Source organism: Rufibacter sp. LB8 (assembly GCF_014876185.1).
GTDB lineage: Bacteria > Bacteroidota > Bacteroidia > Cytophagales > Hymenobacteraceae > Nibribacter.
Genome location: NZ_JADALJ010000001.1, coordinates 4,246,371 through 4,477,056, shown reverse-complemented (window position 1 = coordinate 4,477,056; position 230,686 = coordinate 4,246,371). Strand labels below are relative to the sequence as shown.

Below are 230,686 nucleotides of genomic sequence, written 5' to 3'. Positions count from 1 at the left end.
TGCAGCAGCAAGGTCCGCCCAAGCGCAGAAAATCCATCAAGAATGATGACGCCAAGCAAGGCGATGGGAACGGCGGCGTGCAATAAGCACCTCACCTAAATGCAAGGAAAGGGCGATGGCTGAAAAGCGGTCTCCCTTTTTTTTGTGCCGCCCGTTTTCGGCTTCATTTCCAGAAATGAGCCCAAAAACGGGAAAGGCACTTATCTTTAAATAGTGATTTGAAAATATAGTGGTCGGCTATATACAATACGCGGCAGATCCTTCCCGTTAGAACCACAACACCGCAGGGGCAGGCAGAGGCGATCAACAATTTTGATGTAAAACTTCGCTTTTAATTCTCTGTTGCATGGCCTTCCCCCTTGTCTTCTCTTTTCTGGTTACCAGCTGGCTGGCCTTCTTTCCATCACTTTCTACTCCGCCCGCCGCACAAGCCATTACCATCTCAGGCCTGGTGGTTTCCAGTGACAACCAGACACCCGTGGCCTACGCCAGCGTGGGTCTTATGAATGCCTCTACCGGTACTATCTGCAGTTCTTCAGGTGAATTCAGTTTGGCTATTCCGGCGGGCCAACAAGACAAAATGGTACGCTTCTCCGCCATCGGGTTTGAGCCGAAAGACATGAACGTGGAAGACCTGCACCAACAGGCCCTGGTGAGCAAGCCCCTCAAAATCACCTTAACCAGTAAGCCGGTAGCGTTGGCTGAGGTGGAAGTAAACCCCAAGAACTGGGAAACCAAACAGATTGGCGGCACCCTGGAGCCAGACACGTATTTCTCGCACAGCTTTATTATCATGCCCCGCCCCCTGGCTGCCAACCTGGGCCGCGAAATCGGCATTCACATCAACAACGGTAAAAAGCAATCACTGCTGAGCAAACTCAATTTCTGCCTCAGGTCTAATAGATATGACATGGTTAAATTCAGGCTGAACGTGTACGTCCTGCAAAACGGGAAGCCCGGGGACAACCTCTTGAAGCAAGCCATCTACGTGACCGTGCGCGACCAAAAAACCGGCTGGATGAACGTGGACCTGGAACCTTATGACATTTACGTGGAGCAGGACTTCGTCATTTCGCTGGAGTGGATTGACGCGCTGCCCAAGACGCATTCCCTAAGTTTGACCATTCCGGCCTCCATGCCCGGGTTCCAGACGGCGTATCACAAAGATGCCAGCCAGAGCAAATGGAGCAAGATTCCGGCGGCGGGCATGGGCATGAACGTAGAATTGCTCCGCGCCAAATAATTGTACTTAACCGTCTGAAAGATATAGTTTACCTTTGTTGTAAGTACCTCAGAACTTCAGCTACTAATCTAACAGCCACCCGTAGTATTTGCCAGGTGGCGGTTGTACTTCCTTCTACTTTTACCACCAGTGACCCAGATGTCCGTTTTTGCCTTCATTTCTGAAAACGAGCCCGAAAACGGAAACCTTTTGCCCCAATCCTCTGCACAAGATGCGCCTGGCGGCGAACGCAACTCCTTGAATTTTAAATCTATACACTAATTTATTCCACTTCTTCAAACCCTTTCATGCGTCTTTTATCAATTTTAGCCTTTTGCCTGCTTTGGGCAAACACCACGCTTCTGGCTCAGAACCCTTCGCCTGTCTCCGCCCCCACCGCCGCGCCTTCTGTGGCCAGCGTACAGCAGCGCGGCACCGGTAAAATTGCGGGCCTGGTACTGGATTCCACCAACTCCAAGCCCGTTGAATTCGCCACTATTTCTTTGATAAGCGTGGCCACCGGCAAACCCGTGGACGGCACCGTGACCGATGACCGCGGACGTTTCACGTTGAACCGTGTGGGCTTCGGGAGTTACACCTTGTCGGTGAGTTTTATTGGCTATGAAACCATGACCCGCAAAGCCTTCACGCTCTCAGAGAAAGACGCCGATGTGGAATTGGGCCGGTTGCTGCTCAAGCCCATCTTGAACAAGCTGCAGGAAGTGACCGTGGTGGGTGAGAAACCGCTGGTGGAAGACAAAGTGGACCGCATGGTCTACAACGCCGAGCAGGACATCACCAACATTGGCGGCAACGCCTCTGACGTGCTCAAGAAAGTACCAAGCCTCACGGTTGATATTGACGGAAATGTGCAGCTGCGCGGAAGTTCCAATGTGCGGGTGCTCATCAACAACAAACCGTCCAGCATTATGGCCAACAGCGTGGCAGACGCGTTGCGGCAGATTCCCTCAGACATGATTAAAAGCGTGGAAGTGATCACCAGCCCTTCTGCCAAATATGACGCCGAAGGCACCGCCGGGATCATCAACATCATTACTAAGAAGAACACCATGTACGGCGTGAACGGCAGCGTGGCATTGTCTGGCGGCAACAGAAACGCCAACGGCAATGCCAACGTGAACGTGCGCAGAGGCAAGATTGGGTTCACCGCTAACCTGGGCACGCACCAGCAATACAACAACAAAGGCGAAAACATACTGGAGAGGTCCAATCTCCCTAATGCCAGCAATGAGGCTTTCCTGAACACGCTTCGGCAGGAAGGACGATTTGACAGACAGGGCGGCGGCATTTTTGGGCAGTTTGGTTTTGACGCAGACCTAGACTCCAGCAACTCCATCAATGCGGGCATCAATGTCTACCAGGGGCAGTTCAACAACAATGGCTTTCAATCAAGCGTAACCACCTTCCGGAATGATGCCAGCCGCAACCAGAGCATTTACACCAACTCTGAGAACCGCAACAAGCACAACTCCCTGGACCTGAACATGGGCTACACCCACATCTTCAAACCGCAGCAGGAACTGGCGGTGCTGGGCCAATGGACCAACGGAAAGATGAACATTCTGTCTAACCAAGACATTTACCAGGACCAGAATGACTTGATAGACAACCTGGTGCGCAACACCAACACCGGCTTTAACCGCGAGATGACCTACCAGGTAGACTACACGCATCCGTTCAAGAACAAAACGCTGCTGGAAGTGGGCACCAAAGCCATCCTTCGGCACGCCGAAAGTGACGCCCAGTACCGCACCCTCAATGGCAGCACTAACCAGGAAACGAGTAGGGACGCAAACGCCTTCGCCTATGACCAGGATGTGTATGCCACCTACGCCTCTTACGGGTTCAAACTTCTTAAAAATTACCAGGTAAAGTCTGGCGTGCGTTTTGAGTACACAGACTTGCAGGCCAACTACATTGCCCCGGTCATGCCATCGTTCAAAGACAACTACAACAACTTGATTCCCAACGTCATGATTTCGCGCTCCTTTAAATCACAGACGTTTAGGGCGGGTTACACGCAGCGTATTCAGCGGCCGCAGATCTGGTACCTGAACCCGTTTGTGAACACGCAGGACAACATCAACTACAACTTCGGGAACCCAGAATTATCGCCTGAACTCACGCACTCTTATGAAGTGGGCTACAGCAATTACTTCAAGACCAGCTCTGTGAACGTGTCTCTGTACTGGCGCCAGACCAACAATGCCATTGAAAACGTGCGCACGTTGGTAGATGATGCAAATGTGCAGCCAAACGCCCCGGAAGAATACCTCCGGAGATCGGGCAATTCTTACACCACTTTCTTTAACATTGGAAAGAACGCCACCTACGGCCTTAGCTTCTCGGGCAACACCAAACCAATGCCCAAATGGAACATTGGCGGAAGCCTGAACCTGAACTACATTGACCTGACAAGCACCATCCAGAGCAACGCCGCGTGGCAGTACAGCTTCAACGTGAACACGGGCTATGACTTCGGGAAAAACCTGGCGTTACAGGCGTTTGGCTCATACAGCTCGCCAAGGCCCAGCATTCAGGGCAAGTTCTCGGGCTTTTACTATTCGAGCGTGAGCGTGAAGAAAGATTTCTGGGAGAAGAAAGGCAGCCTGAGCGTGGGCATAGACAATCCGTTCTCGGAGTCCATTAAGTTTACTTCTGAGCTGGCGAACGACAATTTCATCCAGAACACGGAGAACTACAACTTCAACCGGAACGTGCGCGTGAGCTTTTCTTACCGCTTCGGGAAGGTGGAAATGGGCCAGCAGCCCCGCCGTAAGAAGTCCATCAAAAATGATGACGCCAAAGCCGGTGAAGCCAACTAAATCCTAATCATGTATAGATGAAGGAGCACCCCAAAAAGGTGCTCTTTTTTTGTGCCCTGTTTTCGGGCTCATTTCTGAAAATGAAGCCAAAAACGGCAACTACTGCTCCTCGGCGCTGGACAATAGCATAGCATTTTTTAAAAGAGCACTGATTTTTCACTCCTGTTTTCGGCCTTATTTTCAAAACAGAGCAGATAAACGAAAAAATTTAAAAACGGAGGCAACCGATTTTAGTTGACTTTCATCTAGCAAGTACCAAGGCAGAAAGTAAGGCAACACGCACGAGGAATAAAGTGGCTGTCACGGGTAAAAATCTGAACCACAACTTAGACACCTATTCTACACCATCATATTTCTCTGTCAATCATGCGGTTATCTTTACTAACTCTTCTCTTTTTCTTCTTTTGTTCTTTTTCTGTAGCAGCGCAGGCTACTTCCGTGCTTAAGTCTGGTCAAATTTCTGGCATGGTGCAGGATTCTTCTTCCTCCAAAGCGGTGCAGTTCGCCACGGTTTCTTTGCTAAACGCTGCTACTGGCAAACCCGTGAACGGCACTATTACAGATGAAACCGGCGCGTTCTCGTTTTCCGGAGTTGGGTTCGGCACGTACAAATTGGCTATCAGTTTTCTGGGGTATGACACCAAAACACTGCCCGCCTTCACGCTTTCGCAAGAAAACAAAACGGTGAAAATAGGGACCATTAGATTAGCCAACAGCGCCACCAAACTGCAGGAAGTGACCGTGGTGGCCCAGAAACCTTTGATTGAAGACAAAGGCGATAAACTGGTCTACAACGCCGAGCATGACCTCACCAATGAAGGAACCTCGGCCTCAGATGTGCTCCGCAAAGTGCCCTCGGTGACCGTTGACGCAGATGGCAACGTGCAGCTGCGCGGCAGTTCTAACCTGTTGGTCTTGATGAACGGCAAACCTTCCAGCATTCTGGCGAACAACCTGGCCGAGGCCCTCAAGCAAATCCCCGCTGACATTATCAAAAGCATTGAAGTGATCACCAGCCCCAGCGCCAAATATGACGCCGAAGGCTCGGCGGGGATCATCAACATCATCACCAAGAAAAACACGTTGCAGGGCCTGAACGGAAAGGTGTCTGTGACGGGCAGTAACCGCGGGCGCTACGCCAACGGCAGCCTGAACGCCCGCAAAGGCAAAGTGGGCGTGACCACCAACCTGAGCTTTTACAGCAATAACAACCGCCGGGTATCTTACACCGCCCGTGAAAACGTGCTTCGGCAGGAAGGCGACGGCCATGAATTGAACGACGGCGCCTACGGCAAAGTAAACCTTGATTTCGACCCCGACACGTTGAACACGTTTACCCTGGGCCTGGCGGTTTTTGGCAGTGATTACCGCGCCACCCGTCGGCAATTTACCCAACTGGGTACTTCCCTCACTAACTATGACATGGTCAACAACTGGAACAATATTGGGCTGGATGCCAACTTCGGGTACACGCACACGTTCAAACCCAAGCAGGAACTTTCTGTGCTGGCGCAGCGCAACCAGGGCCGCGGCCATGACAACTATGACAACGCGCAGTTCAGCGCCGAGGGAGGTTTTATGAACCGGCTTATCAATGATAACAAGGCGCCCAACCAAACCCAGACCTACCAACTGGACTACACCCAAACGTTTGCCAATGACAGCAAGCTGGAAGTAGGCCTTAAAACCATTCTGCGCGAGGCCAGCAGCAATGCCCTCTACCACATTCACCGGGCCGGCAAGGCAGATTCTCTGGCCGTGAGCAACTTTGACTTTGACCAGGATGTGTATGCCGCCTATTTGATGTACGGGTTCAAGCTAGGCAAGCATTACCAGTTCAACCTGGGCTCGCGGTATGAACGTACGCACACGGCAGGCCTTTTCCTGAACACCATGAAAGGCAAAACCGAATTGCAGCAGAGCACCTTCAGAACTAATTACCAGAACTTCATTCCCAGCTTCACTGTCTCACGGGCGTTCAAAGAAATACATACCGTGCGGGCCAGCTACACGCAGCGTATTCAAAGGCCGCAGATTTGGTCTCTGAACCCCTTTGAGCAGATGGACGAGTCTACCAATTACTACAAAGGCAACCCAGAACTGGACCCAGAACTGACGCACGCCGTGGAATTGGGCTATAGCACCTATTTTAAAACGTCTTCCCTCAACGCGGCCGTTTTTTACCGCCAGACAGATAACGCCGTGCAGCAATTAAGCCAGGAAATGGGTCTGGTGCCGGGCACCAACATTCCGGTGATCAGGACCATGCCCGTGAACATTGGCGAAAACAAAGTCTACGGCGTTAGTCTGTCTGGTTCAACCAAACCCCTGCCCAAATGGAGCATTAGCCCCAACCTGATTCTGAGCCATGTGCAGTACGCCGGCCCGGGCATTTCCAGCGCGGGCACGCAGTACAGCCTGAGTTTGAACACCAGCTATGACTTTGCCAAAGGCCTGACCACCCAGTTCAACGGAAACTACAATTCGGCGGCCAGAACGGCGCAGGGCAGCTTTGGGTCCAACTATTTCTACACGTTTGCCCTGCGCAAGAAACTGATGAACGACAAAGCCATGCTGACGGCCAGCGTGAGCAATCCCTTCGCCCGGAACATCAGGTTCTCCTCCTCCATCAACACCGATGCCTTTTCTCAGGAAACCGTGCATTACGCCAGGGCCAGACGGGTGAGTTTGAGTTTCAGCTACAGCTTCGGGAAGATGGAAGCCAGCCAGCGCCAGAAGAAAACCATCCAGAACGATGATGCCCTGAGCGGCGGAAAGTAAAAAACATTGATTGGCAGTTCCCGTTTTCGGGCTCATTTCTGAAATTGAGCACGAAAACGGGAATTCGGTTTACTGAGAATTAGGTCGTTTCATAATCCAGCGGTTCGTTTCGGCGGGCTTCTTCCAGGGCGTAGAGGGCTTTCTGCACTTCATAGCAGGCCAACAGGTACAGCTTGAACGGCTGGGCGTTTTTGAGCACTTCCAGAATGGCCACTATCTCGGGTATGTACACCTTGGCGAAGGACAGGTCATGGGCGGTGATGTCTCTGGTGTTGTCAATAATGTCACAGAGTTTGATGGTCTGCGCCCGCGCTGAGGTTTTGGCAATGCGCTCACGCTCCATTTCCTTGCGGCGCTTTCTATTGTAGCCCGGCGCCTGCGTCTTGGTGAACTGGTCGGTGAGGTCTATGACTAGTTGCAGCACTTCCTGGGGTTTTACGTGGGTGCCCTGGCAGGTATCTTCCAGAAAGGTTTGCATTTCGGCTTCGGTAACGGGCGTGTCTTCCAGCACGTCATGCAGCAGCGCCGCCATGACCATGCCGGTGGTGCCGCCGAAGGCCATCACGCTCTGGGCCACGCGCTCCAGGTGCCGCACGTAGGGCTCTTGCAGGTATTTTCGGCGCTGCTCCGCGTGTGCCTGCACGGCAAAACGCCAGGCTTTTCGTTCCAGGTCATTAAACGCCAAGGGGCATTCCAAGTCTTCTTCCATGGGCTAGGTTTTGGTTTCTGAACGCCAACGCGTTTTGGTGCCTGTTTACGGAAATGAGCCCGAAAACGCTTCCTTTATTTTGCTAACTGTTTGGGGGTCAGGTATTCTTTCGTTACCTTTCACGAGAATACCATATTTTATACCGCCTTGAATATGAAAAGACTGCTACCCTTGCTTTTACTCCTACTTCCATTGGTTAGCCAAGCGCAGCAAAGCTGGAGCCGCGTGGTGCCCAATATACAAGTTCCCTTAAAGTTACTACCCACACAAGATGGCGGTTTTGTGGTGCTGGGGCGAAACACATATGACCTAAATTATTTAGCCAAATTCAACGCCAAAGGTGATTTTCTCTGGTCAAAAGCGCTTGCAGTACCTGCCAACATGGACCATACTAGCATAAACCAGTTAAATGAAACCAAGAATGGTGACATTTGGCTTCTTGGTAATGCGTACGAAGGACATTTCGGCAATAATAGAACGTCTTATAAATATACCCAGCGCATGAGTGGCTTGGGCACAGACACTATTTATACCAAATACTTTGGGGCCAATGACACAATTGATGTACAACAATTATTCAGAGCCCCAGAAGGAGACCAAATCATAGGGTTTTCTTGGGCAAACCGTAACAGCTGCGTGCATTGTGCTTACCAAGCCCTTACTTTTTACAATGAACAGAATTCAGCTTTCACCAAATATATACATGGCATAGCGCAAACAGTAGGGCACTGGTCAGGAACATCACCTGAAGACGGACCTCCCACATTCACTCTTGGCCCTGGTGGTGAAATGTTTATAAGCTATTTTTATCAGAATGGCATTACGCCAGATACATACAGGTCTTTCTTTGTACTTAATAAATTAGACAAAGACGAAAAAACAAGTAGTTGCATTGGAAAATATATTTCGTCAGCTCCAAATGGCAATGTGCTGGTTTTAAATGAGAAGGGTGAAATAGCGCTGCACGACAAAGAGTTGAAATTCATCAAAGTATTGCCAGGAAGCTTTTATCCGCTTGCACAGAATGAAAGCATAATGCAAACAATGCCTTCACAGGATGGTGGACTTCTGGTTCTAGGTTCATTTAAGTGGCCCAACAGTAATAAGCTTTTCCTGATGAAGTTGGATATAGAAGGAAATATTATTTGGAAGGTTTATTATTCTGAAGATACTTACAACTTCTATGACATGAAAGAAACGGCAGATGGGGGTATTGTTTTTCTAACTAGAGGAAATGACAATAACTTGAGATTAGTCAAAACTGACAACCAAGGCTTAATTCTGGGCAGCAATGAGACCTTAGAAAAAACCACTATCGGCGTAACACTGTATCCCAATCCTTCCAACGGAAATTTAGTCACGCTCGCCTTTGCCAAAAGCTTTACGGGCACCATTCACCTGCAAGATAAAATAGGGAAACGCTTACTCACCAAGGAAGTAACCACAACCCAATCCCATGTCTTGGAATTACCGCCAGCAATTACCGCCGGCGTGTATTTTCTGCAAGTCAAAGATGCTGCCAGCGGAAGAACCCAAACGGTACGCTTCCTGAAAAACTAAATTCCCGTTTTCGGGCCCATTTCTGAAAATGAGCCCGAAAACGGGAATTTTCCATCATTTTCAAATCTCTAAATCTTCACATCTTCAAATTATTACCGCAGTTCACTTAACTCCTGCCTATAGCCGCCGCTTAAGATGGGGAACCGCAGCCAGCTGCGCGGGTCTACGTTGTAATCGTCCAGGTGGAAGGCCGGGGCGTAGCGTTCGCGTTTCCATTGGTTGCGGCTCCAGAGCGAGAAAAACCGCTGGATGTACAATTGCAGTTCCGCGTCTGGATGCGTGCCTTTCAGTTTGGTGAACACTTCCTGCGGCGATAATCTGTCATAGAAAGCCAGCCGTTCAATCTGGTTCAGGAGCGGGTACGGCATCAGGTCCTTTTCATCGGTCTGGGCATTTTCCAGGGGTCTGAGTTCGGCACTGGGTTGCAGATTGTTCACGTATTGCAGGCCTTCATAACCCAGTTCCAGCTGCGCCCAAATGAGCCACTGCCTGATAAACGACTTGTCAACGCCCGCAATAGGCGAAATACTGCCTGCCGTGTCGCCGTCCATGGTGGCGTAGCCCACGCTGGCCTCTGAGCGGTTAGAAGTGGCCAATAATAACGAATTGGAGAGGTTAGCCAGCATCCAGATACCGGGAGCGCGCACGCGGGCTTGTATGTTTTGCAAGGTCACATCATCGGTTTGCCAAGTCAAGGGCCGCCCGATGGCTTTTTCAATCTTGCTCTGGTAGCTGGTCACTTCCTGGTCAATGGTCCAGTTGTAAAAGACGGCCCCAATTGACTTGGCCAGTTCCTGCGCCGACCGGAACGTGTCATCTGACGAATTAACGGTGCCCTGGTACGCGGTGATAAGCAACTTACCCACCAAGGCGTTTCGGAGCTCATTTCCGGAATGGAGGCCAAAAACGGAAACTTCCTCCGGCGTGAGGCAATTGGTCTTGCGCACGAATTCCTGCAGGCCAATCTCTTCCACGGCCCGTTTCACCATCTCAGCTACCAAGACCGCGCACACAGAAGAATCGGCGCCACCGCTTAAAGACAAAACAAAGCCCCGGCTTTTGCTTTTGCGCAGGTAATCAAACAGGGCCAGCGTGACGGCGGCAATGAACTCGCGGTTCTCGTCAACGGGCGGCAAAGTTGGCACCGGCACCACCGGCAAAGGCGTCTCAAACGAAACATCGGCACATTCCATGTCCACGTCCTTGAAAGAAAGCAGCACGTTGCGGTGAATAAGGTTTCCGTTCTGGGCTACTATGATTTCGCCGTCGTAGATCATCTTGCCCGCTTCATTGCCCAGAAGGTTCACATACAGATAGGCGCATTCAAACTGCCGGGAGGCATCTACCACCAGGTGGTACCGCACATCGGTTTTGCTCATGGCGAAGTGGCTGGCGCTGGGGTTGATGATCAGTTGCACGCCCTTGGGTTTGTGCCGATACGCCGGCCGGTGCTCGTTGCGCCACGCGTCTTCGCAGATCTCAAACGCGAATTTCACGCCCTGGTAGTCATAGATGATATCGCCCACTTGGTAGGTTTGGCCTAGCATCTCAAATTCCTGCACCGTATCTGGCACCCAGGAACTGAACCAGCGCGTCTCATAATGCACACCATCATTGGCCAGAAACTGCTTAGCCGTAAAACCCACAATTTGGCGGTCATTGATCACACAGGCCGTGTTGTAGGTGATGTTGTTGATTCTTAGCGGCAAGCCCACGCACACAATAATCCCTTCGCACCACTCCTTGATTTCCTGCAGCTTCTCAAAACACGTCACACTTAGCCAATCACTCAGAAACAGATCTTCACAGCCGTAGCCACAGATGCTCATCTCGGGCAAACAGAGAATCTCCACCTTGGCGGCCTTGGCCTGCTCAATAGCGGTTTTTATGTTGCGAAGGTTATTCTCCCAGTCTAGGGGCGTTTGGTTGAGGGCGGCACCGGCGAGTTTCATAGGGTAGGTTGTGGTTTAGTATTTTCTAACGCAGAAGGAGGCTGCAAGTTAGAATCTGGCATATTCGGCAAGTAAGCCAAAAACGCGCACGCACAAAACTAAGAAGCGCTGGGTAAGAACCAAGGGAATTACCAAATGGAAACGTAGGAAGCCCACTCCGTTTTCGGCCTCATTTATGGAAATGAAGCCGAAAAACGGGGTTTGGCTGAGACACTCGTAGGAGCTTCGCGCACTACGAGGTCTTTTGAGCTGGCGACTGATGGGACCTAATCCGTAGAGACAAGGCAATGCCTTGTCTCTACTACCACGCCAAACTTGCAGCAGAGAAAGAAGCTAAAATTAGGAAAGCTGTTATTCAAGGATTCTAAGAGAAGAAGAAAGAAATTCTGCTCTTTCGGATTTACCAATCCGAAAGTAGTCTGTCTGGGATTTAAAAATCCCCGGCACTAGCATTTCCAGAAGCCGCAGTACGGGATTAGGAAATCCCGACAGAGTGAATCGGGATTAGAAATCCCGATTAGCGTTAATATTTTGTAGAAAGTCTCAGAAGTAACTCCCGCGCCATTGCATGGATTAGCCTGAACTGAATGCATAATTATTCCTCCTATTTAGAGGAAGGAATAACTAAAAGTAAAAGGATTTAACACGAAAAGAAATACCCGTTTTTCCCCTCATTTCCAGAAACGAGCCCGAAAACAGAAAACTACACCAAATTGATGCCTTTGGATTTGAGCACGTCCATGCTTTTTTCGGCGGCGGCTTGTTCAGCTTTTTTCTTGGAGAGCCCGGCGCCAGTGGCAATGATGTCATTGTCCACCACCACGGCGGCGGTAAACTCGGTGACGCTACCAGATTGCTTCTGGCCTACAATCTCAAACCTGATGCTGCGGTTCTGGCCTTGGGCCCATTCAATCAGTTTGCTTTTGAAGTTGCTGGTGGTGGTGGTGAGCTGGTGCAGGTCAAAGTGCGGTTTCACCAGTTTCTTCAAGATAAAGTCTTTGGTGTCTTTGTAGCCTTTGTCTAAATACACGGCGCCTACCAGGGCTTCCAGCGCATTGCCGTTGATGAACTTGTGCCGGTTCACGCCAGAGGCGCTGTCCACTTTCACTAGGGAATTCAAGCCCACTTTAACAGCCAGGCTATTGAGTGACTCGCGGTTCACCATGCGGGACCGGATCTCTGTCAGGAAACCTTCGTCTTTGTAGGGGTATTTCTTGAAAAGGTATTCGGCAATCACCGAACCCAATATAGCATCACCCAGAAACTCCAGGCGCTCATTGGTTTCCTGGTTGCCATTGAGGTTCTGGCGCACGAATGACGTGTGCGTAAACGCCAGTTGGTACAGGTGCAGGTTGTCTGGCGCCATGCCCGTAATGCGGGTGATGGCGGTAACAAAGGCCTTGTCTTTGTAGAAGAATTTATGGAACGCGCGTAAGACCGGTCTGATCGGGCTCAAAACTACTCACTGAACTTTTTGAAGATCACAGAGGTGTTGTGTCCGCCAAACCCAAAGGTGTTGCTCATAGCCAAGGTCACTTCGCGCTGCTGCGCTTTGTTGAAGGTGAAGTTCAATTTTGGGTTGAACTGATCATCATCTGTGAAGTGATTGATGGTAGGAGGCACAATGCCGTTCTGGATAGACAGAATAGACGCCACCGCTTCAATGGCCCCGGCAGCACCCAACAAGTGGCCGGTCATGGATTTGGTGGAACTGATGTTCAGGTTGTAGGCATGCTCCCCGAAGACCTGCTCAATGGCTTTGGCCTCGCCCACATCACCAAGTGGTGTAGAAGTACCATGCACGTTGATGTAGTCAATTTCCTCGGGTTTCACTTTGGCGTCTTTGAGCACGTTCATCATCACGTTGCGGGCGCCCAACCCTTCTGGGTGCGGCGCGGTGATGTGGTACGCGTCGGCAGACATGCCGCCGCCAATCAGCTCAGCGTAGATTTTAGCGCCACGGGCCTTGGCATGCTCGTATTCCTCCAGCACAATGGCCGCGGCACCTTCGCCTAACACAAAACCGTCACGGTCTTTGTCAAATGGCCGGCTAGCAGTTTCTGCAGCATCATTGCGCTCAGAAAGGGCTTTCAGGGCGTTGAAACCACCTACACCGGCTTCGGTGACGGCTGCTTCAGAACCACCGCTCACCACAATGTCCACCATGCCCAACCTGATGTAGTTGAACGAGTCAATAAGGGCGTTGGTGGCAGAGGCACAGGCAGACACGGTCACAAAGTTTGGTCCTCTGAAACCGTGTTTAATGGAAATATGACCAGCGCTGATGTCGGCTATCATCTTCGGGATGAAGAACGGGTTAAACCGCGGGGTGCCGTCACCGCGGCCAAAAGCTACGCATTCTTCCTGAAAGGTGCGTAGACCGCCAATACCAGAGCCCCAGATTACGCCAATGCGGTCCTTGTCCAGCGACGGGTCCAGCAGGTTGGCGTCTTCTACGGCTTGGTCGGCTACAATCACAGCAAACTGCGTAAAGAGGTCCATTTTGCGGGCCTCTTTACGGTCAAAGTATTGCTCAGGATCATACCCTTTTACTTCGCAGGCAAATTGGGTCTTAAACTTTGAGGCATCAAAGCGGGTAATTGGCGCGGCGCCGCTTACTCCATTGATTAGGCCGTCCCAGTATTCAGAAACGGTTTTCCCCAGTGGGGTAATAGCACCAAGGCCAGTTACTACAACTCTCTTAAGCTCCATACGCTGCTAGTAGAGGACAAGAACCTGTATTGAAAAGGTAAAATTGGGATCGAATTAATAAAGGGGATTGGGGAAGACTACTTTGCGTGCTCTTCCAGGTAGCTGATCGCTTGGCCTACTGTGGCAATGTTCTCTGCTTGGTCATCTGGAATAGACACATTGAATTCTTTCTCAAATTCCATGATCAGTTCCACCGTGTCAAGAGAGTCGGCACCCAGGTCGTTGGTAAAGCTGGCCTCAGGCGTCACCTCAGATTCTTCAACGCCTAATTTATCAATGATAATAGCTCTTACTTTTTCTGCGATTTCTGACATTTTTTTATAAGTTTTTTAAAACACTGTGCAAAGAAATAGATTTGGCAACACAATGTCAAACAAATACCGGCATTAGTTTTATTCAGGCACTTTTCTGCCCAAGCTACTTGAGTTATGAATTGTCTTCTTTAAATTGCCTTCCCAACCCTTACCCAACAGTACGCTTACCGCCCGCCATGAAATCTTTTAAGTTAGACGTAGAGTATGATTTTGATTTCGATCTGTATGGCGTAGTGTCTTCCAGCAAAGAGCACACCCTGGCCTGGGCCCTGAACAAATCCTTCAGAATTCGCCTCATTAAACAAGCCGACCTGTGCATTGACTACCTGAACAAAGGCCGTTTGGTGATCTCCAACTACCTGCACCGCGCGGAGCACGGCAACCTGCGCCTGTTTCGGAACCGCTCTGTGGGCACCAGCACCCTGGCCGCGCCGTTTCTGGTGCCAGACATTAAGGAGTATGACTACGTGATTCAGGTAACCGGCGGGCTCAACCACTTACAGAAAGAACTGCTGGGCACCTTGCACGCCGTACCGCTGGTGCAATACGTGCGCCCCTTTGACCCCAATTGTTTACGTTATAAAGAAAACCTGCTTTTTTAGCCTATGGCTACCACAAACTTCAACAAGACAAAAATCATTGCCACAGTTGGCCCGGCCAGCAACACCCCAGAAAAACTGAGGGCGCTTATTGCCGAAGGTGTAGATGTGTTCCGGCTTAACTTCTCGCACGGCTCTCACGCAGACCATGTAAAAGTAATTGAACACGTGCGCGCCATCAACGCCGCCGACGGCATGAACATTTGCCTCCTGCAAGATTTACAGGGCCCCAAAATACGGATCAATGACGTGCTGGACGGTGCCGTGGAGATTGTGGCCGGGCAGCGTTTGCACATTGTCTGTGACAACACCATGGGCACGGCCACCCGCCTGTCTACCAGTTACACCCGCCTGGCCCATGACGTGAAACCCGGCGACGCCATCTTGATTGATGACGGCAAGCTGGAAGTAACCGTGATCAGCACAGACGGTGACAAAGAGGTAGAAGTGGAAGTGGTCTACGGCGGCGTGGTGAAACCCCGCAAAGGCATTAACCTGCCAGACACCGTGGTAACCGCGCCTTCGCTCACTGAGAAAGACATCAGAGACCTGCACTTCGGCCTGGACAATGACGTGGAATGGGTAGCGCTCTCCTTCGTTAGAAAGGTGGAGGACATTCATGAGATCAAACGCATCATTGCCGAGCGCGGCAAAGACACCCGCGTGGTGGCCAAGATTGAGAAACCTGAGGCCATCCGGAACATTGACTCCATTATTGAAGCCACCGATGCCGTGATGGTTGCCCGCGGAGATTTGGGCGTGGAGATTGGCATGGAAGAAGTACCCATGCTCCAGAAAATGATTGTGCAGAAATGCCATGCGCTGGGCAAGCCCGTGATTATTGCCACCCAAATGATGGAAAGCATGATCACCAGCCCCCGCCCTACCCGCGCCGAAAGCAATGACGTAGCCAACGCCGTGATGGATGGTGCCGACTCCTTGATGCTGTCCGCGGAGACTGCCGCCGGCATGTACCCAATTGAGACCATCAGGAGCATGAACCGCACCATCACGTCTGTTGAAGCCCAGGCCGAAGTTTTTCACCGCAACTTTGTGTTTGACCTCAACGCCAAGACGTTCCTCAATGACACCGTAGTTGCCAACGCCGTGAGCCTGGCCCGTGACACCAACGCCGCCGCCCTGATTGGCCTGACCAAATCTGGTTACACCGCGTTCCAGTTGGCCAAGCACCGCCCAAAGGCCCACATCTTCATCTTCACCGATAACCGCGCGCTGCTCAACACCCTCAATTTGGTGTGGGGAATCAGAGGCTATTACTATGACCGTTTTGTGTCTACCGATGACACCATCTCTGACCTCAAGGAAATTCTGGTGAAAGAAGGCCACCTCGCCACCGGCGACATCTTCATCAACATCGGTTCTATGCCGGTCATGGAAAAGAAACGCGCCAACATGATCAAACTGAGCATTGTGCACTAATTTGCACTTTAGATAAAATAATAAAAGGCGACTATCTGAGAAGATGGTCGCCTTTTTTGTTTGGGTTTAAGTTACAGGTTGAAGGTTTAATGAATGTGGTTTAATTCTCTGTTTTCAGGCTCATTTCTGGAAACGAAGGCAAAAACAGAGGTTCTTCCAATTTGATAGCCTAAGTAGTTCAAATCCGTAGGGACAGATCGCGACCTGTCCTGAACGGCGGCCCAGGCAGCCTGCCCACCATGCAACAAATAAAATGGGTATTCAGGAATGCGTAGGGATCAGGAATACGCGTGGACAGGTCGAGCCCTGTCCGTACAATCAGCAGGAATAGGTATACTACTTAGCAACCACTCTTCTGTGCGTGTAACACAGGAATGTCACCTGATACCAGGAGAATGTAATAACCGCATCGTTAGATTCTTCGGCTGCGCTCAGGATGACTGGAAAAACTAAATTGCTGTAACGTTGCTGATTCCCGTTTTTGGGCTCATTTCTGGAAACGAGGCCAAAAACGGGAATCACTAAGTGAACAGCCTAAACCAATTTACTGACCAGAAATTTCATTTTAGCTCTCTTCAAAAGTAACGCAACAAAAACCTAATGTTGCTCCTCGCCTATCCCCAACACAAAAAGCCTTGCACAAGGCAAGGCTTTTGATATTCAACCCAAAAACGGAGTGGAAAGGTTTGGCTAGACTAGGCAGCCAGGTTATTCACGAAACGAGCCAATTTAGATTTATTGTTGGCCGCTTTGTTTTTGTGGATCACGTTCTTCTTCGCCAGTTTGTCAAGCATACCAGATACTTTCTTATACAGCTCTTGCGCCTCGGCTTTGTCGGTGGTTAATTTCAAACGCTTTACAAAGGTACGAGTAGTTTTCGCCTGGTAGCGGTTCAGCAAGCGTTTCGCGTTGTTAGATCTGATTCTCTTTAATGCTGACTTATGGTTAGCCATGGTTGTGATTATAGATAAATGCTGTTGACTCTGTTCTAAATGAGTTTGCAAAACTACAAGCTTGCCTATTAATTTCCAAGAAATTCCTTAAAATTAATATACATGCCGCCCGCTATACTTCTACCGAGGCCCTCAGACCCCAACCCAGACAAGTCGCTTTGTTTTGCCCTGCAAAGGTAACATTTCTGCCATTTCTTTCCCGTGTTTCAGGCAAAAGTTTTCCACTTTCTTTGCCAGGTACTTGAATAGCCCAACGCTACGTTTGGCTCGTCAACCGCACATCCAGGGTTTTGTCTGCTGCACTAAGCAACAAGAAAATCGGTTAAAAAGAAACGTTTATGGGCTTTGGGGGCATTCAGTGCGGTCTCACCAGAAGGAATAAGTATCCTTTTAGAAACCAGAAGCCTGGCCGTAGTGTTTTCCTTTTGATTTCGTAATTTTACGGCAGAATCAGCATTCAACTTTAATTAAAAATAGACATGGCAATGTATCCTGAATATATGGTGGCCCCTATTAGGGAAGACCTGACCTCGGCGGGTTTTGAGCAATTGATGACCCCAGAGGAAGTAGAAAATGTATTGAACCAGAAGGAAGGCACCGTGTTGGTGGCCGTGAACTCAGTGTGCGGTTGCGCCGCCTCCAAAGCCCGCCCCGCCCTGAAAATGGCCGTGGCCAGCGCTGACAAGAAGCCCACCAAACTGGTAACGGTGTTTGCCGGTATGGAAGCCGACGCCGTGGCCAAGGCCCGTGAGTTCATGTTGCCCTACCCTCCTTCCTCGCCTTCTATTGCGCTGTTCAAAGACGGCGAACTGGTGCACGTGATTGAGCGCCACCACATTGAAGGCAACGACCTTACCCGCATTGTAGACAACCTGCAAGGCGCGTTTGCCGAGTTCTGCTAAGCACGATAACGCTTTAAAACAGAAAGGCCTGACTTCTATAGGAGTCAGGCCTTTCTGTTTTTGGCCCCATTTCCAGAAATGAGCCCGAAAACGGAAAAGAGAAAATCCCCTCTCCCTCTGGGAGAGGGTTAGGGTGAGGGTGTATTCTTTTGGTTAAGTTTACTAATAACGTGATAGATATCTCCCTCATCCTAACCTTCTCCCAGAGGGAGAAGGAACTACGCTTTTGGGTAAGTAGCCCTTGCTGCAATGGTTTAAACAACAATTAACCACCCATTACAAAACCTTAAACCGATCAAACGCCAAGCGCTCCAATTCCTCGCGGTGCGAAGGGTGGGCAATCTGGATCAGTTCTTTGGCGCGCTGCCTGAGGTTTTTGCCGTACAGATCAGCGATGCCAAACTCAGTGACAATGTAGCGCACGTGCGCGCGGGTGGTGGTCACGCTGGCGCCGGGTTTGAGCATATTCACAATCTTTGACTCGCCTTTGTTGGTGATGGACGGCAGCGCGATGATGGGTTTTCCGCCCTCAGACAAAGCCGCGCCACGCATGAAATCCATCTGCCCGCCCACGCCGGAGAACTGGTACGTGCCAATGCTGTCGGCGCAAACCTGGCCGGTGAGGTCTACTTCAATGGCGCTGTTAATGGCCGTGACTTTGGGGTTCTGCCTGATGATGGCCGTGTCATTGGTGAACACCGTCTCTTTCATGACCACGCCGGGGTTGTCATGTAGAAAATCAAACACCTTCTGCGACCCGTTCACAAAGCAGGACACAATCTTGTTCTTGAGTATTTTCTTCTTCGCGCCGGTGATGATGCCGTTCTCTACCAAGGGAATGATGCCGTCTGAAAACATTTCGGTATGGATGCCCAGGTTTTTGTGGTTGCCCAACTGCGCCAGCACTGCGTCTGGAATGCCGCCAATGCCCATTTGCAGCGTAGCCCCGTCTTCCACCAGTTCTGCCACCAGTTTGCCAATTTGGGTTTCCACGTCGCCGCAGGGTTTGTTGGCGTGCTGAGGCAAGGGCGCGTCTACCCAGACTTTGGCGTGGATTTTACTGATGTGTACCACACCATCGCCGTGCGAGCGGGGCACCTGCGGGTTCACTTCGGCAATCACCAACTTAGCCGTTTCCACCGCCGACAAGGACACATCTACGGAAGTGCCCAGCGTGCAGTACCCGTGCGCATCTGGCGGCGAGACCTGCACCAGCGCCACATCAAGGGGCAGAATATTCCTTCGGAATAAGAACGAAATCTCACTCAGGAAAATGGGAATGTAGTCGGCGTTGCCCTGGTTCACGGCTGCCCGTATGTTGGTGCCCACAAAGCAGGCGTTGGTCTTGAAACTGCCGGCCCGTTCCGGGTCTGTGTAGGGCGCGGGGCCTTCGGTGTGCATGTGAATGAATTCCACGTCGCGCAGTTCTTCCCAGCGGTCAGAGACGGCGGCTACCAGTCTTAGCGGGGTCATGGCGGCGCCGTGCACAAACACGCGGTCGCCGGATTTGATTAGTTTAACGGCCTCCTGGGCGCTGATATAGTCAGGGGAAAGGGACATAGTTCTTGCGTTGGTTTTCCGGTTCTTTTACGGAAATCTGGCGCAAAGATGGCAGAAAGTGTTTTTAGGGTACATGATTAAGGGCAACCCATGGGCTGCCCTTCGTCATTTTTGCCTCCATTTCCGGAACAGAGCCAGAAAACGGATTCCAAGAAAATCCCCTCTCCCCCCGGGAGAGGGCTAGGGTGAGGGTCTATTTATCATAAACGTTCTATAAATTCTCCCTCATCCTAACCTTCTCCCAGAGGAAGAAGGGACTTTTTGTGAAAGCCATTCAAATATCAATCAACAATCAATTAAGATACTGTTTGAGGTCAAACCCGATATCTTGTCTGTAGTAGCGGCCTTCCCAGGTGATTTGGGCGGCGGCGGCGTTGGCGTTGGTGAGCGCGGTGTGCATGGTTTGTCCCAGTCCGGTGACGGCAATCACACGGCCGCCGTTGGTGGTAACCTGGTTTTCTGCGCTTTGCTTGGTGCCGGCGTGAAAGCAAAGCGTGTCTGCTGGAAGCGGTTTCTCTAGACCTTGAATGACTTTACCTTTCTCGTAGTTTTCTGGGTACCCGCCGGCCACCAAAAAGATGGTAGTTGCCGAACGCGGGTCCACCTCCAGTTGGAAAGCTCCCAGTTCATGGTCATGCAGCGCCTTGAACAGTTCAAACAAATCTGATTTGATGCGCGGTAGAATGGCTTCGGTTTCGGGGTCGCCCAGGCGCACGTTGTACTCAATCACGTAGGGGTCACCTTTGCAGTTCATGAGCCCGATGAAAAGGAAGCCGCTGTACGGAATGCCGTCCTGCTGAAGTCCGTGCAACGTGGGTTCAATCACGCGCGCGCGCACTTTGTCCATGAACGCGGCATCGGCAAACGGCACCGGCGACACGGCGCCCATGCCACCCGTGTTCAGGCCGGCATCAGCTTCACCAATGCGCTTGTAGTCTTTGGCTTCTGGCAGGAGCACGTATTCCTGGCCATCGGTGAGAATGAACGCTGAGAGCTCAATGCCTTGCAAAAATTCCTCTATCACCACCTTGTCACCGGCCGAGCCAAACTTCTGCTGGCGCAGCATCTGGTGGAGCGCTTCCTGGGCTTCCTGGTAATTCTGCGCAATGACCACACCTTTTCCGGCGGCCAGGCCATCTGCTTTCAAGACCACCGGAAATGAATGCTGCTGCAGATACGCCAGGGCCTGCTCAAACGTACTGGAGGTAAAAGTCTGGTACCGCGCCGTGGGAATGCCGTGCTTCTGCATGAACAGCTTGGAGAAATCTTTGCTGCCCTCCAGCTGCGCCCCGGCTTTGCGGGGCCCCACCACCAGCACGTGCTGCAGAAACTCCTGCTCGGCAAAGTAATCTGAGATGCCGCCCACCAACGGGTCTTCGGGCCCTATTACCACCATCATGACATTGTAGTCTGTCACAAACTTGGCCAGTTCCTCAAAGTTGTGGGTGGCGATGTCAATGTTGGTGGCTACCTGCGCGGTACCAGCGTTGCCCGGAGCCACATAGATTTTGTCGGCATACGGGCTTTGGCTAATCTTCCAGGCCAGCGCGTGCTCACGGCCACCGGCTCCAATAATCAGAACGTTCATACTCTATAGTAATAAGGCGAAAGGCATGGCTTCCGCGGGGTACATCTGGTTGGGTTTTCCGTTTTCGGGGTCATTTCTGGAAATGAGGCCGAAAACGGAACCGTCACAAAGGAAACAAAAAAAGCAGGCGAAAACCACCTGCTTTTTTTGTTTCTATCAGCATAAAGCCAAAATTTAATTGGCGTATTTGGAGAGGAACTTGATGCGCATAAGCCGCAGGTCTTCCTCGGTATAATCATCGGTGCCCAGTTCTTTGATGGCGGTGGCCATGTTATCAGTGGTGGAGCTCATGAAATAGTCAATCACTTCCTGCTGGCGGTCTTCGTCCAATACGCCGTCTATATAATAGTCCAAGTTGAGTTTGGTGCCCGAGTAGCAGATGTGCTCAATTTCCTCTATGAGTTCCTGCATGGTGATAGACTTTGACGAGGCAATTTCCTCCAGGTCCATCTTTTTGTCTATCTGCTGAATCACGTAGATTTTGAGCTTGGACTTGTTCACGGTGGTTTTCACCACTACATCGGCGGCAGTGACAATGTCATTCTCCTCCACGTATTTGGTGATAAGCTCCAGAAACGGCTTCCCGAACTTCTGCGCCTTGCCCATGCCCACGCCGGCGATGTGCGCCAGGTCTTCTTGGTTAGTGGGGTACGTGGTGGCCATCTCCTTGATAGACGGGTCCTGGAACAGCACGTACGGCGGCAGGTTCTTGTCCTTCGCCAATTTCTTGCGCAAGGATTTCAGCAAATCAAACAACACCTCGTCATGGCCGGCGGCGGCTTGATTTTCCTCTTTCTCCTCTTCCTGCTGCACCTCTTCGTCAAAGTTGTGGTCTTTGGTGAATTTAATGGGATGCGGTTTCAGAATGTATGCCTCGCCTTTGGTGCTTATTTTCAGCACCCCGAAGTTCTCAATGTCTTTTTCTAAATAATCAAACAACAGCGCCTGGCGCAGAATAGAACTCCAATACTGGGCGTCATGGTCCTTGCCGGCGCCGTAGACTTCTATCTGGTCATGGCCGTAGCTTTCCACGTACTGGTCTTTGAGCCCCATGAGCACGTGCACCAGGTGGTCAATGTTAAAGCGTTGGTTGGTTTGGGCTACGGCTTTAAGGGCCAGCACCAGTTGGTCCTGGGCCTCAAACTTTTCTTTAGGATGCACGCAGTTGTCACAGAAACCACAGTCTTTGTTGTACATCTCGCCAAAGTAATGCAGCAACTGTCTTCTGCGGCAAACCGCTGAGTCAGCATAAGAGGCCATTTCCTGCAAGAGCAATTTGGAATTGTCGCGCTCAGTGACCGGTTTGTCTTTGCTGAATTTCTCCAGCTTGACAATGTCATCATAGCTGTAGAACATGAGGCAGTTGCCTTCAAGGCCGTCGCGGCCGCCGCGGCCGGTTTCCTGGTAATAGCCTTCTATGGACTTGGGCGTGTCATAATGGATCACAAAGCGCACGTCTGGCTTGTCAATGCCCATGCCAAAGGCAATGGTGGCCACAATCACATCCACGTCCTCATTCAGGAACGCGTCTTGGTTGGCCATGCGTATGTGGGAGTCAAGACCGGCATGGTACGGTAAGGCTTTTATGTCATTGACCTGCAGTAACTCGGCTATCTCTTCTACTTTCTTGCGACTCAGGCAGTAAATAATGCCGCTTTTGCCTTTGTTTTTCTTGATGTACTGAATAAGCTGCTTCTTGGTGTTATGCTTGGGTCTAACCTCGTAATAAAGATTGGTACGGTTAAAGGACGACTTAAACACCGAGGCATCATCCATCTGCAGGTTCTTCTGGATGTCCAGCTGCACCTTGGGCGTGGCCGTGGCCGTGAGCGCAATGATGGGCAGGTTACCGATGTTGTCAATAATGCCCCTGATCTTGCGGTACTCCGGTCTGAAATCATGGCCCCACTCAGAAATACAGTGCGCCTCATCAATAGCCACAAATGAGATCTTGGCCTGTTTCAGGAAATCAAGCGTGTCTTCCTTGGTCAATGACTCCGGGGCCACGTACAGCAGCCGCACGTCGCCGCTCACGGTTTCGCGCTTTACTTTGTTCATCTCGGCCTTGGAGAGCGTGGAATTGAGGAACTGGGCGTTCACCCCGAAGGCGTTGAGCTGATCCACCTGGTTTTTCATGAGGGCGATCAGCGGAGAGATGACAATGGCGGTGCCTTCCATGGCCAGGGCTGGCAATTGGTAGCACAGGGATTTTCCGGCACCGGTGGGCATGATCACAAACGTGTTGTGGCCCGCCATGATGTTCTGGATGATAGCCTCCTGGTTTCCCCGGAATTGGCTATAGCCGAAAACTTCCTTTAATTTGTCCTTTAATGTTTCTTGTTGTACTAACATGTAATCTGCTTGCTGTTAAAAACAAGTGGGGGCTGTTGTCTTATGTTGTCTTGTCTAATACAAATCTACCTTGAATATCACGAAAAATATCAAAAACATCGCAAAAAATGTCTTGCAGGAAGAAGCGGCCGCGGTTCTAAAATTGGCAGACTACATCAATGATGACTTTGAACGGTGCGTACAGGCCATATTGGCCATAAAAGGCCGCGTAGTGGTCACGGGCATTGGCAAAAGCGCCAACATTGCCACCAAAATTGTAGCCACGCTCAACTCCACCGGCACCCCCGCCCTTTTCATGCACGCCGCAGATGCCATTCACGGCGACCTTGGCATGATACAATCTGACGACTTTGTGATCTGCCTCTCCAAGAGCGGCAACACCCCGGAGATTAAGGTACTGGTTCCTTTGTTAAAACGCAAGGGCACGCAGCTGGCGGCGCTGGTTTCTGTGGTAGATTCTTACCTGGCCCAACAGGCAGATTTTGTCCTGAACGCCACTATTGAGCGCGAAGCCTGCCCCAACAACCTGGCCCCCACCACCAGCACCACGGCGCACCTGGCCCTGGCAGACGCGCTGGCCGTTTGTCTGTTAGAGTCACGCAATTTCAGCAGTGAGGACTTTGGTGCGCTGCACCCGGGCGGCTCATTGGGCAAGCGCTTGTATTTAAAGGTAGATGACATTTACACCCAGAACGCAGCCCCAAAAGTGCAGGAAGACGCCACGCTCAAAGAAATTATCATTGAGATTTCTTCTAAGCGGTTGGGCGCCACGGCGGTCTTGAACAGCCAGAACGCTTTGACCGGCATTATCACAGACGGGGACCTGCGCCGCATGCTCTCCAACTTTGAGAACCTCACGGGCATTACCGCCAACGCCATTATGACCCCGGCCCCCTTAACCATTGACGCTGAGGCCTATGCCGTGGAGGCGCTGGCCGCCATGCAGCAAAAAAACATTACGCAGCTAATTGTCACCAAATCAGGTAACTTTGCAGGGTTCGTGCATTTGCATGACCTGTTGAAAGAAGGACTAGTATAAAAGATGAGCGAAAATACCTTTGTGGTGGTCATGGCTGGCGGCATAGGCAGCCGTTTTTGGCCCTTTAGCCGTGTCAATTACCCTAAGCAGTTCCATGATGTGCTAGGCATGGGCGAAAGCATGCTGCAGACCACCGTAAAACGGTTCAGCGGTATTTGTCCGCCGGAGAACATCTTTGTGGTCACCAACCGGGAGTACGCGCCCTTGGTACGCGAGCACCTTCCGCACTTAGATGAAAGCCAGATTCTGCAGGAACCCATTGGCCGCAACACCGCGCCCTGTATTGCCTACGCCTGCTACAAAATAGCCAAGCGCAACCCCACCGCCAACATTGTGGTGGCCCCGGCAGACCACGTGATCCTGCGCGAGGAAGCTTTCACGGCCTGCATCAAAGAAGCCCTGTCTGCCACATCTAAAGAAGATATTCTGGTGACCCTGGGCATTAAACCCACCCGGCCAGATACCAATTACGGCTACATCCAATTCATTGACGAGCCCAGCCACACCCTCAAAAAGGTGAAGACCTTCACAGAGAAGCCCAACCTGGAGATTGCCCAGATGTTTCTGGACAGCGGCGAGTTTGTCTGGAACGCCGGCATTTTCATCTGGAACGCGCAGGCCATCATCAAAGCGTTCAAGGAATTCCTGAGTGACATGGCCGACACCTTTGAGGAAGGCACGCCCCTGCTGGACACCGACGGGGAACATGCCTTCATTAACAAAGCCTATTCGCACTGCCGCAACATCTCCATTGACTATGGCGTGATGGAAAAGGCCAACAACGTGTATGTGATTCTGGGCGATTTTGGCTGGTCTGACCTGGGCACCTGGAACTCTTTGTACAGCCTCTCTGAGAAAAACGAAGAGAACAACGTAGCCGACGGCAACCTGCTGCTGTATGACGTGCACAACTGCATCATCAAAACCCCGCCGCACCAGCTGGTGGTGGCGCAAGGTCTTGACGGCTATATCATCGCGCAGCATGACAACGTACTCATGATCTGCCGCCGCGAAGACGAACACAAGGTCAAAGACTTCGTCTCAGACGCCAAAGCTAAAAAGGGGCAGAACTTCATTTAACCTAATATGCAAAAGCAAAAAGGCCGAGCCCCTATCCAGGGTCTCGGCCTTTTTTTATGCTGTTCTGTTTTATTTGTTGGTTTCAGTCTGTTTGGTGAGGCGGTAAATATCAGTGATGTCGCCTGTCTGTTTGGTGAGAAGGATGGAATCGCCGTCTTGGGAAATCGTGAAGCGAGCCTTCAGAATCAAGGTCCAGTCAAAGTCAGCGGTGTAAAAACCTTCGCTCTCAAAGGTGATGTAATTGCCTGAGACATGGTAGGTACCGGCGCCAATGACCGGGTAGCGCTGTTTTTCACTGGACCCGGAATAAGTATTGCCCTGCAGGTGCAACGTCACCGTGGCGGGTGCATACAAAGCCGTGGGACTGGTCCGCAGGAAGGTACCCACGTAGGTTCCCTTTGGCAAGGCACCAGGCGTTGGTTCGTCTTCTTCTAAACAGGAAAACGAAAGAAGGGCCAGGACCAAAAGCAACAGGTTGGTTTTCATAGAACGCAGGCGTTTATCTTCAAGACCCAAGCATTAGCCGAAAGGCTGCATCGCAAAAATAAATTTCTTTTTCCTCCTCAACCTAAAAGAAAAATTCCTGTTTTCGGGCTCATTTCTGAAAATGAGCCCGAAAACAGGAATTTCTATGGCTACTATTTAGACCGCCTGGCGCTGCCGAAGGGCTTCATACAGAACAATACCCGCCGCCACAGACACATTCAGAGACTGAATCTGGCCCGTCATGGGTATTTTCACGCGCACATCAGCACGCTTCAGGTATTCCGGTGAGATGCCGTCTTCCTCGGAGCCCATCAAAATAGCGACGGGGCCGGTCAAATCAATGGTTTTGTCGGTGAGGGTTTCTTCGGCTTTCTCGGTACAGGCCACAATGCGGTAACCAGAGCTTTTCAGGAAGTGGAGCGAGTCCTTCAAGTTGGCCTCGCGGCAAACGGGAATCAGGTTCAACGCACCCGCCGATGTTTTCAAGGCATCAGCGTTGATCTGTGCAGCCCCGCGGCTAGGAATCACAATGGCGTCCACGCCCATACATTCGGCGTTACGGGCAATGGCCCCGAAGTTCCGCACATCGGTTACGCGGTCCAGCACCAACAGCAGCGGGTCTTTGCCTTTCTCAAACAGAGAGGCCACAATTTCATCTAGCGGCGAGTAGGAAATAGCCGAAAGGTAGGCGACCGCGCCCTGGTGGTTTTTGCGGGTGAGGTTGTCCAGCTTCTCAGCGGGCACCATGGAAATGGGAATGTCGGCGGCTTTGGCCAGTTCTGTTATTTCCTGGCTGATGCTGTGGTTCACGCCTTTGAGCAGGTAGATTTTCTCAATGGTTTTGCCCGCGTTCAGTGCCTCCAATATCGGCCGAAGGCCAAACACCATCTCCATTTTGTCAGATTTGGGTTGGCTGTAGTGCCGTTGTTTGGCGCTTCCGCCTTTATCTTTGTAATTCCTGTTTTCCATGTGCTGTCTGCTTGTGCCACGCCGCGTGACTGTACCCGGCGCGCAAGGGCAAAGGTAACTGGATTTTTCTGGAAAATGATGTGGCCCGCCGGATTGCAGTTCTGTGCACTAGTTTGGAACACAACTGGTAGTTTCCGTTTTCGGGCTCATTTCCGGAAATGAGCCCGAAAACGGAAAATTGCTAATTGCCCATTGTTGGTTTGTAGGGACAGGGCTTGACCTGTCCTGAACGGTGGCGGAAGTAATCTGTTTGCCACGAAGCAGTGAAGGAAAATCAACAGATGAAATGCGTGGATCAGGAATGCGTAGGCACAGGTCGCGAGCTGTCCCTACAAATCTGGAATGAATATTCTCCTGAATAGAACAAAAAAAGGGCCGCACTCACGTGCGGCCCTTTCCATCTTAAAAGCAACCCTGGTTACTGCCCCATTTGGCTGTAGTGCTGCATAAACATCTTCTCAATGTCAGCGGCTTTCTGGGTAAGGCCTACTTGTCTGGCACTCTGAATCAATTGCTGCAAGATGAACAGGTTGATTCTGATTTCGGTCTCAAACAAAGAGCCTTGGGTGAAGTAATAGCGCAGGGCCGTGTCTGAGCGTTTAGACATGGTGTCAATGATTTCCTGGGCGCGCTTCTCCTCCCCTACCTCGTACAACGGCACAATGAACGGCGGAATGTAATAGTCATACGGAATGGCGCTGTCTGGCAACTTCTCAAACGTATGGTTGATCACTTTTTTGGCCGTGGCTTTGTCACCGGCTTCCAGGTAGGCAACCGCCAGTTGGTAGTACTTGTCGCGGGCGTTGGCCGGGAAACGGAGGTAATTCTCATCATAGAAAATATCTGCGCGGTCCATGTTTCGCCAGCTGAGCTTGTTCATCATGTTGTCATACATAATGTCTTTGGCGATGATACCGGTACGTTCCGGGTCTGCGTTCAGGACCGGCACCACGCGGTAGGCCAGGCCTTCCAGCTGCAGGTAACGGTCAAGGCCCATAAAGTCTGAGTTGTCTGCCGTGGTGGAGAAATAGACGGGGCGCTGCCAGTTGTTGTTGGCCAGCAAATCTAGAATAGCCAGGTGCTTTTTCTCCAGACCGCCTTTGTTGATGGTCCAGCGCATTTGGGTTACAATAGAATCCTGGAATTCCTTGGCCACCGCGTTGGCCGAGATCACGGCCTGTTTGTCTACGTTCAGGAAGAAATTCTTGGTAGGGAAAGACAAATACGTTCTGCCGCCGCGGTCTGCAATCTGCAGGGCCTGGTGGTTGGCTTTCACCAACTGGATGTACTGCTTCAGGTCAATGCCGTTGGCCACCTCGGGGCGCTCCACGTACGGCAAATAGTCATTGATGCCCTGGCGGTAGTTCGGGTTTTCCAGACTCATCGGGAACGGATCAGACTGATAGGCCTGCCGCTTCATTTGATCCAAGTACCAGTCGGTGTTCATGTAGCTCAATACGGCCACGCGCACATCGGTCCGGAAACCTTCCACCTCTTGCGCATACCAAAGCGGGAACGTGTCATTATCGCCGTTGGTGAACAAGATGGCATTGGGCGCCACGGAGCTCAACAGGTTTTTAGCCGAATCCACGGAATGGTACCGGTCAGAACGGTCATGGTCGTCCCAGCCTTGGGCCGCCAACACTGCCGGCACCAATAATCCAACCAAGGTAGCTACCACGCCGGCAAGGGCATCGTTCTTCACTAGTTTTCTAAGGAAATCAGCAATGGCCAACACGCCCAAGCCAATCCAGATACAGAAGGCATAGAACGCGCCGGCAAAGGTGTAGTCACGCTCGCGCGGCTCAATGGGCGGCTGGTTCAGGTAAATCACAATGGCCAGACCCGTGAAGAAGAACAACAAACCTACCACCAGGGCGTCACGTTGTTTTCTTCTTATTTGGAAAATCAAGCCGATAATCCCAAGTGCCAGCGGCAGCATGTAGAAGTTGTTGCGGGCTTTGCTCCCAGATACGCGGTCGGGCAGGCCTTGCTCAGATTCCCAGGGCCACAGGACGCCAGATTGCTGAATATCTCCTTCGCGGCCAATAAAATTCCAGCCGAAGTAGCGCCAGAACATGTGGCCCATCTGGTATTTGAACAGGAAATTCAGGTTTTCGCCGAAGCCCGGTTTCTGGCCTTCTTGAATGTCTACCCATTTTTTGTATTGGGCAACGTGGCCCGGCTGACCGCTATAAAGACGTGGCAACAGCGTTTTGTCATTACTGGCATACACCGCCTCCTGCTTGCGGCCTACCTCAATGTATTTGTCTTCGCCTTTAATGTATTGCGCAGCGCCTTCTTCCTGGTCTATGGGCTCGGCGTTGAACTGCGGCCCAAACAGCAACGGACGGTCACCGTACTGCTCGCGCTTTAAATAAGACACAAAGCTTACAATGTTCTCCGGGTCGTTCTCGTCAATGGTAGGGTCGTAGCCAGATCTAATAGGGATGATCAGGTAAGAAGAGTATCCAATCAAGATGAAGATAAAGCTCAGCAGGGCGGTGTGCAGCATGCGGTTGCCGGTCTTGATGGCATAGCGCACGGCCCACACCAAAGCGCCAATGAACAGGGCCACAAAGAAAATCACCCCGGCCCCAAACGGCAGCCCGAAGCTGTTCACGAACAACACCTCAAACCAACCCGCTATAGACGGCAAACCTGGTATCACGCCCACCAGAACCACGCCCAGAATGAACGCGCTTACGGCCATGGTCAAAATGGCACCTTTGGTGGAGTATTTTTTAAGTCTGAAGAAGAAAATGAACGCCAGCGCCGGAATGGCCACCAGGTTGAGTAAGTGAGCACCAATGGAAAGGCCCACCATGTAGGCAATCAAGATCAGCCATTTGTCTGACATGGCTTCATGCGCCTTGCTTTCCCAGCGCAGCATGGCCCACACCACAAACGCCGTAAAGAACGAGGACAAGGCGTACACCTCGGCCTCTACGGCACTAAACCAGAAAGAGTCTGTGAACGTGAACGCCAGGGCCCCAACGGCAGCACTGCCCACAATGGCAATGGTTTGGCCAAACGTGGGTTCAATGGTGGCAGGCGCAGTAACGGCATGCACTGATGACGCGGGCGTCACCACATTGGGTATCAGTAACTTGCGGGCCAGAATGGTAATGGTCCAGAACAGGAACAACACCGTGAACGAACTGGACAGGGCAGAAAGCAAATTCACCCACCAGGCCACCTGGCTGGGGTCTCCGGCAAACATGGAGAAAATGCGGCCCAGCAAAAGGTAAAATGGCGCTCCCGGCGGGTGCGGCACCAATAACTTATAAGAACAGGCAATGAATTCTCCAGCGTCCCAGAAGCTGGCGGTTGGCTCCAGGGTCAGCACGTACACGATTGTCGCGACGGCGAAGACCAGCCAGCCCACCAGATTGTTAATACGGTTGTATTGAAACATGATGTGTTGATGATTGAACCCTCGAAATTAGCAATTTTCTGAAAGTCTGCCCGCCTGACCGGCGAATAAATAAAAAAAGAGCCCGTTTTGCGGGCTCTTCCTATAGAAGTTCATGTAAGTTTTATTGTTGCTGTAAGATCAGGCGCTTGGTTTCCACCATTTTCTCGTTCACCAACAGGCTGTAGAAATAAATGCCCGGCGGCAGCGGCGACAGGTCCACCATAATGGCTTCTGAGGCCTGGGGCACGGCAATGACTTTGTAAATCTTGCCTATGGCATTGGAGATGCGCACGTGGTACTGGTCATCACCTAAGGCGGTCAAGGCAATACGGGTCATGCCCCTGGAAGGGTTAGGCGACGCACTGATAGACGGCGTCACGCGTACTTCCTTGGCTCCCTGTGAATTGGTCACACGAACGGTGCTGGCGTACAGGCCGTCGTTTTTCCGGATGCTGGGCTTGGAGAAAACGCTTGATTTTTTCTGGAGACGGACAAAGGGTGTGTATTTTTTAGCGTTGGGGTTATACGATGGCAGCTGCAGGGCCGTTGATATACCAAAGTCTGTAATAGTCAAGCCCGCGCCGGTGCGCCAGTTGATTAACACAGTGTCTCCCTTGGTTGGCTCGTTGGCCCGAACGCTCACCGGCACCACTCCTGGCGCCACGCCAAAAGAGGCGGCCTGGCTCCCAAACACCAGCCCCAAAGAAAGAATCCCTAAAAAAACGCGCGTAAAAATTTTCATACCATATAGTAACAAATAGGTAATACCCATCCAATTCGGCCAAATATAAAGGTTGGTTACCGAAGTATCAAGATTTTTAACTAAAATTTAACAAATTCATCCTTCTAAAAAGTCAATCGTTTCAAATTATCATTCTTTGCCGTTTTTGGCCTCGTTTCTGGAAATGAGCGCGAAAACAGGACTCAGTCCAGCACATACTTTATCTCCTGGAACCCAAAGAACTGCAATTTCTGTTCCAACTTTAAAGCCAGCTTTCCGTGGGCATCTACCCCGGTTATTTCTCCCTGCACCCGCTCGCCGGCAATCTCAAACCAATGGGGTTCCTGGTAGCGGTACAAGTGGCGCAAATATTCCTGCTTCTGGGCAACCACCGCGCCAGACCGCCAGGCCAGGTAGCGGCCCTCTAACTTTTCCAGCAGGTGCTCCGTCAGTTTTTTGAGGGAGAACTGCTGCCCGGTGATCAAGGCGAAGGAGGTGGCGCGGCCAAAGGAAAACGTTCCTTGGTTAATGTTCAGGCCAATGCCCACCACGCTGTGCTGCAAAAAGGTGCCGCTCACGGCGTTCTCAATTAAAATGCCACCCAGTTTCTGGTCCTGGAAATACAGGTCATTTGGCCATTTTATGATGAACCCTGTGGGTAAATGCGCTTTTAGCACATCATGCACCGCCAAAGAGACGGCTATGTTGAGCTGGAACTGGTCACGGGCAGGCAGAAAGGTTGGCTTAAAAACCACCGACAACGTAATGTTTTTGTCAGGCTCCACGTCCCAGGTATTGCCACGTTGGCCGCGACCGCCCGTTTGGGCGCCCGCCACTATGACACAACCGTCAGTGGCGCTATTTTTGTTTAGAAGCAGGTGTGCCTCAGCGTTGGTGGACCCACATTCTGGCAGAAATACCAGTTGTTGCCCCACAAAGAGTGTATTAGGAGAAAACATTTGCAAAGACTTTCCTATTTTTGAGAATCAAATTTATATTCCATAGATGAAACACAACAAAATTCAGGACAATTCCGACATATTGGCAGAACTAGTGGTAAAAGGCATGCAAGAAAGAAAAGCTGCTGACATTGTCGTTCTCAACCTGAAATCTTTAAAGAATGCGGTAGCAGACTACTTTATCATTTGCTCAGCCAGTTCAGACACCCAGCTAGACGCCATTGCCACGGCCGTGGAAGAAGAAGTGTACAAACTCACCAAGGAGAACCCTTGGCAGAGCGAAGGCCGTACCAACCGTGAATGGGTGGTGCTGGACTACGTAGACGTGGTGGCGCATATCTTTTTGAAAGACAAACGTAATTTCTATGCCCTGGAAGAACTCTGGGGAGATGCCGAAATTACGGAAGTGGCGCCTACGGAGGGCGCTGCCCCGGCCCAGGTTTAAACAAGCGCCTAGCCCGGTGGTTTACTTTTTACAGAGAAGGAACAGATCCAAATGACTGAAAAACCAGAAAAGAAAAAACGCAAAATAAATTTACCCACCACCCCGCCCCGGCCCACTATGCAGATTTGGGTGCTGGCAGCCCTGGTGTTGTTCATCTTCGGACTCACGTACTACAACAACCTGAACGCCACCGTGGAGATACGGCAGCCGCAGTTTGAGGAAATGCTGTTGGCCAAAGACGTGCAGAAAGTAGCGGTGGTGAACAACAACATGGTAGAGATCACCCTCAAAAAAGAGGCCCTCAACAACGCCAAGTACAAAAACCAACTGGACAACCGCGGCACGTTCTCTACCACCACGCAGGGCGCACACTTCAACTTCCCCATTATTACGGCTGAAGCGTTCAAAGAAGACCTGGACAAACTGCAGGCCGAACTACCGCGGGAGGAACGCATTGGGTTGGAGATTGAGAAACGCACCGGTCTCTTAGAATTATTGATGGGCTGGCCATTCTTCATCTTGTTGATGGTGGGCTTCTGGTTCCTGATGCGCCGCATGGCGGGTGGCGGAGCCGGTGGGCAGATCTTCAACATTGGCAAGTCACGCGCCGCGCTGTTTGACGCCGAGAACAAGGTGAAAATCACGTTCAAAGACGTAGCCGGTTTAGAAGAAGCCAAAGAAGAGATTGAAGAGATTGTGGAGTTCCTGAAGAACCCTACCAAGTTCACCATTCTGGGCGGTAAAATCCCGAAAGGTGCCTTGTTGGTAGGTCCTCCGGGTACCGGTAAAACCTTACTGGCCAAAGCCGTAGCCGGCGAGGCTGACGTTCCTTTCTTCTCTTTGTCAGGTTCTGACTTCGTGGAGATGTTTGTGGGCGTAGGTGCTGCGCGGGTACGTGACTTGTTTAAGCAAGCCAAAGCCAAAGCGCCCTGTATCATCTTTATTGATGAAATTGACGCCATCGGCCGCTCACGTAGCCGTGGACAGATGCCCGGCGGAAACGACGAACGCGAAAACACTTTGAACTCCCTATTGGTGGAAATGGATGGTTTCGCCACTGATTCTGGCGTAATCATTTTAGCCGCTACCAACCGCCCAGACATTCTGGATTCTGCCTTGCTTCGCCCGGGTCGTTTTGACCGCCAGATTAGCATTGACAAGCCAGACATCAACGGCCGTACCCAGATTTTCACGGTACACTTAGGCCCGTTGACATTGGCAGATGATATTGATGCCCGTAAGTTAGCTGCCCAGACCCCCGGTTTCGCCGGTGCTGAGATTGCCAACGTGTGTAATGAAGCCGCTTTGATTGCCGCCCGCCGGAACAAAAAAGCCATTGACATGCAGGACTTCAATGACGCCATTGACCGCGTGATTGGTGGTTTGGAGAAGAAAAACAAGATTATCTCGCCGGAGGAAAAGAAAATTGTAGCGTACCATGAGGCCGGCCACGCTATTGCGGGTTGGTTCCTGGAGCACTGTGACCCGTTGGTAAAAGTGAGCATCGTACCGCGCGGCGTGGCTGCGTTGGGCTATGCGCAATACCTGCCAAAAGAGCAGTTCCTGTACACCACTGAGCAATTGGTAGACGAGATGTGCATGGCCCTGGGTGGCCGGGCTGCCGAGCAGATTGTGTTCGGAAAGATTTCTACGGGTGCTTTGAGTGACCTGGAGCGCATCACCAAAATGGCCTACAGCATTGTAACCATGTACGGCATGAATGAGCGGATTGGCAACCTGTCTTTCTATGACTCCAAGCAGCCAGACAACACGTTCACCAAGCCCTATTCTGAAACCACCGCTGAAGTCATTGACTCTGAGGTGCGTATTCTGGTAAGTGATGCCTACAACCGCACGCTGCAATTGTTGTCTGACAAGCGCAATGAGTTGGAAATGGTAGCCCAGGAATTGCTGAGCAAGGAAATTTTGTTTCAGAATGACCTGGAGCGTTTGGTTGGCCCAAGACCTTTTGAAGGCTTGACCAATTATCAGGCGCACACCGCCGGTACAGACCGCAGCAAAACCCTGAGCGAAGTAGCCGCTGAAACGCATCCTATTCCGCAGGCTCCATTGGAAGACTTGCCGCCAACTTCTGCGCTAGATGACGTGAACCCTCGGCCTATAGAACCAAACGATAGACCTAACTCAGGTGGCGGCACGCCGCTTCCTTTGTAGCCCATTTCAGAAATAGAGGCCAAAAACGGAAACCACTAACATGTACGAAGCCAAATCCAAAGAGATTGTGCTCCGCAAGGTAAGAGAGGCGCTGGCAAAGTCAGCGCCTTTTCTGCCTCCTACCCCAGACTTCAGCACTAGTGTGTACGGCCCGCTACTGGAAGACCTATCGGTGCAGTTTGCCGAGACGTTCATCCGGAATGCGGGGGTGTTTGTGTACTGCGAGCACGAGGAGGATTTCTTTGACCAGCTCTTCACCTTTAAGCAGGAACGCGGTTTAGACAACCTGTACGTGTGGGAACCGGCCCTCAAAAAAATTCTGCACGCGGCGGGCATCAACTTCAACGGCACCGAGGAGAATTTTATAGGCCACGCCGAAGCCGCGCTAACTACCTGTGAGGCGTTGGTGGCCAGAACGGGCAGTATTCTGGTGTCATCGGCCAATGCCAGCGGCAGGAGATTGTCGGTGTACCCGGCCATGCATTTGGTAGTGGCCAAGCTGTCACAGATGGTACCAGATATTAAACAGGGCCTGGAGTTCGTTCAGAAGAAATATGACAAGCGGTTGCCGTCCATGATTTCCCTGGTGAGCGGCCCCAGCCGTACCGCTGATATTGAGAAAACCTTGGTGATGGGTGCCCACGGCCCCAAAGAATTAATCCTTTTCCTGATTGATGACCACACAGACTGAGCCCCTGCCGTACGGTAAGAAAGTGTATTTCGCCTCAGACTTTCACTTGGGCGTGCCCACGCCGGAGAAAAGCCTGGCGCGCGAAAAGAAAATTGTGCGGTGGCTGGACCAGGTGAAAGCAGACGCCCACGCCATTTACCTGCTGGGTGATATCTTCGATTTCTGGTTTGAGTACAAGCACGCCATTCCGCGCGGGTTCATCAGGCTGCAAGGCAAACTTGCCGAAATCTCAGACAGCGGCATACCCATTTACCTCTTCACGGGCAACCATGACATGTGGATGTTTGACTACTTCCCCAAGGAGCTCAACATACCCGTGCACAAAAAACCCATCTCCACCCAAATTGGCAACCACACGTTTTACATAGGCCACGGCGATGGCCTGGGACCCAAAGACCATACTTACAAGGTGCTCAAAAAAGTCTTCGCCAGCCCCTTGAGCCAGTGGTTGTTTGCGCGTATTCATCCCAACATGGGCATTGGGTTGGCCAGCTTTTGGTCACGGCGCAGCCGCATACAGAACACCAAGACCGATGAAGTTTTTTTAGGCGATGACGAGTGGCTGGTGCATTACTGTGAGCGCGTGGAGCAACGCCAACACCATGACTTCTACGTGTTCGGGCACCGGCATTTGCCTCTGGATTTACCTATTGGTGCCAACAGCCGATACTTAAACTTGGGAGAATGGGTCAATTTTTGCTCCTACGCCGTGTATGATGGCCAGCAACTCACTCTTACCTATTTTGAGCAGGAAAATGCCTAGGGTTTTGCGCCTTTTAGCTTTGTTGCTGCTGTCTTTGGCAGCGGCCCCAGCGTATGCCCAGGACAAAACTCCCACCCTGGCGTTTGAGTTACCGGCCAAAGGCATGAACCTGCTTTCCATTGACCGTTTTGACAGACTTTACCTATCCGATGCCCGGCAAAACGTGCTCCAGCTAGACACACTGGGCCGGTTCACCAACACGTTTTCGCCGCCGGTGCAGGGCCGCGTGGCCATGGCCGAAGCCTGGAGCCCCGCCAAAATCTCCATCTTTTACGATGACCGCCAACGCGTGCAACTCCTGGACCGCTTTCTCACGCCCCTGGGTATTGCTGATTTAAGGGACTATACCGACGGCACCATCAAAGCCGCCGCCCTGGCCGCTGATGACCGCCTCTGGCTTTTTGATGAAAGCACGTTCCGGCTGCTCAAGATTGACACCCGCTACACTCGCATTGTGCATGAAACCCCGCTGGAATTGATTCTGGAACGCCAGCAGCGTGACATCACTTACCTGCGCGAATACCAGTCTAAAGTCTATTTGGTGGACCGTCTGTCGGGCGTGTACATCTTTGACAACATGGGCAATTTCCAGCGCCGCCTGCCGCTGCCCAATATCTCCTTCATTGGTTTTCTAGGCGATGAATTGTATTACCTATCGGGGACACAACTGCACTTTCAGCACCTCTACAGTTTCCAAACGCGCACCGTGGAGTTGCCGGTCACTACCCAGCCCTACCGCCAAGCCATTGCCGGCGACAAATTCCTCTACCTGCTCACCCAAGACGCACTTCTGGCTTATAAATGGAAAAAGTAATTCCCGTTTTCGGGCTCATTTCTGGAAATGAAGGCCAAAAACGGGAATTAGCTGGCCTTGCTCAGAAGAGAGGTAAATGGATTTATTCCGAAAAAAAAATTGAGTCCCTGCGCTGTTTGTAGCCTTCCGCAGGGCGACTCCGAACTTGTCATGGAAACGGGAGTCTCTGACTCCCTGCTTGAAGTCCCCAAAAGTTGGAGAAAAGCAATTGAACCTTGAGCCAGTTTCGCTTAGCAACATTCCTTACTATTTGCCCGGAACAGAGTTCCTGCTGAATCATTCTAAATTTGGAGTCGCCTGCGGAAGACTCCAAATAGTTAGGTGGAAGGCTATAAATAGCTTTTGGGATAAATGGAAAAAAGTAATTCCCGTTTTCGGGCTCATTTCTGGAAATGAGCCCGAAAACGGGAATGCACACACACGCTTTTCTTCACAGAAAAACCAGCAGTCTTTACTTTGACAAGAATTTAAGGCCTAGCACGCCGGCGATGATCAAGCCAATGCACAGCAGGCGCACCAGGTCTTTGGGTTCATTGAAGAGAATGATGCCGAAGATGGCGGTGCCCACGGCGCCAATGCCGGTCCAGGAGGCGTAAGCGGTGCCCAGCGGCAAGGTTTTCATGGCCTGGGCCAGCAGCACAAAACTCAAAATCATGACTACTACGGTGGCCACGCTGGCCCCAATTTTGGTGAAGCCTTCGGTGTATTTCAAGCCTATGGCCCAACCAATCTCGCAGATGCCGGCGGCAATGAGGTAAAACCAGGCAGAAGTCATAGTGTCAGGGGGTTAAGGTGAATAAAAAATGGATTGACCCAGCCAATTCCCGTGTTGGGTGCGCTGAATTCCTATTTGGTCAGTATTTGCTTTAAAACTTGGGGGTAAAACGCTTATTTGCAGTCTTAGCACTAAGCACCTTTGTATATTGCGGCCAACCGCCGGGCAAATCTATGAAAAAAGCACTCCTTGTCTGCTGTATTTTTTTGGGCATCACGGCTTCGGGCTGGGCCCAGACCACGGCAACAGATCAAGAACCCGAAACCCTTTTCCAGGGCCAACTCACCAACGGTTTTTATTTGGCGCCCTCTGCGCAGGTCTCTGAGTGGCAGGGCGTCTCTGGCTTTATGCTGGGCGGCAAAGGGGCGTGGGTGCTGAACAAACGCTTCGCGGTAGGGCTGGCGGGCTACGGCCTCACCTCTAAAATCCACGTTGGCGAGGTGCTCATTGAAAACCAAACCCGTGATGCGTATTTGCAGGTGGGCTACGGCGGCGTGCTGCTGGAATATACGCCCCAACCCGCCCGGCTGGTGCATTTCACGTTCCCGGTGATCATTGGCATAGGCGGTGGTGCGTACACCAACCAGGCTTTGGGTTCCCGGTCAGCAAATACGGTGAACTATGAAGTGTTTATCACAGACACGTTCTTTGTGGTGGAACCGGGCGCGCACGCAGAGATCAACCTGGCCAAATACCTGCGGCTGGGGCTGGGTCTGAGTTACCGCATTGCCCAGGGCGTAAACCTGCCCAACTCCAGTGACAAAGCCATGAGTGCATCGGCCATCTCCATGACCTTCAAATTTGGGAAGTTCTAAGGTAGATTAGGGTTAGGGTTTCGGCCAGATTGCAATCAGGATTTTCCGTTTTGGGGCCCGTTTCTGGAAATGAGCCCCAAAACAGCTGATGTTTACGTAACAAGAGTGCCTGGGCCATGCGCCCGGGCTTTGGCAGAAAAGTGTTGCAGATGAAGTACCAGGCTGTTCTCACACCGCCCCCGTTTATGAAAAGACCTTTCCAAGTTAAGCACAAAAAACTACTCCGGTATGCCACCAACACCGGCATTGCCTTCCTTATTTTCTGGACCTTCTTCTTCATCCACCGCACCGGCCTGCAAGATTTTGAGGGCGATGACGTGTTCCGGCTCATCTACAATTCCTTGATGGTGAACGTGATTCTGGAAGGCACCCGCCGCATTGCCAAACGCCTGAGCAAACTCTATGACTGGCGTGAATATGGCCTGCGTAGGTTTATCTATGAATGGATTGCCGTGCAGAGTTACATTTTGCTGGTGATGGTCTTGTTCCAGGTGATCCCGAGGCTCATTCTGGGGCAGGTGGGCTCTTACAACTTCACAGACGCCGAGACCATTAGAGATGTGAAAGAGGTCTTTGTGTTCGGGTCCATCATTCTGCTGTTTGTGCACTTTATTCGGTCTGGCATTTACTTTTACAACCAGTGGCACCGCTACCTAGTGCAGTCTGAGAAGCTCAAGAAAGAAACCATTAAGGTGCAGTTTGAGTCTTTAAAGCAGCAAGTGAACCCGCATTTTCTGTTCAACAGTTTGAACGCGCTTACCTCGCTTATCTACAAAGACCAGGACATGGCGGCCAAGTTTGTGGAGCAGCTCTCCAAGGTGTACCGCTACGTGCTGGAAAACAAAGACAAGGAACTGGTGCCGCTGCACACTGAGCTGGATTTCATTTACAGCTACCTGTTCCTGCTTAAAATCCGGTTCCGCGAAAACCTGCGTGTGGACATTACCATTCCAGACCATTTGCTTAACCACCAGGTGGCGCCGCTCACCATGCAGTTGCTCATGGAAAACGCCATCAAGCACAACATTGTGAGTAGAGACGAGCCTCTGTTCATCACTGTGTTCATTGAAGACGACTACATCATCATCAAAAACAACCTGCAGCTGCGCGAAAGCCGCGAGGAATCTACCGGCGTGGGCCTCAAGAACATCATCAACCGCTACAAATACATCACAGATAAAAAAGTGGACGTGGAGGTGACCGCAGACAATTTCATTGCTAAATTACCGCTCTTAAGCAACGTTGCGTAAAAGATTGCTCCAATGAACATCCTCCTGATTGAAGACGAATACCTGGCCTCTGAGAAACTGGAAGCCCAGCTGCTGCGCTATGACCCCAGCATACGCGTGGTAGAGACCATTGACTCCATCAGGAACGCCGTAAAGTGGTTTGAGAACAACCCCGCCCCTGACCTGGCCTTTCTGGACATTCACCTCTCAGATGGCAACAGCTTTGAGATTTTCCAGAAGGTGGATGTGAAATGCCCCATCATCTTCACCACCGCCTATGATGAGTATGCCGTGAAGGCCTTTAAGGTGAACAGCATAGATTACCTGCTCAAACCCATCAGTAATGAAGACTTGGCCGCGGCCATGGAGAAGTTCAAGATGCTGCGCCAAAGTCAACCCGCCGCCGCGCCCGCCCTGGACATGACCCAGATCATGGCGCTGCTGGACCGCAAAGGAACGTCAGAAACACCGCACTACAAAAACCGGTTCCTGGTGAAAAGCGGGCAGAAGATTCGCTCCATCTCCACCGAGGAGATTGCCTATTTCTATGCCGAAGACAAGATTGTGTTCCTCATCACCGCCGCCGGGCAGCGCTTCATTACCGACTACACCCTGGACACCCTGCAGGAACTCCTGGACCCCGACCAGTTCAGCCGTCTCAACCGGCAGTTCATTGCCCACATCCATAGCATTGATGAGATTCACCCCTACCTCAAAGGCCGCCTGAAAGTCTACGTGAAACCCACCACTGACAAAGAGATTATCATCAGCAGTGAGCGCGCCCACGCGTTCAAGGAATGGTTAGGGAAATAGGTTGGCGTTTTTGGCTTCGTTTTGGGAAATGAGCCGGAAAACGGAAATATAGAAGGATTGTAAAGAATGGGTAGGCTGTCTATTTATAGGTGAAGTTTCCTTTAGATAATAAACGCGAGCCTTGGTAAATTCTATAGCTGGAAAGCAATCCTTTTCCATTGTATTGGTATTCAAATCTATCTCCTGCCAGTACATCTCCCTCTAACCTAGATTTTTCTATTATTTCTTGTTGGCTTTTAACTAAATTGTCCATTGAGTCATAAGTTTTGCTTCCCTGCAAAACCTTTACCCCATCTTTATCAGTCGTTTCCCAAGCTACCACCTGCCCTTTTATATTCAATTTGCTTCGGGTGACAAAAGCTATCTTTCCTTGGGTATCATATTGATTTTCAATTACTAGGTTTTTACCGTATTGATAAGCGATAATACTTCTGTCTGCCTCACCTTTATAATAAATTGAATCCAATACATCAGAATTACTAGCGAAGGCTCCCACCAATCCTGTGTATAGATTTGTTGAAATTTCTTTTATTACCCTACCATTTTTATCATACTCAATTCGTTTATCACCATTTAAACTTGCTGAACCCCAAGCAACATAGCTTGTCTTTTCTCTGTTGAGTTTCCCCGCTTTATATTCATAGGTAGTGAGGTGATAAAAGTCATCAGGTAAACTTGGCACATGGTCTTTTGCCTGTTCATCATAGGCATAAATCTGATTATGTGTCTCTTTAGAGAGAAGCTGCCCAGAATTAGAATACAGAAACTTCTCAAAACTCACTTTCACTTCCTTTTTATAGGAATCATTTCTAGTTACTTTTCCTAATTGGTTAATTTCATAAACAGTTTTAGTAATTGTGCTGTCTAAAGGAAAATACTTGACATGGGTTTCAATTATTGTTTTATAACCTTTAAGTTTTATGGGACTAAATTTCAAAGGATTAGTTTGCCCATAACATGTTACCCAAGTACAGAAAACTAACAAGAAAGCCAGTATACTTTTCATTATATAAGAGTATCTAATTTAGGTAAGAGCACTACACCTCAAACCTTACCCCCGCTTACTTCGCATAGCCCGCACCACCTTCAACCTTTCATCTCCCGCAAGCTTTTCATACTCTTCTGAGCCCAGCGGCACCAAGGCAATTTTCCCTTCTTCATTGGCGTGCACGCCCCAGCCGTAGCGTTTGGGCAACGCCGAAGCCCTGAAACAGGCCTGTCCTTTGGAGAAAAACTTCTCGCGCTCCGCCTCTTGCTGCAACGTGCTGATGTTCTGCCGGCGTGCATGAATGTCAAACAACACCTGGTCTGAGGTGTAGCGGTACGGGTTTGCCTCCAGCAACTCAAACTGCAGGTTGGCAATAGTTTTCTCGGTTCCTCTCTGGGGCGGCACCTGGGCAACCGTCACGGGGCAGTCCTCGGCCACCGCAATAAAGGTGTTGTAGTAGTTGGTGGTGTGCATGGCTTCAATGGTTGCCTTAAGATATTGGTTTTTAAGAGATTCTACCTACTGGCTCTGCTCCTTTCTTTTCTGTTTTCGGGCTCATTTCTGGAAATGAGCCCGAAAACAGACGATTTTGACTTGCCTAACCGTGGCTGCGGCAAATACGGATACTGGCTTTTTCCTGTCATCAACTTGGTGCGGTTCTGCAACTTAAATCATTTAGAATAGTACTCTAGAGAACCGGTTCAGGAAACAGAGCGCGGTGACAGTACCCAAGACCCATGTTTCATTTAGACGAAATGTCTCATTAACCCCAAACAACAAACTGTATGTTAGCAATGAATTACCGGGGCCCGCTGCGGGTCAGAATAGACGAGAAACCCATGCCCAAGATTGAGCACCCGCAAGATGCCATTGTGCGCGTGACGCGCTCATGCATCTGTGGGTCAGACTTGCACCTCTACAACGGCTCTGTGCCAGACACGCGCGTGGGCATGACCTTCGGGCATGAGTTCACGGGTATTGTGGAGGAAGTAGGGTCTGAGGTAACCAAGATCAAAGTAGGCGACCACGTGCTGGTGCCCTTCAACATTGCCTGCGGCGAATGCGTGTTCTGCAAGCAGGAGATGTTTGGCAACTGCCATGAGTCCAACCCGCAGGCCACGGCCGTGGGCGGTATCTTCGGGTACTCGCACACCGCAGGTGGTTATAACGGCGGCCAGGCCGAATACGCGCGCGTTCCCTACGCCAACGTAGGCCCCACCGTGATCCCGGAAGGCATGGACCCCGATGATGCCGTTCTTTTGACCGACGTGGTACCCACCGGCTACCAGGCCGCTGAGATGGCCGGTATTCAGCCGGGCGATACTGTGGCCGTGTTTGGCGCAGGTCCTGTGGGCATTATGGCCGCGCGTTGCGCCTGGCTGTTTGGCGCGGGCCGCGTGATGATCATTGACGAAATTGACTACCGTCTGGAATTCGCCAAGAACTACGCGCAGTGCGAGGCCTACAACTTCAGAGACATGGGTGGCGATGTGGTGCAGTGGATGAAAGAGCAAACCGACTGGCTAGGCGCCGATGTCTGCATTGACGCCGTGGGCGCCGAAGCTGCCGGTAACGCCATGCAAACCATCACGGGCCGTAAGCTCTTCTTACAAGCAGGTTCTGCCACCGCGTTGCACTGGGCCATCAACTCGGTGAAAAAAGGCGGTATCATCTCTATTGTGGGCGTGTACGGTCCTACTGACAACCTGGTGCCCATTGGCAACGTGCTCAACAAAGGGTTGACCATTAGAGCCAACCAGGCATCGGTAAAACGCCTGTTGCCGCGCTTGATTGAGCACGTGCAGAACGGTGTCTTGAACCCCAAAGGTTTAATTACGCACCGCATTCCGCTGGAGGAAGTGTCTGAAGGCTACCGCATCTTCTCCCAGAAACTGGACAACTGCATTAAACCTGTACTTATTCCACCATCAGCCAGAATGTAAACAAGCACACAACCATGGAAAATTTAGCAGATAAATTCACACATATAAAGGGCTGGGGCATTGACGCCGACCCGAAGAACGATCCTACGTACCCCATGCGCAAGCGTTCGGCCAATGACCACGGCGGCCTGAACTGGAGCAGACCCACTCAACAGAACAACACCGTAGAAGTGTTGCACTCCACCGAACGGCCCAACCTGACCGCCGTGTACGGCACCTCTACCCCGCCCAGCGGGGTGAGCGGCATGCTACGCCGGTTCGCGTTTAAGCACAGTGAAAACCAATACCGCCACTGGCTGCCTTTGTTGCTGGCCGACCGCGTAAATGTGGTAGAAGGCTTTCTGGAAGATTTCAAGAGCGGCAAAGTGCCCAACATCTTCGCGGAGAAAGGCATGAAAGCAGACCTGGAGCATGACCGCGCCGGCCTGGCCAAAAAAGCCGCCATTGTCGGCTTTGCCGTGGCCGCGGTAGTGGCCTGGCAAATGGGCAAACGCAACAGAGACTAAGGTTTCTGGAGTATTTTAACACAACAACGCCTGGCAGATTCAGTTTTGCCAGGCGTTGTTGTATTAAATACTAATTAACAGTATCGTTTAACGGCTAGTATAAAAAACGTGCAAGGCCGTCGGCCTTAGCATGATTTTTATGCATTGTTAGGGATAGTTTTATTTTTTCTTTTTTAGGCGGATAGCTCTTTTAAAGCGCAAGTCTTCTACTTTTTCATCTAATTCATAAATATTATCTAACGTATGTTCTACTATTTCTATAGCTAGAACTAATTCGTCCTTTGAAGGATTGTCAAGTGAGTGTATAGCCTCATTGCCTAAAAATCTATGTTCATGCAATAAATTAGAATGCTTTTTTGTTAAAAAACCTTTTTCAAACAATCCACTAATTTTACCTTGTAAATCTTTTTTTCGTTTTAATGTAACTTTTTCATCTAAAATGGATTCTACAAGTCCAGATGTTATTCCTTCTTGATTACAAATCCCTTCAATAATTGCTCTTAATCCAGCGGCGCATAAGACATACATTCCATTATTATATGCGTCTATTACCTCTCTATAAATGTTCCTAACCTTATAAGGCACATTATAATAATTCTTAATTAAAAGATTCCCTTTATTTGGTAATGGATAATTCTTTTTATTTTCAAAAAAAGAGCCATCCTCAGGATCTCTATCTTCACTATTAATTGAAATTTCTTGGAAGGAAATATTTTCGCATCCATTACATTGAATTATTTGCCAACGATGTTCTGCCCAAATGTCACCATCTTCATCATGATAATCATTTTTTTCTTCTTTTAAAATTGTATGGTTCGTATCATTCTTGCATTTAAGACAATATGCTTTCATTGTATATATGTTATAAGTTACTCTTAACGTGAGTATAAAAGGAATTATTCAGTTTATCCGTCAATATATAGAATAAAACATCTGGTTAATTGCCGATTTCTACAAATAGACAGAGTTGTGCCACTAAACTTTCGCTTTAGCCACAATAAAACAAAGTTCTCTTTTAACTTGTCACCAGACTTTCCGTTTTCGGCCTCATTTCCCAAAACGAGCCCCAAAACGCAATTTACACTTCCCACACCATTTCATACTGCCCCGGAATCTCCCCAAGCTTTCTATTCTCCAGGAACGTCAGTACCGTATTGCCACTATCATCTACATTTATCACACTCACCGTGGGCACGGTGGCCCGTTGCACCAGTTCCTGCAGCAATGCTTGCCCAATGCCTTTGCCACGCCAGGCAGGCGCCACAGCCAGGTGCGCAATGGAACCCGTCATAGGATAGACAATGCCATAGCCTACGCAGTGGCCGTTTACCTGCGCTTCCAGAATCTGGGTAAATTCTTGGCTGCGGTCAATAGAGGCTGTGTGGTGCTGCCAGCTGGGTTCCACATCCCAGAACGTTTGGTACAAAGGCCAATCAGGCAATGTGACCTGCGTAAAAACGACGTCTTGTGGTACGTGCGGGTGCCAGGAAATTTCCCCAGTTGCCGCCTGCTTAAAACACCGGAACGTGCGCGTGGTCTCAAAACCCAACTCTCGGTAAACGGCCAAGGCTCTTTCGTTTTCCTGAATCACTTCCAGCAGGCATTGCTGCATGCCCTGGGCTTTGAGAAACGGCAGGCTCCACTGGTAGAGTTGGCGGGTTAGGGCTTGTCCGCGGGCGGTGGGCACCACGCCGGTTCCGCCGTTGTACGCCGTTTTCTTCCCTTGCCAAAAGCCCAGACTGTTCAAAATAAACCCCACGGGTTTTTCCTCCACCAAAGCCAGCGGCGAAGCCGACAAAGTGGTGCCGTCACGGGTGAGTTTCATAGCTAACACAGGTTCAGTGAGCACCATGGGCACCACATAATCTGAAAAGGCGGTGTTGAAAAGCAGGCACAGCTGCTCTGTGGAGTAGTTTTCAGCGAAGGCAAAGGTCATAGGCGTAGCGTACGGAAAGCAAGCACAAGAAACAAAATGACCGGCCAGATTCAAAACCAACTTAGTCCGGCTTCGTTGAAAAAGCGCTTTCTTCGCGCGGGGTGCTTTGTTAAAAACTGTAAAAGAGTTCGTCTTGAAAAGCAGGGATATGCAGGAAGAAACACGCCTTAAATGGCAGAGCAAATTCCCGTTTTGGGGCTCATTTCCAGAAATGAGCCCCAAAACGGCCTGGGCAATTGCGGGTAAATCGTGCCTGCCTATTCAGATTAAGTTATTATATTTGTTAATTAAGGGTCTGTGCCCCCGCGGCAAAAAGAGCAATCTGCCTGCTGCGCCGGCCTCTGAGACTCAGGGTATTCCCTGAGCGTCAACTACTTGGCCAACCGTCTCTGGTGTTACCGGAGCGCTGCCAGACGCCTTCATGGTTTGAAAACAAGAATTATTCATATAAAGGAATTTACCTGTGGGATGTAGTTCATGTTCTAGTGGCGGCTGCGGCACCAAAACTACCAGTGCAGATGGCACAGAGGTAGTAGCGGGCTGCAAAAGCAACGGCGGTTGCAGCACAGGAGGCTGCAACAGATTAAATGTATTTGACTGGCTCTCAGACATGGAAATGCCCGTGTCTTTCAAAGAGTTTGATGTAGTGGAAATCCGCTTCAAGGGCGGCCGCAAAGAGTTTTTCCGGAATATCAACCGGATTCCCCTCATCACCGGTGACCCCGTGGTGGTAGACGTGCCCAACGGCCACCACATTGGCCATGTTTCTCTCAAAGGCGAATTAGTGCGCCTGCAGATGAACAAGAAAAAGGTGCAGAACAACGAGGAGATCAAGAGCATCTACCGCGTGGCCACTGAAAAGGACATGGAGAAATTCAACCATGCCCGCGAGCAGGAACCCGGCACCATGTACCGCGCCCGTGCCATTGTGCAGGAGCTCAAGCTCAAAATGAAACTCTCAGACGTAGAGTATCAGGCAGACAAAACCAAGGCCACCTTCTTCTATTCCGCTGATGACCGCGTAGACTTCCGGGAGTTGATTAAAAAATTGGCCGAGGAATTCAAGATACGTATTGAAATGCGCCAGATCAGCCTTCGGCACGAGGCCGGGCGGTTGGGCGGTATTGGCTCCTGCGGCCGTGAACTGTGCTGCTCCACCTGGCTCACCGAGTTCCGGAGCGTGTCTACCACCGCGGCGCGTTACCAGAATCTGTCATTGAACCCCAGCAAGCTTTCGGGCCAGTGCGGGCGCCTCAAGTGCTGCCTCAACTATGAGCTGGAGACATACATGGATGCCCTCAAAGACATCCCGAACGTGAACCGCGCCCTGCAGACCAAAGCCGGCGACGCCTACCTGCAGAAGACCGACATCTTCCGGCGCATCATGTGGTTTGGCTACAAAGGCGACAGCAACTGGTTCCCGGTGACCGTGGAGCGTGTGCATGAAGTGCTTAAGATGAACGCCGCCGGCGAAATGCCCGAAAACCTGGCTCAGGAAGCCAAACAACCCGAAGTAGAGGTAGTGGACTTTGTGGAAGCCCTGGAAGGCAACCTGGACCGCCTGGATGACCAATACGGCAAAAGCAAAAAGAAACGCAAAAAGAAGAAACCCGGCAGCGGCAGCGCCCAAGCCACCGCTACTGACGTATTGGCCCAAAGCGCCCCTACCCCGGAAGTGCGCAGAGACCGCCCAACCGGCAGACCGCAAGGCAGCACAGACGGCAGAAACCGGCCAGAGCGCACCAACCGCAGGCCTGAGGGAGCAGAGCAACGGCCACGGCCAGAGCGCAGCAACATCCCCAGGCCAGAAGGCAGCGCAGAACCAAGACCACGTCCGGAACGCAATGCGCCCAGACCAGAGGCCGGTGAGCAGAAGCCGCGTCCAGAGCGCGAAGGGCAGCCCAGAGGCCAGCAAAACCAAGGCAGACCTCGCTCAGAACGTGATCCCAACCGTGCGCCCCGTGACCCTAACCAGCCCCGCGAAAACCAAGGCAACCGCGGGCCAAGGCCAGAGCGTGCCCCAGGGCAACGCGCGCCGCAGAACCCAGCTGCCCCTGCTATTGGGTTAGGTAGCCTGCTGAGCGCCGTGGCCGCTGACAAAACCGAGAAAACGCCCCGGCCAGAAGGGGAGCAGAAATCAAGACGCAGCCGCAACCGTGGCCACCGCAACCGCAAGCCGGGTGGCGGCAACGCAGAAAACACCACGCCTAGCCCAGATGCCTGATGAAAAAGTACGCCTTCTTTCAGATGTTTTTCTTAGCCTTCGCGCTGCTGTTCTCCAGCTGTGACGGCAACCGCGTGTTTGAAGAAAACCAAGACATTGAGAAAAACCAATGGCCGGTAAAACTGACTCCAACCTTTACGTTTGAGGTCACAGACACCACCCAGACGTACAATGTGTTTTTCAATGTGCGCAACGCCCTGCATTATCCGTTTTACAATCTGTACCTGCGGCATTATTTACTAGGCCCAGACGGAAAACAGATCAGCTCGGCTTTGCATGACATGTACCTCATGGACCCCAAAACCGGCGAACCACAGGGCCGCGGGGCCGGTGACATCTTTGACCACCGGTTCAGGGCCTTGAAAAACGTGCGGTTTTCACAGCCTGGCAAATACCAGGTGCGGGTGCACCAGTACATGCGCCAAGACCCCTTGCCCGGCATCATGGCCATTGGCGTGCGGGTGGAGAAAGCTGTGCCGTAAAGCGCTTCTGTTTTTCAGAAATATTTTCAGAATCGGTTTAGGAATATTCTCTTTAGAATAGTCTTAAACCGATTTTTTCTTTGACCAAAACACAGAATAAACCAGCCGTTCATTTATTAAAGCAACCCTATATCGCAAATTCAGTATGTGAACGAACCAACACATACACTACCTATGAAAATTGCCCTGGAAGTACTTGGCTGCTTCTTAATTCTGGCTTCCTTGCTTACCTTGATCAAGAGCACCTATTGGTGGATAAGGGTGCTGGATTTCCCGCGCGTACAGGTAGCCGTTTTCTCTTTGCTGGTGTTGGGGGCGTATGGTTGGTTGTATGGGTTTGAGTTAACCACCCAAAAGATTTTTGCGGGTCTGCTGGTGTTGGGCATTGTCAATGAGCTGGTGCATGTCTATAAATTCACCCCGCTGGTGAAAGTGCAGGCGCTGCGGTCTAAACTCAAAGCACCAAAAAACACCTTCGGGTTCATGATTTCCAATGTGCGTATGTCTAACAAACGCTATGAGAAATTTTTGCAGGTGGTCCGGGAAAATGACCCAGACATGCTCCTGGTCAATGAACCCAACCAAGCCTGGGCTGACGCCATCTCTGAACTAGACGAGCGGTACCCGTATTGCATCAAAAAACCGCTGGAGAATACCTACGGCATGATGTTCTTCAGTAAGTTCAAGCTCAGCAACATCAACGTACGCTACCTGGTGGAAGAAGGAATTCCGTCTTTCTACGCCGTGGTGGAACTGCCCACTGGCAAGAAGTTCGACCTCTTCACCGTACACCCGCAGCCGCCGCACTTAAACAAAGACACAGACCTGCGCGAAGCCGAACTACTCACCGTTGCCAAGATGGCCAAGGAATCTCCCCTGCCCAGTTTGGTGGCCGGTGACTTGAACGATGTGGCCTGGTCATATACCACCAACCTCTTCCGGAAAATAAGTGGTTTGCTGGACCCACGCATTGGCCGCGGCTTTTACAACACATATAATGCCTTTGTCCCGTTTTTCAGGTATTCCCTGGATCATATTTTCTATGACCCCGCCTTTCGCCTCATCAGAATGAAGTGCTTGCGGTTCTTCGGTTCAGACCATTTCCCTATTTTCATTAGGCTCAACTTTGAACCACTGGAAGCCGATGAACATGAAGTGCCGGAACCAGATCAGGAAGAAAAGGAAGACGCCGAGGAACTGCTCAACAACCTGGGTGACACTTCCCGTCCTACGCTGCATGATTAGGCTGCATAAAAAGCTTTCGCTTGGCTTACTTAGAGGTTTAAAAGAAATCAAAAGCACCTTACGCATCAGCCCTTCTGTTTTAGTGCTCATTTTTGGAAATGAGCCCCAAAACAGAAGGGCTTTTTAATTTCTGCCATGTGGAGAAGGACCAAGCAACCTGGTAGTCAGCGGGTTTACTAACTGGTCACTGTTTGTTCCACAACGCACTAATGGTCAGGGGGTGCGGGGCCGTTCTAAACAGGATTCCTGGCCTGGGCCCCATTTCTAAAATCAACAATGCGCTAACCATGCAAAAAAGGGCTCGTATAGATAGGGTACTTGCCATAGGACATCCTTCTCTTACCTAACGCTATGGCAGGTTAGCTTACCCAACTAACCATTCTATAACCTTAGAGAATTTTTCTATGAAAGACAATCAGAAAGATCAGCAAAGCGGCAACATGGGGTCTACCTCAGGTTCATCATCTTCATCATCTGGCAGCATGGGCAAAAGCTCTAACTCAGATGCGTCATTGGGTTCATTGCAGTCAACCGGCATCTCGGGGGCGTCTACTTCCAACTCGGGTGAAACCGGCGGAAGCGGCCTGGGCAGTTCCGGCACTCCTATGTCTTCCTCTACTGGCTTAACCGGAGGTTCTACTTCTGGTTCTAAAAAAAGCTCGTCGGGTTCCACCGGCGCTACTGGCTCAGAAGGATCTTCTATGAAAAAAGGAAGCACCAAGTCTTCTTCTTCTACTCCAAAAGCCAGCACTAGCGGTTCTAGCTCAGCCAAATCTTCTGGCAGCAGCAAAACCACGGGAAGCAGCAAATCAGGCAAATCTTCTTCTAAAAGCGGTTCCTCATCAGACAGCATGGGCAACCAAGACAGCAACTCTATGGGTGGCTCTTCTGCGTCTATGGGCAGCGGCATGGGTTACGGCGGCTCACAAGGCGGCGACTATGGCAACCAAAGCAGCTCTTCTATGAACAGCGGCGGCCAGGGCGGCAATGACATGGGCTCGCGCGGTGGCTACGGCAACAGCCAGGGAGACTCTAACTATGGCCAAGGCGGAAACTACGGCTCACAGGGCGGTTATGGCTCTATGGGCGGTGGCAACTACGGCGGAAGCGGCAACAACAGCGGCAGCTTTGGAGGCGGTAACTCCTGGAACAACCATGATGATCAAAGCAACCGCGGCTCTGGCAATTCTATGGCTGGCGGAAACTACGGTGGCTCACAAGGCAGCTCCAACTACGGCCAGGGTGGCTACGGCCAATCTGGTTCTATGGGCGGCGGCAGCAACTACGGCTCCGGTTCCATGGGCCAAAACCCGTATGGCATGAGTTCACAGGGCGGTTACGCCGGCAACTCCTCGCGTTCAGAGTCTGACCGTGGCGGCTATAGCAACTACGGCGGCTCCGGTTATTACGGCAACCAGATGGGCTACGGCTCAGAAAGCGGCTACGGCATGCACGGTGGCGGCAACCAAGGCAGAGGCCAGGGCGGCTACAGCCAAGGCTATAGCAACCAAGACAGCGGTTCTTACGGGGCCATGGGCTCACGTGGTGGGTCTTACGGCGAAGAATACGGCTCACGCTCTGGCAGCAGCATGGGCGGCAGCTCACGCGGTGGCTATGACGGCAACCAGGACTTTGACGGCGGAAGCCGCAGCAGCGGAAACTACAGCGGTGGCCAAGGCCGTCAGGGTAGCTCTAACTATGGCCAGGGCGGTTACGGTGGCTCAAATGACATGGGCTCACGCGGTGGTTACGGTTCTTCACAAGGTGGCAACGAAAGCTGGCAAGGAAGTTCCCGTGGCAACAACCGCGGCGGCGACAGCAGTGGTTACGGCTCTATGAGCGGCGGCCAGGGCGGTTACAACACCTATAACGCTCAGGGTGGCGACTTCGGGTCACGTTCTGCCAGCGGTTCACAAGGAAGCTACGGTGCCCAGGGCGGTACGTACGGCGGTTCTTTTGGCGGCTACGGCGGAGGCAACTTTGGCGGCTCCAACTATGGCAACATGGGCAATGACATGGGCTCACGCGGCGGCTACCAGTCGTCGGGCAACAGTGGCCACGGCGGTTCCATGACCGGCGGTGGTTACGGCGAGCAAGGCCGTGACTCAGGCATGGGCGGCTACGGACAAGGTGGCAGCAGCCGCGGTTCATCCAGCGGCTACGGCTCTTCTAGCCAAGACATGGGTTCCCGAGGGGGCTACGGCTCTAACATGGGAGGTGGACAGTCTAGCTACGGTGGCGGCGGTTCAGGCTACGAGAACAACTCCAGCTACGGACGCGGCTCCCAGCAAAACAACCATGACAATGATGATGACTACTCAGGCGGCAGCAACCGCGGCGGACGCTCTTCCAGAGATGACCGCTAGGCGCTAGTTTCGTTTAACCACACAAAGGCCTTGCTGAAGATTTCAGCAAGGCCTTTGTTTTTGGGCTCATTTCTGAAAACGAAGCCGAAAACGGAAATTACAATCTAGGCTAATAACCAGTAGGTTCTTTCCGGAGCAAGGCCATGTATTTCTGGCGGTTGTCATAAATAATCCAGAGCAGAATAACCCAAATCACCAAAGCAATAATCAATCCGTCTGGCGCTACGGTCACGTGCGTCAACAATACGCCCACCATCACCGGAAAAATCACCAGTGCGCCCAACGCCCTTGTTCTGGGGAAAATAATCAGAAGACCACCTAATATTTCGGCGAAGCCAATCAAAGGCATAAGCCACGATATTTCCATCATGGCCATGGAGTCTTTCATCAACGCGTCTGGCAGGTTATCTGGAACGGGCATGTAATTGAAAAACTTGTTAAGGCCGCCGTTAATAAGCAGCGCCCCAAAGAGCACACACAGCCCGGTTAAAATCTTATTTTTCATGGTTATTCGTTTTCCTGAAAGTTAATCATCCAATTGATGCCATACTGGTCTGCGAAACCACCATAATACGCCCCGTAGAACATTTTCTGCAAGGGCATTTCAATGGTCCCGCCTACTGACAATTCAGTAAACAAACGGTGCGCCTCTTCCAGGTTTTCTGGCTCCAGGCTGATGTGCATGTTGTTGCCCTGGGTAAGCGTAAAACCCATTTCTTTAGGGGCATCGGTGCCCATCAAGACAAAGTCACCCAGCAACGGAAGTTCCACGTGCAAGACCATCTTCTTTATCTCCTCGGGCACGGGTGGTTGGTCTGGCCCGGCCGGAATTTCCCCGAACCGTTTAATGCCGTTGATGAATTCTGTTTTGAAGACAGACTTGTAAAAAGTGAACGCCTCTTCTGTATTGCCGGGCAGGTTGATGTAGGCCGTCACCCGGGCCTTTTTGTTGGGTTTGTTTTGCTTGCGCAGGTAAAACTGGGCGGCAATGTACTGATCCAGGTTTTCCAAGCCAGCAGTAAAACCTTCTTTAAAGCCCATTTGAATGATGTTCTCCAAGTCTGCCAGCTTCTCAAACTTGATGTTTACTCGTACCAACGTGTCTTCCCCGGCCGCCGTGAACGTGTTTTCCCAGGAAGTTCTGGGCATTGCCTCACTAATCACCGCGTTTTCATCACAGAAAGCGTCTTGCCCAGCAAAATACGCCTGCGGTCTGATTTCCTGGTAATCAAAAAGACAGTAATGTTTGTCGCCTTCGGGGCTTTGCATGTAGTAGTGCCAGCGGCCGCCCTCTTTAAAATCCATAGATTTGGTGACGGCTTGCCAGGGTTTGGGCGCCCACCATTGGTCCAGAATTTCAGACTCAGTCCAGGCGGCCCAGACCAGGTCTGTGGGGGCCTGAAAACTGCGTTCTACTTTGATGAGGTAGTTTTCGCGCTCCACCTCAAAATTGAAAAGAATGGCCTTGTTCATTTTTTATTTGCTTTAAGTTTGGTCAATACATCATCTAACTGGTCAAAGCGCTGCGACAGCAGTTGCTTGAACTGCGCCAGCCATTTCTCTATCTCCTTCATTTTAGCGGTGTTCAAGTGGTACTGTATCTCGCGGCCTTGTTGCTGTTGGGTCACTACCTGGCACTCAGACAAGACCTGCAAATGCTTGGATACCGCTTGCCGGCTGCTGTTAAAATGCTCCGCCAGGGCATTGGGCGTCATGGCGCCTACTGCCAGCAGCATAATGATTGCCCGCCGGGTGGGGTCTGCAATGGCCTGAAAAATATCTCGTCTTGTTTCCATCTCTTTCTCTTTTATGCCACCATCTGGTTGCAAATATACACGCAACTATTTGGTTGCAAAATTTTCTTCCATCTTTTTTTATAGGTTGATTAATTTGATAGGGTTAGGATTTCCGTTTTCAGCCTCATTTCTGAAAATGAAGCCGAAAACGGAATTGTTCAGGCTCTGCGTTTGGGCAGAGGCAAGAGTAGCGCAATGCTTTACCCACCCCTAACCCCTCCGAGGAGGGGAGTGTCTCCAAACGTATAAATTTCCTTTTTATCCTAGCACGCATTTTTATTCCCCTCCTTGGAGGGGTTAGGGGTGGGTTCCAGTCCACAAAAAAGCCCCACAAGTTATACAACCAGTGAGGCCATTTATTTTTTCCGTTTTCAGGCTCATTTCTCAAAACGAGGCCAAAAACGCAATTCCAGAAAAGCCCCTCTCCGCGGGAGAGGGGTTGGGGTGAGGTCCCTATTTCTTCAAACTCAGCTTATACAACGTCCCCTTCTCGTTGGAAATCATCATATCCGTATCGTTCACAAATAACAACCCCTCAGCCTGACCGGCTTTGCCCAAAGGAATCTGCTCTTTCTTGCCTTTGAAGGCATTTTCCGGGCTATCGGCTTCTAATAAATACACCCAGCCTTCGCCTAATAGGGCAATGTGTTTGCCGTTGGGCGAAATGTCTGCAGCCGTGATTTTGGTGGTGATTTGAATGCTGTCTAACGGCTGAACCGTTTGCGAGGCTCCGGGTGTGTTAGCTACTTTGTAAAGTTTCACCCAGTCGCCTTTGCCACGGTTTTTGGTAAAGAGGTAGAAGCTGTTATTGTGCATTAAAAAGCCTTCCACGTCAAAATTCAATTCTTTCTTTGCCGGCGGAAACTCGGTTTGGTCGGCGTATTTAAACGGAATGGTGCCCACTACTTTCTTGGCTTTCTCGTCAATTTTCACAATCTGCAGGTCTTGGCGGGTGTTCTCGTTGTTACCCATGTCACCTATGTACAGGAACCCGTCATCGCCGCGGGCGATGTCTTCCCAGTCATTGTTTTTGCCGCCAGCCACGTTCATGGTTTCCAGCAGTTCACCAGACTGGTTGATTTTATAGAGCACCGCGTCATTGCCGGCATCTGGGTGCGTCCAGAAATTTCCGTCGGCAGAGGCTTCCAAACCTGAGCTCTCAGGTACAGATTTTTTGCCCATCTTGCTCATTTCTGACAAGTCATAGGTATTGTTCACGGCGAAGCCCTCCGTAGCGGGGTTCTTGTCTTTCTTGCCTTTTTTCTCTTTTTTCCCGGAAGTGGTTTCTTCGTTTTGGGCGCTGCCCGAGTCACAGGCCACGGCCACTAATAGGCTCAGGCCGGCGGTGATTTCCAATAATTTATTTTTCATAGTCTTGGGATAGTTCAGCTAATTTTTGCCACACCTGTTGCGGCTGGCTCCAGAACTGCCGACTGTATACGGCCCCATATTTCCAGCCCCGGGCCTGCAGGCGCAAGGGCACATCGGCGTGCGAGGCTTTGGGCGTGGGCCGCCGGAAGTACAAATCGTCGTCGGTTAACAGTACGGCCTGGTACTGGTTACCGTTGCGGAAAGTGAGGTCAGCGAAGGGAAGTTCTGCAGATAGTTTCGTTTTCGGGCTCTGTTCTGCAAATGAAGCCAAAAGCAGCGGGTACAACAGCAACGCAGACGGAATGCCGGAGGCCGTGACCGGCTTGGGCGAAAACCCGTTCTCGCTCACCTCTTTCGCGAAGGCCAGGTAGTCGCGCAGCAGTTTGGGGCCGGGGTGTTTCACGTTCTCTACCGGGAACTGCTCGGGCCACAGGCTGGTGACCACGTACACCCGCTTGATGGCGCGCGTAATGGCCACATTCAACCTATTTTCCCCTTTGGCCGCGTTCAAACTCCCAAACATGGCGCGCACCACGCCGCTCGCATCTGGCGCGTAGCCAATGGAGAAAATGATATACTGCCTTTCATCGCCCTGAATATTCTCTATGTTCTTGATAATCAGCTCTTCGGGTAGCTGCACATTTTGCGCCAAGGCGTGTTCCTCCAGTAAATCCTGCACCAACTGCTGCTGCGGGAAGTTGAAAGTAATGACCCCGATGTTGGTCTGGCCACTAGCCATCAAGTCAAACACCAGATCCCGCACGCGCTCAGCCTCTACCCTATTGGTTTGGTTTTCCCAGATGCCGTCAACTTTGAGGTATTGCAGCGCGGGCTCGGTGGTGTTCATGGCCTCCATTCTGGGAATCAGCTGCAGTTTTTCGCGGTAGAAATTCTGGTTGGAAAACTGAATCAATTCGGGGTACTGGCTGCGGTAGTGCTCAGAAAGCAAGGTCTGCGGAAGGTGCAGCGCGCTCAACTGTAACAAAGATTCCACCAGCAATTCTTCGGTTTCATCCTCTTCATTTCCAAACCGCACGCGGTACAAATCCGACGGGCCCAACTGCTGCTCGTCGCCGGCAATCACGGCTTGTTTGCCGCGCACCATGGCCGGCACGCCCACCTCGGCAAAACACTGCGATGCTTCGTCAAAAATCACCAAATCAAAAATGCGCTCCAGCGGAAACAACGCAGACACCGTTTCCGGCGAAGCTAGCCAACACGGCAATAACCGCCGTATCTCGTCGCCGAACTCAGCATTGAGTTTACGGAGTGGGTACAACATGCGCTTCTTGCTGACCTGCGTGAGCAAGCGCCGGTATGTGACCGGGTTGCCCAGGCGGTTGAACTCCATGTTCTGGTAGGTCTGCTCTCTGAGGTTGAGCAAGATGATTTGACGGCTGAGTTCGGCTTTCTGCTTGATTTTCTCCTGCAGCTCAGTTTCCAGGCGCTCCAATTCACCGGTGCTTACAATGGTTAAGACGGGGTTCTGGCCTTCAATCTGTTGCAGCCACGCCAGCAAAACGCTGTTTTCTATGGTTTTCAGTTGCTGTTCAACGCCTGCCGGTACCGCCTGCCGAATGTTCTCAAGCCAGCTTTTAAGTTCCGGGGAAAATGACCGCACCAGTTCGTCAAAGGCCACCATCCGGTCAAAATGCTCGTTCAGGCTCTGCGCTAATTCCTGCGTGGCTTCTGGGTTGGTGGCTACTATTTCTATCTGACTGGGCGTGAGCCACTGCTGCCAGCCGTGTATCTGTTCCTGTAAGTCCTGCAATTTGGGCAAGCCTTCGGAAATGATTCTTTGGAACCGCTCGGGAGCCAGCTGCAATAATTCATCGGGCAATAGGTCATAGGCCAACAGTTTCTGCACGGTTTTCCGGAGCTCCCAGGCCTGTTGCAGATGGGCCAGTTCCTGCGCGGCGGCGGTGCTGTACACATCTGCCGGAACTTCCAAGGTGGGCTCCAAGGTTTGCAATTTTTGCCAGTGTTGTTGCAGCGTTTCTTGTTGCTTAAGGGCCGTGCGCAAATGCTCCACCGCCGTGTCTGGATTCGTTAAATTTTTACCTTCGGCGAAAGCCGATAATTTCTTTTTATCTGAGGAAAAACTCCATCCAATCTTGCTCAGGAAACCGCTTTGCGCTTCGTCATACGCCGCTAATAATTGGGTTAGTTGCAGTGCTTCGTCTGGCGTAAGTTTGGTCTGCACCGCGGCCGTTTCCTTCTGCAATTGCTGAAGCAGCGCCTCCCGCTGTTTGTAGTCGCTGGTTTGGGCTGCGTTTCCAAAATAGAGCCTGGAAACGGCTTTGTCCGTGAGGGTTTGCTGGATTTCCTGCAGCGTGGAGATTTCCTGCACCAAGGCTTGCAGCGCATCCCAGGGCTCAGCCTGCGCCGGAAGCAATTCCTGCAATTGACTGGCCAAGGTTTGCACCGAAGTTGGAATCTCAGAAAGTAGTTGGGTAATTTTCTGGCGCTCGGCCCAGGTGTGCAGGTGAAACGAGCGGCGGTCGGCCCACGGGAAGTCTGGGTTTTGCAGCAGCACCGCGTCTTGCAGGTAATGAACCAGGCGCGGTTGACACTCGGGCCAGGTCTGGGCGGTGAAGTGCGGGTAAATTCCCTCGGCAGGCACATGCGGCCCGCGCGGATTACTGCGCAGGTACAGTTCTTTGGCAGACCAACCGCAGACAGATGTATCAAACAGCGCTTCCTTCAAACTGGCCAGCCTTTCTGAGATTTGGTTGATGCGACGGCTGGTTTCCAGGAACTGCCGCTCCGCCTGAATGTTGCCCAGGGCCACGTTCTGCCGCTGGTATTCCTCCACCTGTTCAATCTGCTGCCTGATTTTGGAGAAAACGGCGGGCCGGTCTAAATTCAAGTCATGCACCAACGCCGAAAAATCATCCAGACCAGTGGTAGACAGCCGTTGGTACACCACATCCAGGGCAGCGCGTTTCTGGCAGACCACCAGCACACTTTTTCCGCGCGCCAGATAATCAGAAACCAAATTACAAATCAACTGCGACTTACCTGTGCCCGGCGGACCCTGCACCACCACGCTCTGCCCCGCTTTTACCTGCCGAAGCGCTGCTTCCTGCGAGGCATCGGCGTCAAAGGCGGTGAACAGTTGCTGCTCCAGTTGCGCTTGGGCAGAGGATATTTCGGTATGCGGCAACAACAGTTCTTCCAGGGAATCTGCCGGTGGGTTTTCCAGCAGTTCGTCATAATCTGCCAATTGGTAAGAACCCGCCTGCGGAAAAATCCCTAACATCGCCTCCGGCTGAAGTTTGAGTTGCCCCGGCTTCCAGGTTTTCTCCAGTTCCTCGCGCTTGTAGGCTTTAACCGGCTGCAGCGTGTCTTTGAGTAGTTCCTGGTTGAAGTTGATGTCTACGTTACTTTCCTTGAGCAATTCATAAAGCTTGGTTCTGAATTGCAGGTCATCAGACGGAAACTCCTCGAAATCCTCTTCCATCAAAGCTTCGTCGGGTTTCACGTTTAGATAATGCGCGTAGGCCAGCAAAAAGCTTTTGTTGAAGAAGGCGGGCGTGTCCTCGGGTCTGGTCAGTTGCCATTGCCGTTTCTCGTTGATTTTCAGTTCCACCGGGAAAAACAGCAGCGGGCAGCGCACCAACGTACCGTCCGGAAAAGCACCTTCCACCATGGGGTAGCCTACAAACAATTCCTTCGCGCCGCGCTCTTCCCAAATCATGTGCGCCCGCCGCTGAATAGTTTTCAAGGCCTTGGTCAACGGTGCCAAAGCGGCATCACGGGCATCGGCCACGGCGCAGAGCGGCAAATTCTGCTTGCCCACCAACAGGTCTTTGATGTAGTCAAACGATGGTCCTTTGTGTGCATGGTCCAGCGCGTGAAGGTCTAAATGCAGACTGGCCGAAGGTTTGAGCAACACCAAAGAACGATTAGAACCGCTCAGATTCAACAAGCGGCGCTGGTATTGTTTGAGCAGGGCAGGAAGCGGAGTTTCTGGGTTGGGCATAAGTTGTTAACGGAGGAGCCGAGGACGTGTTTTACGTTGGGTAAATTAGCCATTGCCCACGGCAATACCAATTGTAGTGTCGTGGCACCGACACGACGTGGTTATACGAAGCGGGAAAGGCTGATGAACCAAAACTTTTCCTTCTCCTTGGTCTGTCCCCTGACAGACCAAAGTAATGGGTTCAAGGTAAACTTTCTAGAAAAGGACTGAGTTGTTTGGTCTGTCAGGGGACAGACCAAGGTAGTAGCTACTTAAAGCAGAAAACCGTTTTTGGCCTCGTTTTCAGAAATGAAGCCGAAAACAGGAATTACTGTACGCTCAGGTACGGCTGCATCTTCTGGAACTTGCCTTCGTCCAGCACCTTGATCTTGCGCAATTCCTCCACGCTGGGGTACGGGCCGTGCTGCGTTCGGTAATTGATAATGGCTTTGGCGAGGTTGTAGCCAATGTACGGGTGAAGTCTGAGCTGGTCAAACGTGGCAGTGTTCACATTGATTTTCTGCAGGCCGCTAGCCTTTTCCAAGAACGCATATTTCTTCACGCTGTCCACCACTTCCGGCGACAGACCATAAACTTCAGCCACCTGATCCAGGCTGTGAAAACCGCCCACTTTGTCCCGGAACGTGACAATGCGTTGCGAAAGTTTGCTGCCAATGCCGCGTATCTGTTTGAGCTGCGTCGTATCAGCCGAGTTCAAATCAAAGGGCTGCAGTTCCCAGCGCTTGCGGGCGTAGTCTGTTTTAGGCCTCGTTTCAGAACTGGAGCCCGGAAACGGACGGTCTTTGTTGTATGCGTAACCGGGACTTTCGTCTGGCAAATCAATGTATGGGTACCACAGCTGGAAAAGGGAATCTGGCAGGCCGTAGATTTTCTGAAGTTGCGCTTTGCTTTTGAAGTCGCCGGCCTTGGCGCGGTAGTTTAAAATGCGCTGCGCGATGTAGGACCGCAGGCCCAGTTCCTGCCATTGCTCCACGGTGAGTTGGTTGGGGTTGAAGCGGTATAGTTTGATGGGCTTGGGTTGGTAGCGGCTTTTGCGCTCCGCGGCTACTTCCTCCGCGTGGTTATCTAGTTGCACCACCAGGCTGTCCAGAATCTGCTGGTCGGCGGTAGGGTCATAGGACACATCGTCCTGAAAAAAGAGAAACGGCGCAGCTAGCAGGCCCACCATCAAGGCCAACAAAATAAAAAACTGCCGAAGCTCCTGCTGAGAGAAATTGAAGTAATCCTGTAGGTTTTGCAGCAGCCGTTTGAACATAAACTGCTTCTACGGAGGATTTTAGATTTGGTGACTTGGGAAACTCCAAAACCAATTGACAACATACTGTGGCACGGATTTACTTCCGCATATCAAGGCGCTGATTTATTTCCGTGACTTTTAGAGTAGCCACGGAAGTAAATCCGCGCAATCGCTCTTTCGGACGCACTGCTTTAACCGCTCTTTCGGATTTATCAATCCGAAAGTATTCTGTCGGGGATTTATCAATCCCCGTTTTGAGCCAATGTAAAAACGGGAACACGGGGATTGGTAAATCCCGAACAGCGAACCGAGAGACTTCTTCTTATTATTCTGCTGTCTCCAAAAACAAAAACCCGTTTTCGGCTTCATTTCTGGAAATGAAGCCGAAAACGGGTTTCTACAAAATAAATTGACACTCTTTAAATCTGCCCGGCTACAATGGCAATACTTTCTCTGAAGGTGTGCGGCTGGTAGCCCAGTTGCGTTTTGGCTTTGGTGATATCAAACCCAGTGCGGGGCGGACGTTTGGCAGGCTGAGTAAACAAAGTACCATCTACTTCCTCAATCAGATTTTTGTCCAGGTTAAAATAGTCGGCTACTTGAAGCGCCATCTGGTGCGGGGTGAGCAGTTCTTCGCCGGAGATGTTGAAGATGCCCTGGGCGTCATGTTTGGCAGCGAGCCAGCAGCCTTGGGCCAAATCCTCAGCCAGCGTGGGCGTGCGAAGTTGGTCGTTCACTACTTTAATCTGTTTGCCCTGCTCCAAACTGCTTTTTACCCACAGCACAATGTTAGAGCGGCCGTAATCATGCACAATCCCGAAAACCAAAACCGTGCGCAGAATAGCCCATTTGCAGGCGGCTTGCTTCACTAGTTCCTCCGCGGCCAGTTTGCTCTCGCCGTAGAAATTGACCGGGCTGCCTTCGGCCTCCTCTGTGTACGGACCGTTTTCACCGTCAAAGATGAAGTCAGTAGAAACGTGAATCAAATGCACGCCGTGCTTTTCTGAGGCTTTCACCAGGTTCTCTACCGCGGTCACGTTCTGCAGCCAGCATTCCTCGCGCTGGCTTTCGCAATCATCTACGTTGGTCATGGCGGCCGTGTGGATGATGTGCGTGGGCTGGGTTTCGGCAATGACCTGTTCTACCATCTCCGCGTTGGTCACGTCCATGGCAGCAAATGCCACCTGTGGGTAAATCTGAGCCAATTTGTTTGTGCCGCGCGAAGACGCAATCAGTTTCACGTCAGCCTCAGTGTGCAGCAGGTCTACTAATTTCTGACCCAGAAGTCCGTTGGAACCGGTAATAAGAATGGTTGTCATAGGCAGGTTATTCGTAGCGGTAGCCGTAGGTTTTGGTGATTTTCTTCTTGGGCATTTTCTTGGCGGTCACAGTCATTTTCACATCGGTGGTAGGCCGGTCGCGGCGGTCTTTGGGGAGTTCGGCAATCTTGTCAATCACGGCCAGGCCATCAATCACCTGCCCATACACGGTGTATTGTTTGTCCAGGAACGGCACGCCTTCATGGTTTTCCACCAGGTAGAACTGCGAGCCGCTGCTTTCGCGCTTAGGGTTCATTTGGTCGCCTTGGCGGGCGGCGGCCAGTGCGCCGTACACGTGCGTGCGGTGCGGAAGGATCTCGGCGGGCACGTTGTAGCCAATGTCGCCAGCGCCGTCATTGTTGGGGTTGTCGTCTTTGCTGTTCAGGTCGCCGCCCTGGATCATAAAGCCGTCAATCACCCGGTGGAACGTGGTGCCGTCATACTTCTTCTCCTTCACCAGTTTCAGGAAGTTCTCACGGTGCAGCGGCGTATCTTCAAACAGCAGCAGGCGCATGGTGCCATGCTCCGTGGTGATGGTGACCAGGTAATCTTTCTTTGATTTTTTGGCTTTCTTCTGGGCCATTCCCGAAGTTCCAATCACCAATAAAAGGGTCACTAATAACAGAATTCGTTTCATAGGTACAATTGCGTTTTTGGCTTCGTTTCCGGAAATGAGCCCGAAAACTGGTTATATTTTTTCACTCGGTAGACGCGAGCGAGTAGTTACTATTAAACTTTTCTTCTATTAGCCTCTAAGGCGCGGAAGTTACTTCCGTGACTATTTGTTCCAGAAAGTCACGGAAATAACTTCCGCGCCTTAGAGGCCAAATAAAACTAACCGTTTTTCAAGTTTGCCACCAAGGTCCTTTCATGATGACAGCAATATAAAATTGCGACAATCTGCATCATGCTCACTAAACCTTCTCTCTCTTGATATCGGCCAAAATTCTGTCGCCGCCGCGGCTTAACACTACGTTGGCGAGTTGTTCGCCCAGCGCTTCGGCTTCTTCGGCGGGGGCTATGGCTTCTTCCACAATCAGTTCTTTGCCGTCTAAACTAATGATTCCGGCCCGAAGGCTAAGGTTCTTGCCTTCCAGCGTAGCCAAGGCAAACGACGGAATGCTGCAGCCGCCTTCCATGGTTCTCAGATAGGCGCGCTCAGCTAAAAGACACAAATGCGTAGGTTCATGGTCCAAAGCAGCTTTGAGAGCAAGTTTTCGTTCTAACGGAAGGGTTTTAGCGCACTCAATGGCCACACTCCCCTGCCCGGCGGCGGGCACAAACTGTTCCAGCGGCAAATGCTGGGCAATCATGTGGTCATACTGCATGCGGGTCACGCCGGCGTAGGCCAGCAAGATGGCGTCATACTGTCCGTCTTTCAGTTTCTGAATGCGAGTCTGCAGGTTGCCGCGGCACTCGGCGGTGATTACGTTGGGATAAAAACGTTTGAGCAGACTCCGGCGGCGGGTAGAAGATGTACCGATGATTTGCTGCCCTTCGCCTAATTTGAACGAAGCATCAAACGAAATTACCACGTCCTGCACTTGTTCGCGCTCCATGAAGGCCAGCAGTTCCAGGTCCTCAGGAATGGTGGATTGCACGTCTTTGGCGCTGTGTACGGCAATGTCAATGGCGCCAACGCGCAAGCTTTCCTCCAGTTCCTCGGTGAACACGCCTTTCGCGCCAATTTTATCCAGGGATTTGTCCAGGACCAGGTCGCCTTTGGTGGTGATGGTCACAATGTCCACGTCCATGCCTTTGGCGCGCAGTTTATCGGCTACGTGGTGGGCTTGCCACAGGGCCAGGCGGCTGCCGCGGGTACCAATTTTTATGACAGCGGATGTTTGCTCAAATGCTTCCATGTGGTAAATCTACGAAACAGGTCTGATGAGGTGCGCAATTTGAATAGACGTATTCAAAAAGGTGATTTTGGGGTGGGCGTTGCGCTCAATGTGATAATGCGCGTCATTGAGTTGCTGACTAAGCTGCGCGCCGTTGCCCTGGTGAATGAGTTTGGAGAATTTCTGCACAAAGTCCAGTTCAGGCGCGGGAAGAAACGTAATCAACTGCTGGTCCACGCCGTACAACAGTACCTTGCGCAACAACCCTAAGGCAAACTGCAAAAAGTTCTTCTGGTTCTCGCGGCCCAGCTTCTGGAAATCCTCGCTCTGCTCCAGCACGCCGTCAAATTTATGGTTATAGCACAGGCGCATCCAGCTCAGGAAAAACGTGAAATAATCCGATGTCATTTCCTGGCTCAGCACGCGGGCGGCCTGCAGATTTCCCTCAGCTAACTGTGCGACCTGGTAGGCGCGCTCGGGTTCTACCTGGTATTTTTCCTGCAGATACTGAATGACCTCGGCGTCTGTGAACGCGCGCACGTTCACCAGCTGCGTACGGGACAAAATAGTGGGCAGAATTCTATCTGCCGCGTTGGTCACCAGCAGAAAAACGGTGGCTGCGGGCGGTTCTTCCAACAGTTTCAGGAGCGCGTTGGCGGCGGCCCCATTCAACAGTTCTGGCAGCCACACCACAATCACCTTGTATTTGGCCTCAAACGCTTTCAACGACGTTAACCTGATGAGTTCACGGCTTTCTTCCTTGGCAATGTTGCCCTGTTTGTTATCGGCGCCAATGAACTGCATCCAGTCATTCAAGGTCTGAAATGGGCTGTCGTCTAGGAACGCACGCCAAGGCTTCACGAAGTGCTTGCTCAGGGCCTCAGACTGGTCTTTGGTCTTGGTCACCGGCATCACAAAGTTCAGATCTGGGTGAATGCGCTTGCTGATTTTGGTGCAGCTGGAGCACGTGCCGCAGGAATCCTGGGGCTGCGGGTCTTCGCAATTCAAATATTGGGCGTAGGCCAGCGCCAGGGCCAGGTTCGCGCTGCCTTCGCCGCCTAAGAACAGCTGGGCGTGGGCCACGTGCTGCGCCTGCACCGAGTTCACCAGCAGCTGCTTGGTTTCTGTATGGCCGTAAATCTGGGAAAACTGCACGGGTCACGTTGGGTTTTGAAGATGCACTCACAGAAATAAATTTCCGGAGCAAAGTCCGCCTAAAATCCACTGATTCCAGACCGACTGTAAAGATAAGCAGTAGCCAGACGTTTTGCGGTATTTTTCAGGAAATAGGTGGGAGAAATTCTTTCAGGAAAACAGGAAAATGAAATCGCTGATCATGTACGGACAGGGCTTGACCTGCCCACCACGCATTCCTAATCCACGCATTCCATGACGGGTTACCTGCTTTTTTGCTTCGTGGTAAACGGCCAAACCAAGCCAACGTTCAGGACAGGTCAAGCCCTGTCCGTACATTTTTCTGGAATACCACTGTATTAGGATATTCCCGTTTTCGGGCTCATTTCTGGAAATGAGCCCGAAAACGGAAACTACGCCGTTGGAGAAACAGGTTTGTCCCAGGTGCGCGACGGTTTGGTGCTGTCAAAGAGATGGGCGTAAATGTTCCGTTCCTCCTCCGTGAAGGCCAAACCTCTTCGTCCCATGACCACGTCTGCCACCTCAAAGAACTTGCGCAGCTGGAACGTCTCAATGTTGCCTACCCCACCCCAGGAAAACGCCGGAATAAAGTTGCGCGGATAACCGGCCCCAAACACGTTGGCGCCAATGCCCACCACCGTCCCCGTGTTGAACATGGTGTTGATGCCGCATTTCACGTGGTCGGCCATCATGAGGCCGCAGAACTGCAGGCCGGTGTTCACGAAGCGCTCCTTGGCGTGGCTCCAGATTTTGACTTCGGCGTAGTTGTTCTTGAGGTTGGAGTTGTTGGTGTCAGCGCCAAAATTGCACCACTCGCCAATCACGGAGTTGCCCAAGAAGCCCTCATGCCCTTTGTTGGAATACCCGAAGAACACGCAGTTGTTCACCTCGCCGCCCACTTTGCAGAACGGACCAATGCTAATGTCGCCTCGCATCTTGCCGCCAATGTTCACGTGGCTTTCCTCGCCCAAAGAAAACGGACCTCTGATGATGGCGCCTTCGTGCACTTCGGCGTTTTTGCCAATGTAAATGGGCCCGTTCTCCGCGTTCAGGATGGCGGCTTTGATCTTGGCGCCTTCCTCCACAAAAATATTCTCCGGCGCGTAGACCATGGTGTACTTGTCTGTGATGGGCTGGCTTTCACGGCCCTGGGTAAGAAGCTGAAAGTCGCTCCTGATCTGGTCACCGTTGAATTTGAAGATCTCCCAGGGCTGCCGTACCACGGTTACAGCACCCTTTACTTCAGTGCCCTGCCCCGTTTTGTTTGGCTGCTGGTAGAGTGCATCTACAGATGGGTACGCCTGGTTTCCGGCATTTATGGCAATGATTAATCCGTCTAGCGTTAGCCATTGGCCTTCTGCCAGGCTTTTTATTTGATCCAGCAGTTCTGGCGTGGGGCACACCGCGCCGTTCACATACACGTTATTTTTCTGCCCAGGAGCGATTGGGGGAAACTTGCCCTGCAGGTAGTCTTGCGTGAGGTAAGACACGGGTTCATTAGACAGCGTGCTCCATTTCTGGGCGATGGTGAGAATGCCAATCCGTATGTCGGCCACGGGCCGGGTGAAGGTGAAAGGCAACAGATTGGCCCGCAAGACGGGTTCATCAAACAGGATCAAGTTCATAGGGCGAAAATAAAAAAAGTCTCCCCAAATACCTTGGGAAGACTTCTATACGAAAAACCTGAAAACAGGCTTATTTTTTGTAACGCTGCTTGAATTTGTCAATACGACCGGCAGTATCCACGTAGATGTTTTTACCGGTGTAGAACGGGTGCGACGCAGAGGAAACCTCCACTTTGATCACCGGGTAGGTTTTGCCGTCTTCCATGGTGATGTTCTCAGCAGAGTTCATGGTAGAACGGGTGATGAATTTGAAGTCGCTGGTAGTGTCTTGGAACACTACTTCTCTGTATTCAGGATGGATGTCCTTTTTCATTATGCTATATTTTTTTATCTACGGTTCCTCGAATAGGACTGCAAAATTAATACTTCTGCAGCAAATATAAAACTCTTAACCGTAAATATTTTAAACTCCTGCCGCAAAACCGTGCGGCGTTTCCTGATTTGCCTTTAAATTTGTTCCTTTAGCCCTTAAACCACCCTGCCATGGTCTTCACCAAAGAAAGCCTTATCCTGGACCACACCCAGATCCGTCAGAAAATCAAGCGCATGGCGTTTGAGATCTATGAACAGAACGTTGAGGAGCAGCGGCTGGTGCTGGCGGGCATTCAGGAGAACGGCTATTTCCTGGCCCAGGCCCTGGCCGACGAGTTGCGCGAAATTTCGCCGCTGGCCATTGAATTAATCTCGGTGCAGCTGCACAAAACCGAGCCCTTGGCCCATGAACTCACCATCTCGCCGCTGCCAGACACGCTGGAAGACACCGCCGTGGTCTTGGTAGATGATGTGCTGAACTCCGGCAAAACGCTGGCCTACACCTTGCGCGTATTCCTGGAGAAAGGCTGCCGCCAACTGGAGATTGCCACCTTGATCAACCGCCATCACCCGCTTTACCCCATCGCTGCCACGTACACCGGTTACTCGCTGTCCACCACCCTGCGCGAGCATATTAGAGTTGTCTGGGACGGCACCGAATGGAATGCGTATTTGATTTAGATTAGAACCAACTCTTTGCATCTGCCTTTTTGGAAAGGAAAATTTCAAAAAAAGAAGGCAAAAGAAAAGACGCAAGGTATTGCGTCTCTACAAACAACAATTCCCGTTTTCGGGCTCATTTCCAGAAATGAGCCCGAAAACGGGAATTGTTGTTTTACTCTATCCTATTCTTCTTCCTGTTTTTTAGGGGCTGGCTCTTTGGCTTTAGGAATCAATGGTTTAGACGGATTGGCTTTTTTCTGGGCTTCTTTCTCCTCCAGCAGGCGGCGGCGTTCCTGGCGGTCCGCTTCGCGTTCTTTCTCACGGGCCTCACGTTTGGCCTTTCGCCGGAAGAACCCGTTTAGCAAGATGCTGTGCTGCAGGGTTTCCATGTTGGCGTCCAGCTTGTCAGTGCCGGCTTCCAGGTTTTGCATGGTAAGTTGCAGGTCAAGGGCAAATTGTTCATCGTTCAACAACACGCCAAGGGCGTTGTCATTGCTGCCCAGCTTGTCAGTGGTGCGGCTAAGTTTGGCGGTCAAGTCAGCGGCGGCGGCCATGGTTTTCTGCAGTTCGGTCATGGTGCCTTTGAGCTTGTTGAACGTCACGGTGTCGGTGAGCAGTTCATCGGCAAGGCCGCCTTGGGTGTTGAGTTTGTTGGAAAACTGGGTGAGTGCCTGTGAGGCGCGCACACTGGTAGCCGAAGTCCGTTCCAAATTCGCCACAATGCGGCGGAAGTTCTCGGCCAGGGCAGCGTCGGTGAGCAGGGCGCCGGCCATGCCTTCGCCTTTGGCCAAAGAGGCGGTGAGGCCTTTCACATCAGTGGTGATGGCCTGCAGGTTGTCATTGCTTTTCTGGAAGGTGGCCATCATGTCATCCATGCTGAGCGGGGTTTCGGTGCGCAGCACATCACCGTTCTCAATGCCGGGTGCCGTGTCTGTGCCGCCGTAAAGCACAATGGCTTTGTTACCAATAAGGCTTTCGGCGCCAATCTTGGCCATTACGTCTTTGTGGATGAACCGCTTGGCGCTTTCCTCAATAGAAATGGCAATAGACACTTTGCTGGGGTCTGTAATGGTGATACTCTCCACCACGCCCACGCGCACGCCCGAAAACAACACGTGGTTCCCTTTCTTGAGGCCGGTCACGTCTGTGAACTGCGCCGTAACCTGAATAGTCTCCGCGAACCGTTTCTGCTGCCCTCCTAAAATAAAAATACCGGCCACCAGAATCAGCACGGCCAGGAGCACAAACACACCTACAATGACGGCTCTTCTATTTTCTACTGCACTCATTTAGTCTATGATGAAATTGTAATCATGAAACAGTTTTACGCGGGGCTCATCTGTGTCAAACACTTCTTTAAACGTGCCCTGGCGCTGAAAGACGCCGTCCAGCAGCATCACCACGCGGTCGCCCACGGCTTTGGCGCAGGCCAGGTCATGGGTAATGATGATGGACGAGGTGTTGAACGACTCCTGCACCTCATTGATCAGGTTGTTGATTTCTATGCAGGTGATGGGGTCCAGCCCGGCCGTGGGTTCGTCATACAGCATGATCTCCGGCTTGAGAATCAAGGTACGGGCAATGCCAATGCGCTTGCGCTGCCCACCAGACAACTCAGACGGCATCTGGTTAATGGTTTGTGAAAGCCCTACGGCGTCCAGCACCACCTCCACCAGTTGGTTTACTTCTTTGCGGGTAAGGTTCTTCTGGTTGCGCACCAGCGGGAACTCCAGGTTCTTTCTAATGGTCATGGAGTCATACAAGGCGCTGTTCTGGAACGAGAACCCTATCTTGAGTCGCAGCGCATCCAACTGGCGGCCGCGCAAAAGTGGCACTTCCTGGCCCAGCACGTTCACCGTGCCCTGGTCTGGGTACAGCAAGCCCGAGATTATCTTGATCAACACCGATTTGCCAGTACCCGATTTCCCCAGCACCACCAGGTTTTCGCCCCGGTACAAATCCATGTCCACGCCCTTGAGCACGTCCAGGCTCCCGAACGACTTCACAAGTCCCCGGATAGTGATGACGCTGTCATTGGTGTCTATTTGTACGGCTTTTTTCTTCATGGCAGATACTTAGCGCAAGGCCGTTATGATTTGCAGGGCCAGCAGTTCCTCAATAAACACCAGAAACATGGCCGTCACCACAGATGAATTGGCCGCGTGGCCCACGCCCTCGGTGCCCTTAGACGAATTATAGCCTTTGTAGCAGCCCACCGCCCCAATGGTAAACCCAAACACCATGGATTTCAGCACCGACGAAAAAATATCAAGGAACGTGATGGCGTCAAACACCTGCGTGAAATAGGTCACAAAACTGGTGCCCTCATTGGCGGCCACATTGATATACGCACCCAGCAAGGCCACCAGCATGGTGTACATCATAAGCGCCGGAATCATGAACGTGGTGGCCAGAATACGGCTTACCACCAGAAACTTGAACGGGTTGGTGGCCGACACTTCCATGGCCTCAATCTGCTCGGTCACTTTCATGGAACCCAGTTCGGCGCCAATCATAGACCCAATTCTTCCTGCGCCAATTAAGGCGGTCACCAGCGGCGCCAAGGCGCGCACAATGGCCAGAGACACCAAAGACGGCAACCAGGACGTGGCCCCAAACTCGGCCAGTGACGGCCTGCTTTGGTTCATGAACACAATGCCGATGATAAAACCGGTGAGCGAGATCAAAGGCAGTGATTTCACGCCAATCTCATAACCCTGCCGAATGATTTCTTTGCCCTCATAGGGCGGCAGGAACACCTCCTTGAAAAATCGTACTATAAAAGAGTAGACGTCATACAAGGTCAGGAACACCTGGTCAATCTTTTTGGAAAAGACCTGGTTCCGCCGCTTTACATTCTCCCCTTTCTCAGGATTGGACTCCATTCTGGTGTGCGTCTTATATATAGTGTGGCCTGCCGGCCGAATTCGCTGCCCCTCAAAGAGCAACTGTCCTCCGGTACTGCAGGCGGCAAAAAAAAGGGAAACCTTGGGTGCCTCTACGTTTCTACCGCCAGAAAGTACGGCCGCGCCGCAAATTACGTGAAAAAGTACAAGGCCCGTGCAAAAGTGCCGCAAGGCTTTGCAACAGAAACAGATGATTGGGCGCTTGTGTTTTCGGGCTCTGTTTCGTAAATGTGCTCAAAAACAGCGACTTTGCAAGAATAACCCGGCCAACTCTTAGGGCCCAGCTTATTTTCTGTACCCAGGAAGAAACTCCTGGCCTTATCTTTAGAGCCGCATACCCGTACCTTTCACCTATGAAACTTTGCTTCGCCTCCAACAACGCCCACAAATTGCAGGAAATTCAACAGCTGCTGGGCCCGCCTTTTGAAATAGTGAGTTTGTCTGATTTGGGCTGTACCCAGGAACTGCCCGAGGAACAGGACACCCTGGAAGGCAACGCCCTGCAGAAAGCCACCTACGTCTGGGACCATTACCAGGTCCTGTGCTTCGCCGATGATACCGGACTGGAAGTGGAGGCCCTGCACAACGAACCCGGCGTGTACTCTGCGCGCTACGCCGGCCCCGCCCGCGACAACCAGGCCAATATGCAGAAAGTCTTGACGGGCCTGGAAGGAAAGGAAAACCGGAAAGCACGCTCCAGAACGAGTATTGCCCTTATTTTGGAAGAAGGCGAGCAACATTTGTTTGACGGCATTGTGGAAGGCCACATTATAGAAACCCCGCGCGGCGAGAAAGGCTTTGGCTATGACCCCATCTTTGTGCCGGAGGGCCAGGACCGCACCTTCGCCGAGATGGACAGCCAGGAAAAAAACCAGATCAGCCACCGCGGCCGCGCCGTGCAGCAATTGATTTCGTTTCTTCGGCACCGCTACGTGCAAACGGGGACGTGACGTTTTCGGGCTCATTTCCGGAAATGAGCCCGAAAACGGACTTGGCCGCTGCCTCGCAAATTCATTTAGCCCTTTGTTAGGCAAGTTCTCAGGAATCAGCTAATTTTGCATCCCGTAAACAATACGTATTTATGCACCAAAAGCCATTTATTGTAGGCATTACGGGAGGGAGCGCATCGGGGAAAACCACATTTCTGAGCAGGCTTTTGGCTTCTTTTGCACCGGAGGATATCTGTCTGGTGTCGCAGGACAATTACTACCTTGACCGCGACAAGCAGTTCAAAGACGAAAACGGTTTCCACAACTTTGACCTTCCTACTTCTATTGACGGCGAAGCGTACGCGCAGGACGTACTCAAACTGAGCCGCGGCGAAACCGTGTACCGCCAGGAATACACCTTCAACAACCCCAACGTAGTCCCGCGCCAACTGGAGTTCAAACCCGCCCGCATTGTGGTGGTGGAAGGCATCTTTGTGTTCTATTTTGAGCAGGTGGCCAAATTGCTGGACCTCAAGGTGTACATAGACGCCAAGGAATACATTAAGCTGCAGCGCCGCATCATCAGAGACAAAGTGGAGCGCGGCTATGACCTGGACGATGTACTGTACCGCTACACCAACCACGTGGCGCCTACGTATGAAAAATACATAAAACCCTTCAAGAATGACGCCGATGTGATCATTCCCAACAACCGCAATTTTGAGGTGGGGCTTGATGTACTGGTCACGTATCTGAACACCAAAATCAAGTAAGCCAGCGCCCTGGCTTGAAAAATAGAGAAGTAAAAGCCTCTGCTGGTCTATTCAGCAGAGGCTTTTGTTTTATTTCAAGAATGGGCTATCTTTGCTTGCAGACATGAAACCTACGCCCTACATACAACGTAACTGGCGGCTGCTTTGCACCAGCCTGGCCTTGCTGTTGGTGCTGACGGTGAATCACCGGGCCTTGCCGGCCTATGCCGCTGCGGTGCCTGCGGGCCAGAAGACGTCGGTGAAAACCACGGGGCATGACGCTGACCACAGCGTGGTGAAACAGAAAGTGTCTTTTGAGGCCACCACCTCTTTTATTGATATCAATCTGCAAGAACCTGCCCTTCTGGCGCGGATTACCTTTGCAGCTCCCCTTCAAAAACTGGTTCCGGCCACGCCGGGCGTTCCGTATTGGGCCTTTTTTCTGCAGCAACTGGCTACGCTGCCCATCTCGCCTAACGCTCCCTAGTTTCCCTTTACTTTTCAAGCAGCATTTGCCGTTCTGGCGGGTGACGCGAATTCTTTTCTCAGTTTCCGCTGACGTGAGCCCAAACAGCATTCTGTAAGTGGCTCCGGCGAACTGAATTTTTGCAAACAATTCAAACTTTCATATTCTTTTCATTTTTATCAACCCATGCGTAACAAAGGTTTTATCTTATTACTAACGGTGGTGGTATCAGCGCTTTGCCTGTACTTTCTGTCACTTTCTCTGGTCTCTAAGGGCGTAGAGGAGAAAGCCACCGCGTTTGCCACTGAAAACGGCCAACTGAACCATTACAAAAAACAGCAGTACCTGGACTCCGTCTGGAAAATGCCGGTCTACAACTTTCTGGGGGCAGATTATACCTACCAGGAAATCAAAGAAAACGAGCTGAGCCTTGGCCTTGACTTAAAAGGCGGCATGCACGTGACCCTGGAGGTTTCTCCGGTGGAAATCATCAGAGCCATGGCCGGCGGCAGAAAAGATGCAGCTTTTGAGAAAGCCATTACTCAAGCCCAAAACTTGCAGAAAACCAGCCAGGAGAGCTTCGTGGATCTGTTCTACCGTTCTTACCGTGAGATTCAGCCCAACGCCAAACTGGCTTCTGTGTTTGCGAGCAGCACCACGCGTAACATCAACTACAACTCCACTGACCAGGAGGTTTTAGCCGAAATCAACCGTGAGGTGGAAGATGCTATTGCTCGTTCATTCAACATTCTGCGCACACGTATTGACAAATTCGGTGTAAACCAGCCCAACATTCAGCGTTTGAAAGGCAGCGGCCGCATTCAGATTGAGTTACCGGGCGTAGACAACCCTGAGCGGGTTCGTAAATTATTGCAAGGAACCGCCAACCTGGAGTTCTGGGAAGTTTGGAACGTGCAGGAGTACGGCAACTACTTCACCCAGTTGAATGATTACCTGGTAAAGCAAGAGGCCGCCAACAAACTGAACCCAACCGCCGCCGCCCCAGCTGCTGACAATGCCCTGGCCAGCGCCGCCGGCACCACAGATACCGCCGCTGCTGCTTCTACAGATACTACCGCTCTAGCTGCGCAGTTGAGCAAGACAGATACTGCCGCCGGTGCCGCCAAAGATTCTATCAACCCTAACCAAAGCGCCTTACTGGCCAGATTGTTCACCACCTTGCCAGGTGGCCTGGGCACCAACGTGCGGGACACCGCCAAAGTGAATGCCTTGTTCGCGAAGCCTGAAGTTAGAGCCATTTTCCCGCAGAACCTGAAGTTCCTGTGGGGTGTAAAGCCTATTGTAGCCAATGACGGTGCTGAGTTCCTGGAACTTTATGCCATTAAAAAAGGCCGTGACGGCAAAGCTCCTTTGACGGGTGAGTACATCTCAGATGCCCGCCAGGATTATGACCAGTCTGGCCGCCCTGAGATCACCATGGGCATGAACGCCGCCGGTGCCAAAAAATGGCAGCGCTTGACAGGTGAGAACATCGGTCGCCAGGTGGCTATTGTGCTGGATGACTATGTGTATTCTGCTCCCGTGGTGCAAGCCGAAATTGGCGGTGGCAACTCGTCTATCTCCGGTAACTTCACCATTGAAGAAGCCCAGGATTTGGCCAACATCTTGAAAGCCGGTAAAATGCCCGCTCCTACCCGCATTGTGGAAGAAGCCATTGTAGGTCCTTCTTTGGGTCAGGAAGCTATTAACCAAGGTTTGATTTCGTCACTGGCCGGTATGGGTCTGGTGGTGTTGTTCATGTTTGCCTACTACAGCAAAGGCGGTCTGGTGGCCAACATTGCCTTGTTCTTCAACATCTTCTTCATCATTGGTATTCTGGCGCAGTTTGGCACAGCCCTTACCTTGCCTGGCATTGCCGGTATGGTATTGACCATGGGTATGTCAGTGGATGCGAACGTACTGATCTTTGAGCGTATCAAGGAAGAACTGGCCGGTGGCCTGGGCATGCAGGACGCCATTAAAAAAGGGTACAGCAAAGCGTTCAGCTCCATCTTTGACTCCAACGTGACCACCATGTTGGCGGGTATCATCCTGTTCTTCTTCGGGTCTGGCCCGGTGAAAGGCTTTGCCGTTACCTTGATGATTGGTATTGCCACCTCTTTCTTCACGGCAGTGTATGTGTCTCGTCTGTTGGTGGAATGGTTGACCAAGAACAACAAAAACCTTTCCTTGGAGACCGCACTTTCCAGAAACTGGTTCAAGAACATTAAGTTTGACATTCTGGGCAACCGCAAGAAAGCCTATATCTTCTCTGCCGCCGTGATTGCGTTTGGTATTGCTGCTATCTTCATCAAAGGCGAATTGCCGTTAGGCGTTGACTTTAAAGGAGGCCGCTCATACGTGGTGAACTTCAACAACCCAGTGGTAGCGTCTGATGTGCGCGCTTCCCTAGACGATGAATTCCAGGGTGCCGGTACTGAGGTGAAAACCTACGGTGCTACCAACCGCCTGAAAATCACGACCAGCTACATAGCCGAAGACGAGTCTACCCAAGCCGATGAAACTGTGCGCGCTGCGCTGGATCAAGGTTTGAAGCAATACCAGGCCGAAAACCCAACCGTGGTAAGTTCTTCTAAAGTGGGTGCTACCATGGCAGATGACATTCAGAAAACCGCCGTTCTGGCTGTAGTGCTTGCCTTTGCCGGTATCTTCCTGTATTTGGCCTTCCGTTTCAGCCGCTGGCAGTTCAGCTTGGGCGGGGTGATTGCCTTGATCCACGACGTGTTGATCGTGTTCTCTGCGTTCACCATCGCCAACCTGTTTGGGATTTCCTTTGAGATGGACCAGGTGTTCATTGCCTCTATCTTGACCATTATTGGTTACTCCATCAATGACACCGTGGTAGTGTTTGACCGTATCAGAGAATACACCACTGAGAATCCGCGCATGAAGTTCAGCGAAGTGGTGAACCCGGCCTTGAACAGCACGTTCAGCCGTACCATCATTACCAACTTAACGGTATTGCTGGTAGTGGTTGTGCTCTTCATCTTCGGGGGTGAGACCCTGCGTGGCTTCTCTTTCGCTATGTTGATTGGTTCTTTGACTGGTACGTATTCTACCTTGTTCATTGCCGCCCCAATTGTGGTAGACACCACCAACTTAGACAAAGAAAGACCCGTGGTAGCCAAACCAGTGGTGGTTTCTTAAGCTGCCATTTCTATAGCACAAAAAAGCCGGGCCATATGGTCCGGCTTTTTTTATGTCGTTACTTTTCAGGCTTGGGTGAGATTTCCGTTTTTGGCTTCATTTCTGAAAATGAGCCCAAAAACAGGAAGTTGTGATGGCTGATATATTGGCTTAGGAAACCTGGAGACAAGGCAGTGCCTTGTCTCCAGGTTTATCAGAATGAGTTGCAGGTAGCCTAGAAAAACACATTACCTCAGGCTTGTCACTCACCCAAAAGACGAGTGTATTTTCCTCAGATTCCGTTTTTGGCTCCATTTCCAGAAATGAGCCCGAAAACGGGAATCACCTAATTCACCCAACAGCCTTAATTGGAGAAGGAAAGGCCCTTGCCCGGTGACTGGTTTTGGGAGGTATTCTCACGGGCTTCTTCTAGTTGCTTTATTTTCTGCGGGGAACCTACAATCCAGACCAGATCGCCTTCTTCAAACACCAGTTCTGAGTCTGGGTTAATCATGCGTTCGCCCTGGCGCTCAATGCCCACTATCAGGCCCTTGGTTTTTTCCCGAACCCCCGAATTCCGGATGGATTGGTGCAGCAGCATGGAGCCTTCGCGCACTTTCAGCTTCTGGAGTTTTATTTCGTCGCGTTCCCCGTTGGCCACCGGCTGTCTGCTGCCCGCCTCCAAAAACTGCCTGAACGCCTCCATCTGTTCATCGGTGCCAAACACGTAGAGTTTGTCGTGCGGGTAAATGCGTTCATTGCGGGTGGGGGCCGTGAGGGTGCGCTCGCCGCGTTCAATCACCGCCACGTTCACGCCGTACTTCTCGCGCACCTGCAATTCAGCTAGGTTTTTGCCTACCACATCGGCCTCCGGGGACACCTCAAAACTGGTGAGGTGCACGTTCCAGGGCGTGAGCGTGTGGTGCATGCGTTCGGCTTCATGGAGTTCACGGGCGTTGAGGTTGCGCACAAAGCGGTTCTCAATTCTTATGTAGAAAGCCTGAATCCTTCTGGAGAACACCACCATGAGTACCACCATCACCAAGCCCACCACCACGGCCAGCTGCACCGAAAAGAACTGGTTCAACAAAAAGAATACAAACAAAATGGCCACCGCTATGCGGCTGAATTCCAGCACAATGATCAGGCTTCGGTAATTTTTATTCGCCCAGATACGGCCCTGCGCCTCTTTCTCTGGGTGGTGCACCGCCAGCGCCCACAGAAACGGCGACATCAAAATAAAGGTGATGGCCGTGGTCACAATATCACCCAGGTTGCCATTTATTACATTCTGGGTGATGAACGGGTTGAGGTACTGGCTAGACAACAGAATCACGCTGATGATGATCACAGACAGCACCACCAAATTCAGGACATAAGACCGAAGCACCACTTTCCAGTCACTGGTGGTGGAGATGGTCTGCGTGCCGGAGCTGTATTCATTGAGCGAACTCAGCCATTTCTGGGGCAGTACGCGCTCCACCACCCGGTACAGCGGTTCTGAGTATTTGATCATGTAGGGCGTAGTGAACGTGGTAATGGCAGACACCGCCACCGCCACCGGATAGATGAAATCACTGGTTACTTTGAGCGTAAGCCCCAGCGTGGCGATGATAAACGAGAATTCCCCAATCTGCGACACGCTCATGCCACTCTGGATAGACGTTTTCAGGCCTTGCCCAGAAATAAGGCCTCCGGCTGTGATGCTGGTGAGTTTGCCCACCAAGGTCACCAACGTGATTAGCGCAATAGGCCCGGCGTATTCCACAATGGTAGACGGGTCTATGAGAATGCCCACCGACACAAAGAAAATAGCCCCAAACAAGTCTTTCACCGAAGAAATAAGGTGCTCAATTTTTTCGGCTTTGGTGGTTTCTGCTAGAATGGAACCCATGATGAACGCGCCCAGCGCCGGCGAAAAACCCGCCTTGGCCGCCAGAATGACCATGATCAGGCACAGCGCCAGAGACACAATCAAGAGTGTTTCATTGTTCATGAGCTTGCTGGCCTTGCGCAGAAACGTAGGAATCAGGAAGATACCGCCCAAAAACCAAAGCAGCAGGAAGAAACCCAGTTTCAGGACGGCCTCCAACATTTCTGAACCGGCAAACTGCTGGCTTACGGCTAAGGTGGAAAGCAACACCATGAGCAAAATGGCCACCAGGTCTTCCACAATGAGCACGCCAAACACCAAGCCCGCGAATTTCTGTGATTTCACGCCCAGTTCCTCAAACGCCCTGATAATAATTGTAGTAGACGAAATGGAAAGAATGCCGCCCAGGAAAATACTGTCCATGGTGGACCAGCCCAGCACCTTGCCGGCCAGATAGCCCAGCAACAACATGACCCCTACCTCAGTGAGCGCCATTACGCTGGAGGCCCCGCCTACTTTCACCAGTTTTTTGAAACTGAATTCTAAACCTAGGCTGAAAAGGAGGAAAATAACGCCAATCTCGGCCCACACGGTAATGCTCTCGGGCTCCATGATAGTGGGGAAGAGCGAGAAATGCGGCCCCACCAACAAACCGGCAATGATGTAGCCCAACACCAAAGGCTGCTTTATTTTTTTGAATATAAGGGTGGTGATACCGGCAGCGCCCAAAATCAGCCCTAAATCTGTCACTAAATGCGGAAGATGTGTCATTGTCTCTGTATTTCCGGACGGAGGGGTTTACCGCACCATCCAAAGGTCCTTGTGGTAAGAAACCTTGCACGTTACTGTTATTTACTAAAAATATAAGGTTCAGTTGCTTTCACGCTTCCCTACCAAAGGCAAGAACAAAAGCCCGAATAAGGTTTTAGAAAACTACGGAGCGTTGGGATGTACTGAGAAAAGTAACAAGCGCCCGGGCAGCCGGTCAGGAGCATTTTTACGGAAGGTTGTGACAGCGCCTTGGGAATCACTGTAAAAGTAGGCTGAGACTACAGAAGCCAGTACCCCAGGCAGAAACGGCATGGGCACCGCGCCACCCAACCGGGCTTCCTCGTAGGCATGCGTAGCTTCGGGCTTAACGGTGGTACTGCCGTCATCAAAATTATCTGCCAGGGCCACAGCCTGGACTGGCTCCCCGGTTGCGCCAGACAGCAGAAACCGATAGACTTCCATCTCCTGGCCGGGCCGCGTCAACGACCATAGCAGCATCACCCCCATCAGCGGGATCTTCAGCTGCATTTTCAGAAGGAGAAAGAAAGTTGTCATTTCCGCAATTTAGCGAATTTTCCTGCTTTTTGCCAGAATGACTTGGATTGTAGTCTGCTAAACCACACACCGCAAGGGGCCAAAATGGTTTCCAGCGGTTGGCCATCCCCCCTATTTTGTTTGCAACTTACCAGGGTATTACAGAAATTCGCAGTGTTTTCTTTAGGAAAAATTGGCTTTGCACGACGTTCATGCGCTTATTTTTAGCTATATTGGTAACCGTGCACCGTTGTACCCACTTACATATTCCCTAATTCTTGCGAAGTATCCTCCCTACCGCCCATCAAGACTTTGACTTTAACGCCGAACTTAAAAACACGGTCCTTATTCTGTTAGGCATCCTGTCCGCGGCCTTCGGGCTGAAGGGTTTCCTACTGACCAATCATTTCATTGACGGTGGCGTGACGGGCGTGTCTATGTTGCTCACCCACATTTTTGGGTTGCCGTTGGCGGTATTGGTGGTAGTCATTAACCTGCCGTTTGTGGCCATTGGGTACAAGTATGTGGGCCGGTTGTTTGCGTTTAAGAGCGCTTTGGCCATTGTGGGGCTTTCTTTGGCGCTGGGGCTTCTTACGTTCCCTGAGATTACCTCTGATAAAATGCTGACTGCGGTGTTCGGCGGGGTGTTCATTGGCTTGGGCATTGGCCTGGCCATGCGGGGCGGCTCTGTGCTGGACGGCACGGAGATTGCCGCCGTCATGCTCAGCAAGGCCTATCCGCTCTTTAAGGTGAGTGATGTGATCTTGATCCTGAACATTATCATTTTCTGCACCGCCGCCGCGTTTCTGGGCATTGACGTGGCCATGTATTCTATCCTGACCTATTTTGGCGCTTCTAAAATGATTGATTTTCTGCTGCACGGCATTGAGCAGTACACCGGCATGACCATTGTCTCTGCCAAAAGCGAGGAGATTCGGTTGAGCATTACTGAAAAATTGGGCCGGGGCGTGACCATTTACCAGGGCAAGCGCGGTTTTGGCAAACGCGGCGCTAACAATCTGGAGATTGACATCATCTTCACGGTAGTCACCAGACTAGAGGTGCCGGCGCTGCGCAAGGAAGTGAAACGCATAGACCCTCAAGCCTTTCTCATTCAGCAGAGCATTGACGACACAGACGGAGGCATGGTGAAAAGAAGGGCTTTGCATTAATTTTTCATTCGAATTCGCTTGAAAATCACTACTGCCGCAAGTTTAGCGCGAGCGTAACTTGTGGTTTTACATTTGGCGAGTTTAACAACTCACGTAAGTTTAGAAACTTACTACGTGTTCAGCCACATTTACGCTCGCGCTAAACTTGCGGCAGTAGTACTTGTGAGCATTGCCTTTACTTAGAATAAAAATGAAAACCCAGCTTTCCCTGTATGGAGAAAGATGGGTTTTTACGTTTTGGGGCTCATTTCTGGAAATGAAGCCAAAAACGGGAGTTAAAGTCGAACAAGATATTTCTACTCCTCCGGAACTGAGGTTTCTTGCACCTGGTTTTTGCCGTATTTCTTATTAAACCAGTAGTACATGGGAATTCCGGTGAGCATCAAGATCATGCCAATGCCAGCCTCGCGGGGGCGCACATAGATGGTGTTGAAGAACAGGGCCGCGCAGAACAGAATCATGATGGCGGGAATGATGGGGTAGCCCCAGACTTTGTAGGGGCGCGGTGCATCTGGCATCTTGCGGCGCAGGATGAACACGCCCAGCGTGGTGGCGCCGTAGTAAATGAACACGGCAAAGATGATCATGTCGGTGAGTTGGTCAAAGGTGCCGGACAGCACCAGCACGCAAGCCCACACGCATTGGTACACCAGAGACATGCCCGGGGCCTTGGCCTGGTTTAAATCGCCGGCTTTCTTGAAGAACAACCCTTCGCGGGCCATAGCGAAGTAGGTGCGGCAGCTGGCCAGAATGGTGGCGTTGGTACAGCCCAGCGTGGTCACCAGAATCAGCACCGAAATAAAGAGTCCGCCACCCGTGCCCCAGAAACTTTTCACCGCCTCAATGGCCGCAATCTGGTTGCCCGCCGCAAACACGCCCTCAATTTCCGGGATAGAAAGCAAAGACAAATACGTGGCATTCACCAACAGGTAAATGGCGATGACCGTGAGTACCCCAATGGTAATGCCGCGCGGAATGTTGCGTTTGGCATCTTTGATTTCGCCGCCCAGAAACCCGATGGATGCCCAGCCCTGGTACGCCCAAAACGCCGACAGCATGGCCGCAAACACCGCGCTGAACGTAACCGTGGTGTTGTTGGTGGTCTGCATGTCAAAACTCTGGGCAAGATTGGCTTCCCCGCTGCTCAACCCGAAGAACACAATCACGCCAATACCGGCAAACACCAGCAGCAGAATGGCCGTGCTCAGGCCCGTGCCCGCCACCAGGCCGCGCCCGTTGATCCAGGTCAGGAATATAATCAACAGAATGGCTGTGAACTTCACATTAAAATCGGCGAACGGAAAGAACACCTCCATGATGTTGTAATTAGCCATACTTGCGAACATGGGCGGAAGGTCCACCAGGCTGTGCAAGCTCTGCGCAAACACATAGGCCAAGGATGAGATGCCCGCCGTCTGAATCACCGTGAACAAAGACCAACCGTAGATGAACGCGAAGAAGCGGTTGTAGATGCGCTTGTAATACGCGTATTCGCCGCCCGTGTCGGCCAGCAAACCCGCCACCTCAGCGTTGCTCAATGCGCCAAACAACGTGATAATGCCGCCCAGCGCCCAGCAGACCAAGACCCAGCCCGGCGAGTGGAGTTCGGCGGCCATGGGCGCCACTTTCTTATAGACGCCAGATCCAATGATGTTGCCAATCACCACCACTACCACCAGACGCAGGCCCAACGATCGGCTCAGCTGTTTTGTATTGCTCATCTGTTTTAAATGTTTGGCTAAAGATAGAGACATGGGGCAGTATTCCTAGCACTTCCTTTCCACCACAGAAAGTTTTCAACCCATGTCCCGCCCCAAAACAGAACTCTGATTCCCTGAACCTTAGCCTTGGCCGGGCGTCATTTCCTTCCACAGGCCCACTCCCGTCACTCCCAAAATTCGGCTCCAGGCTACCGCGTAAAAAAGCGGCCTCCGTTTTCGGGCTCATTTCTGGAAATGAGCCCGAAAACGGAGGCCGCTAACATTCTACAAGAAATTTTGCCTTCGGTTACACCGCTGGTTTTTCCATGATTCGGCGCAGCCAGTTAAGCATGAGCACCAGCACCAGGGCAGCGCCCACGGTTACCGCAAAGTTCACCCAGAAGAAATACTGCTTGTCATCATAGGTGTCCCAGAGGCTGGCCAGAATGCCGGAGAGTTTGTTGCCAATGGACGTGGCGATAAACCAGCCGCCCATCATGAGGGCCGTCAACCGCGGCGGGCTCACTTTAGACACCAATGACAAGCCCATGGGGCTAAGGCAGAGCTCGCCAATGGTCACCACAAAATAGGTGCCCACCAGCCACATGCTGGAAACTTTGTCCAGGCCGTTGTCGCCGGCCCACACGGCGCCCACCATCACTAGCGTGCTCAGGCCGGTAATGAACAAGCCCCAGGCCATCTTGGCAGGCGTGCTGGGCTCCTTTCTCTTTCGGCGCATGAGGCCCCAGAAGCCTACCACCACCGGCGTGAGAATAATCACGAAGAACGGATTAATGGACTGAAACAACTCCGTGGAAATGAGTTTGAGTGAGTTGCCTTCCTGCGGCCAATCCCGCTCCGGCAAGTTGTTCAGGTACGGCTCCACGCCTTCCTTGGTCACTACTTTGCCCTCGGCATCTGTGCTGGTTCTGAACGCGTTGTCAAAGGCCGGGACGGTTTTGGTAGTGGCGTCAATGTTCTGCACCATGCCTAGGGAAGCGGCTGGTTTCTCCAGCGATTCAGGCAGGCTTCGGTCTGTGTAGTACTCGGCCCAGGTGGTGAGCGCGGTGCCGTTCTGCTTGAACACGCCCCAGAAGACCACCACCACGGCAAAAATAGACAGCAAAGCCGCAATTGGTTTCTTGTCTTCAGTAGACGCTTTCGCCCACAAACTCACGTAAAATAGAATAATAGGAATAGACCCGAAAATGAACGCATCTGTAGAATCTGACCCAAACACGTCGCCCGGAATCAAATACCAGCTCAGCACGCCCACCACCATGGCCGGCACAATCACCAGGCCCACCACTTTCCAGAGCGGCATGTCATGGGGTTGCGCGGGTTTTCTGATGTCATAGTCGCGGTGGGTTTTGTTGCCTGCCCAGAACACAATCAGGCCGATGAACATACCGATGCCCGCCGCCAGAAAAGCCCAGCCCCAACCGTAGGTGTTTCTTAAATACGCCGCCACAAAGTTGCAGATGAACGCGCCCACATTAATGCCCATGTAAAAGATATTGTATCCGGCATCTTTCTGCGGCAAGTACTGCGGCTCAGAATATAGATTCCCCAGCAAGGTAGAGATGTTGGCCTTGAAGAACCCGTTGCCAATGATGATGAGCGCCAGGGAAAGAAAGAAAAAACTTTCGCCGGGAATGGACAGCCCGCAGTAACCCAAACCCATTAAAACGCCACCAATGGTAATGGACAAGCGGTAGCCCAGCAACCGGTCAGCGAGCAAACCGCCTATGAACGGGGTGAGGAATACCAGGGCAATAAAGGTACCGTAAATGTCAGAGGCCTGGTCTTTGGGCAGGGCCAGACCGGCGCTCTGGGTGTCGGTCATGTAGAGGAAGAAAATCCCGATCATGAGGTAATAGCCGAAGCGTTCCCACATTTCAGCCAGGAAAAGGAAATACAAGCCCTTGGGGTGCTTGGAAGTTGAGTTTGCCATTTGGTGCAGGTTAGGAATTATGGTCTGAAAATAGGGAAAAGGATTGAAACCGCCTGCATTTTGGGGTTAAGGGAGTGGAATGCCCGGCTTTTTCTTAGGGTTTCCGTGCAAATGCAAGAGGTTGGCTGGAATTTTCCGTTTTTGCTTTCGTTTCTGGAAATGAGCCCCAAAACGGAAATTTGGGAAATGATTGACAGACGTTTCAATGAGACAAGTTGTGTAGCACACCTGAACCCACCCTATCCCTCCCAGGAGACGAGCATCTGCACGAGTATTCTTTTTCACTATTCACCACGCATGCCAATTCCCCTCCTAGGAGGGGTTAGGTGTGGGTTTAACATTCAAAAAGCAGATTCACTTGAACACAAAAAAGCCCCACCATCTCTGGCAGGGCTTTCAAAATTTATTCAGATGTATTACAAGGTCACACCTTCAGCTACTACTTCCTGCACTTCGGGCACCATGCGCTTGAGCAGGTTCTCAATGCCGGCTTTCAAGGTAACGGTAGCCGATGGGCAGCCGCTGCAAGAGCCTTGCAGGTTTACGGTCACCACGCCTTGGTTGTAGGATTTGAAGGTGATGTTACCACCATCTTGCTCTACGGCCGGGCGCACATAGTTTTCCAACAGGTCAATCACTTTCTGTGAAATCTCCGCGTCTTCGGCAGAGAGGTCAGCAGAAACCTCGGCAGCGGCAGAGGCGGCGGTGGTCATGGTGGGCGTGCCAATGAAGATGGGTCCGCCAGCCTCTATGTAAGACTTGATGAACGTTCTCAGTTCTGGAATCAGGTGCGACCATTGCACGGGGTTGTTCTTGGTGATGGTCACGAAGTTGCTGGCAATGAACACGCGGCTCACGTAGTCAAAGTTGAACAGCTCCTGCGCAAACGGAGACTCCACCGCGCTTTCAAGCGTGGGGTAATCTACGCTGCCGCCCTCGCCCAGCAAGGTGGAGTTCAAGACGAATTTCATGGATTCCGGGTTCGGGTTCGCCTCGGCGTACACAGAAACCGGTTTGGTAGTATTTTCAGTATGTTCAGTCATGGTATTGCTATTTAAAGTAAAAACTTACGGCCTTGGTATTAAGTTTCCAAAATTAGGCAAAATTCCATTACCTATTGGTTCCCTTCTGGTAACCACGCGCTTGGCTTCCGTTTTTGGCCTCCATTTCAGAAATGAGCCCTAAAACGGAAAATAGGTTGAGGCAGAAACTGTATCTTTACCCAGAATCTCACCTTTTACCAACCAAGTTCCCATGCTCACCACCGTATTACTGGCCGCCACGCCCCCAGACATACCTGGTTTTCTAGTTGCCCCCTTCGTACTTCTGATTTTGTTGATTGCCACCGGCCCCATTTTCTTTCCGCATTTCTGGCATAAATACTTTAAAATCATTGCCGTGGGCCTGGGCTTGCTAGTGCTGAGTTATTACCTGTTGGTCTTGCAGGACACGCACATGCCCGCCGAGACGCTGGCCGAGTACGCATCTTTCGCCATTTTGCTCAGCGCTTTGTACGTGGCCGCGGGCGGCATCTACATCAACGCCAATGCCAACGCCACCCCGCTGATTAACGTGGGAATTCTTTTGTTCGGGGCGATAATCGCCAACGTGATTGGAACCACGGGCGCGTCTTTGCTCTTGATTAGGCCGTTCATCAGGCTCAACAACCACCGCATCAAGCCTTACCAGATTGTTTTCTTTATCTTTATTGTGAGTAACGCGGGCGGTATGCTCACGCCGCTGGGCGACCCGCCGCTGTTCATCGGGTTTCTGAAGGGCGTGCCGTTTTTCTGGACTTTGCAACACCTGTTCACCCCTTGGGCCATTGCCGTTGGGGCGCTTTGTACTATTTTCTTTATTCTTGATTCCAGAAACAAAGCCACGTTTATTCCCAAGCCTGCCGTAAAAGCCAAAATTGAGAAGAAAACCGAATTCTATTTCACCGGCAAGCGCAACCTCTTGTGGCTGGCTGTGATTATTGGGGCCACGTTCCTGAACCCCTCGTCGTTTGACTGGTTGCCCTACATACCCATGGAAGGCGGCGTGAAAGTGTCATTTGTGCGCGAAGTGATTCAATTATCGGCGGCTTTTCTGTGCTTTAAGCTGGCCAGCCGAACCGCCCTCAACGGCAATCATTTCAGTTTTGACCCCATTCTGGAGGTGGTGTTTCTGTTCTTCGGGATTTTCTTCACCATGATGCCCGCCTTGCAACTCTCTGCCGCGTTGGCTTCTTCGCCGGAGTTTGCCGCCAAGCTCACGCCTACCGTGTTTTACTGGGTGACGGGCTCGCTTTCTGGCGTGTTGGACAACGCGCCCACCTACGCCAACTTCCTGTCTTTGGGCATGGCCAAGTACCACCTCAACTACGCCAGCGTTTCTGATGTGCAGCACTTCGCCTACGGCCTGGCCGAACATCCGGAGACCTTGCTGGTCTTGGAGGCCATTTCCATTGGGGCGGTGTTGTTTGGCGCCATGACTTATATTGGCAACGGTCCCAACTTTATGGTGAAAGCCATTGCCGAACAGGCTGGCGTGAAAATGCCGCCTTTCTTCCAGTACCTCTTTAAGTATTCATTGGTGTATCTGCTGCCGGTGCTGGTCTTGATTTGGCTGCTGGTGATTCTGTAGGTAGCCTTTCATAAAAGTAATTCCCGTTTTGGGGCTCATTTCTGGAAATGAGCCCCAAAACGGGAATTTTTATTTAGCGGGAAGACAAACAGGAAGATTTCTTGGCGAAGACATTTGTAGGAGCTGCGCACACTACGAGGTCTTTGAGCCAGCGTTTTTCGGAACCTCTACCGTAGAGACAAGGCAGGGCCTGGTCTCTACTATTTATATAATTTATGTTTTAGCCTCCATTTCCAATCTGGAGCCCGAAAACGCCTACCCCAACTTATTAGCCCTAGCCCGAAGCACGAAATCTGCCAGCACCAACGCAGCCATGGCGTCTACAATAGGCACAGCACGCGGCAACACGCAGGGGTCATGGCGGCCTTTGCCTTGCAGGGTTACTTCCTGGCCGGCCTGGTCAATGGTAGTCTGCGGCTGCAAAATGGTGGCCACCGGCTTGAACGCGACTTTAAAATAGATGTCCTGCCCGTTGGAGATGCCGCCCTGTATGCCGCCCGAATGGTTGGTACGGGTACGCACGTTTCCGGCATCATCGGTGTAAAAAACGTCATTGTGCTGGGAACCGTACATGCGCACGCCCTCAAAACCGCTGCCGTACTCAAAGCCTTTCACGGCATTGATGCTCAGCATGGCCTTGCCCAACTCCGCGTGCAGTTTGTCAAACACGGGCTCACCTAAACCGGCGGGCACGCCTTTCACCACGCAGGAAACCACGCCGCCAATGGTGTCTAATTTATCGCGGGTGTCTTCAATCAAGGCAATCATTTTCTCGGCAGTTTCTGGGTGCGGGCACCGTACAATGTTGCTGTCCACCTGGCTTAAATCCATCTCAGCATAGTCTGCCGGGGCGAAGATGGTACCCACTTGTGACACATAAGCCGAGATCTCAATGCCTTGCTCCGCCAGGAACTTCTGGGCCAGTACGCCTGCCGCCACGCGGGCCAGGGTTTCCCGGGCCGAGCTTCGGCCGCCACCGCGGTGGTCCCGTGAGCCGTATTTGGCGGTATAGGTATAGTCTGCGTGCGAAGGCCTAAATGCGTTCTCTATGTGCGAGTAGTCATGGCTTGCCTGGTCTTTGTTGAACACCACCAGCGCAATGGGCGTGCCCTGCGTCTGCCCATTGAAAATACCAGACAGAATCTGCACCTGGTCTTTCTCATCTCTGGGCGTGGTGATTTTTGACTGGCCGGGGCGGCGTCTGTCCAGCGACGCCTGAATTTCTTCTATCGTAATGGGAAGTCCGGCGGGGCAACCGTCTACAACTACGCCAACGGCCGTGCCGTGCGATTCGCCAAACGTGGTGATCCGGAAGATGGACCCAAAAGTATTGCTCATTTTCTTCTGATAAAAAATACAAACAGAGAAGCCAAACCCATGACCGCCAATGCTATGTTGGTGTACTGGCGCACGCCCTTGAAATAGTCCAGCGGAATGGGTTGGTTTTTCTCTGTCTCTATAATATTGTAAAAATCGCCCAAAGGCTGGGCCCTGATAAACGAATTCTGGTCTTCCTGCCCGCGCACGCGCACCACCACGCTGGGCCGGAGCGTGTCATAGCGGGCTGTGCTGGGGTTGAAATACACCCACTGGAACAAATCGCGGAGCGCATATTGCCCCGCCTGCCGGCCCACAATGAAATACCGGAACGTCTTGGACCCCACCACCTGCCCTCCGGCCACGCGGTCCTGCTGCCTGATTTCCGGGGTGTACACCTCCACCTCGCTGGAAACCCCCACGTTCTGCGGCAAGGGCAGCGCCTTGATATTGCCTTCGCCCTCTATCTGCATCTGGTACACCAAATTCTGGTTCAGGCTGATGGTATTGCGCGACAATTGCTCCCGTAACCGGAACACGCCCACGGCCACCTGGTCCCGAAGCGGGTGCGGCGGCAGGGCTCTTACTTCTACCCGTTGCGCCGAAGTGGTATAGGTTTTATAGTCGGGTAGCCGGTTCTGGTTCAGGAGACTGGGCGTTTTGGCGATTTTGTACTTGATCATCTGCAGCTGCACCACCGGGAACCGCAGCGCCTGCGCCGTAATGGGGAACAACACCGCCTCATACAATTTATACCGGGTGAATGCTTTGCCACCAATCTGCGTCTTTTCAGGTGTAATCTCCTGTTGGGCCACTGTCTGCTCCAGCGCGCTCCGTTGCTTTAGTAGTTGAATGGCGGCAAGCAGCTGCGGCTCAAACTGGTAAAAGTCCAGCAAGCCCAAATCTGTATCTGCCACATAAAACCAAAGCGACACCGGCACGCTTTCGCCCACAAACACGCGTTGCTTGGGCAAATGCAGCGTAAGAAAGGCGTTATCTTTTACATCCGCAAATTCTGGGGCCGCCATGGGGCCCGCCGCCGGCACTGTATCTGACGGTGACTTGCCCGGCACCAAGGCCATTGGTTCTACTTTTCCTTTAAAGGCAGGCGCAGTCACAGGCTTGCCGTCAACTTGCAGCGTGAAGGGTTTTATGCTGAAATCGCCTTCGCGCAGAGGGGCATATTGCTGGGTGAGCGTGTGCACCACGGTGGTTTTGTTGCCGGTGCGGTAGGTGGCGGCAGAGCGGCGCTGGGTACTTTTCTGCAAGCCTTCAATCTCGGGGAACCCTTCCACTTTCTCTGGCCTGGCGCCGGTCTTTTTAAGCGAAATGGTGAAATACTGGTCAAGGGGAACCGTGCCGGGGCCATACTCCACAGCCAGCTCCGGCGCCTGTCCCCAGCAGGTGGCGCACATGATCCAGAGCAAGAGGAAAAGGCCTGTTTTTATCTTCATTTCAGGAATAGAGCCCGAAAACGGGTTTTTGCCAGCAGGCCAAAAGTACGAAGAACCGCCGTAGCACCGCGCATCCATTTGAAAAACGGAAGGTTAGGGTAAAAAAGAATTCTATTTTTTTTGACTTTCCCAAAATCCGGTTAGGCAGGCTGCGCCGTAGGTCTGGCTGAACCGCCCGGGCAGGCAGGGATAATTCTTTTAAAAGGTATCTCTAAAACGGTAGCTGGCGGCCAGTAGTATTCACCCTCATTCATTAAAACTATGGCGAAAAACACAAATCAGATTCCGGAACAAGAGCCCCTGGGCGCCTTGAACGCGGCCTTGAATCGGCGTTCATTCATGCGGTACACCGGAGCCGGCCTGGCCGCCTCTGCGTTATTACTGACCGTTGGCTGTGATGACGATGATGATCCGGCAATGGCCGCAGACGGCACCGTGAACCTTGGCACCGGCGACGTGGGCATCTTGAACTACGCCTATGCCCTGGAGCAACTTGAAGCTGCCTTCTATACCCAAGTGGTGGCTAACGCTGCGTTCAACACCGCTTTTCCTCTTGCCTCAGAGCGCATGGTGCTCACAGACATCAGAAACCATGAGATAGCCCACCGCGAATTCTTCAGAAGAGCTATTCCGGCCGCTAACAGAATCAAAGACCTTACCCCCAACTTTTCCTCCATCAACTTCGCTAACCGCGCCGCGGTGCTGGCCACGGCCAAAACCTTTGAAGACCTTGGGGTGGCCGCCTACAACGGAGCCGGTAAATTGTTCACAGACACCGGTGCTGGCCTCACGTACCTGACCCTGGCCGGGAAAATTGTTTCTGTGGAAGCCCGCCATGCCGCTGAGATCAGAGACATGATCAGCAACGGAGACTTCGCCAAAGGCGACTCTGGCATTATTGCCGGCCGCATGATTGTGGACAACAACGGCTTAGACGTGGCCTTGTCGCCTACTGAAGTGCTGAATCTGGCCAAAGGCTTTATCCAGGACACCATTGTTGCCACTGGTTTACCACAATAATTTTAAAGGAGGAAAAGAATCATGAATATATTCAACCTAATCACTGAGATTGAAAAAGTAGACCCAGAGGTGTATGACCGTTTAGATCCGCGCCGGGCCGTTTTCAAACATTTCGCCGGCTTTGGCAAGAAACTGGCCGCCACCGCCGTGCCGTTGGCACTGGGCAGCATGTTCAACAAAGCGTACGCACAAACCGGGAGCAACGCTGCCATTGTAGAGGTCTTGAACTTCGCGTTGACGCTGGAATACCTGGAGTCTGAGTTTTACAAGCAAGCCGCCGCCGCTTCAATAGCCGTAGGTGCACCTGCCGCTGCCCAAGGCGCCATTGCCTTGATCAGAGACCATGAGGCCCAACACGTAGCCTTCCTGAGAACCACTATTTCTAGCTTGCAAGGCACACCGGTAACGTTCACCGCCGCCAGCTTTGACTTTACCGCCCGTGGTGCGTTTGCAGACGTTTTCACCAACTACGGCACTATGCTAGCTGTTGCGCAAGCGTTTGAAGACACCGGCGTACGTGCTTATAAAGGCCAGGCAGGCAATTTGGTAAGCAATAATACCGTATTGCAAGCCGCTTTGCAGATTCACTCTGTAGAAGCCCGTCACGCTGCGCACATTAGAAGAATGCGCCGCGACACGCCTTCTATCATGGCCAGTGTAAAGCCCTGGATCACTTTGAAAGACCGCGCCGGTCTGCCCGCTGGTACGCAGTTGGTGTATGACGGGGAAGAATTGACCACGCAAGCCACCGTGCCTATTGCCGGAACCTTCAACGGTATCACCATTGATGCCAACGCCGCCTCAGAGGCCTTTGATGAGCCAATGTCAAAAGAAACCGTGTTGCAGATTGTGACACCGTTCCTGAGATAATAAAAATTTAATTTTGTAAGGAAGGGCAGCCCAATGGGTTGCCCTTTTTTTATTCAATTTCGTGTAAATATCTTATAAAAATCAGTACAAATCGCGCAGCTAATTCAACCCTTTCCGCGTATACAATAGTCCAAGTTACATCACACCTTTTAGCTATATAAAACCATGTTGGAGTACGTAAAACTGATCTTGGACAAAGTAAGCTTTGATTCAAGTTTGTTTGAGAAGGAATTGAGAAAGAGCGTGCGCATGTTAGTGCGCACCGAGTTGGAGACCTTGCGTGACTGGTGTTACCAACGCTTTTCTGGTACTTATTACAGCATCTTAGACAGAATCTTCGGGAAGGTGCTGGCCGCCTAAGGCTACCGGCGCGGTGGCCACAAACTGCAGGTTGCGGGTAAGCCCGGCAAACCCAGTACGTTTCACCGCCGATTTTCTGAAAATGTCACTGAATACATCCTGGGTTAGCTCCATCCAATCATTAGTTGAAAGGTGCAGCAGCTCAGGATGTGGCGTGAAAAGGGGTTCCTGGTGTGGCTTGCTGAACCGGTTCCAGGGGCATACATCCTGGCAGATGTCACAGCCAAACACCCAGTTCCCAAATTTGCCTTCCACTTCCTGCGGAATCTGGTCTTTGAGTTCAATGGTGAAGTACGAAATACACTTGCTACCGTCTACCACGTAGGGTTCTGAGATAGCGTCTGTGGGGCAGGCATCCATGCACTTGGTGCAGGTGCCGCAGTAATCTTTGATGGGGCCGTCTGGTTCCAGTTCCAGGTCCAGGATGAGCTCAGCAATGAAGAAGAAACTGCCCACGCCCGGCCGTATCAAGTTGCTGTTCTTGCCTACCCAGCCCAAACCGCTTTTCTTCGCCCAGACTTTGTCCATGACCGGGGCTGAGTCCACGAACACGCGCCCGCCCACTTCGCCAATCTCTTCTTGTATATAATTGAACAGCGTCTTGAGTTTGTCTTTGATGACATAGTGGTAATCCTGGCCGTACGCGTACTTGGAGATCTGGAACGTGTCCTCGGGCTGGGTTTCCTCTGGATAATAATTCAACAGCAAACTCACCACTGATTTAGCCCCATCTACCAGCAAGCGCGGATCCAGGCGTTTGTCAAAGTGGTTGGCCATGTAGTGCATCTGGCCGTGCTTGTTCTGGTTGAGCCAGTTCTCCAGCCGCGGCGCCTCTTCCTCCAGAAAATCAGCTTTAGACACGCCGCAGTACATAAACCCCAATTCCTGGGCTTTCTGCTTGATGAGCTGCGTATGTCTGGCGGTTTGGTTGAACATGAATTGAAAAGGCGCTGTGAGGAAAGAACAAATTTGGCGGAAAAGAATTTCAGTTGCCGGTATTTTTCCGTTTTTGGGCTCAATTCTGGAAATGAAAGCAAAAACAGAAACCGGAATTCCCTCTCCCTCTGGGAGAGGGCTAGGGTGAGGGGCACTTTTTATAGCTAAGCCATTCAGTTTAAAAGAAATTTCCCTCATCCTAACCTTCTGAAGGGACTTTGCTTTTACGGTTTGAAAATAGTTGAGCTATTGTGTTCAGCCTTATCTATAATTATTGTTTTAGCCCTCCTTTTTGGAAAGGCAGCTAAAAAAAAACCTCGCAGGTTTTGGAAACCTGCGAGGTTTGAACGTTTGCCAGTTTCCGTTTTCGGGCTCATTTCTGAAAATGAAGCCGAAAACGGGATTTGCTTTTATTGGGCCTGGTCAAACAAGGTACCGCTGCGCACGTGGTTGGGCGGAATCTTGCCCAGGTGGCGGTACGCGGCTTCGGTGGCTTCACGGCCGCGGCTGGTGCGCTTGATGTAGCCTTCCTGAATCAGGAACGGTTCATAGACTTCCTCAATGGTCTCGGCCTCATCACCGCAGGCGGTGGCAATGGTAGACAAGCCCACCGGACCGCCCTTGAACTTCTCAATGATGGTGAGCAAGATGCGTTTGTCCATTTCGTCCAGACCGTTATGGTCCACGTCCAGGGCATTCAGGGCAAACTTGGCGATGTCAACGGTAATGGTCCCGTCGCCTTTAATTTGGGCGAAGTCACGGGTACGGCGCAACAAATTATTGGCGATACGCGGCGTACCGCGGCTGCGGCGGGCAATCTCAAAGGCGGCATCTTCATGAATAGGCGAACCCAGAATCTCGGCGGAGCGCTGCACAATAGACGTCAACAGCTTGGAGTCATAATACTCCAACCGCGAGTTGATGCCAAAGCGCGCCCGCAACGGCGAGGTCAACAGACCCGACCGCGTGGTGGCTCCAATCAAGGTAAACGGATTCAAAGAAATCTGCACAGAACGGGCATTGGGGCCAGAGTCCAGCATGATGTCAATCTTGTAATCTTCCATGGCCGAGTACAGGTACTCTTCCACAATGGGGTTCAGGCGGTGAATCTCGTCAATGAACAGGACGTCGTTCTTCTCCAGGTTGGTAAGCAAACCCGCCAAATCACTGGGCTTGTCCAGCACCGGGCCCGACGTAATCTTGATATTGGACCCCAGTGAGTTGGCGATGATGTGGCTGAGAGTAGTTTTCCCCAAGCCCGGAGGGCCGTGCAGGAGCACGTGGTCCAACGCTTCGCCGCGCATAATGGCCGCGCCCACAAATATCTTGAGGTTCTCCACCACCTTTTCCTGGCCCGTGAAAGCGCTGAAATCCAAGGGCCTGAGCGCCTTGTCATACTCTTTCTCAGCGGGCGAAAGGTGGTCTGCCGAACCGGTTAAATAGTCTTCTCTCATGTGTCAATCTCCTGGCGTAAAAGCTAAGAATCAGTTGTAAAGATAACACAATGCCAGGGAAAATCGGTCCAACAGCCTCTACAAATGACCAAGTTTATGCTATTATTTTTACTAATTAATCAGTTTTCCCAACACAGTTAGCAAAACCCTGAAGTGATGGTTTGAAATGGCGCCCGAATAATTCTCCGGAGGTGTCCTCACTTTCCATTTTCGGGCTCATTTCTGAAAACGAGCCCGAAAACGGCAATGACCAACCTAAGGAATTGACTGTTAAATAAAAGACCTTTACTTCTTTATCTTATTCGGCAGTAAACCGAAGTGCCGCTTAAATGCCGATGTGAAGTGCGTGGCGTGTTTGTAGCCCAGCAGTCGGCTGATTTCATTGATTTTGGTGTCGCCTTGCAGCAGCAGTTCGCGGGCGCGTTCCATTTTATAGGCCTGCCGGTAGCCAAAAACGGTTTCGCCAAAGGTCATCTTGAAATGCTTTTTCAGGTCGAATTCATTGGTGCCTATCTGGTGCGCCAGCTCTTTGATGGAGATGGTATGCTCCAAATCGGCTAGGAGAATTTCCCGGGCCAGCTGCATCTTCTGTTCGTCTTCTTTCTTTAGGTTTTCGCCGGCGTCCAGTTCCAGGGTTTGCTCCCATTGCTCCAGTTGGTAGGCCAGTAACTCCATCACCTTCGCCTCAAAAAAGGTCTGCCAGCAAAAACCTTTGAGTTTCTGGTTGAGCAATTCATAGAGAATGGCCGTAAGGCGGGGCGTAATGATCATAGGCAGCAACTGATCAAACTTGTTCTCGGCTTGTTTTCTCAGGAATTGGCTCACAAGGACATGGGCGGGCGGCAGGCACCTGAAAAAGAAATCTGGGGTTAGGCTGAGCTCAAACACTTCACATTCTGCCGTCGCATGCTTTTCTGACGCCATGGCCCCAGCCGGAAACAGGAACACGTTGTGCTGCTGTTCCTGCAAGTTGGCGGCGGGTCTCTCCTCTCCTGCTCTTATATAGTGTACGGTGCCTCTTAAACAGAAACACAGTTGAACCAGACCCGTGCCATGGGAAAAAGTGTCTTCCTCCTGACCCGGCACGTGGGCAAGCGTATAGGTGAGTGACACGTTGGGACTGCGCAAGGAAACCTGCCGGCCGGCCGCCGGACAGTCGGAGAAGGTTATCTCCTGCTGCACCAAATGGCCGGGCAGGCCAAAAGGACTCTCCTGGAGCACCGCACCGGCTTTGTCTGTTGAAAAAGAAGCCAGCAGCGCGTCAGTTTCTCCTTTCCGCGTTATCATTTCTCCTTTTCCCGTCATTTCTGTTCCAAGTTGGCCTCTATCTTTGCGCAAGTTTAATTATTTAGACTAAATATAAATAATTTCGCACAAATTTAAACAGTCTCTATGCATAGATTAATACTACTCCTCGCCTTCCTGCTGAGCCTCACGGCAACTGGCCATGCGCAGGAAACCGCCGTCAACGGCAAGGTATTAGAACAAGCCACCGGAACCCCGTTGGCCGGAGTCACCGTGGTATTGAAGAACACAACCCAGGCTACTTCCACTGACACAGACGGCAACTTCACCTTACCTGCCGCGCCGGGCCAGATTTTGGTCTTTACATATATTGGCTACAAAACGCAGCAAGTAGCCGTCACCAGCGCCACCACTCCCCTGCAGATTGCCCTGGAACTTGATAACACCCAACTATCTGAAATTGTGGTCACCGGTGCCCTGGGCATTAAGCGGCCCGCCCGCGAGTTGGGTGCCTCTGCCCAGATTGTAAGCAATGAATCTCTGAACCAAGGAAAACCGGTGAACCCGCTGCTGGGACTGAACAGCAAAGTGGCGGGCTTGCGCGTGAACATGTATGACAGCAAGGTAGACCCGCAGTTACAGGTGGTGTTGCGCGGCACCAGGTCGCTTAACAGAGCCAAGAACGCGCCCATTTATGTGGTGGATGGCGTGCCCATTCCTTCCATTGGTCGCCTGAACCCGAATGACATTGAAAGCATCACGGTGTTGAAAGGGGCCAATGCTTCTGCGCTTTATGGTTCTGAGGGCGTGAACGGGGCCATTATGGTTACTACCAAATCTGGGGAAAGAGGGCGCGGCCTGGTGCGGGTGTCTAATACCACTACGTTTTCAAAAGTATTTCTTTTGCCCAAGGCGCAAACCCGATTTGGCCAGGGGAATGCCGGCGTGTTTGACCCCTTGCAGTGGGAATCCTGGGGACCCGCGTTTGACGGCTCTATGAAAGACGTAGGCCCTGCCCTGCCAGATGGTTCGCGCCACCAGGTGTTGTATGCCGCACCTGACCAAGATAACCGCCTGGACCTTTTCCAGACCGGAGTGAACGTGCAGAATGATGTCTCTTTCTCGGGCGGAGACGAACGCACCACATACTTTTTCTCTTTGCAGGACGCCACCATCAAAGGTATTATTCCGGAAGACGAAAGCCGCCGCACGGGTGGTCGGTTCAACGGGTCCCGCACGTTTGGCAAGCTCCGGTCTTCGTATGCGCTGAACTACGTGTACTTCAAAAAGAACACTACCCCAGACGGCCCCTGGATTACCGCCTACCAGTTACCCGCCAATTTTGATTTCAACAGCATGCGCCATTGGAAGGAGACCGGTTCGGCGGCCAACCCGCTGTACTTCTTCACAGACGGCCAGAAAAACCCTTTCTTCCAGATAGACAATATTAGGGAGCAGAACGAACAGCAGACCATTAATGGCAAGTTGGAATTAGGATATGACGTGACGCCCTGGTTTAGCGCCTTGTACCGGTTTGGATTGTACAGCACCATTGATGAAACCCGCGCTACCACCGGTCGGTTTGAGGTGCCCGCTTCGGCGGCCCGCAACGTGAACGGAAGCGTGAGTGACAATAACACCTCTTTCCGGCGTTTGAACAGTGATGTCATCCTGAACTTCAAGAAGGACTTCGGGAAAATAAGTACCCGGCTGTTGTTGGGCCAGAACACGCGGGCAGATTATACCAAAAGCGTGACCGTGGGCGCCAGCAACCTGCTTTTCCCAGATTTGTTTAACCCCGGCAGTAGAATTGGGGAATTGTCGGCGGCTTCTGGTACTGGTATTACCGAGCAGCGCTCCGTGAGTGCCTACGGCGAATTCACGGCGGGTTACCAGAATTTCCTGTTCCTGACCTTTACGGGCCGCAATGACTGGGTTTCTGTCCTGAGCCCCGACAACCGGTCGTACTTTTTCCCGGGCGTGAGCGGTTCCTTTATTTTCTCTGAGGCTATTCCTGCGCTGCAAGACAAGCGTGGCCTTTCGTTTGGGAAGGTGTATGCCTCCTGGAACAAGACCGGCAACGTGACTCTGAATCCGTATCAACTCAACAACGCGTACACGCAGATCAACGGCTTTCCGTTTGGCAATACCGTGGGGTTCACGCCTAGCCTGCGCTACCCAAATGCAGACATTCAGCCGGAGTTTGTGACGTCTTATGAAGCAGGCGTGCAATTGGGCTTGTTCAACAACCGCATGAACGTGGAGGCCAACTATGTGTACTCAGACTCCAAAGGGCAGATTTTCAACGCCACCACCTCCCGCGCCACCGGTTACAATGACGCCGTAGTAAACGCAGGCCGCCTGACCAACAGCATTATTGAGGTAAGCCTGGGCGGTGATGTGGTCCTGACACCAACATTTAAGTGGAACTTAGGCGCCAACTTCACCTACATAGACAACCAGGTGAAGGAGTTGTACCAAGGGTTGGAGTCTTTCAACATCTTCCGGCAGTCTTACGCCAACATTGGGCAGTCGTATCCAAGCTTGCTGGTGAGTGACTACAAACGTGACCCGCAGGGCCGCATTATCATAGACGCCGCCACGGGCAACCCGGTCATTGCCACTGAGAACACGTATCTGGGCACCATGGTACCGCCCTACCAGGTGGGGCTGAACAGCATGGTGCAGTTCAAAGGTTTGAGTATTGGCGCACAGTTTGACTGGCGCATGGGCGGCTGGCTGTACTCAGAGATTATTCCGCGCATGTACACCGCCGGCACGCACCCCCGCACTGTGGAATTCAACCGGCAGCCGTTCCTTTACCCTAACTCGGTGATTGAGACTGCGCCCGGCGTGTTTGAACCCAACAACAGCGTGTATTCCAAAGGAGACCGGGCATTCTGGGAGCGCGAAGGTTCTATCCAGTCCAACACCGCCGCCAAATCAGATTATTTCAAGCTGCGCGAACTGAGCATCAGTTACACCTTGCCAATGTCTTTGTTAAGCCGACAGAACTTCATCAAAGAGGCGAGCCTGGGCTTTGTGGCGAACAATGTGTTCATCCTTCGGCACAAAGACAATGACCACGGCGACCCGGAATATCTCTACAACCAAACCGATGGCTACGTGAGCTTCCGGCAAGTGCCGCCGTACCGCACGTTCGGGTTTAATGTGAGTTTAGGATTTTAAGGAAGCAGATAGAAAACACAGGATTTTTGACGTTAGATTTCCATGAAAAATAAGATATATACCCTAGTGCTGGGCCTTGCATTTTCTCTGGCCACCACCTCTTGCGAGGATTTTTTAGACGTGAACAACAACCCCAACCAACCCATTTCTGAGAACTTGCCCTTGAGCGCCAAATTACCGGCCGCGTTGGTCAGTTCCGTGAACCAGGAAACGGTGCAATTAAACCAGTTAGGCGCGCTGTGGGGCGGTTACTGGGGAACGGCCAACGAAGGCATCAGTCTGTTCACCAAAGAAAAGGCGTACAACGGTCCGGCCTTACGGCACCAGCGCGATGGTCTTCCTATTTGGGAGAATGGCTACGTGAACCTGCTCTACTACCAATTAATCAAGGAAGAGGCGCTAGCGGAACAAGCTTACTACTATGCAGGCGTGGCCAAAATTATGCAAGGCTGGCATTTTCTGCGGCTGGTAGACGTGTACAACAACATTCCCTTTGATGATGCCCTGCAAGGTACCAAGCACCCCACGCCGCGCTATGAAGACGGCAAAACGGTCTATGCCAAATCCATCAACTTAATCACAGACGGCATCGCCGATATCAAGAGAGCCACCCCGGTTTCTGTGGCGGGCAAAGATGACCTGGTGTTTGGCGGCGATAAGACCAAGTGGGTAAAATTCGCCAACACCATTAAATTGCGGGCTTTACTGCGCCAGAGCGAAGCCAACAACCAGGCATTCATCATTGCTGAGTTGCAAAAAATAGCCACCGAGGGAAGCGGTTTTCTGGGTACCGGGGAAAATGCCCTGGTGCAGCCGGGTTACCTGAACACCGCGGGCAAGTTGAACCCGCTCTGGGAAACCTATTACCGCAACGTGCAAGGCGTAAATACCACCAACCACCTGAACCTTCGGCCTACGGAATTTGCCATTGCCCAATACCAACAGCGCAACGACCCGCGCCTGGGCAATTTGTACACGCAGGTAAACGGCAACTACAAAGGTGTGCTCTTCGGGAACCCCAGCAACCAGAACACGGCGTATAACCGCGCCAACACGTCGGTGTTCAAAGGGCCTGCTGAGAATGGCACCAAACCGGCCGCAGTGTTCAAGTCGGCTACCCAGGCATCAGTGCTGATGGGTTCGTTTGAGAGCCTTTTCCTGCAGGCCGAGGCCGCCCAGCGCGGCTGGATTACGGGTTCGGCCAAGACCTTCTATGAACTGGCTATTCAGGAATCGTTTAAATACATGGAAGTACCGGCGGGTGAATTTGCCGCTTACAACAACCAGAACTCAGTAAATTTTGATCAGGCCACAGACAAAATAGAGCGCATTATTGAGCAGAAGTGGCTGGCCCTGAACAGCATCTCCAGCATTGAAGCCTGGAACGATTACCGCCGCCTGGGTTTCCCCAACCTGCCTAATTCATTGCTGGCGCCCTCGCCTACTGCACGCCCGCTGCGCCTTATGTACCCCGAAACCGAACGCCAAACCAATGACGCCGAAGCCTCCAAACAAGGCAATGACGACATCTTGACTGCCCGCGTGTGGTGGGACCAATAGCCCTTGACATTGGCTGCAAACCTGGTTTAGGGCTCATTTGAGGTTTAGAGCCCGAAAACGGAGACTCCCATTTCGTCTTAATGCATAGGGATAGAATGGGAGTTTACGTTTTTGGAGAATTGTGGAAGCAGATAACATTACTTATTCTACTTGGAGTCACCTGAAGCTAAATGCTAATTGCAAGGGTAATTCCGCTTGCTGGTGAAAACACGCAGCAAGGGCGCGGCAGTTGTAAAACCAGTTTAGCGCTCATTTGCGGTTTAGAGCCCAAAAACGGAAACTCCCCGTCAATTCCTGGTAAACCAAGAGTTGACGGGGAGTTTTTATTTGGTGGTTACTCACCTGCAGAAGTAAAAATGTACTTGGCAGCAGGAAAAACTAGAAATCAACACAAACTTTCACTCCAGTTGCCACGCGTCCAGGAACATAATGACTTGTTTGGCGGCTTGTTGCGAGGCCTGCAGAGAAAAGGTGCCGGCCGGCCCGGTTTCCAGGAGAACGTTCACCCAGACAATGGATTTTGTGGCGTGGCTTGGCAAATCGGCGCAGCAGGGTTTTTCTGAGTAGATGATCAGGTATTTTATGTTCGCCTCCACTAGAATGGCCAACACCGCTGCAGAAACATCCTGCTCAGTAAAAACAATAACGGCCTCCTTCCCGAAGGCGTAAAAAGCCGTTTCCTGGCTCAGGGCATTGGCAATTAAGGTGATGTCGTGCTTTTTGTTATTGGCCAACGCTAAAATGGCTTTTTCATGGGGGTAAACATGGTAGGCGACTACTTTCATGGGCTTGCTGTTACGGGAAACAAACCTACCGCTTTTAGGCCCCGCCGTTCTTGCCCTTGGCCAAGTCTTAACTTGATGTTGGTCAGTTCTTCATGTTGGTGAGCCGGGCCAGGTCCAGAATCTGAATCAGTCGGCCTTTCTTGAGAATCAGTTTCTCCTGCGTGAAATCAGAGAGAATTCGGCTCACGGTCTCAGTGGCCATGCCCGCCATGGAGGCCATGTCTTCGCGGGATACTTGCAGGCATTCCTGGGCGTTTTCTGCCGGCTGCTGCTTCACCAAGGTTAACAAGACATCTGCCATGCGTTTTCTTACGGAGTGGTAAGCCATGTGCAGAAGCCGCGCTTCTTTTTCGCGTATGTTCTGCGAGAGAATCTGGATGAATTTCTGCCCGATGTCTGTAAACCGCGCCAAAAACGCCTCTACGGTTTCTTTGGTCAAGAGGCACACGGCGCTGTTTTCCATGGCCACGGCGTTGTCTGTGTAAGGTTCAGAAAGCAGCGCGGCCTCAATGCCCAGGTATTCGTCTTTGCTGAACAGACCGGTAATCAGTTCACGTCCGTCATCGGCGGTTTTGCTGGTTTTAAAGCGACCACTCACCACCAGGTAAATGCCTTTGGCCGTGTCTTCTTCCTGAAACAGAAACTGGTCTTTTTTTACCTGGCGTACTTTCAAGCCCGCAATGGTTTGCTGCAATTGGTCCAGGCCACCGGTGCTGGCGGCCAGATTCCCCAGGTTTTCCAGGGGTTGGCTGTAGAAGTCTTGCAGCTGCTGTTTTTTGGTGAGGCGGCTTTCCACGGCCACCAGCAATTCCATGTCATCAAAGGGTTTGGTCAGGTAATCATCGGCGCCCATTTCCATGCCTTTTCTAATGTCTACCCGCTCGGCTTTGGCCGTAAGGAAAATAAACGGAATGGTGGCGGTGGCCTGGTTTTTCCGGAGAAGGTATAAAACGCCAAACCCATCCATCTCAGGCATCATGATGTCGCAGAGAATGAGGTCGGGCAGGTGCTGCAGGGCCAGGTCTACGCCTACTTTCCCGTCGGGGGCCTGCATCACGTCATAGCCGCTCAGTTCCAGAATCTCGGCGGAGCTTTCGCGTATGTCCAGGTTGTCTTCTATAATGAGGATGCGCGTTTTCATGGTTGTACCGGAAAAGTGAAGGTAAAGGAAGTGCCCTGGTTGAGTTGGCTCTCAAAGGCAATGGACCCGTTCATGAGCATGACGTACCGCCGCACAATGTGCAACCCCAGCCCGGTGCCCGGAATGGTGCCCGTGTTGTGCGCCCTGAAAAATGGTTCAAACAGCTGGGCATGGTCTTTCTGTGGTATGCCAATGCCGTAATCTTTGATGGCCACGGTGAGCACGCCGTCGGTAATCTCGGTGTTGAACTCAATGAACGTGTTCTCGCCGGAGTATTTAATGGCGTTGGAAATGAGGTTGATGATGCAGTTCTTGAGCAGGTTCTGGTCTAACTTGAATTCGCTTTTGAAACCGGTGTGCTGGTAAATGATGTTCTGCCCTTCTTTGGAGACCAGCTGCATTTCCTCAGTAATCTCCTCGCTGACCTTCACCACGTCAAACATGCAAAAGTTAGCCTCCACCTTGCCGGCGTCCAGGCGTTCATGCAGCAGAAAGTCATTGAGAATGTTGGTGAGGTTGCCCACCGCGCTCTTGATTTTGTTGACGTGCTTGGTAATGTTGGCATTCTCCGGCACGGCATAACGCTCAATCAAAGACGCCGACAGCTGCACTGAGCTCAAAGGTGTTCTGAATTCATGCGACGCCATGGACACAAACCGGCTTTTGAGTTGGCTTAGGTCTTTTTCTTTTTCCAGGGAATGGCTCACCGTGTCTTTGGCGTCTTGCAAGTCCCGGAGGGAGCGCTGCAAAGATTCGGTGCGTTCCTTTACCTGGGCTTCCAGGTCTTCAGAGTATTTTCTGAGGTTCTCTTCGGCTTCTTTCTCGCGGGTGAGGTCATGAATAAAGCCCGTGTAAATAACCCTGCCCGCCAACTGCACCTCACTCAAAGCCAACCTAAACGGGAAAACGGCCCCGCTTTTGTTCAGTCCCTGCACCTCACGGCCAATGCCAATCATGTGCGGCACCCGGGTCTGCTGGTAACGCGCCAGATACTGGTCATGGCGGTCTTTGTCTGGCGAGGGCATTAAGATGGAGATGTTCCGGCCAATCACTTCGTCGGCTGCATACCCAAACAAGTGACAGGCCGCCGGATTAATGCTTTCTATGAGCCCGCGCTCATCTATGGTGATGATGCCGTCAATGGCATTTTGAATGATGGCTTGTACTAATGCGGTATTATCTGAACCAGTGGAAGACATAACTGCCTAATAACAAGAAATCTACCACCAATGCCTAATTAAACTTCTTTTAAACAAACCAACGGTCCTTTGTAAACATGACGAGCATCATGCTTGCGGCTAACCGGTGTCAGGTATTGCGGGTTGGGGCTGCTCTACCTTTGTTGCAACTAAAACCCCAAGGTCATGACCATGAAGCAAACGTCTCCCAACATCCTCATTTTTGCAGTAGCGCTCTTGTTGTTGGCCATCTTCGCCTTTCCGGGGCAGACGGCAGCCCAAGGCACCTACAACCTGTTGCCCAAAGCGCAAATATTTCTGAAAGTGGCAGGTACCTCCAATGTGCACGATTGGGAAATGACCACCGCCGCCATGCAAAGCAAAGGCGACTTTAAATTCAATGCCCAAAACGTGCTCACAGACATCGCCAATTTCAACTTGTCTATAGATGCCAAGAGCCTGAAAAGCAAGCACAGTTCCTTAGACAACCGGGCCTACAAAGTGATGAAAGCCACTGACCACCCCAAGATTGTCTATAACCTGCGCTCCACAGACATTACCACCGTCTCTAAAAACAAATACCTGGTGAAAGTTCTGGGTGATTTGACCATTGCCGGCACGCGCCAGGTGATCTCTATGAACGTGAACGTAGTGGTGAACCCAGACAACTCCATTACCTGCACCGGCACTGAGAAAATAAAACTCTCAGACTACAAGATTGACGCCCCCAGCTACATGGCCGGCACCATGAAAGTAGGCAATGAATTGACCATCAGCTTCGCACAGACTTACAGAAAATAACCTACGCTATCTCTTTCCTAAGCACTTACTTTTTTCAATTCACCTATCATGAAAACTCAACTCACCTCCGCCCTGGCCTCGCTTCTTTTGATTGGCGCTTCTTTGGTGGCCACCACAGCACAAGCCCAGGTTTTTGGTCCGGTGTCTAACCTGCGGCCTTATGACAAAAGCGGCATCAACGTGTTTGAAGACCCCAAGAATGACAGCGTAGCATTTGACGGCATCCGGCTGAAACTGGGCGCAGGCTTTACCCAATCTTTCCAGGGCTTGAAGCACAAAAATGCCGCAGATAACCTGTACAAGATTACGCCGGGTTTTAATACCGCCAATGCCAATCTGTTCATGGATGTGCAACTGGCAGACGGCATCAGGCTGAACCTGACCAGTTATTTGTCTAGCCGTCGCCATAACGAAACCTGGGTAAAAGGCGGTTACATTCAGTTTGACAAGCTCCCATTTAAGGGGCAGATCTGGGAGAACATCATGGCCATTACCACCATTAAGGTAGGCCACATGGAAATCAACTACGGAGACCAGCATTTCAGACGCTCAGACGGCGGGCATACGTTTTACAACCCCTTCGGTGAGAACTATATCCTGGACGCGTTTACCACAGAGATTGGTGGCGAAGTGTTGGTGCGCAAAAACGGTTTGTTTGGCTTGGTGGGCGTGTCTAACGGCATGATCAAAGGCAACATTGATGAACTGGCCCCTACCCCGGTAGATGACAACATCAGAAAATCACCGGCCCTTTACCTGAAAGCGGGCATTGACAAACAAGTCTCGCCCAATCTGCGGGCCCGTCTGTCAGCTTCTTATTACACCAACAACAGTTCCGGCGGGCAGACCTTGTACGCCGGGGACCGCACGGGCTCCAATTATTTCATGGCCATGGAAAGAACCGGCAGCACCTATTCCGCCAACTTCACTTCTGGCCGACTGAACCCGGCTTTCACCAAAAAAGTAGAAGCGTTCCAGTTGAACGGCTTTATCAAGGCCAGTGGTTTAGAGTTATTCGGGACCATAGAGACCGCCAGCGGCCGTACTAAAAACGAAACCCAGGAACGCGACGTGAACCAGTATGCCCTTGACGCGGTGTATCGTTTTGGAAAGGACGAGAACCTCTTTGTGGGTGCCCGTTACAACACCGTAACCGCTACCTTGCCCAACGTGGCCGCCACGCCCACCACTGCTGCCATTGTGTTTGAGAATGATGTGAAAGTAAACCGTCTGGCGGTTGGCGCAGGCTGGTTCATGACCCGCAACATTCTGCTCAAAGGCGAATACGTGACCCAGGAATACAAAGACTTCCCTACGGCAGATTACCGCAACGGTGGCAAGTTCAACGGCTACGTGATTCAGGCGGCGGTTGGCTTTTAATTGACAGATAGCTTTTCCAGGACTGAGCAGGAGGTAGCTTCTGCCCAGTTTTTTAACTTTTACTTCCCCCTCAAGATGCGGTTCTCCACTTTTCTTTACAGCCCTTTGCTTTTCGTGTTTCTGGCGGCAGTGCTGGCCTGGGCGCCGGTAAGCAAAACCAAGCGCTCGGCTAAATGGGCCGTGAGCGGAAACAGCAGCCTGCAGGTACTGGGGAGCACCAACGTAAACAAGTTTACCTGCGGCATTTCTTCATACAAACGTTTTGACACGCTGGAGATCACCGAAACCAAGAATGCGGTAGCCCTCACGGGTAGCCTGAACCTGAGCCTGGAGAATTTTGACTGCCGCAACCCCGTCATGACCCGCGACCTTCGCAAAACCCTAAAATCTGACCAATACCCAGACCTGTGCATCACGTTTCTGAATCTGAGCAAAATGCCCACCCTCCGCCAGAAACCCGAAGCCATCACCGGTTGGGTAGACATTGAGTTGGCCGGCACGCGCAAACGGGTAGAAGTCAATTACCAGATTTCAGTGGATGCGCAGGGTCTTGTGCATGTAGACGGCACCCGTGACATCACCTTCGCGGATTTCAACCTCACACCACCCACCAAGTTCAACCGCATGGTGCAGACGCGCCAGAAACTCACCATCTCGTTCAGCCTGCAACTCAAAGCCGTAGGCTAAGCCATTGAATTCCTGTTTTCGGGCTCAATTCTGGAAACGAGGCCGAAAACGCAATTTTCACATAAAATCCAACCTCCCATGGAAAACACCCTCACCACCGTTTCAGAAGTATTGCAGCAATTAAAAGACAGAGGCTACACCACAGACTTTAACCTCACTGATTTCTGCCTGGTTTGCCAGGGCAGCCGGATAGAGTTGCACCCAGAGGAATTTGTGGTGGACCGCCACTACCGGTTTGAAGGAATTTCTGACCCCGGCGACGAGGCGGTGGTGTACGCCATTTCCTCAGAGAAACACGGGCTCAAAGGCACCCTGGTCAACGGCTACGGCATTTACAGTGACCCCATCAGTGACGCCATGCTCCAGGCCCTGCACCCCCGGGCTGCTGAACAAGTTGAAGGCTCCGCTGCTGCTTCAGATAAAACCACATCCTCGGTAGAAGCAACGCCGCAGCGGCCCGCAGGTGCACGGGTTTTAGACGCGCCCTTGCCCATTCTTGATTTGGCCCATTTCATCACGCAGGTAAAAGAAGAAAAAGCCTGGGCCACCAAAGACCGAAACGCGCTCACCCTCTACAAATCTGATGACGTGCGCGTGGTCTTGATTGGGTTGCACGCCGGGGCCCAGATGGACACGCACACCGCGCCCGGCCCCATAAGTGTACAAGTCTTGCAAGGCACCATTTATTTTGAGGCGCTGCCCCAGGCCATTGACCTGGCTGCGGGCCAGATGCTGGTGCTGCACACGGGCGTTCCGCACCGGGTAGTAGCGCAAAACGAAGCCTTTTTTCTGCTCACGCTTTTCAAAAAATAACCAGTACCTTTACCGAAGATTATTCTGTGGGTTCTATAAAAAAACCGGCAGTCCCGTTTTCGGGCTCATTTTCAGAAATGAGCCCGAAAACGGGATTATTAGTTTGAGGCATTCATGAATTAGACAGGCGCTGCCCGCAAGTTTGACGAAGATCAGGTTATAAGGTAATGGCCCTTAAGTGCTCCCGCCAACGGAAGAGGTACTTTTGTCTAGTCTAAATCTAACCGCCATGAAAGCCAATCGTTTCTTCTGTAGTGCCGTCGCCCCTGTCTGGAGTATGTTGGTGGTGCTTTTTATGCTGCTGCTTACTGGAGGCTTGGCGGCGCAAACCACGTACCGTCTGAGCCCTGGCAACCCGGGAACCCTCAAAGTGGTGGGCACCTCAGACCTGCAGGACTGGAGCATGACTTCAGGGGAAGCCGTGAGTCAGGGCGAGTTTCTGTTCACGCCCAACCACCAACTGAGCGGTGTCGCGGGCTTCAGTTTCTCGCTTAAAGCGGCCAGTCTCAAAGGCCCCGTGAAAGCCATGAACCGAAAAGCCCACAAAGCCCTGAACGCCAAAAAACACCCGTACATTCTCTTCACGCTCCACAAGGCAGAAGTGAGAGAAGGTAAAAACAACAAACACCAGATTAAAGGCACCGGTAGCCTCAGTATCAACGGCATCACGCAAACTGTCTCTTTGGAGTTGCTAGCCGAAGTACACCCAGACCGCAGCCTCACGCTTACCGGCACCAAAAACCTGACGTTCACCCATTTCCTGATGCAACCGCCCAGTTTTATGGGTGGCGTAATGCAGGCCGGCAATGACATTACCGTGGAAATAGCGCTGACTTTCTCTCCCGCTGCGCCGCAGCAGATAGTTGGCCAGTAATAAGTTGCCGCTGCCTGGTTTGCGGCACAACTATTGCAATACGTACCAACAAAACCTCACTCGCTTTTTTTAAAGCCCTTACCTACCCTGCAACCCGCAAAAAATGAACACTGACACTTTCGCTTCGTTAAAAGAATTAATGGACAACCTGGAATGTGACGCCCATAACAACCCAATTGCCGTGCAAGAAATCAAAGCACAATGCGAGAAAGTACTGGAACTGATTCAGCATCTGCAGTTCACTGAAAGTTCGCCGCACGTGCAACTGGCCACCAAACAGGCGCTCCAATACATACAGCGCGCTTTGGTAGAGGCCGAAGATTACACCAACGGCCTTAATTCCATGGACGCCAACCGCAAAGAAAACCTGATGGACATCTGCGGTCCGGCTCACGCCGGTCTTGAAATCATTTTGAACTTGAGCCCAAATTAAATGAACTGGTGCCGTTTTTGGCTTCGTTTCCAGAAATGAGCCCTAAAACGCAAAAAGGCAGCCTCTGTAAAAGAGACTGCCTTTTTTGCTTTCATTAGTGTTCTAACAACTAATAACGAACATCTAAAAACTATTTAAACGCCTGAATGCCGGTAATATCTGCCCCGGTGATTAACAGGTGAATGTCATGGGTGCCTTCATAAGTAATCACGCTTTCCAGGTTCATCATGTGGCGCATGATGGGGTATTCGCCGGTGATGCCCATGCCGCCGTGAATCTGCCGCGCCTCGCGCGCGATGTGCAGTGCCATGTCTACGCTGTTGCGCTTGGCCATGGAAATCTGCTGGGTGGTGGCCTTGCCTTCGTTCTTGAGCATGCCTAAACGCCAAACCATGAGTTGCGCCTTGGTGATTTCGGTGATCATCTCGGCGAGTTTCTTCTGGATGAGCTGGAAACCGGCAATGGGTTTCCCGAACTGGATGCGTTGCTTGGCGTAGTTCAAGGCGCTTTCATAACAATCAATGGCGGCTCCCAACGCGCCCCAGGCAATGCCGTAGCGCGCCGAGTCCAGACAACCCAACGGACCTTTCAAGCCGTCCACATTCGGGAGAAGATTTTCTTTGGGCACTTTCACGTTGTCAAAGACCAACTCACCGGTCACCGAAGCGCGCAGGCTCCATTTGTTGTGAATCTCGGGGGCGGTAAAACCTTCCATGCCGCGTTCCACAATAAGGCCTTTGATTCTGCCTTCCTCGTTTTTCGCCCACACCACGGCCACCTGGCTTTCCGGTGAATTGGAGATCCAGAGCTTGGCACCGTTCAAGAGGTAATGGTCGCCCATGTCTTTGATATTGGTGGTCATGCCGCCGGGGTTGGAGCCGTGGTCCGGCTCCGTCAATCCAAAACAGCCCAGCCATTCGCCGGAAGCCAGTTTGGGTAGGTATTTCTTGCGCTGCTCCTCAGACCCGTACGCGTAGATTGGGTACATCACCAAAGACCCCTGTACCGAGGCCGTGGACCGCATGCCGCTGTCGCCGCGCTCAATTTCCTGCATGATGAGGCCGTAGCTGATGTAGTCCAGACCGCCGCCGCCGTATTCTGTGGGGATGGTAGGGCCAAACGCGCCCACTTCGCCAAACTTGGGCACAATCTCCTTGGGGAAATGCGCGTCCTGGGCCCACTTCTCAATGTTAGGCGAGATTTCGCGTTTCACGAAGTCCCGCATGGTCTGCCTAATGAGTTTGTGCTCGTCGGTGAGCAAATCATCAATATTATAATAATCGGTGAAGCCGGAAGTCTCTATAGCCATAGTTTTGGACGGTTAATGCCAGGGGAATGATCTCTGCCGCCAAACATAAGAAGAAACCAAGGGTACGGCAACAGATTCCGCTGAAAACCTTCATGAATTGTGGTTTGCTTTCCGTTTTCGGCCTCGTTTCCAAAAATGAGCCCGAAAACGGAAAAACTTACTACGCATTCCGTCCCCCTTTGAAGGGGGTTGGGGGATGACAAAGACGGACAAAAAAGCATATGTTAAAGAAATGAAACTTGTATGAATGATTCTCGGGAATGTCAATATCAGCACGCGTAGTCATCCCCCTACCCCCTTCAAAGGGGGACGAACTGCGTGCTAAATAAATTCTATAGAAAATGCTCTCCGTTTTTGGCTTCGTTTTGAGAAATGAGCCCTAAAACGGGAAGACCCCACAGGTTTTGAAAACCTGTGGGGTCTGGTCATAAACTTCCGTTTTTGGCTCCGTTTCTGGAAATGAGCCTAAAAACGCAGGCTTATCTGGGTCATAAAATTACGCGGTGCCTGCGGGAAGTAATAGTTATAATCATAGCGGGTGGTATCACCGGAATACAGTTCTGAGTAGGTGTAGCCGTTGGCTTCGTATTCTTGGTTAAAGACGTTGTTTAACTGCAGGCCCAGCTCAACCTCTTTCATCCAGTCCAGCGGTTTAAAGCGGTACGACAGACGCATATCGCCTACCTGGTACGGCTTCAATCTTCGGCTGTCATTGGCGGTGTTGTCCAGGAACTGCTCCCCCACGGTCTTGAACTGGAACGCGAACCGAAGGCCTGTTACCGGCTGTACTTCCAGTTGGGTAGAAGTCACTACACTGGGTGAATAGGCAATGGTGGTTTCGTCATAAGTGTTGGTAATGGTAGTGGCCGGGTCATAATCAATGGTGAGCACCTCGGTGAATTGCTTGATGCGGTTTCGGCTGAAGGCAAGATTGGTGCTCAGCCGCGCGAAATCGCCTAACCCTAAACCAGCCGACAGTTCCACGCCGGTGCGGTAGCTTTCCGGGATGTTGGTGCGCAGTGCGGTTCCTACATTGTTCAAGGCGCCGGTAAGCACCAGTTGGTCCTTGTAGTTCATGTAAAAATAGGTGAGGTCTGCGGTTAACAACAGCGCGTTGCTGCCCAGTTGGCCCACGGGTTGGTTCACGCGGTAACCGGCTTCATAATCTACCAGGCGTTCGGCCTTGGCACGGTCGTTCAGGGGGCGGTCTGTGAAATCTGAGCGTGTGGGTTCGCGGTGGCCCACGGCCACAGAGGCGTACAGGTTATGGGCTGGCGAGAAGGCAAACGTCACGCCGGCCTTCGGGTTGAAGAAGTCATAGTTGGCGCGGGTGGTCACGTCGCGGCGGTCATCATCGGTGCCGTCAATCTTATAGTCCACGGTGCGTAGTTGCACATCACCGAACAAGCTCAGTTTCTCAGTGGCCTGCAGGGTGGCTTTGGCGTATAAGTTGAAGTCGGTTTTCTGGGCATCGCCGTCATAATAGCGGTGGTTGGGGCCAATGGTGGACGCGTACTGCGCCCAAATCACCTCGCCGAAATGCGCGCCCTGGTACCGGTTCCAACCACCGCCTACCACGCCCGACAATTTGCCCGCGCCCTGGTACTGCAGCGCAAACGTGGTTCCGTAGAAATCATTGTCCAACCATTTCTGCCGAACCAAATCTGTGCGCGAAATAGTAGTACTGCCTACCGTGATGGGCGGAATGGCGTAATTGCCCACACGCTCGTTCACCCTGAACTGCTCGTAGAAACCATACCCACGGGTGTAGTGCAAGGCGGCGTTCAACGACCAGACGGGGCTGAATTCATGGCCGTAGTGCAGTTGGTAATGGTATTGCTGGTAATCGTCTACCTCGTTGGCATAGGGTTGGTCAGTGCTCTCGTAGTCGGTGCCCGAGGAGTTGTAGCGGCGGTTGGTTTTCAGCATTTCCTCAGAAACCCCGTTCCAGGCCTGGTAAGTGACTTCCTGGCCACCGAACACCACCAGTTTGAGCAGGTCTTTCTTGCCGTAATAGCCACCCGACACATAAAAAGATTGCAGGTCAGATTTGGCGCGTTCAATGTACCCGTCAGACGAAATTTTGGATAAGCGGCCATCTACGGCAAACTTCCCACCCAACAAACCGGTGCCAAACTGCACATTGTTTTTCCAGGTATTGTAAGACCCATAGGCGTTGTCTGTGCGGGCATAGGCTTCTGGGCTGGCATCCTGGGTCTGCAGGTTCATACTGGCCCCAAACGCGCCCGGCCCGTTGCTGGACGTGCCCACGCCGCGCTGAATCTGCACATCTTGCACCGAGCTGGCGAAATCTGGCATGTTCACGAAGAAAACGCCGTGGCTCTCCGCGTCATTCACCGGAATACCGTTCACCGTCACATTGATACGTGTGATGTCTGAACCCCGTATGCGCAGACCCGTGTAGCCCACGCCCGCCCCGGCATCTGAATTGGTCACCACAGAGGGCGTATGCTCCAGCAGATACGGCAAATCCTGGCCAAAATTGCGGCTTTCCAGTTCCTGCTTGCTCACGTTGGAGTAGGTGGTACCGGTTTTCTCGTTCGCGCGGGTGGCGGTTACCAATACTTCTTTGGTGGCCACGCTGATGCGGGTCAGGCTGAAATTAAGAGTGCGGTTATACTCTAGACCAAGGAAGTATCTGTAAGGGGCGTAACCCAGGTAACTAACGGCTACTGTATATTCGCCGTTGGGGAGGTTTGGGAAACTGTATCTGCCATCTGAACCAGTTGAAACGCCGAAACCAGCTTTTTCTAGGTAAACGGTGGCACCAATAAGCGGTTGCTGGGAAGAAGCGTCAATTACACGTCCAGACAAAGTGAATTGTGCCATGGCAAACCAAGGCAGCAGGCAGCCCAGGAGCAGGGCTAAAGACTTTTTCATTTGGGTAAAAAATGTGATAAGTAAAACACACAGGAGCTACCAGGGGTTGGCTCTCCCACTCTGTTTTGATTCCCTTGTTTTTCCCTTCGCCGGTACTACCCGTATCAGGTTCAATGGGTATGATCTCAGCCCGTTATATTAAGGCACCCCTAAAACTGCCGCAAAGCTACACGGCCTTGGCTACAAAACAAACCCTTGCCCCAAGAAGCCTATATTTTTTTGCCTTCTACCCTAACATAGCATGGGCGCTATACGTTGAACAAGATTGACGCCTTTAAGCAGGCGATGGACGTGATGTGAGACTTCTAATGCACCGGTAATATGTTGATTGTTTACACGTTGGCTATGTTCGCGCTGATAGCCTTTCTTGCCTTGGCGCCCCGCAAGAAACTAACCGTTCCCCCCAAAGATGACAGCGATGACGATGGCGGGGAACCGCTCTCAGACGGTTTGCCAGACCTGGACCTTCCGCCGGGCATTAGCCTGCCCATCAATGACTGGGAACCCGACTACAACCGCCCTAAAATCAAAAACTTACCAGCGTTTTAAGCGTTCCTGCCGCCAAACTCAATTTGGCTATAGGTGAAGGAATATTTGAAGTTTTCGTGCTGTTAAAAGCACACACCCCCTAAAAAGAGCGCGGCCGCCAGAAATATCTGGCGGCCGCGCTCTTTTTATGTTGAAAGATACCCTACGACTTGGCTACGTCTTTCTCTTTTTTGTCTTTTTTGGCAACGGCGGTTTCTTTGGCTACCAGTTCAATCTTCAGTTCCACATCATCATGAATGGCTTTGTCACCAATGTTCTCAAAGAAGTTGCCGGAACGGTACTTGATGTCCCACTTGGTGCGGTCAAACTTAAGAGTGGCTTTGGCGGTGGCCACGCCTTTCTTCACGGTCACAAACGCCGGGAAAGAAACCTGGTTTACAATGCCTTTAATGGTGAGATCACCGGTGATGGTGTAGTTGGCGGCGCCGTTTTTGGCGTTGGGGCGCTCGGCCAGGTTGGTAATGGCGAACATGGCCGTCGGGTTTTTCTCCACAGAGAAGAAATCATCTGAGCGCAGGTGGTTCACCAGGTTTTTGTTGGAGTTGCCCTGCAGGTCAGTGCAGGTGATGGAGGACATGTCCATGACAAACGTACCGCCGCGCAGCATGCTTTTGTTGAACAGAATGGTGCCGCTGGCCAGCTTGATGTTGCCGGTATGCTCGCCGGTCACTTTGCGGCCCACCCAGGTTATGGTGCTGGCATCGGTCTGCACGGTATAACTTTGGGCGGCGTTGGGCGCTGCCACTACCAACGCGTTTCTCTTGGCAGGCGCCGCGGTGTTCAAGGTAAAGGCAGACACGCCCAGGGCGGCAGCCAGTAAAACAGGTAGGTATATCTTTTTCATGCTTTGGGTTACTAAAGGTTTATGGGTAAAGGTATGAATTCCAGGGCGGTACCAGGGCAGGTTAATCCCTGATTTTATCTAACAGATCACTTAACAGGGTAGCTTCCTGCGCACTCAGGTTATGGACGCCCACTTTCTTAAGGTCTTCCACTTCGTCCATCTGTTTTAACAGGGCCAGGCCTTTCTCGGTGATCAGGATGTCCACGGTGCGGCGGTCGGTGGCGCATTGGGTGCGCGTGACCAACTGTTTGACTTCCAGCTTGTCTACAATTCTGGAGGCGTTGGAGGTTTTGTCCAGCATGCGCTCAATGATCAGGTTCACGGTGGCCGGTTTGGGGTGCTGGCCCCGCAAGATGCGCAACACGTTGTACTGGGGCAAGGTCACGCCAAAAGGTTTGAACAGGTTTGACTGCCTGAGCCCTACCCAGTTGGCGGTGAAGATAAGGTTGATATGAGCCTTATGGTAAGGGTCTTTAAAGACCGGCTGCTTTATTTCTTCTTCTATTTTCATGGGTTGGGTTGGGCCAAAGTCTCATTACCAATGATAAAGATAAGAACTACTGCTTGTTTCAGCAACTACGCACTGGCATCTGGGGCAAGAAATTGGCTGGCGCCTGGCTAACTACAAGGCTCCAGCGTGCGTATGCTAGAAACTATGCTTGCACTCTCCATGAAAATACTCTTCTTTTTGGTGGCCTGGTCAGAACTGTTCGCCAGCCCAGAAAACATGATTCGGTATGGTGGCCTGGCCCTTATTCTGGCCGTGGTGTTTGTTGAGACGGGGTTGCTGATTGGCCTGGTGATTCCCGGGGGCGATTCGCTGCTTTTAGCGACGGGCCTGCTGGCGGGTGCCGATGTGCTCACCGTGCCCTTGTTGGTACTGTTGGCCAGCATGACTGCCGCGGGCATTGCGGGTGACCTGCTGGGTTTTAGCATTGGCCGGAAGATGGGCAAGAAACTCTACCACAAACAAGACACCTGGTACTTTAAGCGCAAGCACCTGGAGCGCGCCGAAAAATTCTACAAAGAGAAAGGCAAATCTGCCATTGTGCTGGGCAAGTTTGTGCCGGTGGTGCGCACCTTCAACCCGCTGCTGGCTGGTGCCACCGGCATGGAGTTCAGCCGATTTCTGCTGTTGAGCGCCATGGGCACCGCCCTCTGGATTTGCTCGCTGGTAGTGGCCAGTTATTACCTGGGCCGGCAGTTCCCGCAACTGAAAGACTACCTGCACTACGCCATTCCGGTGATCATCTTTCTATCTGTGTTGCCCGGCATCATCCAGTACTTCAAGGAAAAAAAGAAAAATTCTACTGCAGAGTAATCCGGTGTGCTGGTATTTGCGATTTAGGGTAAATTTTTGGAAACTAGCAGGCACTTAGACCTTAGGCATATGCTTCACCGAACCCTCTTTGCTGGCATTTTCTTCACTGCTTTTTTCGTTTGCACCACGGCCCGGGCGCAAACGCAGGGCGCCACCGTGGAGAAGCGCGAAGCAGGGCGCACCGCCGTCAACGGCGCGGCCCCGGTACGGCAGGGCATAATCATGCGCAACGGCAAGATGATGGAAATTCAGCCCAAAGGCTACGCACCACTCTTAGAAAGCAAGAAATTCTCTAACGGCGCCACGCTTTCGCCGGGAGGCCACTTCACCGCCGCTTCTGGCCAGGTGACCCAACTCAAAGACGGCGACCGGATAGATTTGCAAGGCAATTTCATTCCCAATCCGGTGGTAGTGCAGCAGACCACCACCGTTTCCGGCGACACCACCGGCCTGGGCACTCAATTGCTGCAGGCCCAGGCCCTGCAGGAACGCCTCCAGTTGCTGGAGAGCAAACGCACCCTGTTAGAAAAGAAAAACGAACTCCTCCAAACCACGCTCAAAGACAAAACCAAAACGCTCAACCTGCAGAAAGTAGACGCTGACCTGACTCAAGTCAAACAGCAAATGGCCGCGGAGGAGAAAAAGAAGCAATAGCGGTTCCCATAATTTCTACTACATGTAAAAGAGAAGCCCTGTCTTGTGAAAGGCGGGCTTCGCTGTTTTTGGGCTTGTTTCAGGAAATGAGCATGAAAATGGGTGGTAAAAGACCACCCCAGCCCCTCCTAGGACAGGAGGGGAGTTTTTAGACTGCGCAGGAAATGCGTGGGAGACAAGGCAGTGCCTGGTCTCTACAACCTGCAAACCCGTTTTAGCCTCCATTTCCGAAATAGAGCCTGGAAACGGGATTGGCAGAGACACTCGTAGGAGCTGAGCACACTACGAGGTCTTTTGAGCAACAGCAGTCGGGTCCTCCACCGTAGAGACAAGGCAGTGCCTTGTCTCTACAACCTACAAATGATTTCCAGTTTCGCTTCCATTTCCAATCCAGAGCCCGGAAACGCAATTGGCGCAGACCTCACAGGTTTCCAGAACCTGTGAGGTCTTTTGAGCTGGCGGCACTGCTGATGCCCAAAACGCAGACTGCCTAACGAATCGCACCTTTTCCAGCCTTTCCATCGAGCGCCTAAGCAGGTTCCGTCGCCGGCAGGCGGGTGCCGAAGGCGCCAGGAAGCTGGTACAGCGCGAGAGGGGAAGGCGGGGCCTCGCGGCCGTGAGCGCTCGGAGCTAAACTATGGAAAAGGGCGTCTTGTAGAACTCAGCATCAAACTGAACTTTGAAAGGAAAGCAAATGGCGTGCACAAAAGCTAGTTGAACCGCAGTTTAGGTCGTTGGCCCCTATGGACACCAACAACGGCGAAGGGAATTGCTTACCCAAGCAAAGCAAAAATCCTCGTTAGATCCTTCGACAGGCTCAGGATGAATGTAAAAAGCAAACAGCTACTTCAAAACATTACACCTTTTAAACTCCCGTTTTGGAGCTCATTTCTGAAGATGAGCCCCAAAACGGGAATTTCAACTTCAAGTAAAATCTACGGCTGGGTGACGGGGTACAATCTTCCGGCTTCTTCTCTTACCAATTTAAACGGTTCATCCTTCACAATCAGCATACCGTCCAGGTCCAGCAGGTTCACGCCGTGGGCGAGTTGTATAGCCGACCAGATACCCATGGACGTTTCCATCATGCAGCCAATCATGGTTTTCATGCCCAGCGAACGGGTTTTGTTTAAGATGGCCAGGCCATTTAGGTAACCGCCGGCCTTCATCAATTTCATGTTCACGCCGTGGAACTGTTGCTGCAGGAGTTCCCAATCGGCGTGGTCAGTGACAGATTCATCGGCGTAGAGATCATAGGGCGAATGCTTTTTCAGGAAAAGGTATTCATCGTTCAACGCCGATGGCAGGGGTTGCTCCACCATGATGATGGGCAGTTTCTTGAGTTTCTCCAGGTACAGGATAAAGGCTTCGGGGTCAGTCCAGGCTTCGTTGGCGTCCAGCATGAGTGGCTGCTTGGTGGCACGGGCCACTTCGGTCATCATGTCAAGGCCGCTTTCCTGGTTTACTTTCACCTTGAGGTACTCAAACCGGTGCAGGTTGTGCTCCTGGGTGAAGGTGGCAATTTTGCCCGGGTCCATGATGGGGTACGAATACGCGGTGGGCACCGAGGCAGCTGCTTCCACGCCCAGAAATTGGGTGACGGTCTGGTGATTTTTCTGGCACAGGTAATGGATGAACGCCGACTCCAGCGCGAACCGCAGTGCGGGCATGACTTTCACCTGGGTTGTAATGCGGCTGAAATCTTCTATGGTGGCTACTTCGGCCAAGCCTTGGGTTTGCAGGTGGTCAAACTGCTGGTTGAGAAGTTCTGGGGTTTCGCCGTAGCGTACGTTGGGCGCGGCCTCGCCCCTGCCCTGGTTTTTACCGTCAGACACGGTGACAAACAGGTTGGTTTTCACGTCTGATGCGTTGCGGGAGATTTTCCAGGTGTAGCGCAGGGCCAGTTCACGGGTTTCCAGGTGCCAGGTAAGCATAGATTGTAAAGTTTTTTAATATGTAGCCCAATTGTAGCGAAAATCTTCCAGAAACCGGCCAAACTCTCCTTCTTTCTGCCAAATTGGTGGCCGCCGCCTCAGGGGGTCTGTGTGGTTTGCTGAGGATTTACACTATATTTGTCAGGTAAAGGCTATCTGTAATTAGTCATTTATGCCCCGCATACACCTGTAAACTAAACTTAGTTCGTCCCTACCCAGGGCCGAATCTTTCTCTTCTTTATGAAAAAATCTTCGCTTGCGCTGGTGGCCTTTGTAATCATCACTATTGCCGCCGTTCTGTCTGTGATGCAAAATTACAACCTGGTGGCGCTGCCAGAAATGGCCTTGGCCGTGGCCCGCTGGGCCGGTATTGCGGTGCTGCTGTTGTTCGCCTACCAAAAGAAAAGCCTTACCACCTGGATTCTGGTGAGCATGGTGGTGGGCGCCGAGATTGGCTACAGTTTCCCAGACTTCGCGCAGAACCTGAACGTGTTGAGCAAGATTTTCCTCAAACTGGTGAAAACCATCATCGCGCCGCTGGTATTTGCCACGCTGGTGGTGGGCATTGCCGGCCACTCTAACCTCAAGCAGGTGGGCAGCATGGGCGCCAAGGCCTTGATTTATTTTGAGGTAGTGACCACCATTGCCCTGTTCATTGGGTTGCTGGCCATTAACTTAAGCCGCGCGGGCGACGGTATTGAGCTCAAAGGCGAAATCAGCAATGAGATTAAGGCCGCTGAGCCCCAGACGTGGTCAGATATTATCCTGCACATCTTCCCGGAGAACATAGCCAAATCCATTGCCGAGGGCCAGGTGCTGCAGATTGTGGTGTTCAGTGTACTCTTCGGCATTGGCCTGGCCATGCTCAACGAGCGCAAGCGCCGCCCGCTGCTGGAAGTGACCGAGAGCTTGGCCGAGACCATGTTCAAGTTCACCAACATCATTATGTACTTCGCGCCTATTGCGGTAGGTGCCGCCCTTGCCTACACGGTGGGGCACATGGGCTTCGGGATTTTAGTTAACCTATTCAAACTACTGGCAACCTTATACTTAGCCTTGATTGCGTTTTTGTTGCTGGTGCTATTGCCGGTGGCCCTGGCATTCAGAATTCCAATTAAAATGTTTGTGCAGGCTATTGCTGAGCCGGTGTCCATTGCCTTTGCTACTACCAGTTCAGAGGCCGCCTTGCCCCGCGCCATGGAAGCCATGGAGTCTATTGGCGTGCCGCGCAAGATTGTGGCGTTTGTGATGCCTATGGGCTATAGTTTCAACCTAGACGGCTCCACCTTGTATCTTTCCCTGGCCTCTATCTTTGTGGCCCAGGCCGCTGGCATTGAAATGTCTTGGGAGCAGCAGTTGTTGATGGTGTTCACCTTAATGCTCACCAGCAAAGGAATTGCCGGCGTGCCCCGCGCCTCACTGGTAATTTTGCTGGGAACCGCTGCTTCTTTTAATCTTCCGGTATGGCCAATCTTCATCATTCTGGGCATTGACGAATTGATGGACATGGCCCGCACCTCGGTCAACGTGATTGGCAACTGTCTGGCCACCGCCGTAATTGCCCGTTGGGAAGGCGAATTTGTGGACCTTGACGCGCCCCGCCCTATTGAATCTGTGTAAATACTTGAGGTGATTCAGGTTTTTTAATCGAGCTGAATTCCCAAGAGAAAAAGATTTTCCGTTTTTGCCTTCGTTTTCAGAAACGAGCCCGAAAACGGAAAATTTTTTCTAAACCAGCATCAAAAACGCTCCTGCTTTCAGCGCCAATTCTGGTTCTAAAAAGCAGGAGCGTTTTCTTTTTAGCCTTTATATCATTTTCTTGCGGCTTCTCGTTCAAAGCAGAGAATTTCACAGGAACAGATCTTCACCAGAAACTCAGATTTAAGGCTTCCCAAACTCAATAATACCATGCGTTATTTCGCTTTCATCATCATATCGGCGCTGGCTTTGGCTTCCTGCTCAACGGCGCGTCAGGCTCGCATCACCGCTGCCACCCACACCGGCCTCAAAGCCCATGAAAACCGCGAAGAGAAAGCTGCCGACGGCAAAGACAGTCTCTTGATTGGCCCAACCACGCGCGTGGCCTTTGAGAAAGCGCGTTACAGCACCTGGTTCCACCCCACTTACCTGCGCTACAAACCCAACGAAAAACTGATGGAGGAATTGGTGCCCTTGCTGGAAGGCGTGACCATCAAAGCGTTCATCGGCAGCTGGTGCCTCGACAGCCAGCGCGAACTTCCCCGCCTTTTCAAAATCCTGGACGCCGCCCGTATTCCCTATTCCAGAATGGAGATGACCAGCCTCCGCGAGGACAAAAGCGCCCTCAACAACGAAGACAAAACTTATTCCATCACGGCCGTTCCCACGTTTATTCTCTACAAAGACGGCAAAGAAGTGGGCCGGATAGTGGAAACCGCTTATCCTACCCTGGAAATGAACATGATCACGTTGCTCAAAGAAGCCAAGAAATAGCGTTTTGGGGCTCAATTCTGAAAACGAGCCCGAAAACGGAAATCGCTCCTAAAACCCACGGAAACTGATGTGCTTCCCGGCCGCAGATTCCGTGGGTTTTCTGTGCAAGCGGTCTTACCTTTGTGGCTTTCCGGCAGGCAGTTTGCCGGCACCTTCCCTTGGACTTTACATGCGTTTCATTCTACTTTTTCTGCTGCTTATCTTCTGGGGGAAAATTTCCGTTAATGCCCAAATGCCCGCGCCAGATTACACCAGCTACCCCACCGCGCCAGACGCCAACCTGTGGCTGACCTACACGCCGTCGGCCACCACGTTCCGGCTGTGGAGCCCCGTGGCGCAAGCCGTGACCGTGAAGCTCTTTGACCGCGGCACCGGCGGAAAAGCCAGGCAATTGATTCCCATGCGCAAAGGCCGGAACGGGTTGTGGGAACTCACGGTGCGCCGCAACTTGAACGGCACTTTCTACACCTACAAAGTGAAAGTAAACGGCAAATGGCTGGAAGACACGCCCGGCATTTACGCCACCGCCGTGGGCGTGAACGGTGAACGCGCCATGGTCCTGGATTTAGCCGCCACCAACCCCGAAGGTTGGGCCACCGACAAAGGCCCTACCGTGAAAACCATGAACGACGTAGTGCTCTGGGAAGCCCACGTGCGCGACATCACTTCGCACCCCAGTTCTGGCAGTAGTTTCCCCGGTAAATTTTTAGGCTTGGTAGAACCGAACACCAAAAACAAAGCTGGCCAGGCCACCGGATTAGACCACATCAAAGCCCTGGGCATCACGCACATCCACTTGTTGCCGTCCTTTGATTTTGTGTCGGTGAACGAAGCCAAGCCTGACAGCGCGCAGTTCAACTGGGGCTATGACCCGCAGAACTACAACGTGCCCGAAGGTTCTTATGCCACAGACGCCACCAAACCCGAGGTCAGAATCAAGGAATTCAAGCAGATGGTGAAAGGCTTTCATGACCAAGGCATTGGCGTGGTCATGGACGTGGTCTACAACCACACCGGCCGCACCGAGAACTCCAACTTCAACCTGGAAACGCCCGGCTATTATTACCGGCACACCCCCGAAGGCAAGTATTCAGACGGGGCTGCCTGTGGAAACGAAACGGCCAGCGAACGCACCATGATGCGCAAATTTATGGTAGAGTCCTGCAAATTCTGGGCACGGGAGTACCACATAGACGGCTTCCGGTTTGATTTGATGGCCCTACACGACTTGGAAACCATGAACCTGCTGGCTGCCGAGCTCAAGAAAATCAACCCCAGCATCATTCTCTACGGCGAAGGTTGGACCGCTAGCCAGAGCCCATTACCAGACACCGCCAAATCCCTAAAAACCAACACGCACCAACTCCAACACATCGCCACTTTTTCAGATGATTTGCGTGACGCCATCAAAGGCTCTGTGTTCGATGACAAAAATGCAGGTTTTGTGAACGGGGCCGAAAACACCGAGGAAGCCCTGAAATTTGGCATTGTAGGCAGCATTCCACACCCGCAGGTAAACCTTACCAAACTGGGCACCAACGCTGCTTTCTGGACGCGGGAACCATGGCAAGCCGTCTCGTATACCTCCTGCCATGACAACCTCACCCTGTTTGACAAACTCAAAGTCTCGGTGCCCGAAGCTTCTCCTGAGGAATTGAAGAAGATGCACCTGCTCGCCAACGCCATCGTGCTCACCAGCCAAGGCACCGCGTTTCTGCACGCCGGCGATGAACTGCTCCGCACCAAAAAAGGCGCACACAACTCCTACAACCTACCGGATTCTGTGAACCAACTCAACTGGGACTGGAAAACACAACACCCCGAAGTGTACAGCTACTACCAAAGTTTGATAGAACTCCGCAAGACGCATCCCGCTTTCCACCTGTCCACCGCTGACATGGTTCGTCAACACCTGGAATTTGTGAAGGTTGAAAACGGTTTCCTGGGGTTCAGACTGAAAAACCATGCTAACGGCGATGCCTGGCAAGAAATTCTGGTCTACTACAACGCCCGCGACCGCGCCGTCAACCTCTCCGTGCAAGGCGAATGGAACGTAGCCGCCGAAGGTAATTTCATTGACCCCGACGGCCTCAGAACCGTTCGCGGTTCCATTGCCGTTCCGCCGGTGTCTATGCTGATTCTGTTTCAGAAATAGCCCCAACCCCTCCCCGACGGAGTGGGGCTTTTTCAAAAATGCGTTTTCGGCCTCAATTCTGAAAATGGAGCCAAAAACAGCAAATATGTTTTTATCAAGACAAGAACAATTCTCCAATCTAAAAAGCAACACGCATTCCATCCCTTTTTGAAGGGGACGAAATGCGTGAAAAATTCAAAAGATTGTAGAGGTTTCTGATTTCCGTTTTCGGCTTCATTTCCGGAAATGAGCCCGAAAACGCTTTGGGCAGCACGGCCACACCATTCTCCATTTTAATTCTACCATAAAAAATCCGGGCGGTAGGCAGTCCTCGTAGGTGTGTCAAATCTTACAAAAACCTAAAAATAAAGCTCAGATGAAAAAAGTTTTTTTGATGATGGTACTGGCCGGAGCCACTGCTTTCACTGCTTCAGCGCAAACCACCAAAGCCACTACCAAAACCACTGGCATGGAGAAAAAGCAAGGCGTGCTGGTGGGCGGCGCTATGATGGTGCCTTCTAAAAACATAGTGGAGAACGCCCTGGGCTCCAAAGACCACACCACGCTGGTAGCGGCCGTGAAAGCAGCCGGCTTGGCAGAGACCTTGATGGGAGCTGGTCCATTTACCGTGTTCGCTCCCACCAATGCGGCCTTCGCTAAATTGCCGGCCGGCACCGTGGAAACCTTGTTGAAACCAGAGAACAAAGCTAAGTTGGCGGCAGTGCTCACGTTCCATGTTGTACCGGGCAAACTGCAAGCCAAAGACCTGAAAAACGGCCAAAAACTTAAGACCGTGAACGGCGAGACGCTGACCGTTACCCGCAAAGGAAACACCGTCATGATCAACGGCGCCACCGTTTCTATTGCCGATGTGATTTCCAGCAACGGAGTAACCCATGTACTAGACACCGTGGTATTGCCTACCATGTAATTTGCCCTACCTTCAAAAAAAAGAAGCCCTGCTGCAGCGTGGGGCTTCTTTTTTTTGTCTGAAATTCTGCTTACCTTTTAACCCATTGAAACGCAGTTACATCCAAGTGAGAAACAGGTTTTAAAAGACAAGCAGATGAAAGGAAAAACAGCACTGTATGTAGGGGCGCTGAGTTGGCTGCTAGCCACTGCCGCCCTGGCGCAAACGCCACGGTTAAGCAATGAAGCATCGGCTCAAGTGCGAAAGGAAATGCGCCAATACCGGAAAGAAAACATAGGCCCTTTTCTGCAAACCAAGCGGCTGGAGTTGGAAGATAAACTGACCCCGGCAGACAGAAAAGAACTGGCCATCATCAGAAAGCAGGTAGCGCTCTACCAACAACAGCGCAAAGAACAACTGCTGCAACTGCGCACAAAGCGCGAACAAAAGGAAACCGTGCTCACCAAAGAGGCCAAAGAAGCCTTTCAACAGCAGCGCGCGCAACACCGGGCCCAGATGGAAAAACTGGCGCGACTGGCCAAGCGCTATGAGAAACCCCTGGCGGCCATTGAGGCGGAGTTCAAAGGCAACTGGACCAAATGGCACCGGGACCTGAACGCCATCTCTGAAAAGCACGCCCCAAACCAGGCCACTTCTGAGAACATGCTGCGGGTGCGGCTGGTGCAGCAGGCCCTCAAAAACTATTTCTGGAACAACAACCGTTTCCTGCTGCTGGTACCCGGCGAGCCCGTGCCTTCCCATGAGGACCCTTGGGAGGAAACTGATTCTTTGGCGCCAACCGGCCCCAAGAGTTCATTAAAGTTAAGTCCCAACCCCGTGCTGGACAAAGGCCACCTCACCTACTCACTGGCCAAAGCGGGCAAGGTGCGCGTAGAATTAGTCAACCAACAAGGGCAGGTGGTTCAGCAAGTGGTGCAGGAAGGGCAAAAAGCCGGCCAGCACCAGATTCCGGTGAACGTGGCCCAACTCCAAACCGGACTGTACTACTACCGCCTCTCCGGACCCAACCACACAGAAACCCTGCGTTTTTTAAAACAATAAATGCTCATTCCCCTCCTTTTTGACCTAACAGGAAGCCGACACAAGAACTGTCGGCTTTTCTTGTATCTGTGCGGGGTGTTTTGCGTTAAAAGCCCTATATGAATTCCCAAGAATACTCCATCAGCGTAGACACGTTCCCGTTTAAGGCCAATCTAAGCTTCAGCCCTATCATCAGGTACTGGCAACAACAGCACGATGACTGCAACAGCAGCTTCATTACCTGCGCCCGCGAGATTCACCTTCAACTGCAGGAAGCGCCGGCGCTGCTGGGACCCATCACCGATCTGTCTATCCTGAAAAATCACCAATGCCTGCTGGAATTGCTCATGACGGCCATTTTTCCGCCGGCCACACGTGAGGTGGAGGCCACCGGCGTGGTGGGGCCGCAGTATGAGATGAGCTTCTACCACACAGACCAGTTCAAGCAGATTATTCTCAATGACCACAACCACCTTAAGCGCCCCCTCAACATAGATGAACACCGCATGCTCTTTAACCGGGTGCGCATGGTGTACTTCCTTATTCTGGAGAAATTCTACGGGGTAAAAGTGCCGCATGAAGAATTCCTGATTTACACGGTGCCAGATTACCAGTTGGGTTTGTACCGCCACTACAACGTGGAGATCAACACTCAGTTCCTGGACATCACGCATACCCAACCGTTGCCGGAGCTGAGCGCCGAAGACATCAAAAACCTGCTGGACAACATTAGGGACATGGATGTCTGGATGGCCGCCATTCCGCCTAATTTATTTGAGATCAACGGGTTCTACGTGCTGCACCTGGTAGACGTAACCGTGCAGGAAGTGCTCTCGTCGCTTAAAAACGATTTGCTGGAGCGTGACGTGATGTTGGCCCCAGACCGGTTTGAGCAGTTGCAGGAGAAAGTTAGAATTTTCTTCAAGCGTCCGCATCTGCAGTTGGGCGTGGCCGCGTTCCATAAGAACCGGAGCACGTTTGTGAACTTCGGAAACAAGATCAACCACAGCTTTCTCTTGCAAAGTGACCCCGGCAGCAGCAGCTACGCCGGTTTCAAGTCTATCTATGACAGCCTGGTGCGTGAAGGCAAACCCCTGGTAGTGACAGACGTAGCCGCCGGTGACCACTTATTGCCTGATGGCGTGCGCGAAGAAATGCTGGGCATGGGCATCAGGAACATTATTCTGGCCCTGCTGCGCTACGGCGATGAACCCATTGGCATTCTGGAGCTGGGCTCGCCCAACCCCGGCGACCTGGACAATTTCTCCTTGTCAAAGATGGAGCAGTTCCTGCCGCTTTTCTCCGTGGCGGTCAACCGAAATTCAGAGGAAATTGAAACCCGCGTGCAGGCCGTCATCCGGGAGAAATTCACGGCTATTCACCCAGTGCTGGAATGGCGGTTCAGGGAAGCGGCGCTCAACCTGCTGGAGAAAATGAACAACCAGAGCGGCCCGGTGGAAATGGAGCCCATTGTTTTCCCAGACGTGTACCCGCTTTATGCCGCCGCCGACGTGCGCAGTTCCAGCACCGAGCGGAATGCCGCCATTCTGGGCGATTTGGTGGAACATTTGCATTTGGCGGAGCGCATCTTGAAAAAAGCCATTGAAGTGCATTCCCTGCCTATTCTAGATGAACTGCGGTTCTCGGTTTCCAAGCATTTGCGGCTGCTCAAGAAAGGAGTTTTGTCACAAGACGGCATTCTTATTTTTGAGATGATGCGCACGCAGGTGGAGCCTATGTTTAAGTTCCTGGAAGAGACGCATCCAGACCTCATTCCGTTTATCCAGAATTACCGTGATGCCATGGACCCCCAGCTGGGCATTTTGTACAAACGCCGCAAGGCCTTTGAGGAAAGCCTCACGCTCATCAATGAAACCGTTTCTGAGTACATTGAGCAGGAAGAGGAAAAAGCCCAGGAGATGTTTCCGCATTACTTTGAGAAATTCAAGACCGATGGCGTGGAGTTCAACATTTACGTGGGCGCCTCGCTGGAGGAACGGCAGCCGTTTGACATTATGTTCCTGCGCAACCTCAGGCTGTGGCAGCTTATGGTCATGTGCGAAATCACCAAGCGCACGCACGCCTTGCTTCCGCAGTTGAAAGTGCCCCTGGAAACCACGCAGTTGATTTTGATTCATAGCCAACCGCTGGCCATCAGGTTCAGGCAAGACGAACGCAAATTTGACGTAGACGGTGCCTACAACATACGCTATGAAATAGTGAAGAAACGGGTTGACAAAGCCTTGGTGCGTGACACCGAGGAGCGCCTCACCCAGCCCGGCAAAATTGCCATTGTCTACTCGCAGGCCCGCGAAGCCACCGAGTACCTGGAGTACATTGAATACCTGCAGAACAAAAACGTGCTCACTGATGCCGTGGAACACCTGGAAATTGAAGACCTGCAAGGCGTGAGCGGCCTCAAAGCCATACGGGTGGTAGTGAACGTGTAATTTCCGTTTTCGGCCTCATTTTCAGAAACAAGCCCCAAAACGCATGGCTACTTCCAACAGGATTTTACTTCAGCAAGGTGACATCACCAAGATTACGGTAGACGCCATTGTGAACGCAGCCAACTCCAGCCTGCTGGGCGGCGGCGGCGTAGACGGTGCCATTCACCGCGCGGGCGGCCCGGCTATCTTGGCTGAGTGCCAGCAGATACGTGCACGCCAAGGCGGTTGCGCCACCGGTGCGGCCGTCATTACCACCGCCGGAAACCTGCCCGCGCAGTACGTGATCCATACGGTGGGCCCGGTCTGGAACGGCGGACATAGAGGCGAAGCAGTACTCTTGGCTACTTGTTACCGTAACTCTCTTCTGCTGGCGCAGCAACACAATTTGAAAACTATTGCCTTCCCTAACATCAGCACGGGCGTGTACGGTTACCCCAAAGACAAGGCCGCCCAAATGGCCGTGCAAACGGTAAAGGATTTCTTAGAAGAGAATGAATTGCCGGAGCAGGTGACTTTTGTGGTGTTTGATGCAGGGAACCTGCAGTTGTACGAGCGGTTGTTATAACCTAAGTTTCTTAGCTGTACTTTTACTTCTATGTAGTGATCTGGCTTCGCTTTTTCTAAAGAACTACTCCAAAAATCCTGTCTTTAGCTGGCATTCAACAAACTCTATATAGTCTATTCGGTAGTGCGATTACGTTTTTTGGTGTAAACCGACAATAAACCGTTTGTTTAGGTATACAGATAATGCAGTTAAGTGCAGGTGGGTGCGTTTATAATCTAGTTAGAGGTAAAGCATAGAAAATGAAAAACATAATCTTAACAATCTTTTTGCCTTTGCTACTCTTCGGCTGTGGTGATTCCAAAGAATTTAAAACGACTAAAGATGATTCTACAAAATATATGAGCCTAGATATTGAACAGGTTATTGAAGACCCAAGCCGATTTGACGAGAAATATATTGAGACTTCAGGAATCTTCATCTATGAATTTGAGAATGTAGCAATTTATAAAACTCGAATGGACGCATATAGGCGAGACAAGAAAAATGCTTTTTGGACAAGATTTGAGGACGATTTGATGCCTAAAGTAGAACTGGAACAAATCAATAATAAAAGGATTGTTGTGCGCGGACTAATAAATTCAAAATGTAAGGGGCATCTCATGCAATTTGCTGCGACTCTAGAAAAAGTTGATTTTGTAAAGTTTTAAAAAAAAGCCTTACCCTAAATTGCGTAAACGCCATCCTTCGGCTGACGGCTTCGCACACTGTTTGCACGAGACCGTTATGGGTAATTTATAAAAATGAAAAAAATAATATATGTCCTTTTACTTATGGTAACTGCATCTTGTAGCAGAAGCGATAATGATAAAAACATACTATCAATTGAAACAAAAACAGACCATACAGATTCAAAACTTACTTCAACGGAAAATTCAGAACTCTTTAGAAAATTCTTAAAGAAGTTCAGCACTATTGAACTACCATACGTTTTCAGGGAAACCAGCGATATGAGTGCAGACTACAATGGCTTGCAAAAACTAGATAAGAACTCGATTGATACTTTGTTTGCGAAAACAGAATTCTTCGATGAAACTTATTGTTTAGGAATGCTCTCGGACACTTCCAATTTCTACGCATTAGTTTTCCTTCATCCAGCCTCAGAACATTACCCCGTTTTAGCGACTTATACCAAGCAAGGAAAACTCATAGGACAAGAAGACCTTTTAAATGGCGCATGTGGCTCAGATTGCGGCTTGGTGGAATGTACAATGACAGGAATAATAAAGAAAGACTTTTCTGTCCTCAGCGTAGATAGCATCCGATACGGATATTATTGTGACACACTTGGTAATCCCATCCCCAACAGCGGAGAGTTGATAGTTATTAGAAAGAGCGGTAAAGTTCAGGGGAATGGGAAAATTCTAATGGACAAAGAGAAAAGAACTGAAACAAAAACAAACCCATAACAATGTGCATAAGCCATGCTTCGGCCAACGGCCTCCGGCGTCGATTACACAATTGCATGAATCTAAACTTGTAAAAGATTTTACATCGAAGTTAACAGTCCTACAAAACCCCTACTCTTTCACTAATACAACGCCTTCGCTTCTTCTAACAACTCCTCAATAGAATCCATAGGTAAATCTTCTTCTGGGTTCAAAAGCAAAATTTTGATCTGCGTGCGTTTCTCCTGCAACAGCAGTGGGTTGTGCAGGTGAGCGCCCCGTATAAACCCAATATAAGGTTGTTGCCGTTTTTTGTGCCACCAGAAATAGCAGAACGATTTGCCTTTGTAGTAGAAGAAGGGCACACCGTGTTTAAAAGCTTCGGTGATCTGGCTGTCCTGTGCCAACAGATACGCACGCAGAAATTGAAGGCAGCCTCTGGTAGGTTCCTCTAAAGCCAGAAAATACGCATCAATTGCTTTCAGCATAGTTCGTGTAAAAAAACAAATGAACGAAAAAGACCCGACACCACTCACGTGTAATCGGGTCTTTGCGTTAATCTTTACAAGAGAAAAACCGAGTTTTAGCTTACCAAGCCCGGCACTTCTACCACTTCGTTCACGTCTTTCTCATAGTCCACGCCTTCTACCTCAAACCCGAACAGGTTGAAGAAGTCTTTGCGATAACCGGCCAAATCACCAATTTCCTGCAGGTTTTCGGTGGTGGCTTGCTCCCAGAGGGCGGCTACTTCGGCTTGCACGTCGTCGCGCATTTCCCAATCGTCAATGCGTATGCGGCCTTTCTCGTCCACGGGCACTTCTGAGTTGGTGAACAGGCGTTCCTGGTACAGGCGCTGAATCTGCTCAATGGTGCCTTCATGAATTCCTTTGGCTTTCATCACTTTGTAGAGCAAGGAAATGTACAAGGGAATCACAGGAATAGCGGAGCTGGCCTGCGTCACCAAAGCTTTGTTCACACTCACGTAGGCTTTGCCGTTTAGGTCTCTCAGTTTGTCGGTGATGGTGAAGGCGGTGGCCTCCAGGTGGTCTTTGGCCCGACCAATGGTGCCTTTGCGGTAAACCGGCTCGGTCAAAGCTGGCCCTATGTAAGAATACGCCACGGTGGTCGCGCCTTCGGCCAAGAGACCTTCTTCTTTTAAGGCATCTATCCAGAATTCCCAGTCTTCGCCGCCCATTACGGCTACGGTGTTCTCAATGTCTTCCTCAGTGGCCGGGGAAATAGAAACCTCGGTCACATTGCCGGTATGGAAGTCCACAGTCTTGTTAGAGAACGTCTGGCCAATGGGCTTTAGCACCGAATTATGCGTGGTTGCAGTTTTAGGATTGGTGCGGCGCGGCGATGCCAGGCTGTAAATCACCAGATCCACCTGCCCCAAATCTGCTTTGATCACGTCCAGGGTCTGGCGTTTTATTTCGTCTGAAAAAGCGTCGCCGTTAATGCTTTTGGCGTACAGGCCCGCGGCGTGGGCTTCTTTCTCAAAGGCGGCAGAGTTGTACCAGCCCGGGGAACCAGGCTTACCGGCCGCCGACGGTTTCTCAAAGAACACGCCCAAGGTGGCCGCGTTTGAACCAAAAGCGGCGGTGATGCGGGAGGCCAAACCAAAACCGGTAGAGGCGCCAATGACCAGCACTTTCTTGGGGCCGTCAATGGTGCCTTTTGATTTCACGTAGTTGATTTGGTTCTGCACGTTCTGGGCACAGCCTTCTGGGTGCGAGGTCAGGCAGATAAAGCCGCGTACTCTGGGTGTAATAATCATATGGTGTCTTGTTAAGCGAAGTCTTGGTTAGAACAAGGCGTACTTGCGGTTGTAAAAATTGTCATTTTTCTCCACAAAACCACAAAATAGCACCTTGGGTCTGCACCAGAAAGCAAGTGTTTACCAGCGGCTCACCTTACGGCCCAGTTTCTCCTGCCATTTTTTGAGCAGGTACAGGGCTATCACCAGCCAGAAAAAGCCCGCCGCCCAGCCCGCCAGCACATCTGAGGCGTAGTGCACGTTCAAATACACGCGGCTGAAGCCGATGAGGAAAATCCAGATGGCCAGTACCCCGCTGATCACCCAGCGCAGCCACAGGGGCCGCACATTGGTCCAGACCAGGTACACCAAAAGCCCCCAGAACGCGCCGCCAATCATGGCGTGGCCGCTGGGGAAACTGAGGCCGTTCTGCTCAATCAACGCCGTTGCAGGCCTTGGCCGGGAGAAAAACAGTTTCATGGTTTGGTTGAACAGCGTGGTGGTGGCGGCAATGGCAATGATCTTGATGGAATAGAATCGCCAGCGCTTAAAAATGAGAAACACGGCCGCCAACGCCAACGACCCAAAAATCAGGAAATTCTTGGACCCAAAAAACGTCACGAAGAACATGAACCGGGTCATCTGGGGGTTGGTGTATTCCTTGGCCAGTTGAAAGGCTTCTTGGTCCAGGGCTTTTTCCTGCGCCACAAACACCACGGTGGTCATCCAGAAAAAGAGCAGCACAGAGCCCACAAACAGCACCCATAACAGAATCATCTGCAAAGACAGCGTGGCCAGAAACGCACCGGTCCGGCGGGCGGTCTGTTGCTGTTGCGGCGTGAGGTCTTGCATAAGGCAGTACGGGCGTTTAGTAAAACAAGTGGCTTATACGCACAATTGCGTTTTGGGGCTCATTTCTGAAAACGAGGCCGAAAACGGAAATTGTACAGCCGCCAATAAAGAAGCTCGCCCCAGGCAATCAAGTAAAGGTGACCGCGCGCAGGACCGGAAATAAAAAACCGGCCTTTTGAGAGACCGGCTTCCTTCGCATGTAAATCTCAACCCCAGATGCTATCTGGAAGATTCCTGAGAAACAAAGTACCGGTAAAGCAACTGGGCAGCTTTCTGCAGCAACGGAATATCAGATACCCGCTCCTGGCAACGGTTTACATCAAAATGGCACAGCGTCCCGAAGGGTTGCCCTTGTTCATCAGAGATCAAAACGCCACAATAAGAGACTACCGGCGATTTCTCATTTCTTGTCAAGCGGTCTTCGGTGGTGATGTCATGGAATTCCATGGTTTTGCTGGGCTGGTGCTGCACCAGCGCACAATAGGTGGTTTCCATGGGAAAGTCATCGCCTTTCACCAGACCACCCACCACGCCGTCAAACAAAGCCAGATTGGCCAGCACCTCACCGCTGTACTGGTAAATGCCGGTAAACCGGTGCGGCGTTCTGCTATTGAGAAACCCCAAGGCCCCTTCCAGTCCCTGGCTGTCCAGCAATTGGCTGAAATTCATAAAATCACTTTTCAAGTGCTCTTCGTCTTCCTGGAAATGAACCATGGGCGGTACTAGTGGGGGTAATGTTACAAACTTTCAGGTGTTGTTTACGGGCAACAATTGAGAAAGTGGGCTAAACTAAAAAAATCCGGCCTTAAAAAAGACCGGATTTTCTATTCTGTGCGCTGGGGGAGACTCGAACTCCCACACCCGAAGGCGCTGCCACCTGAAGACAGTGCGTCTACCAATTTCGCCACCAGCGCAAAATCCCTTTATTGCTATTGGGAGCACAAAACTACTACTTTTTTAGAATTCGCCATAGGGTAAAAGGCAAATTCAGAAAAATTTATGCGGCAGTTTCCGGAAGTCCTTCTTTTACAATAGGATTGAGATTTTGCTTAGAGAATTTTTCCATACGGTTGAGCATGAAAACGGCCAGAATCACCCAGCCTAGGCCCGCCGCTAACCCGGCCACTACATCTGTGGCGTAATGTACGTGTAAGTACACGCGGCTGAACCCAATGAACATGATGAGCAACGAGAGCAGCACAATGAGCAGAAATTTCAAGGGTGGGTTCTTGACATTTTTCCAGACAAGGTAAATGAGCAGGCCGTAAAACGAGGCGCTGATCATGGCGTGCCCGCTGGGGAAACTGAGCCCGTAACTCTCCACCAGATGCGGCACCAGCGGCCTGGGCCGGTTGAACAGGTACTTGAGCATAAGGTTCAAGGAGATGCTGCCAAGGGCAATCACCGGTACTTTGAGCGAGTACCACTTGTGCTTTTTCACGAACAGGAAATAGGCAATAAGCATGAGACCGGCCCCCGAGATAAAATGGCGCGAGGCCAGAAAAGTGATGCTCTTGATAAACTCGGTGAGCTCGGGGGTGTTGCGGGCGTCTGCCCAGGCAAAGGCGCGGGAGTCAAAGCCCAGCTCGCGGCCCGGCAGCACTTCCTTGGCCAGCCAGAAAAAAAGCATGAGGCACAAGATGAACACGCTCCAGATCACCACCAGCTCCACGGTGAAGAGCGCCGTGGACGCCACAAATTTTCTTATCGCTTTTTTCATAGAGAATGGGTCGGGTTTCTGTTTTGGGGCTCATTTCTGGAAACGGGGCCAAAAACGGAAATTTCGTCTACAAGCGTACGTAGAAACGGGCCGGGTGTTAAGTGGCAACTTAGCCAAGTCAAAAACAGTACACCCCATGGGCCACTAAATACGCTATGAAACCAGAGGAACTGACGCAGCTGATCATGAAACTCAAAGACAAAGACCTCACCCTGGCCTTTGCCGAAAGCTGCACCGGCGGCAGCCTGGCTGCCACCATGAGCGAGGCCACTGGCTCTTCAGACGTGTTTCTGGGCAGCGTGGTCACCTATCATGAACGGGCCAAAAACAAGATTCTGGGCGTAAAAACCGACACCCTTAAGCTCTACACCGCCGAAAGCCAGCAGGTCACCAATGAGATGGTGCTGGGTCTGCACAAACTCCTCAAAGCCAACGTGAGCATTGCCGTGACCGGCCTGTTTGGGCAAGGCGGCTCAGAAAACCCCGAAAAACCCATTGGCACTACCTTTGTCTCCATCTTTTTTGAGGACCGCGTAGAAGAATACCGCCAGGTCTTTAAAGGCGATGCCCGAAAAATGCGCGACCAGGCCATAGACTTTATCTTCGCCAAACTGGAAGCCACCGTGGACCGTCATTTCCAGCACGGGTAAGTGTTGAGTGAGTGAGTGAGTGATTGGATGAGTGAATGAGTGAGTGAATGAATGAATTTTGATTTAGGTCGATTTATAAGGTGGCTACTTTTTGTAGTTGATCCAAAATAGTTGAACCCACCCCTACCCCTCCCAGGAGGGGAATTAAACGCCAAAAAGATAGAGTCGCTTTAAAAACTGGTGCAGCTGCTCCCCTCCTGGGAGGGGTTGGGGTGGGTCACACACCGCTAAATCACAACATTTCCATCCTATACTTTCCTCCCGCACTTTCAAATTTCCGTTTTTGGGCTCAATTTTGGAAACAGCGCCCAAACCAGCCTTCTACCCGACCATGCCTTCGCCAATTCCTAATTTTGATGCCATTGCCCCCGTGTATGATGCACTGGCACAATTGGTCTTCGGGAAAGCGCAGCGAAGGGCGCAGGCTTCTTTCCTGAACTTGATTCCGGCTGGTGCCAGCGTGTTGATATTGGGCGGCGGCAGCGGCTGGATTCTTCAGGAATTGTTTACAAAGGGGAAACCAGGACACGTGCTCTATTTGGAACCGTCGGGGAAGATGCTTGCCCAAGCGAAGGAGAACCTAAAAGCCACAGGGTTTACATCACTAGTAGAATTCAGGAAAGGAACTGAGCAACATCTTACGCCGGAGGAGAAGTTTGATGTTGTGCTCACGCCCTTCGTGCTGGATTTATTCACTGAACCCGAAGTGAAAATCATGGTGCAAAATTTAGACGAAGCGCTGTTACCGGGCGGACTTTGGGTGCACACAGATTTTCATTTGTTTTCGTCATCACGGTTGAAAAAAGCATGGCAGCAACCGCTGTTGTGGGCCATGTACCGGTTTTTCAGGCGCGTGAGCGGTATTTCGGCCAGCACGCTTACAGAGTCAAACCCCTATTTTGAGGAATTGACCTACCAAATGAGGCAGGAGGCGCTGTTTTATGGTTCATTCATCAAAACCCAGGTTTGGCAGAAGTCCAATGGGCCAGAACACTCTAAAAGTTAAGGTTCCAGAACCCTCCAAGGGACTATGCCAAAAAATTCTGGTTCTTGCGTATCTTGTCCCCCTGAAAATCCCTCACTTATGAAACAAGCATTCTGCGTGGCGCTGGCTGCCGCGTTTTTTTCTTTCACTGTTCCGACGGCGGTGGCGCAGCAGTCGGTGGCGTACCAGGTGTCTTTTGAGAACGCCGCCCACCGTGAAGCCACCGTGGAGGCCACCTTCAAAAACGTACAGTCACCTACCCTGGAAGTGCGCATGGCCCGCTCCTCGCCCGGCCGTTATGCCCTGCATGAATTCGCGAAGAACGTGTACAATGTAAAAGCGGTGGACGGCCAAGGCCGAAACTTGGTGATTTCCCGCCCCAACCTGCACCAGTGGAACGTGGTCGGCCATGACGGCACCGTGACCGTGACCTATACGCTTTTCGCTGACCACCCAGACGGAACTTACGCCGGGGTAAACACCACGCACGCCCACCTCAACGCGCCCGCCACGTTCATGTATTCGCCCAGCATGGAAAACGCGCCCGTGCAAGTGAAATTTCTTCCGCCCGCGGGCAGTAACTGGACCGCCGCCACGCAACTCAAGCCAGAACCCGGCACGCTCACGTTTTCGGCACCCAATTTTCAGTATTTAATGGACAGTCCCACGGAGCTCGCTGATTTGAAATGGCGCGAGTGGCAGGTCGCTGAAAACGGCAAAACCCAAACCATTAGAATTGCCCTGCACCACAACGGCTCTGATGCTGAACTGACCGACTACACCGCCAAAGCCAAGCGAATTGTGCAGGAACAGCAGGCCGTGTTTGGGGAATTGCCTTCGTTTGACTTCGGTACTTACACCTTTATTGCCTGCTATATGCCCGGCACGCCCGGCGATGGCATGGAGCACCGCAACTCCACCATTTTGACCAGTTCACGGCCCTTGGCCACCGGCATGACCGGCAATTTGGGTACCGTGAGCCATGAGTTTTTCCATGCCTGGAACGTGGAGCGCATCAGGCCGCGCACGCTGGAGCCGTACAACTTCGCAGATGCCAACATGAGCGGTGAGTTGTGGCTGGCCGAAGGCTTCACCTCTTACTACGGCGACCTGGCCATGCACCGCGCGGGCGTGACCAAGGCAGATGATTTCCTGAAGGAACTCACCAGTGATGTGGGCTATGTGCTGTTCGCGCCGGGGAAGAACTATTTCTCGCCGGTGGAGATGAGCATGCAGGCGCCGTTTGTAGATGCCTCCAGGTCGGTGGACCCCGTAAACCGCCACAACACGCATATTTCGTACTACACCTTTGGCAGCGCCATTGGCATTGGCCTGGACTGGACCTTGCGCACGCAGTTCAAGAACCTTTCTCTGGACGATTACATGCGCCTGCTCTGGGAGCGCCACGGCAAAAATGAGAAACCGTATTCACTGCTGGACCTGGAACAAGCCTTAGCGGATTATACCAAAAACCCAACCTTCGCGCAGGAGTTCTTCCGGAAACACATTCATGGCAAGGAACTGATGCCCTATGAAGCGCTGGCCAAGAACATGGGCCTGGCGGTTCGGCTGGCCAAGCCCAACAGCGCAGCCTTGAACTTTGAAGCGTTGCGGTTCCAGAATGACAAGGCCATCCTTTCTATGGGCACGTTCCAGAATAGTCCGTTGTACCAGGCCGGCCTTGACCGCGAAGACGTGTTGCTCACCTTCAACGGCCAGAAACTCAAAGACCAGAAAACCCTGGATGACCTGCTGGCCAAACAAAAGCCCGGCGACCAGGTCACTTTGGAAGTGGAGCAGCACGGCAAGAAGAAAACCGTGATGGTCACCTTAATCCAAGACCCTAAAACCGAAGTGGTGCTGCTGGAGAAAACCGGCCAGAAACTTTCTGCTGACGTGAAAGCCCGCCGCGAGGCCTGGCTCAGCCCCCGCACCAAGTAGTTTCCGTTTTCGGCACCGTTTCTGGAAACGGGCCCGAAAACGGGAATTTATAGACGAAGGCACGGGTTGTTTCGTTAGAGAGATAAAACCGCTATCTTAGTAGCAAAGAGGTACCTGGTGCTTCTTAAATTTTTAAACGAATACCGGTGGGCAAAGGAACGGTCGCTGGTTCAGCTATAAAACCTATGTTTCAAAAGAAATTCATTTTGTCTGCGCTGTTCGGCTTGCTAATAACGGCAGGCGTGCAGGCACAGACGGTAAGCTCAGATTCAACCAAACTACCCGAAGTGTTTGTACCGCGTATTAATTACAGTTTCTCGGCGGGCGCGTCTTTCAGCAGTTTTGGGTCGGCTACGTTTGTGGAACCCAGCGTGCGGTACCACGTGACGCCGCGGTTCAGCGTGTTCAGCAGCTTGACCATGGTGCAGCACTGGGGAAATGCCACGTTCAGAGGTCCGGTGACCGAAGGCGGCGCGGCGCCCACCCTGCTGGCCAACAGCAACGCTAACCGTCAGTTTCTGCTGCACGTGGGCGGGTCTTACGCCATGACCGAGCGTTTGCTGCTGAGCGGCAGCGTTTGGAAAGACCTGAACCCCATGGTTACTTCCAGAATGTATGGCAATCCGTACACGTATGGCCGCCTGCCCAAGGAAGGTTTTCAATTCAATGCCCAATACAAAGTGTCTGACAACGTGACCATTTCAGGCGGCGTGCGCTACAGCAACGGCGGCAGTTACTGGAACACGCCGGGCGCTTTCAATAGTGGCTTCTCGGGTTATTCTGGTGCGGGCATGTACGGCCCCGGAGGGTTCTAAGCCACGCCTTCGTTTTTAAAAATTTTTAATAAAAGCCTTCCTGATGTGTATTGGGAAGGCTTCTTTTTGTAGATTACATCCGTTTTCGGCTTCGTTTTCAGAAATGAGCCCGAAAACGCCTATATTTCAATACCAGACAAACCCGCAAACAGAACCCAACCCTAACCTGCATGTCGCCTATTCTTATTGCCTCCATTATTGCCGGCTATTTCTGTATTCTAATCGGTATTTCGTTTATCACCAGCAAAAAAGGTGAGTCTACGGACAGCTTCTTTTTGGCCAACCGGTCGTCGCCGTGGTACATTGTGGCCTTCGGGATGATTGGCACGTCGCTTTCTGGCGTCACGTTCATCTCGGTGCCAGGCATGGTAGCTACCGCACAGTTCTCTTACCTACAGTTCATTCTGGGCAACATGGCGGGCTATTTTGTGGTGGCGCTGGTGCTGTTGCCGCTGTACTACAAGCTCAACCTGGTGTCTATTTACAGTTATCTGGAGCAGCGCTTCGGGTATTGGTCTTATAAAACGGGGGCGGCGTATTTCCTGTTGGCGCGTACGTTAGGCTCTGCTTTTAGATTGTTTTTGGTGGCGGGCGTGCTGCAGTTGGCCGTGTTTGACGCGGTGGGCGTGCCGTTTGAAGTGTCGGTGATTATTACCATTGCCTTGATTTGGGTGTACACCTTCAGAGGCGGTATGAAAACCATTATCTGGACAGATACTTTCCAGACGCTGGCTATGTTGGTCTGCGTGGGCATTAGCATTATCATGATAAAAGATGCGCTGGCCATGGATTTCAACGGCATGGTGAACACCATTTCTGAGAGCAAGTACAGCCGCGTTTTCTTTTTTGACGATTTCAAAGACACCAAATATTTCCTGAAGCAATTTGTCTCTGGCGCCTTTATCTCTATTGTGATGGTGGGCCTGGACCAGGACATGATGCAGAAAAACCTAAGCTGCAAGAACATCGGCGAAGCCCAAAAGAACATGTTCTCCTTTACGGCCATCATCTTACTGGTGAATATTCTGTTCCTGAGCCTGGGCGCGTTGCTTTATCTGTTCGCTGAAGCCAAAGGAATCACGCTCCCTGCCAAAGGCGACATGGTGTTCCCCGAGCTGGCGCTAAAATATTTCACGCCGTTTGCGGGCATCACGTTTATTCTGGGCATCACGGCCATCACCTACGCATCGGCTGACTCTGCCTTGACCGCGTTGACCACTTCTTTCTGCGTGGATTTCCTGAACTTCAAAGACCGTCCCGAAACCGAGCGCGTCCGTCTGAAAAACTGGACGCACGTAGGTTTCTCGGCCTTAATGGCGGTGGTGATTATCATCTTTAAACTAGTGAACGATGAGAGCGTGGTGCAGGCCGTGTTTAAGGTGGCGGGCTTTACGTACGGCCCGTTGCTGGGCTTGTATGCGTTTGGCCTGTTCAATAACCGTCCGGTGAAAGACAACCTGGTGCCGTTGATTTGCGTGCTGGCTCCGCTGATTACGTATGTGCTGAATGCCAATTCCAAAGCCTGGTTCTGGGGCTACGAATTCGGGTTTGAGGTCTTGCTGGTGAACGGTTTGCTGACGTTCCTGGGTCTTTGGTCTATCTCCAGAAAACGCACAGATTTGCTGGACCCGGCAGAAGTGGCGTAAAGCGTTATAATTCGATATAGGAAAGGTAGGGGCGTATTGCATACGCCCTTGCGCATTCCTGATTAGGTATTCCTTTTTTTTCAGACTGCCTTTTCGTCGTATAACTGATACTGCTATTGTCACCGCATAGGGCGTATGCGATACGCCCCTACATTTATCTGCAATAATTATTCTCCTGTATAAACACCCCTCTTCGCTCCCCTCAAGGGGAGAATCCGTGTTTAGAGGTGTCCTCTGGAAATTCAGAGAGTTGCCTGAATTCAAATCTTAACACAATAAAAAGCCTGTCTAATAAGACAGGCTTTTTCCGTTTTCGGCTTCATTTCCAGAATTGAGCACCAAAACGGAAAACCCGCCGTACTTTTGCCAATTCCTAATTCCTAATTCCCAATTCTTAATTAACTAAAGTGTCTCCGCTGTTAACCCTGGGCATAATTGTAGGTTATTTCTGTCTGCTGTTGGCGGTGTCTTTTGTGACCAGCAAGAAAGGCGAATCTACGGGCAGTTTTTTCTTAGCGAACAGAAATTCGCCGTGGTACGTGGTGGCGTTTGGGATGATTGGGACTACGTTGAGCGGGATTACGTTTGTGTCTATTCCGGGCATGGTGGAGAAAACGGGGTTCACCTATTTGCAGATGGTGCTGGGCTATGTGCTGGGCTACGTGGTGATTGCGCTGGTGCTGCTGCCGCTGTATTACCGCCTGCAACTGGTGTCAATTTACACGTATCTGGAGACGCGGCTGGGCTTTTGGTCTTATAAAACGGGCGCGGCGTTTTTCCTGCTGTCGCGCACGTTGAGTTCGGCGTTGCGGCTGTACCTGGTGGCGGGCGTGTTGCAGTTGGCGGTGTTCGGGCCATTGGGCGTGCCGTTTGAAGTGTCTGTGGGCTTGACTATTGCGTTTATCTGGCTTTATACGTTCAGGGGCGGCATGAAAACTATTATCTGGACCGACACGCTGCAGACCCTGGCCATGCTGGTGTGTCTGGGCTTGAGCATTGTGCTGGTTTCACAGGAACTCAACCTTTCGTTCCAAAACCTCACGCAAACCATTTCTGAAAGTTCTTATTCCCAACTGGTGGTCTGGGATGCCAAAGCGCCAAATTTCATTGTGAAGCAGTTGTTGGCCGGCATGTTCATCACCATTGCCATGACCGGGCTGGATCAGGACATGATGCAGAAAAACCTAAGCTGCCGCAACCTCCCAGAATCGCAAAAGAACATGTTCTGGTTTACTGTCATTCTGGTGGTGGTCAATGTGCTGTTCCTGAGTCTGGGCGCGCTGCTGTATCTGTACGCGCACCAAAAAGGCATCACGTTACCTGCACGGGCCGATGATGTGTTTCCGTTTCTGGCCTTGAATCATTTCTCAGCAGTGGCGGCGGTGGCGTTTGTGCTGGGCATCACGGCTATTACCTATGCATCGGCAGATTCAGCCTTGACCGCCTTGACCACTTCGTTCTGCGTGGATTTCCTGAATTTCAAAGACCACCCGGAAGCTGAGCGAATCAGATACAAAAACTGGGTACACGTTGGGTTTTCAGTACTGTTGTATCTGGTGATTCTGGGGTTTAAGCTGTTCAATGACCAAAGCATTATTGCCACGCTGTTTACGTTGGTAGGCTACACGTACGGTCCGCTGCTGGGCATGTTCACCTTCGGGATGTTGACGAAAAGAGCCGTAAAAGACCAAATGGTGCCGGTGTTGGGCGTGCTCTCGCCGATGTGCACGTATATCATCAGTGCTAATTCTGAAGCCTGGTTCTGGGGTTACAAATTTGGGTTTGAGGTGTTGCTGCTGAATGGGTTTCTGATGCTGCTGGGTCTGTGGGCCTTGTCAAAACCAACGGATAGAAATAGCCAACTTGCTTGAAATTCCTGCGCCAGATTGCGGCAGAATACCTACCTTTGCACGATTTTGCCAGCGGCAACGCCCTTTCCTGTTTTCGGGCCCATTTCTGAAAACGAAGCCAAAAACGGAAACGGACTTGCCAAAAACCACTGGCCTTCGCCGGCCTTCGGGCTGACGCTACTTTTAGAAACAGATTGATTACATGGCAAAACGCAGAGCTGCCTCTGACCCAGCAGCGGAGACCGAGGGAAAGACCAAACTGAGTAAAGAGAGTCTGCGCCGGGGACTGCAAGTGTTCCGGTTTGTCTTGCCTTACAAAACGAACTTCCTCATTGGGTTGGGCTTTCTGCTGTTCTCCAGCCTTACGTTTATGGCGTTTCCGGCCATTACGGGCATTTTGCTGGACGCCGCGGTGGGCAACCAAACCAACTTCTTCACCAATGACATTGACCTGATTGCGGCGTGCCTGTTTGGCGTGATTCTGCTGCAGGGCATTTTCTCGTTCTTCAGGGTATATTTCTTTGCGCGGGTTAGTGAGAATGCCGTGGCCGATGTGCGCCAGAGCCTCTATTCCCAGTTCATGGGCTTGCCGCTCACGTTCTTTGAGACCCGCCGCGTGGGCGAAGTCACCAGCCGCATCACCTCAGACGTAAGCTACATCCAAGACGGTTTTTCTATTACGCTGGCCGAGCTTTTCCGGCAGATTACCACGCTCTTGGTGGGCATCGGGTTTATCATGTACACCTCCGTCAAGCTGTCGCTGTTCATGCTGGCCACGTTTCCGGTGCTGGTGGTTCTGGCCATGGTGTTCGGGAAACGCCTGAAAAAACTGTCCAAGCGCACGCAAGATGAACTGGCCATCACCAACGTGATTGTGGAGGAAACCCTGCAGGCCATTCAGGTGGTCAAGTCCTTCACGAATGAACTGTTTGAGATTGGCCGCTACCGCACGGCGTTGCAACGGTCCGTGAAAACGGCCATTTCCACGTCGTTTTATAGAGGCGCGTTCATCTCTTTCATTATTGTGGGCTTGTTTGGCGGCATTATTCTGGTGATTTGGTACGGCGCCACCTTGGTGCAGCGCGGCGAACTCACACTGGGCGAACTCACGTCTTTTGTGCTCTACACCACGTTCATTGGGGCCTCGGTAGCCGGTTTAGGCGATTTATACGCCAAGGTGCAGGTGTCTTTGGGCGCGTCTGAGCGTATTCTGGAGATTCTGGATTTGCCCGTTGAGAACAAAGATTTTGGGTTGGTTCCTACCAGCGTGGCAAGGTTCAACGGCAGCGTGCGCTATCAGAACGTGGGCTTCTCCTACCCTACCCGGCAAGATTTACAAGTGCTGCAAGACATTGACTTCGAGATAAAAGCCGGCGAGAAAATTGCCCTGGTGGGTCCCAGCGGCGCGGGCAAGTCTACCATTGTACAGCTTTTGATGAAGTTTTACGCCGTAGACCAGGGCACCATTCTGGTTGACGGGCAGAACATCAATTTCATGCCGCTGCATGATTTGCGCAGCAACCTGGGCATTGTGCCGCAGGAAGTGCTCTTGTTTGGCGGCACAATAAGGGAAAACATTGCCTATGGAAAACCAGCCGCCACCGAGGAGGAGATTGTCTTGGCCGCCCAAAAAGCCAACGCGCTGCAATTCATCCAGAGTTTCCCAGAAGCGTTTGACACCGTGGTGGGCGAACGCGGCATTAAACTCTCAGGCGGACAGCGCCAGCGCGTGGCCATCGCCCGGGCCATTCTCAAAGATCCGTCTATTTTGATTCTGGACGAAGCCACCAGTTCCCTGGACTCTGAATCTGAGAAATTGGTGCAGGACGCCATGGATGAACTGATGAAAGACCGCACCACCATCATCATTGCGCACCGCCTGGCCACCATCAGAAAAGTAGACAAGATTCTGGTCATTGACAAAGGCCGCATCGCCGAACAAGGTACGCATGACGAACTTTCTGGCAACCCCGCCGGTATCTACGCCAATCTGTTGAGGTTGCAGTTCAACCAGTCTTAAGTCATTCTTTCGTTTTCGGGCTCATTTCCAAAAACGGAGCCAAAAACGGGTACCATGAAAATCCCCTCTCCCCCTGGGAGAAGGTTAGGGTGAGGGTGTAATTTCACAGTAAATGCTTTTTTAGTTTAAAAGAAATCTCCCTCATCCTAGCCTTCTCCCAAAGGGAGAAGGGACTGCGCCTTTACTATTTGAGAATTATCGAATTTATTTTTCCGTTTTCGGGCTCCATTCTGGAAATGAGGGCAAAAACGGAAATGTTTTTTTTATCATACCAGAAATAATATACGTCTGTTGAAGTATAAGTAGCAACGCTTTAGGGTTTTTGCGGCTGTTCTGGCAGATTAATACCTATTTTTATAATATTTCATTAAATTTTAACTGCGTTAATTGTTTATTTCATTTTTTAATTGAAATATTTGCGCCGAGGCGTCTGAGTAGATGCCTCTCTACCTTTGATATCTTTCTACCTCAATGAATAAAAAGTCGCTTTTATCTGTGGCCTCCGGCTCGGTAAAACGCTCCAGCCTTTGGAGTGCGCTTTTTTCTGTTCTTCCCAGAACAGTTTTTTCTACCCCCATTTACCTTTCCCGACCGAGGCGCTAGGCCACCGGCTCCAGTTGTTGGAAACAACCCACCCGGACTACGTGCAGGCCGCCCATAGCATTATTGGCGTCCCCCTTTTCTCTTTTTAAAAAATATCTAAAACATATACCCATGCGTATGTACGCTACGGCTGTACAGACACAGCCCATTGCATCCGTTTCCATGGAAACTTCCCAATCTGATTTCTCTGTGGTGGTGGCTTCTGAGGAGCACACCCCGTTCGCCCAGCTAATCTGTGACGAGATGGAGGCCTCTGCCAAGGCCCGCGGCACCGGCATTGCCAAGCGCAGCCCCGAGTACGTGGCCATGAAGATGACCGAAGGCAAAGCCGTCATCGCGTTTGACGCCGCTGGCAACTGGGCGGGCTTCTGCTACATTGAAACTTGGGGCCACGGCGAATACGTGGCCAACTCGGGCCTGATTGTGTCGCCGCACCTTCGCAAAAGCGGACTGGCCAAACGCATCAAGGAGAAAATCTTCGAACTGAGCCGCACCAAGTACCCCAACGCCAAAATCTTTGGGTTAACGACGGCATTGGCAGTCATGAAAATCAACTCAGACCTGGGTTACCGCCCCGTAACCTACTCAGAACTCACCAATGACGAGGAGTTCTGGAAAGGCTGCCGCAGCTGCGTCAACTTCGAGATCCTGACCGCTAAAGGAAGAAGTAACTGTCTCTGCACCGCCATGTTGTACGTTCCGCCTAAAAACAATGAGTGAAGTAGTGAATGATGGAATGAGTGAATATTTTTTCATTCACTCATTCCATCATTCACTACTTCACTCATTAAACATTCACTCATTCTCACCTTCACTCATTCACTCATTAAAATGAAAAAAGTAGTTCTCGCGTTCAGCGGCGGTTTAGACACATCGTTTTGTGTGAAGTACCTGCTGGAACAAGGTTATGAAATCTATTCGGCCATTGTGAATACCGGCGGCTTCTCTGAAGAGGAACTGGCGGAAATCGCCCGAAGGGCAGAGAATCTGGGCGTTACCCACCACGTAACCTTAGACGAAACCGACAACTACTACCAGTCTTGCCTGAAGTATCTGATTTTCGGGAATGTGCTGAAAAACAACACCTATCCCCTATCGGTTAGTGCCGAGCGTATTTCGCAGGCCATGGCCATTGCCAAGTACGCGAAAGAAGTGGGCGCCGAAGCGGTGGCTCACGGCAGTACCGGTGCCGGGAACGACCAGGTGCGGTTTGACATGGTGTTCAACATTCTCATCCCCAACGTGGAAATCATCACCCCCATCCGTGACCTTAAACTGTCCAGAGAGGAAGAGATTGCCTACCTGAAAGAGCGTGGCGTGGAGATGGACTTTCAGAAGGCGCAGTATTCAATTAATAAAGGCATCTGGGGAACCTCGGTAGGTGGCAAGGAGACGTTGACTTCGCACCAGGCTTTGCCGGAATCGGCCTACCCAACCCAATTGACCAAAGAAACGCCGGAGCGCATTACGCTGCACTTCAAAAACGGCGAGCCGGTTGGTTTGAACGATGAACTATTCGACAACCCGGTGCACGTTATTCAAAAACTGCAGGAGATTGCCGGAGCTTTCGCCATTGGTCGTGACATCCATGTGGGGGATACTATCATCGGCATTAAAGGACGCGTGGGTTTTGAGGCGGCTGCGCCGATGGTCATTATAAAAGCGCACCATGCGTTGGAGAAACACACGCTCACCAAATGGCAACTGTACTGGAAAGACAGCTTGGCCACCTGGTACGGCAATTGGATGCACGAAGGCCAGTTCCTGGACCCCACCATGCGCAACATTGAGACGTTTTTGACTGACACGCAGAAAACCGTGACCGGGAAAGTACACGTGTGGCTGGCACCTTACCGCTTCCAGGTGGAAGGCATTGAGTCGGAGCATGATTTGATGTCGTCTAAATTCGGTTCGTACGGCGAGATGAACAACGCCTGGTCTGGCGAAGACGTGAAAGGCTTCTCGAAGATTTTCGGAAACCAAACCATGATGTACCGCTTAATTAACGGCGAAGACGATGCAAAATAGCCTTATCAAGGTGGGCATCGTGGGCGGAGCGGGCTACACCGGTGGTGAACTCCTGCGCCTGCTGGTACACCATCCGCATGTTCACATCAGCTTCGTCCACAGCAACAGCCAGGCCGGCAAACCCGTCACCGCCACCCACACCGATTTACTGGGCGACTCGGATTTAGTGTTCACCAACGAGCTGGGCACCGACGTGGAGGTACTGTTTCTCTGCGTAGGCCACGGCGATGCGAAGAAATTCTTGGACGCCAACCCAATTCCGGACACGGTAAAAATCATAGATCTAAGTCAGGACTTCCGATTAACAGAAAAGTCTGCTTTTGGCAATCGCCAGTTCGTGTACGGACTTCCTGAGTTGAACCGTGACCAGATAAAAACTGCCGCCAACGTGGCGAACCCGGGTTGTTTTGCCACGGCCATTCAGTTAGCCTTGTTGCCGCTGGCGGAAAACGGTTCTTTGCCCGCAGAGGTACATGTGAGCGGCATTACCGGTTCTACAGGCGCGGGTCAGAAACTGGCCGAGACTTCGCACTTCAGCTGGCGCAACAACAACATCTCCAGCTACAAAGTCTTCGGGCACCAACATTTGCTGGAGATTACCGAAAGCCTTCAGGCATTGCAAAGCAATCTGGACACGGCTATCCGCTTCGTGCCGTACCGCGGGAATTTCAGCCGAGGCATCTTGTGCACCACGTACCTGACCTCAGATTTGAGTTTGGAAGAAGCCCAGCAACTGTTCAGGCAGTTCTACGCAGGCCATCCCTACACCATCGTCACAGACAAAAATCCAGATTTAAAGCAGGTGGTGAACACAAACAAATGCCTGCTGTATCTGGAAAAGCACGATGACCAACTGGTCATCACCAGCCTGATTGACAACCTGCTCAAAGGAGCCAGCGGCCAGGCCGTGCAGAACATGAACCTGCTGTTCGGGCTGGACGAAAGGGCGAGTTTGCAGTTGAAAGCGATTGGATTTTAGCTTTCCGTTTAGCAGCTGTTTTTCTTAAAACAGGCCGAAACTTGAAACAAAGCCTCAGCCACCGCTTCTTTTGTCATCCTGAAAGGACCTTATGGGCGAACTGTAAAAGCGTTTACTACAACACTACTATAGTTTGCTCACAAAGTCCTTTCAGGAGGAAAATGAAATAATTATACCTGGCGTGAATCAAACGTTCGCGCCAGCAAAAATATAAATTTCTGTTTTCGGCTTCATTTTCAAAAAACAGCCGCTAAACAGAAAAATCTGATGGCTTACATCTTGAATCTTACGTCTTCAACATGAACCTCTTCGACGTTTACCCCCTCTTTGATATCACGCCCGTGAAGGCCCTCGGCTCCAAGCTGTGGGACGAGAACGGCACCGAATACCTGGATTTGTACGGCGGCCATGCTGTCATTTCCATCGGGCACAGCCACCCGCATTACGTGAAGCGCCTTACGGACCAGCTGAACCAGATGGGTTTTTACTCTAACTCCGTGAAGATTCCGCAACAGCAGGAGTTGGCGGAGAAACTGGGCCAATTGAGCGGTTACGTAGATTACCATCTGTTCCTGATTAACTCCGGCGCCGAAGCTAACGAGAATGCCCTGAAACTGGCGTCGTTCCACACGGGTCGCAAGAAGGTGATTTCGTTCAGTAAGTCCTTTCACGGAAGGACCTCGGCGGTAGTCGCTGCCACCGATGACCCCAGCCTAGTGGCTCCGGTAAACGAGACGGAGAACATCATCTTTTTGCCATTCAATGATTCTGCCGCGGTGGAAGAAGCGCTGAACACCAATGAAGTGGCCGCCATCATTGTGGAAGGCATTCAGGGTGTGGGCGGTGTGAACATTCCTACCGCACCCTTTCTGCAGGATTTGGAAAAATTAGCCCGAAAGCATGGCGCACTGCTCATTCTGGACGAAATCCAATCGGGTTATGGGCGTTCTGGTAAGTTTTTTGCGCACCAGCACGCGGGCATCAAGCCAGATTTGATTACCATCGCCAAAGGTATGGGCAACGGTTTCCCGGTGGCGGGCGTCTTGATTTCCCCGGAAATTCCGGCCAAACACGGCATGCTGGGCACCACCTTCGGGGGGAATTACCTTGCCTGCGCCGCTTCTTTGGCGGTCTTGGAAGTGATGGAACAGGAGAACCTGATAGAAAACGCGGCCAATATGGGCGAGTACCTCATTGAAAAAGCCAAAGCCTTACCGGGCGTGCGAGAAGTCCGGGGCCAGGGCCTGATGGTAGGCATTGAGTTGGAAACACCCTGTGCTCCCCTCCGCAAAGCCCTGCTGGACGAGTTCCGCATCTTCACCGGCTCGGCCTCCAACAAAAACACCATCCGGATTCTGCCCGCCCTGAATGTGACGCAGGCCGAATTGGATAGATTCTTGGAGGCGTTCGTGGCTTTAGTAAATAAATAGACACCTCACCCCCGGCCCCTCTCCCACGGAGAGGGGAGTTTTAAAATTTGCGTTTTCGGCCTCTTTTCCTGAAATGAGACCGAAAACAGAAATCGTTTAATCAGGCCAAATGCCGGAAGTCCCTCTCCGCGGGAGAGGGATTTAGGGTGAGGTCAAATCGCACAAAAAATGAAGCAATTCACTTCCGTCCACGACGTAGAAGACCTAAACAGCCTGGTGCTGGAAGCGCTGGCGCTGAAGCAGAACCCATATGCGTTTGAGCACCTGGGCAAGCGCAAGACGCTGGGCCTTATTTTCCTGAACCCCAGCTTGCGCACCCGCCTCAGCACGCAGAAAGCGGCGCAGAGTTTAGGCATGAACGTGATGGTCATGAACATGGGCCAGGAAGGCTGGGCGCTGGAAACCCAGGATGGGGCCATTATGAACGGCACCACCGTGGAGCACATCAAAGATGCCGCCGCCGTGATGGGCCAGTACTGCGATGTGCTGGGCCTCCGCTCCTTCCCCAAACTGCAGAACGTGGTCGAAGATTACTCGGAGGAAATTCTGAAGAAGTTCATCCAATACGCCAAGGTGCCCTTCGTTAGCCTGGAATCGGCCACGCGTCACCCCTTGCAAAGCCTCGCTGATTTGGTCACCATCACAGAGCATGCCCCGCAAGGCCGTCGGCCGAAGGTGGTCTTGACCTGGGGACCGCACGTGAAAGCCTTGCCGCAGGCGGTACCTAACTCGTTTGCCGAGTGGATGTGTGCCGCTGACGTGGATTTCGTGATTACGCACCCCGAAGGCTACGAACTGGACCCGCAGTTCACCAACGGCGCCACCATCACCTATAATCAAGCGGAAGCGCTAGAAGGTGCCGATTTCATTTACGTAAAGAACTGGTCCACGTACCAGCCCAACTACGGTGCCGTGCTCACCCAAGACGCCAGTTGGATGCTCACCAATCAGCACCTGGCGCCCACCAACAACGCCAAAGTGATGCATTGCCTCCCCGTGCGCCGCAACGTGGAACTCAGCGACGAAATCCTGGACGGCCCGAACTCTTTAGTGGTCAACGAAGCCGCCAACAGGGAATTCGCCGCGCAGGCGGTGCTGAAGCGGTTGCTGGAAGGGATTCAGTAAAAGTAGCCAAAGACCTCACAGGTTTTGAAAACCTGTGAGGTCTTTGGCTACCTCTCTGTCATCCTGAAAGGGCCTTATGGGCTAACTAGACAGACCGTTAAGACATGCAAAAAGCTGTTTTCGGCCTGTTTTTCAGAAAAGAGGTCAAAAACAGAAATGTAGTAGATAGCCTCCGCTTGTCTAATTCGCCCACAAGGTCCTTACAGGATGACAATAAAGGGTGAGGAAATCTAGCATCTTACTCGTCGCTGTTCGGGATTTCCAATCCCGAACTCCCTGGTTGCGGATTTCTAATCCGCCGGGAACCACGAGCGAAATGGAAGAAACGGGGATTAGAAATCCCCGACAGAATGCTTCCGGATTAGAAATCCGGAAGAGCGAGATTGGAAATCCGGAAAAGCAAGAGAGAGCTAAGTGAGCGGTTTGAAGGATAAGTTAAAAAATCTCGAATCGTGCTACTTAATACGCGATACTTGATACCTTTAAAGTCATGCAGAAATTAAACGTCATTAAAATCGGCGGCAACGTTTTGGACAACGCAGATAACCTGGAGCGGTTCCTGACCGACTTCGCGCTCCTGCCCGGCCTGAAGGTGCTGGTGCACGGCGGTGGGGTCATCGCTTCTGAAATTGGCAAGAAAATGGGCATGGAACCCATCCTGATTAACGGCCGCCGGGTCACCGACGCGAACACCCTGCATCTGGTGACCATGGTGTATGGTGGCTTACTGAACAAGAACCTGGTGGCTCAATTGCAGGCCCGGCGCTGCAACGCACTGGGGCTCACCGGCGCTGATGCCAACGTCATCCCCGCCCACAAGCGCCCCGTAAAAGACATTGACTATGGTTTCGTAGGTGATGTGGAAAGTCCTGAGCAGGTGAACATCACGTTTTTGGCGTCATTGGCAGAACAAGGCATTGTGCCGGTGTTCGCGGCCCTCACCCATGACGGCGAAGGCAACATGCTCAACACCAACGCAGACACCATCGCCTCTACCCTGGCCGTGGCCTTGAGCCAGAATTTTGAGGTGAACTTGGTGTACAGTTTCGAGAAGAAAGGCGTGCTCCTGGATGTGGAGGACGAAACCAGCGTGATTCCCCACCTACAACCCGACTACTACGCCGAGCTGAAAGAAAAAGGCGCCATCTTCGCGGGCATGCTTCCTAAGCTGGACAATGCGTTTGTTGCACTTGAGGCAGGCGTAAACGCCGTCATCATCGGCCACGCCGCCGATATTCAGGACATCGCCGCAGGCGGAAATGCGGGCACGAGGATTACGCTTTAGCCTCACCCCCTAGCCCCCTCTCCAGTAGAGAGAGGGAACTCCGCTGATGCGTTTGGGGATTGTTTTGCAGGGAAGGGCTTAAATGGTCAAAAATATACACGAGTCTAATAATTCGTGCCGAAAAATATTGGAAACAAAACCTGTTTTAAGTCTTATTTACAAAAACGAGGCCTAAAACGCGAGTACAGTAACAACCGCTTTACCGGAGTTCCCCCTCTCTACTGGAGAGGGGGCTAGGGGGTGAGGCCATGAAATTCAGCCAAAACATCGGCTACAAAATAGGTAAACCATGAGTGAACAGTACAAGAAAATAGCCATTCTGGGCGGCGGAAACATGGGAATCGCGCTGGCGAAGGGCATGGTGGCCGCCGGGAAATACCGCGCCGAAGACATCACCCTTACCCGCCGCAACACCAAGCTGTTAGACGCAATGGTGGCGCAAGGCTACCGCGCCTCCAGCAACAACGCGCTGGCCGTGGCCGAAGCCGACATCATCGTGCTCAGCATTCTTCCGCAACAACTGGACAGCGTGCTAGACAACATATCCGAGAGCATCGACCCCAGCCGGCACCTGTTCATTTCCATTGTGACCGGCGTGGCCGTGACGGATATTATCACGCGCATAGGCAAAGTGGTGGAAGTGGTGCGCGCCATGCCCAACACCGCCATCGCCATTCAGGAGTCTATGACGTGTATCGCCAGCAAAAATGCCTCGCCAGAGAACATGGCCTTGGTGAAGGAAATCTTCTCGGCCGTGGGCGAAACCGTGGAGATTGAGGAAGAACTGATGTCCTCAGCGACGGCCTTGGTGGCTTGCGGCATCGCGTTTTTTCTGCGCTCCATAAGAGCGGCGGCCCAGGGCGGCACCGAGATTGGTTTCCACGCCGGTGATGCGCTGCGCATGGCAGCCCAGACGGCCAAAGGCGCCGCTTCCCTCCTGCTACACTTCGGCAGCCACCCCGAGAACGAGATTGACAAAGTGACCTCGCCCAAAGGCTGCACCATTGCCGGCCTCAATGAAATGGAGCACAACGGCTTCAGTTCCGCCATGATTAAAGGCATCAAAACCTCGGCCCAAAAAGCGGAGAAGTTGTATACGGATGAAAAGTAGAGACCAGGCAACGCCTTTTCTCCCATGCATTGACTTGCCTCGCCACGTACTTCTGTTTTAGGCCTGTTTTTCAAAAAAGAGGCCGAAAACAGAAATGCTTGAATCAGCAAAAGTAAACATCCCCCTGCGCCCCCTTCAAAGGGGGAGTATCAGATAAAGTAGTCCCATTAAATGACCAACACTTTGTATCAAGACGCCCTCGCGTTACTCCAGCAATTAATTTCCATCCAGTCTTTCAGCCGTGAGGAGGCGGAGACGGCTGAGGCCATTGCGCAGTTCCTCCAGGCGCGGGGCGTGGAAATTCACCGGAAGGAAAATAACGTCTGGGCCTTTAACCGGCACTACAACCCTGCTTTACCCACGGTGCTGCTGAATTCACACCATGATACTGTGAAGCCGCACCCCAGCTGGACGTTTGACCCGTTCACGCCCACCGTGCTGGATGGCAAACTTTATGGCCTGGGCAGCAATGACGCGGGCGGGTGTCTGGTTTCCTTGATAGCCACCTTTCTGCATTTCTATGAGCGGCAGGATTTGAAGTATAACTTGGTGCTGGCGGCTACCGCCGAAGAGGAAATATCTGGCAGAAACGGTATTGAGCTAATCTATCCGGAGTTGGGCGCGGTGGAGTTTGCGATTGTGGGAGAGCCTACGCAGATGCATTTGGCCGTCGCCGAAAAAGGCTTGATGGTGCTGGATTGCGTGGTTAAAGGCCAGGGCGGCCATGCAGCCCGCGAGGAAGGCGTGAATGCTATCTATGAGGCGCTGCCTGATATAGAATGGTTCCGCACATTCCGCTTCCCGAAGGAGTCTAGCTTTCTAGGACCAGTGAAAATGAGCGTGACCGTGATTCAGGCCGGTTCACAGCACAACGTGGTGCCTGACCAATGCAAATTCACCGTGGATGTGCGGATGACCGATGCCTACCAGCCCGAGGAAGTGTTTGGCATCATTCGGGAGCACGTGAAGAGTGAGGTGACGCCCAGGTCTACCCGTTTGAGGCCCTCGTCCATTGACCGGGAGCATCCCATCGTGCTGTCGGGTGTAAAGCTGGGAAGGAACCTGTACGGTTCCCCTACCACCTCAGACCAGGCGCTGCTGAACATTCCTTCTTTGAAGATTGGCCCCGGCGACTCGGCGCGGTCGCATACCGCCGACGAATTTATTTACCTTTCCGAACTGGAAGAGGGCATTGCCCTTTACATACAATTATTGACACCCGTAATTACCGCTTAGCATGAAACTCTGGCAAAAAGAAACCTCCGTAGCGCAGAACGTTGAGAAATTCACCGTAGGCAAAGACGCCGAAATGGACCTGCAACTGGCTCCTTTTGATGTGCTGGGCTCGCTGGCGCACACGCGCATGCTGGAGAGCATCGGGCTCATGGAGCCGGAAGACCTGGCCGCCGTGCAGCGCGAACTCAAGGAAATCTACAAAAGCATTGAGCGCGGTGAGTTCGAGATAGAGCCGGGCGTGGAAGACGTGCACAGCCAGGTAGAACTTTTGCTCACGCGTCGCCTCGGCGAAGCCGGCAAGAAAATACACAGCGGACGTTCCCGCAACGACCAGGTGCTGGTGGACCTGAAACTGTTCATCCGCCATGAAATCCGGCAGACCGTGGAGGCGGTGAACACGCTGTTTACCACTTTGCAGGAGCTGAGCGAAAAGAACAAAGACATGCTATTGCCCGGTTACACGCACTTACAGGTGGCCATGCCGTCTTCGTTTGGGTTGTGGTTTGGGGCTTACGCCGAAAGTCTGGTAGATGACCTGCAACTCCTGCAAGCGGCATATAAAATCAGCAACAAGAACCCGCTGGGCTCGGCGGCGGGGTACGGAAGTTCCTTCCCGCTCAACCGCCAGATGACGACGGATTTACTGGGCTTCGAGGCGCTGAACTACAACGTGGTGTACGCGCAGATGGGCCGCGGCAAGACCGAGCGCAGCGTGAGCATGGGCTTGGCTTCTATTGCGAGTACCGTGGGCCGCATGGCCATGGACGTGTGCCTGTACATGAGCCAGAACTTCGCCTTCGTGACGCTGCCAGATGAACTGACTACCGGTTCCAGCATCATGCCGCACAAGAAAAACCCCGACGTGTTTGAAATCATGCGCGGCAAGTGCAACCGCCTGCAGGCCCTTCCCACCGAGATTCAGATGCTGCTGGGCAACCTGCCCTCCGGCTACCACCGCGAATTGCAATTGCTCAAAGAAAGCTTCTTCCCGGCCTTCATAGAAATCAGGAACTGCCTGGAGATGATGACCTTCATGCTCCCGCACCTGAAGCTGAACCCAGACATCCTAAAAGACGAGAAATACCAGTACCTCTTCAGCGTGGAAGTGGTGAACAACCAAGTACTGAGCGGCGTGCCGTTCAGAGATGCTTACAAAAACGTGGGTCTCGCCATTGAGAAAGGCGAATTTGCTCGCCCAGAAGAAATAAAGCACACCCATGAAGGCAGTATTGGCAATTTGTGCACCTCGGAGATTAAAGGGTTAATGGATGAGGTGTTGCAGGGCTTCCAGTTTGAGAAAGTGGATAAAGCGATAAAAGAGTTGCTGGCGTAGGGGCCCCACCCCAACCCCTCCCCAATGGAGAGGGGCTTTTTGGCTGATGCGTTTTTGGGCTCGTTTTTGTTAATTGGCGCGAGACTCGGATCTCGTGACTTAGGATGAAGCAAGTCTCCAGGCTCGCCGAGAGCGAAAAGCAGATTACCATAATGGCGCGACTGTTCTTTTCCACGCCTTGCCGAATCAATGAGGCTCGGAAATAACTTTCGCGCCATTGGAAGTGCAGGAGCGAGCTCCGGCATGCTAATTCTCGGGAACGTGTCATTCAGCATGCATCATCATCCCCCTACCCCCTTCAAAGGGGGATTCAATGCGTGAAACTATAAGTAGGAAACTCCGCTGATGCGTTTTTGGCTTCATTTCTGGAAAACAGGCCGAAAACAGAAAAAAGGTGTTCCCCCTCTCTACTGGAGAGGGGGCTAGGGGGTGAGGCTTTACACCTTTACCAGCATCTTGCCCTGGTTCTGGCCGGTGAACAAACCCAGAAAAGCATCAGGAAGTTGGTCAAAGCCTTGCAGAATGGTTTCCTGATAGTGGAGTTTGCCTTCTTTGACCCAGGCGCCTAACTGCTGCATGGCCTCGGGGAAGCGGGCGTGGTAGTTGCTCACGATAAAGCCTTTGATGAGCGCGCTGCGGGTGAGCACCAGTGGCAGGAACCGGGGGCCCTGCTGGGGTTTTTCGTCGTTGTAATGGGAGATCTGGCCGCAGATGGCCAGACGGGCGTGGAAGTTAATGAGGGTGATAACGGCATCGGTGATTTCACCACCCACGTTGTCAAAATAGATAACCACGCCGTTGGGGCAGGCGGCTTTGAGGTCGGCGCGCAGGTCTTGGGTGGTTTTGTAGTTGATGACCTCGTCGTAGCCGAATTCCTTTTTCAGCAGCTCAGCTTTTTCATCTGAGCCCGCCAAACCTACCACGCGGCAACCTTTGAGCTTGGCAATCTGCCCGACCACCATGCCCACGGCCCCGGCCGCCCCAGACACTACTACTGTTTCGCCTTCCTTCGGCTGCCCGATGTCCAGCAACCCGAAATAGGCAGTTAAGCCGGGCATGCCCAGAATTCCTAAGTAGTAGCTGGCGGGGGCAAGACTGGTGTCTATTTTCTGGAGTTTCTTCGCGTCGGCAACGGATTGGGTGGCCCAAGGCAAGGCGCCCAGCACCACATCGCCGGGTTGCAGGGCTTCGCTCTTTGATTCCACTACTTTGGCTACTACCCCGCCTTCCAGGGGCGCGTCTACCTGGAACGGGGGCGTGTAGGATTTGGCATCGTTCATGCGGCCGCGCATGTAGGGGTCAACGGAGAAAAACTGCGGCTCCAGCAATACTTGGCCCTCCTTCAGGGCGGGCAATTCTATTTTCTCAAACCTAAAATTCTCTTTGGTGGGGTTTCCTTTCGGCCGGTTGGCCAAGACTATCTGTGTTACTTCCATGGTGTTTCTGTACAATTTTTCGGCTTGCTTAAATGCAAGCTCTCTGTAAAGAAACGGGCTTCGGCGGGAAAGGATATGCCGCGAGGAGGTAGCGTTTAGGGTACCGCGCTGGGTTTTCACTTGAGCAAAGAATAATGGCGGCGTATTTCCGTTTTTGGGCTCTATTTGGGAAACGAGGTCGAAAACGGAAAATGGAACGCTTTCTTTCAGAACATGTGGAGACAAGACAATGCCTTGTGGCTACGGCAGCAGTCCAAGAATTAACTCCTGTTTTCGGGCTCGTTTCTGGAAATGAGCCCGAAAACGGAAATCGGCACAAAAAAAAAGGGGAACTGACCCATGGCCAGTTCCCCTTTTTTATACGCAATTAAAACGCTGCTTAGTTGAAGTCTGCGGCGGTCACGCCTTCGTTCAGTTTAATGGTTTGCGTTTTCATTTCCAGCACCTGCTGTTGGCCACCGGCGTTCACCGTCATGATCTGCGAATACGGGTACATGATGGTGCCTACTTTGCGGTAGTCGCTGTATTCCACTGCCTGGTTTACGGTCATGTTGTTGGTGGTCACAGATTCCTCGGTTTTCACCAGAAGTTTGCTGGCCACGTCATAGAATTCAGTCTTCACTTTCCCTGATGGGTAGGTGATCACTACTTTGTAGGCCTCTGAACCGCCTACTTTCTCCATGCCTTTCACTTCGGCTTTGAACGCGGGGTTCTTCACGTAGTCTAGTTGCTCAAACAGACCGGTGACATCGGCTTTTTCTTTGATTTCTGCCGGGGTCATGTCTTTGCGTTGGCCCATTTGCTCCTGGTAGCCGGCGGTGCCGTTAAAACGAGATTTGATTACCGGGTTGCCGCCCATAGACATGGTCATGGCTTCAAAGTTGGGGGCCATGTACTTGGCTTCCACGGCCAGATTGGCGCCCTGGGTGCTCATGGTCATGTTGGCCAGAATGGTCTTCACTTTTTTAAGTTCGGCTTCACCACCAGATACTTTGATGTAGTTGTTGAAAATATCGGCCGCTTTTACGTTGGTCACGGCTGCAGAAGCGGCACCGGCCACCACCGGGTTGGCGAAGGCATCATACTGCTTAACCGGGTAGTTCAGTTTCTTGAGGCCGTCCAGCATTTCAGCGGTGTTACCCACCACCACCACGCGGGTGTTGTTGCTGTTGAAATACTTCTGCGCCACGCGCTGAATGTCTTCTTTGGTCACGGCGTTGATTTTCTGCAGATACGTGCGGTAGAAGTCTTTGGGCAGGTCATTGATCAAGATATTGCGGGCAAAACCGGCGGTGCGGCCCTTGTTCTCCAGACCCAGGGCAAACGAGCCGTTGTACAGGGCTTTGGCGCTGGCCAATTCTTCATCAGAGACTTTGGTGGATCTAAGCTTGTTGATTTCGTTCATGAATTCCACCACGGCGCTGTCTGTTTTGGCGGTACGCACAGAGGCAGAGGCCGAAAAAGAAGTCTGGAAACGGCCGGCTCCTATGTTTGAGTAGGCCCCGTAGGTAAACCCGCGCTTCTCTCTGAGGGTATTGAACAAACGGCTTTCAGAACCGCCGCCCAGAATCTGGTTAGCCAGCAACACCGGGAAATAGTCTGGGTTGTTCATCTTCAATTCCACCAGGTTGGTCACCGTGATCTCAGACTGCACCGCATTGGACATGTCTACCACGTTGATTTCGGTTTTGGCGGGGTTTGGCACTGCGGCCAAAGTAGGCAAGGTCAATTTTGGGCCTTTCAGGTCATTGAACACCTGCTCAGCCAGTTTCTTGGCTTCTGCCGGTTTAATGTCCCCGATGATGGTGAGGTAGCCGCGCGACGGTGTGATGTACTTGGCGTAGGCGGCCTTGATATCGGCTAGGGTCAGGCTTTTGATGCTTTCCTCGGTGATGAACTCGCCGTTGGGGTGGTTCTTGCCATAGGCCAAGGCGCTGATCACGCGACCAGAAACCGCTTTCACGTTTTTCTCGTTGCTTTTCAGGCCGGTAAGGGTCTGGGTCTTTAACTTGTCAAACGATTCTTGGGTGAATGCCGGGTTTTTGAGGCCTTTGCCCATCAGCGCGAACGCCTGCGGGAAATAGCGGGTCAAGGCGGCGGCGCTTCCACCGGAGGCTGACAGGCCCACTTCGGCGCCCATTTTGTCCACGGCTTCGTCAAACTGAGCCTTGGTCATGTCTTTGGTGCCTTCGTTGAGCATCTGGCCCATCAAGCTCACCACGCCTGCCTTGGCGCCTTCTCTAATGGGGCCGGCATCAATGAAATAAGACGCTGACACGCGGGGCAGTTTGTGGTCTTCCACCACCAACACTGTAATACCGTTAGCCAGTTTAAAGGTGGTAGGGTCTTGAATAGTAATAGTTGGGGCCGGGCCGGGGGCCGGTTTCTTGGATCTGTCAATTTTTACCTGCGCCTCTGCCTGCAAAAACAGGAAAGCACTGGCGGCGATCAAAATATATTTCTTCATGGTTGGTTCTTCTTGTTAGCCTGTGCTTCTTCTGAAACCAGAAGCCTGGGCAGTTTTTTGAGATTACTTGGCTGCTTTGGCGGAGGTGGGCAGATAATACAACACCACGCGGGAGTTAGGCTGCAGGTACTTTTTGGCCGCTGCCTGAATGTCTTGGCGGGTAATGCTTCTGATCTTGTCCAGTTCCTGGTTAATGTTGTTGGTGTTCTTGTTGTGGAACGTGTAGCCCGCCGCCAGATTCTCGGCCACGCCCAACATAGAGGAATTGGCCGTCACGTAGTTGTTCTCAAACTGATTCTGGATTTTCTTGTAGTCATCCTCAGAGATCAGGTTGTTCTGCAGGTTGGCCACCTCGGCGTCAATGTCGGCCAGAAGTGTGTTCAACGGGGTGTTGTTGTTCGGCAAAGCCAGGGTAATGTACGCGCCGTAATCTTCTAAGGCAAAGTTGAAGGCTGCCACCTGCAAGGCGTTTTTCTTCTCATCTACCATTTTCTTGTAGAGCTTGGAGCTGGCCCCGCCAGAAAGAATGCTGGAAATCATTTCCATGGTTTTGGAGTCTTTCTCCGTCATGCCCGGCACCCGGTACGCCGCCATAATGGCCGGAATCTGGATGTTGGAATCATAGGCTGTGTCTATCTTCATTTGGGTGATAGGCGCTTCCTGAATTTTCTGGTACACTACCGGCTCGCCTTTCGGCACTGCGCCAAAGTAGGAGGCCACCAGTTCTTTGGTTTGGGCAATATCAATGTCGCCGGCAATGGAAAGCACAGCGTTACTAGGCACGTAATATTTCTTGAAGAACGCCTGAAACTCGCCTAAGGTAGCCGCGTCCAGGTCTTCCATTGAGCCTATGGGCTGCCAGCGGTACGGGTGTTTGGTGAAGATATTCTTGAAGATGGCATCTGCGAACTTGCCGTACGGGCTGTTGTCAATGCGCAGGCGCTTTTCTTCCTTCACTACTTCGTTCTGGGTTTTTACGCCAATTTCATTGATAACCGGGTGTAGCATGCGCTCGCTCTCCAGCCACAAACCCAATTTGAGTTGGTTGCTGGGGAAAACTTCATAGTAAAACGTGCGGTCATGTGAGGTGTTGGCATTGTTCTGGCCACCGTTGCTGGACACCAGTTTCATGAATTCGCCGCGCTTGATGTTCTCAGAACCTTCAAACAACAAGTGCTCAAAAAAGTGCGCGAAGCCAGAGCGGCCCACTTGTTCGTTTTTAGAGCCCACGTGGTACATCACCGACACCGCCACCACGGGGGCAGACTTGTCCTGGTGCAGAATCACGTGTAAGCCATTGGGTAAATCATACTCGGTGAACTCTACTTTCTGGGCTTGCACCGCCGTAGAGGAGAGCATGGCCGCTGCCGCCGCAACGAAAAAATGCTTCTTTGAAAACATAAGTTGTTTGAATTTGGGTAAGGATAATGTTAAAATATGGTATTTAAAGGACAACTATAAGTGGTAGCACTATAGGTAAGTTAATAAAAATCAACCGAATAGCATAACAAAATCAGCAATCCTTATCAATTAGTAGCTGAAACCCACGTTTTATTACAGGCTATTTATCATAAGATGTTAATTCCTTTTTTCGGCCACACGCGTAACCAAACCTGTGCTTGCGTTTTTGGCTTCATTTCCAGAAACGAGGCCAAAAACGCCTTCTGGTATGACCTATTGATCAGCCATTCGTGAGAGACAAGGCACTGCCTGGTCTTTACTGGGCTTTGATCATTTCTTTTTTAGGGGAAGGAAAAGCAAACATTCCCGCCAAATACCCCATCACGCTCCCGCCCAGGCCATACCACATGGGTTCTACTTCGGTGCCGGTTATCCTACAGAAAAGCCAGACCGCCATGCCCAGCACCATAGACAGAATGGCGCCTGCCGCCGATGCCCGTTTCAAATACACTCCCACCACCAACGGAACCAGCAGACTCACCAAACTCAGCGCCGAGGACTCGCTCACCAGTTCATGTATGTTGTTTTTGGAAAGCGCGAAGCCCAGGGAAATAACCGCCACCACCAACACACTCATGCGGGAAAGCGCCAGCAGTTTCTTATCTGAGACATCTTTCAGGAACGGCTTGATCAGGTTTTCGCTGAGAATAGACGCCGGGGCCAACATGGCGCCGCTGGCCGTACTGATGATGGCAGAAATCAACGCCCCGAAGAACAGCACTTGAATTACTACCGGACTGGAACCTAAAATCAAACTGGGCACCAACATCTGCGCATCTTTGGCCAGTACTTCTGGGTGCAGCACTTTGGCATACAGGGCCAGCACCAGGGGTAACAGCGCCACAGTCACGTACAGCAAAGCCGCCAGCAGAGACGCCATCACCGCCACGCGTTCAGACTTTGAGGACATAACCCGCTGGAAAACATCTTGCTGCGGAATGGAACCCAGGCCAATGGTCATCCAGAGGGCCAGGTAGTTCAACCAGCCCGTGAAAGAAGTACCCGTTTTAGGGGTAATTCGGTAAAAATCGGCGGGGAGCGTGGCTTCTACTTGTGCCCAAGGTTTCAGGCGCGTGACCCACCAGGTAATGACCAACAAGCCCAGAATGATCATGATGGTCTGCACGAAATCTGTCACGCTCACGCTCCACATGCCTCCATTATACGTGTACAGCACCACAAGCCCGCTGCCCAGCAGAATGCCTTGCGTGAGCGTGGTACCCAGCAGCAGGTTGAACGCAATGCCCAGCGCCACCATCTGCGCCGCCACCCAGCCAAAGTAGGAAATGACCAGACAGAAAGAAGCCACCACCTCGGCGGAACGCCCAAATTTGACGCGGTAAAAATCCCCGAAGGTGAGCAGGTTCATTCTATACAACTTCTTGGCGAAGAAAACACCCACCAGCACCAGGCACAGCGCGGCGCCCAGCGGGTCTTCCACCATGCCTATCAAGCCCTCTTTGGCCACCTCAGCACTGGAACCCAAAATTGTCTCAGACCCGAACCACGTAGCAAACACCACCGCCGTGGCCATGGACAAAGGCAACCTTCGGCCGGCCAACAAATAGTCTGCCGTGTTGCGCACCCGCCGTGCGGCCCACAAACCCAGGAACACGTTGCCTAGCAAGTACAGGAGAACAAAGAAAATCAGCATACAGAAAGAGTTTCCGTTTTTGGCCCCATTTCCAGAAATGAGCCCGAAAACGGAAGGCAAGTTAGTAGTTTTATCAATGGCGCAGATGCCGTTTTTACCTAGCGGAATCAAGTTCTAAGCCGCTCTTGTTGTGCAGGTTCCGGCAATTGACTACCTTCAACTTCAATACTACAGCACCTTCTATTCCTCCATTTTATCTTGAGACGAATGCATCCAAAACATACCCCTCTCAGATTCTTGTTTTGCCTTTCGTGTCTGTTGGGCATTCTCTTCTCCAGCCACACCGCCGTGGCCACGCATTTGAAAGCAGGCAACATTTACTATAAAAGCGACACTACCGCCAACCCCAACCCGCAGCGGGTGTTTTTCAAGCTGGTCACCTACAGCTTGCTGGGCGGGTTTGAGGATCCTACTGCAACCTTGTTTTTCGGGGATTGCACCTCTGCCACCAGTGCCAGAAGCAGCAAAATAATAGTTGAGAATGGACTGCAAGATACGTATGCCAATGTTTATTATTTTGAACACACATACAGCGCACCTGGGGTTTTCAGAGTTACTAACATCTCAGAAAACAGAACTGGCGGCATTGTAAACATTCAAAATTCTGTGCAATTAGAATTTTTGATACAGTCTACCGTAACCATTGACCCGTTTCTGGGAGCCAATAGCTCACCGGTATTCCAAAACCCGCCCGCGTATATGGGAGCTAGAAACCAACCGTTTTATTACCACCCCCTTGGGTTTGACGCAGACGGTGACAGCCTTTCTTTTAAAGTCATTCCACCCAAATCTGTGGGAACGTCAACCGCCTGCCAAATTGAACCGCAAAACGCCCCTGGCTATCAACCACCGGGTATTTTTTTAGGAACGCCCTCGGCTACGGTGGCTACCGGATTTTCCATGGACCAAGCTACCGGTTTTGTCGTTTGGAACACCCCCGGCCAAATGGGAATTTATACCTTAGCTTTTGAGGTGGAGGAATGGCGAAATGGGCGCTTAATTGGCAAAGTCACGCGTGACATGGACATCAGGGTGATAGACAATACTTTCAGCGCCATTTCTTTAGCAGGCGAAGACCAAACCACTTGCCCCGGAACGCCTGTGCAGATAGGCGCCGCGCCTGAGACCGGCTACACGTATGAATGGGTTCCCAAAACCGGCCTTTCTAATGCGTTCATTGCCAATCCTACGGTAAGCCCCACCAGAACAGAAAATTATATTCTACTGGTGAAGCACGCTTCCAATGGCGGAATAAATTCCATGGATGCCGTGAAAGTCACCGTGCAACCGGCACCCACCAACGTCACCATCAGCCAAGCGGCGGCTACTACCTTGCGGGCCAGCGGCACCGGCCTCACCTATGAATGGCGGAAAGACGGCGAAGTTCTAACCGGCCAGACCGGCGCGCAACTCAACGTGTCAGCGTCTGGGGCCTACGCGGTGCGCGCCAGGCAAGGCAGCGGCTGCTATTCTTTGTGGTCTGCCCCGTTCACGTACACCATCTTGAGCAGCGTGCCCGAAAGGTTGCGCCAGCAGTTCAATTTGTACCCCAACCCTGCGGCTGGCCAAGTAACGCTGTCCGTCCCCACCCAGGCGCGGTTGTTCCGGGTGCAGGCCATCAACAGCCAGGGCCGAAGCGTTCTCCTCCACTCTCAACCCCAGGCCAACGCCACCTACACCCTGGCGGTGCAGCACCTGCCCACAGGCATCTATCTATTGCAAGTCCACACCGACAAAGGCTCCTGGACCCAGCGCCTGGTGGTTAACCGCTAAAATAAAATTTCCTGTTTTCGGGCTCATTTCTGAAAATGAGCCCGAAAACAGGAAGTTCTCACCCCTGCTCCTTTTCCCTGATTAATTTGAAAAACCCGTCGCGGTAGGTTTCACCCAGCGGAATCTCTTTGTCTTCAATATAAAGTGTGTGGCCGTCTACCATGCGTACCTTGTCAATGGCGATGATGTAGCTTTTGTGCACGCGGTAAAACGGCGGTTGGGGCAGCTGTTCCTCCAGGTCTTTTAAGGTTTGGTAGGTGACCACGCGCTGCTGCGGCAAGTGCAGTTGCACATAATTCTTGAGGCCTTCAATAAACAGAATATCAGCGTAATTGATGCGCAGAAACTTGTTCTTGCTTTCGCCTTTCACAAACATGTAGTCTGGGTGCGCAGCGCCTGTGCCCGAAGTTTCAACGGAGCCAGCATTGTTAGGCGCCGGCGCGGAAGTGGTGGGTTGCAACAGGGCCTGGGCTTTCTGGGCGGCTTTCAAAAATCGGTCAAACGCGATGGGCTTTAACAGGTAATCTACCACGTCATGCTCGTAGCCTTCCAGGGCGTATTCTGGGTAGGCGGTGGTAAGAATGACTTTGCATTTATGGCCCGCCAGTTTCAGGAACTGCAGGCCGGTGAGTTCGGGCATCTGTATGTCCAGGAACACCAGGTCGCAGCGGCCTTCGCTCACCCAGCCCAGCGCCTCCACGGGGCTGGTGGTGCTACCCACAAACGCCAGAAACGGAATCTTCTCAATGTACGCCTTCAACAACGTAGAGGCGTACGCTTCATCATCCACACAAATACAACGAACCAGCATTTTAATTGAGAATTAGGAATTGAGAATTACGAATTAGCATGTGAAGATGCACGTTTTTTTGATTACAACTGCTGGGCAATGTCCCGGAAAAAAGTCCATTTGTTCCAGACGCCGTAGCCTTTGCTCAGCTTTACCATCACCAGTTTTTGGGCCAGATTGATGTAAATGTATTGATTCAAAATACCTTCGGCGAGGTAGTCATTTCCTTTACTTGCCAGCCACCATTGGTATTTGTAATAGTCGGCGCCGCCTTGGGTGGTGTCTGGTGTGGTGGATTCTTTTACCCAACTGACCGGCAGCAATTGTTGCCCGTTCCAGCGGCCCTGGTTCAGGTACAGACTGCCAAACTTAGCGAAGTCCCGGGCGGTGGCATTCAGGCAGCAGAAGGCTTTCTCCACGCCGCCGGTTTTTTCATCAAGACTCCAGCTGGCGGCGCTTTCCATGCCCAGCGGCGACCAGAGTTTCTCCTGTAGGTAAGCGGTAACGGTTTTGCCTTTCAGACTTCGTTCTAAGATTAATGCCAGCAGTTGGGTGTTGCCGCTGGCATACTCAAATTTTAGGCCGGGCGTTCTGGCCAGTTTCAGGTTCAGGCTTTTCTGTCTCAGGTTCTGGCCGTAATAAAACTGCGCATCTTCATGAAACGGGTTGCCGTCACTTTCCCGAAACTTGATGCCCGAGGTCATTTGCAGCAGGTGCTTGATGGTCACTTTCTCAAACCCGTTTTTCTTCATTTCGGGCAGATAATTGGTCACGGGCTCGTCCACAGATTTAATCAACCCGTCTTGCAGCGCAAAGCCAATCAGCGCCGAGGTGAACGCCTTGGCCACCGAGAACGACGGAATCTGACTGTCTTTGCCGTAGCCGTAAAAGTAGTTTTCATACAGGATGGAATCGTTCCGAAGAATCAAAAACGCGACCGTGTTGTGGCTCTTCAGATATTCCTCAAAATTGGTTCTGTCTCTGCCTTTGAGCGCCGCCGCGTTGATGAAAATGTTCTGGCTGGCGACGGGAAACGTGAACGGAATCGCGGCCGGCTGCAATGCCCTGGCAGGGAAAATCTGGTTATCTGTACTATCTGGCGTGCCGTGCCGGGCCATGCGCACGTACGCGCAAGAGCCCAGGCCACTCACCAGCACCAACCAAACCAAAAGCAGTTTCTTCATAGCAGTTTTTAGTTATTTTTTTGTTTGCCAATTCCCGTTTCTGGGCTCATTTCTGTAAACGAAGCCAAAAACGGAAACCAGAAATCCCCTCTCCCTCTGGGAGAGGGTTAGGGTGAGGGTGTATTTTTCCGTTTTAGGCGAAATTGGTTTCCAAATTTCAAGGGAAATCTCCCTCATCCTAACCTTCTCCCAAGGGGAGAAGGGATTGGCCTTTTGCGTTTTCGGGCTCATTCCTAAAAACGGAGCCAAAAACGGAAATTTTACAGCGCGGTGAGTTCCAGTTTCGCTTCATACACGCGGCTATCGTTCTGAACTGTCAAGGTGTGTTGCCCAGGATAAATAAGTTCAAGCCTCCGTTTGATGTTGACCAGGCCAATGCCGGTGCTCTGGTCTTTCTGGTGGTTGTTGATGTGGTTGCGCACGGTAAAAACCAAGGAGTTGGCGGTGGCCGAAAGCGAGATTTGGATGGGTGCGTTGGGGTCATCGGCGGTGCCGTGCTTGAAGGCGTTCTCCACGAACGGAATCAAGAGCAAGGATGCAATGCGTTGACCGTCAATAATGCCGCGCACGTCAAACTCCACAAAAAAGCGGTCTTCAAACCTAAGCCTGAAAATGTCTATGAAGCTGTGCAGGTAGTCCACTTCCTTGTGCAGTTCCACCTTGCCGTCGGGGCTGTCATGGAGCATGTAGCGCATCATGTCAGAGAGTTTGAGAATGGCCTCGGCCAGCTTTTCTGAGACGGGGTACGCCTGCGCGTACAGGTAATTGAGCGTGTTGTACAGAAAATGCGGGTTCACCTGAGATTTGAGGAAGGCCAGCTCGGCCTGGGTTTTCTCCTGGCGCAGCAGCTTGTTTTCCTTCTCTTTCTTGAACGCATCCTGCACGTTCCAGACAACGGCGCTGATGGCCATCATAGGTATTGCCCGGAAAAGGTTGTCGGTGAGGTAATAGGAAAACGTGGTGCCTTCGCCGTAATTCCTGATTCCCAACAGAAGCGGGTACATCATTTCTTCCAGGAAGTACCGGGTAAACGTGAACAGAAACGGCGCAAAGGCCAGGCACAGCAGCAGGGGCAGCACTTTTGCGCGCTTCAGGAACCGCGGGTACACAAAGGAGTAGCAGAAGTAAAACGTGACTGCCATGGCCACAAAATAGGTTATGAACAGAAAGTGCTTCCAGGAGAAAGGCCCGCCAGACATAATTAAATCCTCTAAAATGCTGTAGGCAATGTACAGCACCCAGCCCACCACGTGAAACAGAATCAGCTTGCTTTTCTTCATGCCTTAAAACTAAGCAGCCAACCGCCAACCGCCGCATTTTTTACACCAACCCCCGCTTTTCTGATGTGAATCGGCTGTTTTGGGGCTCATTTCCGGAAATGAGCCCCAAAACGGCCTTCGCATCACAAACCGACCCGTTGGGATAATAATATTTTAAAGAGCTGCAACCCGCCGCACCTTTGGTTCATCTTTTAGCCAAACCAAATGTGTATGCCCCTATCTTCTACTCTTCGTTGTTTTCTGCTGTTGATGTGCTCACTTTCCATTGCGGTTCAGGCCCAGACCGGCACCACCGTCAAAGGCAACGTGCAAACCGCCAAAAAAGAGCCGCTTTCCTTTGCTACGGTCTTGCTATTGGCCCTGCCAGACTCCAGCATTGCCTATTCCCAAATGACCGATGACGCCGGCACCTACACCTTTGAGAAAGTGGCCGCTGGCCGATATGTGGTCAAAGCCAGCCGTATTGATTATAACGCCGCCGCCACGGCAATTCAAGTAGGAAATCAACCCGTGCAAGTACCGGTGTTGCAGGCCTCTGAGAAAGCCACCGCTCTTAAAGAAGTGGTGGTGCAGGGCCAGCGCCCGCTCCTGGAACAGCAAGCCGACCGCCTGATTATGAACGTGGACAAACTCAACACCGCCGGGGAGAACTCGCTGGAGATTTTGAAGAACGCGCCCGGCGTGCGCCTTGACAAAGACGACAACATTGTGTTCAGGGGCAGCAGCAGCGTTAACGTGCTAATCAATGGCAAGATGACCTACATGAGCGGTGCCGAACTGAGCCGTTACCTGAAATCCTTACCTGCCTCGGCGCTGACCAAGGTGGAACTGATGGCCAATCCGCCCGCATCATTTGACGCGGCGGGCACGGCGGGCATCATCAACCTGGTGCTCAAACGTGAACTCACCAAAGGCATGAACGGCAGCGTAAACTTGGGCACCGGCTACGGGGCGTATGAAAAAGTGTGGGGCGGCCTCAACCTCAACTACAACCTGGGCAAATTCAGTTTCTATACCCGCCTGAACACAGGGCATTACAACTCGTTCAACCGCCTCACCATGGAACGCACCATTAATGACAGCCTGTACCGCTCTGTGAACTACTGGCACCCCATCACCAAAAGCGTGAACGTGGTAGCCGGCGGCGATTGGTTCATCAGCAAAAAGCACACCGTAGGGCTGATGCTGAAAGGCTATACGTCGCCGGAGAACACCATGACCACCAGCCAAACCTTGCAGTATGACATACCGGGCAACGCCATTGGCAGCGCGCACATGCGCAACCCGCGCACCGTGGACTCTTACAACTACAGTCTCAACGCCAACTATAAATTCGACATTGATACCACCGGCCGTTCTGTTACCATTGATGCTGACCTGGTGCAGTACCAGAACGGCAATGATGAACAGTTCACGAACCAATTCTTCGGCAACGCCATCAAGAACGGCCAGAAACTGGAGCAGCTGCAGAGTTTGTCAGACGCCGCCGTGCGCATCTACGCGGTAAAAGCTGATTACGTGCACCCCTTCGGGCAGAACTGGAAGTTAGAAAGCGGCTGGAAAAGCAGCTGGGTACGCACCGACGCGGACATCCGGTTTGAGCGCGAGCAGGAAGGCAGCTGGCAGAATGACCCCAAACGCACCAACCAGTTTCTGTTTGACGAAAACATCAATGCCGGGTATGTGAGTCTGAGCAAGAAAGTAAGCAAAGCCCTGAGTCTGAAAGCCGGTCTTCGCGCGGAACAAACCATTTCTGAGGGTACCTCGCGCACCCTATCGGCGCCAGTTGACCGTGACTACTGGCAATTGTTCCCTAGCGTGTTTGTGAGCTACACGCCGCAGGAAGACCACCAATTTTCTACTAGCTATAGCCGCCGCATTAGCAGACCTGGCTACAAGAGTTTGAATCCGTTTACGTTTTACTCAGACCCGTACACCGGCCTCCGGGGGAATCCGTTTTTGCAGCCCTCGTTCTCCAATTCGTTCATGTTCAGCTACACGTTTAAGAATTTTCAGCTGTTGAGCATTAGTTACCTGGAGCAGAAAGATTTTGTGGTGGAGGTGCCGGTGCAGAATGACCAGACCAAGGAAACCGTGAGCACGCCGCAAAACCTGGCCCGCGCCACTTCTCTGAGTTTCAGCAGCGGTGGCACGCTGCCCGTGCGCAAATGGTGGAGCGCCAACGTGCAGGTGCAGGGCACGCTCAACCAGATTCACACGCCGGTTCAGGGAGAGCAATACAACCAAAAGCAGTTTTCCTGGGACCTGAGCAACGACCATAACTTCACCTTGCCCAAAGACTACAGCGTGCAGTTTTCGGCGTACTACAGCTCGCCCTCAGTGTCTGGCCTGTTCCAGAACCGCGAATCTTACCAGCTGAACATTGGCGCCAAGAAAACGCTGATGAAAGGCAAGGCCACGTTGAGCTTACGTTTGAATGATATTTTTGACACCGCGCGGTTCAGGGCGTATCTGCGGTACAACAACGTGAACATGTACTGGCAGAACCAGTGGGAAAGCCGCCGCCTGAACCTGAGCTTTGACTACCGCTTTGGGAACACCAAAATCAAAACCGCCCGTAGCCGCCGCACCGGCACCACTGAGGAAGAGAACCGCGTGAGCAAATAAGGCATTGGCTGCGCTGAAACCAGGAATATTTCAGGAAAAAGAGTTTGTAGAGAGGCCGTTTTCCTTTGGGGCCAGAGACCAACGTTTCTGGCCCTTGCTTTTGCCTGCGTTTTGGGGCCCATTTCTGGAAATGAGCCCCAAAACGAAAGACTTGTAACACTTTCACCGAATTGTATACGCGGCTTGTCTGGCACCATGGTTACCTTTGTGCAGGTTCTACCGGCGCACCTTTCCTTGCAAGCCGCCGTACAGAAAAAGACCGTAAACCAGGAAACCATGTTAGGCAAAGGCTCCAAACTCTACAGCATCACCCACCTCAAATGTCCCCGCTGCCATGAGGGCAACCTCTTTGAAAACAACAGCCTGCTGGGCTACCGCAAAATGTCGGTCATGCTGGAAAAATGCTCGGTCTGCCAACAGGCCTATGAACCCGAGCCCGGCTATTACTACGGCGCCATGTTCATCAGCTATGCCCTCACCGCCGGCCCTACCCTGGCCATTGTGGGTTTGATGATGCTGTTTGCCGAAGAACTCACCGTCTGGATGCTCATGGGTGCGCTCATTCTGTCACTGCTGCTGTTCATGCCCGCCCTTTTCAAACTTTCCCGCGCCATCTGGATCAACATTTTTGTAAGCTATGACCCAACCGCGGCGGAGAATCCGGTGGCCAGGGGGCATTAATTTGGGGTGCGTTTTTGGTTTCGTTTTGAGAAATGAGGCTGAAAACGGGAAGTTAAAATCTCAAAAAACAATTTGGCTAAAGCCACCAAAGAACCATTTGTTACCCCTGGCTAAAGCCAGGGTCTATTGATACTTTGGTGAAGTAACCTTAATTAAATTGGAAAAATCACTAGGAATGGGTTTTAACCCATTCAACTGTAGATGCGTATTTCCGGCTTTAGCCAAATTCGTTTGTCACCATGTCCTTCGTGAAGGTTTACATCCATTATGTGTGGGGTACCAAGAACCGTGAACCGCTGCTTGCGAGTAAAGAACTGCGGCAACTGGTGTGGCAGCACATGCGGGAAAACGCAAGGGAAAAGGGAATTTACATTGATTATATCAACGGACACAAAGACCATTGCCACTGTTTGGTCTCTTTGGGCCTTGACCAATCCATTCAGAAGGTGGCCCAACTCCTTAAAGGCGAATCTTCTTATTGGATAAATCAGCAGAAATTAACGCCTTCTAAATTTGAATGGCAACAGGAGTATTTTGCCGTTTCTGTGTCAGAATCCATGGTAGCCAAGGTGCGGGAATACATCAGGCGGCAGGACGAACACCACGCCACCAAATCTTTTGAAGAGGAAACCACCGAATTCATGGCGAAATATGGCTTTGTCCGGAAGGATGATTTCTAATTTTTTGGCTAAAGCCTAAATTCGCTTATATGTAAAGAATGCTCTAAAACCCATTCTTAGTCAATTCCCATTTTCGTCAATCTTCCAAATCGTCAATCCTAAATTCACTTACCAAACTTCCGTTTTCAGGCTCATTTCCAGAAATGAAGCCGAAAACAGGAAACTGCATATATTCTTTCTTAAATCCCCTTCGCCTTCTTCCGCTCCGCGAAATAGGCCACCACTTCTTCTCTACCTTTGGCGTTGAACGTCATCTCTGGGGTTAAGCCGCCTTTTCGGCCTACCAACACGCCGTAACGCATGTCTTCATAGCCGCGCATGCTGTGTGCGTCTGGGTTAATGCTCAGGAGCACGTTCTGGCTGAGGGCGTATTCTACCCAACGCCAGTCAATATCTAACCGCCAGGGGTTGGCGTTGATTTCAATGATAACTCCATTTTCAGCGCAGGCGTCAATCACGGCTTTGTGGTCAATGGGATAACCTTCGCGGCGCAGCAATAAGCGGCCGGTGGGGTGCCCCAGCATGGTGGTGTACGGGTTGGCAATGGCGCTGAGGAGGCGGTCAGTGGCTTTGACGATGTCCATCTTGAGGTTGCTGTGAATGGAGGCCACTATGAAGTCAAAGCTGGCTAAAACGTCTGGCTCATAATCCAGGGAACCATCATTCAGAATATCAGACTCAATGCCTTTGAAGATGGTGAACGGGGCCAGTTGCTGGTTGAGGCGGTCAATTTCCTGCTGTTGCTGCTGCACCCTGAATTCCTGTAACCCGTTGGCATAGAACGCCGATTTAGAATGGTCGCAGATGCCCAGGTATTGGTAGCCCAACTGTTGACAGTGCACCGCCATTTGCTCCAGGGTGTGCGCGCCGTCTGAATAGGTGCTGTGGTTGTGCAGAATGCCTTTCAGATCTTGGTCTTGGAGCAGCGTGGGCAGTTTGTTTTCTTTGGCCAGTTCCAGAATTCGTGGGCTTTCGCGGAGTTCCGGGGCAATGAAGGGCAGATTCAGGCGACTGAAAATAGCTTCCTCTGAGGGCGCGGCATCGCCGTAGGCTTCCGACATCAGCGAGTCACCAGCGTCATTTAGCGGTTGGGTGAGCCATTGCGGGTTGGCCGAATATAAAAGCACTTGGTTCGCGAAACGGCGTTCCGACACCAGCCTGATTTCCAGTTTCACGCCAGAGGCATCATGCGTTCCACGCCACACAAACGGGCCAGAAGCGGCTTCTTGCGGCGTGATGCCGGACAGTTCATCCAAATAAGAAGACCAGGCGGCATCGTCTTTCAAACTTACCAGGAATTGGAGCGTGTCCAGAATTTCCAGGTTGCGGCGGAAGTCACCCACCACTTCGACCTGGGCTGTTTTTGAGCTCTGTTTCAGAAATGAGAGCAAATCCAGGGCCAGCGGTTCGGCCTCGGCCCAGAGCAGTTTGCCTTTGTTGGACTCGGTGTATTGCAGGCCTTCTAAAATAGTCTGTTGGGTCTTCGCCCCGAAGCCTTTGAGTTTAGAGATCTCGTTTTTCTCGCAGGCTTCGCGCAGCGCTTCTATGGATTCTACGCCCAGGTCTTTCCAGATGGTTTTGATTTTCTTGGGGCCAATGCCTTTGATGTTGAGCATCTGCACCACGCCTTCGGGAGTAGTTTCCAGCAGGCGGTTCAGGTCGGTGTGGCTGCCGGTCTGCACGGCTTCCACAATCTTGGCGGCCATGCCTTTGCCAATGCCGTCCAGCCCTTCCAGCTGCGCCTGGCTCATCTGGTGAATGGGTTTCTCCAGCCGTTCCAGCACCATCACGGCGCTGGTGTACGACCGTATCTTGAACGGATTTTCTTCGTGCAGCTCCATCAAGGAAGCCGTGAGCCGGAACATTCTGATCAATTCTTTATTCTCCACGGGGCAGGTTGGCTAGGTGACAAAACAAAGATAACAGATAGTCCTGAGTTCTGAGTCTAGAGTTCTGAGTTGTGGTGAAGAATGGTTTATGGCTGCGCCGATGTTCCGTTTTGGGGCTCATTTCCGGAAATGAGCCCCAAAACAGGAACATCCCAAACTTTTAACTCAGAATTCAGAACTCAGAACTCAGGACTCTTTTTGTATATTGTGCCTAGATTGCGCGTGGCACTTTGGCGGCGGCGATTCCTGTACATGAAACAACTTTTTATTTTTTGCCTGCTGGCTGTAGGTCTTATGGCGGCCAAATGCGGGTCCAGTTCAGATTTACCGGAGAGCGCGTACGGCCGCACGTGGCTGCATTCGTATGAAGAAGACTCCGCGGATGTGCGCACGTACCGGCCCAATTCCTTTGATTTTCCGCCGTCCAGAGGGCGCACGGGCTTCATTGTGAAAAAGGAAGGTGATTTTATACGGCTGGCCATTGCCCCCACAGACGGCCTGGAGGAACAGCCCGGTACCTGGCAGGCCACCGGAAAAAAACAGCTTCAGGTAAAATTCAACAGCCCCAAACACGGCACCGAGGAACTGGAACTGATTTCTGTTTCGCCGGAAGTGTTGAAAGTGCGGCGCAAGGTAGCAGACCCGCAGTAGACCGTTTTTAAACCTTCCACCCACCTTCTTACTTGTACCTGAAATAACGGTGCACTTCTTACGCTTTATGAAGTATTGGTTAGTAAAATCTGAACCTGAGAAATACGCCTGGGCAGACCTGGCGCGCGATGGCCAAACCACCTGGGACGGCGTCCGTAATTTTCAGGCGCGCAATAACCTGCAGGCCATGCAGCCAGATGATTTGGTGCTCTATTACCACAGCGTATCTGAGAAAGCCATTGTGGGCATTGCCAAAGTGGTGGCAGCGGCCTACCCAGACCCGTCTGCGCCAGATGACAAATGGGTGGCCGTGACGCTTGCCCCAGAGAAAGCCTTTGCCAAACCGGTCACGCTGGAACAGATCAAGAAAGAAACTGAGTTACAGAACATTGCTTTGCTGCGGCAGTCACGGTTGTCTGTGATGCCGCTCACGCCGTCTGAGTTTGAGTTGCTGCTGCAGTTAGGCCAGTAATTTCTTAAGCCGGCCGTGGGTTTGCGCGTTTGTGTGTTGAATTTTAAACGAAGCTGGTATGCCTGTCCCCATGAGAATTTTCTTTGCGTGTTTCCTGCTGTGGAGCGGGCCGTTCTTGCTTTCTACGCCCGGCCAGGCGCAGGACCGCGAGAAACCCGCCGCCCCGGAGCAAACCCACCGCCTGGAACTGGAAAGTGACTCTTTTAACGACGAGCATTGGGTGCAGCCCCTCACAGACAGCACGCTGCTCCTGATCTCCACCAAAAACGGCTCCTGGTTCTCTAAATCAGACTTTCTGGTGACGCACTACAACCACCAACTAGAGCAGCGCTGGCAGCTAAAGGAAGAACACAAAACCGGCACAGAACTCTACAAAGTGGCCCAAGACGGAAACCAGGTGTACCTGCTGTTCTCCACGCGGGAGATCAAGAAACTCTGGCTCTACCGCGTTGACCTGCAGCAGAAAACCATTTCCAAAACTGAGCATGTGCTGCCCAACAGCTACATCAACCTGCAGGAGATGTCGGCGGTGCAGGGCAACGTGTTTCTCTCTGGCCTGGAAAACTACAAGCTTAGCATGCTGCACCTAGACCCCGCCGAGGAGGAAATCAGACGCCTGCCCGCCGTGTATGGCATGGAAGATGACTTAGGCGATTTCAGGATAGACACGCTCACCAAGGCCGTGGAATTTGTGGTGGCCGAGTCCAACGGCATCCGGTCCCGGGTGCAGACCAAGCGCCTCAACCCCAAAGGCGAAGTGATTGGCACGTATTTCCTGCAGCCACCCATCAATTCCCGCGAAGACAACACCCTGCAGGTGGCCCGCCTCACCCCCGGCGACACGCTCACCAAGCGGCTCATTGGTACGTTTGGCTACCGCACCAACATCTTCGCGAAGGGCTTGTTCAGCAGTGACCTCACCGGCAACCTCAAACTGTATGACTTCCCGCAGCTGTCTTATTTCTTTGATTACCTGCCCGCCCGCCGCCAGAGACGCCTCAAAGCCAAATTCGCGAAGCGCGAGGCCCAGGGCAAGCCGCACATTCTCAGGTACCGGCTGTTGTTGCACCCCATCTTGCAGCACCCGCAGGGCTACGCGCTGGTGGGTGAGATTTACTACCCGCAATACCGCAGCCAAACCTACGTGACCAACAGCCCCGGCTCTTTCACGCACCCAGACGGCCGACGCTTGTTTGACGGGTTCCGGTTCACCCACGCCATTGTCTGCGTCTTTGACCGCCAGGGCAACCTGCTCTGGGACAATTCTTACAAGCTGCCCAATGAAACCTACCCAGAACTGGTGCCTCAGGTAGAGGCCGGCGTGTTGCCAGACGGCAGAATTGCTATGGTCTATTTAGAGGACGAAGAACTGCACCACAAAACCGTAAAACCGGGCGCCTCTATTTCAGACGAAGAAAAATTCAAGGTGCGCACCCAGTCAGAAACGGAGAAACTGGTGGGAAGCAACCGCGAAGGCGTGAGTTATTGGTACGGCAACACGTTTGTGGCCTTCGGGTTCCAGCGCATACGCCCCGCCCAAGGCGAAAGCCGCACCGTTTTCTACCTGCAGAATTTGCAATTTAAGTAACAAGGTTTCCGTTTTAGTGCTCATTTCCAGAAACGGAGCCAAAAACGGAAATCCCCGCAAAACACCTTATATGACGAAACGTCTCACTTGTATATGGTTGACTATTTGCCTGACTTGTTTAAGCCAAGGCGTTGGGGCGCAGGAAAAAAGGAAAGATACCGGCATGCCGCACCAGTCTCCGCCCACCAAAGCCCTGCGTCTGGAGATAGAGAGCAATTCAGCAGAGCAAGAATTTAGGGTGGTAGCGCTGCCAGACAGCAGTCTCTTGGTCATTACAACTAAGAAAGGTCCTTTCTTCGGGAAAACAGATTTTGTGCTTACCCGGTACAACCGTCAGTTAGAAGTGATTTGGCAGGAAAAGTACCCGCATACTCCCGGCCACACCCTCAAGCAGGTGCACGCAGAAGGTCAAGCTATTTATTTAGTCTTTACCCCGCCAGACCATGACCGATTGTTTCTGTATCAGGTTCTGAAATCTACCGGCAAAGGAGGCATGCAGGAGTATAAAATCCCTAACTCAGACCTAATCTTCAAGGAAATGGCAGTGGTGCAGGGGCAGGTCTTTTTCCATGCCATAGATGGCAATAATCTGGTACTGCTTCACCTGAACCCGGTAGCCCAGACTTTATCTTCCGTCCCTTCCTTTTTCGGGCTTGAGGATGAACTGGGCGAGTTCAGGGCAGATACGGCAAGCCGTTCCCTTGAATTCGCCCTGGTGGAAAGCAACGGCACTTTGTCAAGAATGCACGTGAAGCGGCTGCATGCCAACGGGGTAAGCAAAGGGAATTACTTTATTCAGCCAGATTTTAAACTAAGGAACAACTATCTTTTGCAGACGGCCCGGCTCACCCCCGGCGACACGCTCACCAAACTACTGATTGGCACGTATGGCTACAGAACCCAGCAGTTTGCGAAAGGCCTGTTTGTCAGCCCGCTTGCCGGGCAGATCACGTACCTTGATTTTGGCGACCTCCCGCATTTCTTCGGGTATTTAAGCCCTAGGGCTGAGAGGCGCATGAAAGCGAAGTATGCCCAAAAAGAGGCCCAGGGCCAACCCGTTGTCCTGAAACAGAAACTATTGTTACACCCTATTCAACCCCATCCCTTGGGCTATGCGGTGGTAGCCGAGGTGTATTACCCACATTATACCACCATTACCAAAGACCAGTTCAGGAAGGAAAACGGCAGGTTACCCGATTATAATGACTTGCGATTCAGGCTAGACGGTTACCATTTCACGCATGCCCTGGCCTGTGTCTTTGATTTTGAGGGCAACCTGTTATGGGACAACACCTATAAAATGAGAAAAAAGACCTACCCTACGCTGGCACCTACCCTGCAGGCAGGCGTCTCGGCTGCCGGAAACATTACGCTCTTGCAGCAGGAAAGGGAGTTTGTCTGGTATAAAACCCTCATGCCCAACACCGCATTCAGCAATGATCAACGTATGCGGGTGGCTACACAAGACAACACAGAAAAAGTGGTTTTCAGCAAGTTTGAGAACATAATCCATTGGTATGGAGGTAACTTTATTGCCTCTGGTTTCCAGCGCATAAAGTCTGCGAAAGGTGACGCCCGCACTGTTTTCTACTTGCAGAACCTGCAGTTCAAGTAACAGGGTTTCCGTTTTTGCCCTCATTTCCGGAAACGGAGCCAAAAACGGAAATCCCTGCAATTAATTCTACACGGCACGCGCTAAGTATTTATATTTGCCCAAAACCCGGGCCATGCACAAACGCCTCATAGTTCCGCACGCGCTGTTCCAGATCATGATCAGGCGCCTGGCGCACCAGTTGATAGAGACGCACCAGCAGTTCACAGACTCTGTTATTCTGGGCCTGCAGCCGCGTGGCATTTACGTAGCCGACCGCCTGCAACAGACCCTGCAGGAGATTCTGGGCATTACGGTGCAGACCGGCTACCTGGACATCACCTTCCACCGTGACGATTTCCGGCGCCGCGCCACGCCCCTCACCGCCAACGCCACCAAGGTAGATTTCTCCATTGAAGGCAAACGCGTGATTCTGGTAGATGACGTGCTCTACACCGGCCGCTCCGTACGCGCCGCGCTGGACGCCATGATTTCCTACGGAAGACCGGCCCAGGTAGAATTACTGGTGTTGATTGACCGCCAGTACACCCGTGATTTGCCCATTGAGGCCACGTACACCGGCCAGCGCGTGGACTCGCTCCATTCGCAGCGCGTGGAGGTGAGCTGGCAGTCCGGCAGCCACCCCGAAGACGCTATTTGGCTTTTACCCATTTCCCCAGACCAAGAATAACCCATGCAACAGCTCAGCGTTCGGCACCTGTTAGGTATCAAAGACATCACCGCCCAGGATATTCAGCTTATTTTTGAGACCGCTGACCAGTTTAAGGAAGTGCTGAACCGGCCTATCAAGAAAGTGCCCAGCCTGCGAGATGTGACCATTGCCAACGTCTTCTTTGAGAACTCCACCCGCACGCGCCTGTCTTTTGAGTTAGCCGAAAAACGCCTGTCGGCGGATGTGGTGAATTTCTCGGCCTCGGGCAGTTCAGTGAAAAAAGGCGAAACGCTGCTGGACACGGTCAACAACATTCTGGCCATGAAGGTAGACATGCTGGTTATGCGCCACAGCAGCCCCGGCGCGCCGCATTTTCTGTCCCGTAAAATCAAGGCCAACATTGTCAACGCCGGCGATGGCACCCATGAGCATCCCACCCAAGCCCTGCTGGATTCCTTTTCCATCAGAGAGCGTCTGGGGGAGGTGACCGGGAAGAAAATTGCCATCATCGGGGACATCACGCATTCGCGTGTGGCGCTGTCCAACATCTTCGCGTTGCAGAAACAGGGCGCCGAAGTAGCCGTCTGCGGACCTCCTACCCTCCTGCCCAAGCACATTGGCGAATTGGGCGTGAAAATCTTCTGGAATGTGCGCGAAGCCCTGAACTGGTGTGATGTAGCCAACGTGCTTCGCATTCAATTAGAGCGCCAGACCGGTAAACTATTCCCCTCGCTGCGCGAATACGCTTTGTACTACGGCATTAACAAAAAGATGCTAAACGAACTGAACAAAGAGATTGTGCTCATGCACCCCGGCCCCATCAACCGCGGCGTTGAACTTACCTCAGACGCCGCCGACTCGCACCACTCCATCATTCTGGACCAGGTAGAAAACGGCGTGGCCATTAGAATGGCGGTGCTGTATTTGTTGGCGAGCAAAGGGTAAGGAATTCAAACTAGTTTTATCCCATTTTTTAATGAAGTATTTAGCTTGTTTTGCCATCATTGCTCTCCTTGGTATTTCCCAATCTTGGGCACAGAGTAAAGCTAAATATCCACAAATCCAGAATAGAACAACCAATAAAAATCTAGAAGCATTATATACTCATCTGAAAGACTCCCTAGACTTTAGTTGGGTTAGAAAGAATCCTGAGTTGGCCCCTACCAAGCCGTCTTACTTTACAAAGGAGAAAGCCGAAAGACGTATGGTTGTTCCTCTTCAAATCAGTGGTTACAGCATTCCTTTTGTCTGGGATGACAACTTATACTTCCTCAAGTCTTTGTTAAATCAAAATGGAGAGGCTTCTATTCTAAGTGGTGTTCAGGCAGACCCAAATTATAGAGGCTTCAAAGTGCAATGGAAGCAAAAATTACACGGACTTCTGTGGATAGCTGGAAAAATATACAAAGCACCTATCAATTACTGGCATTTAATGGAAGTACAAGACTGCCCAGGCAGTTTTATGTTTCCCTCCCTTCATTTTGAGAAACAGTTTGATGCCCAAGATGCCTTATATAATAACATTCAAGGTCTTGCTATTCTTCCTTTCCCTAATGACATAAAACAAATTACCTTTTCTAAGTCAGTAATTAAATCAAAAGCGGGCAAGGATTTCCCTGGCTTCGGCTATGATTTAAATGCCGATAAGGTGGTTGACATCTTTCTTTTTGAAGAATTGGTAGACCAAGACACGCTTTATGTAAGGCTGTATCTGAATGTTGAAGGGCATTGGGTTTTCAGGTATGCCCACTTAGATGAAACTTGTATCTAATCTGAATGCTTTCCCGTTTTCAGCCTCATTTCCAAAAATGAGCCCTAAAACGGCAATGGCATGATCAAGGGCTGGTTCAGTTCAAAGTCATACAAGGTCTGCAGACGCACGGTGTAATAGGCATCCCAGAAGTTGCGAAGGGAACTCACGTAGCTGCGGCGGGCGGAGTCACGCTCGGTGGCGGCCTGGTTCAGTTCCAGAATCCCGATTTTGTCAGTGAGGTAGCGGTCACGGGCGCCCAGGAAACGGCGCTCAGCCAGGCCGTTGGCTTGCTGGGCAATTTTCATCTGCTCGCGCAGCATCTTGAACCGCTTTACCTGCAGGTACACGTCCTGGTCAAAGCTGGCGCGCTGCTGCTCCAGGTTGGCTTTCACCAGTTTCTGGTTAGCGCGGGCGGTACCCAGTTTCGATTTGGTTCTTCCCCAGTCCATGATGGGCACGCTCAGGGTCATCATCACGCGCTGCTGCTCCTCGGGGGTGCGGTACACGCCGTCCAGGTCATTGGATTGTTGCACCAGGCCGTATTGGAGGTAGAGGTTCGCGTTCACGCCGGCATCGCCCTGGGCGTGGTCCATGTTGCGTTCGGCCTCCATCTCTTCGCGTTTAATGCCAATCATGCGGGCGCGGTTTTCGTGGGCTTTCTCCAGGGCGATCTCTTCATTGATCTCAAACTGCGGAATATTGTCTGGGGTGGTGAGCCGGATGGGGTACGTGTCAGTGATGCCTAGATAAGACCGAAGCCGGATGGTGCTGGTTTCAATGTCCAGTTTGGCCTGTTCCAGGCTTTGCCGTGACGTCAAGAGACTCAGTTCCAGTTGCAGCAGTTCGTTCACGCTGATTTTGGCTTCGTAGAAACGGGCCTGGGCAATCTTGAAGAGCGTGTCATTGTTGGCCACGTTTTTGGAGGCAATGTCAAACCCAATCTGGCTCTGCAGCTGCATGAAATACAAGTCAGTGGCCCTGATGGAAATGCGCTCCATCTCTTCCCAGAAATTACGTTTGGCTTCTTCGTAGCGCAGAGGTTCAATACGTCGGTCCCACTTGAGGCCGTTGTAGCTGAACAGCGGCTGGCGCAAGGTAATCACCGCCGGCGACGACGAATACGAATGGCGGCTCACCGTGGACGGCCGCATAAAATCATCAATGCGTTTGAGGTTGGAGTTGATGGAGATGACGCCGCCCGTAAGACCAATGTTCTGGCTCAGGGCCAGTTCTGTGTAGGTGCTGGCCACGTGCTGCTTCCGGAACTCAATATTTCCTTCGGGCTGCACCACCGGGTTAATGCTGTTCACGTAATCTGGCAGCGTGGCGTGCAGGGTGAGCTGGGGCAGGTAATTGCTTTTGTAGGTCTGGTACTGCCAGGTGCGGTTCTCCAGCTGCGTGAGGGCCTGCTGGTAACTGGGCGACTGCTCCTTGGCCAGTTTAATGACTTCGGCCAGGCTGAAACGGCGGGTGTTGGGGTCTTCTGCTTCCTGCAGCAGGGCGGCGCCTTTGCGCGGGGTCTGGGCAGCGGCGGCCAAGCCCAGCAGGCTGAAGAGCCACGCCAATCCTAAACTACGTACTTTTTTCACTGTTAACGGGGTAAACCGCCTGGCCTTGGGTAGAAAAGCCAAGCGCTGTTTTGGGGCTCATTTCTGGAAATGAGCCCCAAAACGGAAAAACGCTTTTACTTTTTAACCGCGCATCTCGCGCTCAATGTCTTCTATTTCCAGCGGAATGTTGGCCATCAGGTCCTCCGGGCCGTTGGGGGTAATGAGAATGTCGTTCTCCAGCCTAATGCCCAAACCTTCTTCCCGTATGTAAATGCCCGGCTCACAGGTAAAGACCATGCCTGCCTCAAACGGTCGGTATTTGTCGCCTACGTCATGCACGTCAAGGCCCAGAAAGTGCGAGGTGCCGTGCGGGAAGTATTTCTTGTAGAGCGGCGCGTCTGGGTTCTGGTTTTTGACGTCAGACTCAGAAAGCAGGTCCAGTTTAATCAATTCGTTCTCCATCACCTTGCCTACAAACTTGTGGTATTGGTCTAGCGTGTTGCCGGGCACCAGCATTTGTTTGGCGGTGTTCATGACGTGCAAAACAGCGTTGTAAACATCGGCTTGGCGCTTGGTGAATTTCCCGTTTACGGGCATGGAGCGCGTTAAGTCAGAAGCATAATTGGCATATTCCGCCCCGAAGTCCAGCAAAAGCACATCACCGTCCTTACATTCCCTGAAATTGTCAACGTAATGCAGAATGCAGGCATTTTCGCCGGAGGCGATGATGGAACCGTAAGCCGGCCCCCGCGAGCGGTTGCGCAGGAACTCGTGCGTGATTTCGGCCTCAATCTCATATTCCATCACGCCAGGTTTCACAAATTTCAGCAATCTTCTGAACGCTTTCTCGGTGATATTGCAGGCGGTGCGCATGAGTTCAATCTCCCGCGGGTGCTTGATGGAGCGCAGGTAATGCAGGTGTTGGGTGCTTCGGCAGTAATTATGTAATGGGAATTTCTCGCGGAGTTTCTTGCCCAGGCGGGCGTCACGGGTTTCTACTTCCACCACGGCGCGCAGGTGCTCATTGGAGTTCAAATACACGTTCTCGGCAAACGGCATCAGGGAATTCAGGATGGAGTCAAACTCGTGGGTCCAGTAAATGGTCTGGATGCCGGAGACTTCGCGGGCCTGGTCTTTGGTGAGTTTGTAGCCTTCCCAGGTTAAGATGTGGTCATTGGTTTCGCGCACGAACAGGATTTCGCGCAGACGCTCCTCGCGGGCGTCCGGGAACAAAATCAACACGCTTTCCTCCTGGTCAATGCCGGAGAGCCACAGCAGGTCATTGTTCTGCCTAAAGGGCATGGTGCCGTCTGCGTTTGTGGGCATCACGTCATTGCTGTGGAAAATGGCCAGAGAGCTAGGCTTCAGGTAAGAAATGAACTTCTCACGATGTTGGATATACAGGTCTTTCCCGATGGACTCGTACTTCATAGCGGTGGTTTTTCTTGGGTGGTCTGGTGGGCGAACTTCCGTTTTTGGCCTCCATTTCAGAAATGAAGCCGAAAACAGCGCGCCCTTTAAGGCTTAAATGTAAGATTTTAAATCCTATTTTGCAGGGGTAAACACTCTTTAAAACCGTTGGCGCGTGCGTTCTAGTACTTCTCTCAGATATTTCTTTGCTTTATTCTTATGGCTGGTTCTCACGGGCGGCGCCCTGGCCCAGCAGCGGTTCTGGGTGGCCTTCCCAGACAAGCCTGGCCGCGCCGATGAGAATGATTGCCTCAATGCCGTGGTTTCCCAAGCGTATCTAGATTCTTTGCAGGCCCGGGGTTTGGTGGTGACCGCGGTGTCTAAATGGCTCAACGCCGCCGCCGTGCAAGGCTCCCCGGCCCAGATGGCAGGATTGACCAACGCGACGTTTGTGAAAGAAACGCAGCCCATCACGGGTTATTTTCAGCCCACGCAAACAACGGCTTCTCTAGATCTAGAGTTCTTAGCCAAAGCTGTGGACCAACTGCAGCCCCAGGCGCTTTTTGACGCCCAACTCACCGGCAAAGGCGTGAAAATTGGCGTGCTGGACGCCGGTTTTTATGAAGCGCCCGGCAAACCAGGCCTGGCGCCGTTGTTTGCCGGTAACCACGTGAAAGCCCACCGAGACTTTGTGAACCCTACCAACCAGCACTTTTACACCCTCCGCGAAAGCCTCTTAGACAACCACGGCACCAAGGTATTAGAACGAATTGGCGGCTATGACTCTACCAGAAAAGCCTTGACCGGCCTGGCCACCGGCGCTGACTATTACCTGGCCCGCACTGACCACGGCGGCCGCGAGAACCGGCTGGAAGAGGAAAAATTTGTGCAGGCCCTGGAATGGCTAGACAGCCTGGGCGTAAAGCTGGTGAATTCGTCGTTGGGCTACGCCACTGGTTTTGATGACCCCATGGAAAATTACAAACCCACTCAGATGGACGGCAGTAGTTTTATAGCCCGCGCCGTGCAGCTGGCCATTGAAAAGAAAGGCATGCTCATTGTCGTCTCGGCGGGGAACGAAGGAGCTATCAAGAGCTGGCAGGTCATTGGCACGCCCGCTGATGCCGCCGGTACCATTGCTGTGGGCGCCACTGACTATGACCACTGGACGCGCCAGGGCTACAGCGGCATGGGCCCAGCGTTTCTACCGTATCTGAAACCAGATCTGGCCTGCTTCGCCACAGATGGCACCTCTTTTTCGGCACCAATTATCACGGGCTTAACGGCTTGTCTTTTGCAGGCGAACCCTAGTTTAACCGGTGTGCAGTTGGCAGACATTTTGCGAAAGAGCGGGCATTTGTATCCCTTCGGGAATAATTACGTGGGCTACGGCGTGCCGAATGCGGGCAAAGCGTTGGCCCTGGCCCTGGCGCCAGATAAAATTTCTGAGGAAAAAGCGCCCCTGCAGGTGACTGGCACCAAATTCACGTTCACGCTGGAGAAACCGTTGCCTGCGGGTAGCGGCGGCATTGTCTTGTTCCGGAAGAAATCTGCCACGCTGGTCATCAGTCAGCAGAAACTGTCAGGCAACACCAAGAAAATCAACCTCAAACGCCTGCCTGGTGAAACGCACACCACCGTGCAGATGGGAGACCAGGTGGTGGAAGTAGTGTGGCAGTGAACCTCACCCCTAGCCCCCTCTCCCGTTGAGAGGGGAAACTCCGCTGCTGCGTTTTAGGCCTCATTTCACAAACAGAGCCCGGAAACGCGTTTTCGGGCTCTGTTTTGTTAATACTAGTTAGGTGGGAAGTTTTAATTCTTTGGTACAATTCTGAAAGGAACCGTGTACTTCACGGCTACTGGTTTTCCGTTTTGGGTTCCTGGCTCCCAGGTAGGCATAGAGTTAATGACCCTGAGCACTTCCTGGTTAATGGCCGGGGTCAAGCCTTTCAGAATTTCCGTTTTGGTGATGTTGCCTTCCTTGCTTACCACAAATGCCAACACTACCGTACCTTCTACTGTTTCATTTCCGGCAGGTAGGTGGAAATTCTGCGTCAGGTAGGTGAACATAGCTTTTTGGCCACCGGGGAACTCCGGCATTTTCTCCACGGCAATGAACACGCGGTCATCCTGGGGTTCGGCCACGTCCAGCTTTCGGCCTTGTACTACTTTCTCCGGACTGGCTACAGATAGAGCACCATCCATTTTTTTGCTCCCGGAAGCAGTAGCTGCCGTTGAAGGTTTACCAGCTACTGAAATTGCTCCTTTGCCTGTAGTGGCGGCAGGTTGCGCTGTGCTAGGTTTCGGCATGATCCTGAACGGGATGGTGTATTTCACGGCCACCGCTTTCCCGTTTTGCTTGCCTGGGCCCCAAGTGGGCATAGAAGTTAATACCCGCACCAGTTCCTTGTCTTCTGCCGCCCCCAGGCTTTTCAATACCTGCACGTCTGTGATTTTGCCGTTGGGCCGAACAATAAAAGACGCCACCAAAGTCGCCTCTTTTCCGCTTTTGATACGGGACGCAGGTATTTTATAGTTGGCGGTCAGGTACTTGAAGAGGGCCATTTGCCCGCCGGGGAAGTCTGGCATTTGCTCCACCGCTACATAGACTTTTTCGTCGGTTTGGGCGGGTTTGGAATCAACGCTGGTTTTCTGCTGACGGCCTTGCAAATATGCCTGGCGGTTGGCGAAATCTGCGCTCACCGCGGAGAACGAAATGGTATGCGTGGAAACCATGGCTTTGCCGCCCTTCTGGGCCGGGGTCCAGGTGGGCATTTCCCGCACCAGACGCGCAATTTCCTGTTTCACGGCTTCCTGTACGGCAGGCTGGTTGGGCGACACCTCCAACTTGGTCACTTTGCTCAGTTTGGCAGTCCCGTTTTCCTGAATAATCACTTCAAAGGCGCCAACTGCCCGTACTGCTTCTGCCGTTGATTTGCGCTTCTGAAACGCCACCTCGGGCAACGCAAACTGGGTTTTCACATAGGTGTCAAGAGCTTTCTGACCACCTGGGAATTCAGCGGGGCCGTTGGTGGGTTTGGTGTTGGCAACAGCGGCCGGGGCGGCGGCTATTTTTTCTACCGGGCGAAACGCGGCAATGGTGCCTACCAGCAGCGCCAGAACCGGCACTACCAGCAACATGCGGCTTACCCGCGGCGATTTGTGGAGGTTTTTCATCATCTTGATTCTGGCTAAGGTGAGGGATTTTGAAAAGAAAAAGTAACTGCCTACCTGAAAGTCAATCTTCTGGAAGACTTGTTTTAACAGCAAAGAGGAATATTCCTGCAGGCTGGCGCTTTTGACCACGTGGGCATCGGCCAGAAATTCATGGGTTTGTTCCAGGGCTTTTCTATAAAAATAGAGCAGCGGGTTAAACCAGAACACAATGCCCACCAGCGTGACCCAGAGAATATCAAGGCTGTGCTTCTGGTTCAGGTGCACCTGTTCATGCTGCAGAATGCGGTCGGTTTCCTGGGGGCTCAGGGTTTGGGAATTGTCCAGGAAAACGGTGTTCAGGAACGAGAACGTGGGCATTTGCCCGTGGGTGAAATACACGGTGGCTTGGTTCTGCAGGCGGTAAGCGGCGCTTTCCTGCCGTTTGAAGCGGTGCAAGTTCCAGACCTGCCGCCCAAACCTGACCAGGAAAAACAACACGCCCAGCCCGTACGCGGCATACACAAAAGGCCAGACGTTAAAAGGTTCTTCTAGGGGCTCAGTTGCAAGACCAACTTCCGCCTGGCTTATTTCCACCAATTCAAAGGCCACAGCCGCTTCAGGTTCTGGGGCGAACACGGCCGGCAAACTGATGAACGGCAGGGCCAGGGCCAGCACCAACGCGCCCAGCAGGTAGAATCGGTTAAACCCAAAGCAGGTCTCCCGTCTGAGCACCAGCGCATAGAAAAGATAGAACACCGCCAGCGCTGCGCTGGATTCTACCAGATACCGGAGCAGGGTCTCATTCATCTTCAGGCTTGCTAAGGTCCTGTTTCACGTGCTTCAGCATTTCCTCCAGTTCCTTCAGGTCCATGTTCTCCTCTTTGGCGAAGAAAGACACCAGTTTGTTGAATGAACCGCCGAAATAACCGCCCAGAAAATTCTTCAAAAAGAAATGACGATACTCGTCGCGGGGCACCAGCGGGTAATATTCATGCGTTTTTCCGTAGGCCTTGTAAGACACAAAGCCTTTTTTCTCCAGAATGCGCACAATGGTGGAAACCGTGTTATAGGCGGGCTTGGGCTCCGGCAGCTTTTCCAGAATGTCCTTGACAAATCCTTCCTTGAGGTCCCAGAGCACTTGCATGACCTGTTCCTCGGCTTTGGTTAACTCTTTCATAGGCATAAGATTGGATGACTTTCCAAACATAAAACTAAATACTTAGTTTTCAAACTAATTGTTTAGTTTGTTGGAATATTTTTTTTGAACCGGTGCAAAACGCCAAGGAAGTGATTTGACGAAATGGTCTTTTAAGCGATACTCGTAGGGACAGGTCGCGACCTGTCCGAGGCGGTGGCTTGTGAAATCTGTTCACTACGAAGTAAAAAGTGAAAACCGACAGAAGAAATGCGTGGGATCAGGAATGCGTGCGGACAGGTCACGACCTGTCCCTACAATCAACTATACGTAACATCAGCAGATGTAAACACCCCACTAAGCTTACCTAAAAGGGGAGAATCGGTGTTTAGCCAGGCTATTGCATGAATTCACAATTTCCGTTTTCGGGCTCATTTCTGGAAATGAAGCCATAAACGGAAGTTCTCTCCTTCTCACTGCTGCTCTCAAAGTGGCCTGCCTTAAAAGACCAATGGCACAGCCGAATTTTCTCTTATTTTTGCGGTTCTATGAAGATAGGATTTGATGCCAAGCGCGCCTTCACCAACACCTCGGGCTTAGGGAACTACAGCCGCTTTGTCATTTCTGGCATGATGGCGCATTTCCCGCAGGACGAATTTGCCCTGTTCACGCCTCGGCAGAACGATTTGTTCAAAGGCTTTTATCCGCCGGTGGCCAAAACGCAGGTGGTCATGCCCAGCGGCATGGGCAAGCGGTTCTCGTCGGTGTGGCGTACGTTTGGGTTGCGCGCGGCCTTGCCCCGGCACGGCGTGCAGGTGTACCACGGGCTGAGCAACGAACTGCCCTACGGCCTTGACCGCCAGAAAACCAAGCTGGTGGTGACCATGCATGACCTGATCTTTCTTCGGTTCCCAGAGCTGTACCCGCCCATTGACCGCTACATCTACAAAAAGAAATTCAAAGACGCCTGTGACCTGGCGCACCAGGTAGTAGCCATCAGTGCCCAGACGGCGCAAGATCTGGAGGAATATTTTGGTGTGCCGCAGGAAAAAGTGCAGGTGGTGTACCAAGACTGCGATCCCGTTTTTCAGCTCATTTCTTCAAACGAGGCCCAAAACGCCGTCCGGCAGAAATACCAGTTGCCACAGCAGTTCATTTTGTGTGTGGGCACCCTGGAGAAACGCAAGAACCAGTTGCATCTGCTCCAAGGCTGGCACGCCGCGGGTGCCCTATTGCCCCTGGTGTTTATAGGCCGAAAGACTGCTTATTTCAAAGAATTGGAGGCGTATATTGTAAAGCACCAACTGCAAGCCAAGGTGCAGTTTCTGCCCTACATTCCGTTCCAGGAATTGCCCACCATTTACCAGTTGGCCACGGTGTTTGTGTACCCGTCTATCTTTGAGGGCTTCGGGATTCCTGTAGTGGAGGCGTTGAACAGCGGCGTGCCCGTGATCACCTCCACGGGTTCCTGCTTTTCAGAGGCCGGTGGCCCTGCTGCCCGCTACGTTTCCCCCACTGACTCCGCTGAAATGGCGCATGCGCTCCAGGAAGTGCTTTCCAGCCCAGACTTACAGAAAGAGATGGTCAAGAAAGGCTTGGACCACGCCCAAACCTTCCGACCGGAAATCACGATTCCGCAGCTGCACCGGGTGTATGAACAGGTGTTGGGGCTGTAGAATTGCAGCGTAGTTCTGCGTAATGATGTAGTTCTTCTTTCTCTGCCGCAAGTTTAGCGTAGCGTAACATGGGGCAGAACACGTTGCAAGTTTATAAACTTACGTGAGTTGAAAAAATCACCCAGTTGGACACCACACTTACGTTACGCTGGCAGGAATTTCCGTTTTTGGCTTCATTTCCAGAAATGAGCCCGAAAACGGAAATCAATACTATTGACACATCCCCAATTCATCTCTTGCCCTGTGTGCCAATTCTGAATTCTTAATTCGCCATTCTTAATTCTCCTCTCCGTACCTTTGCAGACTGTTTGCTTCGCTGGCAGAAACAAGAGCGGCGGCAGACGTGTTTAGTTTTAAAACATACCCAAGAACTTGACGAAATTACCTGATTACCATATTCATACCTTGTCTAACGGCATACGCGTGCTCCACAAACAGGTGCCCCACACCAAAATTGCGCACTGCGGTTTTATGATGGACATAGGCTCCCGCGACGAGCTGCCCCACGAGCAGGGCCTGGCCCACTTCTGGGAACACATGGCCTTCAAAGGCACTGAAAAACGCAAATCGTTCCATATCTTGAACCGGCTGGAGAGCGTGGGCGGCGAACTGAACGCCTACACTACCAAAGAGAAAATCAGCTTTTATGCCTCGGTGCTGGAGAACCACTTTGAGAAGGCCTTTGAACTCCTCTCTGACATCACTTTCAACTCCACGTTTCCTACCAAGGAAATAGAGAAGGAGCGCGGCGTGATTCTGGAGGAGATGGCCATGTACCTAGACACGCCCGAGGACGCCATCATAGATGAGTTTGACGCGGTGGTCTTCAAAAACCACCCGCTGGGCTACAACATTCTGGGCACCCGTGAAAGCGTGGGCGGTTTCACCCGTGAGGACTTCCAGGCGTTCATTTCCCGCAACCTGAGCACCGACAAGCTGGTGTTCTGCTCGGTGAGCAACTGGCCCGTGGAAAAAGTCATGAAACTGGCCGAGAAGTACCTGGGGCATCTGTCCGCCAAAAACCAACCGCGTCAACGCCTCACTTTTGACACGTACACGCCCCAGACGCTGGTGGTGGAGAAGGCCATACAGCAGGCGCATTGCGTGATTGGCTGCCCTGCCTATGCTTTGTCTGATCCGCGTCGGCTTACGTTTTTCATGCTGGTGAACATTCTGGGCGGGCCCGGCATGAACTCCCGACTCAACCTGGCCGTGCGCGAGAAACACGGCCTGGTCTACACCATTGACGCCAACTACGCTACTTATATAGACACGGGCCTGTTCGGGATTTACTTTGGCACCGAGAAGAAGCAACTCAAGCGCACCATTGGCCTGGTCTTGAAAGAACTGAAACTGCTGCGCGACAAACCCATGGGCTCTGTGCAGCTGCATACCGCCAAAGAACAGCTCATGGGCCAACTGGCCATGGCCGAAGAAAGCAACATGGGCTTTATGATGATGATGGGCAAAAGCATTCTGGACCTGGGCTACGTGGAAAGCCTGAACGACATTTTCGCGCAGATACGGGCCGTGCAGGCCAATGATTTGCTGGAGATGGCCAACAACTCCCTCAGGGAAGAAAATCTGAGCTTCCTGCAGTACATTCCACAATAGCAGAATAACGCACTTTTTTATTCCACAGAAAAGGGCTACCCATTGGTAGCCCTTTTCTGTGGAATAAACTCTCCCTTTCTTTTCTAACATTTAAAGGCACAATAAATAGCTAACTTATATATACACAAAGCAGATATTAATAGCCTCAAATCCCTTAATATTATTAGCAACAACCAACCTTATCCCTGTTTTTATTAACAAGCCTAAAAGCCTACTTATTATGTATATACATTTCATTTAAAGCACCTTAAAATCTTTTTTTAATAAAATTTAATTATGAAATACCTTAAACAGACACACCATTTACATATTTTATCAGGAATCACTGCTAAGAACCAGTTAAACAACGATAACTATTTCAAAAATAATTAAATATTACAAAATCAACTCACATTATCTGCCAGTTTATCAATCTAACCTTACAACCTTTAATTAAAACTAACTTTTTATATACAACAACTTCTTTTTAGAATACAAAACCATTTTCAAATAAGGCAATTTTTATATTATTAAATAAATTTATTTTAATTAAGCTGCTCTACTCCGTTGCTTATCATAATAAATCTCTCTAAAATAGTACACTTAATAAACACCAACCCCCAAAAAACAATTTATGAAAAACACTTTTACTCTTAAACTAGTTGCCCTTGCGCTATTAGTAGGATTCTCTTCTTGTTCTGAAAACCAAGAGGAGGCGATTGAGAAGGCTGAAGTTTCAAAAGAAAAACTGCAGCAAATTTATGAAATGGGCTTCGGTACCGCAGATGTGAAGGCTGTTGATGGCGGCTATTTAGTGGAGGGAGATATTTTCCTAACCGATGAACAATTAAACGAAACAAAAGACCCTAAATTCCTTAGAATTGGTGAAACGGAGCAGTACCGCACCACCAATTTAGTGAACGTGGGAACCAGCCGCACCATTAGCGTGGCTATCTCTACCTCCCTGCCCACTTCTTATGTAACGGCCCTGGATGAAGCCATTAGAAGATACAATGCAGAGAACCTTCGCATTAAATTCAGGAGAGTCTCATCTGGCTATAACATCTTGCTTTCTAAAGCCCCGGCCGGCTCTTCTTACCTGGCTTCGGCTGGTTTCCCTACGTCTGGCAATCCCTTTAACAGCGTGCGGGTGAACTCAGATTATTTAGGTAGCAACCCCGGAACCAATTACTTAGCTACCATTCTGGCGCATGAGCTTGGTCACTGCATTGGTTTCCGTCACACAGATTACATGAACCGTGCCTACAGCTGCGGCGGTGCTTACACCAATGAAGGAGCCAGCACCGTGGGCGCCGTACACATCCCGGGCACTCCTACCACGGCTGACGCCACTTCCTGGATGCTGGCCTGCGTGGGAACCGGCCAAAACCGTCCGTTCAACTCCAATGACCGTACTGCGCTTAATTACTTATATTAATCTATAAGCCAGTCACAGGCATTAGGTGAGTAAGGTTATTATTCGCTTAATTCCCTCTCTTTAAATAGGCAATAGAATACGCATGCAAGGTTCCCATCAAGAGCATTGCCTGGTATTTTATTGCCTGTTTTTCCCTGAAATTATCTGAAAATAATTACGCTATAAACTGCAACCTATTTTCATAATTTACTTATACGCTTTTACTCTTTCCTTTCTTTCGATTAAAAAAAATAGCTGATAAGTGAAGCGAAACAATCGTCTTTAATTTACCTACAAAGGCTCGTTTACTTCATTAAATTTTTACGCTTACGCTCAACAAACTTACCCTTCAAACAAAACAATTTTCCTCACCCAACTAACACTTTAACAAAAATTATTATGAAGTTTAATTACTCCCTTAAATTGGCTGCCGCAGCCTTAGTTCTTGGATTCTCTTCTTGTACTGTTGACGAAGAGCAGGTAGAAAAAGTGTCTGTTTCAAAAGACACGCTTTCTAAAATCTATGACATGGGTTTTGGGACAAATGATGTGCAGGTGGTAGATGGCGGTTACCTGGTAGAAGGCGATATCTTTTTGTCTGAGGAGCAGTTAAATACCAAGCATGACCACAAATTACTTCGCGTTGGTGAAACCGAACAATACCGCACCACCAACCTGGTAAATGCAGGCACTGGCCGCAACATTACGTTGTCAATTGACCCCTCATTGCCCGCTACGTATGTCACTGCGCTTGACGCGGCCATTGCCCGGTACAATGCCCAGGGCTTGTTGATTACCATGACCCGTGTGGCGTCTGGCGGTCAGATTTATTTGCAGGCGGCTCCTAAATCTGCGCAGTACTTGGCATCGGCTGGATTCCCGGTAAACGGCAACCCGCACAACAACATCAAAATTGCTACGCGCCACATTGGCACCAATCCTAACCAAGCCTGGTTCACCACCATCTTAGCGCACGAGATTGGCCATTGTATTGGTTTCCGTCACACAGATTACATGAACCGTGCCTACAGCTGCGGCGGTTCTTACACCAACGAAGGTGCCAGCACCGTGGGCGCTGTACACATCCCGGGCACTCCTACCACGGCTGACGCCACTTCCTGGATGCTGGCCTGCATTGGTTCTGGCCAAAACCGTCCGTTCAACGCCAACGACGTAACTGCTCTGAATTACCTGTACTAAGCAGCACCGTCCATTTCATCAAAAAGGCCTCCAGGTATACTGGAGGCTTTTTTGCTTTTCAGTCTATACATACGGTTTTAACCCTGCCAGCCATAGACCGAAACTCAGGTTGCTGTTGTTCAATCAACTGGCTTCGCGCAGCTCCACCTATCATCAAGTTTAGGATGCACGAGTTGCTAAAAGGGAAGTTTAAGGAAAGAAAAGCGCACAACTCCGGAAGCATTCTTTCGCCTTGCTTACAGGAGAATTACTTTGGTTTGCGTGACAATTCCGGCAGAGGACAAGACTTTGATAAAATACGGTCCTGGCCGTAAGCCCAATGTTTCAATGATCTTTATGGAGCCGTCCTGGGTGTATTCGCGTGTAAGTCGGCCCATGGAATCATACAGGTAAATGGTGTTGGTGGCATCATCTTGGGAAATGATGTTCAGATCTGAGCCGGCCATGGCTGGGTTAGGATGCACTTGAATATAGGTAGCCGGTGTGTAGAAAAGTCCTTCTGTTGGGCTATAAAACGTTTCCCCGCTGGCTGTGGTCATTTTTACGCGATACTCGTTCCAGCCCGGCGCTGGATTTGCATCTTGTAGCAGATAATTGAGTTGCTGACTGCTAATGGCCAATGGCTGAATGGAGGTAAAAACGCCGTTCAGCTTTTTTTCTAGAGAAAGAGCTAGCAACCCTGCGGTGGTGCTCAGTTGCAAATCAAGCAACACGGTGTCTGTCACAAACTGCTTGGGGAGGAACTGCACAATATAACACCCCACCCCTTGCTGCGTGTACTGCAGGGTGAGGCTACGCTGACCTAATTGGCCTTTCACAACCGGTGCCACGGCATAATGCACGCTGGGGTTCTGACTTTTCTGGAGTACCATCAACGTGTCTGCCGTCTGTACCAATGGCTCTAAGTACCTGTTGCCCAACGTGTACACCTGATACGCTTCTGCTCCTGGGGCTTTCGACCAGAACAACATGAACGCGTCACCGCACTGGTACCCTACTTTCAAGGCCAGCGCCGGGCTGAGCACAAAAGCCCCGGTCTCATAGGTTTCACTGGCTATCACCAGGCGCAACACTGCTACGGCCGTGGTATCTGGGAGCGTAATGTCTGCCGCCTCGTTGGCCAGGTCTATATTGTCTTTCAGGAGTTGCCACGTAGCGCCAGGGCTGTTCCATTTAAACTCAAGTCGGCCGCGGGCACCCGTTTTCACCGGGAACTCCCAGCGCACTCTGGTCTTCTGCCCTGCTTCTACTGTGCTCCCCAGGGCAGGGTACACCCAGGAGAAAGCAGGCTCTACTTCATACACCACGCTAAAACTTTGGCTACCTGTTACGGCATAACCCATCACCTGTATTTCATAGTCGCCGGCGGTTGGGTTGGCGAGCGTCACTTGTTCCACATTATTCAGGTGGTCCCGTTTACGGCGGGCAGGCGCCAGCAAAGAATCTTTATGGGCAAACGTACTTAAGCCCCAAGGCAACCAGACTTCTCCAGAACCCAGAGATATAAGCGTCAGATCCAGGTCATTGACCAACGCCTTGGGGGCCGTGGGGTTTCCTTCCGGGTCTTGCCACACCAAGGTAACTTTCACTCTGGCTGCCCCGGCGGGAACGGTGAACCTGATTTTTTGAGTAGCACCTTGCGTGACTGCGCCTTCGGCATACCGCTTTTGCAAAATGGCCTCTACTGCGCCCAAAGCATCAGCATTCCCGAAACCGGCGGCATAGTCCACCTCCGACCTTCCTTTGTCATCAGCGGCATTGATCAGGGCGGCCTTGACCAAAGCTGAGGAAGGAAGCGCTCCCTTATTCTCTTTTTGGTACACCTCCTGCACCACCAAAGCAATTCCACTGACCACAGCGGCCGCCTCTGAGGTACCGGCTTCGCCGAAGGCTACTAATTCTGGTTTTATACGCCCGTCATAAGCGGGTCCGCGGGAACTGAGCAGACTAACCTGGCCCGACGTGTCAATGGCCCCCACGCTCAGCGTATTTTTAGAAACCTTGAACTGCCCCGTGAGGTTGGCGAAACCAGTAATGCCGGCATACGGCCCGGTGACAGGCGTTTGGTGCCCCGCGTTACCCGACGAAAACACATGCAACAGCGCGGGAATGTCAAGGGCTTGCCGGTCATAGGCTTGGCTCTCTAGCCCGTAATAATTTTCAATGCCTACCCCATATGAGTGGTTCTGCACAGAGACTTGCTGGGTTTTGAGAAGGGCGGTATTGTCGGGTAACAAGTTGTCAAAGTTGGCGGCGGTGACGGTGCTTTGCCAGGCGGCCCCTTTGCTGGACGGGGCTGAGTTGCCGCCGCCGGCAATAAGGGTGGCCATGCTGGTGGCGTGCGGCTGCGGCCCAGACCCAAACGCTGGCGCGGGAAGCACCCTTTTCTTGAAATCAATATCTGTAGAATCAAAAGGCTGTTCTTTCACAGACACTACTAGTCCAGCTCCGCCCAGAGCGGGATATTTGGTTTGCAGGGCCTCTATCCTGTTCACCCTGAAATCTGCGTTCTGCAGATAGGCTTCTTCGTTGGCTTTTCTAGGGCCAACATCTAGAAACGTCACCCAGGGGCATTCTTCCAGCAGCTGCAGGTGTTTTGAATTTGGTCGTTGGGCGGCAAACACCAATGAATCTGGGGAAGGAAGAAGCCGCAAATCTGGCAAGGCAGCGTTGGCCCACACCAGAAACGCCTGACGGTTTTTTACCTGAATCCGGATTTGCGCAGGCGATTCAAAAGCAGCGCTTGGCCTGAGTACAGGCGCCCGTTTGTTTTCTGTTTTGCCGGGGGAAATGTGTTGCCCTACCGCTACCAGTGAGAGGAAAACCAAGCCAATCGCCCCTAAAAACCCTCTACACATCTTGCTGGTAATGTTCTGCCCCATCTGGTGATTCGCTCCGCTGCTTAACAAGATAATTTACCGGTTATTCTCCAGGAAAACAACAGCTTGCGACAGACTACCATCAAAATTTCCAAATTAAATATAGCGGCGATCTATACGATTTTAAGCTTTGGTTAGAACGGCTGGCAAAAGGCAGACAGCCTTTTAAAAAAAGGAACGGCCGCTGTTGAGGGCGGCCGTTATGGTGGTTTCTGTTTTTGGGCTCATTTCTGGAAATGAAGCCGAAAACGCTATAAATCTTCTTCGTCTTCGCCTGGCTCTTCCGCATCTGGTGCATCGTCGTCTGCATCTTCTTCTGAGGAAGCCAGGAAGGAGCCGCGCTGGGGTTCTTCGCCAATGACGTCCAGCATTTTGGCGATTTCGGTGGCTTTTTCGGGGTCGTTCAATTTCTCATAGGAGAGGGCCAGGTTCCTGAGGGCACGGCGCACAATGTCAATGGGCTCGCAGGGTTCGTAGAAAATATCTACCGGGTTCAGGTTTAATTGCAAGATGTAGTTGTCAATGTCGGCGCGGGTGAGAATGAGGCCCCGGTTGTAGACATTGATGTAAAACTGCGGGGCCAGCTCGCTTTTAAACGTTAGGATGAACAGGTTGGGCAGGTTCACACCGTACACGGGCAAGCCCAGTTTCTGCGCCAGCACCATGTAAATCACGCACAGGGTGAGCGGGTTTCCGCGCTTGCTCTCCAGTACCTGGTTGATCATGGAGTTGCCCGGCGCATGGAAGTTCTTAGTGTTGGCAGAGAAATGGTGCAGCTTGAACAGCACATGGTTCAGGGCTTTCACCTGGTCATAGGGGTGCATCTCGGGCCGAACGTTCACCCAGGCCTCATAGTACAGCTCGGCAATGGTCTGCTTGATCTGTTCCAGCGTCACGTCGGGGTACTGGTAGGTGCTCAGGAGCCACATGCCGTGCAGCAGGTCCTGGGCGCCTTCGTCTTTCCACTCCTGCAGGCGGCGCAGCAGGGCGCTGAACTGCAGGTCATGGATGAGGTCTTCCAGTTTTTTCTGATGCTCGGGGTCCAGGCTCTCTTCCCAGGCCTCCTCCAGAAACGGGGTGATGGTATCGCCTAAGTCAACAATTCTAGCGTGCACGTGCGCCACCACATCCGGGTCTTCGTCGTCCAACAGGGAGATCAGCGCCTTTAATTCTTTGTTCGTCAAGGGAAGATTTTAATTAAGAATTTAAAATTAAGAATTAGGAATTGATTCTGCCTTGAAAACGCACAACATTCTCTACTCTCTTTCTTGAAAACGAAAAGAAAGGCAAAAGCGTTTTGGTGCTCATTTCTGAAATGGAGGCCGAAAACGGGATTTCCATCCCCTCGGCCCTGCTGAGCTTGTCGAAGGATCTAACGAAGATACCTTCTTAACTTCTTCGTAGCTGTTATTGTGCATGCCATTTGCTTTCCTTTCAAAGTTCAGTTTGATGCTGAGTTCTACAAGTCGGCCTTTTCCATAGCTGGGCTCCGAGCGCTCACGGCCGCGAGGCCTCGCCTTCCCCTCTCGCGCTGTACCAGCTTCCTGGCACCTTCGGCACCCGCCTGCCGGCGACGGAACCTGCTTAGGCGCTCGATGGAAAGGCTGGAAATGGTGACCACCCCCAGCCCCTCCTAAAACAGGAGGGGAGCTTTTGTTTAAGTTGCGTTTTCGGGCTCTGAATTGGAAATGGAAGCGAAACTGGAATTCGGTATCAGGTTGTAGAGACCAGGCACTGCCTTGTCTCTACGGTGGAGGAACCGACAGAAGGTTACTCAAAAGACGCTCGTAGTGTGCGCAACTCCTACGAGCGTCTTCGCCAAAAAACCTTCCTGTTTGGAGGCACCCTTCGGAAGACTCCAAACAGTGAAACTTTTACCAGCCTAAAAATGCAAAACCCGTTTTCGGGCCCATTTTCAGAAATGAGCCCGAAAACGGGTTTTGCAGAGGCTGACGAATTTCTAATTCATCGCCTTCAATTCTTAATTCCTAATTCCCAATTCTTAATTAGGTCTGTATCACGCCCACGTTGAAGGGTTTGGTGATGGGCACGTTGTTGGCGGCTTCAATGCCCATGGAAATAACTTTTCTAGTTTCCAGCGGATCAATGATGCCGTCTACCCAAAGCCGGGCCGCCGCATAATAGGGGCTCAATTGCTCATTGTAACGGGCTGTGATTTTGTCCAGGAGTTCTTTCTCGGCTTCGGGGGTGATGACTTCGCCTTTGGCTTTGAGCGAGGCCACCTGAATCTGCAGCAAGGTTTTGGCCGCCGAGGCACCAGACATAACCGCCAATTGCGCGGTGGGCCAGGCATAGATCAGGCGGGGGTCATAGGCTTTGCCGCAGAGCGCATAATTGCCCGCTCCGTAGCTGTTGCCAATCAAAATGGTAAACTTGGGTACTACAGAATTACTCATGGCGTTCACCAGCTTGGCGCCGTCTTTGATAATGCCGCCGTGTTCGGCTTTGCTGCCTACCATGAACCCAGATACGTCTTGCAAAAACACCAAGGGAATTTTCTTTTGGTTGCAGTTCATGATGAAGCGCGCGGCTTTGTCTGCGGAGTCTGAATAGATCACGCCGCCCATCTGCATTTCGCCTTTCTTGCTTTTCACAATCTTGCGTTGGTTGGCCACAATGCCCACGGCCCAACCGTCAATGCGCGCCAGGCCGCAGATCAGGCTCTGACCGTACAAATCTTTGTAAGGCTCAAATTCCGAATTATCTACCAGCCGATGAATGATGTCCATCATATCATAGGGCTTCACGCGGTCCTGGGGCAGAATTCCGTAGATTTCTTTGGGGTCTAGTTTGGGCTGCGCCGATGATATGCGGCTGAAACCGGCTTTGGGCGTATCACCCATTTTATCAAAGATGTTCCGGATGTGGTCCAGGCATTCCTGGTCAGTCTCAAATTTATAATCGGTGACGCCGGAAATCTCTGAATGGGTGGACGCGCCGCCCAGGGTTTCATTGTCAATGGTTTCGCCGATGGCGGCTTTCACCAGGTAAGAACCGGCCAAGAAGATGGAACCGGTGCCTTCCACAATCATGGCTTCGTCGCTCATGATGGGCAGATACGCGCCACCAGCCACGCAGGAACCCATGATGGCCGAAATCTGCACGATGCCCTCAGAACTCATAATGGCGTTGTTCCGGAACATGCGCCCGAAGTGCTCTTTGTCGGGGAAAATCTCGTCTTGCATGGGAAGAAACACGCCGGCGCTGTCTACCAGATAGATTACCGGCAGTCGGTTTTCCATAGCAATTTCCTGGGCCCGCAGGTTTTTCTTGGCCGTGATGGGGAACCAGGCGCCCGCTTTCACGGTGGCGTCATTGGCGACAATCATGCACTGCCGGCCTTTCACGTAGCCAATGCCCGCCACCACGCCGCCACCCGGGCAACCACCGTACTCAAGGTACATGCCCTCGCCGGCGAAGGCGGCTATCTCCAGAAACTCAGAACCCTCATCTACTAAATATTGAATGCGCTCACGGGCGGTGAGTTTGCCTTTCTCGTGCTGCTTGGCAATGGCTTTCTCGCCGCCGCCCAGCGCCACTTTGGCCAATTTCGACTTTAACTGGAATGAGAGTTGTTTGAGCGCGTCTTCGTTCTTGTTGAATTCAATATCCATAGTTCTGCTGATGCGTGAGGTTTTGCGTGTAAGCCCTAGGCAGGCTGTACAAATATAGAAATTTTCTGGAAAAGCTAACACCTGTTAGGCACTAGTTTACAGGCATACGGCTACAACAAAAAAGCGTTTTCGGGCTCATTTCTGAAAATGAGCCCGAAAACGCTTTCTCCCTATTATTAAATTTGATTACTTCTTCTCTTGCACCGTGCCGGCCTTTTCAACGGTGCCCGCATTTTTCACTTTATCTGCTTCTTTCACGTTGCTGGCTTTGTCAACCTTGGTGCCGCCGCCAATCTGCAGCAATGAGAAATGCACGTAGCGCTTAGGGTTGGCCTTCAGGTCTTTCAGCAAGGCATCAAGACTTTCACTGCTGGCGTTGAGGTTGCGGTACAAGGAGTCATCGCTCATGAGTTTCCCCAAACTGCCGTTGTTCTCATTGAGCCTGCGCATGGTGAGCTGGGCCTGCGCCACGGTGCTGTCCAGGCCTCTGATGGCGCTGTTCATGGCGGCTACATCCAAGGTGTCAGACAGCGTGTTCAGATTGGTTGCCAGACGGCTGAACTTGGCCTCGGTTTGTCTTAGAGACGCGGTAAGGCCCGCCAGGTTGCTGGTGATCTGGTTGATGTTGCCCTGGTTGGCCATGGCAATGGTTCTAAGCGCTTCGGAGGTTGCCTCGGCGTTTAATAAAATGGCCTGAATGCTGCGTTTGGCGTCTTTGTCCAGGAACGAGTTAAGCCGGATCAAGGTGGAGTCCACGGTTTCCAGCACGGGCATGGCGCGCTTGGTGAACACTTCGGTGATGCTCTCGCGGGTGAACGGAATCAGGTATTCGCCGCCTTTGAAGCGTTTGGTGTTGCGGCCCATGTACAGTTCAATGGACTTGCCGCCCAGCAGGTCCTGGCTTACCAGCATGGCCACGGTGGAGTCCCCAATGTCAATATCTTTCTCAATGTCAAGGGCTACCAGAATCTTGTTGCCTTTTTCAGCCTGCAGGTTCATTTCCTTCACCAGGCCTACCCTAAAGCCGTTGACCACCACCGGGCTGGACACGGCCAAGCCCTGCACACTTTCATAATTCACGTAAAACGTACGGGTAGAGGAAAAGACGTTGGTTCCTTTAAGGAATAGAAAGCCCACGTAGAGCGCTGCAACGGCCACAATACCTAGCAACGCCACCTTGAGTTCTTTGGAAAATTTCACAGTTTGGGAGTAGTTAATTCATGGCCTCCAGCTCTTGCTTGTACTCTTTGAAAGCACGGTAGATGCCTGAAGCCATATACGTTTGGTTCGTTTTATCGTTGAGGAAGGCTTCTTCCTTGGGGTTGGTCAGGAATCCTATCTCAATCAGGGCGCTGGGCATGGCAGATTTCCAGAGCACCAGAAAGCCCGCCTGCTTCACGCCTCTGCTGGAACGACCAATCTTTGATTTGAATTGCTGTTCCACCTTCTGGGCAAACCTTAGGCTGTTGTCCAGGTACGCGCTTTGATAGAGGCTGAACAAGATGTGGCTCTGGGGCGAGTTAGGGTTGAAGCCGTTGTACTTCTTCTCATAGTTGTCTTCCTGCAAAATAACCGAGTTCTCCCGCTTGGCCACCGCCAGGTTGCCGTTAGACGTGTGCAGCCCCATGGTGTAGGTCTCTGTGCCGTACGCCGCCGGAGGGCCGGCGTTGCAATGGATGGAGATAAAAAAGTCTGCGTGGTGCTTGTTGGCGATGCCGGCACGGTCAATCAACTCCACAAACGTGTCTGTCTTGCGGGTGTAGATCACCTTCACGTCGGGGAGGTTTTCTTCTATCTGCTTGCCCAGCTCCAGGGCTACTTTGAGGGCTACTTCCTTCTCTTTGGCCGAACTGCCGTGGCAGCCGCCGTCTTTGCCGCCGTGGCCGGCGTCAATCACCACCGTGCGTATTTTTATCTCCTTCCGCTCCAGGGTGGTGAAAGAACTGAGGAAAAAAAAGACGAGCAGGGTGAGAGAGACAATATTTTTCACGGTATGCGTTAGTTAAAAGCTATTGTTGATAACTTTGCATCTGAGAGTGTGCTTGCAATTGACTTTAACATACAAAGCCAGATTTTTAACGCGTTCTCAGTAACAAAATAACACAAATTTTACTTGATTCCGAAGAGACCCCTCCAGTTTTTGGCTATTCCCCTCTTTTTCTGGGTGGCCTTCTTGTCCGCCACGGAGGGAAACGCGCAGACGCGTCCTGCCAGCACTGATTCTGTCAAAGTCACCGTTGCGGCAGATTCTGTGCGCCGAGGTGACATTGAGACCACTATCAATTATAAGGCCAAAGATTCTATTCTCTATGACGCCGTGAACCAGATCATGTATCTGTACGGCACCGCGCACATTGACTATGGGGAGGTTTCTTTGGACGCTGACTTCATTCAGATTAACTGGAAAACCAACATTATAGACGCCCGCGGCACCCGCGACTCAACCGGCACACTGCAGGGCAAACCCCTTTTCAAAAGTGGTGAGGAAACCTATCAGGCTGAGACCATGGCCTACAATTTCAAGACCAAAAAGGGCCGGGTACTGGGTGCTGTCACCACGCAGGGCGAAGGCTTTATTCACGCCGAGACCATCAAGAAAAACGACCAGAACGAAATTTACGGCCAGCACGCCCGCTATACCACCTGTAATTTAGAGCACCCGCACTTCTACATCAAAGCTACCAAAATGAAAGTGATGCCCGGTGACCGCGTGGTAGCGGGGCCGTTCCACCTGGTCTTCGCTGATGTGCCCACGCCGTTTGGGTTTCCTTTCGGGTTTTTCCCTTCGCCTAAAACCAGGGGTTCCGGGGTGTTGATCCCCACGTTTGGGGAGTCCATGCAGCAGGGCTTCTACCTACGCGACGGCGGGTTCTACTGGGCATTGAATGAGTATATGGACCTGCGCCTGACCGGCGATATTTTCTCTTTGGGTGGCTACGGCGTGAGCGTGCAGTCTAACTACACCAAACGGTACAAGTACAGAGGCAACTTTTCTGTTAGGCACAACTACAACAAAGACCCCAACAATTTTAGGGCCGGTGCCACCGTGCGGGAAGCCTACCGGTTTAACAACACAGATAGCCGGGACATCTGGATTCAATGGGCGCACTCACCGGTTACTCTGCCGGGCAAGGGTCAGTTCTCAGCCAGTGTGAACGCTGGTAGCCGTTTTGCCAACCAACGAAATTTCACAACGCCCCAACAGGCACTTTCCACCAACTTCACCTCCAGCATCTCTTACGGAAAGAGCAGCCCCAACTCCCCCTTCTCTTACCGGGTCTCTATTACTCAAAATCAGTCTGTAGGCACCAATGTCTATAGGTACAAAGATAAGGAAGGCAAAGACCAGACCATTCAAGAAGAGGTGCAGCGCATGAGTATTACCTTGCCAGACATGTCATTTGGGGTGGCCAGCCAGAGCCCCATTGAGTGGTTTGGGGGTACTTTAACGGGCCGCTGGATTGAAGGCATACGCCTGGGCTATAACCTGAACCTTCGGCAAGACGTCACCAACGCCATTAACCGGAGCAGCGGCATAGGGTTCCCGTTCACCACCGCCGCACGCACAGACACCATTTTGGCCATCAACAGCAAAAACCTGTCTACCATTTTCAAAAACGCGCCGCTCACCATTAACCATGACATACCCCTCACCCTAGGAACCATCAACCTGTTCAAGCATTTCAAGCTGACCCCCAGCGTGAATTACCGTGAAAGCTGGACAACCAAAAAATTCACCTATAGCAGAATACCAGACTCCAACCTTATTAAAGTGGACACGGCCAGCGGCTTGCACCGGGTGTACCAATACAGCGGAGGCATGTCTTTGACCACCAACCTCTACGGCATCGCCCAGATTAACGGCAAAAAAGTGCAGGCCATCAGGCACACCATCACGCCCAACATCAGCTACAGCTACACGCCAGACTTCAGCAGGCCAGAGTTTGGGTTCTACCAGCGTGTGCAGGTAGACAGTACCGGAAACAGCCGGTTAACCTCCAGGTTTCCTCTAGGCACTAATTTACCGGGTTCGGGTTTGAACAGCAGCATCAGTTTTGGCATTCAGAACAACGTGGAGATGAAGGTGAAGACAGACAGCGCCGGGGTGTTCAAGAAAGTGAGCCTGATTGATCTGTTCTCTATTCAGGGAGCCTACAACATGGCCGCCGACTCCTTTAACCTGTCTAACATTAACGTGAACCTGAGCACCCGGCTGTTCAACACGTTTAGCTTTACCTCCAGCGCCATTTTTGACCCATATGCCTATGTGAACGGCCTACCCGTGAACCGGTTTTTGATTGAAGACGGTGGTTTCCGGTTGGCGCGCCTCACCAACATTAACGCTAACTTCAGCTTTGAGGCCAGCCCCAAAGCGCGGGAACAGCAGGAAAAATCTGGCATGCCACCGCCCACCACCTCTCCTATTTTGCAGCGCGGTCCTTCTGCCGCTGACTACATGGACTTCAACATTCCCTGGACCCTGAATGTAGGCTTCACGTCTAACTTCACCAGAGATCCGCGGCTAGACAAACTGGTCAATAATGCCACCTCGCTTGACTTGAACGGTTCTGTCACACTCACAGAGAAATGGGCGTTCAACTACACCACCGGGTATGACTTCAAGAACAAACTCTTGAGTTTCACCAACCTGGCCATCACCCGTGACCTGCACTGCTGGCAGATGAGCATTAACTGGGTACCCATTGGCGCTTACCAAAGCTACTCTATTAACATCAGTGCCAAGTCCTCTATGCTGCGCGACCTTAAGATCTCTCGTAGCGAATATTCTACCGGCCGTCCCTGGGGAAGATAAGTCTCAAGGTCTGCCCCAACTACTTCTTAAACCCGTTTTCGGGCTCATTTCTGGAAATGAGCCCGAAAACGGGTTTTGCTTTTACAGGTTTCTTTAACTTGTTTCTGCTGATGCATGTGCCATGATCCTCGCAATGTAACCTTAGCCGGAGCCCAGCAAAAATCTTCATTTCCTAACCATCGTTCTTAACGGTGCGCTTCTTACCTTTACCGCAGTCAAACGCAAACCCATTTGTATGTCGGTTCAAAAACGCGAGGTCAAGATTGTCACCACCCACCAATTGCAGAGCATGAAAGTGCGCGGCGAGAAAATCTCCATGCTCACCGCCTATGACTTCTCCATGGCTACCCTCCTGGACGCCGCCGGCACCGATGTGCTCTTGGTAGGCGACTCCGCCTCTAACGTGATGGCCGGCCACGAAACTACCTTGCCCATTACCCTGGACCAGATGATCTACCATGCCTCCAGCGTGGTGCGCGGCGTAAAACGCGCGTTTGTGGTGGTGGATTTGCCCTTCGGTTCTTACCAGGGGAATTCGTCTGAAGCGTTGCGCTCCGCCATCAGGATCATGAAAGAATCCGGGGCGCACGGCGTGAAACTGGAAGGCGGCGTGGAAATCAAAGACTCTGTCACTCGTATCTTGAGCGCTGGCGTTCCAGTGATGGGCCACTTGGGCTTGACCCCACAGTCTATCTATAAATTCGGGACGTATTCTGTGCGCGCCAAGGAAGAAGAGGAAGCCGAAAAACTTTTAGCCGATGCCCGCGTGCTCCAGGAATTGGGTTGCTTTGCCATTGTGCTGGAGAAAATACCGTCAACGTTGGCCAAGCGCGTGGCCGAGGAACTGGAAATCCCCATCATTGGCATTGGCGCCGGTCCGCACGTAGACGGGCAGGTGCTGGTGATCCATGATTTGCTGGGCATCACCAAAGAATTCAAGCCCCGTTTCCTGCGCCGCTACGCCGAACTCCACGAGACCATCACCAACGCCGTTACCAGCTACATCAAAGACGTAAAAGCACAGGACTTCCCTACGGCTGAGGAAGCCTATTAATTTAATTGTTGATTGCCCATTGTTGATTGTTTTTATCAGCAATAAACAATCAACCATAAACAATCAACAATTGAGCAAGCTAGACATCCTTCTGGAAGACAACCACTTGCTAGTGGTAAACAAACCCAGTGGAATGTTGGTGCAGGGCGATGAAACCGGTGATGTGCCGCTTTCTGAACTCGCCAAAGAATACCTGAAGGAGAAATACCAGAAGCCCGGCAACGTGTTTGTAGGCGTGGTGCACCGCTTAGACCGACCGGTAAGCGGCGTGGTGTTGTTGGCGAAGACCTCCAAAGCGCTCAGCCGCTTAAACGAGCAATTTAGCTCGCGCAAGACGCAGAAAACCTACTGGGCCCTCACGCAACGCGCGCCACAGCCAGAAGCTGGCACCCTGGTGCATTGGCTTATCAAAGACGCCGCCCGCAACGTGACCAAAGCACTCACCCAGGAAAAACCAGGCAGCCAACGTGCCGAACTCAGCTACCAACTTCTCACCTCGCACGCAGGCAAACATCTGATTGAAGTCATACCCATCACCGGTCGGCCGCACCAGATACGGGTGCAGCTGGCTTCGCTCAAATGCCCCATCTGGGGCGACCTCAAATACGGCGCGCCGGAACCCATGCCCAACAAAAGCATTTGCCTGCACGCCCGCGAACTGGGTTTTGAACATCCCGTGCTCAAGACCTGGATCACCGTACAAGCCCCGCCCCCATCTCTGCCCATCTGGCAACCTTTCCAACCCTAGGCATTCCGTTTTCGGGCTCATTTTCAGAAATGAGCCCGAAAACGGAAGCAACCAATTTCCATTCGGCTGAAAATCACGGCTTACATAGCAAAAGGATGATATATATCAGTTTAGGGGAATTTTAGCAAAAGGGCATTGCGGGGTTGGCGGAATGCGTTGTAGTTTTGTGAACTTATTTACGGGGCGGCTGTTTTACTCTGCAAGCAGCCTATCCGGTTCTACCATTTTACATTGCCCATCGCACCATGATTATCATTCTTTTCTTTGTAGCCCATTGGTACTTGTCCCTGTTTGTTCAGACCTTTTACCTGCACCGCTACGCCGCCCATAAAATGTTCACCATGAACATATTCTGGGAAAAATTCTTCTTCCTGCTCACCTACGTGAGCCAAGGTTCTTCTTATCTGTCGCCCAGGGCGTATGCCATCATGCACCGCATGCACCACGCGTTCTCAGACACGGAGCGTGACCCGCATTCGCCGCATTTCAGCAGCAACGCCTTCTCTATGATGTGGAAGACTAAGAACATCTACAATGACTTTTTGAACAACCGCACCGCGCCCGAGCAACGTTTTGACGGCAACTACCCTACCTGGCGCTTTCTGGAAAACATTGGCGACCACTGGGGTTCCCGTTTGGCCTGGGGCGTGATTTACGTTTTGATTTATATTAATTATGCTGAGTTCTGGTGGATGTACCTGCTCCTGCCTTTCCACTTTTTGATGGGCCCATTGCACGGCGCCATTGTGAACTGGAGCGGCCACAAATACGGCTACCAGAATTTCGACAATAATGACAAGTCCCGTAACTCCCTGTTCTTTGACTTCCTGACCGGCGGCGAGCTTTTCCAGAACAACCACCACAAACTGCCTAACCGCGTGAACTTCGGGGTGAAATGGTGGGAAGTAGACCCTACCTATCCGGTTATCTGGACATTAGATAAAATTGGCATCATTAAACTGAAGAAGGCCAGAGCGTAATCTCTGCTACTTGAAAAAAATAAGAAAAGCCTCGGCCAACGCCGGGGCTTTTTCTTTTTTCAGGCGGGCTTTATTCTTTCCAGCCGGCCAGTTTTCTGACCAGGTACTCCATGGGCCCTAGCTTAAAGTAGGCTGCATAGACAGCTGTTGCTACTACCTGACACGCCAAAAGCATTACATACACCAGCATCAATTGCCCCGGCGACAACGTGCCCATCAAACCAAAACCATAGCCGTATAGCAACAAGCTGAAGACTAAATTTTGCAGCAGATAATGCGTAAGCGTAAACTGACCCAGCTTTTGCAAGGGCGAAAGAATCTGAGGCAGCGCGAAGGGCAGCAAAGAATAACTCGCCACAAACCCGTAGAAGTAAACCGCCAGAAAACCATTCTTAAGCCAGCTTTGGGCAGGGTTCTCTTGCCCGCGCCAACTCATGACATGAAATAACAGCACCATGACAAGCACCACCCCGGCTTGCACTGCCAATGTTTTAAGGGCGATTGAAGGCCGTTGCAGTTTCTGCAAGAATCCGCTTTTAGCCACGGCGTACCCCAGCACCATAAAGGCGAAAATCTTGGCGTAAAACAGAAGAGCGTTCCACGTAAATACACTTTGACAATAGTCAGTTATTCTTGCGTTGGAAATTTCCCAAAAACTGCCTGTCTGGTAAATGGCGGGTGGCATGAGCTGCACGGTTGTGGATGGGAAAAGGCCAGCGCCTAAAAAACTAAAGGCTAAGAGCAAGGCACTTAAGGTTAGCAGCACCCTGACAGACAAGTTTCGGCAGAAAACCAGCAGCAAGCCCATGGCAGCGTATTGTAGCAACACATCGCCGGTCCAAACAAAAAGCACCTGCAATAGGCCTAATGCCAGAAAAACGCCTAATCTTTTAGTAAAATACAACGGCCCGTCTTTGGCTAAACTGAACGCGAAGGCAATCCCGAAGACCAGTGAAAAAATGGGGTAAAATTTGCCCCGTACCAGCAGCATCAAACCTGTGATCAAATAATGGTTGAGTCCTTCTGGATATTGGGTAGCATATTGCGCGAAGACTTCATTGGGGGAATGGATAGTAAATATATTTTCAAGGCCGATGCCCAGCAACGCAAACCCGCGCAGCATGTCCACCTGGGGCAGACGGCTACCCGTTTGGGGCAGTTGATTGGCAGTGTGAGACGGTTCCATTACCTTCGTTGCTTCTAATTGAGCCCAAGTTACATAAATCTATGCGGCAGCGCTTCTCTCCCTGGATTCCGTTATTTCTGCTAGGGGCGCTGGCCCTTTACGTAGCCACGGTAGAAATGCGCCCGGGCCGGCTCTACTTTCTGCTCAATTACCTGCTGTTCCAGGATAGTCTGACAAGCCTCCTCCTTTACCTGCTCACCTTCGCGGTATCAATTGGCAGCCTGCTTTTGCTGTGGTTCAACCAAAGCCGGAAATTATTTATCGGTTTCTTAGCCCTTCTAATCCCTAGCCTCACCATCAGTTTTGCCTATCGGTTAGTCACCGGTTATAATTTCATGTATTCAGATGCGGTGTTGGCCTGGAACAACTTGGCCCTGGCCAGTACAGCGGTACTAAATTACAGCAGTTCCCTTTTCCTTGCTTTGGCGGGCGCCGCTTTCATTGTTTTTATCTTATTAAAAGTCCGAAACCACGTAAAGTGGCGATCTGCACCCTCTACCGCCTTCATTTTCTTTCTTTCTGCTTTGGGGGCCTTCGCTTTTATAAAAACCAGCACCGGCGTAGTGGATGATTTTCCGGCTATGTACCGGGTACCGTTGACCTTGGCGGTGGCCGTTTCTGACCGAGTGCCACAACCGCAGCGGGAGCAAGTCACAATTCAGCCAATTGCCGAGGGCGTGCCCCATCTATTTCTTATTGTGGACGAAAGCATCACGGCCACCGAGCTGACGCTTTACAATCCGGGTTTAGCCACCACGCCCTTTCTGGCTTCCATACAGGAGCAGTTAAAGGATTTCGGGATTTCAAGGGCCTTTACCAACCAGAGCGGAGGCAGTAACCTAGCGTTATACAGTGGCGCGCAGCTTTCTGATTTGCCCGACAAAGCGTTTTCTCTGCTATCACGAAGCACCATTTTCCAGTTCGCCAAAAAAGCGGGTTACACCACGTATTACATAGATGCGCAACTCAATGACGGCCTGCAGAACTTCATGAGTCCGGAAGATTTGAAATACATTGACCATGTAGAACGTCCCGCCGGCGCGCACCCCAATGCGCCTTATTACCAGCGCGACATATTGGTGGCCGAACGACTTACGCAGTTAGCCAAGCACCCAAGCAAGGTTTTTGCCTACGTGGTGAAAGCGGGCGCCCATTGGCCCTATGGACAGACTTATCCAACTGATTCCACTTTTTTCATGCCTGCTTTGGCATCACGGAGCTTCTACAAAGACCCGGAACGCACCTTGAACACCTACCACAACGCCCTGCGCTGGACCGTTGATGAATTCTGGCGAAAAGTAACGCAAGGCATTTCCCCCCAAGACAGCACGGTGATTGTCTACACCTCAGACCACGGTCAGAATCTTTCCCAAGCCGGCATCAGCCTTACGCATGCCTCGGTGCATGAAACCTCTCCTCAGGAGGCGGCCGTCCCGCTTTGGATTTGGGACCCCGCCCAATTGGCACCTTCTACCGCATCCAAGGCTTTGATAGCAAGAACTGTTTTCAGCCACGCGCATATTTTCCCCAGTCTGCTGCAGTTGCAGGGCTATGCGCCAAGCTGGGTGCGTAAAAATTACGGACCGTCGCTGTTAGACACTTTGCCTTCCACATCTGGGGCAAACGTGTTTTTAGCGGGTGATATCTTCGGCCGCGGGCCGCATTCCTTGATTCCGTTTTATCCTTCAAAGGCAAATTGAAATAAATCCCGTTTTCGGCTTCATTTCCAGAAATGAGCCCAAAAACGGAAATCTGAAAACTACCTAGTCACCTACCAACTATCTCCCAAGCACTTGCGGAAGAATCAAATTATCTTCGTACATTTGCACCCCAATGCCGGACGGGTTCCGGCGACTTAACTAATTAGCTATGGCTGTTAAAATCAGACTGGCCCGCAGAGGCCGCAAAAAAGCTGCAATGTATGACATTGTAGTTGCAGATGCCCGTTCACCACGTGATGGTCGTTTCATTGAGAAACTGGGTACGTACAACCCCTTAACCAACCCCGCCACAATCAACTTCAATGAAGACAAGGCGCTGGAGTGGGTATTGAAAGGCGCGCAGCCTACTGACACCGTAAAAGCCATGCTTTCTTACACCGGTGTTATGTTCAGAAAACACTTACAGATTGGTGTGTTGAAAGGTGCTGTAACGCAGGAGGCGGCAGATGCCCGTTACCAGGAGTGGAAAGACGCCAAAGACGCTAAAATCTCTGGCAAAGTAGAGAAATTAGGTTCAGATAAAGCTGCTAAGAGACAAGCTGCTCTTGACGCTGAGGCAAAAGTAAACGCTGCCCGCGCTGAAGCTATCCAAAAGAAAAACACACCTGCACCAGAGCCGGTAGCTGAAGAAGCTCCTGCCGCTGAAGCTGAAGGCGAAGCCACCGAAGGTGCCGCTGACGCTCCTGCTGCTGACGCAACTGAAGAAGCACAAGCTTAATTCTACCTTGCCATGAACTTAGATGCCTGCTTCCAGCTAGGGTACATCATGAAGACGCATGGCACCAAAGGCCAGGTAGTCGCGTTTTTTGACGTGGACTTCCCCGAGGAATACGATGAATTGGAATCAGTTTTTCTGTTGATCAACGGAAAGCTGGTTCCTTTTTTCATTGAGGCCCTCAACCCCCAGGACCGCGGCCGCAGCATCATCAGGTTTGAAGATGTGAAGTCCGTACAAGAGGCCGAGAAACTCAAAGGCACCGCCATTTACCTGCCCCTGAACCAACTGCCTGAACTGGAAGATGATCAATTCTACTTCCATGAGGTGATTGGTTACACCGTGGTAGATGAAACCTTAGGCGAGCTGGGCGTGGTACAGACGTTCTTTGACTTGCCCAACCAAGATTTGCTGGCCATGGACTACCAGGGCCACGAAGTCTTGATTCCGGTGCAGGACGAGATTGTGCTCCGCACGAACAAGGAAGAACGTAAAATTTACGTGAACCTACCCGAGGGACTTCTGGAGGTCTACACCCAACCTTCTAACCGCCAGTTAGAGGAACCGCCTATTGACGGCGAGGAAGACGAGGACGATGACACGGTTTGATATCATTACCTGCCAACCCCATTTACTGGACGGCCCCTTCAGTCATTCTATCTTAAAACGTGCCCAGGACAAAGGCCTGGTGGAAGTGCAGCTGCACGACCTTCGGCAATACGCCATCAACAAGCACGGGCAGATAGATGATTACGCCTTCGGCGGAGGAGCCGGCATGGTCTTGATGGTGGAACCCATTGCCAAGTGCATACGGGAACTACAAGCCCAGCGCCCCTATGACGCGGTGATTTACATGACCCCAGACGGCCAGACGCTGAACCAGCCCATGGCCAACCGGTTGTCACTGCTGCAGAACATCATCATTCTGTGCGGCCATTACAAAGGCGTGGACCAACGCGTGCGCGACCTGTTTGTGACCCATGAAATCAGCATTGGGGACTACGTGTTGTCGGGTGGAGAACTAGCCGCGGCGGTCTTGGCAGACTCCATCATCAGAATTCTGCCAGGCGTGTTGAATGACGAAAGCAGTGCGCTCTCAGACTCTTTCCAGGACAATTTGCTGGCGCCGCCGGTATACAGCCGCCCCGCAGATTTTGAGGGACACGGCGTACCGGAGATTCTTTTGTCTGGCAATACGCCCAAAGTAGAGGAGTGGCGCTTTGAGCAGGCCGTGGCCAGAACGCAGGCCTTACGTCCTGATTTGCTGAACCCTTTATAAAAAAAGTGGTTCTTGATTTACATTTAAAAAAATAAATTCTATCTTTGCAATCCGAATTTTGCAGATAAAATAGACACTATACCATAGTCATGAGCGAATTAATCAAATTAGTACAGCAGGAATACGCTGAGAAGCGCGCGTCTATCCCTTCTTTTGCTGCTGGCGACACCGTGAACATCCACGTGAAAATACGTGAAGGTAACAAAGAGCGTATCCAGCAATTCCAAGGCGTGGTGCTGCAACGCAGAAATGCAGGCTCTACTGGTGAGACGTTCACCGTTAGAAAAGTGTCTAACCAAATCGGTACTGAGCGTATTTTCCCGGTTCTTTCTCCTAACATTGAGAAAATTGAGGTAATCCGCCGCGGTAAAGTGAGAAGAGCCCGTCTGTTCTACTTGAGAGGTCTGTCTGGTAAGGCTGCCCGTATCAAAGAAAGAAGAGGATAGGACTTCCCTTCCCCTAGATTTCCCTAGTTTTAGTTTCAGAAAAGCCGGTCTCAACAGACCGGCTTTTTTTGTTGTTGATTGCTGATTGTTTTTAAAGTCTGGTGCAGCGAGTTCTCCCCTTCTTTTCGCTGGTTTAGGTTTCCAGATTCGTTGGCACCCACTCATGTGTTTTTGGCTTCGTTTCCAGAAATGAGCCCCAAAACGCATTTTGAACAATCAGCCGTAAACAACCAACAATTAAAGATTTCTACGTAGACTTGTTTTTTGACACGAACCGAAGAACATGCAACAGAACCGTTGGAATTTAGAAGGCCGCCGGGCCCTGGTCACGGGTGGTACCAAAGGAATAGGCGCCGCCATTGCTGAAGAATTATTGACGTTGGGAGCCGAAGTCTTGATTGTGGCCCGCAAGGAACTGGACGTGAACCAGGCCGTGACCAGCTGGCGCAGCCGGGGCCTGAACGCCTCTGGCATGGTAGCCGACGTAAGCCTGCCCGCCGATCGCCACAACCTGATTCAACTGATAGAAAATACGTGGGGCCGGCTGGACATTCTGGTGAACAACGTGGGTACCAACGTGCGCAAGAAAGTAAAGGAATACAGCCCAGAGGAATACAACTTTCTGCTGCAGACCAACCTGACCTCAGCGTTTGAGCTGTGCCGCTTGTCCTATCCCTTGCTGCAGGGGTCAGAACAGGGCAATGTAATCAATGTGTCGTCGGTGGCGGGGTTGGGACATTTGCGCACGGGCGCTATCTACGGCATGACCAAGGCGGCGCTGGTGCAGCTCTCCAAAAACCTGGCCGTGGAATGGGCCGCAGACAAGATTAGGGTGAACTGCGTGGCGCCCTGGTACATCAGAACACCCTTGGCCGAAACCGTGCTGCAGAACCCAGAATTCCTGAAAAGCGTGCTGGACCGCACCCCGCTCAAGAGCATTGGCAACCCCGAGGATGTGGCGGCTGCCGTGGCGTTTTTGTGCATGCCCGCCGCTGCGTACATTACCGGCCAATGCCTGGCGGTAGACGGTGGCTTTAGTGTGAATTTGTTTTCTGAGTAAGCGATTTGTTTCCTGGGATATTTCAGGAAGAAAAAGCAAAACCCGTTTTCGGGCTCGTTTCAAGAAATGAGCCCGAAAACGGGTTTTTAGCTAAACATCAAAGTTGCCAGAAAAGAAGACTCCCTGAAAAGCCTACTTTGCGCCATCCCTTCTCCCTCTGGGAGAAGGTTAGGATGAGGGAGATTCAATAAACTGATTTTGAAGAATAAACCCTCACCCTAGCCCTCTCCCAGAGGGAGAGGGGATTTTTGGAATGTGTGCTAGAAAAAGAGGCGAGCAAGAATTTTTTAGTTCGCTCACAAGATTCCTTCAGAATGACAAAAGGAATGAATCTTGTGTGGTGATTTAACTGTCCAGAAATTCACTTCTGCATCAACGTCACCAACGCCTGGTAATAATTCTCAAGTGCGGGTTCATGGGTGTGCAGGAATAGGAACGGCTCAATTAATTCCAGTTCCATCAGTTGCAATTCTCCGTCCACGTCAATGCCGTCTACGCGGGCGTACAGGCAGCCTTGGGCAAACAGGTCTATCAGTTTCTGGGCTTGGGGCAATAGATGCACAGGAGCTTCCTGCGGATGGATGGTGCCCCCGAAGAAATGCTGCACCCTGAAATCGCCGGCCTTGGCAGACTTTAGCACAGTGTGGCTATAATTGCCGTTGAAAAATAAGAACGACCACTCCCCTTCTTCCTGAATCTGCGGCATGAACGGCTGGGCCAGGTAATCTTCAGAAACCAACAGTTCCTGCAACTTCGTCAACACTTCTTGCTGCTGGGCATGCTTCACTATAAAAGTGTTTTTAGCGCCACCGCTTACCGTGGGTTTGATGATGATTTTGTCTGTGTTGAATTTCGTGTAAAACTGCTCTAAGTCCACGACTTGTCCGCGCTTGAGCAACGCGGTGGGCACAATGGGCAAACCCGATTCCTGGATTTCCAGCAGGTAATGTTTGTCGGCGTTCCATTTCACGGTGGAGATGGGGTTGAGCGTGCGAAGGCCCACGTTTTCCATCTTCTCTAGCCACGCCTGGAATTGGTCAAACTTGTCAAAATAATCCCACGGCGATTTAAAAAGAGCCAGATCATATTGCTGCCAGTTCACGTTGGGGTCATCCCAGACCTCGGGGGTGATGTCAAGGCCTTTGGAGGTGAGGTAACTGGTGAGCACGCCGTCTTCTGCGCTGCTCACCGAACCGTAGCTGTGAATTTCAGAATAGGTAACTAAGGCTAGTTTCAAAGCAAAGAAAGGGTTAGAAGTTTTTTTATGGGTTTCCGTTTTTGGCTCCGTTTCTGAAAATGAGCCCGAAAACGGTTATTTTTTCAATGGATTGGCCAGGTATTCCACGGCTAGTGTGGCCAAGGCTTTCACACCCAACTTCATGCCGCTTTCGTCTATGAAAAAATCTGGCGTATGGTGCGAGGGAGCCGTTGCAGGATGCTGACCTTTCGGCATACCGCCTAAAAAGAGATACAGACCCGGAATTTGTTGCTGGAAATAAGCGAAGTCCTCGGCAATGGTCACGGGTTTGGTCAGTTTCACGTTGGCAGACCCGGCGGCGCGTTGCAGGGCAGACAGCATGTGGGCGGTGAGCGCTTCGTGGTTATAGGTCACGGGCGTCATCTCCTGAATGGAAACCTCCGCCGTGGCGCCCGCGCCGGTGGCAATACCGTTGACTGTTTGCCGTAAGCGTTCATGAATCTTTTGCTGCATGGGCACGTCCAGCGCCCGGATGGTGCCAATCATCTCCACCTGGCTGGGCACAATGTTGGCGCGCACCCCGCCATTGATGGCACCCACCGTTAAGATAGCTGCGGCATTGGTCACGTCCAGGCTTCGGCTCACAATGGTCTGCAGGGCGGTGATAATGTACGCCGAGGTCACCACTGGGTCCACGCCCATCCAAGGGGTGCCGCCGTGGGCCTGCTGGCCTTTCACGGTGATTTTGAAGTTGTCTGAGCTGGCCATCATGCCTTGCGGACGGTACGCGATGGTGCCCACCTCCACGTCTGAGCGTATGTGCAGCCCGAAAATGGCGTCCACTTTCGGGTTTTGGAGCACTCCTTCCTGCACCATCAGTTTCGCACCGCCTACTTGTCCGGGCGCGGAACCTTCTTCGGCGGGCTGAAACACGAATTTCACGGTGCCTTTCAGGTCTTTCTTGAGGCTGCTGAGCACTTCGGCCACGCCCATGAGCATGGCCACGTGGGCGTCATGGCCACAGGCATGCATCACGCCCACTTGTTGGCCCTCAAAGGTGGTCTTCACTTTTGACGTGAACGGCAGGTTATGCGTATTGTTCTCGGTCACTGGCAGCGCATCCATATCGGCGCGCAGCGCGACTACAGGGCCGGGCTTTCCGCCTTTTAAGATTGCCACCACGCCGGTTCTGGCGACGCCGGTCTGCACGTCCAGGCCCAGGGCTTTGAGGTGCTTGGCGATTTTCTCAGCGGTCTTGACTTCGAAGTTTCCCAACTCGGGATTTTGGTGCAGTTCGCGGCGCCACTGAATGACCTTGGGCTCAATCTTGTCTGCGAGCTGGGCAATCTGGGCCTGTAAGTCCTGCGCCTGAGCCAAAGCAGGAAAATTGATTAAAGCCAGCGCGAATATTATCTGGAGAAGTTTCTGGAGAGACATAGCGAGTTTCCGTTTTCGGGCTCCATTTCAGAAACGGGCCCGAAAACAAAGGTACGCGGTGGAGGTGGGAAAAGGAATTTTGGGTGGGGTTATAGAGTGAAGGAAATAGGGAAGGCTAGCGAATTCATTTACATTTCTAGAGAATCTAGTTAAATCTCTTTGAGTGCTTAATCTGACTTAAAACATGTTCCTGATAATCTTCTTTCGAATTATATTTAAATATATATTCATTAAAAATCTTATAAGTTTCGCCCCCTTGATTAATTTCTAATGCCACAAGAATTTTTCTTGCATTAATAACATCTATGCTTCCATATACATCAAAGAAACTGCTTGCTAGACTCAAAAGAATAAGTTCGTGCCATTTCTTATCAGCTATTAACTTAAAATAAAGTTCTTCTTTCTTAAAATATGGAACTGGGCCAGATATTGGTAGAACAGCTTCAATTATTTTTTCATTAGAACTATTGTTTATTAATTCCTCCCAAGCTTCATCACCAGTATCAGAACTTCCAAAGAAATCTACCCATAAGGAGTACTCAATTTGTTCTTTATGGCATAACATGTTAGAGTTTAGGTAGAATTTATATTTACTCCAAAATATGCTTTTGTTTAGACTAGAAAATTCCTTGTAATGCACAGCCCAGTGAAGCGCACTTCCATATGATGGATTTTCTTCAAAAAACTGGAATGATAAATTAATCTTATCAGTAATAGATAAACTAGATGAATTGTCCCAGATGAAGTAAGAAACTTCTCCAGAATCCTTTTCTTCCAAATTATTAGACTTGATAAATAAGTTTAAATCCATCATGTTAAAATTACTTTCCTACTTCTTCATCGGGTTATTCAAATAATCTACGGCCATGTACGCCAGCGTGCGCATGCCCAGCTTCATCCCGCTTTCGTCTATGAAAAAATCTGGGGTGTGGTGCGAAGGCGCTTTGGACGGGTCCTGACCTTTGGGCATACCGCCTACAAACAGGTACACGCCCGGCACTTTCTCCTGGAAAAACGCGAAGTCCTCGGCCCCGGTCACGGCTTTGGTGAGGTGTACGTTGGGTTTGCCTGCTACGCGCTCCAGGGTGGGCAGCATGTGCGCGGTGAGGGCAACGTGGTTGTAGGTGACGGGCGTCTGTTTGGTGATGGTCACTTCGGCGGTGGCCCCGGCGCTGGCGGCAATGAGCTCGGCGGTGCGTTTCAGTTTCTCGTGGAGTTGCTGTTGCATGGTAGCGTCCAGGGATCGGATGGTGCCGATCATCTCCACTTCCTCCGGAATAATGTTGGAACGCACGCCGCCATGGATAGCGCCCACCGTAATCACGGCCGCGTCTGAGGTGAGTTCCATCTGCCGGCTCACAATGGTCTGAATGCCGTTGATAATCTGCGCCGACACCACAATGGGGTCAATACTGGACCAGGGATACGCACCGTGCGCCTGTCTGCCCTTCACCTTGATCTTGAAATTGTCTGAGCTGGCCATGGTGCCCATGGGCCGGTATTTCATGGTGCCTACCTCAGTGGCGGCGTTGATATGAATCCCGAAGATGGCGTCAACGGTGGGGTTGCTCAGCACGCCTTGGCGTACCATGAGGTCAGCGCCGCCTTCCTCGCCGGCTGGGGCTCCTTCTTCAGCGGGCTGAAAAATAAACTTGATGGTGCCTTTGATGTCTTTTTTGTGCTGCACCAGGATTTCGGCGGCGCCCATGAGCATGGCCACGTGCGTGTCATGGCCGCAAGCGTGCATCACGTCCACTTCCTGGTTGTTGAACGTGGTGCGCACTTTAGAAGCAAACGGCAGGCTGTTGCGCTCGGTCACGGGCAGGGCATCCATATCGGCGCGCAGGGCGACTACGGGGCCAGGCTGACCGCCTTTTAAGATGGCCACTACGCCGGTTTTGGCTACTCCGGTCTGCACTTCCAGGCCCAAAGATTTTAGATGGGCGGCAATTTTCTCTGCGGTCTTCACCTCGCGGTTGCTCAGTTCGGGGAACTGGTGGAAATCGCGGCGCCACTGGATGACTTTGGGTTCCAGCTTGTCGGCGAGTTGGTCAATCTGGCTGTGCAGGTTACTTTTCTGGGCGTGCGCCGAAGCAACAGAAGCCAGCGTGAAGAGCGCCAAGGCGCATTTTTTGGGCGAGAACATGGGTGTTGTTTGGTTAGGTTGGTGCGAGGACGTTACAGCAAAGAATTCCGTTTTTGGCTTCGTTTTCAGAAATGAGCCCAGAAACGCATCTAAAATACAGGCTGGCGCGCAGAAAGCATAATCTAGTTTTGCCTTTCCGTTTTTGGCTTCGTTTTCATAAATGAGCCCGAAAACGGCAATCCATCTTCATAACAGGCCGGAAGATGAACGCAGAAACCAGAAATACAGGCCTTGGCTTGCCGGGGACAAGCCAAGAAAACGGGAAAGCCCTTCCAATCTGGAAATTTCCTCCTTCCCCAAGTTATTATTCAAAAGGAATGTAAACGGCCGAAATACAGTTTGAGAAGATCTTGCCGTTGAGTAGGTGTTGCGCCCTGGTGCGCTACGTTTTTTGGCGCCCGCCTTCCTGTTTTTGGCTATGTTTCAAGAAATGAGCAAGAAAACAGAACCTTTCCGGCAAAAAGAGGGGCTGCTTCAAAGACTTTGACTTAATTTTATGCCGAATTCTCACCGTTTCTATGGCTCAAAGATTTTTTACCTTTTTACTTTTTCTACTTTCCCTTTCGGCCGCGGGCCAAGCCTATTGGCAGCAGGAGGTCAATTATAAAATGGCGGTCACCCTCAATGACGAAGAGCACCTCTTACACGCCAGCCAGGAGATTGAGTATGTCAACAATTCGCCTCAGACGCTTACGTTCCTGTATTTCCACCTGTGGCCCAACGCTTACCAAAACCGCAAAACAGCCTTCGCGAAGCAGCAGTTGCTCAACCAGGAGCCCGAATTCCACTTTTCAAGGAAGTATGAGCGGGGTTTTATTGACAGCCTTGATTTTAAGGTGAACGGGCAAAAGGTGAAATGGGAACTAGACGCCAAGCACCCAGACATCGCCAAACTGACCTTAAACCAACCGCTGGCCCCGGGCAGCCGCATTACCATCACCACGCCGTTCAAAGTGCAATTACCGGAGTCTTTCTCGCGGCTGGGGCATGTGGATCAATCGTACCAAATCACGCAGTGGTACCCTAAACCGGCGGTGTATGACAAAAACGGCTGGCACCCCATGCCCTACCTGGACCAAGGCGAATTCTACTCGGAGTTCGGGACGTTTGACGTGAAAATCACCTTGCCGGCCAATTACACCGTGGGCGCCACCGGCGTACTGCAGACCGCCTCAGAAGTAGCCCGCATGGACAGCCTGGCCCAGGTCACGAAAGCCATCTCCACGTTTCCGCCGGATGATCTGGAATTCCCGGCCTCGGCCAGGCAAACCAAGACCCTGCATTACAAACAAGACAGAATCCATGACTTTGCGTGGTTCGCAGACAAGCGGTTCAACGTCTTGAAGGGCCAGGTCACGCTTCCGGCCTCTAAACGCACCGTCACCACCTGGCTGCTGTTCACCAACACAGACGCGGCCACCTGGGTGAACAGCCTGCAGGACATCAATGACGCGGTGTATTATTACTCGCTGTGGTTAGGAGATTACCGGTATGCGCACGCCACCGCCGTAGACGGCGCCTTGAGCGCGGGGGCCGGCATGGAATACCCCATGGTCACGGTCACAGACCCAGACGCCATTATCCATGAAGTGGGTCACAACTGGTTTTACGGCATTCTGGCTAGCAATGAACGGGAATTCCCCTGGATGGACGAAGGCATTAACACGTATTACGAAACCCGCATAAAGCTGCGCCGCATTCCGTACGCCGGCATGATGTCAAACCAGGTGGAAGATCCTTCGCTGCGCGAACTGCTGGGCTTGAAGGAAGTGCCCGCCGCCGCCGTTGACGCAGAAGGTTTTCTATCTGGGTCCAGCCGCGGGTTGGATCAAGCCGTTTCTTTGCCGTCTCAGCAGTTCCGGTACATCAACTACGGTTTTGGCGTGTACCTCAAAACCAGCTACCTGTTTCAGTACCTGGAAAAATACCTGGGCACAGACCGCTTTGACCGCGCCATGCAAGCCTATTACCAGAAATGGAAGTTCCGGCACCCTTATCCTGATGATCTGCAGCGCGAGCTGGAGGCCTCCACCGGGGAGAAGCTGGACTGGTTTTTTAAAGATTTGCTGCCTTCCAGGGCTATTCCAGACGCGAAACTGGTCAATGTTACCAAAACCATTGACCAAATTACGGTGCAGGTGAAACAGACGGGCAAACTGGCGCTGCCCGTGGAAGTGGCCGTGCTGGATGCCAAAGGCGGCATCTTGTCCTCCGTCTGGACCAAGCCCGGTACCTTTGACCAAACCGTGACCCTGCCCACCCATGCCGCCGCTGACCGCGTGGTGCTGGACCCCCACTATTATTTCATGGAGCAGGACCGCCGAGACAACCAATACCGTTTCAACGCCACCTTCCCGAAGGCCGAGCCCCTGCACCTGAAATTCCTGGCCAGCGTGAACCGCATTGACCGCAAGCAACTGTTCTGGCTGCCCAGCGGCGGTTTCAACACCGTAGACGGCCTGCAACTGGGCGCCGTGTTCTACAACAGCCTGGTCACTGAACGCAAAGTCAATTTCCTGGTCATGCCTATGTACGGGTTCAAAAGTGGGCAGGTAACGGGTTTGGCCGACCTCTATCTTAAATTCAGGACCGAAGGCGCCGTGCGCAAAATCATACTAGGCGCGCATGCCCAACGGTTTGCCGATTACCACACCGTGGTGCCCAGCCTCACGTTCCATAACCGGCTCAACACCGCGGCCACGCCCCGGCAACAGCTTTCCCTGGCCTGGCATTATGTGAAAGAGAAAAACCTTTACACGCTGCACGCGCCGCGCATTGCATATTCCATGGAAGTCAAAAACGCCATTGCCGGCAGCCGCGTGGAGGTAGACGCCACGCAGTTCAGGCAAGAAGTAGAGACGCCGCTCCTGCTCCTTTCACCTAACGGCGACGCCACGTGGTCTTCCTCTAAAAAAACTGTGGTGGGGCCCACGCGCTTCCGGCTTTCCATTGACAACTGGCACCATTACAGACCAGACAAACAGGTGAGGGCCCGCGCGTTTATAGGATTTCTAGGAACCGATGAACAAATCAACGGCCCCGTGGTGCTGAGCATGGCTGGCAGCCCAGATTACCTGAAACAGACGCCCTTCCTTAACCGCGCTGACTTGAACACCCAGGGCCCAGGCGCCATCCGGCAGACAGACCGCCAGGACGGAGGTTTCCGGAACCCGCTCTCGCTCTACAGCCGTGAGTGGCTGGCCGCGCTCAACCTTTCAGTAGATTTACCGGTCACGCCCTTTACCGCTTACCTAGATTTGGGCCGAATTCAGGAACTGGACAAAACCTTTTATGGGGCTGGCCTGGAATTGGCCATCTTGAACAAAGCCTTTAAACTGTACTTGCCGGTGGCCGGCAGCAACTTTGAGAAGAGCGTGCCGCAGAGCCCCAAGGAATTCGCCAAAAGCATCAGGTACTCGCTCCACGTAAACATGCTGCACCCGTTCAAACTGATAGACGAACTGCAGTAATAACCCTGCGAAATCATTAGTAGCGCATAGAGTTTGCGTTTTCGGGCTCATTTCTGGAAATGAGCCCGAAAACGCAATTTTTTTAAACGGTTTCGTTACCTTATCGGCCCCTGGCGCTTACATTACCAAAACCCAATTGCAGATGACGTTTTTTACCCGATTGCGGTGGCCCTTGCCGCTGGTCTCACTATGTTGTGTTCTCCTGCTCATGGGCTGCAAGAAAAACCTGCAGGAACTGCCGGCCTTTACTGAGACCAAGCATTGGCAGGCCGTGGTGGTCACCCCCGCCGGTTCCACGCTGCCCCAGAAGTATGATGCCCTCAACAACGACTTTCTTCCGCAGATAGAAGCCGGACAACCCCGCAAACTGGAGTTCCTGCCTTACCCGGGCAACGAGGGCTTTATTCCGTCCACGCTGGTAGATTCTGTGCAGGGCAGGCCCGCCGCGCCCTTGCCGGTGCTGGTGCTCTGCAACACCAAGGAACCCGGCACCGTGCTGGAGATTCTGCCCGTAGGTGTGCTGGTGCTGGAGCGTGACAGTGAGTTGTATCATTTGCTGGTGGCCGTGCCCGCCCGCCCCAGCGAGCAAACCATCTCGCCCAACTCCTACAGTGATTTCAGTGCCCGTTACCCCGCGGTGAAGAAGATTCTGGAGCAATGGTACCTCTCAGAAAACCCGCGCCTCCCCACCCGCCTCATGGGCTGGAAAGACGAGCAGTTCGCGGAGCGCTTGCTGCAGCAATGGGTGAAGTAACCGCTGGCTGTTTTCGGCCTCGTTTTCAGAAATGAGGCAGAAAACGGAATTACACCCTGATGCTATAACCCACCCCTAGCCCCTCCGAGGAGGGGAATAAATCTGTTAAGTAATTAAAGAGGATTCATACTCGTGCTGATAACTCCCCTCCTCGGAGGGGCTAGGGGTGGGTAATACTGCAATGGAAAATTAAACTTTACTTAATTTCTTCAGCTTTTGCAGATACGCCAGCCGTACTTGACTTTCCTAAACAGCCTGCCTTTCCTATCTTCGCTCCTATACACTTATAAAAGATATTCCATGTTTCCATCCATAGACCCCACTTCTACCGCCGCCTGGAAAAAACTCACCCAGCATTACAGCCAAATCAAAGACACGCACCTGAAAGACCTGTTCGCCCAGGACCCAGCGCGCTTTGCCAACTTCAGCCTGACGTTTGAAGATATTTTACTAGACTACTCCAAGAATAGAATCACAGAAGAAACCCGTGCGTTATTGGTGGAACTGGCGCAGGAATGCGGGTTGAAAGAGGCTATTGCAGGGATGTTCAGCGGGGAGAAAATCAACTTTACTGAGGACCGGGCGGTGCTGCACGTGGCTTTGCGCAATCAGTCGAACACGCCTATTCTGCAGGACGGGAAAGACGTGATGCCCGAGGTGAACCGGGTGCTGGCGCAGGTGGAGAACTTCTCTACTAACCTACTCAACGGCACCTGGAAAGGCTATACCGGCAAAGCCATCACCAGCGTGGTGAACATTGGCATTGGCGGGTCAGATTTGGGCCCGGTCATGGTCACCGAAGCACTTAAACCTTACCAGAAATCGCACATCACCACCTATTTTGTCTCTAACGTAGACGGTACGCACATTGCCGAGACGCTGAAAAAAATTGACCCCGAGACCACGCTGTTCATGATTGCCTCCAAGACGTTCACCACGCAGGAGACTATGACCAACGCCCACAGCGCGCGCAGCTGGTTCCTGGAGCACGCCCAAGACGAGGAGCACATCAAAAAACATTTCGTGGCGCTGTCTACCAATGCAGCTGCGGTCAGTGAATTTGGGATAGACACGCAGAACATGTTCGCGTTCTGGGATTGGGTTGGCGGAAGGTATTCATTATGGTCTGCCATTGGCTTGTCTATTGCCTGCACGTTGGGCTATGAGAATTTCAAGGAATTGCTGGCCGGGGCGCACGCCATGGACAACCATTTCAAGAGCGCGCCTTTGGAAGAGAACATGCCGGTGCTGTTGGGTTTGCTGGGCATCTGGTACAACAATTTCTTTGGCGCCCAAAGCCACGCTCTGTTGCCGTATGACCAGTACATGCATCGCTTCGCGGCGTATTTCCAGCAGGGCGATATGGAAAGCAACGGCAAGTACGTGGGCCGAAACGGCAAGCCCGTGCCTTACCAGACCGGCCCTATCATCTGGGGCGAACCCGGCACCAACGGGCAGCACGCCTTCTACCAGTTGATTCACCAGGGCACCAAACTGATTCCGTGCGATTTCCTGGCCCCGGCCATCAGCCACAACCCGCTCGGCGACCACCATCCTAAACTCATGGCCAACTTCTTCGCGCAAACAGAGGCGTTGATGAACGGCAAATCTGAGGCCGAAGTAGTGGCAGAAATGGAAAAACAAAGCTGTGCGCCAGAGGAGATTGAGAGCCTGAAAGCGTTCAAGGTCTTTGAAGGGAATCGGCCTACCAATTCCATTTTGTTCAAGCAATTGCCCCCCAGAACCCTGGGCGCCTTGATTGCCATGTACGAGCACAAAATCTTCGTGCAAGGCGTCATTTGGAACGTGTACAGCTTCGACCAATGGGGCGTGGAGTTGGGCAAGCAACTGGCGAAGCAAATCTTGCCGGAGCTGACGTCAGCAGAAGAAGTGACCAGTCATGACAGTTCCACCAATGGCTTGATCCAGCAGTTTAAGGCGTTCAGGAAGTAATGAGAATCGTACGGCGTATTTATTGAATTTTTTAGATACGCCAAATAAAATTCTGGTTGGCAGTTGGTTGCTTTTCTCAAAACAAGACTAGATACAGCGATGATAGAAATTGAGGAACACAAAATCAAACTTTCGGAAGTTGGTTTTACAACCATTACAAATATCTATTCTGCAGACCAAGTGGAGCAGATGGCAGCTATGATTGATAAGGCGGACAAGGCAAAGGCCACTTTCAGAAGATCGACAGAACTTTTTGCTATTAGACAGTTCTTAAAGGAAATCCCCGAAATGGCTGACCTGATATTTAACTCTAAGTTGAAATCAGTAATAACACAAATCTTCGGCGATACCTGTTTTGTGGTCAAGAGTATTTATTTTGACAAACCTGAAACTTCTAATTGGTATGTTCCCTATCACCAAGACTTGACCATTTCGGTTGACAAAAAACTTGATCTTGCTAATTATGGCCCTTGGACCACAAAGCAAAATCAATTTGCTGTTCAGCCACCAATAAACATTTTAGAGAACATATATACCGTTCGTATTCATTTAGACGATACAGATGAAAATAACGGAGCATTGAAAGTGATAGAAAAATCGCATTTAAAAGGAATTTACAGACCAGAAACCATTGATTGGACAGCTGAAACTGAAACAGTGTGCCAAGTTCCAAAAGGTGGCGTAATGCTTATGAAACCTCTATTATTACACAGTTCAGGCAGAACAACTAATCACTCAAAAAGACGAGTGATACACATTGAGTTTTCAAACATAGAATTACCTGAGGAAATAGAATGGGCAGAGCGGCTTAGATGGAACTGAACAGCTAAACTCTATTCTTCATTTGAGCGGTAGTACTAAAAATCCAGCTGTGATCGTTACCTCAGCCATAAAACCTAAAGTTTCTCCAATGAAAAACGCCCTACTGCTTTTAAGCCTATTGCTGGCCTTCACGTCTTGCACCCAAGAAAAAACCCAGAACCAGGAAAGAATACGCGTGAGCGGCGAAGGGAAAATCAGGGTAAAGCCCAACATGCTGATCATTACGCTACAGGTGGCTTTCACGCAACCCAGAATGGCCGACGCGGTGCGGCAGACGCAGCAGACAGTAGATTCGGTGGTTAGTATTTTGGGGCAGTTTGGCAACCTGGGGAAAGACCTGAAAACCAGCAGCGTATCGGCGAACAAAGAATATTCCTATAATACGGGCAGGTCGGTGTTTGTGGGGTACCAAGCGTCGCAGTCCATAGATTTCGTGCTCAACGACATCACTAAATTCACAGAACTGACGGCTAAGTTATTGCAGACCAAAATCAGCAGTATCTCACAGCTGCAGTTCGGGCACACCCAGGCCGACAGCCTTTTCAGGGAAGCCGATTTGCTGGCATATGATGATGCGTTCAAATCTGCGAACAAACTCACCAAACGCGCCAACGTAACCTTAGGCCGAATGTTATATCTTTCCAACACTTCTGACCCTTCCAGTTCTGGTTCAGGGGCAACCAGCGTAATGCGTCAGGAAATGAACGCGGAAGCAAAAGGTTTTGGCGGAAGCGGGTTCAAGATTTCACCGGAAGTGTTGGAGTTCAAGCGCATGGTGGTGTCTGAGTATGAGATCAAGCCGTAGATTGGCAGAATTACTTGCTTTTCGGCTAAATCCAGAGCTTCCCACCAGAGAAACTTTCTGGCAAAAACCAGGTTTAGAAAAGAAACAACATTCCCCATTCCATGAAATCCATCAAGAAAATCCATAACGCTGAGTATGCGCCCATCGCAGATTTAATCACGTATTCGCCGTTACCTTCCAGAAGCCTGCAGCAGATTGACCCGTTCCTGTTTCTGAACCACCACGGTTACCAAGAATACAAATCCAACAACCGCGGCTTGCCGTTCGGGCCGCACCCGCACCGGGGCATGGAAACCGTCACGTTCATTCTAGCAGGCGATATTATGCACAAAGACAGCGGCGGCCATGAGAGCGTAATCACCGCGGGTGGCGTGCAATGGATGACCGCCGGCAGTGGCTTGATTCATGCCGAAGTTTCCTCAGACCAGTTCAAAAAAACCGGCGGCCCGCTGGAGATTCTGCAACTCTGGGTGAACCTGCCAGCCAAGCACAAAATGACCAGGCCCCGTTATGAAGGCCTGCAGAAAGAAGACATCCCGTCCGTTACAATAGACGAAGGCAAGGTCACGGTCAACCTTATCTCGGGTGAATATAACGGCCAGAAAGGCGCTTTTGAAACATTGTCAGACATAATGCTGAGCACCGTGTATTTTCAGCCGGGCGGAAAACTGAGCCTGACCATTCCGGCGGAGCGCAACGTTTTCTTCTACATCATCAAAGGCGCGCTCACGGTGAACGGGCAGCAGGTGGCGTTTAGAAATCTGGTGGAGTTCAACAATGACCAGGAGGCCTTGGAAGTGACCGCTTCAGAAGACAGCATTCTGTTGCTGGGCCACGCCATGCCGTTTAAAGAGCCGGTGGTGGCGCAAGGGCCGTTTGTGATGAACACCCAGGAAGAAATTTACCAGGCCTACCAAGATTACCAGCAGGGCAAGTTCGGGAGCTGGCAGCACTAGCCGTCCGCAACACGCATAGTTTAAAGTGGCAAATTCCGTTTTCGGGCTCATTTTCAGAAATGAGCCCGAAAACGGAATTTCCATTTCAGATACTGCCAGCTTCTTCTTAAATCAATAAACTGTTGATTATCTGTTGTATATGAAAAATATATACTTACATTTAGCATAGGTTCTACACATGGTGTAAACCACCACAGAATCACTTCCATAAACCTAAACGCTTGGCCCCATGAAAATCAGGTTCAGAAGCATAGAATTGGTGGTGCTGCTGGGAGCCTTTCTGGTGATTGGGTTTACGGCGGGGTATCTGTATGCTAACGGGTTCAGTTTTGCTTACACGCAACTCATTACAGAGCAGATGATCCTGATTGCCGCCTTCGGGATGGTGATACCGTTTATCTTTGGCCTGTATATGATTAGCCGGGGAATCTATGGGATCAAGGTGGTGCCAGAGCCGCCGCACTCCAAGCGCCACGCTAAAAAGAAAATGCTGGAGAAAATATAAGGACCTTCTTCCGTTTTCGGGCTCATTTCTGGAAATGAAGGCAAAAACGGAACGCAATTGCTCGCAGAGAAATCATAACATTATACAATAAGAAAGCCCGCCGTTTTGCAACAGCGGGCTTTCTTATTGTATAAGTGTTGAGTTTTAGTTGATTTTATCCATTTTGCCTTTCACAATCTCTACGGCGCGGCGCATGTTTTCCACTTCCTGCTTGGCGGCTTCCTGCTGCTTGAGGTTGGTTTCCACGTCGCGGTTGAGTTGTTCCAGTTCCTGGGCGTTGGCTACCAAGGCGGCTTCTAGTTCCAGTTTCTTCTGCTGGTTTTTGGCAATCTTGTTTTTGATTTCGTCAGCTTGGCGCACCACGCGGTCGGCTTCTGATTGGGAGTTCACCAACACTTTCTCGGCGTCTGCAATCTGCTGGTTCACGTCTTGCTTGTACACCTGCCGCGCAAACTGCTGTAGCATGGCCTCGCCGCGCTCCCATTCTTTCCTGGTTTCTTTCTTGCTCAAATAAGCGTTGCCCATGTCCATGGTCCACCAGACCACGGTGCCGTCTTGGGTGCCTTCCACTTTAGACATAATGCGCATGGGGTTGGCCGTGATGGTGTCTATCTTGGCTTTCTCCACGGTGTAAATGCCTTTAGTGGCCTGGCCTTTGGGCGTGGGCAGCAAAGACGGACCTTTCACGGTGCCGCCAGATTTGTCTTTCAAATAGCCAGACCAGGCTTTCTCCACCAGTTTGCTGTCCAGCTGAATCAAAATGCGCTGGCCCTTGCGGGTGATGCCGTTGATCTCTACTTCGGTTTCTTCTACCACGGAGCGGGGCGCGGTGCTCTTCACGGCCACTTCTGTTTCTTTCACGGCCGGGGCCTGGGCCAAAGACTGGGTGGATATTCCGCCGGTGAGCAGCAAAAAAGCGACTAGGGCATAGGTACGTGTACTCTTCATAAAACTGGTATTCTAAAAAATTCACCCTGAAATTACCGCTAATTTTTAGAATCTTCACGCGGGGCCGTAATTTTTTAACCCAAAGCAACAGGCGGAAAACTCAGCTTCCAAAACTAAATTGCCCCGTTTCCTGTTTCAACGCCTATGAACGTCACCGTCTGTAGAAAAGAGAATTTCAACGCCGCGCACCGGCTGCACAACCCCAATTGGTCGGCTGAGCAGAACCAGGCCGTGTTTGGGTCCTGCAACAATGCCAACTACCACGGGCACAACTATGACTTGATTGTCAAGCTCACCGGGCCCGTTGACGAGGAAACCGGCTATGTCTATGACATGAAAAAGCTGAGTCTGCTGATAAAAGCCGAAATTTTAGATAAATTTGACCATCGAAACCTGAACCTGGACACCGAGGAATTTAAAACCCTGAACCCTTCCGCTGAAAACATAGCTGTTGTGATTTGGCAGCGCCTTCGCCCCCACCTGGCCCCTACCCTCGCTTTGTCCGTTACTTTATTTGAAACCGAACGAAATTTTGTTGAATACCATGGATAGAAGGGCTTGGAACGAAGAGAATTCCGCCGAGGAGGAAGACCACCTAAGCGGCGCTTTGGACACGCCCATGCGGCCAGACGCCTTCGTGCTTTCTGACGAAGAGAAGATTGAAGGCATCACCCAGCACTTCACCCAAATCATGCACCTGCTGGGCCTTGACCTGGAAGACGATAGCCTGAAAGGAACGCCGCGCCGCGTGGCCAAAATGTACGTGAACGAAATCTTTGACGGCCTCAAGCCCGAGAACCGTCCGGTGGCCCGCCTGTTTGAGAACAAGTACGGCTACCGCCAGATGCTGGTGGAGCGTGATATTACCCTGTACTCCAGCTGTGAGCACCACTTCGTGCCCATTATTGGCAAGGCGCATGTGGCGTATATTCCCAATGAACACGTGATTGGCCTGTCTAAATTGAACCGCATTGTGCAGTATTTCGGCCGGCGGCCCCAGGTACAGGAACGCCTCACCCGCCAGATTGCCCAGGAACTACGTGACGTGCTCAAAACCGAAAACGTGGCTGTGTTGATAGAAGCTGACCACCTGTGCGTGATGAGCCGCGGCGTGAATGACGTAAGCAGCAGCACCATTACCTCAGAATATTCCGGGTTATTTGAGCAGGAAGGCTACCGCTTGGAGTTTCTGCAATCTGTGCGCCATAATAAATAGTTTCAGAACGTGCTTTACATGAATTTTTCAGACGCAGCCTGCGTTTCATCTTTCACTACTATTTTCTAATCAGAAAGCTTCCTGCCCGAGCCCGGATATTTACCGTATATCCAGAGCTAGGGCAGTTTGTAGAGAACGCAACATGTCAGAAAAGATATTGATTGCCGGAGGTACCGGTTTAGTGGGCACGCGCCTGTCAGAGATGCTGATTGACAGCGGCTATGAAGTGGCGCACCTGAGCCGCACCCCCGACAAATACGCCCGCTACAAAACCTTTAAATGGGATGTAGCCAAAGGCCACATTGACGAGAACGCCATCAAATACGCAGATTACATCATCAATCTGGCGGGCACCAGCGTGTCTGGCGATAAATGGACGGCCGCCCGCAAAAAGGAAATTCTCAACAGCCGCGTGCAGAGCACCAACCTGCTCTGCGAATACCTGGAGAAAACCACCCACCATGTGAAAGGCTTTCTGGCGTCATCGGCGGTGGGCATTTACGGCAACTCCGGTGACAAACTGGTCTTGGAGGAAAGCAGCTACGGTTCAGATTTTCTGGCCGAGGTCTGCAAACAGTGGGAACATGCCTCCTGGGAAATCCACCGCCAGGGCATAAGAACCGTCATCTTCAGAATTGGCATTGTGCTCAGCAACAAAGGCGGCGCCTTGCCCCAGATTGCCAAGCCTGTGAAAATGATGGCCGGCGCGCCCTTGGGCTCTGGCAAACAAGTCATGTCCTGGATTCACATTGACGACTTGTGCCGCCTGTTCATCAAAGCCATTGAAGAGCCGCAGTTCACGGGAGTCTATAACGCTGTTTCTCCCAACCCCGCCACCAATGAGGAACTGACCAAAACGCTGGCCAAGGTCATGCACAAGCCCATGGTGTTTCCCAACGTGCCGGCCTTCGGGTTAAAGTTGATGATGGGCGAAATGAGCGAGATTATTCTGGGCGGTTCCCGCGTGAGCGCCAACAAAGTGCTACAGACCGGCTTCACCTTTGAACACAGCCAATTAAAAGAAGCGCTGGAGTCTTTGTATGACAAGGATAGTTGAGAGAAGGCACTTCCCACTAAATAGTGTATATTAGATTTGTTTAGCTTCGTTCACCATGGTTTCAAAAGCAAGTGTATTAGAATCTTTGCAAGCCCTTCCAGAGCATTTCTCCATTGATGATTTAGTGGAGCGATTGATTGTGGTGCAGAAAATTGAAGAAGGACAGCGCCAGGCCCTAGCCGGAAAAGTTTTTACCACGCAAGAAGCGAAAGATAAGCTAGGAAAATGGCTGCAGTAATCTGGACAGCGCAAGCCTTGGAAGACATAAATGCCATTGCCGAGTACATTGCGGCAGATTCACCCAAGTACGCAGCTATCACTGTCCAAAAATTCTTCAGCAAAGCCGCTATGTTAGAAACGCTCCCAAATTCTGGGAGAGTGGTGCCTGAACTGAATAATCCTTCTATCAGGGAATTGCTGGAAGGAAATTATAGAATTATTTACCAGATTACGCCTCAAGGGCAAGTTCAAGTTTTAACCGTACATCATAGCGCCAGGCAATTGCCACCTATTTAAAACGACATTTTTAAAAACAGAAAGGCCAACCTTGTTAGGGTTGGCCTTTCTGTTTTTGGCTCCGTTTCCAGAAATGAGCCCGAAAACGGGATTTAGAACTGCGACGAGATGCTGTCGTTCATTTGTTCCAGCATGGTGTCTACGGCGGTAGAGTCTTCTACTTTAGGTTTGCGCGGCGGGGCCGGGGTTACGCAGTTGTAGGGCTTGTTGATTTTGACTTTCGCCTTGGGGAACACGCCTAACTTAATGCCGAGGTCTGGGTCTTGGTACACTTTCTCCATGAACCGCCCGAAGATAGGCAAGGCCGTCTTGGAGCCTTCGCCCATGGCCGAGGTCCGGAAGTGGATGCTTCTGTCTTCGCCGCCCACCCACACGCCGGTCACCAGGTCTTTGGTCACGCCCACGTACCAGCCGTCTGAGTGGTTAGAGGTGGTTCCGGTTTTGCCGCCAATCTGGTTGCCTTTCTTCCAGAGGTCATATTCCCAGAGTGCTTGAGACGTTCCGCCGGGTTCTTCCATGGTGCCTTTGAGCATATGTACCATCAAGAAGGCGGTTTCCTCGGTGATTACCCGTTTCTGCTGGGGGTTGAACTGCTCAATCAGGTTGCCGTTGCGATCTTCAATGCGCATCACCAGCATGGGTTTATTTAAAAAACCGTTGTTCAGGAAGGTGCTGTAGGCGTTCACCAGTTCATAAATGCTCACATCTGAGGAACCCAAGCCAATAGACGGCACGGCCTCCAGCGGACTGGTGATGCCCA

189 protein-coding genes, 1 tRNA gene, 1 pseudogene and 1 riboswitch (2 of these 192 only partly in view) are annotated in these 230,686 nt (G+C 51.7%); of the genes and pseudogenes, 108 read left to right on the top strand and 83 right to left on the bottom strand.

The window, feature by feature from the left end; all coding sequences use genetic code 11:
- From IMY23_RS18705 to IMY23_RS18690, 4 genes are all read left to right on the top strand, one after another.
- A protein-coding gene (locus IMY23_RS18705; protein ID WP_192823538.1) for a TonB-dependent receptor domain-containing protein crosses the window boundary here: on the top strand, positions 1-86 show its 3' end. The gene continues 2,470 nt to the left of window position 1, outside the view; only the last 86 of its 2,556 coding nucleotides appear in the window; the start codon falls outside the window, past its left edge; the stop codon is at positions 84-86.
- Between the two features lie 260 nt (positions 87-346).
- The gene (locus tag IMY23_RS18700) at positions 347-1,243 is read left to right on the top strand and encodes a carboxypeptidase-like regulatory domain-containing protein (protein ID WP_192823537.1); all 897 of its coding nucleotides are present in this window, start codon (positions 347-349) and stop codon (positions 1,241-1,243) included.
- Between the two features lie 287 nt (positions 1,244-1,530).
- Positions 1,531-4,068, top strand: a complete 2,538-nt coding sequence (locus IMY23_RS18695) for an outer membrane beta-barrel family protein (protein ID WP_192823536.1) — start codon at positions 1,531-1,533, stop codon at positions 4,066-4,068.
- A 438-nt stretch (positions 4,069-4,506) separates the two neighbouring features.
- The gene (locus IMY23_RS18690; protein WP_192823535.1) at positions 4,507-6,849 is read left to right on the top strand and encodes a TonB-dependent receptor domain-containing protein; all 2,343 of its coding nucleotides are present in this window, start codon (positions 4,507-4,509) and stop codon (positions 6,847-6,849) included.
- Between the two features lie 79 nt (positions 6,850-6,928).
- On the opposite strand, the gene IMY23_RS18685 is transcribed toward IMY23_RS18690, so the two are convergent.
- On the bottom strand, positions 6,929-7,558 hold the full coding sequence (locus IMY23_RS18685) for an HD domain-containing protein (RefSeq protein WP_192823534.1): 630 nt from the start codon (positions 7,556-7,558) through the stop codon (positions 6,929-6,931).
- 153 nt (positions 7,559-7,711) lie between these two features.
- On the opposite strand from IMY23_RS18685, the gene IMY23_RS18680 reads away from it, so the two are divergent.
- Complete coding sequence (locus IMY23_RS18680) at positions 7,712-9,118, top strand: T9SS type A sorting domain-containing protein (protein WP_192823533.1); 1,407 nt, start codon at positions 7,712-7,714, stop codon at positions 9,116-9,118.
- Positions 9,119-9,210: 92 nt separating this feature from the next.
- On the opposite strand, the gene nadE is transcribed toward IMY23_RS18680, so the two are convergent.
- From nadE to IMY23_RS18660, 4 genes are all read right to left on the bottom strand, one after another.
- The gene (gene nadE, locus IMY23_RS18675) at positions 9,211-11,070 is read right to left on the bottom strand and encodes an NAD(+) synthase (protein ID WP_192823532.1); all 1,860 of its coding nucleotides are present in this window, start codon (positions 11,068-11,070) and stop codon (positions 9,211-9,213) included.
- 703 nt (positions 11,071-11,773) lie between these two features.
- Positions 11,774-12,526 (bottom strand): ribonuclease III, encoded by a 753-nt coding sequence (rnc, locus tag IMY23_RS18670; protein ID WP_225986551.1) that lies wholly within the window; start codon positions 12,524-12,526, stop codon positions 11,774-11,776.
- Positions 12,527-12,528: 2 nt separating this feature from the next.
- Positions 12,529-13,782, bottom strand: coding sequence for a beta-ketoacyl-ACP synthase II (fabF, locus tag IMY23_RS18665; protein WP_192823531.1), 1,254 nt, complete (start codon positions 13,780-13,782; stop codon positions 12,529-12,531).
- 77 nt (positions 13,783-13,859) lie between these two features.
- On the bottom strand, positions 13,860-14,096 hold the full coding sequence (locus IMY23_RS18660) for an acyl carrier protein (RefSeq protein ID WP_048919546.1): 237 nt from the start codon (positions 14,094-14,096) through the stop codon (positions 13,860-13,862).
- A 176-nt stretch (positions 14,097-14,272) separates the two neighbouring features.
- Between IMY23_RS18660 and IMY23_RS18655 the strand changes: the two genes are divergently transcribed.
- Together IMY23_RS18655 and pyk are read left to right on the top strand one after the other, a co-directional pair.
- A complete protein-coding gene (locus IMY23_RS18655) occupies positions 14,273-14,698 on the top strand; it encodes an IPExxxVDY family protein (protein ID WP_192823530.1) in 426 nt (141 codons plus the stop codon).
- A gap of 3 nt (positions 14,699-14,701) precedes the next feature.
- Positions 14,702-16,135: a pyruvate kinase gene (pyk, locus tag IMY23_RS18650; protein ID WP_192823529.1), complete on the top strand. Its 1,434-nt coding sequence runs from the start codon at positions 14,702-14,704 to the stop codon at positions 16,133-16,135.
- 695 nt (positions 16,136-16,830) lie between these two features.
- Here pyk and rpsT read toward each other — a convergent pair.
- On the bottom strand, positions 16,831-17,088 hold the full coding sequence (gene rpsT / locus IMY23_RS18645) for a 30S ribosomal protein S20 (protein ID WP_192823528.1): 258 nt from the start codon (positions 17,086-17,088) through the stop codon (positions 16,831-16,833).
- Between the two features lie 485 nt (positions 17,089-17,573).
- Between rpsT and IMY23_RS18640 the strand changes: the two genes are divergently transcribed.
- Positions 17,574-17,990 carry a BrxA/BrxB family bacilliredoxin gene (locus tag IMY23_RS18640; protein ID WP_304621578.1) on the top strand — a complete coding sequence of 139 codons (417 nt, stop codon included), beginning with the start codon at positions 17,574-17,576 and terminating at the stop codon, positions 17,988-17,990.
- A gap of 276 nt (positions 17,991-18,266) precedes the next feature.
- On the opposite strand, the gene IMY23_RS18635 is transcribed toward IMY23_RS18640, so the two are convergent.
- The 3 genes from IMY23_RS18635 to recQ all read right to left on the bottom strand — a co-directional run bounded on the left by IMY23_RS18635 (position 18,267) and on the right by recQ (position 23,490).
- Positions 18,267-19,550: an acetyl-CoA hydrolase/transferase family protein gene (locus IMY23_RS18635; protein WP_192823526.1), complete on the bottom strand. Its 1,284-nt coding sequence runs from the start codon at positions 19,548-19,550 to the stop codon at positions 18,267-18,269.
- Positions 19,551-19,842: 292 nt separating this feature from the next.
- Complete coding sequence (purD, locus tag IMY23_RS18630; RefSeq protein WP_192823525.1) at positions 19,843-21,138, bottom strand: phosphoribosylamine--glycine ligase; 1,296 nt, start codon at positions 21,136-21,138, stop codon at positions 19,843-19,845.
- 174 nt (positions 21,139-21,312) lie between these two features.
- Complete coding sequence (recQ, locus tag IMY23_RS18625) at positions 21,313-23,490, bottom strand: DNA helicase RecQ (RefSeq protein WP_192823524.1); 2,178 nt, start codon at positions 23,488-23,490, stop codon at positions 21,313-21,315.
- A gap of 70 nt (positions 23,491-23,560) precedes the next feature.
- On the opposite strand from recQ, the gene IMY23_RS18620 reads away from it, so the two are divergent.
- Positions 23,561-24,529 carry an SIS domain-containing protein gene (locus tag IMY23_RS18620; protein ID WP_192823523.1) on the top strand — a complete coding sequence of 323 codons (969 nt, stop codon included), beginning with the start codon at positions 23,561-23,563 and terminating at the stop codon, positions 24,527-24,529.
- Between the two features lie 3 nt (positions 24,530-24,532).
- Positions 24,533-25,609, top strand: a complete 1,077-nt coding sequence (locus tag IMY23_RS18615) for a mannose-1-phosphate guanylyltransferase (protein WP_192823522.1) — start codon at positions 24,533-24,535, stop codon at positions 25,607-25,609.
- Positions 25,610-25,678: 69 nt separating this feature from the next.
- Here IMY23_RS18615 and IMY23_RS18610 read toward each other — a convergent pair whose 3' ends face one another.
- The 5 genes from IMY23_RS18610 to IMY23_RS18590 form a co-directional block, all read right to left on the bottom strand.
- The gene (locus IMY23_RS18610; RefSeq protein WP_192823521.1) at positions 25,679-26,095 is read right to left on the bottom strand and encodes a hypothetical protein; all 417 of its coding nucleotides are present in this window, start codon (positions 26,093-26,095) and stop codon (positions 25,679-25,681) included.
- Positions 26,096-26,251: 156 nt separating this feature from the next.
- A complete protein-coding gene (rlmB, locus tag IMY23_RS18605) occupies positions 26,252-27,064 on the bottom strand; it encodes a 23S rRNA (guanosine(2251)-2'-O)-methyltransferase RlmB (protein ID WP_192823520.1) in 813 nt (270 codons plus the stop codon).
- Between the two features lie 418 nt (positions 27,065-27,482).
- Positions 27,483-30,482, bottom strand: coding sequence for a DUF2723 domain-containing protein (locus IMY23_RS18600; RefSeq protein WP_192823519.1), 3,000 nt, complete (start codon positions 30,480-30,482; stop codon positions 27,483-27,485).
- Positions 30,483-30,603: 121 nt separating this feature from the next.
- Positions 30,604-31,224, bottom strand: a complete 621-nt coding sequence (locus IMY23_RS18595; RefSeq protein WP_192823518.1) for a T9SS type A sorting domain-containing protein — start codon at positions 31,222-31,224, stop codon at positions 30,604-30,606.
- Positions 31,225-31,406: 182 nt separating this feature from the next.
- Positions 31,407-32,162 carry a biotin--[acetyl-CoA-carboxylase] ligase gene (locus IMY23_RS18590; protein WP_192823517.1) on the bottom strand — a complete coding sequence of 252 codons (756 nt, stop codon included), beginning with the start codon at positions 32,160-32,162 and terminating at the stop codon, positions 31,407-31,409.
- A 46-nt stretch (positions 32,163-32,208) separates the two neighbouring features.
- Between IMY23_RS18590 and rsfS the strand changes: the two genes are divergently transcribed.
- From rsfS to IMY23_RS18565, 5 genes are read left to right on the top strand one after another with little or no spacing between them, the layout of a single operon-like run.
- The gene (gene rsfS / locus IMY23_RS18585) at positions 32,209-32,607 is read left to right on the top strand and encodes a ribosome silencing factor (RefSeq protein WP_192823516.1); all 399 of its coding nucleotides are present in this window, start codon (positions 32,209-32,211) and stop codon (positions 32,605-32,607) included.
- A 51-nt stretch (positions 32,608-32,658) separates the two neighbouring features.
- Positions 32,659-34,782 carry an ATP-dependent zinc metalloprotease FtsH gene (ftsH, locus tag IMY23_RS18580; protein ID WP_192823515.1) on the top strand — a complete coding sequence of 708 codons (2,124 nt, stop codon included), beginning with the start codon at positions 32,659-32,661 and terminating at the stop codon, positions 34,780-34,782.
- A gap of 40 nt (positions 34,783-34,822) precedes the next feature.
- On the top strand, positions 34,823-35,473 hold the full coding sequence (locus IMY23_RS18575; protein WP_192823514.1) for an LUD domain-containing protein: 651 nt from the start codon (positions 34,823-34,825) through the stop codon (positions 35,471-35,473).
- Positions 35,457-36,236 (top strand): UDP-2,3-diacylglucosamine diphosphatase, encoded by a 780-nt coding sequence (locus IMY23_RS18570; RefSeq protein ID WP_192823513.1) that lies wholly within the window; start codon positions 35,457-35,459, stop codon positions 36,234-36,236. Before IMY23_RS18575 ends, IMY23_RS18570 begins: the two co-directional genes overlap by 17 nt.
- Positions 36,237-36,240: 4 nt before the next feature.
- Positions 36,241-37,050, top strand: coding sequence for a hypothetical protein (locus IMY23_RS18565; RefSeq protein WP_192823512.1), 810 nt, complete (start codon positions 36,241-36,243; stop codon positions 37,048-37,050).
- Positions 37,051-37,501: 451 nt separating this feature from the next.
- On the opposite strand, the gene sugE is transcribed toward IMY23_RS18565, so the two are convergent.
- Positions 37,502-37,825, bottom strand: a complete 324-nt coding sequence (sugE, locus tag IMY23_RS18560; RefSeq protein WP_192823511.1) for a quaternary ammonium compound efflux SMR transporter SugE — start codon at positions 37,823-37,825, stop codon at positions 37,502-37,504.
- Positions 37,826-37,998: 173 nt separating this feature from the next.
- Between sugE and IMY23_RS18555 the strand changes: the two genes are divergently transcribed.
- The 3 genes from IMY23_RS18555 to IMY23_RS18545 all read left to right on the top strand — a co-directional run bounded on the left by IMY23_RS18555 (position 37,999) and on the right by IMY23_RS18545 (position 40,682).
- A complete protein-coding gene (locus IMY23_RS18555) occupies positions 37,999-38,640 on the top strand; it encodes a hypothetical protein (protein WP_192823510.1) in 642 nt (213 codons plus the stop codon).
- 185 nt (positions 38,641-38,825) lie between these two features.
- Positions 38,826-39,890: a sensor histidine kinase gene (locus IMY23_RS18550; protein WP_192823509.1), complete on the top strand. Its 1,065-nt coding sequence runs from the start codon at positions 38,826-38,828 to the stop codon at positions 39,888-39,890.
- 12 nt (positions 39,891-39,902) lie between these two features.
- The gene (locus tag IMY23_RS18545; RefSeq protein WP_192823508.1) at positions 39,903-40,682 is read left to right on the top strand and encodes a LytTR family DNA-binding domain-containing protein; all 780 of its coding nucleotides are present in this window, start codon (positions 39,903-39,905) and stop codon (positions 40,680-40,682) included.
- Between the two features lie 79 nt (positions 40,683-40,761).
- Here IMY23_RS18545 and IMY23_RS18540 read toward each other — a convergent pair whose 3' ends face one another.
- Both IMY23_RS18540 and IMY23_RS18535 read right to left on the bottom strand, forming a co-directional pair.
- Entirely contained in the window at positions 40,762-41,688 is a 927-nt protein-coding gene (locus IMY23_RS18540) for a hypothetical protein (protein WP_192823507.1), read from the bottom strand.
- Between the two features lie 45 nt (positions 41,689-41,733).
- Positions 41,734-42,144: a DUF6157 family protein gene (locus IMY23_RS18535; protein ID WP_192823506.1), complete on the bottom strand. Its 411-nt coding sequence runs from the start codon at positions 42,142-42,144 to the stop codon at positions 41,734-41,736.
- 311 nt (positions 42,145-42,455) lie between these two features.
- Here IMY23_RS18535 and IMY23_RS18530 point away from each other — a divergent pair, with 311 nt between their 5' ends.
- Both IMY23_RS18530 and IMY23_RS18525 read left to right on the top strand, forming a co-directional pair.
- On the top strand, positions 42,456-43,613 hold the full coding sequence (locus tag IMY23_RS18530) for a zinc-dependent alcohol dehydrogenase (protein ID WP_192823505.1): 1,158 nt from the start codon (positions 42,456-42,458) through the stop codon (positions 43,611-43,613).
- Positions 43,614-43,627: 14 nt separating this feature from the next.
- The gene (locus IMY23_RS18525) at positions 43,628-44,119 is read left to right on the top strand and encodes a hypothetical protein (protein ID WP_192823504.1); all 492 of its coding nucleotides are present in this window, start codon (positions 43,628-43,630) and stop codon (positions 44,117-44,119) included.
- Between the two features lie 159 nt (positions 44,120-44,278).
- On the opposite strand, the gene IMY23_RS18520 is transcribed toward IMY23_RS18525, so the two are convergent.
- Both IMY23_RS18520 and IMY23_RS18515 read right to left on the bottom strand, forming a co-directional pair.
- On the bottom strand, positions 44,279-44,971 hold the full coding sequence (locus IMY23_RS18520) for a DUF4145 domain-containing protein (RefSeq protein WP_192823503.1): 693 nt from the start codon (positions 44,969-44,971) through the stop codon (positions 44,279-44,281).
- A gap of 226 nt (positions 44,972-45,197) precedes the next feature.
- Positions 45,198-46,055, bottom strand: a complete 858-nt coding sequence (locus IMY23_RS18515; RefSeq protein WP_192823502.1) for a GNAT family N-acetyltransferase — start codon at positions 46,053-46,055, stop codon at positions 45,198-45,200.
- A 463-nt stretch (positions 46,056-46,518) separates the two neighbouring features.
- Here IMY23_RS18515 and ricT point away from each other — a divergent pair, with 463 nt between their 5' ends.
- From ricT to IMY23_RS18500, 3 genes are all read left to right on the top strand, one after another.
- Complete coding sequence (ricT, locus tag IMY23_RS18510) at positions 46,519-48,279, top strand: regulatory iron-sulfur-containing complex subunit RicT (protein WP_370589896.1); 1,761 nt, start codon at positions 46,519-46,521, stop codon at positions 48,277-48,279.
- Positions 48,279-48,761: a gliding motility lipoprotein GldH gene (locus IMY23_RS18505; protein ID WP_225986550.1), complete on the top strand. Its 483-nt coding sequence runs from the start codon at positions 48,279-48,281 to the stop codon at positions 48,759-48,761. The genes ricT and IMY23_RS18505 overlap by 1 nt, the downstream gene beginning before the upstream one ends.
- A 174-nt stretch (positions 48,762-48,935) precedes the next feature.
- Positions 48,936-50,006, top strand: coding sequence for an endonuclease/exonuclease/phosphatase family protein (locus IMY23_RS18500; protein WP_192823501.1), 1,071 nt, complete (start codon positions 48,936-48,938; stop codon positions 50,004-50,006).
- A gap of 424 nt (positions 50,007-50,430) precedes the next feature.
- Here the strand turns inward: IMY23_RS18500 and IMY23_RS18495 are convergent, their stop codons facing one another.
- Complete coding sequence (locus IMY23_RS18495) at positions 50,431-50,916, bottom strand: hypothetical protein (RefSeq protein WP_192823500.1); 486 nt, start codon at positions 50,914-50,916, stop codon at positions 50,431-50,433.
- On the opposite strand from IMY23_RS18495, the gene IMY23_RS18490 reads away from it, so the two are divergent.
- Positions 50,882-52,372 (top strand): hypothetical protein, encoded by a 1,491-nt coding sequence (locus IMY23_RS18490; protein ID WP_192823499.1) that lies wholly within the window; start codon positions 50,882-50,884, stop codon positions 52,370-52,372. The genes IMY23_RS18495 and IMY23_RS18490 overlap by 35 nt on opposite strands.
- A gap of 109 nt (positions 52,373-52,481) precedes the next feature.
- On the opposite strand, the gene IMY23_RS18485 is transcribed toward IMY23_RS18490, so the two are convergent.
- The 12 genes from IMY23_RS18485 to IMY23_RS18430 all read right to left on the bottom strand — a co-directional run bounded on the left by IMY23_RS18485 (position 52,482) and on the right by IMY23_RS18430 (position 67,014).
- Complete coding sequence (locus tag IMY23_RS18485) at positions 52,482-52,877, bottom strand: DoxX family protein (protein ID WP_192823498.1); 396 nt, start codon at positions 52,875-52,877, stop codon at positions 52,482-52,484.
- Between the two features lie 2 nt (positions 52,878-52,879).
- Entirely contained in the window at positions 52,880-53,845 is a 966-nt protein-coding gene (locus IMY23_RS18480) for an SRPBCC domain-containing protein (RefSeq protein WP_192823497.1), read from the bottom strand.
- A complete protein-coding gene (locus IMY23_RS18475; RefSeq protein ID WP_192823496.1) occupies positions 53,842-54,168 on the bottom strand; it encodes a helix-turn-helix transcriptional regulator in 327 nt (108 codons plus the stop codon). The genes IMY23_RS18480 and IMY23_RS18475 overlap by 4 nt, the downstream gene beginning before the upstream one ends.
- A gap of 453 nt (positions 54,169-54,621) precedes the next feature.
- A complete protein-coding gene (locus IMY23_RS18470) occupies positions 54,622-55,539 on the bottom strand; it encodes a hypothetical protein (RefSeq protein ID WP_192823495.1) in 918 nt (305 codons plus the stop codon).
- Positions 55,529-59,524: an AAA domain-containing protein gene (locus IMY23_RS18465; RefSeq protein WP_192823494.1), complete on the bottom strand. Its 3,996-nt coding sequence runs from the start codon at positions 59,522-59,524 to the stop codon at positions 55,529-55,531. The genes IMY23_RS18470 and IMY23_RS18465 overlap by 11 nt, the downstream gene beginning before the upstream one ends.
- 307 nt (positions 59,525-59,831) lie before the next feature.
- Complete coding sequence (locus tag IMY23_RS18460) at positions 59,832-60,779, bottom strand: helix-hairpin-helix domain-containing protein (protein WP_192823493.1); 948 nt, start codon at positions 60,777-60,779, stop codon at positions 59,832-59,834.
- Between the two features lie 401 nt (positions 60,780-61,180).
- Entirely contained in the window at positions 61,181-62,080 is a 900-nt protein-coding gene (locus IMY23_RS18455) for an NAD(P)-dependent oxidoreductase (protein ID WP_192823492.1), read from the bottom strand.
- Positions 62,081-62,087: 7 nt separating this feature from the next.
- A complete protein-coding gene (locus tag IMY23_RS18450) occupies positions 62,088-62,717 on the bottom strand; it encodes a peptidylprolyl isomerase (protein WP_192823491.1) in 630 nt (209 codons plus the stop codon).
- Positions 62,718-62,994: 277 nt separating this feature from the next.
- Positions 62,995-63,942, bottom strand: a complete 948-nt coding sequence (hemC, locus tag IMY23_RS18445; protein WP_192823490.1) for a hydroxymethylbilane synthase — start codon at positions 63,940-63,942, stop codon at positions 62,995-62,997.
- Between the two features lie 9 nt (positions 63,943-63,951).
- Positions 63,952-65,076 carry a DNA polymerase III subunit delta gene (locus IMY23_RS18440; protein ID WP_192823489.1) on the bottom strand — a complete coding sequence of 375 codons (1,125 nt, stop codon included), beginning with the start codon at positions 65,074-65,076 and terminating at the stop codon, positions 63,952-63,954.
- 392 nt (positions 65,077-65,468) lie between these two features.
- Complete coding sequence (locus tag IMY23_RS18435; protein WP_192823488.1) at positions 65,469-66,701, bottom strand: GlmU family protein; 1,233 nt, start codon at positions 66,699-66,701, stop codon at positions 65,469-65,471.
- A 70-nt stretch (positions 66,702-66,771) separates the two neighbouring features.
- Positions 66,772-67,014, bottom strand: a complete 243-nt coding sequence (locus tag IMY23_RS18430; RefSeq protein WP_192823487.1) for a type B 50S ribosomal protein L31 — start codon at positions 67,012-67,014, stop codon at positions 66,772-66,774.
- A 170-nt stretch (positions 67,015-67,184) separates the two neighbouring features.
- Here IMY23_RS18430 and IMY23_RS18425 point away from each other — a divergent pair, with 170 nt between their 5' ends.
- Positions 67,185-67,694 carry a phosphoribosyltransferase family protein gene (locus tag IMY23_RS18425; protein WP_192823486.1) on the top strand — a complete coding sequence of 170 codons (510 nt, stop codon included), beginning with the start codon at positions 67,185-67,187 and terminating at the stop codon, positions 67,692-67,694.
- A gap of 164 nt (positions 67,695-67,858) precedes the next feature.
- Here the strand turns inward: IMY23_RS18425 and IMY23_RS18420 are convergent, their stop codons facing one another.
- Genes IMY23_RS18420 through IMY23_RS18410 form a run of 3 tightly spaced genes read right to left on the bottom strand, consistent with a single transcriptional unit; the run spans position 67,859 to position 70,561 of the window.
- Positions 67,859-68,965, bottom strand: coding sequence for an MlaD family protein (locus IMY23_RS18420; protein WP_192823485.1), 1,107 nt, complete (start codon positions 68,963-68,965; stop codon positions 67,859-67,861).
- Positions 68,966-69,742 (bottom strand): ABC transporter ATP-binding protein, encoded by a 777-nt coding sequence (locus IMY23_RS18415; protein ID WP_192823484.1) that lies wholly within the window; start codon positions 69,740-69,742, stop codon positions 68,966-68,968.
- A gap of 9 nt (positions 69,743-69,751) precedes the next feature.
- Positions 69,752-70,561, bottom strand: coding sequence for an ABC transporter permease (locus IMY23_RS18410; RefSeq protein ID WP_192823483.1), 810 nt, complete (start codon positions 70,559-70,561; stop codon positions 69,752-69,754).
- Between the two features lie 374 nt (positions 70,562-70,935).
- Here IMY23_RS18410 and IMY23_RS18405 point away from each other — a divergent pair, with 374 nt between their 5' ends.
- The 4 genes from IMY23_RS18405 (at position 70,936) to secDF (ending at position 75,897) form a co-directional block, all read left to right on the top strand.
- On the top strand, positions 70,936-71,532 hold the full coding sequence (locus IMY23_RS18405; RefSeq protein WP_192823482.1) for a non-canonical purine NTP diphosphatase: 597 nt from the start codon (positions 70,936-70,938) through the stop codon (positions 71,530-71,532).
- Between the two features lie 131 nt (positions 71,533-71,663).
- A complete protein-coding gene (locus IMY23_RS18400; protein ID WP_192823481.1) occupies positions 71,664-72,284 on the top strand; it encodes a uridine kinase in 621 nt (206 codons plus the stop codon).
- A gap of 103 nt (positions 72,285-72,387) precedes the next feature.
- Positions 72,388-72,750, top strand: a complete 363-nt coding sequence (locus IMY23_RS18395) for a hypothetical protein (protein WP_192823480.1) — start codon at positions 72,388-72,390, stop codon at positions 72,748-72,750.
- Positions 72,751-72,915: 165 nt separating this feature from the next.
- Positions 72,916-75,897 (top strand): protein translocase subunit SecDF, encoded by a 2,982-nt coding sequence (gene secDF, locus IMY23_RS18390; RefSeq protein WP_192823479.1) that lies wholly within the window; start codon positions 72,916-72,918, stop codon positions 75,895-75,897.
- A 343-nt stretch (positions 75,898-76,240) separates the two neighbouring features.
- Here the strand turns inward: secDF and IMY23_RS18385 are convergent, their stop codons facing one another.
- Positions 76,241-78,520, bottom strand: a complete 2,280-nt coding sequence (locus IMY23_RS18385; RefSeq protein ID WP_192823478.1) for a cation:proton antiporter — start codon at positions 78,518-78,520, stop codon at positions 76,241-76,243.
- Between the two features lie 162 nt (positions 78,521-78,682).
- Entirely contained in the window at positions 78,683-79,048 is a 366-nt protein-coding gene (locus IMY23_RS18380) for a hypothetical protein (RefSeq protein ID WP_192823477.1), read from the bottom strand.
- A gap of 284 nt (positions 79,049-79,332) precedes the next feature.
- Between IMY23_RS18380 and IMY23_RS18375 the strand changes: the two genes are divergently transcribed.
- Positions 79,333-80,226, top strand: coding sequence for a YitT family protein (locus IMY23_RS18375; protein ID WP_225986549.1), 894 nt, complete (start codon positions 79,333-79,335; stop codon positions 80,224-80,226).
- A gap of 296 nt (positions 80,227-80,522) precedes the next feature.
- On the opposite strand, the gene IMY23_RS18370 is transcribed toward IMY23_RS18375, so the two are convergent.
- The 3 genes from IMY23_RS18370 to IMY23_RS18360 all read right to left on the bottom strand — a co-directional run bounded on the left by IMY23_RS18370 (position 80,523) and on the right by IMY23_RS18360 (position 84,923).
- Positions 80,523-81,947, bottom strand: coding sequence for an APC family permease (locus tag IMY23_RS18370; protein WP_192823476.1), 1,425 nt, complete (start codon positions 81,945-81,947; stop codon positions 80,523-80,525).
- Between the two features lie 286 nt (positions 81,948-82,233).
- Positions 82,234-83,880, bottom strand: coding sequence for a peptide MFS transporter (locus tag IMY23_RS18365; RefSeq protein ID WP_192823475.1), 1,647 nt, complete (start codon positions 83,878-83,880; stop codon positions 82,234-82,236).
- 416 nt (positions 83,881-84,296) lie between these two features.
- The gene (locus IMY23_RS18360) at positions 84,297-84,923 is read right to left on the bottom strand and encodes a NifU family protein (protein WP_192823474.1); all 627 of its coding nucleotides are present in this window, start codon (positions 84,921-84,923) and stop codon (positions 84,297-84,299) included.
- Positions 84,924-85,134: 211 nt separating this feature from the next.
- On the opposite strand from IMY23_RS18360, the gene IMY23_RS18355 reads away from it, so the two are divergent.
- A complete protein-coding gene (locus IMY23_RS18355; RefSeq protein WP_192823473.1) occupies positions 85,135-86,508 on the top strand; it encodes a sodium:proton antiporter in 1,374 nt (457 codons plus the stop codon).
- A gap of 255 nt (positions 86,509-86,763) precedes the next feature.
- On the opposite strand, the gene aroC is transcribed toward IMY23_RS18355, so the two are convergent.
- Complete coding sequence (aroC, locus tag IMY23_RS18350; protein WP_192823472.1) at positions 86,764-87,846, bottom strand: chorismate synthase; 1,083 nt, start codon at positions 87,844-87,846, stop codon at positions 86,764-86,766.
- Positions 87,843-89,279: a BatD family protein gene (locus IMY23_RS18345; protein WP_192823471.1), complete on the bottom strand. Its 1,437-nt coding sequence runs from the start codon at positions 89,277-89,279 to the stop codon at positions 87,843-87,845. The genes aroC and IMY23_RS18345 overlap by 4 nt, the downstream gene beginning before the upstream one ends.
- Before the next feature lie 261 nt (positions 89,280-89,540).
- Between IMY23_RS18345 and IMY23_RS18340 the strand changes: the two genes are divergently transcribed.
- The 3 genes from IMY23_RS18340 to IMY23_RS18330 all read left to right on the top strand — a co-directional run bounded on the left by IMY23_RS18340 (position 89,541) and on the right by IMY23_RS18330 (position 91,529).
- Positions 89,541-90,299, top strand: a complete 759-nt coding sequence (locus tag IMY23_RS18340; RefSeq protein WP_192823470.1) for a ferritin-like domain-containing protein — start codon at positions 89,541-89,543, stop codon at positions 90,297-90,299.
- Positions 90,300-90,320: 21 nt separating this feature from the next.
- A complete protein-coding gene (locus IMY23_RS18335) occupies positions 90,321-91,169 on the top strand; it encodes a ferritin-like domain-containing protein (RefSeq protein ID WP_192823469.1) in 849 nt (282 codons plus the stop codon).
- Positions 91,170-91,334: 165 nt separating this feature from the next.
- The gene (locus tag IMY23_RS18330) at positions 91,335-91,529 is read left to right on the top strand and encodes a hypothetical protein (protein ID WP_192823468.1); all 195 of its coding nucleotides are present in this window, start codon (positions 91,335-91,337) and stop codon (positions 91,527-91,529) included.
- On the opposite strand, the gene queG is transcribed toward IMY23_RS18330, so the two are convergent.
- The 3 genes from queG to IMY23_RS18315 form a co-directional block, all read right to left on the bottom strand.
- Positions 91,494-92,465 carry a tRNA epoxyqueuosine(34) reductase QueG gene (gene queG / locus IMY23_RS18325; RefSeq protein WP_192823467.1) on the bottom strand — a complete coding sequence of 324 codons (972 nt, stop codon included), beginning with the start codon at positions 92,463-92,465 and terminating at the stop codon, positions 91,494-91,496. The two genes, IMY23_RS18330 and queG, sit on opposite strands and share 36 nt — an antisense overlap.
- Positions 92,466-92,875: 410 nt before the next feature.
- The gene (ruvB, locus tag IMY23_RS18320) at positions 92,876-93,919 is read right to left on the bottom strand and encodes a Holliday junction branch migration DNA helicase RuvB (RefSeq protein WP_192823466.1); all 1,044 of its coding nucleotides are present in this window, start codon (positions 93,917-93,919) and stop codon (positions 92,876-92,878) included.
- Positions 93,920-94,204: 285 nt separating this feature from the next.
- Entirely contained in the window at positions 94,205-95,206 is a 1,002-nt protein-coding gene (locus tag IMY23_RS18315; RefSeq protein WP_192823465.1) for an AraC family transcriptional regulator, read from the bottom strand.
- Positions 95,207-95,311: 105 nt separating this feature from the next.
- Here IMY23_RS18315 and IMY23_RS18310 point away from each other — a divergent pair, with 105 nt between their 5' ends.
- A complete protein-coding gene (locus IMY23_RS18310; protein WP_192823464.1) occupies positions 95,312-98,353 on the top strand; it encodes a SusC/RagA family TonB-linked outer membrane protein in 3,042 nt (1,013 codons plus the stop codon).
- 42 nt (positions 98,354-98,395) lie between these two features.
- Positions 98,396-99,913 (top strand): SusD/RagB family nutrient-binding outer membrane lipoprotein, encoded by a 1,518-nt coding sequence (locus IMY23_RS18305; RefSeq protein WP_192823463.1) that lies wholly within the window; start codon positions 98,396-98,398, stop codon positions 99,911-99,913.
- A 398-nt stretch (positions 99,914-100,311) separates the two neighbouring features.
- Here the strand turns inward: IMY23_RS18305 and IMY23_RS18300 are convergent, their stop codons facing one another.
- From IMY23_RS18300 to IMY23_RS18290, 3 genes are all read right to left on the bottom strand, one after another.
- Positions 100,312-100,698, bottom strand: a complete 387-nt coding sequence (locus IMY23_RS18300) for a lactate dehydrogenase (protein WP_192823462.1) — start codon at positions 100,696-100,698, stop codon at positions 100,312-100,314.
- An 82-nt stretch (positions 100,699-100,780) separates the two neighbouring features.
- On the bottom strand, positions 100,781-101,839 hold the full coding sequence (locus IMY23_RS18295; RefSeq protein WP_192823461.1) for a response regulator: 1,059 nt from the start codon (positions 101,837-101,839) through the stop codon (positions 100,781-100,783).
- Positions 101,836-103,038 carry a PAS domain-containing sensor histidine kinase gene (locus IMY23_RS18290; protein ID WP_192823460.1) on the bottom strand — a complete coding sequence of 401 codons (1,203 nt, stop codon included), beginning with the start codon at positions 103,036-103,038 and terminating at the stop codon, positions 101,836-101,838. The genes IMY23_RS18295 and IMY23_RS18290 overlap by 4 nt, the downstream gene beginning before the upstream one ends.
- Positions 103,039-103,209: 171 nt before the next feature.
- Here IMY23_RS18290 and IMY23_RS18285 point away from each other — a divergent pair, with 171 nt between their 5' ends.
- The 6 genes from IMY23_RS18285 to IMY23_RS18260 all read left to right on the top strand — a co-directional run bounded on the left by IMY23_RS18285 (position 103,210) and on the right by IMY23_RS18260 (position 108,005).
- Positions 103,210-103,818 carry a YceI family protein gene (locus tag IMY23_RS18285; RefSeq protein WP_192823459.1) on the top strand — a complete coding sequence of 203 codons (609 nt, stop codon included), beginning with the start codon at positions 103,210-103,212 and terminating at the stop codon, positions 103,816-103,818.
- 48 nt (positions 103,819-103,866) lie between these two features.
- A complete protein-coding gene (locus tag IMY23_RS18280; protein ID WP_192823458.1) occupies positions 103,867-105,198 on the top strand; it encodes a hypothetical protein in 1,332 nt (443 codons plus the stop codon).
- Positions 105,199-105,273: 75 nt separating this feature from the next.
- A complete protein-coding gene (locus IMY23_RS18275; RefSeq protein ID WP_192823457.1) occupies positions 105,274-105,885 on the top strand; it encodes a YceI family protein in 612 nt (203 codons plus the stop codon).
- A gap of 78 nt (positions 105,886-105,963) precedes the next feature.
- Positions 105,964-106,698 (top strand): cupin domain-containing protein, encoded by a 735-nt coding sequence (locus IMY23_RS18270; protein ID WP_192823456.1) that lies wholly within the window; start codon positions 105,964-105,966, stop codon positions 106,696-106,698.
- Between the two features lie 229 nt (positions 106,699-106,927).
- Positions 106,928-107,572, top strand: a complete 645-nt coding sequence (locus tag IMY23_RS18265) for a YceI family protein (protein ID WP_192823455.1) — start codon at positions 106,928-106,930, stop codon at positions 107,570-107,572.
- Positions 107,573-107,675: 103 nt separating this feature from the next.
- The gene (locus IMY23_RS18260; RefSeq protein WP_192823454.1) at positions 107,676-108,005 is read left to right on the top strand and encodes a hypothetical protein; all 330 of its coding nucleotides are present in this window, start codon (positions 107,676-107,678) and stop codon (positions 108,003-108,005) included.
- Between the two features lie 130 nt (positions 108,006-108,135).
- Here the strand turns inward: IMY23_RS18260 and IMY23_RS18255 are convergent, their stop codons facing one another.
- The gene (locus tag IMY23_RS18255; protein WP_192823453.1) at positions 108,136-109,314 is read right to left on the bottom strand and encodes an acyl-CoA dehydrogenase family protein; all 1,179 of its coding nucleotides are present in this window, start codon (positions 109,312-109,314) and stop codon (positions 108,136-108,138) included.
- Positions 109,315-109,779: 465 nt separating this feature from the next.
- Positions 109,780-112,215, bottom strand: coding sequence for a TonB-dependent receptor (locus IMY23_RS18250; protein WP_192823452.1), 2,436 nt, complete (start codon positions 112,213-112,215; stop codon positions 109,780-109,782).
- A 64-nt stretch (positions 112,216-112,279) separates the two neighbouring features.
- A riboswitch (TPP riboswitch) is annotated at positions 112,280-112,376 on the bottom strand.
- 160 nt (positions 112,377-112,536) lie between these two features.
- Between IMY23_RS18250 and IMY23_RS18245 the strand changes: the two genes are divergently transcribed.
- On the top strand, positions 112,537-112,764 hold the full coding sequence (locus IMY23_RS18245) for a hypothetical protein (RefSeq protein WP_192823451.1): 228 nt from the start codon (positions 112,537-112,539) through the stop codon (positions 112,762-112,764).
- Between the two features lie 142 nt (positions 112,765-112,906).
- On the opposite strand, the gene IMY23_RS18240 is transcribed toward IMY23_RS18245, so the two are convergent.
- Both IMY23_RS18240 and IMY23_RS18235 read right to left on the bottom strand, forming a co-directional pair.
- Positions 112,907-113,608, bottom strand: a complete 702-nt coding sequence (locus IMY23_RS18240; protein ID WP_192823450.1) for a YceI family protein — start codon at positions 113,606-113,608, stop codon at positions 112,907-112,909.
- 61 nt (positions 113,609-113,669) lie between these two features.
- Complete coding sequence (locus IMY23_RS18235; protein ID WP_192823449.1) at positions 113,670-114,119, bottom strand: MarR family winged helix-turn-helix transcriptional regulator; 450 nt, start codon at positions 114,117-114,119, stop codon at positions 113,670-113,672.
- 144 nt (positions 114,120-114,263) lie between these two features.
- Between IMY23_RS18235 and IMY23_RS18230 the strand changes: the two genes are divergently transcribed.
- A complete protein-coding gene (locus tag IMY23_RS18230; protein WP_192823448.1) occupies positions 114,264-114,929 on the top strand; it encodes a DedA family protein in 666 nt (221 codons plus the stop codon).
- A gap of 69 nt (positions 114,930-114,998) precedes the next feature.
- Positions 114,999-115,583: a DUF6799 domain-containing protein gene (locus tag IMY23_RS18225; protein ID WP_192823447.1), complete on the top strand. Its 585-nt coding sequence runs from the start codon at positions 114,999-115,001 to the stop codon at positions 115,581-115,583.
- A gap of 935 nt (positions 115,584-116,518) precedes the next feature.
- Here the strand turns inward: IMY23_RS18225 and IMY23_RS18220 are convergent.
- Positions 116,519-117,517: an enolase C-terminal domain-like protein gene (locus IMY23_RS18220; protein ID WP_192823446.1), complete on the bottom strand. Its 999-nt coding sequence runs from the start codon at positions 117,515-117,517 to the stop codon at positions 116,519-116,521.
- Positions 117,518-117,757: 240 nt separating this feature from the next.
- Here IMY23_RS18220 and IMY23_RS18215 point away from each other — a divergent pair, with 240 nt between their 5' ends.
- From IMY23_RS18215 to IMY23_RS18175, 9 genes are all read left to right on the top strand, one after another.
- Positions 117,758-119,137 (top strand): dicarboxylate/amino acid:cation symporter, encoded by a 1,380-nt coding sequence (locus tag IMY23_RS18215; RefSeq protein ID WP_192823445.1) that lies wholly within the window; start codon positions 117,758-117,760, stop codon positions 119,135-119,137.
- A 288-nt stretch (positions 119,138-119,425) separates the two neighbouring features.
- On the top strand, positions 119,426-119,989 hold the full coding sequence (locus IMY23_RS18210; protein ID WP_192823444.1) for a thioredoxin family protein: 564 nt from the start codon (positions 119,426-119,428) through the stop codon (positions 119,987-119,989).
- Positions 119,990-120,158: 169 nt separating this feature from the next.
- Complete coding sequence (gene pulA, locus IMY23_RS18205; RefSeq protein WP_192823443.1) at positions 120,159-122,144, top strand: type I pullulanase; 1,986 nt, start codon at positions 120,159-120,161, stop codon at positions 122,142-122,144.
- Positions 122,145-122,499: 355 nt separating this feature from the next.
- A complete protein-coding gene (locus tag IMY23_RS18200; RefSeq protein WP_192823442.1) occupies positions 122,500-123,054 on the top strand; it encodes a fasciclin domain-containing protein in 555 nt (184 codons plus the stop codon).
- Positions 123,055-123,189: 135 nt separating this feature from the next.
- Positions 123,190-124,095 (top strand): T9SS type A sorting domain-containing protein, encoded by a 906-nt coding sequence (locus tag IMY23_RS18195; RefSeq protein ID WP_192823441.1) that lies wholly within the window; start codon positions 123,190-123,192, stop codon positions 124,093-124,095.
- A 98-nt stretch (positions 124,096-124,193) separates the two neighbouring features.
- Positions 124,194-126,524 (top strand): GAF domain-containing protein, encoded by a 2,331-nt coding sequence (locus IMY23_RS18190; RefSeq protein WP_192823440.1) that lies wholly within the window; start codon positions 124,194-124,196, stop codon positions 126,522-126,524.
- A gap of 43 nt (positions 126,525-126,567) precedes the next feature.
- Positions 126,568-127,089 (top strand): O-acetyl-ADP-ribose deacetylase, encoded by a 522-nt coding sequence (locus tag IMY23_RS18185; RefSeq protein WP_192823439.1) that lies wholly within the window; start codon positions 126,568-126,570, stop codon positions 127,087-127,089.
- A 239-nt stretch (positions 127,090-127,328) separates the two neighbouring features.
- On the top strand, positions 127,329-127,736 hold the full coding sequence (locus IMY23_RS18180; protein ID WP_192823438.1) for a hypothetical protein: 408 nt from the start codon (positions 127,329-127,331) through the stop codon (positions 127,734-127,736).
- A 93-nt stretch (positions 127,737-127,829) separates the two neighbouring features.
- Entirely contained in the window at positions 127,830-128,495 is a 666-nt protein-coding gene (locus tag IMY23_RS18175) for a hypothetical protein (protein ID WP_192823437.1), read from the top strand.
- A 122-nt stretch (positions 128,496-128,617) separates the two neighbouring features.
- Here IMY23_RS18175 and IMY23_RS18170 read toward each other — a convergent pair whose 3' ends face one another.
- From IMY23_RS18170 to IMY23_RS18145, 6 genes are all read right to left on the bottom strand, one after another.
- Entirely contained in the window at positions 128,618-128,962 is a 345-nt protein-coding gene (locus tag IMY23_RS18170; RefSeq protein WP_192823436.1) for a DUF1801 domain-containing protein, read from the bottom strand.
- 95 nt (positions 128,963-129,057) lie between these two features.
- Positions 129,058-130,251 (bottom strand): enoyl-ACP reductase FabV, encoded by a 1,194-nt coding sequence (gene fabV / locus IMY23_RS18165; RefSeq protein ID WP_192823435.1) that lies wholly within the window; start codon positions 130,249-130,251, stop codon positions 129,058-129,060.
- A 120-nt stretch (positions 130,252-130,371) separates the two neighbouring features.
- Complete coding sequence (locus tag IMY23_RS18160) at positions 130,372-131,082, bottom strand: phosphatase PAP2 family protein (protein ID WP_192823434.1); 711 nt, start codon at positions 131,080-131,082, stop codon at positions 130,372-130,374.
- Positions 131,083-131,301: 219 nt separating this feature from the next.
- Entirely contained in the window at positions 131,302-131,796 is a 495-nt protein-coding gene (locus IMY23_RS18155; RefSeq protein WP_192823433.1) for a hypothetical protein, read from the bottom strand.
- Positions 131,797-131,914: 118 nt separating this feature from the next.
- Positions 131,915-131,996, bottom strand: a tRNA-Leu gene (locus IMY23_RS18150).
- Between the two features lie 83 nt (positions 131,997-132,079).
- Positions 132,080-132,802 carry a phosphatase PAP2 family protein gene (locus IMY23_RS18145; RefSeq protein WP_192823432.1) on the bottom strand — a complete coding sequence of 241 codons (723 nt, stop codon included), beginning with the start codon at positions 132,800-132,802 and terminating at the stop codon, positions 132,080-132,082.
- Positions 132,803-132,957: 155 nt separating this feature from the next.
- Between IMY23_RS18145 and IMY23_RS18140 the strand changes: the two genes are divergently transcribed.
- From IMY23_RS18140 to argH, 16 genes and pseudogenes are all read left to right on the top strand, one after another.
- A complete protein-coding gene (locus tag IMY23_RS18140) occupies positions 132,958-133,452 on the top strand; it encodes a CinA family protein (protein WP_192823431.1) in 495 nt (164 codons plus the stop codon).
- Positions 133,453-133,783: 331 nt separating this feature from the next.
- Positions 133,784-134,458, top strand: coding sequence for a class I SAM-dependent methyltransferase (locus IMY23_RS18135; protein ID WP_192823430.1), 675 nt, complete (start codon positions 133,784-133,786; stop codon positions 134,456-134,458).
- Between the two features lie 78 nt (positions 134,459-134,536).
- Complete coding sequence (locus IMY23_RS18130; protein WP_192823429.1) at positions 134,537-136,378, top strand: M61 family metallopeptidase; 1,842 nt, start codon at positions 134,537-134,539, stop codon at positions 136,376-136,378.
- A gap of 185 nt (positions 136,379-136,563) precedes the next feature.
- A complete protein-coding gene (locus tag IMY23_RS18125; RefSeq protein ID WP_192823428.1) occupies positions 136,564-137,193 on the top strand; it encodes a hypothetical protein in 630 nt (209 codons plus the stop codon).
- Between the two features lie 170 nt (positions 137,194-137,363).
- Positions 137,364-138,839 (top strand): sodium:solute symporter, encoded by a 1,476-nt coding sequence (locus IMY23_RS18120; RefSeq protein WP_192823427.1) that lies wholly within the window; start codon positions 137,364-137,366, stop codon positions 138,837-138,839.
- A 407-nt stretch (positions 138,840-139,246) separates the two neighbouring features.
- Positions 139,247-140,710 carry a sodium:solute symporter gene (locus tag IMY23_RS18115; protein WP_192823426.1) on the top strand — a complete coding sequence of 488 codons (1,464 nt, stop codon included), beginning with the start codon at positions 139,247-139,249 and terminating at the stop codon, positions 140,708-140,710.
- A 181-nt stretch (positions 140,711-140,891) separates the two neighbouring features.
- Positions 140,892-142,709 carry an ABC transporter ATP-binding protein gene (locus IMY23_RS18110; RefSeq protein WP_192823425.1) on the top strand — a complete coding sequence of 606 codons (1,818 nt, stop codon included), beginning with the start codon at positions 140,892-140,894 and terminating at the stop codon, positions 142,707-142,709.
- 765 nt (positions 142,710-143,474) lie between these two features.
- Positions 143,475-144,020: pseudogene (locus tag IMY23_RS18105) on the top strand (GNAT family N-acetyltransferase); the annotation flags it as partial.
- A 123-nt stretch (positions 144,021-144,143) separates the two neighbouring features.
- Entirely contained in the window at positions 144,144-145,340 is a 1,197-nt protein-coding gene (gene argG, locus IMY23_RS18100; RefSeq protein ID WP_192823424.1) for an argininosuccinate synthase, read from the top strand.
- Positions 145,330-146,319 carry an N-acetyl-gamma-glutamyl-phosphate reductase gene (gene argC / locus IMY23_RS18095; RefSeq protein ID WP_192823423.1) on the top strand — a complete coding sequence of 330 codons (990 nt, stop codon included), beginning with the start codon at positions 145,330-145,332 and terminating at the stop codon, positions 146,317-146,319. The genes argG and argC overlap by 11 nt, the downstream gene beginning before the upstream one ends.
- A 299-nt stretch (positions 146,320-146,618) precedes the next feature.
- The gene (locus IMY23_RS18090; RefSeq protein WP_192823422.1) at positions 146,619-147,749 is read left to right on the top strand and encodes an aspartate aminotransferase family protein; all 1,131 of its coding nucleotides are present in this window, start codon (positions 146,619-146,621) and stop codon (positions 147,747-147,749) included.
- Positions 147,750-147,917: 168 nt separating this feature from the next.
- Entirely contained in the window at positions 147,918-148,874 is a 957-nt protein-coding gene (locus IMY23_RS18085; RefSeq protein ID WP_192823421.1) for an acetylornithine carbamoyltransferase, read from the top strand.
- Positions 148,875-149,364: 490 nt separating this feature from the next.
- Entirely contained in the window at positions 149,365-150,159 is a 795-nt protein-coding gene (argB, locus tag IMY23_RS18080) for an acetylglutamate kinase (RefSeq protein ID WP_192823420.1), read from the top strand.
- A gap of 289 nt (positions 150,160-150,448) precedes the next feature.
- Positions 150,449-151,270 carry a pyrroline-5-carboxylate reductase gene (proC, locus tag IMY23_RS18075; RefSeq protein ID WP_192823419.1) on the top strand — a complete coding sequence of 274 codons (822 nt, stop codon included), beginning with the start codon at positions 150,449-150,451 and terminating at the stop codon, positions 151,268-151,270.
- A gap of 171 nt (positions 151,271-151,441) precedes the next feature.
- A complete protein-coding gene (locus IMY23_RS18070; protein ID WP_192823418.1) occupies positions 151,442-152,506 on the top strand; it encodes a M20 family metallo-hydrolase in 1,065 nt (354 codons plus the stop codon).
- A gap of 1 nt (position 152,507) precedes the next feature.
- Positions 152,508-153,839 (top strand): argininosuccinate lyase, encoded by a 1,332-nt coding sequence (argH, locus tag IMY23_RS18065; protein ID WP_192823417.1) that lies wholly within the window; start codon positions 152,508-152,510, stop codon positions 153,837-153,839.
- A 437-nt stretch (positions 153,840-154,276) separates the two neighbouring features.
- Here the strand turns inward: argH and IMY23_RS18060 are convergent, their stop codons facing one another.
- The 4 genes from IMY23_RS18060 to IMY23_RS18045 all read right to left on the bottom strand — a co-directional run bounded on the left by IMY23_RS18060 (position 154,277) and on the right by IMY23_RS18045 (position 160,857).
- The gene (locus tag IMY23_RS18060) at positions 154,277-155,275 is read right to left on the bottom strand and encodes an NADP-dependent oxidoreductase (RefSeq protein ID WP_192823416.1); all 999 of its coding nucleotides are present in this window, start codon (positions 155,273-155,275) and stop codon (positions 154,277-154,279) included.
- A gap of 379 nt (positions 155,276-155,654) precedes the next feature.
- On the bottom strand, positions 155,655-157,742 hold the full coding sequence (locus IMY23_RS18055; RefSeq protein ID WP_192823415.1) for an insulinase family protein: 2,088 nt from the start codon (positions 157,740-157,742) through the stop codon (positions 155,655-155,657).
- Between the two features lie 63 nt (positions 157,743-157,805).
- Positions 157,806-159,143, bottom strand: a complete 1,338-nt coding sequence (locus IMY23_RS18050; RefSeq protein ID WP_192823414.1) for a pitrilysin family protein — start codon at positions 159,141-159,143, stop codon at positions 157,806-157,808.
- 316 nt (positions 159,144-159,459) lie between these two features.
- Positions 159,460-160,857, bottom strand: coding sequence for a sodium:solute symporter family protein (locus IMY23_RS18045; RefSeq protein WP_192823413.1), 1,398 nt, complete (start codon positions 160,855-160,857; stop codon positions 159,460-159,462).
- A 258-nt stretch (positions 160,858-161,115) separates the two neighbouring features.
- Between IMY23_RS18045 and IMY23_RS18040 the strand changes: the two genes are divergently transcribed.
- Positions 161,116-162,630, top strand: a complete 1,515-nt coding sequence (locus IMY23_RS18040; RefSeq protein WP_192823412.1) for a T9SS type A sorting domain-containing protein — start codon at positions 161,116-161,118, stop codon at positions 162,628-162,630.
- Positions 162,631-162,688: 58 nt separating this feature from the next.
- Here the strand turns inward: IMY23_RS18040 and IMY23_RS18035 are convergent, their stop codons facing one another.
- From IMY23_RS18035 to IMY23_RS18025, 3 genes are all read right to left on the bottom strand, one after another.
- Entirely contained in the window at positions 162,689-163,441 is a 753-nt protein-coding gene (locus IMY23_RS18035; protein ID WP_370589893.1) for a LytR/AlgR family response regulator transcription factor, read from the bottom strand.
- Between the two features lie 62 nt (positions 163,442-163,503).
- Positions 163,504-164,604 (bottom strand): serine hydrolase, encoded by a 1,101-nt coding sequence (locus IMY23_RS18030; protein WP_192823411.1) that lies wholly within the window; start codon positions 164,602-164,604, stop codon positions 163,504-163,506.
- 260 nt (positions 164,605-164,864) lie between these two features.
- Positions 164,865-165,884 (bottom strand): sensor histidine kinase, encoded by a 1,020-nt coding sequence (locus IMY23_RS18025; protein ID WP_192823410.1) that lies wholly within the window; start codon positions 165,882-165,884, stop codon positions 164,865-164,867.
- A gap of 210 nt (positions 165,885-166,094) precedes the next feature.
- Here IMY23_RS18025 and IMY23_RS18020 point away from each other — a divergent pair, with 210 nt between their 5' ends.
- From IMY23_RS18020 to tnpA, 3 genes are all read left to right on the top strand, one after another.
- Positions 166,095-168,512, top strand: coding sequence for a TonB-dependent receptor domain-containing protein (locus IMY23_RS18020; protein WP_192823409.1), 2,418 nt, complete (start codon positions 166,095-166,097; stop codon positions 168,510-168,512).
- Positions 168,513-168,707: 195 nt separating this feature from the next.
- Entirely contained in the window at positions 168,708-169,193 is a 486-nt protein-coding gene (locus IMY23_RS18015; protein ID WP_192823408.1) for a DUF983 domain-containing protein, read from the top strand.
- A gap of 239 nt (positions 169,194-169,432) precedes the next feature.
- On the top strand, positions 169,433-169,873 hold the full coding sequence (gene tnpA, locus IMY23_RS18010) for an IS200/IS605 family transposase (RefSeq protein ID WP_192823407.1): 441 nt from the start codon (positions 169,433-169,435) through the stop codon (positions 169,871-169,873).
- A gap of 179 nt (positions 169,874-170,052) precedes the next feature.
- Here the strand turns inward: tnpA and polX are convergent, their stop codons facing one another.
- Positions 170,053-171,762, bottom strand: a complete 1,710-nt coding sequence (polX, locus tag IMY23_RS18005) for a DNA polymerase/3'-5' exonuclease PolX (RefSeq protein WP_192823406.1) — start codon at positions 171,760-171,762, stop codon at positions 170,053-170,055.
- Between the two features lie 252 nt (positions 171,763-172,014).
- On the opposite strand from polX, the gene IMY23_RS18000 reads away from it, so the two are divergent.
- From IMY23_RS18000 to IMY23_RS17970, 7 genes are all read left to right on the top strand, one after another.
- Entirely contained in the window at positions 172,015-172,413 is a 399-nt protein-coding gene (locus IMY23_RS18000; protein ID WP_225986548.1) for a hypothetical protein, read from the top strand.
- A gap of 67 nt (positions 172,414-172,480) precedes the next feature.
- The gene (locus IMY23_RS17995) at positions 172,481-172,885 is read left to right on the top strand and encodes an EVE domain-containing protein (RefSeq protein WP_192823405.1); all 405 of its coding nucleotides are present in this window, start codon (positions 172,481-172,483) and stop codon (positions 172,883-172,885) included.
- A 70-nt stretch (positions 172,886-172,955) separates the two neighbouring features.
- Entirely contained in the window at positions 172,956-174,473 is a 1,518-nt protein-coding gene (locus IMY23_RS17990; protein WP_192823404.1) for a hypothetical protein, read from the top strand.
- Positions 174,474-174,636: 163 nt separating this feature from the next.
- Positions 174,637-176,088 (top strand): hypothetical protein, encoded by a 1,452-nt coding sequence (locus tag IMY23_RS17985; RefSeq protein WP_192823403.1) that lies wholly within the window; start codon positions 174,637-174,639, stop codon positions 176,086-176,088.
- Between the two features lie 112 nt (positions 176,089-176,200).
- Complete coding sequence (gene pyrR / locus IMY23_RS17980; protein WP_192823402.1) at positions 176,201-176,755, top strand: bifunctional pyr operon transcriptional regulator/uracil phosphoribosyltransferase PyrR; 555 nt, start codon at positions 176,201-176,203, stop codon at positions 176,753-176,755.
- Positions 176,756-176,758: 3 nt separating this feature from the next.
- Positions 176,759-177,682, top strand: a complete 924-nt coding sequence (locus IMY23_RS17975) for an aspartate carbamoyltransferase catalytic subunit (RefSeq protein WP_192823401.1) — start codon at positions 176,759-176,761, stop codon at positions 177,680-177,682.
- Positions 177,683-177,713: 31 nt separating this feature from the next.
- On the top strand, positions 177,714-178,508 hold the full coding sequence (locus tag IMY23_RS17970) for a hypothetical protein (RefSeq protein ID WP_192823400.1): 795 nt from the start codon (positions 177,714-177,716) through the stop codon (positions 178,506-178,508).
- 44 nt (positions 178,509-178,552) lie between these two features.
- Here the strand turns inward: IMY23_RS17970 and IMY23_RS17965 are convergent, their stop codons facing one another.
- Positions 178,553-180,079, bottom strand: a complete 1,527-nt coding sequence (locus IMY23_RS17965; protein WP_192823399.1) for a TolC family protein — start codon at positions 180,077-180,079, stop codon at positions 178,553-178,555.
- Positions 180,080-180,181: 102 nt separating this feature from the next.
- Entirely contained in the window at positions 180,182-181,471 is a 1,290-nt protein-coding gene (locus IMY23_RS17960) for an aminopeptidase P family protein (RefSeq protein ID WP_192823398.1), read from the bottom strand.
- Positions 181,472-181,625: 154 nt separating this feature from the next.
- Here IMY23_RS17960 and IMY23_RS17955 point away from each other — a divergent pair, with 154 nt between their 5' ends.
- Positions 181,626-183,131, top strand: coding sequence for a S8 family serine peptidase (locus IMY23_RS17955; protein WP_192823397.1), 1,506 nt, complete (start codon positions 181,626-181,628; stop codon positions 183,129-183,131).
- Between the two features lie 131 nt (positions 183,132-183,262).
- Here IMY23_RS17955 and IMY23_RS17950 read toward each other — a convergent pair whose 3' ends face one another.
- Together IMY23_RS17950 and IMY23_RS17945 are read right to left on the bottom strand one after the other, a co-directional pair.
- Positions 183,263-185,413 carry a M56 family metallopeptidase gene (locus IMY23_RS17950; protein ID WP_192823396.1) on the bottom strand — a complete coding sequence of 717 codons (2,151 nt, stop codon included), beginning with the start codon at positions 185,411-185,413 and terminating at the stop codon, positions 183,263-183,265.
- Positions 185,406-185,783: a BlaI/MecI/CopY family transcriptional regulator gene (locus IMY23_RS17945; protein ID WP_192823395.1), complete on the bottom strand. Its 378-nt coding sequence runs from the start codon at positions 185,781-185,783 to the stop codon at positions 185,406-185,408. Before IMY23_RS17945 ends, IMY23_RS17950 begins: the two co-directional genes overlap by 8 nt.
- Positions 185,784-186,289: 506 nt before the next feature.
- On the opposite strand from IMY23_RS17945, the gene IMY23_RS17940 reads away from it, so the two are divergent.
- From IMY23_RS17940 to IMY23_RS17925, 4 genes are all read left to right on the top strand, one after another.
- Complete coding sequence (locus tag IMY23_RS17940) at positions 186,290-187,417, top strand: glycosyltransferase family 1 protein (protein ID WP_192823394.1); 1,128 nt, start codon at positions 186,290-186,292, stop codon at positions 187,415-187,417.
- Between the two features lie 372 nt (positions 187,418-187,789).
- A complete protein-coding gene (locus IMY23_RS17935; RefSeq protein WP_225986547.1) occupies positions 187,790-189,031 on the top strand; it encodes a pitrilysin family protein in 1,242 nt (413 codons plus the stop codon).
- A gap of 613 nt (positions 189,032-189,644) precedes the next feature.
- Positions 189,645-190,448, top strand: coding sequence for a M57 family metalloprotease (locus IMY23_RS17930; RefSeq protein ID WP_192823393.1), 804 nt, complete (start codon positions 189,645-189,647; stop codon positions 190,446-190,448).
- Positions 190,449-190,826: 378 nt separating this feature from the next.
- Entirely contained in the window at positions 190,827-191,627 is an 801-nt protein-coding gene (locus IMY23_RS17925) for a M57 family metalloprotease (RefSeq protein WP_192823392.1), read from the top strand.
- Positions 191,628-191,863: 236 nt separating this feature from the next.
- Here IMY23_RS17925 and IMY23_RS17920 read toward each other — a convergent pair whose 3' ends face one another.
- From IMY23_RS17920 to IMY23_RS17900, 5 genes are all read right to left on the bottom strand, one after another.
- Positions 191,864-194,509 (bottom strand): S8 family serine peptidase, encoded by a 2,646-nt coding sequence (locus IMY23_RS17920; protein ID WP_192823391.1) that lies wholly within the window; start codon positions 194,507-194,509, stop codon positions 191,864-191,866.
- Between the two features lie 248 nt (positions 194,510-194,757).
- Positions 194,758-195,690, bottom strand: a complete 933-nt coding sequence (locus IMY23_RS17915; RefSeq protein WP_192823390.1) for a transglutaminase-like domain-containing protein — start codon at positions 195,688-195,690, stop codon at positions 194,758-194,760.
- 822 nt (positions 195,691-196,512) lie between these two features.
- Positions 196,513-198,141, bottom strand: a complete 1,629-nt coding sequence (locus tag IMY23_RS17910; protein WP_192823389.1) for an acyl-CoA carboxylase subunit beta — start codon at positions 198,139-198,141, stop codon at positions 196,513-196,515.
- Positions 198,142-198,327: 186 nt separating this feature from the next.
- Complete coding sequence (locus IMY23_RS17905; RefSeq protein ID WP_192823388.1) at positions 198,328-199,341, bottom strand: MlaD family protein; 1,014 nt, start codon at positions 199,339-199,341, stop codon at positions 198,328-198,330.
- A gap of 13 nt (positions 199,342-199,354) precedes the next feature.
- Complete coding sequence (locus IMY23_RS17900) at positions 199,355-200,131, bottom strand: N-acetylmuramoyl-L-alanine amidase (protein ID WP_192823387.1); 777 nt, start codon at positions 200,129-200,131, stop codon at positions 199,355-199,357.
- Between the two features lie 150 nt (positions 200,132-200,281).
- On the opposite strand from IMY23_RS17900, the gene IMY23_RS17895 reads away from it, so the two are divergent.
- The 4 genes from IMY23_RS17895 (at position 200,282) to IMY23_RS17880 (ending at position 205,736) form a co-directional block, all read left to right on the top strand.
- A complete protein-coding gene (locus IMY23_RS17895; protein WP_192823386.1) occupies positions 200,282-202,954 on the top strand; it encodes a putative LPS assembly protein LptD in 2,673 nt (890 codons plus the stop codon).
- 235 nt (positions 202,955-203,189) lie between these two features.
- Positions 203,190-204,008, top strand: coding sequence for a 3-methyl-2-oxobutanoate hydroxymethyltransferase (gene panB / locus IMY23_RS17890; RefSeq protein WP_192823385.1), 819 nt, complete (start codon positions 203,190-203,192; stop codon positions 204,006-204,008).
- A gap of 70 nt (positions 204,009-204,078) precedes the next feature.
- Positions 204,079-204,756: an RluA family pseudouridine synthase gene (locus IMY23_RS17885; protein ID WP_225986546.1), complete on the top strand. Its 678-nt coding sequence runs from the start codon at positions 204,079-204,081 to the stop codon at positions 204,754-204,756.
- A gap of 245 nt (positions 204,757-205,001) precedes the next feature.
- A complete protein-coding gene (locus tag IMY23_RS17880; protein ID WP_192823384.1) occupies positions 205,002-205,736 on the top strand; it encodes an acyl-CoA desaturase in 735 nt (244 codons plus the stop codon).
- A gap of 70 nt (positions 205,737-205,806) precedes the next feature.
- On the opposite strand, the gene IMY23_RS17875 is transcribed toward IMY23_RS17880, so the two are convergent.
- The gene (locus IMY23_RS17875; protein WP_192823383.1) at positions 205,807-206,922 is read right to left on the bottom strand and encodes a DUF418 domain-containing protein; all 1,116 of its coding nucleotides are present in this window, start codon (positions 206,920-206,922) and stop codon (positions 205,807-205,809) included.
- A 41-nt stretch (positions 206,923-206,963) separates the two neighbouring features.
- On the opposite strand from IMY23_RS17875, the gene IMY23_RS17870 reads away from it, so the two are divergent.
- The 6 genes from IMY23_RS17870 (at position 206,964) to IMY23_RS17845 (ending at position 212,143) form a co-directional block, all read left to right on the top strand.
- Positions 206,964-208,622, top strand: a complete 1,659-nt coding sequence (locus IMY23_RS17870; RefSeq protein ID WP_192823382.1) for a sulfatase-like hydrolase/transferase — start codon at positions 206,964-206,966, stop codon at positions 208,620-208,622.
- 169 nt (positions 208,623-208,791) lie between these two features.
- The gene (locus tag IMY23_RS17865) at positions 208,792-209,361 is read left to right on the top strand and encodes a 30S ribosomal protein S16 (protein WP_192823381.1); all 570 of its coding nucleotides are present in this window, start codon (positions 208,792-208,794) and stop codon (positions 209,359-209,361) included.
- Between the two features lie 12 nt (positions 209,362-209,373).
- Positions 209,374-209,967, top strand: coding sequence for a ribosome maturation factor RimM (gene rimM, locus IMY23_RS17860; RefSeq protein WP_192823380.1), 594 nt, complete (start codon positions 209,374-209,376; stop codon positions 209,965-209,967).
- Complete coding sequence (trmD, locus tag IMY23_RS17855; protein ID WP_192823379.1) at positions 209,954-210,637, top strand: tRNA (guanosine(37)-N1)-methyltransferase TrmD; 684 nt, start codon at positions 209,954-209,956, stop codon at positions 210,635-210,637. The genes rimM and trmD overlap by 14 nt, the downstream gene beginning before the upstream one ends.
- Before the next feature lie 89 nt (positions 210,638-210,726).
- Positions 210,727-211,083, top strand: coding sequence for a 50S ribosomal protein L19 (gene rplS, locus IMY23_RS17850; RefSeq protein WP_192823378.1), 357 nt, complete (start codon positions 210,727-210,729; stop codon positions 211,081-211,083).
- Positions 211,084-211,366: 283 nt separating this feature from the next.
- On the top strand, positions 211,367-212,143 hold the full coding sequence (locus tag IMY23_RS17845) for an SDR family oxidoreductase (protein WP_192823377.1): 777 nt from the start codon (positions 211,367-211,369) through the stop codon (positions 212,141-212,143).
- A 361-nt stretch (positions 212,144-212,504) separates the two neighbouring features.
- Here the strand turns inward: IMY23_RS17845 and IMY23_RS17840 are convergent, their stop codons facing one another.
- The 4 genes from IMY23_RS17840 to IMY23_RS17825 form a co-directional block, all read right to left on the bottom strand.
- Entirely contained in the window at positions 212,505-213,380 is an 876-nt protein-coding gene (locus IMY23_RS17840) for a RimK family alpha-L-glutamate ligase (RefSeq protein ID WP_192823376.1), read from the bottom strand.
- A 75-nt stretch (positions 213,381-213,455) separates the two neighbouring features.
- Positions 213,456-214,778 (bottom strand): amidohydrolase, encoded by a 1,323-nt coding sequence (locus IMY23_RS17835; protein ID WP_192823375.1) that lies wholly within the window; start codon positions 214,776-214,778, stop codon positions 213,456-213,458.
- Between the two features lie 145 nt (positions 214,779-214,923).
- Positions 214,924-215,592, bottom strand: a complete 669-nt coding sequence (locus IMY23_RS17830) for a hypothetical protein (RefSeq protein ID WP_192823374.1) — start codon at positions 215,590-215,592, stop codon at positions 214,924-214,926.
- A 15-nt stretch (positions 215,593-215,607) separates the two neighbouring features.
- A complete protein-coding gene (locus tag IMY23_RS17825; RefSeq protein ID WP_192823373.1) occupies positions 215,608-216,924 on the bottom strand; it encodes an amidohydrolase in 1,317 nt (438 codons plus the stop codon).
- 518 nt (positions 216,925-217,442) lie between these two features.
- Between IMY23_RS17825 and IMY23_RS17820 the strand changes: the two genes are divergently transcribed.
- The 7 genes from IMY23_RS17820 to IMY23_RS17790 all read left to right on the top strand — a co-directional run bounded on the left by IMY23_RS17820 (position 217,443) and on the right by IMY23_RS17790 (position 226,189).
- On the top strand, positions 217,443-220,394 hold the full coding sequence (locus tag IMY23_RS17820; RefSeq protein WP_192823372.1) for a M1 family metallopeptidase: 2,952 nt from the start codon (positions 217,443-217,445) through the stop codon (positions 220,392-220,394).
- A gap of 142 nt (positions 220,395-220,536) precedes the next feature.
- Entirely contained in the window at positions 220,537-221,148 is a 612-nt protein-coding gene (locus tag IMY23_RS17815) for an inorganic diphosphatase (RefSeq protein ID WP_192823371.1), read from the top strand.
- Positions 221,149-221,448: 300 nt separating this feature from the next.
- Positions 221,449-223,101 carry a glucose-6-phosphate isomerase gene (pgi, locus tag IMY23_RS17810; protein ID WP_192823370.1) on the top strand — a complete coding sequence of 551 codons (1,653 nt, stop codon included), beginning with the start codon at positions 221,449-221,451 and terminating at the stop codon, positions 223,099-223,101.
- 99 nt (positions 223,102-223,200) lie between these two features.
- Positions 223,201-223,923, top strand: a complete 723-nt coding sequence (locus IMY23_RS17805) for a phytanoyl-CoA dioxygenase family protein (protein ID WP_192823369.1) — start codon at positions 223,201-223,203, stop codon at positions 223,921-223,923.
- Between the two features lie 88 nt (positions 223,924-224,011).
- Complete coding sequence (locus IMY23_RS17800; protein ID WP_192823368.1) at positions 224,012-224,728, top strand: SIMPL domain-containing protein; 717 nt, start codon at positions 224,012-224,014, stop codon at positions 224,726-224,728.
- Between the two features lie 101 nt (positions 224,729-224,829).
- A complete protein-coding gene (locus IMY23_RS17795; RefSeq protein WP_192823367.1) occupies positions 224,830-225,684 on the top strand; it encodes a pirin family protein in 855 nt (284 codons plus the stop codon).
- 229 nt (positions 225,685-225,913) lie between these two features.
- Positions 225,914-226,189: a hypothetical protein gene (locus tag IMY23_RS17790; protein WP_192823366.1), complete on the top strand. Its 276-nt coding sequence runs from the start codon at positions 225,914-225,916 to the stop codon at positions 226,187-226,189.
- 144 nt (positions 226,190-226,333) lie between these two features.
- Here IMY23_RS17790 and IMY23_RS17785 read toward each other — a convergent pair whose 3' ends face one another.
- Positions 226,334-227,137 (bottom strand): DNA repair ATPase, encoded by an 804-nt coding sequence (locus IMY23_RS17785; RefSeq protein WP_192823365.1) that lies wholly within the window; start codon positions 227,135-227,137, stop codon positions 226,334-226,336.
- Between the two features lie 144 nt (positions 227,138-227,281).
- On the opposite strand from IMY23_RS17785, the gene IMY23_RS17780 reads away from it, so the two are divergent.
- From IMY23_RS17780 to IMY23_RS17760, 5 genes are all read left to right on the top strand, one after another.
- Positions 227,282-227,689: a 6-carboxytetrahydropterin synthase gene (locus IMY23_RS17780; RefSeq protein ID WP_192823364.1), complete on the top strand. Its 408-nt coding sequence runs from the start codon at positions 227,282-227,284 to the stop codon at positions 227,687-227,689.
- Positions 227,682-228,353: a GTP cyclohydrolase I FolE gene (folE, locus tag IMY23_RS17775; RefSeq protein WP_192823363.1), complete on the top strand. Its 672-nt coding sequence runs from the start codon at positions 227,682-227,684 to the stop codon at positions 228,351-228,353. Before IMY23_RS17780 ends, folE begins: the two co-directional genes overlap by 8 nt.
- Before the next feature lie 142 nt (positions 228,354-228,495).
- Entirely contained in the window at positions 228,496-229,410 is a 915-nt protein-coding gene (locus tag IMY23_RS17770; protein WP_192823362.1) for a TIGR01777 family oxidoreductase, read from the top strand.
- Positions 229,411-229,465: 55 nt separating this feature from the next.
- Positions 229,466-229,648 carry a hypothetical protein gene (locus tag IMY23_RS17765; protein ID WP_192823361.1) on the top strand — a complete coding sequence of 61 codons (183 nt, stop codon included), beginning with the start codon at positions 229,466-229,468 and terminating at the stop codon, positions 229,646-229,648.
- Positions 229,636-229,926, top strand: coding sequence for a type II toxin-antitoxin system RelE/ParE family toxin (locus IMY23_RS17760; protein ID WP_192823360.1), 291 nt, complete (start codon positions 229,636-229,638; stop codon positions 229,924-229,926). Before IMY23_RS17765 ends, IMY23_RS17760 begins: the two co-directional genes overlap by 13 nt.
- A gap of 92 nt (positions 229,927-230,018) precedes the next feature.
- Here IMY23_RS17760 and IMY23_RS17755 read toward each other — a convergent pair whose 3' ends face one another.
- A protein-coding gene (locus IMY23_RS17755) for a penicillin-binding protein 1A (RefSeq protein WP_192823359.1) crosses the window boundary here: on the bottom strand, positions 230,019-230,686 show its 3' end. 1,663 nt of this gene lie beyond the right edge of the window; the window shows 668 of its 2,331 coding nt (coding positions 1,664-2,331); the start codon falls outside the window, past its right edge; the stop codon is at positions 230,019-230,021.

Coding starts and splice junctions, on each gene's coding strand:
- IMY23_RS18700 (WP_192823537.1), top strand. CDS start 347: ATGGCCTTCCCCCTTGTCTTCTCTTTTCTGGTTACCAGCTGGCTGGCC.
- IMY23_RS18695 (WP_192823536.1), top strand. CDS start 1,531: ATGCGTCTTTTATCAATTTTAGCCTTTTGCCTGCTTTGGGCAAACACC.
- IMY23_RS18685 (WP_192823534.1), bottom strand. CDS start 7,558: ATGGAAGAAGACTTGGAATGCCCCTTGGCGTTTAATGACCTGGAACGA.
- IMY23_RS18680 (WP_192823533.1), top strand. CDS start 7,712: ATGAAAAGACTGCTACCCTTGCTTTTACTCCTACTTCCATTGGTTAGC.
- nadE (WP_192823532.1), bottom strand. CDS start 11,070: ATGAAACTCGCCGGTGCCGCCCTCAACCAAACGCCCCTAGACTGGGAG.
- fabF (WP_192823531.1), bottom strand. CDS start 13,782: ATGGAGCTTAAGAGAGTTGTAGTAACTGGCCTTGGTGCTATTACCCCA.
- IMY23_RS18660 (WP_048919546.1), bottom strand. CDS start 14,096: ATGTCAGAAATCGCAGAAAAAGTAAGAGCTATTATCATTGATAAATTA.
- IMY23_RS18655 (WP_192823530.1), top strand. CDS start 14,273: ATGAAATCTTTTAAGTTAGACGTAGAGTATGATTTTGATTTCGATCTG.
- pyk (WP_192823529.1), top strand. CDS start 14,702: ATGGCTACCACAAACTTCAACAAGACAAAAATCATTGCCACAGTTGGC.
- rpsT (WP_192823528.1), bottom strand. CDS start 17,088: ATGGCTAACCATAAGTCAGCATTAAAGAGAATCAGATCTAACAACGCG.
- IMY23_RS18640 (WP_304621578.1), top strand. CDS start 17,574: ATGTATCCTGAATATATGGTGGCCCCTATTAGGGAAGACCTGACCTCG.
- IMY23_RS18635 (WP_192823526.1), bottom strand. CDS start 19,550: ATGTCCCTTTCCCCTGACTATATCAGCGCCCAGGAGGCCGTTAAACTA.
- purD (WP_192823525.1), bottom strand. CDS start 21,138: ATGAACGTTCTGATTATTGGAGCCGGTGGCCGTGAGCACGCGCTGGCC.
- recQ (WP_192823524.1), bottom strand. CDS start 23,490: ATGTTAGTACAACAAGAAACATTAAAGGACAAATTAAAGGAAGTTTTC.
- IMY23_RS18615 (WP_192823522.1), top strand. CDS start 24,533: ATGAGCGAAAATACCTTTGTGGTGGTCATGGCTGGCGGCATAGGCAGC.
- IMY23_RS18610 (WP_192823521.1), bottom strand. CDS start 26,095: ATGAAAACCAACCTGTTGCTTTTGGTCCTGGCCCTTCTTTCGTTTTCC.
- rlmB (WP_192823520.1), bottom strand. CDS start 27,064: ATGGAAAACAGGAATTACAAAGATAAAGGCGGAAGCGCCAAACAACGG.
- IMY23_RS18600 (WP_192823519.1), bottom strand. CDS start 30,482: ATGTTTCAATACAACCGTATTAACAATCTGGTGGGCTGGCTGGTCTTC.
- IMY23_RS18595 (WP_192823518.1), bottom strand. CDS start 31,224: ATGAAAATTTTTACGCGCGTTTTTTTAGGGATTCTTTCTTTGGGGCTG.
- IMY23_RS18590 (WP_192823517.1), bottom strand. CDS start 32,162: ATGTTTTCTCCTAATACACTCTTTGTGGGGCAACAACTGGTATTTCTG.
- rsfS (WP_192823516.1), top strand. CDS start 32,209: ATGAAACACAACAAAATTCAGGACAATTCCGACATATTGGCAGAACTA.
- ftsH (WP_192823515.1), top strand. CDS start 32,659: ATGACTGAAAAACCAGAAAAGAAAAAACGCAAAATAAATTTACCCACC.
- IMY23_RS18575 (WP_192823514.1), top strand. CDS start 34,823: ATGTACGAAGCCAAATCCAAAGAGATTGTGCTCCGCAAGGTAAGAGAG.
- IMY23_RS18570 (WP_192823513.1), top strand. CDS start 35,457: ATGACCACACAGACTGAGCCCCTGCCGTACGGTAAGAAAGTGTATTTC.
- sugE (WP_192823511.1), bottom strand. CDS start 37,825: ATGACTTCTGCCTGGTTTTACCTCATTGCCGCCGGCATCTGCGAGATT.
- IMY23_RS18555 (WP_192823510.1), top strand. CDS start 37,999: ATGAAAAAAGCACTCCTTGTCTGCTGTATTTTTTTGGGCATCACGGCT.
- IMY23_RS18550 (WP_192823509.1), top strand. CDS start 38,826: ATGAAAAGACCTTTCCAAGTTAAGCACAAAAAACTACTCCGGTATGCC.
- IMY23_RS18545 (WP_192823508.1), top strand. CDS start 39,903: ATGAACATCCTCCTGATTGAAGACGAATACCTGGCCTCTGAGAAACTG.
- IMY23_RS18540 (WP_192823507.1), bottom strand. CDS start 41,688: ATGAAAAGTATACTGGCTTTCTTGTTAGTTTTCTGTACTTGGGTAACA.
- IMY23_RS18535 (WP_192823506.1), bottom strand. CDS start 42,144: ATGCACACCACCAACTACTACAACACCTTTATTGCGGTGGCCGAGGAC.
- IMY23_RS18530 (WP_192823505.1), top strand. CDS start 42,456: ATGTTAGCAATGAATTACCGGGGCCCGCTGCGGGTCAGAATAGACGAG.
- IMY23_RS18525 (WP_192823504.1), top strand. CDS start 43,628: ATGGAAAATTTAGCAGATAAATTCACACATATAAAGGGCTGGGGCATT.
- IMY23_RS18520 (WP_192823503.1), bottom strand. CDS start 44,971: ATGAAAGCATATTGTCTTAAATGCAAGAATGATACGAACCATACAATT.
- IMY23_RS18515 (WP_192823502.1), bottom strand. CDS start 46,055: ATGACCTTTGCCTTCGCTGAAAACTACTCCACAGAGCAGCTGTGCCTG.
- IMY23_RS18505 (WP_225986550.1), top strand. CDS start 48,279: ATGAAAAAGTACGCCTTCTTTCAGATGTTTTTCTTAGCCTTCGCGCTG.
- IMY23_RS18500 (WP_192823501.1), top strand. CDS start 48,936: ATGAAAATTGCCCTGGAAGTACTTGGCTGCTTCTTAATTCTGGCTTCC.
- IMY23_RS18490 (WP_192823499.1), top strand. CDS start 50,882: ATGGGTGGCTCTTCTGCGTCTATGGGCAGCGGCATGGGTTACGGCGGC.
- IMY23_RS18495 (WP_192823500.1), bottom strand. CDS start 50,916: ATGCCGCTGCCCATAGACGCAGAAGAGCCACCCATAGAGTTGCTGTCT.
- IMY23_RS18485 (WP_192823498.1), bottom strand. CDS start 52,877: ATGAAAAATAAGATTTTAACCGGGCTGTGTGTGCTCTTTGGGGCGCTG.
- IMY23_RS18480 (WP_192823497.1), bottom strand. CDS start 53,845: ATGAACAAGGCCATTCTTTTCAATTTTGAGGTGGAGCGCGAAAACTAC.
- IMY23_RS18475 (WP_192823496.1), bottom strand. CDS start 54,168: ATGGAAACAAGACGAGATATTTTTCAGGCCATTGCAGACCCCACCCGG.
- IMY23_RS18470 (WP_192823495.1), bottom strand. CDS start 55,539: ATGAAAAATAAATTATTGGAAATCACCGCCGGCCTGAGCCTATTAGTG.
- IMY23_RS18465 (WP_192823494.1), bottom strand. CDS start 59,524: ATGCCCAACCCAGAAACTCCGCTTCCTGCCCTGCTCAAACAATACCAG.
- IMY23_RS18460 (WP_192823493.1), bottom strand. CDS start 60,779: ATGTTCAAACGGCTGCTGCAAAACCTACAGGATTACTTCAATTTCTCT.
- IMY23_RS18455 (WP_192823492.1), bottom strand. CDS start 62,080: ATGACAACCATTCTTATTACCGGTTCCAACGGACTTCTGGGTCAGAAA.
- IMY23_RS18450 (WP_192823491.1), bottom strand. CDS start 62,717: ATGAAACGAATTCTGTTATTAGTGACCCTTTTATTGGTGATTGGAACT.
- hemC (WP_192823490.1), bottom strand. CDS start 63,942: ATGGAAGCATTTGAGCAAACATCCGCTGTCATAAAAATTGGTACCCGC.
- IMY23_RS18435 (WP_192823488.1), bottom strand. CDS start 66,701: ATGAACTTGATCCTGTTTGATGAACCCGTCTTGCGGGCCAATCTGTTG.
- IMY23_RS18430 (WP_192823487.1), bottom strand. CDS start 67,014: ATGAAAAAGGACATCCATCCTGAATACAGAGAAGTAGTGTTCCAAGAC.
- IMY23_RS18425 (WP_192823486.1), top strand. CDS start 67,185: ATGGTCTTCACCAAAGAAAGCCTTATCCTGGACCACACCCAGATCCGT.
- IMY23_RS18420 (WP_192823485.1), bottom strand. CDS start 68,965: ATGAGTGCAGTAGAAAATAGAAGAGCCGTCATTGTAGGTGTGTTTGTG.
- IMY23_RS18415 (WP_192823484.1), bottom strand. CDS start 69,742: ATGAAGAAAAAAGCCGTACAAATAGACACCAATGACAGCGTCATCACT.
- IMY23_RS18410 (WP_192823483.1), bottom strand. CDS start 70,561: ATGGAGTCCAATCCTGAGAAAGGGGAGAATGTAAAGCGGCGGAACCAG.
- IMY23_RS18405 (WP_192823482.1), top strand. CDS start 70,936: ATGAAACTTTGCTTCGCCTCCAACAACGCCCACAAATTGCAGGAAATT.
- IMY23_RS18400 (WP_192823481.1), top strand. CDS start 71,664: ATGCACCAAAAGCCATTTATTGTAGGCATTACGGGAGGGAGCGCATCG.
- IMY23_RS18395 (WP_192823480.1), top strand. CDS start 72,388: ATGAAACCTACGCCCTACATACAACGTAACTGGCGGCTGCTTTGCACC.
- secDF (WP_192823479.1), top strand. CDS start 72,916: ATGCGTAACAAAGGTTTTATCTTATTACTAACGGTGGTGGTATCAGCG.
- IMY23_RS18385 (WP_192823478.1), bottom strand. CDS start 78,520: ATGACACATCTTCCGCATTTAGTGACAGATTTAGGGCTGATTTTGGGC.
- IMY23_RS18380 (WP_192823477.1), bottom strand. CDS start 79,048: ATGCAGCTGAAGATCCCGCTGATGGGGGTGATGCTGCTATGGTCGTTG.
- IMY23_RS18370 (WP_192823476.1), bottom strand. CDS start 81,947: ATGAGCAATACAAAACAGCTGAGCCGATCGTTGGGCCTGCGTCTGGTG.
- IMY23_RS18365 (WP_192823475.1), bottom strand. CDS start 83,880: ATGGCAAACTCAACTTCCAAGCACCCCAAGGGCTTGTATTTCCTTTTC.
- IMY23_RS18360 (WP_192823474.1), bottom strand. CDS start 84,923: ATGACTGAACATACTGAAAATACTACCAAACCGGTTTCTGTGTACGCC.
- IMY23_RS18355 (WP_192823473.1), top strand. CDS start 85,135: ATGCTCACCACCGTATTACTGGCCGCCACGCCCCCAGACATACCTGGT.
- aroC (WP_192823472.1), bottom strand. CDS start 87,846: ATGAGCAATACTTTTGGGTCCATCTTCCGGATCACCACGTTTGGCGAA.
- IMY23_RS18345 (WP_192823471.1), bottom strand. CDS start 89,279: ATGAAGATAAAAACAGGCCTTTTCCTCTTGCTCTGGATCATGTGCGCC.
- IMY23_RS18340 (WP_192823470.1), top strand. CDS start 89,541: ATGGCGAAAAACACAAATCAGATTCCGGAACAAGAGCCCCTGGGCGCC.
- IMY23_RS18335 (WP_192823469.1), top strand. CDS start 90,321: ATGAATATATTCAACCTAATCACTGAGATTGAAAAAGTAGACCCAGAG.
- IMY23_RS18330 (WP_192823468.1), top strand. CDS start 91,335: ATGTTGGAGTACGTAAAACTGATCTTGGACAAAGTAAGCTTTGATTCA.
- queG (WP_192823467.1), bottom strand. CDS start 92,465: ATGTTCAACCAAACCGCCAGACATACGCAGCTCATCAAGCAGAAAGCC.
- ruvB (WP_192823466.1), bottom strand. CDS start 93,919: ATGAGAGAAGACTATTTAACCGGTTCGGCAGACCACCTTTCGCCCGCT.
- IMY23_RS18315 (WP_192823465.1), bottom strand. CDS start 95,206: ATGATAACGCGGAAAGGAGAAACTGACGCGCTGCTGGCTTCTTTTTCA.
- IMY23_RS18310 (WP_192823464.1), top strand. CDS start 95,312: ATGCATAGATTAATACTACTCCTCGCCTTCCTGCTGAGCCTCACGGCA.
- IMY23_RS18305 (WP_192823463.1), top strand. CDS start 98,396: ATGAAAAATAAGATATATACCCTAGTGCTGGGCCTTGCATTTTCTCTG.
- IMY23_RS18300 (WP_192823462.1), bottom strand. CDS start 100,698: ATGAAAGTAGTCGCCTACCATGTTTACCCCCATGAAAAAGCCATTTTA.
- IMY23_RS18295 (WP_192823461.1), bottom strand. CDS start 101,839: ATGAAAACGCGCATCCTCATTATAGAAGACAACCTGGACATACGCGAA.
- IMY23_RS18290 (WP_192823460.1), bottom strand. CDS start 103,038: ATGTCTTCCACTGGTTCAGATAATACCGCATTAGTACAAGCCATCATT.
- IMY23_RS18285 (WP_192823459.1), top strand. CDS start 103,210: ATGAAGCAAACGTCTCCCAACATCCTCATTTTTGCAGTAGCGCTCTTG.
- IMY23_RS18280 (WP_192823458.1), top strand. CDS start 103,867: ATGAAAACTCAACTCACCTCCGCCCTGGCCTCGCTTCTTTTGATTGGC.
- IMY23_RS18275 (WP_192823457.1), top strand. CDS start 105,274: ATGCGGTTCTCCACTTTTCTTTACAGCCCTTTGCTTTTCGTGTTTCTG.
- IMY23_RS18270 (WP_192823456.1), top strand. CDS start 105,964: ATGGAAAACACCCTCACCACCGTTTCAGAAGTATTGCAGCAATTAAAA.
- IMY23_RS18265 (WP_192823455.1), top strand. CDS start 106,928: ATGAAAGCCAATCGTTTCTTCTGTAGTGCCGTCGCCCCTGTCTGGAGT.
- IMY23_RS18260 (WP_192823454.1), top strand. CDS start 107,676: ATGAACACTGACACTTTCGCTTCGTTAAAAGAATTAATGGACAACCTG.
- IMY23_RS18255 (WP_192823453.1), bottom strand. CDS start 109,314: ATGGCTATAGAGACTTCCGGCTTCACCGATTATTATAATATTGATGAT.
- IMY23_RS18250 (WP_192823452.1), bottom strand. CDS start 112,215: ATGAAAAAGTCTTTAGCCCTGCTCCTGGGCTGCCTGCTGCCTTGGTTT.
- IMY23_RS18245 (WP_192823451.1), top strand. CDS start 112,537: ATGTTGATTGTTTACACGTTGGCTATGTTCGCGCTGATAGCCTTTCTT.
- IMY23_RS18240 (WP_192823450.1), bottom strand. CDS start 113,608: ATGAAAAAGATATACCTACCTGTTTTACTGGCTGCCGCCCTGGGCGTG.
- IMY23_RS18235 (WP_192823449.1), bottom strand. CDS start 114,119: ATGAAAATAGAAGAAGAAATAAAGCAGCCGGTCTTTAAAGACCCTTAC.
- IMY23_RS18230 (WP_192823448.1), top strand. CDS start 114,264: ATGCTTGCACTCTCCATGAAAATACTCTTCTTTTTGGTGGCCTGGTCA.
- IMY23_RS18225 (WP_192823447.1), top strand. CDS start 114,999: ATGCTTCACCGAACCCTCTTTGCTGGCATTTTCTTCACTGCTTTTTTC.
- IMY23_RS18220 (WP_192823446.1), bottom strand. CDS start 117,517: ATGCTTACCTGGCACCTGGAAACCCGTGAACTGGCCCTGCGCTACACC.
- IMY23_RS18215 (WP_192823445.1), top strand. CDS start 117,758: ATGAAAAAATCTTCGCTTGCGCTGGTGGCCTTTGTAATCATCACTATT.
- IMY23_RS18210 (WP_192823444.1), top strand. CDS start 119,426: ATGCGTTATTTCGCTTTCATCATCATATCGGCGCTGGCTTTGGCTTCC.
- pulA (WP_192823443.1), top strand. CDS start 120,159: ATGCGTTTCATTCTACTTTTTCTGCTGCTTATCTTCTGGGGGAAAATT.
- IMY23_RS18200 (WP_192823442.1), top strand. CDS start 122,500: ATGAAAAAAGTTTTTTTGATGATGGTACTGGCCGGAGCCACTGCTTTC.
- IMY23_RS18195 (WP_192823441.1), top strand. CDS start 123,190: ATGAAAGGAAAAACAGCACTGTATGTAGGGGCGCTGAGTTGGCTGCTA.
- IMY23_RS18190 (WP_192823440.1), top strand. CDS start 124,194: ATGAATTCCCAAGAATACTCCATCAGCGTAGACACGTTCCCGTTTAAG.
- IMY23_RS18185 (WP_192823439.1), top strand. CDS start 126,568: ATGGCTACTTCCAACAGGATTTTACTTCAGCAAGGTGACATCACCAAG.
- IMY23_RS18180 (WP_192823438.1), top strand. CDS start 127,329: ATGAAAAACATAATCTTAACAATCTTTTTGCCTTTGCTACTCTTCGGC.
- IMY23_RS18175 (WP_192823437.1), top strand. CDS start 127,830: ATGAAAAAAATAATATATGTCCTTTTACTTATGGTAACTGCATCTTGT.
- IMY23_RS18170 (WP_192823436.1), bottom strand. CDS start 128,962: ATGCTGAAAGCAATTGATGCGTATTTTCTGGCTTTAGAGGAACCTACC.
- fabV (WP_192823435.1), bottom strand. CDS start 130,251: ATGATTATTACACCCAGAGTACGCGGCTTTATCTGCCTGACCTCGCAC.
- IMY23_RS18160 (WP_192823434.1), bottom strand. CDS start 131,082: ATGCAAGACCTCACGCCGCAACAGCAACAGACCGCCCGCCGGACCGGT.
- IMY23_RS18155 (WP_192823433.1), bottom strand. CDS start 131,796: ATGGTTCATTTCCAGGAAGACGAAGAGCACTTGAAAAGTGATTTTATG.
- IMY23_RS18145 (WP_192823432.1), bottom strand. CDS start 132,802: ATGAAAAAAGCGATAAGAAAATTTGTGGCGTCCACGGCGCTCTTCACC.
- IMY23_RS18140 (WP_192823431.1), top strand. CDS start 132,958: ATGAAACCAGAGGAACTGACGCAGCTGATCATGAAACTCAAAGACAAA.
- IMY23_RS18135 (WP_192823430.1), top strand. CDS start 133,784: ATGCCTTCGCCAATTCCTAATTTTGATGCCATTGCCCCCGTGTATGAT.
- IMY23_RS18130 (WP_192823429.1), top strand. CDS start 134,537: ATGAAACAAGCATTCTGCGTGGCGCTGGCTGCCGCGTTTTTTTCTTTC.
- IMY23_RS18125 (WP_192823428.1), top strand. CDS start 136,564: ATGTTTCAAAAGAAATTCATTTTGTCTGCGCTGTTCGGCTTGCTAATA.
- IMY23_RS18120 (WP_192823427.1), top strand. CDS start 137,364: ATGTCGCCTATTCTTATTGCCTCCATTATTGCCGGCTATTTCTGTATT.
- IMY23_RS18110 (WP_192823425.1), top strand. CDS start 140,892: ATGGCAAAACGCAGAGCTGCCTCTGACCCAGCAGCGGAGACCGAGGGA.
- argG (WP_192823424.1), top strand. CDS start 144,144: ATGAAAAAAGTAGTTCTCGCGTTCAGCGGCGGTTTAGACACATCGTTT.
- argC (WP_192823423.1), top strand. CDS start 145,330: ATGCAAAATAGCCTTATCAAGGTGGGCATCGTGGGCGGAGCGGGCTAC.
- IMY23_RS18090 (WP_192823422.1), top strand. CDS start 146,619: ATGAACCTCTTCGACGTTTACCCCCTCTTTGATATCACGCCCGTGAAG.
- IMY23_RS18085 (WP_192823421.1), top strand. CDS start 147,918: ATGAAGCAATTCACTTCCGTCCACGACGTAGAAGACCTAAACAGCCTG.
- argB (WP_192823420.1), top strand. CDS start 149,365: ATGCAGAAATTAAACGTCATTAAAATCGGCGGCAACGTTTTGGACAAC.
- proC (WP_192823419.1), top strand. CDS start 150,449: ATGAGTGAACAGTACAAGAAAATAGCCATTCTGGGCGGCGGAAACATG.
- IMY23_RS18070 (WP_192823418.1), top strand. CDS start 151,442: ATGACCAACACTTTGTATCAAGACGCCCTCGCGTTACTCCAGCAATTA.
- argH (WP_192823417.1), top strand. CDS start 152,508: ATGAAACTCTGGCAAAAAGAAACCTCCGTAGCGCAGAACGTTGAGAAA.
- IMY23_RS18060 (WP_192823416.1), bottom strand. CDS start 155,275: ATGGAAGTAACACAGATAGTCTTGGCCAACCGGCCGAAAGGAAACCCC.
- IMY23_RS18055 (WP_192823415.1), bottom strand. CDS start 157,742: ATGAAGAAATATATTTTGATCGCCGCCAGTGCTTTCCTGTTTTTGCAG.
- IMY23_RS18050 (WP_192823414.1), bottom strand. CDS start 159,143: ATGTTTTCAAAGAAGCATTTTTTCGTTGCGGCGGCAGCGGCCATGCTC.
- IMY23_RS18045 (WP_192823413.1), bottom strand. CDS start 160,857: ATGCTGATTTTCTTTGTTCTCCTGTACTTGCTAGGCAACGTGTTCCTG.
- IMY23_RS18035 (WP_370589893.1), bottom strand. CDS start 163,441: ATGCTGGTTCGTTGTATTTGTGTGGATGATGAAGCGTACGCCTCTACG.
- IMY23_RS18030 (WP_192823411.1), bottom strand. CDS start 164,604: ATGAAGAAACTGCTTTTGGTTTGGTTGGTGCTGGTGAGTGGCCTGGGC.
- IMY23_RS18025 (WP_192823410.1), bottom strand. CDS start 165,884: ATGAAGAAAAGCAAGCTGATTCTGTTTCACGTGGTGGGCTGGGTGCTG.
- IMY23_RS18020 (WP_192823409.1), top strand. CDS start 166,095: ATGCCCCTATCTTCTACTCTTCGTTGTTTTCTGCTGTTGATGTGCTCA.
- IMY23_RS18015 (WP_192823408.1), top strand. CDS start 168,708: ATGGTTACCTTTGTGCAGGTTCTACCGGCGCACCTTTCCTTGCAAGCC.
- tnpA (WP_192823407.1), top strand. CDS start 169,433: ATGTCCTTCGTGAAGGTTTACATCCATTATGTGTGGGGTACCAAGAAC.
- IMY23_RS18000 (WP_225986548.1), top strand. CDS start 172,015: ATGAAACAACTTTTTATTTTTTGCCTGCTGGCTGTAGGTCTTATGGCG.
- IMY23_RS17995 (WP_192823405.1), top strand. CDS start 172,481: ATGAAGTATTGGTTAGTAAAATCTGAACCTGAGAAATACGCCTGGGCA.
- IMY23_RS17990 (WP_192823404.1), top strand. CDS start 172,956: ATGAGAATTTTCTTTGCGTGTTTCCTGCTGTGGAGCGGGCCGTTCTTG.
- IMY23_RS17985 (WP_192823403.1), top strand. CDS start 174,637: ATGCCGCACCAGTCTCCGCCCACCAAAGCCCTGCGTCTGGAGATAGAG.
- pyrR (WP_192823402.1), top strand. CDS start 176,201: ATGCACAAACGCCTCATAGTTCCGCACGCGCTGTTCCAGATCATGATC.
- IMY23_RS17975 (WP_192823401.1), top strand. CDS start 176,759: ATGCAACAGCTCAGCGTTCGGCACCTGTTAGGTATCAAAGACATCACC.
- IMY23_RS17970 (WP_192823400.1), top strand. CDS start 177,714: ATGAAGTATTTAGCTTGTTTTGCCATCATTGCTCTCCTTGGTATTTCC.
- IMY23_RS17960 (WP_192823398.1), bottom strand. CDS start 181,471: ATGAAGTACGAGTCCATCGGGAAAGACCTGTATATCCAACATCGTGAG.
- IMY23_RS17950 (WP_192823396.1), bottom strand. CDS start 185,413: ATGAATGAGACCCTGCTCCGGTATCTGGTAGAATCCAGCGCAGCGCTG.
- IMY23_RS17945 (WP_192823395.1), bottom strand. CDS start 185,783: ATGAAAGAGTTAACCAAAGCCGAGGAACAGGTCATGCAAGTGCTCTGG.
- IMY23_RS17940 (WP_192823394.1), top strand. CDS start 186,290: ATGAAGATAGGATTTGATGCCAAGCGCGCCTTCACCAACACCTCGGGC.
- IMY23_RS17930 (WP_192823393.1), top strand. CDS start 189,645: ATGAAAAACACTTTTACTCTTAAACTAGTTGCCCTTGCGCTATTAGTA.
- IMY23_RS17925 (WP_192823392.1), top strand. CDS start 190,827: ATGAAGTTTAATTACTCCCTTAAATTGGCTGCCGCAGCCTTAGTTCTT.
- IMY23_RS17920 (WP_192823391.1), bottom strand. CDS start 194,509: ATGGGGCAGAACATTACCAGCAAGATGTGTAGAGGGTTTTTAGGGGCG.
- IMY23_RS17910 (WP_192823389.1), bottom strand. CDS start 198,141: ATGGATATTGAATTCAACAAGAACGAAGACGCGCTCAAACAACTCTCA.
- panB (WP_192823385.1), top strand. CDS start 203,190: ATGTCGGTTCAAAAACGCGAGGTCAAGATTGTCACCACCCACCAATTG.
- IMY23_RS17880 (WP_192823384.1), top strand. CDS start 205,002: ATGATTATCATTCTTTTCTTTGTAGCCCATTGGTACTTGTCCCTGTTT.
- IMY23_RS17875 (WP_192823383.1), bottom strand. CDS start 206,922: ATGGAACCGTCTCACACTGCCAATCAACTGCCCCAAACGGGTAGCCGT.
- IMY23_RS17870 (WP_192823382.1), top strand. CDS start 206,964: ATGCGGCAGCGCTTCTCTCCCTGGATTCCGTTATTTCTGCTAGGGGCG.
- IMY23_RS17865 (WP_192823381.1), top strand. CDS start 208,792: ATGGCTGTTAAAATCAGACTGGCCCGCAGAGGCCGCAAAAAAGCTGCA.
- rimM (WP_192823380.1), top strand. CDS start 209,374: ATGAACTTAGATGCCTGCTTCCAGCTAGGGTACATCATGAAGACGCAT.
- trmD (WP_192823379.1), top strand. CDS start 209,954: ATGACACGGTTTGATATCATTACCTGCCAACCCCATTTACTGGACGGC.
- rplS (WP_192823378.1), top strand. CDS start 210,727: ATGAGCGAATTAATCAAATTAGTACAGCAGGAATACGCTGAGAAGCGC.
- IMY23_RS17845 (WP_192823377.1), top strand. CDS start 211,367: ATGCAACAGAACCGTTGGAATTTAGAAGGCCGCCGGGCCCTGGTCACG.
- IMY23_RS17835 (WP_192823375.1), bottom strand. CDS start 214,778: ATGTCTCTCCAGAAACTTCTCCAGATAATATTCGCGCTGGCTTTAATC.
- IMY23_RS17830 (WP_192823374.1), bottom strand. CDS start 215,592: ATGATGGATTTAAACTTATTTATCAAGTCTAATAATTTGGAAGAAAAG.
- IMY23_RS17825 (WP_192823373.1), bottom strand. CDS start 216,924: ATGTTCTCGCCCAAAAAATGCGCCTTGGCGCTCTTCACGCTGGCTTCT.
- IMY23_RS17820 (WP_192823372.1), top strand. CDS start 217,443: ATGGCTCAAAGATTTTTTACCTTTTTACTTTTTCTACTTTCCCTTTCG.
- IMY23_RS17815 (WP_192823371.1), top strand. CDS start 220,537: ATGACGTTTTTTACCCGATTGCGGTGGCCCTTGCCGCTGGTCTCACTA.
- pgi (WP_192823370.1), top strand. CDS start 221,449: ATGTTTCCATCCATAGACCCCACTTCTACCGCCGCCTGGAAAAAACTC.
- IMY23_RS17805 (WP_192823369.1), top strand. CDS start 223,201: ATGATAGAAATTGAGGAACACAAAATCAAACTTTCGGAAGTTGGTTTT.
- IMY23_RS17800 (WP_192823368.1), top strand. CDS start 224,012: ATGAAAAACGCCCTACTGCTTTTAAGCCTATTGCTGGCCTTCACGTCT.
- IMY23_RS17795 (WP_192823367.1), top strand. CDS start 224,830: ATGAAATCCATCAAGAAAATCCATAACGCTGAGTATGCGCCCATCGCA.
- IMY23_RS17790 (WP_192823366.1), top strand. CDS start 225,914: ATGAAAATCAGGTTCAGAAGCATAGAATTGGTGGTGCTGCTGGGAGCC.
- IMY23_RS17785 (WP_192823365.1), bottom strand. CDS start 227,137: ATGAAGAGTACACGTACCTATGCCCTAGTCGCTTTTTTGCTGCTCACC.
- IMY23_RS17780 (WP_192823364.1), top strand. CDS start 227,282: ATGAACGTCACCGTCTGTAGAAAAGAGAATTTCAACGCCGCGCACCGG.
- folE (WP_192823363.1), top strand. CDS start 227,682: ATGGATAGAAGGGCTTGGAACGAAGAGAATTCCGCCGAGGAGGAAGAC.
- IMY23_RS17770 (WP_192823362.1), top strand. CDS start 228,496: ATGTCAGAAAAGATATTGATTGCCGGAGGTACCGGTTTAGTGGGCACG.
- IMY23_RS17765 (WP_192823361.1), top strand. CDS start 229,466: ATGGTTTCAAAAGCAAGTGTATTAGAATCTTTGCAAGCCCTTCCAGAG.
- IMY23_RS17760 (WP_192823360.1), top strand. CDS start 229,636: ATGGCTGCAGTAATCTGGACAGCGCAAGCCTTGGAAGACATAAATGCC.